The sequence below is a fragment of the Streptomyces sp. NPDC002092 genome (assembly GCF_053593775.1).
On record NZ_JBSFDG010000009.1, the window covers coordinates 224353 to 405714 of the forward strand.

Genomic DNA, 181362 nt, shown 5'->3' on the forward strand with positions numbered 1-181362 from the left:
CTGCCGGTTGTCGAGGAGATAGCCGTCGGATCGCTTCATGACGCGATCATCCCAGTTGCCCGGCTTGCCGGAAGCGGTCGACGAGTCACCTCCCGTAAGGCGGGCAGACGTTCGGTGGGCAAACCCCTTCGTCCACAGGCGGGAACCAAACGGAATGCCCCGTTCCCACAGGCTCACCCACCCCTTACACAGACCTGGCACACTGGCGCGCCAAGGCACAGACAGGCGGCTCACCACGGGGGCGAATCGCGAACCGCGCATCGAGCCCGGAGATCCACGCAAGGAGATCCATATGTCCATGGCAGGGAATCTGCGCAAGGTCACCCACCTCAGCGGGGTGGGCGGCCTGCGCAAGGTGGCACGGCTGGCCAGGCGGCGGCCACGCGTCGACCTGAGTCACCCGGCCCGGTCCCCGCTGGGCTCCTCGGTGGTGAACTGCGTGACGTACCGGGACGGCGTGCGGGTGCCCGGGGGCGGTGATCTGGTCGACGCCGTGGAGCGGGTGCGGAAAAAGGGTGACGGGTTTGTCTGGCTGGGGCTGCACGAACCGACGGACCAGGAGTTCGCGGGCATCGCCGAGCTCTTCGATCTGCATCCGCTGGCGGTCGAGGACGCGGTCGAGGCCCATCAGCGCCCGAAGCTGGAGCGGTACGGCGAGACTCTGTTCGCGGTGTTCAAGACGGTCTGCTACGTCGAGCACGAGGAGCTGACGGCGACCAGCGAGGTGGTGAACACCGGGGAGATCATGGTGTTCGTCGGCGAGGACTTCGTCATCACGGTCCGGCACGGGATGCATGGTTCGCTGGGGCCGCTGCGCGAGGGACTGGAGGCCGACCCGCAGCAGCTCGCGAAGGGACCGGCCGCGGTGCTGCACGCGATCGCGGACCATGTGGTCGACGACTATCTGCTCGTCACCGACTCTGTGCAGGCGGACATCGACCAGGTGGAGATGGACGTGTTCGCGGAGAACGGCGCGCGGGCCGACCCTGGCCGGATCTACCAGCTCAAGCGTGAACTCCTCGAGCTGAAGCGGGCCGTGGTCCCCCTCGGCCGCCCCGTCGAGGACCTGGCGACCCGGCCCATCCGCGTGGTCGCCCCGGAGATACAGGCCTACTTCAGGGACGTCCTCGACCATCTCATGCGGGCGAAGGAGCAGATCGCCTCCTTCGACGAACTGCTCAACTCGATCCTGCAGGCCCATCTCGCGCAGGTCACGGTCGCGCAGAACGAGGACATGCGCAAGATCACGGCCTGGGCCGCGGTGATCGCCGTACCGACGATGGTCTGCGGTGTGTACGGCATGAACTTCGATTACATGCCGGAGCTGCACTGGAGTTTCGGATACCCCCTGGTCATAGGTGTGATGGCGGTGGCGTGCCTGGCGCTGTACCGCGGTTTCCGGCGCAGCGGCTGGCTGTGAGGGGCTCCGTCGGGCGGGTCAGCGCGTCGTGCTCCGCGCGTACACGCTGTGGGCGAAGTCGGCGATCTGTTCCTCCGTCAGATGCCGGGCCACGTCGGCCTCGCTGATCATGCCGACCAGCCGCTTGTTCTCGATGACCGGAAGCCGGCGGATCTGGTGGTCCTGCATCTCCCGGAGCACGTCACCGACGTCGGCGTTCGCGTCGATCCAGCGGGGGGTGCCGTGGGCCATCTCACCGGCGGTGACCTTGGCCGGGTCGTGACCCATGGCCACGCAGCCGATGACGATGTCGCGGTCGGTGAGGATGCCGCAGAGCCGCTCGTTCTGGTCGCTGATGGGCAGGGCTCCGACGTTCAGTTCGCGCATCAGCTGGGCCGCGCGGTCCAGTGTCTCGTGGGCGGGAATCCACTGGGCGCCACGGTGCATGATGTCTGAGGCGGTGGTCATGGAATACCTCCCGGTGCCGGACGGCCGGCGCGGTGCGGGGACGCATCGCTAGTCCCGGCGCCCTACATTGTCGCCGGGCGGCCCGGCACCCGCACCCGGAACTTGGCGGTAGCGGGCGGCGGGGGCGCCGCCCCGGAAGCCTCAGGCCGAGAAACCCACGATCTTCCGCGGGACGATGCGGATGATCACGCGGACCTCGTCGTCCTTCTCCCCGGGCGGGTCGATGCCGAGGTACTTGTGCGAGAGCTCGTACGGGAGCTGCTTGCCCTCGTCGGGGAGGATCTCGGCGGTGCCGCGGATCTCGACCGAGGTGTAGGGGTCGGCGAGGTCGAAGACCGAGAGGCTGATGCGGGGATCGCGGCGGAGGTTGCGCACCTTCTGGCGTCCGTCGGTGGAGGAGAAGAGCACGGTGTCGCCCTCGCGCTTGATCCAGACCACCGAGTTCTGCGGGGCGCCGTCGGGGCCGAGGGTGGCGACGCTGGCGAAGTTCTTGCCGTCGAGGAGGGTGCGGACGGAGTCGGTGAAGGAGGCGGGGTCACTCGAAGAGGTCGTCATGGGACCACAGTAACTATATGCGCATGCATATAAAAGGTGTTTGCCGTTTTGCCGATCAACCCCTCGATGAATCAACCCCTCCAGGCCGGATGGCGCGGGTCGTCGGCTCGCACCAGGACGTCGGCCGTGCCTGCCGGGTCGGTCTCGTCCGCGTAGCGCTGGAAGGCGGCAAGTGTCCAGTGATCGGCCTCGGGGGTGCGGCGGCGGAGGGCGCCGGGTGAGAGGAGTACATGGACGGTCAGGTCGAAGGGGAACCAGTGGCGCAGCAGGAGGGGGCCGTGCAGCAACAGGAAGCCACCGGGCGGGAGTTGGGTGTAGGGGGTGCGGGTGGCGCGGTCGGTGACCGGGTCCCACAGGTCGGGCAGGACGCGCCCGTCACCGCCGGGTTCGAGGGGGCCGAACACCTCACGCCACAGCGCGCCGGTGTCCAACCAGCCGTCGTAATAGGCGTCGACGTCGTGGTGGCCGTACTCGAGGCGGACGGACGCGGGCCGCAGAAAGCCCTCCGCGCCGACGGTCAGCGAGGCGCGGCCGCGTACCCGCAGGGCTTCGGCGACGCGTTCGGCGAGGTCTCCCGGGCGGGCTGCCGGCGCTCCGTCGAAGGCGATGCGGGGCCAGGGGCTGCCGTCGGCGGCCTTGAGGTCGAGCAGTCGCTCGGCCAGGAGGTCGCCGAGCCGGTCCCAGGTGATCGCTTCGAGTCGCACATCGCCCATGATGCGTCAGCCGTCGGCCGGGGTGCGCCTCGCGCCGATGAGAGGGCGGCGTGGACAGGGGTGGAGGGCGGAGGTGCAGTGGGCGCGATTTCACGGTAGTCCGCAGTGCCCTCGGGGGAAGGAAACACCTATGGCACGTCTTGCAACACCTGCGCCCCGCACCGGGATTGTCGTCTTCCAGCCGATCAAGAGACGGCACTGCGGGGAGTGTCATGCGGGGCCGTTGCCGCTGCTTGTGCTCGAGGAGGGGGCACCGCGGTGTCTCGACTGTGCCGACCTCGGGCATCTGGTGTTCCTGCCGCGCGGCGACACCGCGCTGACCCGGCGGTCACGGGAGGAGAGTGCGCTGTCGGCGGTCGTGGTGCGCTTCAACCGGCGCAGATCGCGGTACGAGCGGCAGGGCGTCCTGGTCGAGGAGGCGGGGCTCGCCCGGGCCGAGGGGCGGTGCCTGGCGGACGCGGAGGCGCGGCGGCGGCGCCGGCTGCGGGACGCCCGGCGGCGGATCGCGGAGGACCTGCGGTTCACGGAGGCGTTCGCGGCGGAGATACGACGGCTGTTTCCCAGGTGCCCGGCGGAGCGGGCGCGGGCGATCGCGGCGCATGCGTCGGTTCGGGGCAGCGGGCGGGTGGGCCGGAGCGCGGCGGGGCGGGCGCTGTCCGAGGCGGCGGTGGTCTCGGCGGTCGCGGCCTCCGTACGGCACGTGGACACGCCGTACGACCAGCTGCTGATGAGCGGAGTACCACGGCACGAGGCCCGTCGACGGATAGGGGCGGCGGTGGAGACGGTGCTGCGGGGGTGGCGCTCGGGAGAGGTGGGGGTCGGTTGACGCGGGGCGGGGGCCGTCGCAAGGCGGGATCGGTCGGCGAAAGCGCCGGGGCCGTGGGCGCGAGTCCGGGGCCCGTGGGCGAAAGTCCGGGAAAAGGCGCGTCCGCTGAGGAAGGACGGCGGTCAGGTCCAGAAAAGGTCGAAGCCCGTTGGCGACAGGCCGAGGTCGATTGGCAAGGCCGAGGTCCGTGAGTGACAGGCCGCGGTCGCCCACGAAAGGCCGAGGCCCGTGGGCGACAGCCCGAGGTCGACTCACGAAGGGCGGGGGCCGTCGGCAAAAGGCCCAGGTCAATTGACAAAAAGCAGAGCCATTGGCGCAAGACGGGGGTTCGTTGGCGAAGAACCGGGCCCGGTTGGCGAAAGGCCGAGACCCGTTGGCGGCAGGGCCGCGGTCGTTCCACGAAAGGCCACGACCCGACAGCGACAGACCGGGTCGCTTCACAAAATCCGGGGCCGTCGGCAAAGGCCCAGGTCGGTTGGCGAAAGGCGAGGCCATTGACACAGGACGGGGGTTCGTTGGTGAAGAACCGGACTCGGTTACCGAAAGGCCGAGGCCCATTGACGAAAGAGCCGGGCGCGCCGACGAGAGGCTCGGGTGTGCCCGTAACAGGCCCGGGCTTGCAGGCAAGACACACGGAAGCGTCGGCTACCGGCACAGGGCGCCTGCCGAAGGAAGATCGGGCGGCAGCCGGCCCGTCGGCGCCGAGGTCGCGATCAGCTGCGGCGGCAGGCGGCCCGCCGGCGCCGCGACCGCGATCGGCTCCGGCAGCAACCGGCCCACTGGTGCGGCGAGCGGCGGCAACAACGGCAGACGGCCCGCTGGCGCCACGACCGCGATCGGCCCCGGCAGCAGACGGCCCGCTGGCGCCACGACCGCGATCGGCCCCGGCAGCAGACGGCCCGCTGGCGCTGAGGTCGCGATCGACTCCGGCAGCAACCGTCCCTCTGGCGCCACGACCGCGCTCAGCCCCGGCAGCAGCCAGCCCACCAGCGCCACAACCACGATCAGCCCCGGCAGCAGCCAGCCCACCAGCGCCACAACCACGATCAGCCCCGGCAGCAGCCAGCCCACCAGCGCCACGAGCGGCGGCGGCAACGGCAGGCGGCCGACCGGCGTTGCGACCCGCAGCCGCCGGATCGCGGGTGGACGCTCGCGTATGCGGCCGGGTTCCTCGGCCATGGTCACTGTGCTCGTACGGGAATTCACTTGTGGTGACGGGAGGTGCCGGGGAAGATCTCGGCTCTACGCGGGAGTTGACGACATGATCGCTGGACCGTATTTCTGGCTGACGGTGCTGGGTGTACTCGGGACCGGTCTGGTGGCCGGGGTGTTCTGCGGCTTCTCGACGTTCGTGATGAGGGGGCTCGCCGCGCTGCCGCCCGCGCAGGGCGTGGCCGCGATGAACTCGATCAATGCGACCGCGGTGATGCCGGCGTTCATGCTGGTGTTCGTGGGGTCGGCGGTGCTGTGCGCGGTGCTCGCCGTGGTGACGTTCGTGCTGTGGCCGGACGACGGGAGGGCGGAACTGCTGGTGGGCAGCGCGCTGTATCTGTTCGGCTCGTTCGGGGTGACCATGGTCGCGAACGTGCCGCGCAACGACACGTTGGCCAAGCTGGACCCGGGCACCCCGGAAGCCGCCGCGTACTGGCCGACGTACATACGCGAGTGGACGTTCTGGAATCACGTGCGGATGGTCGCCTCGGCCGGTTCGGCGGTGGCGTACGTGCTGGCGCTGACCTGAGCGGAACGGAAGGACAGAAGGCTAGACGGAAAGCGCTGTCCGTCCCCTCTGCGCACGGGGCCCGGGAGTCGTATCGTGGCCGAAAGAGTGCCGCCCGATGACGCACGGCTCGTCGCATGCGTAGGCAAGGAAGACGGCCATGGCCGATCCCAAGGGATTCATGACCACGCCCCGCCAGGACTGGCCCCGCCGCCCGGTCGCGGAACGGGTCCAGGACTGGGACGAGGTCTACGTCCCCGGGGCGCTGCTGCCCATCATCAACAAGCAGGCCGACCGGTGCATGGACTGCGGTATTCCGTTCTGCCACGACGCCTGTCCGCTCGGGAATCTGATACCCGAGTGGAACGACCTGGTCAGCCGGGACGACTGGCGGCAGGCGGCCGACCGGCTGCATGCCACGAACAACTTCCCGGAGTTCACCGGACGGTTGTGTCCCGCGCCGTGCGAGGCGGGCTGTGTGCTCGCCATCAACCAGCCCGCGGTCACGATCAAGAACGTCGAGGCCGCCATCGCGGACCAGGCCTGGGAGCTTGGGTTCACGCCGCCGCGGCCGCCGGACCGGCTGTCCGGGCGGACCGTCGCGGTGATCGGGTCCGGGCCGACCGGGCTGGCCGCGGCCCAGCAGCTGACACGGGCCGGGCACACGGTCGCCGTGTACGAGAAGGACGACCGGCTCGGCGGGCTGATGCGGTACGGCATTCCCGAGTTCAAGATGGAGAAGCACCATCTGGAGCGGCGGCTGGAGCAGATGCGGGCCGAGGGTACCAAGTTCCGCACGTCGACGGCGGTCGGGCGGGACGTCGGGGCGGCGGAGCTGCGGGCCCGGTACGACGCCGTGGTGATCGCGACGGGGGCGACCGCCTGGCGCGAACTGCCCGTACCGGGGCGCGAGTTGACGGGGATACAGCAGGCGATGGAGTATCTGCCGCTGTCCAACCGGGTGTGCGAAGGGGACTTGGAGAGCTCTCCGATGTCCGCCGCCGGGAAGCACGTCGTCATCGTCGGCGGCGGTGACACCGGGGCGGACTGTCTGGGGACGGCCGTGCGCGAAGGGGCCGCGTCCGTCACGCAGTTGGACATCTACGCCCAGCCCGGCGCCGCGCGCGACGAGGACGCCGAGCCCTGGCCGACGTACCCGAAGATCTACCGGCTGTCGGCCGCCCACGAGGAGGCGCGGGATCTGGAGACGGCGCCGGCGGCGGACGCGGACGCGCGGCTGTTCGCGGCGTCCACGCTCCGCTTCACCGGCGACGAGAGCGGGCATGTGCGGTCGCTGCACCTGGTCGAGGTGGACGCGGCCCGGCGTCCACGGCCCGGCACCGGGCGGACGCTCCCCGCCGACCTCGTGCTGCTCGCGCTGGGCTTCTCCGGACCCGACCGTCAGGACGGGCTCGTCGACCAGCTGGGGCTGGAGATGGAGCCCCGCGGGACGATCACCCGGGATGCGGGGTTCGCGACGAACGTGTCCGGTGTGTTCGCGGCCGGGGACGCCGCCCGGGGGCAGTCGCTGATCGTGTGGGCGATCGCGGAGGGGCGGGCGGTGGCGGCGGCCGTCGACCGTTATCTGACGGGGAGTTCGCGGCTCCCGGCGCCCATTGGGCCGTACGACCGTCCGATGACGGTGTAGCAACCGTCGGCCCGGCTAGCGGCGCCGCTCGTCCGTCCCGGCCACCTTGCCCGTCGAGAGGGCCACCCGGTTCCAGGTGTTGATCGTGAGGATCAGCGCGAGGACGTGGGCCAGTTCCTGCTCGTCGAAGTGGGCTGCGGCCTGCGCGTAGACCTCGTCCGGGACGCCGCCGTCGGCCACCAGTGTCACCGCCTCGGTCAGGGCGAGGGCGGCCTGTTCCCGTTCGGTGAAGAAGTGGCGGGCCTCGCGCCAGACGGCGACCATGTGCAGCCGGTCCTCGCTCTCGCCGGCCTTGCGGGCGTCATGGGTGTGCATGTGCAGGCAGTACGCGCAGTGGTTGAGGTGCGAGGCCCGGATCTGGATCAGTTCGACGAGGGCCGGGTCGAGTCCCTCGCGGGCGGCGGCGTCGAAGCCGATGAGCGCGCGGAAGACCGTCGGGGCGGACTTCGCGAAGTCCAGGCGGGCCGTCGTCGTGATGTGCGTCGTGTTCGTCGTCATGTGCTTCAACCTATGGGCCTGAAAGACCGGCTGTAGGGTGCACTTTCATGGCGAAACCGTGGGTCAATTCCGCTGAGCGGATCGGGGCCGACCTGCATCTGGAGCTGGTCGAGGCGGGTGGGCGGCGGGCCGCGCTCATCGGGGCGCTGCGCGAGGCCGTACGGGAGGGGCGGCTCGCTCCCGGCACCCGGCTGCCGCCGTATCGTTCGCTCGCCGCCGACCTCGGTGTCGCCCGCAACACGGTGGCCGACGCGTATGCGGAGCTGGTCGCGGAGGGCTGGCTGAGCGCCCGGCAGGGCTCGGGCACCCGGGTGGCAGACCGTGCCGAACCACTGCGGCAGGCCGAGCGGACGCCCCGAAAGACACCGCCACGCTCGCGTGGCCCTCGCCACGATCTGCGCCAGGGCACCCCGGACGCGTCCGCGTTCCCGCGTGCGGCCTGGCTGGCGTCGTACCGGCGGGCGCTGCAGCAGGCGCCCAACGAGGTGTTCGGCCCCGGTGATCCCGCCGGCCGGATCGAGCTGAGGGAGGCGCTCACGGAGTATCTGGCACGCGCGCGTGGTGTGCGCACCGAGCCGGACCGGATCGTGATCTGCTCCGGTTTCGCGCACGGGCTGCGGCTGCTCTTCGGCGGCCGGGACAGGGTCATCGCCGGGCCGCTGGCCGTGGAGGCGTACGGGCTGCCGTTCCACCGGGAGCTGCTCGTGGCCGGGGGCGTGCGGACCGTACCGCTCCCTTTGGACGAGCAAGGCGCACGTGTGGACCGGCTGGAGCGGGAGCGGGCCGTTCTGCTCACGCCGGCACACCAGTTCCCCACCGGCGGCCCCCTGCACGCGGAGCGTCGGGCCGCGGTGGTGGACTGGGCACGCGCGCGTGGCGGGGTGGTGGTGGAGGACGACTACGACGGGGAGTTCCGTTACGACCGCAGGCCCGTCGGGGCGGTCCAGGGGCTCGACCCCGAGCGGGTGATCCTGCTCGGCTCGGTCAGCAAGAGCCTGTCGCCTGCCGTGCGGCTGGGCTGGATGGTGCTGCCCGGGCGGTATGTGGACGGTGCGCTGGCGGCCAAGGGCGAGCGGGAGGCGTGGGCGAGCGTCCTCGACCAGCTGAGCCTTGCCGACTTCATCGTCTCCGGCTCGTACGACCGTCATGTGCGGCGCATGCGGCAGCGGTACCGCAGCCGCCGCGACCGCCTCGTCGCGGCGCTCGCCGTCCACGCGCCGCACATCGAGGTCACCGGGGTCGCGGCGGGCCTGCACGCGGTGCTGCGGCTGCCGGCGGGCACGGAACGCTCCGCCGTCAAGGCCGCCGCCTGGCAGGGCGTCGCCCTGGACGGACTGGCCGAATTCCGTCACCCGGCAGCGGACATGGCGGCCCAGGACGGCCTGGTCGTGGGGTACGCGACGCCCTCCGAGCATGCGTACGGGGCGGCACTGGAGGCACTGTGCGGGGTGCTGCCACCGGAGGCGGACAAGCCTCCTCGCGCCTCCCGATGACCGCCGGGGTCAGGGCTTGCGTCCCACCGCCCCGTACCCCGGAATCACCCCGTCGTCCTGCCCGGGCACCGGCTCCCCCGGCTCGGGATGCCACAACTGCGGCACCTCGACGGCCCGGCTCGACCATCTCCAGGCCGTCGAAGAAGCGTGTGAACTCCTCGCGGGAGCGCAGTGCCAGGGTGACGCCCGCGGCCTTGAGCTGCCCGGTCGCGGCCTTCGCCTCCTCCGGGGTGAAGTCGGCCGTCGCATGGCTGGCCACCAGGTAGCTGCCGGAGGACAGTTCGGCCAGCAGCCGGCGGACCAGTTCGTGCGCGCCGCCCTCGTCGGGGACGTCGGCCTGCAGATACTCCGTGACGCCGTCGTCCGTGCCGCGCAGCAGGGCGGCTGCATGGGCGAGCACGATCGGGTCGTTGTCGCAGTGGACGACCCTGGTCTCGGGTGCGATCTCCTGGGCGACCTGGTGCAGATTGGGCTCGGTGGGGATGCCGGTGCCGATGTCGAGGAACTGCCGTACGCCGTGCCGGGCCGGCCACCGTGTGGCGGCCCTCCTCCACTACCTCAAGGGCGTGGGCGGTATCCCCACTCATCCACCGGGTAGTTGTCCTTGCCGCCGAGGCACCAGTCGTACATCCGGGCGGGATGCGGCATGCCGGTGCCGATCTCAACCATAATTGATGGCCCATCAGTCCGCTATCGAGACTTGGTTCACCATCAGGGGACAGTTGATCAAGTGTCCGAGCAGGCGCCGGAGCAACACGTCACGACAGCAGGAAGTCCGCCTCCCCCGCCTTGGCGCCCTCGATGAACGCCGTCATCTCGTCGGTGGTGTAGATCAGCGCCGGCCCGTCCGGGTCGGTGGACTGACGGACGGCGATCCGGCCGTCCGCCAGCTTCATCGCCTCCAGGCAGTTGCCGCCGTTGCCGCCGCTCCACGGCTTGAGCCAGCCCTCGCTGCCCAACTCCCGTGCGGGCATGCCGTTGTAGACGTGGCCCCGCGCCTTGATGCGATCCATTCACAGCTCCTTGCGGAGATCCTCGAGGATCTCCTTCGTGCGATGTGCCGTAGCGGCCTGCGCCGCCATGCGGTCCATGACCTCGAGGTGGGTCGCCACCTCGGCGCGCGCGTCGAGATAGACAGCGCCGGTCAGGTACTCGCTGTAGACCATGTCCGGCAGTTCTGACATGGCAAATCGGAACAGCACGAAGGGCCCGTACGTACCGGGGTGCGGGCCGCCCGCGAAGGGCGCGACCTGCACGGTCACGTTGGGCAGCTTCGTGGCCTCGAGCAGTCTGTCGATCTGGGCACGCATCACCTCCGGGCCGCCGACCGGGCGGCGCAGCGCGGTCTCGTCCAGGACGGCCCAGAAGCGTGGCGCGTCCTGACGGGTGAGCAGTTCCTGGCGTTGTATGCGCAGGGCGACATGGCGCTCGATGTCCTCGGGGCTGGTCTGGCCGATCGCACCCGAGCGCAGGACTCCGCGGGCGTAGTCCTCGGTCTGCAGCAGGCCGGGGACGAAGTGGGGGTCGTAGGAGCGGATGAGGCTCGCGGCGCCCTCGAGGCTCACGTACATGGAGAACCAGCCGGGCAGGATGTCGTGGAACCGCTGCCACCAGCCGGGTCTGTTGGCCTCCTCGGCCAGCTGTACGAAGACCTCGGCCTCCTCCTCGGAGACCCCGTAGGACTTCAGGAGCAGCTGGAGGTACGGGATTTTGAGGGAGACCTCGGCCATCTCCATGCGGCGGACGGTGGCGGGGGCGACCCTCAGGATGCGGGCGGCCTCCTCGCGCTTGAGGCCGGCGTGCTCCCGCAGGTCCAACAGGCGGCGGCCGAGGACGACTTGACCGACCGTCGGCGCGGACCGCGGTTCGCTCACCCTCCACCTCCCGTGGCCGCTGAGAGTCCAAAAAGCATGCTGACAGCCATACGGCGCCATTCGAAGACCTATTCGAAGATCTGTACGGTTTCGTACGGGTCTCCGTCGATCCCAAGTGGCGCCGCATGACGTGCTGTTGCGAGCAGTGTGCCACGGCCTTCCACACCGTCACAGGCACTCTGCAATTTTCAGAGTGACACTTGCCAAGTGTTCACGCCGGGGCGATAGTGGCAAGCGTGATTCCGTCCGCGCCCTTAGGAACAGACGCCACCGAAGGCCGCCCCCACAGCCTCGGTGCACGCCACGCGGGGGCCCCTGCCGAGCGCCGGTTCCGCTTCGAACTGGCCGCGCACCCGGCTTCTCCCGCGCAGGCCAGACGCCTGACGAGGGCCCGGCTGAACGTCTGGTCGGTGTGCGAGGACATCTGCGACACCGCGGCTCTGGTCATCTCCGAGCTGGTCACCAACGCCCTTGTGCACACGGCGAGCAGCCACATCGTCTGCGAGCTGCACGACGGCGACGAACTGGTGCGCATAGCCGTGCGTGACGAGGGCTGCTCCCCGGGTGCGCCCCGTGCGTCGCGGGCGCGGCCCGAGGAGGAGCACGGGAGGGGGCTGCTCCTCATCGACGCGCTGTGCGACGCATGGGGCGCCCATGAGCACGGTCCGGGGCTGCTGGTCTGGGCGCAACTGCCACGCAAGGCCGACACCGACCGCCATGCCTGCGGACCCTGTAACGACCTGGGCTGGGGAGCCCGCCCCAAGCCGGGACCGGCCGGTGGTTCGGGTGACGAGGACGAGGCGGCCGCACCGCACGGTGGGGACGCACACCACGGGCAGCACGGGACGGGGGCCGCATGGCGGTGAGCGCTGCGTCCGGCGGCCGGGTGCTGAGCCTGGACACGCTGGTCCGCCTCGGGCGCGGAGTGCACACGCCGGGCACGCCCCGGCGGCTGCCGGTGCCGGACGGCATGACGGCCCCGATGGGCTGCGACGCCGTGGAGGTGCCGGCCCGTTTCGGCCCGCTGGTGCTGTCCCGGCTGCCGCGCGTGGGGTGCGTGTACGCCGACGCGGCGCACTGGTGGTGGCTCGTCCCGTCCGACTCCGACTACGCACTTCAATGGCCGACGCCCGCGCAGTACGCCGCCGGGGCGCTAGTTCCGGACGCCCCGGCGGTCCCCGACCTCATCCACCGGCCGGCCGGCACACTCCCGTACACCCCGCCGATCCCGCTGTATCTGGCGCTGTGCCGGGTGACGGGGACGACGCCTACGTGGTCGCGGCCGGCCGTCGCATGACCCTCGTGGTTGCGTAAACATCGCGCCCTTGCCGGGCGTACGCCCGCGCGCTCGTTCCGCTGCGCCACGCGCTCTCCCCCGGAGGGTCCGGTCCCGCGATAGTGGCCGTTCGTCGACGTGGATCGGGGGAGGCCGACGGTGGCGGAATCACAGGGCTCGGGCGGGCGCGGAAAGTCACGGGGCTCAGGCAGGCAGGAGAAGAAGCGCGGCGACGGTCCGCCCGAGGTCTCCGAGTCGGAACAGCTGCTCTTCGGCGGGCCGTTGCGCTACGACCTGGGCTGGAACCAGCACCGGGACGCGTTCATGGAGCTGAACTTCCGGGCCATGGTGACGCGGCTGCCGGCCCTGCTGGGCTCCAGCTTCCGGCTCGCCTGGCAGGCCGACCGGCGGGCGGCGCGGATCGTCCTGGCGGCCGAGGCGGGCCGGGGTGTGGCCCAGGCGGTGGGCCTGCTCGCCGTGAACAGCGTGCTGGGCCGGCTGATCACCGGCGGTGCGATCGGGGACCGGCTGCGCGACGCTGTGCCGGTGCTGGCCGCGATGGCCGCCGTGGCGCTGTTCGGAGCAGTGCTGCGGGGCGCGTCGACGTATGCGACCGGACGCCTGGAACCCAAGGTGGAGCGGGTCGCGACCGAGCTGTATCTGGAGCGGGCGGCGGCCGTGGAACTGGCCGCGATCGAGGACCACGCCTTCCACAAGCTGCTGGACACCGCGCAGTACGGCGCCGGTTCGGCGCGGCGGATGATCTCGTACTCCACGCGCGTGGTGAGCGCGCTGATCTCGCTGATCGCGGCGGCGGGCGTGCTGACCGTGCTGCACCCCGTCCTGCTTCCGCTGCTGGCGACGATGACGCTGCCGACGGCGTGGAGCGCGCTGACGAACGCCCGGCGGCGCTACGAGTCCTGGCACACCTGGGTGCAGCATGCCCGGGCCGGCTATCTGCTCAGCGGCCTGCTCACCGAACCGGCCGCGGCCCCCGAGATCCGGGTGCACGGGGTCGGCCCGTTCCTGCTGCGGCACTATCACGCCATGTCGGAGACGGCGGAGGCCGAACAGGCCCGCCTTGCCCGGCTTGCGGCGCGCACCGGGCTGATCGCCGCGGCCTGGACGGGCCTGGCGAACGTGGCGACGTATGCGACGCTCGGCGGGCTGCTGCTCGCCGGGGCGATGGCGCTGTCCGTGGCGGGTACGGCGGTCATCGCGATCCGCACCGGCTCGTCGAGCCTGGACAACCTCGTGGTGGCGGTCAACTCGCTCCACGAGGACGCCCTGTTCGTGGGCGATCTGCAGAAGCTGTACGTCGAGGCGGCCGAGCGGGCGATCCCGGTGGGCGGCGACCCGCTGCCCGAGGACCCGCGGGAGATCCGCTTCGAGAACGTCACGTTCAGCTACCCGGGCGAGTCCGCCCGCCCCGCCCTCGACGACGTCACGCTCACCCTGTAGGGGCGGCGTGGAGATGAACACGGTCGGTGCGGTGACCAGGGGTGCACATCACCGCTCCAAGCGCGTGAACACTGCCCGCGCGGGGACCTCGTGAACAATTCCTACATGCAGCCGCAGGAGCAAGGCGTGCGCCAGCCCGGCCCGACCGCCCGTATCCGATCCGGCAGCTTACGAGCAAGGAAGTCCAACTCCGATCTGGTCAGCCACCGAACAGCGCAGCCCGACCAGGATGAAGGCCTTGCTCGCCGAGGTCACAGTCACCGTCTGCCGCACCGTCTCCGGGGTCGGCGCGGCGAACGGCAGGTCCTCGTGCGGCCGTACAGCAGATCGGCGCGCATCTCGTCGGCGACGAAACGGCGGATACGCGGGCGGGTGCATCACGACCGCGTCCAACGGGGGCGGACGCCACATGCAACACCGCCTGCACCGCCCTGATATGACCGGCCCCGTCGTCGTGCGCGACGGACTCCTGCCGGCGCCCGGCCAAGGGCGCCGACCCAAGAGCCCTTTCGCCGAGGCGTACCCGCCACACATCCGCCCACGCGTCCTCGAACACTGGGACGGCTGACCTGCTCGTCGTCCAGGAACGGCTCACGCAGTGGCAGGTCAACTCGGATGCGGAATGTGGCACACCGCACCGCCTACGGATGACGCAAGATCCGCGCATGCACAGGGCAGATGGCGGTTCTTGTCCGTTCCGCAACGGATCCTTGGTGCTGGGGCACTTCGGGGCGGAGATTGGCACGGCCAGTCCGGGAGCGCGCCGCACCACCCGTGCGGCACGGTCGCGAAAGGAAGCTCTGTGAACGCCACGACAGCCGCAGCACCGGTCACCGCCTCGCCGGATCGTCGCCAGGCCACACTGGTCATGGCCTGCGTCGGCGTGTTCGTCGCCTACATGCCGGTGACCACCGTGTCGGTCAGTCTGCCCGCAATCCAGCGGGCGTTGCACGCACCGACCTCCCAACTGCAGTGGGTGACGGACGCGTTCGTGCTCCCGATGGCCGCGTTCGTCCTGACCGCCGGGGTGGTGGGGGACGTGTACGGCCGCAAGGGGGTGTTCCAAGCGGGCCTGCTGTGCTCGGCCGCAGGTGCCGCCACCGCGCTGGGTGCCCGCTCCATCGAGGTGCTGTGGGCAGGGCAGGCGCTCTCCGGCCTGGGTGCCGCGGCGCTGCTGCCGACGACGCTGGCGCTGATCAGCCATGCGGTGCCGGACCCGCGCGAGCGCGGCAGGTTTGTCGGGCTGTGGGCGACCGCCCTGTCGGCGGCCCTGGCCTCCGGCCCGCTGGTCGCCGGCATCCTGGAACATGCCGCCTGGCGCTGGATCTACCTGCTGCCGATCCCCGTCTCGCTGATCGCCCTGACCGCCTCGATCCCTCTCCTGGCCGACTCCCGCGCGCCGCGGGGGCGACGACTGGACTGGCTCGGGCAGCTCACCGCCGCGACGGCGGTCACCGCGCTCGTGTACGGCGTGATCGAGGGCGGTGCCGGTTCGTTCACGGACACCCAGGTGCTGGTGGCCCTGCCGCTGGCCGGCCTCGCCGCCCTCGCTTTCGTGATGGTGGAGCGGCACAGCCCGAGTCCGATGCTGGATCTGAGGCTGTTCCGCAGTTCCGGCTTCGTCGGCGCCACACTCGTCGCGATGATCACCTTTCTCGGGCTGATCGGCTTCTACTTCGCGATGAGCCTGTACTACGGCGTCGTCCAGCGGCTGACCACGTTGGAAGCAGCCGAGCGGATGATCATGGTCAGTGGGACGACGCTGGTTCTCGGCCCACTGGTGGGCCGACTGACCCGGCACGTCAACGCCCGGGTCCTGATCACGGGCGGTCTGCTGGTGGCCGCAGGTGCTTTGCTGTCCTTGACAGGCGTCGAGGTCCACACCTCGCTGGGCGCGCTGTCATGGCGGCTGGTGCTGCTGGGTCTCGGCCTGGGCTTCGTGATCACTCCCATGACCAACACGGCTGTCAACTCCGTGCCGTTCGAGCTGGCGGGCATGGCCTCGGCGGGCAGCAACGCCTTCCGCCAGCTCGGCGCGGCGCTCGGCCCGGCCGTACTGGGCGCCGTGCTCTCCACGCGGGCCACGAGCACGCTGCCCGGGCACCTTGCGGATGCGGGCCTGACCGGGGCGATGGCCCGGCGCATCATCGAAACCGCCGCCGACAGCGGCCTGAGTGCGGTGGCCCGCATGCCACTGGGCGCCGACCGTGGACGTGCTCTGACGGCGCTGGGCGAGTCGTTCCTCGGCGGACTGAGACTGTGCCTGACCGTCAGCGCTGGCCTGCTTCTGCTGGCCGCCCTGGCGGCCGCGGTCCTGATCCGCCACCCGCGCCCCTCGGTCGTACCGGACTCCGGGAGGGCACAAGGCGGGACGCCGGACGCGTCGCTCGACCGGGCGACGCGCACCACCGGAGACACCGCACACCTCGTCTCGGCTCCCCGACCGCCTGGCCCGCTGCTCTCGGGCCGAGTGAGCGACACGGACGGGAGCGGCATGGCGGGCGCGACGCTGACCCTGATCTCACCGATCGGACGCCGACTGGGACGGACGGTGGCGCGCGGCGACGGCACCTACCGGCTGGACGCTCCCGGGCCCGGGGCGTACTTCCTGGTCACGGCGGCCTCCGGTCACCGGCCGCAGGCGCGGACCCTGCTGCTCGGAACGGAGCCGACGACGTACGACGTCGTCCTGCCCTCGATCCGCGGGCTGGCGGGCACGGTGACCAACGAGGAGGCCGCGCTGCCCCTGGAGGCAGCCGTCGTGACCGTGACGGACGTGCACGGCGCGGTGCTGGCGGCCGGCTCGACCGACGAGCACGGCCGGTTCTGCTTCCGGGAACTGCCATACACCGACGGCACGGTGGAGGTGCGGGCGACCGCCACCGGCTTCCGGCCGGCCGCGCTTCCGGTCCGGCTGTCCGACGCCGGTGCTGCCACGGTGCATCTGCCACTGCGGCCGAGCGCACGGCTGCGGGGAACCGTACGCAGCGGCGCCGACCGCACGCCCCTGGCGGATGCGCGGGTGACACTGGTGAACGCCGTCGGCGATGTCGTGGCCGACGCGATCACCGCAGCGGACGGCGATTACGCCTTCACCGACCTCGACGCCGGCGAGTACACGGTCATCGCAGCCGGGTATCCGCTCGCGACGGTGCACCTGGCGGTGGGCAGCGGTCACGACCTGGACGGTCTGGACCTCGCCCTGGCCCACCCCGAAATCTGACCGACGCCTTCACCGACGTACCGGACGGGGCCGCCCGAGCGGAGCGGCCGTACCGGTACGGGCGCCTTCCGTGGGGACGGGACGGCGCCCCGCGCGAGACCCGGGACCGTACTCCCCCATGGGTCCCGGGTCTCCCCGCGACAGACAGCACCGGGCCCCGACCGACCGCCCCGACACCGAGCCTTGGAGCTGGACATGCCCGTGGACTCCCCGGCACGCGACGTCCTCGACACACTCGACGTCCAGCTGCTGCGGGCTCTGCAGATCGACGGGCGCGCCTCGTTCAGCCGTATCGGGGCCGTGCTCGGCGTCTCCGACCGGACGGTCGCCCGCCGCTTCCAGCGGCTGTGCACCCTCGCGAACCTGCGGGTGGTGGGCATGACCGACGACCGCAGGCAGGGCGGGGTCAGCTGGATCGTCCGGCTGGGCTGTGTGCCCGACGCCGCCGAGAGCCTGGCGGACACGCTGGCCCGGCGCCCTGACACGGTCTACGTCGCCGTGGCCTCCGGAGGCACCGAGGTGGTGTGCGGCGTGCGTGACACGGACGGACTCGTCCTGGACCGGCTCCATCTCAGCGCAGGGGTCACGTCGGTCAGCGCCCACTGTGTGCTGCATTCCTTCCACAAGGGCGCGCTCGGCCCGGTCCACCGCATCGCTGCGCTCGCCCCCGAGCAGGAGGCCGCGCTGCGCCCTCCGCCCGCGGAGTCGTCCGACCAACCGATCCCACGGCCGGCCTCGGACGATGTGCTCCTGGCGGCGCTGCGACGCAACGGACGAACGCCCCTCACCCAACTCGGCCAGGTCACCGGTCAGTCGGAGTCGGCCGTCCGGCGCAGGCTGGAGCGTCTGCGCTCGGCAGGTGTCCTCCACTACACCGTGCAGTTCGACCATGAGCAGCTCGACCACGGGTTCCGGGTGCTGCTGTGGCTCACCGTCGCCCCCGCCCACCTGACCCGCGTCGGACACGAACTCGCCGGCCACCCGGAGGTGAACTTCGCCGCGGCCGTCACGGGCGACTCCAACATCGTCGTCTCCACGTACTTCGCCACGCACAGAGAGCTGTACGCCTACCTCATCAGCGGCATCCGCGGCGTCGAGGGCATCGGGAGGGTGGAGACTTCGTCCGTCCTGCGTCAGGTCACACAGCTCGCACACCCGTAGAGCAAGAGCCGGGCGAACTGCGACGCCTTGCCGGCGGCTGGGAGTGACCAGTGCCCCAGTGCGGGCCCACCAGCCTGGTCCCGGCCACGGCGTGCGTGGCCGTCGCACACGGCAGGTGGCGCCCGGCGCCTGCGCCGTCGCCCGGTTCGCCGCGATGTTCGGCTACGACACCCACCTCGGCCGCCTCACCACCAGCGCCACGGTCACCAGCCTCGAAGCCCTGTTCGTGGCCCGCGAACTCCCTCCCGGCCGGGGCATCGCCCACAGCGTGGACGCCCACTACACCCACAGCCGCATGTGCTACGTCCCCGGCATAAAAGGCTATCCCGTGCCCACCGTCGAACCTGCCACCCTGACCGGCGTCGCCACCGCCTCCGCCCGCATCCTCGCCGACGGCATGACCGGCCCCGACCCCATCTTCCTGAGCACCCGCAAGGCCGACCGCAGGGCGTTCACGGCACGGCACGGCGCCCCAAGTGGAGGATGGGGGTCATGGACATCCGGCAACTGGAGTACTTCCTCGCGATCGTGGACCACGGGGGTTTCAACCGGGCGGCATCGGCCCTGTACCTCTCGCAGCCATCGCTCTCCCAGGCCGTTCAGGCGCTGGAGCGGGACCTGGGCAGCGATCTCTTCCACCGGATCGGCCGCAAAGCCGTGCTCACCGAGGCGGGGACGGCGTTGATCGAGCCGGCCCGGGCGGCTGTGCACAGCCTGGAGACGGCCCGCGCCAGCGTCGCAGCCGTTCACGAACTGCGGGAGGGGCGGCTGGACATCGCGGCCATGCCCTCGCAGGCGGTGGAGCCGCTGACCACGATGATCCGTGCGTTCAGCGCCCGCTATCCCGGGGTGTCGGTGAACATCCGGGCCGCCTTCACCTCCCGCGATGTCGTCGACATGGTGCGTACAGGCGCCGCCGAGCTGGGACTGCTCGCCGCGTCGAAGCCGTTTACCGACAAGGATGTGCTCTCCCATGCCGCCGGGAAACAGCGATTCGTGCTGGTCACCCCTCCCGACGGGCCGTTCCCCGCGGGTCGGCCGGTCGCCTGCGAGGAGCTGGCCGGGCAGCGTCTGATCGTCGGTCAGCGCGGTACCGGCATGCGTGCCTACGTGGACGGGCTGCGCGATCGCGGCATCGGCTTCACCATCGCGGCGCAGACCGAGCACCGGGTGGCGATCCTTCCATTGGTCCTCGCGGGGGTCGGGCTCGCCGTGGTCACCGACTCCTGGCGCACCACGGCCGAGCGAGCCGGCGCACTGGTCCTGGACATCGAGCCGAAGACAACTCTGCGGATCGCGCTGGTCAGCCGCCGGACCGAGCAGTCACCGGCCGCCCGTACCTTCCTGGCCTGCGCCCTTGATGCCATCGAGTACTGACCCAGGGCCTTATAGGCAGGGCTTATAAGGCAGATCGGCAGAGCGTCTTGGACAGCGTCGTGGGCTGATTGCTGCAATCGGCGCATGGCTATGACTCATCACGGCATCGCGCTGATCCCCGGCGACGGCATCGGAGCCGAGGTGCTCCCGCCCGCTCAGCGGGTCCTGGACACCGTCGGCGCCCGCCACGGCCTCGGTTTCTCCTACACCTCCTACGATTGGTCCTGCGAGCGGTACGTTCGCGAGGGCGCGATGATGCCCGCGGACGGGCTCGACCAGTTGCGCGGCAAGGATGCCATCCTGCTCGGCGCGGTTGGCTACCCGGGCGTGCCGGACCACATCTCGCTGTGGGGGCTGCTGATCCCGATCCGCCGCGGCTTCCGCCATTACGTCAACCTGCGGCCGATCCGCGTCTTCGAGGGCGTCGACAGCCCGCTGCGCACCGCAGCGGCCGGGGATGTGGATTTCGTCGTCGTACGCGAGAACGTCGAGGGCGAGTACAGCGAGATCGGCGGTCGCCTGAACCGGGGGCTCCCCGAGGAGATGGCCGTGCAGGAGGCGGTGTTCACCCGCGCCGGAGTCACCCGCGTCCTGGACCACGCCTTCACGCTGGCCGCACAGCGTGGCGGGCGGCTCACCTCGGCCACCAAGTCCAACGGCATCGTGCACACCATGCCGTTCTGGGACGAGCTGGTCGCCGAGCGCGGCGCCGCGCACCCGCAGGTGACCTGGGACCAGGAGCACATCGACGCCCTCGCGGCCAAATTCGTCCTCGACCCGGCCCGCTTCGACGTGGTCGTCGCCTCAAACTTGTTCGGCGACATCCTCAGCGATCTCGCCGCCGCCGTCGCCGGCTCCATCGGCATCGCACCGGCCGCCAACCTCAATCCGGAACGTGAGTTCCCCTCGATGTTCGAGCCGGTCCACGGCTCCGCCCCCGACATCGCCGGACGCGGCATCGCCAACCCGCTCGGCGCGATCTGGTCGGCCGCCCTGATGCTCGACCACCTCGGCCACCCCGAGGCGGCCAAGGACATCACCGACGCCATCGCCGCGGTACTCGCCAAGACCGACGTCCGCACCCCCGACCTCGGCGGCAATGCCACCACCACGGAGTTCACTCAGACGCTTCTGCAACTGCTCTGACCCAACCCGCAGAGCCTTGAGCGCTGGGACGACACCGCCCCGGGCCGCCCGCCGCGGAACGTCACAGGACACTCGCATCCGACAGCCGCCGATGGTGTGGACGGCGTGCCGGGTCATCACCCTGCTCGGTGCCCGCCACTGAGTCACCGCATACGGCATCCCGGACGCGGCACGGGGGCGGGGCATCGTCCGGGGCGGCGTGACCGGCCCGGGCAATGCCCCGCCCCCTCGCATGCATCGCCCGGTCAGCCGCGCCGTTGTCCCAGGGGCTGAGCAGGGCTCGCCGCCCGGGCGTTCTTGGCGGAGTCTTCCGGGCCGTGGCCGTGCTGCTGAGACGTATCTGCGGCCTTCGCCGCACCCCCTGCGGCCTGCCTGGGACGCCGCAGGAGGGTGACCGCGCACACGGCGGCGATCAGTACCAGCACCGCGGCCACGATGAGGCACAGCCGCATGCCGTCGATGAGAGAGTCGCCCAGGGCGCCGTAGACCTGTCCGGCGGTGGAGCCGAGGTTCATCCCGGCGACCGCGCCCAGGCCACCGTCCATGGCGGTGGCGACGATGGTGTGGGCCTGGGTGCCCGTCACACCGGCGTCGGCGAGGTGACCGGGCAGGGTGTGCACGGCGCGGGTGGACAGCAGGGCGCCCAGGACGGCCGGGCCGAGCGCGCCGCCGACCTGGCGGAAGGCGTTGTTGGCGGCCGAGGCCATGCCGGCCAGCTGGTGCGGCACGGCGGCGACGGCGGTGGCCGTCATCGGGGTGGTGACGAGGCCGAGGCCGACGCCCAGCACGATCAGGCGCCAGGCGATGGAGCCGTAGGAGGTGTCGGCATCGAGGTTGGTCATGGCCAGCAGGGACCCGGCGATCAGCACCAGCCCCCCGGTGATCATCCAGCGGGCCTGGACGCGGTGCATGAGGCGGCCGGCCGGGGCGCCGGCCACGATCGCGGCGACCGGGACCAGCAGCAGGCGGGCGCCTGCCTCCAGGGTGCCGAGCTGCTGGACCATGCCGAAGTACAGGCTGAGGACGAAGAAGAAGCCGATCAGCCCCAGGAAGGTGATCAGAGCGATGAGGGCGGTGGCGGTGAAGGCCGCGCTGCGGAAGACCGCCAGGTCCAGCATGGGGCTGGCGCTGCGCTTCTCCGCGACGACGAACGCGATCAGTGCGACGACGCCCAGTGCGAGGGCGGCGACCACCTTCGGCGTGGTGAAGGAGTCGGCGCCGCCCTCGATCACGCCGTAGACCAGGGCGGTGACGCCGACGGCGGCGGCGATCTGGCCGGGCCAGTCGAGCTTGCGTCCGTGCGGGGCGCGCGAGTCGGTCAGCAGCGGGGCGGCGACGGCCATCGCGACCAGCGAGAGGGGGATGGACAGCAGGTAGATCCAGCGCCATGAGTAGTGGTCGAGGATCACGCCGGCGATGACCGGGCCGACGGCCAGGGCCGCGAGCAGGGCCATGGCCCACATGCCGATGAACTTGCCGCGCTCGCGGAAGTCGGGCACCGCGTGGCTGATCAGCGCCAGCGTGGTGGGCAGCAGTGCGGCCGAGCCCAGGCCGGCCAGGGCCTGCCCGGCCCACAGGGTCTGGATGTTGTGTGCGCACAGGGCGAGAGCCGCGCCGGCCGCGCTGAAGAACAGCCCGGCCTGGAACACCTTCTTGCGGCCGTGGACGTCGCCGAAGACACCGGCGGTCAGGATGAACGCGGCCATGGGCAGGACGAACGCGTCCTGGACCCAGGACAGTTGCGCGGTCGAGGTGGTCAGCGCCCGCTGGATGGCGGGCAGGCTGACGGCAACCGTGGTGATCGGCAGATAGGCGACGAACACGCCGAGGCAGGCCATGACGACGGTGGCCGCCCGCCTGTCCGTCGACCCGATCGCCGGTGCGGTGACGTTCACGGAAATTCTCCGTTTTCTCCCGTACGGCGTGGTGCGCCGCAGTCGGTTGGGTGGGGAGGGATGGGTGGTGCTCAGGGGCTGCCATGCCGAAGTCGGCAGCCCCTGCCTGGGCGACGCAGCCGGTGGCGTCCTCCAGACGTAGGTTGGCGACAGCGCTCCGCCGTTTACGTCGCTGTCAGCCCGAACTCCGCCCGGTGCGCGGCCGGATGGGCCCGCAGCTCGGCTCGGGAACGAGCACGCTCGAATGGGGTGTCGAGCGGAAGGCGTCGGCGGTGAGGTCCACGGGGACGAATGCCTCTCTCGGGAAGTGGTACTGCCCTTGTGCGGTGGTGCCACCGACTCGCCGGCCGGCGCGGGCCGGTCAGGGAGCGACGGCGACGCCGCGCCGGGCAGCCCTCAGGAGAGCCGCCGCGGGCACCGGGGCCATGTCATCGATCACCCGCTGGATACGGGAGAGACCGGCCCGTGGGAGCGCCGTCCGATGGGACGGCGCCACGCCCGTCGCGGTGAGGTGCGTCATCAGGACGAAGCTGCCGATACAGACCGCCGCCGGCGCCAGCCGCGTACCCATGGGAGTCACGCCCTTTCTTTTGGACATGACCAGCATCCGCCTCGCAGCCCATAACTACGAAGCCAATTGCTGAAGACGAGCAGAAACCTCTATGCAGCTCCGAAGATGTGTCACACTCCACTCGTGATCGACGATGTGGACATGAAAATCCTCCACGCCCTCCAGTGCGCACCCCGTCTCTCGTTCCGGCACATCGCCGAAGTGACCGGCGTGTCGGAGCAGACGGCCGCCCGCCGCTACCACGCCCTGCGCCGCAGCGGGGTGATGCGCGTGGTCGGCCTGGTCAACCCGGCCGTCCACGGCAAGGCGCAGTGGGTGGCCCGCATCCGCTCCCGCCCCGACCGGGTCGGGCCCCTGGCGGACTCCCTGGCCAAGCGGCCGGACATCGCCTACGCCAACCTGGCTTCCGGCGGCTCGGAGATCATCTGCATGATCCGCTCCACCGTCGAGGCAGACCGCGACGACATCCTCCTGCGCCAACTGCCCCGCTCCGCCTCGGTCCTGGACGTCAGCATCGACCTCCTCCTGCACCCCTTCGGCGAGACCGGCACCAGCGAATGGACCGCCTACGGCGACGGCCTCACCCTCGAACAGGTACGGCAACTCACGTCCGACCGGCCAACCGTCCCCGCCGGCCCACTGCGGCCCCCTACGGACGAGGACGCCCCCCTGCTGGAAGCCCTCGCCGAGGACGGCCGCACCACCCACACCCGCCTCGCCGAGCTCACCGGCTGGTCCAACGCCCGCGTCGCCCGCCGCCTGGAGGCCCTGGAGACCTCGGGCACGCTCTTCTACGACGTGGAACTACTGCCCGAGCGCCTCGGCCACACCCTCAACGCCACCCTCTGGCTGCGGGTCTCCCCCGCCCGCCTCGAACACGCCGGCGAGGCGCTCGCGCGGCACGCCGAGGTCGCCTTCGCTGGTGCCATCAGCGGGCACCACAACCTGATGGTCAGCGTCATCTGCCGCGACGCCGAGCACTTCTACCGCTACCTCACCACCAGCGTCGCCGCCATCGACGGCATCGACGCCTACGAGGTCAGCATCCGCGTCCGCCGTCTCAAACAGGCGGCCTCACTCATCTTCCACGGCCGCCTGGTCCCTACGGCATCCGCGTAGGAGCCCGCAGCGTGCTCGTGCCCCGGGCGGGGCGGACGCCTCGGCCCAGATCACTCGATTCGGGTTCGGCGGCACGGGGGAGGTGTCGTTGCGTGCGACGTGGTCCACGATGTCGTACGAGTATCAGGTGGCCGGTGCCGTTGTCCTTCAGTGCCTGGAGGATCCAGGTGGTGGACCAGCCGAGGAAGGTGCCGATCTGTACCACCGTCTCCGGGCGGGTCTCACGCAGCAGGAAGTGATCTCCGACTCAAGGCCGTCGAGTTGGGCTTTCAGCGAGGTCGGCGGCGCGAGCAGTTCCCGCTGCTTCTCGCGGGCCCGGTCGAGATCGTGAGCGTAGATGCGATGAGGCACACGTCGCAGCCAGGTGCCGACTCCGGTGTCACACCCGGGTATCAGGGGCCTGGGACAGGCTGGGACATCCCCCCGGGGCGACCAGCCCCGACTCGTAGGCCAGGACGACGAGTTGGGTCCGGTCGCGGGCACCGAGTTTGGTGAGAAGCCGGGTCATGTGGGTCTTGACCGTCTGCTCGGCCACCACGAGACTCGCGGCGATCTCCGCGTTCGACAGGCCCTGCGCCACCAGGAGCAGAACCTCCGTCTCCCGTGGCGTGAGGCCGTTCAGTCGGAGCCGGGGGTCCCGGCGGGGGGTGGGGCGGCGCCGGGCCACGTCCTCGATGAGGCGTCGGGTGACGGAGGGGGCGAGCAGCGCCTCACCGGCGGCGATCACCCGCACCGCCTGCACGAGTTCGGCGACCGGGGCGTCCTTCAGAAGGAAGCCGCTGGCCCCGGCGTGCAGGGCCTCGTACACGTAGTCGTCGATGTCGAAGGTGGTCAGCATGAGCACCTTGGGGCGGTGCACCACACCGGGCGGCGGATCCAGCAGCTGTCGGGCTGCCTCCAGCCCGTCCATCTCCGGCATCCGTACGTCCATCAGCACCACGTCGGGATGCGTGCTGCGGCTGACCTCGATGCCGAGCCGGCCGTTGGGCGCCTCCCCCACGACGTCGATGTCGCTCTGCGCCGACAGCAACGCCGCGAATCCCGAACGCACCATGTCCTGGTCGTCAACGACGACCACCCGGATAGCCATGCACATCTCTCCTGCCCCTGTCACCTGACGAGCTTCCAATCTCCCCTCGTGGCAAGGGCTGCCGCCTCGGTCGAACGGCCATGAGCAACCGGCCCGGACGGGCTGGGGCTCGGCCGAACGGCGGATGACGGGACGTCACGAGCCCCCGGCGCCGGTCGGGACGTGGTCCTCTCCGCCCGGGACAACGGCAGCCCGGATTCTGCAGTCGGCGGGCCGGGCAAGTAACGAACCGCACCGTGACGTCGCGGGTCTCACCCGACTACCGGCTCCGGCCGGCGGTCTCTTTCACGGCGGCGCCGGCGGCCGCGCTCCTGCTCTCTACGGCGTGGCAGAGCGTGCCACAAAGGTCACGACGGCGGCTTCTCCATCGGCAGCTTCGCCGTGACCTCCCAGCCCCGGCGGTCGGGGCGGGGTCCCGTGCGCAGCTTGCCGCCGAGCGCGGTGACCCGTTCGGTCAGCCCGACCAGGCCGAAGCCGCCGCCGCGCGCGGCCTGGGGGAGCCGGGTGCCGCCACGGCCGTCGTCGCGCACCGTGACCTCCAACACACGGCCGTCGTAGGCCAGGCCGACCAGCACCTCGGTGGCGTCCGCGGCGTGCCGCCGCACGTTGGTCAGGGCCTCCTGGACGACCCGGTAAGCGGCGGCCTGCATCTCATGGGGCAGCCCATCGGGCACCGAGGGATCACGGCGCAACACGGCCTTGGGGCCGACGGGCCCGGCGAAGCCTTCCACCAGCTCGGGCAGCGCGGCCAGATCGCCCGTCGGGTTGCGGTCGGTGTCACCGGCCTCCGGCGCCTCGCGCATCAGGCCGACCGTGCGACGCATGGAGGCGAGGGCTTCCGTGGCGGAGCGTTCGACGTCCTTCAGGATCCCGGCCAGGCGCTCGGGGTCACCCATGGCAAGGAGCTGGGCCACCTGCGTCTGCACCAGGATCCCGGTGACGTGGTGAGCCACGAAGTCGTGCAGGTCGGCGGCCATGGCCAGGCGTTCGGCCCGCTGGGTCTCGGTGACAGCCACGCGCCGGCGGTGGTCCAGGGCGCGCAGGTACCCGCCGAGTCCGGCGACCACGCCGGCCAGCAGCAGCATTCCGAACGGATTGACCGATGAATGGCCAGGGGCCTGTCTGTAAGGCAGCCCCATCATCGCGGCACCGTCCAGAACACCGCATGCCACCGCCCACGGCACAGGGCAGTCACGCACCGCGATCAGGAGCAGGCACAGCAGGATCGCGAGTTCGCCGGGTCCGGACAGCGCCTCCCTGCCGGACAGGAACACGGCAGCCGTCACAGCGCCGGAGAGGACCGCGGGCACGGCGGTGCGGACCACCGTGGTGAGCCACTCCGGCCGCCGGGCGGCGGGCCACAGGAGCGCCGCCAAACCGATCGGAAGCACCACCAGCTGAGGCCACCACAAACCGCCGTCGGCGCCGGCCAACAGCACGTCCCCGCCTGCCGCCAACAGCAGAAGGACGATGCCGAACGTTCTCAGAAGGCCCCGCCGACGGCTGGCCGTTGCGGGAGACGCACCGATGGCGCGCACGCTGCTCAGGAGATCCACGGCGCGACCCTAATCCCTTCATCGGCACAGCCGGGTCAGCCGAAAGGCCACCTTCCGCGACGTAGCGGGCCGCGCCCACCGGCCGAACGGCCGAGATCGCGCGCGAACAGACGTCTCCCCCGATTTTTCACTGCCCGAGAGGGGCTACTGACCAATTCCCAGGAGACCAAGACTCGTTCACGGCCGACGGTACTGCACCGCCGACGGCTCACGCGGCCCAGGTTCACACCCCCCTTGTGTGGGCCCGGGCCGCCGGTGCGCCCGCGCGGACGGGCCTCATCCGCGACCATCCACCCACCTGACTTACGGGGAAGCGAGACAGCACATTGCGCAACAAGCACAGCCGGACACGGAAGAGGTTGACGGCACGGGGTGCCGTGTACGGGATACCGGCCGTGGTGGCGGTGGCCGGGCTCACGGCCACCGTCGTCACCCCGGCGGCAGCGGGCTCGTCGGCGAACCTTGCGGCCTCAGCGGCGAGCGGGTCGGCCCGGGCCGGCGTCCACGTGACGCTGGTGACCGGTGACACCGTGAGCATGGACGGCACGGGCCGGGTGACCGGTGTGCGGCGCGGCACGGGCCGCGGGCACATCGGTTTCTCGATACGGCGGTTCGCGGGCCACACCTACGTCGTCCCGCAGGACGCGACCCGGCTGCTGGACAGCGGGCGGCTGGACCGTCGCCTGTTCGACATCACGCAGCTCGTCAAGGACGGCTACGACGACGCCCATCGCAAGCAGGTGCCGCTGATCGTCTCCTACCGGGGCGGCAGTGGCACCCAGACCGGGGCCCGACGTGCCCTGGCAGCCGCCGACGCCGACGTCGAGCGGGTGCTGCCCGCTGTCCGCGGGGTGGCACTGGCCGCCGACAAGCCGGACATCGGCGACGTGTGGCGGGCGCTGACCGACCCGGTCGCCGACCACACCGCCGTGGCCGCAGCACCCGGCATCGACCGGGTGTGGCTCGACGGACGGATCAAGGTGGCCGCCCAGGACGGCGACGCGCCCGATCCCGAGGGCGGTGTCGCGCAGATCGGTGCCCCCGCGGCCTGGAAGCAGGGCTACGACGGCAAGGGCGTGAAGGTCGCCGTCCTGGACACCGGCGTCGACGCCACCCACCCTGATCTCAAGGGCAGCATCCTCAAGACCAAGGACTTCGCCGGATCAGACACCGGCTCCGGTTCCGGCTCGACCGACGACAGGCAGGGCCACGGCACGCACGTCGCCTCCACCATCGTCGGCTCCGGTGCGGAAAGCCACGGCAAGTACAAGGGTGTGGCGCCCGGTGCGAAGCTGCTGGTCGGCAAGGTCATGGACGACACCGGCGTCGGATCCGACTCATCGATCATCGCCGGTATGCAGTGGGCCGTGGCACAGGGCGCCAAGGTCGTCAGCATGAGCCTGGGCGACACCGACACCCCCGGGGTGGACCCCCTGGAGAAGGCCGTGAACACCCTGTCGGCCTCTTCTCACGCCCTGTTCGTGGTCGCCGCGGGCAACGACGGCCCCTCCGACACCACGGTCGGCACTCCGGGCTCGGCCGCGTCGGCCTTGACCGTCGCCGCGGTGGACCGGCACGACGAGGTCGCCTACTTCTCCAGCCGCGGTCCGACCGCGGACGGCGCGCTGAAGCCGGATATCGCCGCGCCCGGTGTCGACATCGTTGCCGCGCGGGCCGCCCACGGCAGCGAGGGCGAGGAGGTGGCGCCCGGGTACGTGAAGATGTCCGGCACCTCCATGGCCACCCCGCACGTCGCGGGCGCCGCCGCGATCCTCGCCCAGGAGCACCCGGACTGGACCGGCGAGCGGATCAAGGCCGCGCTGACCGCCTCGGCAAAGCCGCTGACCGGCACCACCGCGTACGAGGTCGGGGCGGGCCGGGTCGACCTGAACCGGGCGACCGGCGCCGACGTCACCACCGAGCCGTCCTCCGTCGGCTTCGGCACCGCCACCTGGCCGCACGACGACGACCAGCCGACGACCCGGTCGCTGACGTACCGCAACTCGGGCACGAAGCCCGTCACCCTGGACCTGACCTCCGACGTCACCGACCCCGGCGGCGGCAGCGCACCCGTCAGCATGTTCACGGTCTCCCCGGCCCGGCTGACCGTCCCGGCCGGCGGAACCGCGCAGGCCACGGTCACCGCCGACACGCGGCTCGGCGGCGTCGACGGCGCCTACTCCGGCGCGGTGACCGCGACCGGCGGCGGACAGAGGGTGCGCACCGCTCTGGGCGTCGTCCGTGAGGTGGAGTCGCACAAGCTGAAGCTGACCGTCACCCGCCGCGACGGCAAGCGCGACGACGCGCCCAGCGTCATCGTGGCGAACCTGGACACCGGCAAGCAGTACACGCCGTTCGACGACGGCAAGAACCATCCCGACGGCACGGTCACCCTGCGGCTGCCCAAGGGCCACTATGTGATCGACGCCCAGACCACCGACCCGCGGGGGAAGACCGCCCTTCTGGTGGCACCCCGCCTGACGCTCGACCATGACGCCAGCCTCACCCTCGACGGGCGCAGGGCCAAGCCGGTGAAGATCACCGCCCCCGACCGCCGGGCCACTGCGCGCGACGCGCAGGTCCTCTTCGCGGCCCGCGGCGCCAAGCCGGCCTACGACTACGTCGGCGGAAACCTCGTCGACGCCGGTGACACCGCCCTCGGCCAGATCGGCTCCGGCACCCCGGCCGGCTCCTTCGTCGCCCAGTTCGGCGGGATCTGGCAGCGCACCGCCACCTCCCCGGCGTACAACCTGGTCACCACCCGTACCGGCTCCTTCTTCACCGGCCTGAACCGCACCTTTTCCACCACCCGGGACATGGCCCGAGTGAACACCTCCGTCGCGACCACCCTGACCGGCGCCGACACCACGCCCCAGGTGAACTGGTCCATCCCCGACTGGCCGCAGCTCGGCCGGGCGTCCGTCGCCTTGGCAGGATCCCGGCGCCCGGCGCCGACCGCCTCCATCGTGCAGTTCCTGAGCACCGACCGCGGGCTGCGCTGGAACCTGGGCGCCGTGATCGGCAACGGATCGCACAACGAGGACACGTTCAACTTCCTCACCGACCGCCGTTTCGAGCCGGGCCACACCTACCGGGTCACGTTCGGCGGCGGTGTCCACGGGCCGGCCATCGCACCGGCCTCCGGAACCGGCGCCAAACGGCTCGGCGGGTTCTACTACGTGTGCGTGCCGATGTTCTCCGACGGCCCGGGCAACCTGGCCTACCTCCCTCAGGCCACCATCACCACCCGGCTCAGCTCCGGCTCCCGGGTCTTCACCTCCACCACCGACGACACCTGCCTGAGCACCTACGGCGGCCTGCCCGCCGGACCGACCCGCTACCGGCTGTCCATCAGCACCGAGCGCGGCAAGGACTACCGGACCAGCGACCACGTGGACGCGGTGTGGACCTTCACCTCCCGCGACAACGGCGAGACCAAGGGGGTCCCCTTCCCCCTCTCCGTCGTCCGCTTCCACCCGAAGCTGAGCCTGACCGACACCGCCAAGGCAGGCGCCCGCGTCACGGTGCCGCTCTCGCTGCAGGGTCCGGCCGCTGCCAAGGGCCACCTGAAGTCGCTGACCGTGCGCGTGTCGTACGACGGCGGCCGCACCTGGAAGACGGTCACCGTCCACACGGACCACTCCGGCAAGCGGTATCTGACCCTCACCCACCCGAAGAAGCCCGGCACGGTCTCCTTCCGGGCGGCCCTGACCGACACCGACGGCAACACCGCCACCCAGACCGTCCACTCGGCGTACCGCACTGTGCGCTAGCCATCCGGACAGCTGCACGCCGTGTCTCCGGCCGTACCGGTCGGAGACACGGCGGTGTCGTGCGTCGGCCCCGTGTCCGCAGAATGGGCCGCAATTGCCTCGAATCGGCGGCCGAACGTAGGTTGGCGGCGATCACTGGTGTGTTTGCAGGTCGAAAGGTACGGCCCGGTGGGACGACGCGAAAAACCGGTGGACCCCGAAGCCGGACCCGTACAGAGGCTCGCGCACGACCTGCGTCTGCTCCGCGAGAAGGCGGGAAAGCCGCCGTACCGGGAGATGGCCGCGCGGGCGGGCTACTCGACGACCGCCCTGTCCCAGGCGGCGGCCGGCGACCAGTTGCCCTCGCTCGCGCTGGTGCGGGCGTACGTCCAGGTGCTGGACGCCGATCCCGACGAGTGGGAGCGGCGCTGGCGGGAGGCGGACGCCGAGGTCCGGGCGCCCGCTGCCGAGGAGCGGGCGCCCTACCGGGGGCTTGCCCGCTTCGAACCGGGCGACAGTGATCTCTTCTTCGGCCGGGAAAAGCAGGTCAGAGAGCTGCTGGGCCTGGTACGCGCGCACCGGTTCGCGGTCGTGTCGGGCCCCTCCGGCAGCGGCAAGTCGTCGCTGCTGCGGGCCGGGCTGATTCCGGCGCTGCGGCAGGCGCAGGGCGCCGACCGCCCGGCGGTGATCCGAGTGCTCACCCCTGGTGAACAGCCCGCGCGAGCGCACGAGCAGGCGCTCGTCGCGAAGGACGGAGGGGACGGCGAGGACGGCGGCCCGGACACCTGGGTGATCGTCGACCAGTTCGAGGAGCTGTTCACCCTCTGCCATGACCGCGCGGAACGCGACCGCTTCCTGGACCTGCTGCTGTCCGCCCGCGAGCCCGCGAGCCGGCTGCGCGTGGCCATCGCCGTACGCGGCGACTTCTACGGCCACTGCGGCACCCACCCGCAACTGGCCGAGGCGGTCGGCCGGGCGACCCTGCTGATCGGGCCGATGGGCCGGGAGGAGCTGCGGGACGTGATCACGCGGCCCGCGACCGCCGAGGGCCTGAACGTCGAGCGCACACTGACCGCCCGTGTCATCGACGAGGTCACCGACCAGCCGGGCGCCCTGCCGATGCTCTCGCACGCCCTGCTGGAGACCTGGCGCCGACGCCGCGGCCGTACCCTCACCCTGGCCGCGTACGAGGAGGCCGGCGGCGTGCGCGGGGCGATCGCCGCGACCGCCGAGCAGGTCTACGGCGACCTCGCGCCGGAGCAGGCCCGCACCGCCCGCCGCATCCTGCTGCGGCTGATCGCCCCCGGCGACGGCGCCGCCGACACGCGCCGCCCGGCGTCCCGGGCCGAGCTCGGGCCCGACTCGCAGGACGTACTGGAACGCCTCACCGCCGCCCGGCTGGTCACCCTGGACGGCGACACCGTCGAACTGGCCCACGAGGTGCTGATCACCGGCTGGCCACGGCTGGCGGGCTGGATCGAGGAGGGCCGGGAGCGGCTGCGCGCGCAGCGGCTGCTTGGCGAGTCGGGCCACGCCTGGGAGCAACTGGACCGGGATGCCGGAGTGCTGTACCGGGGGGCGCGGCTGGCCCAGGCCGAGGAGCTGTTCGGCGGGAGCTCGCAGGACGACCTCGCCGAGCTGGAGCGGGCCTTTCTCGCCGCCTCGCGGGCCGCGCGCGACGGCGAGCGTGCGGGCGAGGCACGGGCCGCCCGCCGTACTCGCGTGCTCACCGCGGGCCTGTCCGCGTTCCTGGTGCTCGCGCTGGCCACGGGCCTGCTGGCCTGGCAGCGTGGCCGGACGAGCGAGGAGGAGGCGGCCAAGGCGGCCGCCCGCCGCCTGGCCACGGTGGCCGCCGGCCTGCGCTCCGACGACCCCCGCACGGCCGCCCGGCTCTCCGTCGCCGCCTGGCGGCTCGCCCCGCTGACCGAGTCCCGCTCGGCCCTGCTGGAAGCCCTCGCCCGGCCGGAGCGGGACGCCTTCACCGACCCGCAGACGGGTGAGAACATCCGGCGCTTCCTCACCGGTCAAGGTCGCTCCCTGGTCACCGTCACGGGCGGCAGGGTGACCGTCCGGAACGTGGCCGACCACCGCGTCACCGCCACCTATCGTCTGCCCGCCGGCACGGAGGTCGCCGAGGGCGGCCCCGACGGCCGCTTCCTCGTGGTCATCGGTCAGGACGGCAACCAGCTGTGGAACCTCACCTCGGGCAGGACCGTCGCCGACCTGGGCGACACGGTGGACTGGGCGCCTGACGGCAGCGCTTACGTCACGGGGCCGACGGACGGCACCGGTTCGGTGCGCGTGCACCGGGTCGGCGACGGCAAGACGCTGTTCACCACGGACATGTCGCGTGCCCTCACCGCCGCCGCGGTCGGCCCGGGCGGCCGTCTCCTCGCCCTGTGCACGGCCGGCGGCACACCCCAGGTGTGGGACACCGTCCACGGCAGGAAGCTGACGGGGGCCTGGGAGAAGGCACGCAGCGGCGTCTGCGGTACCGGTACGGGAGCGGACGGCGGCTCGCGGCTGCTGCGGTTCAGCGCGGACGGCCGGCGCCTGGCCGCTGCCCTGGGAAACACGTCCACGGTCTGGAACATCTCCGGCGGGCGAGAGGTCGCCGACTTCGCCAGCGCCGGTACCACCGGCTTCACGGACGCCGCCCTCTCCCCGGACGGGGAGTTCCTGGCCACGGCCGACGGCGAGGAGATCGCCGTGTGGCGGCTGGCCAATGGCGGCGGACAGGTCTTCCACACGCCGCTGGCCGGCGCCGAGGTGAGGGGCCTGGCCTGGGATCCGGACACGAGCCGCCGGACACTGCGCTATCTGGACGGCGCCACGGTCCGCACGTACGACGTGAGCGACCGCCTGGACGCCCACTGGCAGCGCACGCCGGCCGACGCGACCGCGCTCAGCCCGGACGGCTCCGTCCTGGCCACCGCCACCCGCTCCGGCACCGGCTACCGCTTCGAACTGCGTACCACAGGCACCCGAGCCCTCCTCGCCCGCACCACCCTCGGCCCCCTGCCGACCGACTCCGGCGACGGCTCCCCTCAGTTGGCCTACAGCCCGGACGGCCGCTTCCTCGCCGTCGCCGACACCGTTTCCTCGCACGGCTCCGTGCGGCAGCGCTTCAGCATCTGGGACGTGCGTGCGCACCGGGTCCGTACCTCGTTCGAGACGTCCGGCGCGGCGGACCGCACCGTCTACGCGCTAACTGTCGGCCCGGGCGGCCGGACGCTGCTGGCCGCACGCTCCGCAGGCGGCGACAGTACGGCCGAGGTCTGGGACACTCGCAGCCACCGCCGGACGGCCACCCTGAAGACCGTCTACCAGGGCAGTCTCGCGCTGCGGCCCGACGGGCGGCTGCTCGCCGACTCCGGCAACGAGTACACGGCGCTGCCGTCCGGTCGCGTGCACAGGCACGCTCTGGCCGACGGCCGGCAGGTCACCGCGCTGGCCTTCAGTCCCGACGGCACCCGACTCGCCGTCGGCGACTCCACCGGGCACGTGACGCTGTGGGACGGCGACCTGCGCCACCGCCTCGGCCTACTGACCGGCACCTCCGACACGACCCCCGGCAGCGAAGCGGAGGCCGTGGGCGCGCTCGCCTTCTCCCCCGACGGCTCCACCCTCGCCGTGGGCGGCCAGTACGGCACCCTGCGTCTGTGGGACACCGCCGGGCAGCAACTCCTCGTCACCGACCTGCCCACCGCCCGCGACGAGATCGACACCCTCGCCTTCACCCGCGACGGCTCCACCCTGTACGCCGGTGGCCCGGACGTGCTGCTGCAGGGCTACCCCGTCGCCCCGGACGACATCGCCCGCGTCCTGTGTTCCCGGGCCGGGGGCGGACTCACCGGCGCGCAGTGGCGGACGTACGTGCCCGACGTGTCGTACCGACAGGTGTGCCCCGCTGCACGGTAAGTGACGACGGACGTGGAGGGCCGGGAAGGTTTTTTTGTTCGCAGTGACTGCGACGGTCGCTGAAAAATATCCCTGACCTGCAGGATCGGACCCCGATAAGCCCCCGATCCCAGGTTCTGGTCCTCATGCGCACACATCTTGTCGTCCCCTCTCTCCTCCTGCTCGGCTCGCTCTGCGCGACGTCGGCATGCTCGTCCGGATCCTCCGGGACGGCGAGTTCGACGACCGCCGGAGCACGGCCCGGCTCGTCCTCCACCGTCTCCTCGGTGCGGTCGGTGGACCCCTCGAAGATCAAGGGCCTGCAGCTCGTCACCGACAACAGCGAGAGCGCCTCCTGCGCGTGGGCCACCAGCTACCCGGACGTCCCCGGCGCGAGCACGATGACCGACGCGATGAAGAAGTACGTGGAGGAGCGCCTGGAGACCTTCCGCTCCGCGTGTCAGGGCGACGACCATCGCGAACTCAACATCAGCCACCAGTTCCTGGTCGCCTCGGGGGACGTCCTCGGCGTGCGGCTCACCACCCTGGACGGTGCCGCCGCAGGGAGCGGACTGTCCAGTGGCACATATTGGTACGACGGGAAGGTCGGCGCGTATCGCACCGCACTCGCACTCGTCGCGGACGGTTCCAGGGACGCCTTCGTCACCGCCCTGAAGAACCAGCTCAAGGGGCGGGAGGGCACGGATGCGGACACGGTGGATGAGGCGTTCGCCGACCGGTCCGACCTCACGGCCATCCTCGACGACATGGCCTTCACCCCGGACGGCGGGCTGCGGGTGGCCTTCGACCAGGGCGCTGTCGGCGCCCCCGCCGCCGGCTCGTATCTCGTGACCCTCCCCAAGGCGACGGTCACCCCCTGGCTGTCGGCGTTCGGCAGGCGCGCACAGCACCAGACCGTCCAGCCGTCCCGCTCTCTCGACCTCGGGGCGACGAGCACGCCGGCGGCCGCCGCGCCGGCCCATACGGCATCCGGCGACGACGAAACCGACTGCAAGCGGGTCCGCTGCATCGCCCTGACCTTCGACGACGGTCCCGCCGCTCCGGAGACCGCGACCCTGCTGACGTACCTTGCGCAGTACAACGCGCGGGCCACCTTCTTCACAGTCGGCCAGAACGTGGTCGCCCACCCGGACCTGGTGCGTGCCGAGGCACGGGCCGGCAACGAGGTGGGCAACCACTCATGGAACCACCCCGACCTGACCAAGCTCAGCGCCGAGCAGGTGGCCTACCAGCTGAACCGCACGAACGCCGCGATCAAGGCCGCCACGGGCAAGGCCCCCACCCTCTTCCGCCCGCCTTACGGCGCCGTCAACAGTGCCGTGCGCGGTGCCACCACCCTCTCCCCGGTGCTGTGGACCCTGGACACCGAGGACTGGAAGTACCCCGACGCCACGAAGGTCGCCCAGTCCGTCATCGGCAAGGTGAAGCGCAACGACGTCGTCCTCATGCACGACATCCACCCCACCTCGGTCGCGGCGGTCCCCGAGATCCTGCGCACCCTCAGCGCCCGCGGCTACCACTTCGTCACCGTGAGCCATCTGCGCGCCAGGATGTGACCACCGCCGAGAGCTCCTCCGCACGTCGTCGCCTCGACCCGCCCTTACGTCCTGTCACGGAGTTGTCACACCTTGCTCGCCTGCACAACGTGCACCACACCTCGCGGAATGAGGTCTTCCACGACGTGAAGACGCACAGTTCCTCCAGACCGCCCCGCGTGCTCATCGTGGACGCCGACAACGGTGCGCGACCGCTGCTGACGAGGCTGCGTGAGCTCGGCTTCGACGTGTACGCGGCCGGTCGCGGCGAGGACGCCGTCCCACTCGGCGTCGCCGTACGCCCCGACGTCGTCATCCTCGAGGTGATCCTGCCGGACGGCGACGGCTTCGAGACCTACCGCGCCCTGCGCGGCGCCGACGTCGACGCGCCCCTTCTATTCCTCACTGCCCAGGACCGGACCGAGGCCAAGGTGCGCGGGCTGATGATGGGCGCCGACGACTACGTCACCAAGCCCTTCGCGCTGGAGGAGGTGGTCGCCCGGGTCCATGTGCTGCTGCGGCGCGGGCGCGCCCTCGACTGCCGGCTGTTGCGCGCCGGGGACGTGACGCTGGATCCGGGAACCCGCGAGGTGTGGCGGGACGGCAGGGAAGTCGCCCTGTCGTGCCGGGAGTTCGACCTGCTCGCCTTCCTGATGAACAACGCCGGCCAGGTCGCCACCAAGGCGCAAATCCTCGACCGGGTCTGGCGGTCGGACTTCCACGGCGAGTCCGGCGTGGTGGAGACCTACGTCTACTACCTGCGGCGCAAGCTGGGCGACCGCGACCAGTCGCTGATCAGGACCGTACGCGGCGTCGGCTATCTGATGGCGCGGGATGCGGGTCACCGGGCGCGGTCGGCCCGGTGACCCGCGCAGGGCCGCCACTAGCAGCTGCCGGCCTTGTCACGGATGACGAAGTCCATGGCGGGGGTGCCGTCGCTGTTGACGACATCCGCGTAGGTGTCGACCCAGTAGCCGTACGACCAGATGCGGTCGTAGCCACGCCCGCGCCAGCTGTGGACCACCGTGCCGACCTCGGACTGGCCGTCGCTCCAGTTGTAGTTCTGGACGTGGAACACCGGGTTGACCCGGACGGTCCGCTTCAGCGGGCGGGCGTTGATGTAGCCCTTGCGGCCGTGCGGGGGGTTGACGGTGACCGTGCGGCCCAGCGTGTGGGTCTTGGACCAGGACCAGGAGTAGCTGGCGCTGAAGCCGATCTCGGAGGAGAGCTGGTCGAGGAGCTTCAAGGAGAGCTTCGTGTTGACGCCGATCGACACGGAGGCACCGCGGGTGGTCGCGTAGGACTCGTTGACGGACAGGCCTGCCCCGCCGCTCCCGCAGTTGGTCACCGAGTCGTTGGAGATCTGGCGCTCCTTGTCGTACCAGGTCCAGGTGGACGACTTCGGGAACTCGCAGTTGCCGGTCACGGCCTCCCAGCCGTTCGTGAGCGCCCAGTGGGAGCCGCGCGGCGCCGTGCTGTTCAAGTACCGGGAGTCACCGGCGGCGAGGTGGTAGTACGGCGACTTCCCGTACGCCGTGCTGCTGGGGACGATCTCACCGGTGTTGATGTTGAAGACGAAGGACTTGTCGGCGCCGCTCATGTCGCCGCACATCTTGGACAGCAGGGTGTCGGTGTTGAAGGGCTCCTTGCCGCGGATGTTGATGCCGGACGGCGGATTGGCGCTGGCCGTGGGGGCGGTGGCGACCACGCCGGCGACGGCGGTGACGACGGCCGCGCAGGCCGTCACGTAGCGCTTGATGGTGTTGGTCACTCGTCTCTCGCTTCTGTGCCCTGGGGGTCGTGGACCGCGGGTTCCGACTGGAGGGGAGCGTGGGTCGGGTCCCGGCGCTGTGCACCAGGGAACAGAGCGTGGCTCAAAGCGGCATCACAGCTGGATCAGAGCCTGATCAGAAACGCGGCGCGCTTGTTGTCGAGTCGTTTCTGAGGGTTTCCCGGGAGCCGGCTACGCATGCCCTGTGAGAGTCAGCGAAATCGTTGACGATAATGTCGCCCGACGTCTACGTTCACGCCTGCCCACCCCCACGGTACGAAAGAGGCAGATCAGTGAAGCGCAGGACGGTACTCAAGACGGCGACGCTCGGCACGGCCGCGGCCTCGGCACTTCCGGTGCTCTCCGGTTGTTCGAACGACGGCGACTCGAGCAGCAAGAGCGCCTCGCTCACGTTCGACAAGGACGCCTACAAGACCAAGACCAAGACCGTTTCCACGGCGGACGGCGACAAGAAGGTCACCTACCGCCTCTGGGAGGCGATCACGTACGTGACCAAGCCCGTGGACGAGAAGTACCAGAGCCTCAACGTCATGATGCCTGTGAAGATCGGGGACAAGGAGATCGACGCCTCCGGCGCCCCGATCCTCCTGGACAACGCCATCGCCGGTTACATGTCCTCGTCCGTGACCGGCGGCAGCGGCGGCGCCATGGGCGGGGGCGGCGCGGCCCCAGGCGGCGGTGCCGCCCCCAGCGGTGCCCCGGGTGGCGGCGGTGGCATGCCCAGTGGGGCCGCGCCGAGCGGCGGGGCGGCTCCCGGCGGTGCTATGCCGAGCGGCGCGGCAGGCGGCGCCCCGAGCGGGGGCACGCAGCCCAGCGGCGGCATGACGGGCGGCGGTCAGATGATCGGCAACGGCGACCTCGCCCTCGCGGCGGGTTACGTCGTCGTCCAACCCGGCGCCCGCGGCCGTGACAACGAGAAGGACGGCAAGTACTACGGCAAGGCGCCGGCCGTGATCGTCGACCTCAAGGCCGCGGTGCGCTACATCCGCCACAACAAGGGACGCATCCCGGGCAACACGGACTGGATCGTCTCCTCCGGCACGAGTGCAGGCGGGGCCATGTCCGCGCTGCTCGGCGCCTCCGGCGACAGCCCGCTCTACGACGCACACCTCAAGGAGATCGGCGCGGCCGACGCCAGCGACGCGATCTTCGCGAGCGCCGACTGGTGCCCGATCACCGACCTCGACCACGCCGACATGGCCTACGAGTGGATGTACGGCGGCGCGGAGATGGGCGGCAAGACCGTCGACCAGGCCGTCTCCAAGGCACTCCAATCCCAGTTCGCCGAGTACCAGGCATCCCTCAACCTCAAGGGCGAGAACGGTTTCGGCACCCTAACGGCCCGCAACTACGACGCCTACCTGCTGAAGACGTACCTGGAGCCCGCCGCAACGAAGTACCTGAAGGCCCTGTCGGACACCAAGCGCACCGCCTATCTGAAGGAACAGCCCTGGATCACCTGGTCCGGCGGCAAAGCGACCTTCACCTGGGGCAAGTTCGTCGCGCACGTGGGGCGAAGCAAGAGCGTACCGGCGTTCGACGCCTTCGACACCTCGGCCGCCGAGAACATCGAGTTCGGCGACGAGTCCACCAACGCCCGGCACTTCACGCTCTACAGCCTGCGCCACGCGACCGGGAAGTCCAGTGCACGGCTGGACAGCGACCTCCCCGAGAAGATCACGCTGATGAACCCGATGCACTTCATCGCGCAGAAGAACGCCGCACGTTCGAAGAACTGGTGGATCCGCGTAGGCACCAGCGACACCGCCACGTCGCTCACGGTCGTCGGCAACCTCGCCGCGAGCCTGAAGAACCTCGGCGACAACGTCAACGCGCTCATGTACTGGGACGGTGGTCACGGCGCCAACGAGGACCCGGACGACTTCATCAAGTGGATCGGGCAGATCACCGGCTACGCGAAGTGACTCGCCAACGCACCGCAGAAGCAGGGTACTGACGGTGCTGCCACTCGCCTCCTACGGTCCATCCGGCAAAGCGAACGAGGTTCGGCATATGGCATGAAACGCAGAGAAGGACAGCTCTCTGCTGAGGCGAGAAGGACGAGCCGCACCTGCCTTTCCCGCCCGTTCTTCGCCGCCCGCACCGACACCTGCTGATCCGCTCACCGTCGAGGCCGGCGCCCCCGGCACCATAACGGACCTCTCCGTCGGGTTCGGAGCCACCGACCAGGCCGGGGCGGCAACCGTCAGGACGGCGTGGTGGATGGCATCGGTGACGCCCACGCCGACACGTCTTCGGCAGTTGGGCCGGTGGGCCAGGGCGAGATGGACGGCGGTGATGTGGTCGGCGGCGGTGCGGCTGAGGCTTCATGAGGGCGGGAGGTCGATGGCGAGGTCCCGAACTGCCTTTGCCCGGCGTCAGATTCCTTTGAATGCACGCCAAACTCTCGACAAGTCCGGGGTAACCGGCGGTAACTTCTGCCTGTCCCCGGCACAACCGCTTTCCCTCCCCAGGAGACACACCCCCATGCGCAGACTCCTCGCCTGCCTGGCGGCGGCCGCCGCCTCCCTCGGCGGGCTCACCGCGGCCGCCCCCTCCGCGGCGGCCGCCGACTCGGGCACCTTCAGCGTCCTCAGCTACAACATCGCGGGCCTGCCAGAGAGCCTCTCCAGCGCCTCGACACCGCGCGACACCAGCACCACGGCGATCGGCCAGCGGATCGCGCCGTACGACATCGTCCATGTCGAGGAGGACTTCAACTACCACGCCTACCTCTACGCCGGCGACACCACGCACGCCTACCGCACCCCGACCAGCGGGGGCGCGGGCATCGGCAGCGGGCTGAACACGCTCTCCAAGGTCCCCTACGACGAGGATGACTTCGAGCGGGTGAAGTGGAATTCCTGCCAGATCGACTCGGGCGACTGCCTGACCCCCAAGGGCTTCACCTTCATGCGCGAGCGCCTCGCCGAGGGCGTCTACGTCGACTTCTACAACCTGCACACCAACGCCGGCACCAACGACGGCGACGAGGCCTCCCGCGCCGACAACCTCAACCAGCTCACCGCGTTCATCCAGACCCACTCCGCCGGCAACGCCGTCGTGGTCATGGGCGACACCAACACCCGCTACACCCGGGCCGCCGACACCATCGCCGAGTTCGGCGCGGCCAACGGGCTCACCGACGCCTGGGTCCAGCTGATCCGCGGCGGCAGCGCGCCGGCCAAGGGCAGCGACGCGCTGGTCTGCGACCAGACCGGGGCGACCGTCCCCAACACCTGCGAGGTCGTCGACAAGGTCCTCTACCGCAGCAGCAAACTCGTCTCCCTCAACGCGACCTCGTACAACAACGAGCACGCCAAGTTCCTCACCGACGACGGCCTGATGCTCTCCGACCACGACCCGATCACCGTCGGCTTCTCCTGGTCCCGCAACTCCGCCTTCCAGCTCAGCGACCAGTTCGGCGGACCGCACGGCGACTACTACAACGACATCGACAGCGTCCCGGCCGGCGCCCGCGCCACCACCATCGCCCTGCGCTCCGGCTCCCGCGTCGACCAGATGAGCGTCACCCTGGCGAACGGCACCACGCTCGCCCACGGCGGCACCGGCGGCACCGCTTCGTCCCTCACCCTGGGCAGCGGCGAGTACGTGACCAGCACCCAGCTCTGCGAGGGCAGCTACAACGACCACACGCGGATCTTCTACGCCAAGTTCACGACCAACCTCGGCCGCACCCTGGCCGGTGGCACCTCCACCTCCGACTGCGTCACCCGCACCGCCCCCAGCGGCTGGCAGCTCGCCGGTTTCCACGGCCGCTCCGGCGACGAGGTCGACAAGATCGGCTTCATCTACACCCAGCGCTGACCGACCCGCCCCGGGGCACGCGACCGGACGCCCTGGGGCGCACAGAAATCACAAAAGAATGACAGGACGATTGACGCGAACATGACCAGGCCTTAATTTCCGGCCGATCCGCCGAACTGGGTTCGACATACCGATCGAACCTTTCCTCGTAGATGAAGGCCCCGCACACCCTCTTGGAGCACATATGACTCCCCTCCCCCTGCCCTCACGCCGGCACTTCCTCGGCATGGCCGCCGCCGCTCCCCTGGCCGTGTCCGGCGTGCTCACCCTGGGCGCCGGCACCGCCCGTGCCGCCGACTCCGCCTACGCGATGTGCTACTTCACCGAGTCGACCAGCCTCGGCGAGGGCACCGACTACGGCCTCCATCTCGCTGTCAGCACCGACTCGTTGAACTGGATGCCGCTCAACCAGAACAACCCCCTGGTCACGCCCACCGAGGGCGACCTCGGCCTGCGCGACCCGTTCATCCTGCGCAAGCAGGACGGCACCTTCGTGGTCATCGCCACCGACCTCAAGGGCACCGACTGGACCTACGTCAGCCAGTACATCCACGTCTGGTACTCCACCGACCTGCGCACCTTCACCGGCTACCACCGCCTCAAGCTGCACGACATGGACACCCACTGCTGGGCGCCCGAGGCGTTCTGGGACGCGGGCCGCGGCCAGTACGCGGTGATCTACTCGGCCGTCAACTCCAGCGGCCACAACGTCATCATGGTCAACTACACGACCGACTTCCTCACCGCGTCCGAACCCCAGGTGTTCTTCGACCCCGGCTACGACGTGATCGACGGCGACATGGCCGTGGGCGTCGGCGGCTACAACTACCTCTACTTCAAGAAGAACGAGACGCTCGTCGGCGCGAGATCCACTTCCCTCGACCCCGGCAGCTTCACCGAGTTCACCACCGGCGTCGCGCACGGCGGCACCGAGGCACCCACCCTCGTCAAGTCCCTGGCCTCCGCCACCTGGTACCTGTGGGGCGACACCTACACCCCCAACGGCGTCTTCTACGCCTGGCAGAGCAGCAACCTGGCCGCCGGCACCTGGACGGCCCTCGACCAGAAGACCTACACCCAGCCGCTCAACTCCAAGCACTGCGGTATCACGGCCATCAGATCGACCGAGTACGACAACCTCGTCGCCCAGTGGGGCGCACCCACCTGGAACCGGCTCAAGTCCTACAACTACCCGGCCCGTTACGTGCGCCACTACGACTTCGCCGGCCGGATCGACGAGTACCCCATCGACCCGCCCAGCGACTCCCAGTGGACGCTCGTCCCGGGTCTCGCCGACCCAGCCGGGGTCTCCTTCCAGTCGGTCAACTACCCGACCCGCTACCTGCGCCACTACGACTACCAGCTCCAACTCGACATCGACGACGGCACGTCGACGTTCGCCGCGGACGCCACGTTCTACCGGACGGCGGGCCTGGCTGACGTGAGCTGGGCGTCGTTCCGGTCCTACAACTTCCCGACCCGCTACATCCGCCACTCGAACTATGTCCTGCGCATCGACCCGATCTCCACGACCACCGACCAGCAGGACGCGACCTTCCGCGTCGGCTACTGACCAGGGAAGGCCACCCCTCCATGTCATGTGCCACCGCCCGAAGATGCGCCGCCCGTGTCACCGCACGCGTCCTCGCCCTCTGTCTCGCCCTGGCCGGACTGGCGGCCCTGGACCGCCGCGGGCCGGCACCGCTGTCCGCCGAACCGACCGCCATCAGCACCACCCAGACCGGCGTGACTCCGCCGCCGATGGGCTGGGCCTCCTGGAACAGCTTCGCCAGCAGCATCGACTCCTCCGTCATCACGCAGCAGACCGACGCGCTCGTCTCCTCCGGCATGGCTGCGGCCGGATACCAGTACGTCAATCTCGACGACGGCTGGTGGCAGGGCGACCGCAACTCCGACGGCAGCATCGCCGTCGACGCGGCACTGTGGCCGGACGGCATGAAGGCCGTCGCCGACTACATCCACAGCAAGGGCCTCAAGGCCGGCATCTACACCGACGCCGGCAAGAACGGCTGCGGCTACTACTACCCCACCACTCGCCCGGCCGCCCCGAAGACCGGTATGGAGGGCCACTACCAGCAGGACCTGGAGACCTTCCAGAAGTGGGGCTTCGACTACGTCAAGATCGACTGGTGCGGCGGCCAGGCAGAAGGCCTCGACCAGGAGACCACGTACAAGCAGATCGCCGCCGCCAACGAGGCCGCCACCGCGGTCACCGGGCACAAGCTCGTGCTGTCCTTCTGCGAGTGGGGCAGCGGACTGCCCTGGAACTGGGCGACCGGCTACGGCGACCTGTGGCGCACCAGCACCGACGTCATCCTGTGGGGCGCCGCCCCCACCACGGCCAAGATGCTCACCAACTTCGACCGGGCCCTGCACCCGGCCGCCCAGCACACCGGCTACTACAACGACCCCGACATGCTGATGACCGGCATGAGCGGCCTGAGTGCCGCCCAGAACCGGCTGCACATGGGCTTGTGGGCGATCTCCGGCGCCCCGCTGCTGGCGGGCAACAACCTCGCCACCATGAGCACCACCACCCGCGACATCCTCACCAACCCCGACATGATCGCCATCGACCAGGACCCGCGCGGGCTGCAGGGCGTCAAGGTCGCCGAGGACACCCGCAACCTTCAGGTGTACGCCAAGGTCCTCGCGGGCACGGGCAAACGCGCGGTGCTGCTGCTCAACCGCACCGGCTCCGACGCGTCCATGACGGTCCGCTGGGCCGACCTGGGCCTCACCTCGGCCGCCGCCTCCGTACGCGACGTGTGGAGCGGCACCAACGCCGGTTCGTTCGCGACGGGTTACACCACCACCGTGCCCGCGAACGACGCCGTCCTGCTCACCGTCTCCGGCACCGAGGCGTCCGGCGCGACGTACGAGGACACCACCACGGCCGCCACGCCCGCCTTCACCGGCGTCACCGCGACCTCGGCCGGCACCAAGCTGGTCGACGTCACCTACGCCAACGGCGGCAGCACGGCACGCAAGGCGACCATCCAGGTGGGCGGCCAGTACACGTACGTGGTCTCCTTCCCGCCGACGGGCTCGTCATCGACGTATCGGACCGTGTCCGTACTCGCTCACCTGGCCAAGGGCACGAACACCGTGCACTTCGCGACTGTTTCCGGCAGCACCGCGCCCGACATCGACGCCATCCGCGTCCAGGACATCCCCGGCACCGACGGCACCGCTCTGGTCGGCGCCGCCTCCAACCGCTGCGTGGACATCGAGAAGAACACCATCACCGACGCCACCCAGGCGGAGATCTGGGACTGCGCCGGCGGGCAGAACCAGACCTTCACGCACACCGCACGCGACGAACTCGTCGTCTACGGCAACAAGTGCCTGGACGCCGACGGCGAGGGCACCGCCAACGGCACCAAGGTCATCATCTGGGACTGCACCGGCGGCACCAACCAGAAGTGGACCATCCACTCCGACGGCACCGTCACCAACAACCTGTCCGGCCTCTGCCTGGACGCCTCGGAGGCGGCGACCACCAACGGCACCAAGCTGGCCCTGTGGACCTGCAACGGCCAGACCAACCAGAAATGGGCCCTCGACTGACCAGCGGAGTGCCGCCGGTCAGGTAGCGGCGGACAGATCGAGCCGCACGGGTTCGTCGCGGTCGCAGCACAGGCTGCCGTCGACGACCCGTGCGGCGGCGACCTGGAGGGAGGAGCGGCGGGTGGCGTAGGTGCCGTCGTCGTCGGTGACAGGGGCGACGCGACCCGGGTGGGTGAAGTAGAAGACGTATGCCGTCTCGCCCTGCACGACCACGTCGGCGTGGAGGCCGATGGTGCCGTCGTCGGGACGGCCACCGGGCTTGTCGAGGATCAGTCCCCGGTGTTCCCAGGTGGTCAGGTCGTCGGACCTCAGCACGCCCTGGCCGCGCCACTCGTCGACGAGCATCCAGTAGTGGCCGCCGAGTTCGAAGACGTTGGGGCCCTCGTGCGGACGGTGGCCGACGGCCAGGCCGGTGGGCCGCCACTGGTAGAGGTCGGGGCTGTCAGCGGCGTAGGTGAGCGAGCCGCGCCGGCCGTCCTTGAACCACATGCGCCAGCCGCCGCCCGGCAGCGGGGACACGCACGCGTCGATGACCCCGTCGGAGCCGAGGTCCAGAGCGCCGTGATACGTCCAGTCCAGCAGGTCGGGGCTGGTGTAGTGGCGGATGGAGGCGGCGGCGTTCCAGTCGTCGCGGATGCCGCGGATGTAACTGACGTACATGTGATAGAGGCCGTCGTGCCAGACGATCTCCGGTGCCCAGAAGGTATTGCGGCCCCATTCTGTCTCCAGTCCGGGGAGGGTGCCCCGGTAGGCCCAGGTGCGGCCGCCGTCCACGGACGCGGCCACGCCCAGGTCGGTGCCGTAGACCCAGGAGACGCCTGTGCCGGGGGCGGTGGTGCGGCGGTTGGTGTAAACAAGCCACCATTCACCGGTCTGGCGGTTCCAGACGGCTGTGGGATCGGCGGCGCCGTCGTATATCGGGTCGCGGAAGAGTGGCGCGTCAGCCACGGGGGTCACAGGGGTCTCCCTTGTTCGTGCTCGTGGTTCGTGCTCGCATGGCGCGGAGGCCTCAGCCTCCCGTCGACTCCCGGACCACCAGTGAGAAGTCGCCGACGAAGTCCCGGTGCCGCGTCGAGGGCCCGGTCTGCTCGATGCGCCGGATCAGGAGGTCGACCGCGCGCTCGGCCATGCCGTCGTGGTCCGGGTCCACGGTGGAGAGGGAGGGGATGAAGAACTCGCTCTCCGAGACGTTGTCGAAGCCGATCACCTTGACCTGGTCAGGCACCTGGATGCCGTCGTCCGCCAGCCCTCGCAGCACACCCATGGCCAGGGAATCGGTGATGCAGAACACTCCGTCGAAGTCGAGCCCGCTCTGCGCCATCTCCCGGGCGCGCTGCGCGCCTTCGCGCATGCCGAGCCGGTCCACCTGCTGGATCAGGGCGCGGTCCACAGGAAGGCCCGCACCCTCGAGCGCCTGCTGGTAGCCGGTGAGACGGAAACTGGAGGTGTCGACCTCCTCCAGCGCGCCGCAGAGGAACGCGATGCGCCGACAGCCCCGCTCGATCAGATGGCTGGTGGCCGCCCGGGCCGCCTCCAGGTTGGGCATGACGACATGGTCGACAGGACCGCCGAAGATCCGGTCACCGAGGACGACCACCGGGTGCTCCACCTTGAGCCGCTCGGCGTCGGCCTGGCTCATGCCGGCGGCCGTGAGGATGAGTCCGTCGTACAGGTGGTTGCGCGACAGGGAGAGTGCGTCCAGCTCGTTCTCCCGGGAAGCGGTCTGCTCGATGCTCACCCGGAGACGGCGCCGTTCGGCGGCGGCGATGACGGCGGCCGCGAGCCGTCCGTAGTAGGGACTGTTGACCTCGGGAACGGCGAGGCCGATGATCCCGGTGCGGCCCTTGCGCAGGTTGCGGGCGGCGACGTTGACCCGGTAGTCGAGCCGGGCCATCGCCTCCAGGACCTTCTCGCGGGTCGACGGGCGGACGTTCGGATGGTCGTTGATGACGTTCGACACGGTCATCGGCGAGACTCCGGCCGCCTTCGCCACGTCCTGGATCGTTACCACGCTCGCCCCTGGTCTGCGGTCTGGGATCTCCCTGGCATGCTAATCCGCGCGTCCGTACGCAGAACGGTGAAGGAGTGCGCCGGCACGGTGCAGACCGGCCCGGTCAGCCGGTCGTGGGCGGGGGCGGCCGGGGCGGGACCGTACCGGCTGGTGGCGTCCGGGGAGACAGTGAGGGTGGTGCGGTCACAGCCGGTGGCGCCCTGTGTGCCGGTCAGGCGGAGGTGGACCGTGACCGGGTCGGGGGTGGTGTTGACGATCTTGACGATCACGTCACCGGCGGCGCTGTCGCGGACGGCCGAGACGGCGAACACCTCCGGGTTCGGCCGGAGGTCCTCGACGTCGTGAAGCAGCTCGCCGTCGCGGAAGCAGCGCACGCGCAGGCCGTCCACCTCCACCCGCAGGTCGTACCAACGGCCGCTCTCCACACCTTGGGGCACCCGCTCGCCGAGGTCCTCGCCCACGCCGTCGTCCACACGCTGGAGCCAGGTCGCCCGGTTGTCCCAGCCGCCGAGTCTCCACTGGTATCGGCGTTCGGACGTCGTCCCGGTGAAGCGCAGGACGAACCCCTCGGCGCCGTCCGTCTTCCGCGCCCGCACGGAGAAGGCGTACGACGTTCCGCGCACCGCGTCCATGAGCAGCGGGCCGGCGCCGGTACCGGCCAGTGCCCCGCCCGTCAGGTCCCAAGTTCCTGACTCTGTCAGCCAGTTACGGAAGTCGGGGGCCGGTGCGAGCTCACCGCTGACCGGCCCGCAGAGGACGTCGGTGAACTCGGCGCGGGTGTCGGATCCGGTACCGATGCGGATGTCGTGCCGGTCGCTCACCTGGACGGCCGGCGCCTGAGGCGCTCCGGTGACCGTGACGGGCAGTGCGGTGTCGCCCGAGTTCAGCGAATGCATCTGCTGGACGTGGTAGTTGAGGGTGGTCCAGACCTGCGTGTTGTCGAAGTAGATCAGGTCGGGCAGCCACTGGGTGTGGTCGCGCTTGGCGAGCATGGGGGCGTACGAGGCCATCCGGACGACGTCGCCGTTGCGCTCCATGCCGATCATGTAGAGGGCCTCGGCGAGGGCACCGCGGCCGTCGTTGCGCCAGCTGCCGTACTCGCCGATGTACAGGTGCGGGCCCTCGCGGTCCATGGTGTCGAAGCGGCGGGAGTTCTCCAGGAGCCAGCTCGGCGATTTGTAGGAGTGCTCGTCGACGACGGGGAGGTTCCGCTCACGGGCGAACGCCCAGCCCTTCTCCCAGTCCTCGCCGAAGGTCGCCGGGCCGAGAGTCCCGATGACCGTGATCTCGGGATGGTGCTCACGCAGGGCGTCATGGATGCGGGAGAAGCGGTCGCGGAAGGTGTCGGTGATGGCGTCCTCATTGCCGACGCCCAGGTATTCGAGGCCGAACGGCTCGGGGTGTCCGGCGGCGGCCCGCAGGGCGCCCCAGGGCGAGTCGGCGGGGCCGTTGGCCCACTCCACCAGCGCCAGCACCTCGGCGATGTAGGCGCCCATCTCCTCATCAGGGAGGCCGACTTGGCCGGTCGCCTCGCTGTTCTGGCAGCAGACCCCGGCCGGGACTATGGGCACCGGCTTGGCGCCGATGTCCTCGCAGAACTGGAAGTACTCGTAGTAGCCGAGGCCCATCGACTGGTGGTAGTGCCAGATGTTGAATTGCTGGCGGCGTTCATGCAGCGGGCCGACGGTCTCCGACCAGCGGTACAGGTTGCCGAGCCCCTGCCCGTGGGCGAGGCAACCGCCGGGAAAGCGCAGGAACTTCGGCCTCAGGTCGGCGATCGCCTGCGCCAGGTCGGCGCGCAGGCCGCCCGGGCGACCTTTGAACGTGGCTTGCGGGAAGAGAGAGACCAGGTCCAGGTGGACGGCACCGGGACCGGTGGCCGTGAGGGTGAAACGGGCGTCCGGGTCGGTGACTTCAGAGGTGATGACCGCCGTGCGGCGCCTCCAGGAGCCGTCCAGCGGGCCCAACTCCGCCTGTCCGTGGACTCGTTTGCCGTCCCGGCTTTCGATCCGCGCGACCAGCCCGTCTGCGGTGCCCTCGGCCAGGCGGGCGAAGACGCCGACGTCGTACGTCTCCCCCAACCGGACCGGGATGCCGTCGAACCCCTCGTTGCGCAGCCCCGCACCGGCACTGGCGCTGGTCAGCACCGCGTAGTGCGGGTTGGCGGGGTGCAGCGGGTCGTCGGTGGCGACCGTGAGTGATCCGGCGGCGCCCTCCCGCTCCAGCAGCTCCCAGGCGGTGAGGGAGTGCCAATCGGGACGGTCGGGCGGGCCGTACTCGAAGGACCGGTTCTGCACCAGCTCGGCGTACAGCCCTCCGTCCGCCGCATAGTTGAGGTCTTCGAAGAACGCGCCGAACAGATCGGGTGAGATGGCGGTGCCCGGGGCGCGGGTGTCCACCTCCACGACCGTCTCGGCAGGGGGGCTGGCGTCGGGCAAGGGGAAGCTCCTGTGGGGGCGTTGATGGGTGAACGGTGCGGGTGGCCCCGCGGGGGAGCGCGGGGCCAGCCCGGTCTACTTGGCGTACATCAGCTGGCCGAAGCCGAGCTGGTCGTAACCGCCGCTGGTGGAGCCGTAGTCGCCGCCGCCTCCTTCGATGCCGACGAGGTCGTTGGACATGGCCCAGATGTACTTGTCGTCCAGTTTCTTGATCCGGTTGTAGTGGTAGTGGAGCATCGCCCACACCGGGCGGATGTGCCCGCGGCTGGCGGAGGAGATCTCGGTCTGCTCGTTGTAGGCGCAGTTGGTGCCGCTGCCCCAGCTGTAGGTGGTGTACGGCACATCGAGGCCGATGTTGTACTTGGCGACGTACTGGGCGGCCTTGAAGAACCGGTTGTCGTCGTAGCCGTACAGATCGACGCCCTGGTTGTAAGCCATCTCGCAGAGCGCGCCCATCTGGCCCATGCCCATGACGCAGTGGGCCTGGTCGCGGCCGGACTCCTGCCACTGGCCGAGCTCGTAGCCGTCGTCGTCCGTGTACAGGAACGGGACCGCGTTGCCGATCGCGCCGTTGCCCACGCCGCTCTGGAAGTAGGTGACGGCCTCGTCGAACTTGTCGCCGTCCTCGCACAGGATGGCGATGGCCATGATCGAGGCCATGTTGCACAGGTCCCAGTTGGCCCAGTAGTGGGTGTTGCAGACGAAGTTGTGGTCCCGCAGGAACCCGTGGTTGATCGGGTAGAACACGTTCAGCATCATCTGCTGGAACGCGTCGAGGTCGAATCCGCTGTAGTCGCGCAGCAGCTCACCCACGTTGGCGAACTGCCAGCCCTGGATGCCGGCGACCAGGATCCCGTCCGTGCTGCCCTGGATCGAGGTCAGGGTGCCCGACCAGGCGTTGCAGATGGCGGCCGCGCAGTCCGCGTGGGTGGTGTCGCCGGTGATCAGCCAGCGCAGGGCGTTCTGGTAGGCGGCGGCGATGTCGTTGTAGAGAATCGGATAGTTCTGGGTGTTGCTCCCGCCGCGGTAGACGATGGACTGCGGGTTGGCCGTCCAGGTGGACGCGGAGTGGGCGTTGGCGGTCAGCACCTGCCAGCCCGAGTACCAGGGCTCGGCGTATGCGGCCACCTTGACCTTGGCGCGGTTGATGTCACCGGGGTGGTGGATCCCGCCGGGGTGGTTCCAGACGGTCGGGGCGGCGGATGCGGACCGTACCGAGGCGGCACCGAGCGTTCCGGCGAGGGCGAGTCCGCCGGCGGCGCGCAGGATGCCTCGCCGGCTCAGCAGCTCGGTACGGAGGGGTTGGGGGGGAGTTTCTTGACCACGTGGGGGGAGATCGTTGCGGCTCATGGGTGTGCGACTCCAATCGAACGGGCCCGACCGGCTCTGATCGGGGGGTGATGCCGACTTGGTCGAACTGTGGTGCCGAGCGCAGGGGTTTGCGTGGGGGGTGATCGCCAGCCCGCGGCCGACCCGCGGCGGGCGCATCTCCTGCGACTCGGCGATCACCCGCCGGATGTCTCCGACAAGGTGACGGCGAAGGCGGCGGACCGGGCGGTCAGCCGGTAGTGCGGCCGGACGCGGGGGCCGCACGCGGCGGACCCCAGTCCGTGCTGGGCGAGGTCGACGTTGACGTGTACGGCGTCGCCGGGGAGGAGTTCGTCGGTGTGCCGGGCGGTGTCGAGGTCCTCGCTGGTCCAGCGGCGGGCGGTCAGGTGGTAGGTCGGGGCGCCGGTGAGATGTAGTCCGCCCTGCGGGCCGGTGAGCTCCGCCCAGTGGACGTCGGCCCGGCTGCCGTTCTCCTGAGGAAAGACGTACGGCGTCTGCAGGGCGTCGACCGTGCTGCTCCAACGGCCCAGGCGGGCGGCGAGGCGGCTGTCCGGATATGCCTCTCCCGGCCCGAGCCCGTACCAGGTCACGTGGTCGATCCAGGCGGGGAGGGACATCCGCAGGCCGAGGCGGGGGAGAGGGATGTCCCGCCAGTCCCCGTACGGCTCGATCTCGGCGGTGAGGCGGAGCCCCTCGCCGGTGTCCTGCCAGCGGTAGGTGGCGTGCATGCCGAGGTCGGTGGCGGCGGGGGCGACCCGGGTGCGTACGACCACCGCGTCGGCCTCGGTGTCGATGTCGAGGAGGCGGTGGTGCAGGCGGTCCAGGCCGATGCGCCGCCACGTGTCGGCCACCGGGTCGTGGCCGAGCCGGTCGTTGTCGATCGGTGCCCGCCACAGGTCGAGTCGGGGCCCGGTGACGGGCAGGTTGCCGAGGCGGGTCAGCCGGCCGGTCCGAGGGTCGAACAGGCCGGGGTCCGGCCTGGACCCGCGGGTCGGTCGGCGTACGGGCATCCGTTCGGGGATGCGCTGGGCCCAGGCGACCTCGTGACCGGCCGGAGCCCAGGGCTCGTCCTTGGCGAGGAGGGCGCTGACGGTGAGTGTGCCGGTGGTGTCCGCCGTGGGGTACGGCAGCAGTGCCGGAGGGTTGCCCGCGTAAATCGCCGGAAGCGGCAGGTCGCCGGAGGCGGTTTCCTCTCCTTCGTGTTCCACACTCCAGGTCAGGACCAGATGGGTGAGGTCTCGGAAGTCGTGGAGGTTGGCGATCTCGATGCCGTCCGGTGCCATGGTGATGCGGACCGGTTCCACGACCTTCTTGTACTCGGCCAGGCCCGGCGAGGGGGTGCGGTCGGGGAACACCAGGCCGTCGCAGACGAAGTTGCCGTCGTGCAGTTCCTCCCCGAAGTCGCCGCCGTAGGCGAAGTGACCGTCCTGGCGCAGGCCGTGGTCGATCCACTCCCACACGAAGCCGCCCATGCAGCGCTCGTACTTCTCGAACAGGCGCTGGTATTCGGCGAGTCCGCCGGGACCGTTGCCCATGGCGTGGGCGTACTCGACGACGACGGCCGGCATCCCGCGCCGCCGCGCGTCGGCGACCGGGTCGGCGAGCGGCTCCTCGGCGCGCCGCCCGATGGCGTCGAGCTCCTCGTGGGGGGTGTACATGCGGCTGTACACGTCGGTGTAGCGACTGCCCCAGTCGTGCTCGTAGTGCAGCGGCCGGTCCGGGTCACGCAGCCTGGCCCACTCCGCCATGGCCTGGAGGTTGCAGCCGTCACCGGCCTCGTTGCCCAGCGACCACATGACGACACTGGGGTGGTTCTTGTCCCGCTCGACGGTCCGCTGCATGCGGTCCAGATACGCCTCGCGCCAGCGCGGGTCGTCGCTGGGATTACCGCGCCAGTCGCCCATCAGGGAGAAACCGTGGGTCTCCAGGTCGCACTCCAGCATCACCCACAGGCCCAGCTCGTCGCACAACTCCAGGAAGCGGCTGTCCGGTGGGTAGTGGCTGGTGCGGACCGCGTTGATGTTGTGGCGCTTCATCAGCACGATGTCCTCGCGCATGGTCTCCTCGTCGAGGACGCGCCCGTGGTCGGGGTGGAACTCGTGCCGGTTGACCCCCCGCAGCAGGACGGGCCGGCCGTTGACCTTCAGGATCCCGTCCTCGACGGCGACGGTACGGAAGCCGAACCGCAGGGGGATCGTCTCCTCTCCGGCCCGCAGCTCCCCGGAGTACAGCCGGGGAGTCTCGGCGGTCCAGGGCTCGACCGCCGCCAGGTCGTACGGCCCCTGGGCGGGGACATCCCGCAGGCCGAGCTCCTCGACGGTGAGCCGGGCGGGTGCGGAGGTGTCGACGCGCAGGGTGCCGCCACCTGTGGTGTGGTCGAAGTCCGCGTGCACGAAGAAGTCGTCGAGCGCTCCCAGCGGGCGGGCGAGAAGCGTGACCGAGCGGAAGATGCCGGAGAGCCACCACATGTCCTGGTCTTCCAGGTAGCTGCCGGGAGACCACTGGTGGACGCGGACCGCGAGGACGTTGCGGCCCGGCCGGGCGAGCCCGGTGACATCGAACTCGGTGGGCAGCCGGCTGCCGGTGGACCAACCCAGCTCCTGCCCGTTGAGCCAGGCGGTGAAGCAGGAGTCGACCCCGTCGAAGCGCAGGACCGCTCCCAGGTTGCTCCATGCCTCGGGAAGGTCGAAGGCTCGGCGGTAGTCACCGGTGGGGTTGTCGTCCGGGACGTACGGGGGGTCGAGGGGGAAGGGATAGGCGATGTTGGTGTAGATCGGGGCACCGTGGCCGTGCAACTGCCAGTGGGCAGGGACGGGCAGCTCATCCCATCCGGAGTCGTCGAAGTCCGGCCGTTGGGTGCCCGTCGGCGCCTCGGCGGCGGACGGCGACAGCCGGAACCTCCAGTCGCCGTCCAGGATCAGCCGGGGGGCGTCCGAGCGGAACGCGGCCCTCGGGGACCGTCGGCCCTCACCCGGGCTGAAGGTCGTCAGCGGGTCGGTCATACGGGTTCCGGCTCCTTTGGGCATGGTGGCGGGCTTCGGTCTGGTCACGCGGGACCCCGTCGCGTGCCGGGCGGTCGGGACGGAGCAGGCCGGACACCGGCGGTTCCGGCCTGCTCTCCGCACAGCGGGTGTGACCCCGGGGCCCGCGAAAGCGATCAGGAGGCGGCGGTCGCCTCGGCCTGGGCGGTGGTGAGGAACTTCATGTTGATCACGTGCTCGTTGGCGTACCACTGCACGGTGTCGGTGGTGTAGTACCAGGACGGCTTGCGCATCGTGTCGGCGATGACCACGCCGTTGACCACGAGGTTCTCGAACGTGACGTTCTTGATGGCGTGGTCGGCGTCGTAGCCGAGGAAGAGGGACGGGCTGGCGTGGGTGCCCGTGTAGGTGAGGTTCTTGATGTATACGTTCTCGATGCCGCGGCCGACCGAGGTGTTGTACTTCGTGTTGAACATGACCCGGAAGTTGAGGAGCTGGCCCCAGCGGAAGTCCTCGACCCGTACGTCCTCGACGCGCACGTTGCTGATCAGGTTGGAGTCGCCCGCGTTGAGGGAGATACAGCCCTGGTAGTTCATCTGGGGCTCGCGGTGGTCGAGGATGTCGACGTTCTGGATGCGGATGTTGTCGATCACTTCCGGGTCGACGGAGTTGCCGTGCGTACCGACGTTGATCGGGTGGGCGACGTCCGCCCACAGCGTGGCGTTCTTGATGGTGACGTTGCGGGTGTCGCCGTAGTGGGTGTCACGGTGGGCGTAGATGGAGTGGCTGTCGTCGGAGCTGCGGACGTAGCAGCCGTCGTAGGTGATGTTCTTGGAGCAGTAGATGGGGAAGGCGTCGCCCCAGCTTCCCCAGGTGAACACGCGACTCTTCTTGACACGGATGTTCTCGGAGTCGGCGCAGCCCAGACCGGATCCGAGCAGGATGACGCCCTCGATCCGGACGTTCTTGGCGCGCTCGATGTTCACGCTGCCCGCCGCACTGTTGGGGATCAGTACGCCGCGGCCCTTGACGGTCACGTTCTGGACGTCGGTCAGGTCGATCCCGCCCAGGAGGACGGCGCCGCCGGCCAGGTAGAGGGTCTTACCACTGGGCACGGAGAGCAGGTTGACGGTGTGCAGGCCGGGGCCGTAGTAGAGGACGTTCGGGTCGTCGGCGGACGGTGGGCACGGATCGACGCGGTTGGTGATGACGTGCAGGACGTCGAAGACGTCGTCGTTGATCTGTACGACGACGTCCTTCGGCTTGTCGAGCGTGAACCGCAGGGTGTCGCCGAGGAGTTCGGGCGTGATGCCGAGCGAGTCCGGCCGCACCCGCGCCTTGGTGGTGCCGCCCTTGAGGTAGGTGACCTCCAGTTCGACCGAGCCGTTGAAGTCGAAGTACACCAACGAGGAGTTGTACACCTTCCCGGAGCCGGTGGTGGCGTTGATCTCCTTGGCCCGCGGCTGGTAGATGTCGAGGGTCTGCCACTCACCGTCGGGGGCGGTCCGCACCTTGACCTGGAAGCTGGTGGTGGTCGCGACACCGGACGGGCGGGGGTAGGTGACCAGCTCGGGCGTCGACGCCGGAGCGTCGTCGTCGGCACGGGCCGCGGTGGCCGTCAGGTTGGTCAGACCGGCGGCGAGTGCGACGGCCCCGGCGGCCTGGAGGGTTCTGCGACGGGTCGGGTGCGTGTCCATGTACGGCTCCTTGTCGGGTGAAGTGCGCAGGGGGAACAGGCCACTTGGCGCCGGGGGCGGTCGGCGGTCGCGGCTGTCGGAGAGTGGGCGGGGCGGTTCAGGCCAGCGGTGCCCGGACGGTGACGAACGAGTGCGGGGGCAGGGTCAGGGTGAGGCCCTGGCCGGTCGTCTTGAGGTCGGCGAAGGGGCGTGGGGTGACCGTCTCCGGAGCGTCGGGGGTGTTGTGGTCCTGGAGCCGGCCGGCCGTGAGGATGCGGGCGGTCGGCTCGCCGATGGCGTGTCCGCGTAGATCGAGGGTGAGTTCGACGGGTTCTTCGGCATCGAGGTTGGAGAGGGAGACGAGGATCTGTCCGTCCTTGACGCTGGCGGAGGCGGACACGGTCTCCAGCTCGGTGTCGCCCACCGTGCGCCGCACGTCCTCGGCGTTCAGATGGACCGCGAGCGAAGTGGCGTCCTGGTGCCCCTTGTTCATCTCGAAGACGTGGTAGGTCGGGGTCAGGACAAGGGCGTCGCCGTCGGTGAGGAGCATCGCCTGCAGGACGTTGACGGTCTGGGCGATGTTGGCCATGTACAGGCGCGCGGCGTGTTTGTGGAAGATGTCGAAGTGGGTGGAGGCGACGAGCGCGTCGCGCAGGGAGTTCTGCTGGAACAGGAACCCGGGGTTGGTGCCCGGTTCGACGTCCCACCAGGTGCCCCATTCGTCCAGGACCAGGCCGACGGTACGGCCGGGGTCGTAGACGTCCATGACTGTGGAGTGGCCGGTGAGGATCCGGTCGGTCCTGCGGGCGGCGACCATCGTGCGGTAGTAGTCGTCGGTGTCGAAGTCGATGGCGCTGCCCTTCGCCTCCCAGGGTCCGGCGATCGTGTAGTAGTGCACGGACAGGCCCTGGAAGTAGTTCTTCGGGGTGGCCTCGCAGCCGAAGCAGCTGATCTGCTGCATCAGCGTCTCGGTCCACTTGTAGTCGTCGTCGGAAGCGCCCGAGGCGATGCGGTAGAGCTTGTTGTCACCGTGGTCACGGCAGTACGTGGCGTACTGGCGGGCCAGGTCGGCGGAGTACTCGGCGCGCATGTTGCCGCCGCAGCCCCAGGTCTCGTTGCCGATGCCCCAGAACCTCACGCGCCAGGGCTCGTCGCGGCCGTTGGCCCTGCGCAGCCTGGCCATGGGGCTGTCGCCCTCGCGGGTGAGGTACTCGACCCACTCGCTCATCTCCTGGACGGTGCCGGAACCGACGTTGCCGCTGATGTAGGGCTCGGCGCCGAGGAGTTCGCACAGGGCCATGAACTCATGGGTGCCGAAGTGGTTGTTCTCCTCGACGTCGCCCCAGTGGGTGTTGACCATCCGGGGGCGCTGTTCCCGGGGGCCGATGCCGTCCCTCCAGTGGTACTCGTCGGCGAAACAACCGCCCGGCCAGCGCAGGTTGGGGATGTTCAGGGCGCGCAGCGCCTGGACGACGTCGAGCCGGATGCCTCCTTCGTTGGGTATCGGCGAGTCCTCTCCGACCCAGAAGCCGCCGTAGATGCAGCGGCCGAGGTGCTCGGCGAAGTGGCCGTAGAGATGCCGGCTGATCGTCGGGCCCTCGATGTCGAGGTTGATGACCGCGGTGGCGTGGGACACGGAGGTGCTCCTGCGATGAAGAGGTGCGCGGGGGCGCTGGATGCGGGGCGTTGCGGCGGGGTGTCGTTGCGGGACGCGAGCAGGGGTGGCGCGGCGATCCCGACCGTGGCTGCCTTGTTCGAGGGGTCGAAAGTGGTAGCAACCGATTTCTTGTAGCGATACAAGAAGCTGCCACCGCCGCATCGGATGAGTCAAGAGGCTTGCGTCAAGGTTTCGTCGACGGGCACGAATACCCGGTCGGACCCACGCTTTTGGGAGGTTCTGAACTCTTGACACCACTCGCAGACCCACCTAGCGTTCGCCGCAAGTTTTCACAACCGGTTTCTCGTGGCAGGCGTTTCGGGGCGTTACGCCGCACGGACGAAACACCGGTCCATCAACTCTCGGCCGGCACCCATGCGTTCGGCGGCAGCCGAGAAGGCCGTACACCATCCGGGCACACGACAGCGCTTCCTTCTCCCTGCCCTGATGCCCTCCCCCGCGCGTCCTCCATCGCGCGGCAGCGCCGTTCCCTCAACCCGCGCGAAAGGCTTCACCGTCATGCCCGTTTCATCCAGAGGCTCCCTCGACCGGCGCCGTTTCCTGGCCGCCTCCGCCGGTGCCGCGCTCTCGGCCGCCGCCCTGCCCGGCTGTGCCGCCTCCGTCGACTCGGGGAGCGGCGCCAAAGGCGCCAAGGAAACGCTCACCATCATGGACACCGCCTGGACCAAGAAGGACAGGCAGAACGCCGAGCGCGAGCTCGGTATGAACCTCGACATCGTCACGTACGACGTCACCAAGCTCAACGCCATGCTGGCCGGCAAGAACCCGCCGGACGTGGTCCGCGGCATCGGCGCGACGGACGTGCCCTACTTCGCTGCGCGAGGGCTGATGGCCGACCTGGACCAGTACTTCGCCAAGAGCGAGGCGCTCAAGCCCTCCGACCTCGCCCCGGCCAACGACGTGTGGCGCTACGACGGCACGACCCGGAAGCAGGGCACCGGCCCCCGCTACGGCATGGCCAAGGACTACTCGCAGGACTGCATGTTCTGGTACCGCACCGACATGTTCGAGGCGGCCAAGCTGGAACTCCCCAGCGACACCGAACCGTTGTCCTGCGACGAGTGGCTGGACCTCGGCAAGCGCCTGGTCAAGCGCCGGCTCGGCAAGGTGAAGGTGTACGGCCTCAGCGGCACGGCTCTGGGCGGTCCCCTCACCCAGGTCATGTGGATGGCCGCGTCGGCCGGCGGGAGCCTGTTCGCCCAGGACCTGGCGACGGTGGACTTCTCCTCACCCGAAGCGCTCAAAGCACTGCAGTGGTACCTGGACTACGCGAAGGCCGACATCGGCCCGAGCGTCGTCAACCCCAACCCGGACGGCTGGGACGGGCCCACCTACCAGGCCAACCGTATGGCGATGGCCACCGACGGCTACTGGTTCGGCGGGAACATCGGCGGTGACGCCAAGATCGCCGAGGTCTCGCGGTTCGCCCCCGCGCCCCAGCTCGGCAGCCACCGCATCAGCCCCTGCTTCAGCGGCACCGGCTACTGGATCCCCAAGGAGGCCAAGAACAAGGACGCCGCCTGGAAATACTTCGAGTGGTACTTCGGCGGCAAGGGCGCCCAGGACCGCGCGACCACCGGCTGGGGCATCCCCTCCCTGAACTCGCTGCGCTCGAGAATGCCGCGGGACACCGCGTTCCACAAGCAGTCCTACGAGGTCCAGCAACGGGAACTGGCCTACTTCTCGGTGCTGCCCGTCAGCCCGTACGCCCAGGTGGACGCCCTCAACGCGGTGCTCACCAAGGTGCTACCGGACGCGGTCAAGTCCGGCACCACGGCCGGGAAGATCGCCGACACGCTCAACTCCCGGATCAACGAACAGCTCGCGCGGGGCAAGGAGCTGGTGGGGTGAGTACCGATCAGCTCGCCGGGCCGGACGCGCGTTCGCCGATGGGGGCGGCCGTCACCCGGACCGGCCCGCAGCGAGCGCGCCGTCCGCGTTCACTGCGGGCCCGCCGGGCCGGGGCCTTCTACGTGTTCGCCGGCCCCTGGCTCCTGGGTTTCCTCGGCATGACGGTCTTCCCGCTGGGCTACGCGCTGTGGCTGAGCTTCACCAACTCCGACGGCCTGTCCCCCCACGCCCGCTTCATCGGACTGGCCAACTACCGGGAGGTCTTCTCCGACCCGGACACCCTGGCCTCCCTGGCCCGCACCGGACTGTTCGCCGCGATCACGGTGCCGCTGACGATCGCGGCGGGACTGTTCCTCGCGGTGCTGCTGAACCAGCCGATCCGCGGCCGGGGCGCGTTCCGCACACTGGTCTATCTGCCCGCCGTGGTGCCACCGGTCGGTGCCGCCCTCACCTTCAAGCTGATCTTCGACCGTGACTCGGGTTCCGCCAACGGCCTGCTGGACATGTTCGACGTCAACGGGCTCGCCTGGCTCCAGGATCCATACGCCCGCTGGGTACTGATCACGCTGACCGTGTGGGGCTGCGGAAACGTCATGATCATCTCGTTGGCCGGCCTCCAGGACATCCCCGCCGAACTGCTCGACGCGGCGCGGGTGGACGGGGCGAACTGGTGGCAGTCCTTCACCCGGATCACGCTGCCCCTCCTCTCCCCCGTGCTGTTCTTCCAGCTGGTCACCCAGATCATCGCGACCCTTCAGAGCTTCTTGCCCCTCCTCATCGCGGTCGACCCCACCCCCAAGGGCGTGGGGGCCGTGCCCGAGAGCAACCAACTGATCATGATCGACGTCTTCGCGCAGTACTTCTCCAACGGCCGCTACGGCTATGCCTCCGCCCTCCTCTGGGTCCTCTTCGCGTTCGTCATGGCCGTCACCTTCCTCGTCTTCAGGCTGAGCAAGGGAGTCGTCTTCTACTCCGTCGATCCCGAACAGACGAAGAACAAGCCCCGGACGATCGGAGACAACTGATGGTCCTGGCCCGACGCAAAGTCGTCTACATGCTCCTCGTAGCGATCCTGGTGCTCATGCTCAGCCCCTTCGGCTGGCTCCTGATCAGCGCGTTCAAGGACCCCTCCGAACTACGAGCGGTGCCCATCCACTGGTGGCCGCACCACCCGACCCTGGAGAACTTCCACCTCGCCCTGACGCTCTTCGACTTCTTCGGCTACGCCCGCAACTCGCTGACGATCGCCGGCATCTACTCGGTGCTGATCACCCTGGCCTCGGCCTGGGCCGGCTACGGCTTCGCCCGGCTGAGCGGGCCCGGCAAACGGATCATCTTCGGGCTGATGCTGTCCACGATGATGACACCGCAGATCATCACCCTCATCCCGACCTACCTGCTGTTCTCCAAGGCCGGGCTGACCAACACCTATGTGCCGTGGGTGCTGTGGGGGCTGGCCGGGGCGCCGTACCTGATCTTCCTCTTCCGGCAGTTCTTCACCAACATGCCCAAGGAACTGGAGGAGGCGGCGATCATCGACGGCTGCGGACAGATCCGCATCTTCTGGCGGATCTTCCTGCCGCAGTCCTGGCCCGTCATCGCGACCAGCCTGGTCCTCTCCTTCAGCTGGAGCTGGGGTGACTACATCGCTCCCGCCCTGCTGCTGGACGACGACCGCACCACGCTCGCGGTGAAGATGGCCACCGGCTACGTCAACGAGCACGGAACCGGCCTCTACACCGTCGTCGGAGCGGGCGCCATCCTGTACATCGTGCCCTCGCTGGTCCTGTTCCTGATCCTGCAACGCGGCTTCGTCGCCGGCACCGCCACGTCCGGACTCAAGTGACCGACCCCGCCCATCCAGGAGCCACACAGTGACCACGAAACCCGTCCTCTCCCTCCCCGGCATCGCCTACGGCGCCGACTACAACCCCGAACAGTGGCCCGAGGAGGTATGGGCCGAGGACATGCGCCTCATGCGCGAGGCAGGGGTCAACCTCGCCAGCATCGGCATCTTCTCCTGGGCCCTGCTGGAGCCCTCGGAGGGCGTGTACGACTTCTCGCGCATGGACAGGATCCTGGACCTGCTGCACGAGAACGGCATCGCCGCCGACCTCGCGACCCCGACCGCGGCGCCCCCGGCGTGGTTCTACCGTGCCCACCCGGAGGCGTTGCCGGTCGACAAGGAGGGCCGCCGGCTGTCCTACGGCAGCCGCCAGACGCTCTGCCCGTCGAGCCCCGCCTACCGCGAGGCCGCTCTGCGCATCACGCGCGCGCTCGCCGAGCGGCACGCCGACCACCCCGCGGTGGCGATGTGGCACATCCACAACGAGTACGGCTGCCACACCAGGGCCTGCTACTGCGACACCAGCGCGGCGGCGTTCAGGGCCTGGCTGCGTACCAAGTACGCCGACGACCTGGCCGCGCTGAACGACGCCTGGGGCACCACCTTCTGGGGCCAGTGGTACTACGACTGGGACGAGATCCTGCCCCCGCGGCCGACCGCCGCCGGCCCCAACCCGTCCAACCTGCTGGACTGGCGCCGCTTCAGCTCGGACGAACTGCTGTCGCTCTACAAGGCGGAGCGGGACGTGGTGCGGGAGGCAACCCCCGCCACCCCCGTCACCACCAACTTCATGGCGATCACCGATACGCTGGACTACTGGCGCTGGGCCCCGGAGCTGGACGTGGTGGCGAACGACCACTACACGATGTCCAGCGACCCCGAGGCGGAGATCGAGATCGCGCTGAGCAGCGACCTGATGCGGTCGCTGGCGGGCGGCCCCTGGTTCCTGATGGAACACTCCACCGGCGCGGTGAACTGGCAGCCCGTCAACCGCGCCAAGGGGCCTGGGGAGTTGCGCCGCAACGCCCTCGCACACGTGGCCCACGGCGCGGACGGCATCGCCTACTTCCAGTGGCGGCAGTCGAAGGCCGGCGCCGAGCAGTGGCACTCGGCGATGGTTCCGCACGCCGGCACCGACAGCCAGATCTGGCGGGACGTGGTCCGACTGGGCGCCGACCTCAAGGCGCTGGCCGAGGTGCGGGGCAGCACCGGCACGGCCGAGGTCGCCATCACCTGGGACTGGAACGCCCGTTGGGCCCTGGAGTTCCCCGCCCAGCCCAACAGCGAGCTGCGCTATGTGGACCTGGTGCGCTCCTGGTACGAGCCGCTGTGGCGGGCGGGCGTCGCCGTGGACTTCGTACGCCCGGACGCGGACCTGTCGTCGTACCGTCTGGTCCTGGTTCCTGGCCTGTACCTGGTCGACGACGAGGGCGCGGCGAACCTGGCGGGGTTCACGGAGCGGGGCGGCACCCTGGCGGTCGGCTTCCACAGCGGAGCCGTCGACCAGAACTGCCATGTACGGCTGGGGGGTTACCCCGGAGCGTTCCGCGAGGTGCTGGGCGTCCGTTCGGACGAGTACTTCCCGCTCCAGCCCGGCGAGACGATCGGGCTGAGCGGGGGCGGTACGGGCTCACTGTGGTCGGAACGCCTGCGCCTGGCGGGAGCGGAGGCGGTGACGACGTACACCAACGGGCTGATGGCGGGCGTACCCGCCGCGACCCGGAACACGTACGGCGAGGGCACGGCCTGGTACCTGGCCACACACCCGGACCCGGCCACGCTCGCATCCCTCCTCGCCTCGGTGCGCACCGAGGCCGGTGTGGAGCCGGTCCGCACGGCGCCGGAGGGCGTCGAGGTGGTGCGCCGCCGCTCGCCATCCGCGGACTACCTGTTCCTCATCGACCACGCGGGCCGCGGCGCGCAGGTACCCGTCGCCGAGGACGCGGTCGAACTCCTCACCGGCAAGCCGGTACCCGGCTCGGTGACGCTGACACCGGGAGAGATCGCAGTGGTACGCGAGCCACGGCGCGGCTGACGAGACGGTCCCGGCGTCGGGCCGCTGTTCGGACGGCGGAAGGGGTGATCACACAAACCGGCCTCGCTCCTGCGGCGTCCATGGACAATCCATCGGAGCGTCCGGGACCGTGGTGCGGCACCGAGGCAGCCTCGCCTCGGCAGGAAGCCGACGCCACGCCTCCGTGTGTGTGCGGAGTGGCGCGGCCAGGCCTGGCGGGGGCCGTGGTCATTCCCTCGTCCTCCCGGCACCCGAGCGAGGCGTCCGCTGTCCGCGTCACTCGCCGGACGCCGCCGGACGTGTCGTCGGCGGCACTGCTCGGCGCGGGTGGTGAAGGCCTTGGCGGAGGGCGGCGATCACGTCCGCGTTCATCCGGGTGGCCACGGTGGCCTGGCTTCCCTGGTTGGCGCCGTGGAACGTGCCGGGGTACAGGTGCAGTTCGGTGAGCACGGCGGCCTGCGCGAGCCGCTCGGCGTAGGCGATGGCCTCGTCGCGCAGCGGGTCGAACTGGGCCGCGCCGACGAACGCGGGCGGCAGTCCGGACAGGTCCTCGGCACGGGCGGGCGCCGCGTAGGAAGGCACTCCCTCCTCTCCCCGTACGCCCGCTCCGAGAAGGTGGTCCCAGCTGAGTTCGGCGTCGGGCCGGCTCCAGCCGGGGGTGTCGGTGTAGGCGCGCATCGACTCGGTGAGCAGGCGGTCGTCGAGCACGGGGGTGAGCAGGCACTGGAAGCAGAGGTCTGGGCCGCCCCGGTCCCGGGTGAGAAGGGTCAGCGCGGCGGCCAGGGCCCCGCCCGCGCTCTCCCCGAAGACCCCGATCCGGGTCGCGTCGATGCCGAGATCGGCCCCGTTCTTGGCGACCCACTCCAGGGCGGCGTAGCAGTCCTCGATCGCGGCTGGGTAGGGGTGCTCGGGCGCGAGACGGTACTCCACCAGCACGACGGCCGCTCCCGTCTCCGCCGCCAGGCGGCGGGCGTCGGCGTCCGAGGTGGCGATGGAACCGAGGACGAAGCCGCCGCCGTGGAGGTACAGCAGCCCAGGGACTTCGCCCTGGCCCGCGGGACGGTGGACGCGAACCGCGACGGGCGGCGCGTCCTCAGGTCCGGGCACCAGCTCGTCCTGGACGGTCAACGGCACGGGCGGCTCGTATGGGGGCTGGTAGGCCAGGCCCCGGATCATGCCGGCGCGGGCGGCCTCGTGGTCGGCGAAGTCGAACAGGGCGACGAACTCCAGGCGGGGTGCGAGTTCGGGGTCGATGGGGTAGGCCGGGTCGGTCATCGGAGGTCCTCTGCGGTGGTGGGCCAGGGGGTACGGAAGGTGTGGGCGCCGGGGCCTGCCTCGGCGGGCGCGCTGCCGGGCAGCTCCACGGTGGCTGTGGCGCCGTCCGGGACGAGGACGTCCAGCCGCAGTTCACCGTCCTCGATCCGCCAGGAGGACTCCGCGCGGCCGTACGGCGTCTCATGTGCCGCGTCGGCCCAGGTGATGCCGCCCCCGGGCAGCGGGCGGAACCGGATCCGGCGGTAGCCGGGCTCGGCGGGTGCCAGTCCCGCGACGGTGCGGTGGAGCCAGTCGGCGACCGCCCCGTAGGAGTAGTGGTTGAGGGAGTTCAGGGGCGAGGCGTTGAGACTGCCGTCGGGCAGTACGGCGTCCCAGCGTTCCCAGATAGTGGTGGCGCCGCGGTCCACCTGGTACAGCCAGGAGGGGCACTCGCGTTGGGTCAGCAGCCGGTAGGCGGTGTCGGCGTGGCCGGTGTCGGTGAGCGCGTCGCAGATCAGCGGGGTGCCGAGGAAGCCGGTGCCGATGCGGTGGCCGCGTGCGGCGACCAGTGCGGCCAACTGCTCACCGGCTCGCGCGCGTTCGGCGGCGTCGTCGATCAGCCGGAAGCACAGCGCCAGCGCGTACGCGGTCTGGGTCTCCTCGTGCAGCAGGCCGCCGCCGCGATGGAAACGGCCCCGGAACGCCTCGCGCACCGCGTCGGCCAGTGCGTGATAGCGCACGGCGTCGTCCTTCTCCTCCAGCACCTCCGCGGTACGGGCCAGCAGCCGGGCCGAGTGCGCGAAGTAGGCGGTGGCGACCAGTGGTCCGGAGGTGCTCGACTTCGGGGGCATCGACGGGGGCGCGGTCGGGTCGAGCCAGTCGCCGAACTGGAAGCCCTCGCCCCACACATGCCCCGGTCCGGCGACCGCGTCCACGGTGTCGACCCAGCCGCGCATGGACGGGTACTGGGCACGGAGCACCTCGGCGTCGCCGTACCGCTCGTACAGGGTCCACGGGACGACGACGGTCGCGTCGCCCCAGCCGGCCATGGGCCGGTTGCCGCTGGGCGGCGGGGCGCTCTGGAAGCGCAGCGGGACCGCGGGGCTCATCAGCGGCGGGACACCGCCCTCGTCCGCGGCCTGTTCGGCGGCCAGGTCCCGCAGCCAGGAGACGAGGAAGTCCCGGACGTCGTAGAGGAACGCGGCGGTGGGGGCGAAGACCTGGGCGTCCCCGGTCCAGCCCAGACGCTCGTCGCGCTGCGGGCAGTCGGTGGGCACGTCGAGGAAGTTGCCGCGCATGCTCCACACGACGTTCTCGTGCAGCCGCTCCAGGGAGGGGTCGGAGCAGGCGAACCACCCGGTGCGGCGCAGGTCGCTGTGCAGGACCACGGCGGTGATGTCCCCGGGACCCAAATCGCCCGGCCAGCCTTCGAGTTCGGCGTAGCGGAAGCCGTGGAAGGTGAAGCGGGGCTCCCACTCCTCCGCCTCCGCGTCGCCCCGCAGGACATAGCGGTCGGTGGCCTCGGCGCCCCCCAGTGAGCGGGCGGACGGCGCCCCGTTCTCCAGGACCTCCGCGTGGCGCAGGGTGACGGTGTGGCCGGCCTCGCCGCGGACCCGGATATGCAGCCGGCCGACCAGGTTCTGGCCGAAGTCGACCACGATGCGCCCCTGCTCGTTCCCGCTGACGCCAACCGGTCCGAACTCCTCGACCCGGCGGACCGGCGGGCTGTCGGCGGGGAAGAGGACGGACGGGTCGAAGCCGCCGAGGACCTGCACCGGCGGCCAGGCCGAGTCGTCGAATGCCGGTGCGCTCCAACCGGGCTGTTCGAGGCGGGCGTCGTACGTCTCGCCCTCGTACAGCCCGGTCACGACGACCGGTCCGCTGCCGGCACGCCAGCCGGGTCCGGTGGTGACGGTGTGGGTGGTGCCGTCGGCGTAGGTGATGTGGAGTTCCGCGAGCAGGCCGGTGTGGGAGCCGTACAGGTTCCGGGTACCGCCGTTGAAGCCGAGCAGCCCCCGGTACCAGCCGTCGGCCAGGTGGGCGCCCCAGGCATTGGGGCCCGGCCGCAGCAGACCGGTGACGTCGAACGTCTGGTAGCGATGCCGATGGCGATAGCTCGTCCAGCCAGGGGCCAGCACGACATCGCCGACGACCGTGCCGTTCAGCTCCGTCTCGTACACGCCCAGGGCCGTGATCAGCATGCGGGCGCCGCACACCGGCCCACGCACGGTGAAACCGGTGCGCAGCAATGTGCCGGGTCCTGGCGCGTCGGAGAGAGCTGCGGCAGGGGAAGCCGATGGGGCGGCGATGACCTGTGCGGTCCACTGATGCTGAGGCATGTCGTCTTTCGGCGCGGAGGTGCCCCTGATCTCTCTTGTCAAGGGGCGCGGCGATCGTTCTGTCGGGGTTCAGGTGGATCGGGGGCCTGGTGCTCGGTGTTCCGAAGGGCTTCGGTGCGCGGCGACCGCGACCGCCACTTGGACGCAGGGCCGGGCCGGTGCTTCGGCGACACACCTGACCCCTGTGCGTCCTCGCTCTCTCATGGCAACGGCGCCGCGAAGGACGGTGTGATGCCCGACCGGAACAGCCCGTCCATCCGGTCGTCGGCCGAATCAGAGTAGGTCGTAAAAACCATCGGAGCAATGGTTTTTACGGCTGGGTACGATGCCGCCATGCCGAGGCAGAGAAAAACCGGAAGCTACGCGGTGGGCCGTGCCCGGCAGGACGCCATCCTGGACACCGCCACCGAACGTTTCGCCCAGGCCGGCTATCACCGCACGTCAATGGGCCAGATCGCGGCGGACGTGGGCCTCAGCGAGCCCGGGCTGCGGCATCACTTCCCCACGAAGAAACACCTGCTCGTCGCGGTCGCCGGACGCCGCTTCGACCTGCTCGCCACCTGGGCCAGGGAAGCGCCCAAGCCGGACGACGGTACCCGCCCCTTCCGTGTGATGCTCAGCATCACGGAGCGCATGGTGACCCAACCGGGACTCATCGAGCTGTTCGTCCTGGTGTCGGCCGAGGCCGCGGGTCCCGCCAGCCCCGCTCACGAGCTGTACTCCACGCACTACGACCGAGTGGTACGGGCGATCGCAGGAGAGTTCCGCAGTACCGCCGAACAGGGCTTCCTCAGGACCGACATCGACTATGAGGCCGTCGCCCGGCGCTACATCGCCATGAGCGACGGATTGCAGCTCCAGTGGGTACTGAGCGGCGGCGCCCTCGACCTGGTCGGACTCATGCGCGGCTATCTGGAACAGCTCGCTGTCACCTTGCAGACCTCACCCGCGCCGACTTCCGCTCGGACACCCCGGAGGCCCGAGCCCGTAAGGGCTGCTTCACACGGCAGAAGTCAGATCGCCGGGGGCGGGGACAGCTGATGGCGATGTTCGGTCTGGCGACCGGCAGAGCTCAGGGCTGCAACGGGAGGTAGCTGCCGTCGGTCGATTCGACGAGGCCGCCGCCCCATTCGCCTACGCCGGCCGGGGCGGCGCCATCGCCACAGACGCCCGCGTCCCTCCCGTTGCGCTTGCAAGTGTGCGCGGCCGCAGCACCGCCCTCACCGACCTGCGTTGCGTCGAGGAACAGGTTCCGCACGGTCATGTCGTCACCGCCGATCTCGGCGTCCAGGTTGCCAGTGACCTTGACGCGCTTGCTGTCGTGGACGAGCCGCCGATCCCGCCGGTGCAGGTGGCACCGTCTCATGCCCGTTCACGGTGGCCATGACCGCCGAGACCTGCATGCAGGTGCAGTAACCATCCGCGACCAGATATCCAGCCCCGCTCCGGAGCACCTCCACCACGGTCTCCATGTCCCGCCGGGGACCGATGACGATCACCGGAAGGCTCGCGGCCCCACAGCGTCCAGCAGCGGAACCGCATTCGCAGGACGACGGTGTCGACGGTGCCCTCCATAGCAGTTCACAGTAGGGCGGGGTCATCCGGAACACCCGCTCCACGCGCGGGTCGTCGAGGCCCGGCCACCCCGTGGGGCGCCACACACCATCGGTACAAGCCAGGGGGACGGCCGGCCTGGGCACCGTCGAGGGGCAGTCGACGAACTGGAATCGCTCGCGTGGGTTTGGTGGTCTGTCGTGGCATTGTTGCCTGCGAGGGATCTGCTCACCGTCAGAAGCGCCTACGCTGCGGTGCCGGGCGTCTGGTCAAGGCTCGTCGACCAGACGCCCGGGGTGTCCGGAGGCGTGGTCACTTCCTGGTGATGGATGCCACCCAGGTGATGAAGTTCGTCGTCGAGTCGCCGGTGCGCTCGGCCTGCGTGTGACCCTGGGCCCACACGGTGGCGAAGTCGACGTCGTGGATGCCGTAGTTCTGGAGGGCCAGCGAGAGGTTGACCTCGGTCGTGTTCGCCGTGTCGCCCTGCATGATGCCTGTGCGGATGCGCCAGTGACGCGCCACCTGCGACCTGCGGTAGCCGCCAAAGGCGGGTGAGAGGAAGTACAGGGGGTTGTACGCGTCGGCCCGCCAGGCCATGTCCTTGCCGACGCTGTCCTTCTTCGCGAAGTCGCTGTCGTACGCCGAGGAGCCGTAGTCGGACTCCCAGTCGGAGTACGCGGCGTAGGTCGCCTCGTTCGCCTTGATGACGTCACGCGTGAGGGGCGCGAAGTGCGCCGGGACGCCGAGCCCCATCGCGAAGACTCCGTTCTCGGTCTGCCCGCGGGAGTACCCGTCGAACGCGCCGACGGGCTTGCTCGCGGTCTTCTGGCTCTTGGAGAAGCCTTCGAGGCTGGACACCATGACGGTGTTGGTCGTGGCGTCGTAGGTGACCCAGTCGCTGTCGGTGTTGAGGTAGGCGATGTAGTCCTCGACCGTCTCGTACATGGTGGAGGATCCCGGCTGGCCCGATCCGGGCGGACCGCCCATGGTCGTGATGGTGTACGGGAAGGTGTTGTCGGCCAGGAAGTTGTTCAGCGAGGTGGTGATCACTTCGATGAGGTGGTCGTAGTAACTCCCGGCCAGGCTTATGCCGTTGCTCGACTCGGTCAGCTCCAGGCGCCTGCCCTGCTCGTCGCGCAGCCCCAGCCGGTTGAGGTACTTGGGCCAGGCCTTCGCGAGGTCCGTCGAGTAGGCGCTGGTCCAGGTGCCGGACGCGCGCGTGCCGGTCGAGGCGAACTGGCCCATGTTCCACTCGTAGGACAGGTTGGCCTCGTGCAGGCTGGTGATCGGGCACCAGGCCATGACGCCGGCGACCGCGTCGCTGAGCGGACGGCCGTGGGCGTCCGCCATGGCAGCGCCGATCGTGCGCAGATAGGGCTCGTACAGGGGGCTGTCACCGGACGCGCCCGCCACGGAGTCCTGCGCGCCGCCACCGCTCATGCCGAACAGGACTATGTCGTCCGTGCAGCCGGGCAGGACGCTCCGGTTGTACCGCAGGAACCGGACCGCCGCCTTGAGGTCGGTCACGCCCCAGGGCGCCGCGTCGGAGCGGTCGCTGGTCGAGCCGTCCCGGCCCCGCAGGCCCGGCCACACGTAGATGTGCCCCGCCTCCAGGTACTTCGACACGCTGCCGTAGCTGTACGACGTGGCCGGCTTCTGCGCCGCATAGCCGGGGGTGTTGACCGGGATCACGATCGGCGCCGTGCGTCCCGAGTAGTCACCGACGGTGCCCTTCGGGTTGACCTTCGCGGTGTACGTGGTCCCGTCGCTGTTCGCGGTAGCCGTCAGATAGGCACCCGGCACGTAGATCGACAGGTTCTCGTAGTCCGTCGTGGCCGGGTTGGCGACGTACACCTTTCCGACTTGGTAGTACACGTCGTTGGTCGAGTCGTACGACCATGCGGTGGAATCGAACTCCAGCGCGTACGCCGAGGACGCGCTCGACGCGCCGTGCGACGACGATGTGCCGGCGATGGCCGTGCCCGCCGCACTCTCGGCGATTCCGAACGCGGCCACGGCCGTGGCGCTCCGGATGGCCGTTCTGCGGTTGATGTCCACCCGTAGACCTCCTCGTGTCGGGCTGTGCGGCTCATTCGCATCCAGACTGTAGACATCGAGTCTGTGATTGTTGCCAATTTTGATGACAATTTCGTTAGAACAATGAGCAGCTGGGAGATCTGACGAGGCCGCTACGGCACCGCTCGTGCGATGGTCTGGGAGCTGACGACGAACTCCACCTCTCAGAGAGCCAGTTGGGGGTCGCCGAGCCGGTCGTGGCCAAGGATGGGCAGGTGTTCAGGGCCGCACGATCCAGGAGGCCTCCAGGAGGACACCGTCATCTTGACGGTGAGCCACAGGGCGTGCCGGGTGACGCCGCCGGTCAGCGCCACGTGCCAGTTGTCGACGACCGACCACGCCGGGCTGCCCCCGGCGACCCGGTCGCCGTCGTGCCGTAAGCCCAGCTGCCCTACAGGATCACCGCGGCCTCGCCGGTGTACGGCTGGTCCCGAGTCCGACGGTCGGGCCCTTCGGCGATCACGCCGACGCGCGGGCCACGATCCGGCCCGGCGGAGGCGCCAGAGCGCCCGGGTCGAGGCCGAGGGCATTGCGGGCTGCGATCCGTCCGAGGATTTCGGCGTCGATGTGGACGGTGGTGAGTGCGGGGGTCGACAGGGAACCGTACTCGGTCTCGTCGAAACCGATCACCGCCACGTCCTCGGGCACCCGCAGCCCGAGGTCGCGCAAAGCCGTCAGGGCGCGCAGCGCGATGTCGTCGTCGAAGGCGGCCAGGGCGGTCACGTCCGAGTGGGCGGCCAGGAACGTCTCGACAGCGGCAGCGCCGGCCTGGCGGGGCCGCGGAACGACGAAGCGCTCCAGGGGCGGAAGTCCCAGCCGACGGGCAGCCTCCTGGGCGAATCCCAGTCGGACCCCGGTCAGCGGATACTCACGGTCGGTCATGCCCATCGCGATCCGGGTGTGCCCGCGTTCGGCGAGGTATCGGATCTGCAGCGCGGCGTTGGCGGCGAACCCGTTCTCCCAGTCCGCCTCGGTCGGCTCGTGTCCCTGCAGGTAGGCCTCTCCGAGCCGCAGCACCGCCCGTGGCGCGATGGTGTCCAGCATCTGCTGGGTGGCCTCCGGGATCGCGTGACCGTGCCGGACCAGGAGGATGTGGCCGTGCTCGGCAAGCTCCTCGTCCAGGCCCCGGACGTAGCTCCGGGAGAAGTTGCCCTCCATGCCCCAGTCGACGTTGAGGACGACGATGCGCGACGAGCCCTCGCGCAGCGCGCGGGCGATGCCGTGCGCGACGTATCCCAGCTCCTGGGCGGCCTCCATGACCCGCTCGCGGGTGGCCGCCGAGATCGTCTGCCGTGGGTCGTCGTTCAGCACGAAGCTCACCGTGGCCCGCGACACGCCGGACGCCTTGGCCACGTCGGTCAACGTCACTCGACCAGAACGGCCCATGCCGGCACACTCCTCTCCGTCGGACCGGGCTCCCCCGCCCGCATGTGGTGTCGCCAAAATAACGGCACCTCACCTAGAACGATTAAGCGCCAAGACTCAGTCTACGGGTCCGGGTCGATTCGGCACTGAGCCGGACCGATTGTGGACCCTCCACCCGGTATGCCTCGGGATTCCGCATCTGCCGTCACCACGAACGCTTGCCCGGGGGGTCTGTGTTGGCGGACTGCCCGAAGGCCACGCCGCCCGAAGGCCGCAGTGAAGACGTGCCCGGATGTTCCGCCGACGCTATGGAAAGCAGCCGACGCGCCTTCAGTTCGGTTTCCTGCCACTCCCGTTCCGGCTCTGAACCCCAGGTGATTCCTGCTCCCGTGCCGAATTTCAGGAGTCCTGCGGACCGGTCGATCCAGAAGGTGCGGATGCCGACGGCCAGTTCTCCGCGACCGCGGTCGGCGTCGACCCAGCCGAGTCCGCCGCAGTAGGGACCGCGCGCCGACGTCTCCAGTGCCGCGATGATCCGCAGGGCGCTCGCTTTGGGAGCCCCCGTGACCGATCCCGGCGGGAACGTCGCCGCCAGCAGTTCGGGCCAGCCCGCACCGTCGCGCAGTCGCCCGCGCACCGTGGACACGAGGTGCACGAGCCCCGGATGCTTCTCCACGGCGCACAGATCCGGGACGGCCACGGAACCGGGAACACAGACACGGCCGAGGTCGTTGCGGACCAGGTCGACGATCATCACGTTCTCCGCGTAGTCCTTTTCCAGCAGGTCCGCCTCGGTCCGGCCGGTTCCCTTGATGGGGCCCGAGGCGATGTCCCTGCCGGCGCGCCGCACAAAGAGTTCCGGGGAGGCGGTGGCCACCTCGATGCCGTGCCGCGGGATGCGGATGACTCCGGCGTACGGTGCCGGGTTGTGGCGCGCCAGCAGCCCGGCCAGCGCTGCGACATCGGCGTCGGGCGCGACCGGTGCGGACAGGACCCGGCAGAGGTTCGCCTGGTAGACCTCACCCGCGGCGATGTGCTCGCGGATACGCGTCACCCCGTTCGTGTACGCGATGCGGTCGAGCGAGGTGGACCATGTCCCGGCACCCGGCCCGCGCCACGGCGGCGTCGGCAGACCGTGGCACTCGGCCTGTCGCACGTCGCGGAACCGGGCGCACGTCAGGTGCCCCTCAAAAGTGGCCGCGACAGCCCAGAAACCCTCGGAGTCCAGCGCCGAGGGATCGCTGGTGACGTCCACGAGGCCGGTTGCGAGATGGCCGCCGAGAAGCGCCATGGGAGGGAACCCCTCCATTCCGCACCTCCTGTGATGTGGCCTGCCGTGCAACGAGCGGCGGGAGTTTCGCCCTACGGAGCGCTCAGGCCACGACGGCCTCGCGTTCGGCGCCCCATTGCGCCGCGCGCAGCGTGTTGACCATGAGCATGGCGATGGTCATGGGACCCACACCGCCGGGTACCGGAGTGATGCGATCGGCGATGCCGTCGAGTTCGGCGGAACGGACGTCGCCGCTCAGACCGGAGGGAGTGCGGTGGATGCCCACGTCGATGACGACCGCGCCGGGCCTGACGTGTTCGGGACCGATGAGGCCGCGGACGCCGGTGGCGACCACGACGATGTCGGCGGGCCGGGTGACGGCCGCGAGGTCGGTGGTGAACTCGTGGGCGACCGTGACGGTCGCTCCGCGCCGCAGCAGCAGGTGGGTCAAGGGCTTGCCGACGAGTTCGCCCCAGCCGACGACGGCGACGCGGGCGCCCGTGAGGGGAACCTTCTCGGCGTCGAGGAGTTCGATGACGCCGCTGGGTGTGCAGGGACGCAGGCCACGTTCTCCTCGGGCCAGCAGGCCCGCGCTGGCGGTGGTGAGTCCGTCGACGTCCTTGGTGACGGGTATGCGGTCGATCAGCGCGTCCGCGTCGAGCTGGGGCGGCAGGGGGAGTTGGAGCAGGATGCCGGACACCTGCGGGTCGGCGGCCAGTTCGTCGATCACCGCGGCGACGTCGTCCTGGGTGGCGTGCTGGGGCAGGAAACGGTGGAAGTCGCGCATGCCGGCTTCCTTGATGGCGCGCCGTTTGGCGGCGACGTACACGGCGCTGGCCGGATCGTCGCCGACGAGGATGGTCGCCAGCCCGGGAATCCTCCCCGAACGCGCGGCCGTGGCGACCTCTTCTGCGACTTGTGAACGGATCCGCTGGGCGATGCGGGTGCCGTTGATCGTGGTGGTCATGGTGGCGAACCGCTTTCTTGTGATGAGGAACGATTCGCCCAGGTGAAAGGGGTGCTGTGTGCGGTCACCGTGACCGCGGCTGTACGGCGCCGTGACCGGCCGGCCGCCGGAACGGCCGGCTCGGTCGAATGGCGTACGGCGCACGACAAGACCGCCTGCTCCCTGCACCGGGCGGTTTCCCTGTCCGTGGGATGTCCCGCGTCCCGCCGTCAGGCGAAGACGATGGTGTGGTTGCCGTCGCGGATGACGCGGTCCTCGGCGTGCCACAGCACGGCGCGGGAGAGCACCGCGCGTTCCACGTCGGCGCCGCGACGGGTGAGGTCGGCCGCGGTGTGGGCGTGGGTGACGCGGACGACGTCCTGCTCGATGATCGGTCCCTCGTCGAGATCCCGGGTGACGTAGTGGGCGGTGGCTCCCACGAGTTTCACCCCCCGCTGCTTGGCCTTCGCGTAGGGGCCGGCGCCGATGAAGGCGGGCAGGAAGGAATGGTGGATGTTGATGATCGGGACGCCGACGCTGTCGATGAAGTCGCCGGAGAGGATCTGCATGTAGCGGGCGAGGACGACGAAGTCGACGTTGCCCTGCAGCAGCCGCAGCTGCTCGGCCTCGGCGGCGGACTTGTCCGCGCCCTGGCAGGGGACGTGGAAGAAGGGGATGCCGAAACTGCGTACTTCCTCGGCCACATCGGGGTGGTTGGAGACCACCATGGCGACAGTGACGGGGAGTTGGCCCTGCCGGTGGCGCCAGAGCAGGTCGAGCAGGCAGTGGTCGGACTTCGAGGCGAAGATCGCGACCCGTTTGGGCACCGACAGATCGCGCAGCGTGTAGCTCAGCCCGAAGGTGCCCACGAGGTGCTGGTCGAGGTCCGTCCGCAGAGCGGGCAGCGCGACCTGGAGGTTGTCCAGGCCGAAGACGGTGCGCTGGAAGAAGGCCCCGCCCTGCGGGTTGTCGGAGTACTGGTCGAGGGAGACGATGTTGGCACCGTGGGCGCCGAGGACCGACGTCACGGCGGCGACGATGCCCGTGGCGTCGGCACCCTGCACGATGAGCGAGGCCTGCAGGGCCGGCGGCTTGCTCGGGTCGGTGCGGGCCGGGATGTCTTGCGTGAGGGTCATGCCAGGCTTTCCTTCCGGAAGCGGGCGGCCCAGTCGGAGGTGGCCTTGAGCCCGCCGAACGTATAGAAGTGGATCTTCAGTTCGCCGTGGCGGCCGGGATCGTGGGCCTCGGCGAGGTCGCGCAGGAAACGGTCCGGCCCCGCGGTGCCCATGAGGTTGGTCAGGGAGAAGCCGTACTTCTTGACGACCGAGGCGCTGGTGCCGACCCCGAAACGGGCCGCGTACCCCATGAGCCGGCGCACTCCGGCGGGTCCGGGCACCCCGATCCTGATCGGGACCCCGATACCGCGGTTGCGGACCCCTTCCACCCAGGCGAGCACCGGGTCGACGTCGAACCCGAACTGCGTGATGATGCCGCTCTCCAGAGACTGCGCGGCGAGTGCCGCATGCTTGGCACACAGCGCGGACCACAGCGTGGTGTCGTCGATCTCGGGGTGGCCTTCGGGGTATCCGCTGACGCTGACGTGCCGGACTCCGTACTCCTGCAGCAGCCCGGTGTCGATCAGGGACAGGGAGTCGGCGTAGGGGCCCTCGGGGTGTGCCGGGTCTCCGCCGACGACGAACACGTTGTCGGACGTTCCGTCGGCGTGCAGCGCGGCCAGGAAGCGCTCGAAGTCGTCGCGCGATCCGAGGCGGCGGGCAGATATGTGCGGTACGGGCACGAACCCGAGCCGCTTGACCGCCCGGGCCGCCTCCAGGCGCATCTGCAGGTCCTCGTTGCCGAGGAAGGTGACGTTGATGCGGGTGCCCTGGGGAATGGCGTCGCCGGCTTCCTCCAGTCTGGAGACGTCCTTACCCGTCATCTCCAGGGAGAAGTCCTCAAGTAGTGATGTGCTGACCGCTGTTCGTGCCGTGCTGGCGGGAGTCATCGTCTTTCGTCTCGCTTTCTGGTCCGAGGTGCCGTCTCCTGGGCACCCGGGGCACCGCTGAGGCAGAGGTGAGGGACCTGCGCCGCCTCCGGTCCGCCACGAGGTCGCGGAGGAGCGGCGCGATGCGCGGGCAGCCGGCTGTCGTCAGCGGTCGCGGCGGTAGAGGGTGCGCGCGTGCTCGCTGAACGGGGAGGGCTGCACAGTGGCACGGATGCGGGGGAATCCGAGGTCGGCCTCGGGGTCGGTGCCGGGACCGGGGTGCTCGCCCCAGACCACCGTCACCTCCGTGCCCGGTGCGGCGTGCTCGGAGTCGATCAGGGTCTGGGCCAGTACGGTGCCCACCGGGTCGACCGACGCGGTCTGCATCGTCATACCGGCCAGACCGGCAGTGGTCTCCACCCGGTGGCGGGCATACGTGAGTACGAAGCCGGGGTCCTCGCCCTGTCCGACCACGGTGCGGACGTCGTCCGCGTCGAGGACGAGGGTGACCTTGGTGCGCAGCGGCCCGTCCTTGGCCTTGAGCAGGGCGTCGCGCCCGAGGAAGTCGTGGTTGAAGGAGATCATCTTCCCGTAGCCCAGCTCGTACGGGGAGACGTAGTAGTCCTCGATGTCCTCGCTGGAGTAGCTGCCGTTCAGCGGACGCTTGCCCTCGATGCCGAACAGCGGCAGGTGCTTGCGGTACTCCAGCAGATCCGGGTCGGTGTAGATGCCGGGCACCGGCGAGGGGATCCAGCCGCTCTCCACACTGGCCGAGGTGTACGCCAGGGCCCCGATCTCGATCAGGCCGAGCGGCTCGCCGACCCTCAGGAACTGCTCGTGGACGTACGCTGCGTGCTCCCAGGGGCCGATGAACTCGTAGCCGACCTGGCCGGCCATCCCGTGACGCAGGGCGCGCAGGGGGCGTCCGTCCAGGGTGACGGCGGTGGAGTGGAAGAACTTCGTCTCCGGCAGCGGTCCGCCGAAGGCGCGCTCGACGAGTTCCGCGGCCAGCGGGCCCTGGATCTGGTAGCGGAACAGCTTCGGGTCGCCACCGCCCGGGCGGAAGGCGGAGGACGGGTCGGTGACGAAACCGACGTCGTAACCACCCTTCTCCGCGTGGTACTGCACCCAGTGCTGCGCGGCCGGGATGCCGCTGAGCAGGTACTTGTTCTCGCCCTCGCGGGCGAGGATCCCGTCGGTGACGATGTGGCCGTCGCGGGTGACCGGCACGTACTGCTTCGCCTGGCCTATCGCGAACTTCTCGAAGTTGTTGGCGCCGTGGTCGGCCAGCACCTGCGTGGCGTCGGGGCCCTCGATCCACATGTCGTACATGTGGTGCGAGAGGTTGAGCAGGGCCACGCCCTCGTGCCACGCGGCCTGCTCCTGACGCCAGCCGGCGTACTCGCGCGCGACGACCTCAGGGGTCCACGGCTCGGCATTCGGCTTCCACAGCAGCTTGATCGCCGATCCGGCCTTGTCGATGCCGTCCTGGAGGGAGGGGATGGTCATGTGCGGCTCCTTTTCGGAATGCCCGAAGACAACTAGATCGATTAAGTACGCTAGCGCAGCACCCTTGTTCAGGTGACTACGGCGTTACGAATGCATTGCCTGCGCCACATGCACCCTGCGGGCACCCATGGGCACCACGGACAGGCCGTCACAAGCCGGGCGCTGCGTACGCGGCGGCCATGCGCACCGCGTCGAGGCTCGCGCGTACGTCGTGCACACGGACGCAGAACGCGCCCGCCGCGGCAGCGAGCGCGGAAACAGCGGCCGTCGCCGAGTCCCGCTCCCCGGGCGGCACGTCGCCGGCGCCTCCGCTCGCGAGGGCCGCGCCGATGAACCGCTTCCTCGACGCGCCGACGAGCAGCGGGAAGCCCAGTCGCCGCAGAGTCCCCAGGCCGGCCAGAAGCGTCCAGTCGTGCTCGCTTCGTTTGGCGAAGCCGAGTCCCGGGTCGAGGACGATGCGGGCCGGGTCGACCCCCTGGGCCTTCAACCGCCGTACACGCAGATCGAGTTCGGCCATGACTTCGACGACGACGTCACGGTAGTCGGCATGGCGGTCCATCTCCCGGCTGGGCGCACGCCAGTGTGTGGCGACGTAGGGGATGCCGGACGCGGCGACCACCGGCGCCATGTCCGGGTCGGCCAGGCCGCCGCTGACGTCGTTGACCAGACACGCGCCCGCTTCGACAGCGGCTCGGGCCACGGCCGCGTGCATGGTGTCGATGCTCACGCACACCCCCGCACGGGCGAGTTCGCGCACCACCGGGACAGTCCGGGCCAGCTCCTCGGTCAAGGCCACGGGCCGCGCTCCCGGCCGGGTGGACTCACCGCCCACGTCGACGATGTCCGCGCCTTGGGCGGCCAGATCAAGCCCGCGGTCGATCGCCTGCTGCGCCTGCGCGTACAGGCCGCCGTCGGAGAAGGAGTCGGGCGTCACGTTGAGAATGCCCATCACCAGACATCGATCCTGCCGGGGCAGACCCTCCGGCCGTGGGGATGCTCCCAGCCGCCGGGCGGCGGCACCTTCCGCGGTCGACATCGGCGGCAACCTCCTTGATCCCGCGCCCTGTGGCGGGAACGGGATGCTAAATCGATTTTGTTGAGGGCACAAGGCTTCGCTAAATCGTTCTAGTCGGCTTCGGGCGGACACCGGCAGCAGGCCTGAGCCGACAGCACACTGCGACCGAAGCCGTCATCGCAGCTCTGGTCACGGCGCGGCGGAGGCGTGTGGATCCCGCTGTGAAAGGGCGTGGGACGGAGTCTCGCCGCGCTCGGGTCAGTCACGAGTCCGCCGGGCAAGAGCTGGAAGTCGTCATTCCGGCTGTGATCGCCGCGTTTGGGCTGGTCGGGCGTTGGGCCGGTGATTCGGTGGGAGTTGTGGCCTGTCGTGCTGCCGCTCCCCGGGCGGTCTGGGCCGCCCGGGCACCTCGCGCCCGGCGGCATCGTTCTCCCCCATCGGCGCGACGTCCGGCGAGCAGACGCCGATCCAGCCCATCGACGGTCAGGTCGGTCTGGCCGGATTCCAGCGCAACCGGGACTCGGCGGCCGACCTGGCGTACGTCGCCGCGCCGATCACGGACGGCAGGCTCAGCGCGCCCGTGGGCTGCCGGGGCAGCTGGGAGCAGGCCGGTGAGGCGGTCGCCGGGCTGCGCTGCCGACGCGTGCGGGGCACGGCCGTTCTCACGGTGGGCTGGGTGCCGGTCCCTGTGCGACCGCGGTGCCGTGCGGTCATGGTCGTGGGCGGGGCAGGCCGGTGGTGCCTGGCTGCCCCGCCCACGGGTCGGGGGTCAGTGGGTCAGTGGGTCAGTGGGTCAGGAGAGCTTGACGAGGGTCCACTGCTGGTTGGTGGCGCCGTTGGTGGGCCATTCGTCGATGGCCGCGCCGTCGGCGGTCGAGTTCTTGGCGACGTCGAGCATGTAGCCGTTCGCGCGTGTCTCGATGGTGTAGCTGCCGTTGTCCGACGGGGCTATCACCCATTGCTGGTTGGTGCCGCCGTTGGGTGTGAAGAGCTGCAGCTGGGTGCCGGTCCAGGTGCTGAAATAGGGGATGTCGAGGGCCTTGCCGCTGCCGACGCCGGTGATGGTGTAGTACCCGGCACTGTTGCGGGCCAGGGTCCACTGCTGGTTGGTGCCGCCGTTGTAGGTCCACTGGTCGATCAGGGTGCCGTCGGCGGTGCCGCGCCCAACGGCGTCGAGGGCCTTGCCGCTGTTGACACTGACGATCTTGTAGGTGCCGGAGAGGTCGGGCACCGTTCCCGGAGTGATGGACAGGTTGGAGTACTGGACGGGGTAGTACCCCATGGTGCCGAGGCCGACCTGGCCGCCGCCGTAGCTGGCGTCGGTGACCGTGCCGACGGTGGTGCCGTCGATCTTGGCGGTGATCGTGCTGTCCTGGAAGGACAGGGCGAGTTTGTGCCAGGTGTTCGTGCCGGGGGCTGTCACCGTGCCGCTGGCCAGGGTGGTCCAGGTCCACGAGGTGTTGCTCTTCAGCAGCGACCAGGCGCCGGTGTCGCTCAGCCGCAGGTGGTAGGCGTTCAGACCGTCGTTGCCCCTCGCCTGGGTGCCGGCGCGGCCGAGGATCTCGGCGGCACTGCCGCTCTGCTCCATCAGTACGTCGGAGCTGACCGTGTAGTTGCTCCAGCCCAGGTCGCCCATGAGGGTGTACGGCTGAGTACTGGGCGTAGTGACCCAGCGGATCGGCTGGACCGGCGCCATCTGGCGCAGGCACTCACCGCTCCGGCCGCCGCCGCAGGAGGCCGCCTGGAACGCGCCGTTCATCGAGGAGAGGTACTTGGCCTCCTGCCCGGTGCTGTATCCGGCGAAGCTGTCGGAGTACGGCAGCGCCAGCTGGGTGCGCTGCGGAGACGTGGCGGTGCCAGCGCCCTGACCGGTGGTGGTGGTCACGGTGTAGATGTGGCCGGGGGCCAGGGTCAGCGTGTACGTTCCGCCGCTGGCCGTCAGGTCGGCGTTGCGGACCATGTGCGGGTTGGCGGTGCCCGGGGCGGACAGGTCGGTGGACCATACGTGCAGAGTGCCGCCGGGCAGGCCGCCGGCGACGCTCATGGTGACCGTCTGGGACGCGGTGGCGTCCATGGTCTCGAAGACGCTGCTCCAGGCGCTCTTGTCGGGTGCGGCGTAGCTGACGTAGCTGCCGTTGTTGCGGTCGCCGCCCAGGTAGCCGCTGGCCGTGTCGAGGTACTTCCAACCGGGCGAGGTGAACTGCGTCGTCTGCGCGATCGACCAAGTGGTGCGCCCCACGAAGTAGTTGCCGGACCACGGCTGGTTGGCGGTGATCAGGCCCTGGTCGTGGAAGATGAGGTTCTGGTAGGTGGACGCGACGATGGGCCAGTTGATGTAGGCGGTCATCTTGGCGTCGATGTAACCGCGGTTGAGGCCGCGGGCGACGGGCGCCGCACCGTTCTCGGTGTTCTCGGAGCCGCTCTCGCTGGCCCAGATCGGCTTGCCCAGTGTCTGGGCGTCGGAGGTGGAGGAGCAGCTCTTCATCGCCGGGAAGACGCACGGGTAGTGGGCGCCGACGATGTCAATGGCGTCGTAGAGGTTGCTGTCGCTCTTCATGCTGGTGGCGATGTTCCAGTTGGCAAGGTCGCCGCCGACCAGCTGCGTCGAGGTGTAGCCGTTCGAAACCAGGGCCGACTTCAGGTCCTCGTACCAGGTCGCGTTGAAGTTCCTCTCGTTCCAGCCTCCGATGTAGTCGATGGTCAGGCCGTGCTGCTTGGCGCAGCCGAGCCAGGACATCAGGTAGTCGATCATGTCCTGGGAGTAGAAGGTGCCGCTCCCGATCCAGCCGGGCGCGCCCCAGGACAGCGCGGAGAGCTTGATGTTCGGGTTGCGTGCCTTGGCCTGCTCCATCAGCCACCACTCGTAGCCCGCGTTGCAGTCGATGGTGCCCTTGGTGTGCTCGATGCTTGCCTCGGCGCCGTCGGTGGAGTTGGTGTCACCGCCGACCTCGACCTTGAGTATCTGCAGGTCGGCTCCGTAGCCCGGCTTGAAGAGGTAGTCGAGGATCTGGTTGCGCTGGGTGGTCGGGTAGTCGTACAGCAGACGGGTGTTGCCGCCTCCGCCGCTGACCGCCCCGATGCCGTCGAAGGTACGCCCGCTGCTCGTGCCGTCCACCGTGACCGCGGTGTTCGTGACGGCGTACGCCGGGGTCGGGATGCGCCCGCTGAGCAGTGCGAGAGCGAGGAGCAGGACGGTCAGAACCGCCATCGGTCTGATGCGTCTGCTGCGCAGACTCAGGATGTTGTTCAAGGTGGTTCTCCTGGGGTGGGTGGTCCCGCCGTACTGAGCCGCGCCCTTGCGGTCCAGGCCGGCGCCCGGGCATGGGTCACCGGCGCAGGCACGGCGCGGCGGAACAGGTTTTGGAGCGCATGCCTCCACGCCGGGGATCCGGCGCGTGCAGGCGTGCTGGGCCCATACGCCGAGGTAGGCCGGGCTGCGAAGGGTGCAGCCGGGCGCCCCCGCGCCGAAGGGCGGTGCGGTGACTACGCGGATCCGGCACCGGCCCGGGGCCGGCGGACGTGCGTGCCTAAGCCACCTGTTCCGCCATGGGAGAGCCAGGGGGCTGCCGCGGGCACTGCGCGACGGGCGGAAATCGACGCCCGGCCGGGGCCGAGGGCGTACGTAACGTCGGCGCCCTGGCCGCCGGCCCCGGCGGCCAGGGACGTGCCCCTCGGTGTCGCGCACGACGCCGACAGCTCGAAGCCGGAGGCCGGATGTTGGATCCTGTTCGAATTTACGTCACATACCACGACAATCGGCCCTCTCCATTGAGCCAAAGCCGCAACAAGATCGAAAATATTCGACCAGAACCGCAACCTATAGTCGAGGTGCAGGACGATCAATGGCCCTGAGACGACGGATTCCGCATCCATAGGTTGCAGGAGGATGCGCGTTCATGCCCGGGCGACCGGAAGATCACCCAGCCGGGAACCCTCGGTCGACCGGCAGACGAACCACTCGGTCCGGCAACGGCTACTGAGGTTTCGCGCCGAACAGGCACGGGCCAGGCATCTGCTCCGGGGCGGCGGCGCACACCTGCGGCAGACGGTGGCGTCCCGCCGAGTGGTGCAGCGGCACGGAAATCGTGACTGCGCAGGTCAGTCGGGCGATGCAGCCGCCTCCGCGCCGGATGAAGGTACTGATGCCGGCGCGCAGCACACACTGCGACCGGGCGAGCCGGTCGGCAACCGCCACCGCGGCTCTGATCGGATCCACGCGGCACGTTCGGCCACACCTCTCGACGGGACGTCACCTGCCAGGCAGACCAGGGCAGTACGCGAAGCGCAATCTTTAGTTGTAGCCGACGCCCTTTCGCATACCTGCCCATGTGCCCAGACTTCCCGCAATTGATCGCCCATCGGCCCGCGAACCGGGTCTGTGCAGCGCGACCGGGGTGGGCGATGGGCGGCTGGCGCACGCCCACCGGACATCACACACAGCGACCCGACGCGCCCCGAACTCCCCCTCGGACTCGTCCCCGCCGAGCAGTCGCCCTGGGTGGCTCCCGGCAGTGATGTGCCCGCCGCGGCAGCTCGGGCTCTCGACCATGGAGGTGTAAGCAATGGCGCTTATCAGAAGACGGTGGCCGGTGTCGTTCACGGCCCTGCTCGTCGCGTCGGTGGCGCTGGCAGGATGTAGCTCCGGCGACGCCACCGGTTCGTCGGGCAAGACCGCCTCCGTCTCGGGCCTTGCCACGGCCGAGAAGAAGGTGGCGGCCCTCCAGGCCGCGGTCACCGACTACCCCGTTCCCACCACCGGCGTGCGCGGCGTCGCCAAGTTCAAGGGCCGCAAGGTCTATTACATCCCGTTCCTCCAGCAGATCCCCGCCTTCGCGGACGCAGCACGGTCGATGCGCGAGGCGCTTGCCAAGGCCGGGCTCTCCCAGCAGGTGTGCGACGGCAAGGCCCAACCCAGCGCGATCGCCGCATGCGTCCAGCAGGCGATGGCGGCGGACGCGGCCGGAATCGTCCTGGACGCCGTTCCTTACGGCATGGCTCAGAACGCTCTCGACGCAGCCAAGGCAGAGGGCATCCCGATCGTCATCGCGGACCAGGACCCTCCGTCCGGTTTCACCAACAGCAACCAGGTGACCTATGTGGCGGGGGTGACCACCCAGCCGAGCGCCATCGCTTGGTGGGCCATCGCAGACTCCAAGGGCAAGGCCGATCTGATCATCACGGAGTCGGCCGACAACCCGTCGGCGACGAAGTACGTGACGGACTCCCTGCCGATCTACAAGAAGTACTGCCCCGACTGCACGGTCAAGGTCAAGGTGATCACGGCCTCGACGCCGGCACTGCTGGCCTCGAACGCGAGCTCCAACATCCTGGCCAACCCGAAGGCCGCCTACTACTTCACCCAGTTCGAAGACAGCCTCCAGCCCACCATCCAGGGCATCCAGCAGTCGGGGCGCTCCGGCATCTCCCTGTCTGTGACGGCGGGTTCGGTGAACGGCCTGGGCCTGCTCAAGGGCAACTCGGCGGTCAAGGCGGTCGTGGCGGTGGACGAGGCCTATGCCGCATACGCCCTCACCGACGAGATCCTGCGCATGATGACCAAGTCCGGGCCCGTCGAGGAGCCCATCCCGATGCGGCTGTTCACCAAGCAGAACATCGGCAGCATCAAGGTGACAGCCGCGGCCCAGGCCTCCGGCGAGTGGTTCGGCGACGCCTCGTTCCAGGAGGACTTCGCCAGGCTCTGGAGCGTCGGGTGACGAAGGGGTGCGCACCGTGAACGCTGTTTCGCAGGCCCGTCCACCGGACCCGGCGCGGCCCTGGCGGCTGGAAGTGGCCGGACTGTCCAAGACGTTCGGCCCGACGCGCGCCCTCAGCGACGTTCATCTCCAGGTCGCTCACGGCGAGTTGCACGGGCTCGTGGGCCAGAACGGATGCGGGAAATCCACCCTCGTCAAGATCCTTACGGGCGGCTACTCACCCGATCCGGGAGCGTCCGTGACCGTGGACGGGCTACGACTGGACCTGCCGATCCGCCCGCTGCAGCAGCGGGCGGCGGGAGTCTCGGTCGTCCACCAGAATCTCGGCTTGGTGGACGACCTGACGGTCTGGGAGAACGTACGGCTGGGCCACTACCGCGCGGGCCGGCTCTCCCGGCGGATCAACCGGCGGGCGGAACAGCAGGCGGCCGAGCGGGTCCTCGCCCGGCTGGGCCGCCCGCTCGAGGCCGGCCAGAAGGTCGGTTCGCTCCCGGCACAGGACCGCGCCGTGGTCGCCATCGCCCGGGCAGTGCAGGACCACCCGCCCGGCAGCGGACTGATCATCTTCGATGAGTCGACGCGAGCCCTGGGCAGGTCGGCGCGGGCCAGCTTCTTCCAGACGGTCCGGTCCCTCGTCGAGGAGGGCACCTCGGTGCTGCTCATCTCACATCAGTTGGAGGAGATCGTCGAAGTGACCGACCGGGTCACCGTGCTGCGCGACGGCGCGGTGATCGAGGCGGGCCTGTCCACCCGCGAGGTGAACGAGGCTTCGCTCACCCGCATGATGCTCGGACGCCACCTCGTCACGCACAGCCGACGGGAAAGCCACGCCCAGGACCAGCCCGTCGCCTCCGTGCGGGACCTCGCGGTCGCCGCGGTGACCGGCCTCGACCTCGAGGTCCGACGCGGCGAGGTCCTCGGAATGACCGGGCTGATCGGCTCGGGTTTCGTCGAGGTGGCCGAGGCGCTGACGGGCGCACGCACGGCCCGCGCGGGCACGCTGTCCGTCCAGGGGCGCGATCTGGCACTGGACCGTCGGCGCGGCAGTACCAAGGAGTTCGTATGCGCGGGGGTGGCGTTCGTGCCCGAACGCCGTCTGGAGGCGGGAGTGGCCGGTGAGCTCACGGTGTCCGACAACCTGACCCTGCCTCGCGTGAGCCGCCGCGGCGGCCGACTGCGGATCGGCGCGGAGTGGCAGGCCGAGGAGACCGCCGCGATGATCGCGAAACTCGACATCCGGCCGCCTGACCCGCACGCGCCGATCCACACGCTCAGCGGCGGCAACCAGCAGAAGGTCCTGTTGGCCAAGTGGCTGGCCGACGCGCCCCACCTGCTCGTGCTGCACGAACCGACGCAGGCTGTCGACGTCGGTGCCCGCCACGACATCATCGAGGCGATCCGGGCGGCCGCACGCGACGGCTGCGCGGTCGTGATCGCCTCGATCGACCCGACCGATCTCGCGGTGCTGTGCGACCGGGTGCTGGTCTTCCGCGACGGCCAGGTGACCAGGGAGCTAAGTGGCGATCCGGAAACGGACGCCATCGTGCGCGCAGTATTCGACGACGACACAAGGTCTCAGAGAAGGGGGCAGGTCGACTGATGGACGTCACCCGCCAGAAAGATCTCGAAACTCCCCCACCCTCGCCGCAGGCGAGGCACGACCCAGAGCCGGTTTCGGCCGCCGCCCGGGCCGGGCACGTCGCATCGCGTTACGCGGTGATCGGTGTCTGGGCTGCCATGATCGCGGTGTACGCGGTCGCGGAGCCAGGTCTGTTCCTGACCGAGGGGACCTTCCAGACCGTCTTCGGCTCACAGCAGTCACTGGTGTTCCTCACCATGGCACTGCTGTGCACCATCTGTGTCGGCGAGTTCGTGGACCTGTCCGTTCCGGCGACCTTCGGGTTCTCCGCCACCATCCTGCCCGTTCTGGTCGTCGACCACGGGTGGGGAGTGTGGCCGGCGACAGCCGTCGCCGTCCTGGGCGCGATCGCCGTCGGCGTGGTCAACGGGCTGCTCGTCGTCGTGGTCGGGGTCAACACCATCGTGGCGACGCTGGGGATGAGCACCTTCCTCGGGGGCATCAGCCTCTGGATGTCCCACCTCAACACCGTCAGCGGCCTGCCGACCGGGTTCGGCAGGTTCGCGCTGCACCCTGTGGCCGGCCTGCCGGTCTCGTTCTTCTACGGCGTGGCGCTGGTGGCCGGTTTCGCCTACGTCCTCGCCTTCACGCCGCTGGGCCGCCACATCCGCTTCGTCGGAGCCAACCGGGAGGTCAGCCGACTCTCGGGCATCCACGTGAACCGGATCCGCCTCGGTTCCTTCATAGCCTCCGGTGCCATGTGCGGCGTCGGTGCGATCATCGCCGTCGCGGCCTTGGGCGGTTACAACCCGACCACGTCCGACACCCTGTTGCTCCCGACGTTCGCCTCGGTCTTTCTCGGCACCGCGATCCTCCAGCCGGGTCGCTTCAACCCGATCGGTACCTTCGTCGGCATCTACTTCCTGGAGACCGGGATCCTCGGGCTCCAACTACTGGGCCTGGAAGCCTGGGTCTCCTCCGTCTTCTACGGAGGTGTCCTGATAGCGGCGGTCACCATCGCGACCGTGCTGCGCCGCCGAAGCACATGATCGACGCCCGCTGCGGGCCGACCGGCCGAGACGCCGACGAGGGGCCGGGCAGCGGGCCTGCGGGAACAACTGTGCGCCTGCGTGTAGGTCACGGCGGTTTCGCAACGAGCGACACGCAGGCCTGCGGGTTCCCGCCCTCTGGAGGCGTGCCCGTCACGACGTGGTGCCGGCCAGCGGCCACATCGCGGCGTCGGCCGGGTCCTCGCCATCCAGCGTGACGGTCAGCTCCCGCAGCCGTCCGACGAGCTCGTCCTTGCCATCGCCCAGCATCTCCGTCAGGACGCGGTCGACCTCGGCCATGCGCGCGCGGCCGTCCACGACGCCGGCGAGACCGGTCTCGGTGAGCTCGTTGAGGATGACGCGCTTGTGCACGGGATGCGGCAGCCGCCGGACCCACCCGATGCGCTCGAGCTGTGAGAGTGCCGTTGTCACGCTCTGCGGCGTGATGTGGAAGCGGCGCGCGAGGTCCGACGCGGACAGCAGGCCGAGTTCGTCGAGGTGGACGGCGAGGCCGAGCTGGGTCACCGTGACGCCGAGCCCGTCGAGCGCGGTGTGGACGCGGCGGTGCACCGCCTGTTGGGCCCGCCAGAGCACATGGGGCACCCCGTGCTCCCACGCGAAGCCCGCTTCGCCCGTTGCCAACGACATGGTCGCCCTCCGTTCTGAGTGAAGCCATTATCCGCACCCAATATTACTTCAGACATCTTCAAACTTTTCAGATGACTGATATAGCCTCGTCGTTGCACGGCACCGAGGCCGTGTGCGTCGCAGCGTGGAAGGAATGCCATGCCCAGTCTCGAAGAAGAGATCAACAAGGCGGGAGGGGCGCTCGCTCTGCTCCGGCAGGGGCGCTCCGGGGCGTACCCGTTCCCGATCAAGGCCGAGTTCAGCAACTGGCGTGACGAGCAGGAGGCGTGGCGCAACAGTGCGGCGCTGATGGACCTGTCGCACCACATGCCGGACCTCGTCCTGCAGGGGCCGGACACGTACCGGCTGCTCGAACACCTCGGGGCGAACAGCTTCCAGGGCTTCGGCCCCGGCAGCGCGAAGCAGCTCATCACGGTCCGCCCCGACGGCTACATGATCGGCGACTGCATCCTGTTCTGCGTCGACGACCACCACGTCCGGATCGTCGGCCGTCCGCCCGCCCTCAACTGGGTCGAGTTCAACGCGGCCACCGGCGGCTGGGACGTCACTGTCCGCCGGGACGAGCGCACCGTGAACAACCCGAAGGGCCGGGAGCTGTTCCGGCTCCAGTTGCAGGGCCCGCACGCCGCGGCGATCTTCGAGAAGGTCAACGGCGGACCCATGCCCGACATCCCGTTCTTCACCATGGGAAGCTTCAACGTCGGCCCGCACAAGGTCACCGCGCTCAACCACCGGATGTCCGGCTTCCCGGGCTACGAGTTCACCGGACCGTACGCGGACATCGAGTCGGTGCGCGACATCATCCTGGAGGCCGGCGCCGAGTACGGCGTGCGCCAGGTCGGCGCCCGCGCGTACGCCTCGGTCGCCACCGAGTCCGGCTGGATCGCCAACACCCTGCCGGCGACCTACACCGGCGAGGACATGAAGGCGTTCCGCGAGTGGCATTCGGCGCGCTCGTTCGAGGGCAACCTCGCGCTCGGCGGCAGTTGGGTCAGCGACCGGATCGAGGACTACTACACCACCCCGTGGGACCTCGGCTACGGCCACGTCATCAAGTTCGACCACGACTTCGTCGGGCGCGAGGGACTTGAGGCGATCAAGGACCAGCCGCACCGCCGCAAGGCCTGGGTGCTGTGGGACCGCGACGACGTCGCGAACATCTTCGCGAGCATGTACGAGAAGGGCGACCAGCGCTTCAAGTACATCGAGATGCCTGCGGCGTTCTACACCGCCTGCCAGTTCGACCGGGTGGAGAAGGACGGCGAGCTCGCCGGAGCGGCGATGCTCACCTCGTACTCCGCGAACGTGCGCGGCTGGATCTCGCTCGGCACGATCGACCCGGCCGCCGCGGCCGGCGACCAGGTGGAGATCGTATGGGGCGAACCGAACGGCGGCTCGCCGAACCCGGCCGTCGAGCGCCACACCCAGACCCGCGTGCGCGGAACGGTCATGGCACGGCCGTTCCCGGCAAAGAAGCACTGACCAAGCAGCGAGTGGAAGCACGAGGGCGTCGTCGGCGGCGACGCAGAGGGGAGCGCCTTCATGGATGACTTGCCTCTCCAGAACGGGATCGCCCGCGCGCTCGCCCATCAGACTGCTACGGCGACGCGCGAAGGCCAGAACCCCCTGAACGCCTCGCCGTAGGAGTTCGGGGACGAACGTTTCAAGGGCGAAGCCCGCCGGAAAGGGCACTGGCGCGGACGATCTAATCCGCGGTGCGGCGGACCACACGTCGGGTCAGGCGCGGGCCCCCGCTGCAACCCAGCCCAACGCCCAAGATGCTCGATATTCGGAACATTCCAACCTCTCGCAGGAAACAGAAGCCTCTGCTACTCTCCGGCTAAATCGTTCTAGCTGCACCCAGCACATCTCATGTAGGACACGGCCGGAGGCAGGCCCCAGCCGTGTCCTACCGGAGGATCCCCATGGACCGCATACTCCTGATGCGCAGCTTCGTCACCGTCGCGCAGCTCGGCAGTTTCAATGGAGCCGCCCGAACGCTGAACTCCTCCGGCTCGCTCGTCTCACGACACGTGGCGGAACTGGAGCGACAGATCGGTGTCCGGCTCGTCAACCGCACCGCCCGGTCCGTGAGCCTGACCGAACAGGGGCTGCGCTACTGCGAGTTCGCAGCCCGGATCCTTGCCGAGATCGAGGCGGAAGAGGCCCACATCGGGCAGCAGCACGACCGGGCGGAAGGCCAGCTGAGCGTCGTCTGCCCCAAGTGGATCGGGAGCCTGGACGTCGGGGACGCCATCGCCGCGTTCGCCGCCGCGCATCCGAAGATCTCCGTACGGTTCGAACTGGGCGGCCTGTCGGAGCGAACCTACGACTTCCTGGACAGCGGTTTCGACGTCGCCCTGCACACCCGGGACCTGCGGGATTCCCGGGTGCACCTCAAGAAGATCGCGTCGCTCCCCTTCACCCTGTGCGCGTCCGAGGAGTACGTCAAACGCAACGGCTCCCTCGACCACCCCAACGACCTGACCGCTCATGACTGTCTGGTGCATGCCAACGAACCGGTCTGGCGTCTCGGGGAGGGGGCCACCTCCAGCCTGCACAAGATCCGTAATGTGGCCTTCTCATCGAACTCGTACATCGCCCTGCAGAAGGCCGCCGTCCAGGGCCTCGGCATCGCCCTGCTCCCTCAGCGGTCGGCTTACGAGGATTTGGTCTCCGGGGCACTCCTGGCCCAGCTCCCCTCGGTCCCCGTTCCCGACCGCCCGCTGTTCGCGGTCTATGGGCCCGGCCAGACCGTGCCGCGGAAGATCGTCGCCCTGCTGGAGTTCCTCACCTGGTGGTTCAGGGAGAACCCGATTCCCGTACTCGGAACCTGAAGGTACCGCCGGCGTGGACGCCTGCTCGGTGACGATCAACCGGTCCGCCGTCGAGCAGCTCAGAGGCTGCGCGGACCAGGCAGTACAGCCATGCCTGATGGCTCTTGAGCATCGACCGCGGCCGCTCGTTCGCCAGAGCCGCGAAAGGCTCGCGCAGAGCCGTCGAGGCAGCAGTATTCGTTGCCACAGCTGTGCTCGTAGCCACCGAAGCGGGAGCCGATCGCGCCGGCGGCGAGCCTTACCGCGCGTCCGACGTCCCGCAGTTGTGCACGCCACGCGCCGTGTGCGGGGCCACGGCGACGCGCGTCCAGGGAACTCGGCTACAGCGCGGAGACGTCCGTTCGCCGCCTGTCGGGCTTGAAGGGCAGTGCGGCCACTGTCGCCCGGATCTCACGTTGCGGGGTTCCCGGCTTCCCCCACACCACCACCACCTCCGTCCCGGGCCCGGCATGGGCCGGGTCGATCCCGCAGAGGGAGATGGTCGATCGCAGGTTCACGCTGATCGTCCGGCCCGTGGAGGCGCCGACACACTGTCCGCCGACGAGAACCTGGTCGAAGACCGGGCCACGGCCCCGGGGCAGTTCCATGGCGTCGGGCAGGTCGCCTTCGCCCAGCATCGCGGTGAGGACGGCGGCGACGTCGGAGGCGTTCCAGCGCAGACCGACGAGCTTCCGGTACGGCTCCCCCTTGGCGGCGTCGGCGACCAGCGCGTCGCGGCCCAGGAAGTCGCGGTCGGGGACGCCCTTGCGGAAGCCCCAGCCCAGTTCGGCGGGCTTGCGGAAGTAGTCGGTGACGCCGTTCTCCGGTACGAAGCTGCCTCCGGGGAACGCCATCCTGAACTGCCTGGGCACGGCGGGGGTGACGACGGACGAGGAAATGTAGTCGAGGCCGTTCGTGGCGATGCCCGCCTCGATGTGCTGGACGGGCTGGGACCGGAAGCCGAGCTGGCGGATCCCGAACTGGCCGCCGCTCTCGACCGCGGCCGCCCAGATCTCGTTGGCATGTCCGACCGGGCCGTGCAGTTCATAGCCGAGCTCGCCGGAGATGCCCGTACGGAGGACACGTACGGGGACGCCGTTGATGCCGGACATCCGGCTCCGGCAGAAGGCGATGTCCCGCAGGCTCTCCCCGGTCAGCTTCTCCATGGTGTCCAGGGCCGCCGGACCCTGGATGCCGAAGATGAACTGCTCGGGGCTGACGTCCTCGATCTCCGCGTCCCAGCTCCCCTGGCTCAACTGCCACAGCAGCCAGTCCCCGCTTCCGGCCGTGTAGAGGAACTCCTCCTCGTCCAGGCGGCACAGGACTCCTTCGGACGCCACCCAACCGTTCTCGTCGAGCTGGACGTGATGCTTGATCTGTCCGACCTCGAAGCGGGACAGGTCCCTCATGCCATGCCAGGCGAGGAAGGCCTGCGCCTGGCTCCCCCGGACGACGAGCTTGTGCAGCGGCGACCAGTCGCCGATGTAGCAGGAAGCGACGTGCGCGGTGCACTCGTCGATCCAGCCGGTGTACTCGAGAGGCAGCAAGGTCTGGGCGAAGTGACCGTAGGCCTGCAGGTTGTTGCTCACGCCCTGGGCTGCCGCGGCAGGGCTGAAGTACGCCGGCCGTTGTGCGACGAAGGGGGCGTCCTTCAGTCGCAGGACTGCTTCATAGGTGGCGCGCTGGGCTTCGGTGATGTCCACGGGTCGTCCTCCCGTTCATGGGGCTCTGGGGCTATGGGGCTGTGGGCCAAGGGCTATGGGCTGCCCAGACCATCTGAAACGTGCGGCTGCTTCGGCCGGTCACGCCTCCGGCGTGATCTGCGGCGGGGTGACGCCCGACTTGGCCGCGCTCTCCGTCAGTTCGCGCCAGACCTTCGGCGCAACCGGTACCCCCTGCGCAGCCCGCAGCTCGGCCACGCCGGCGCTGCGCTCGCCGGGGTAGTACACGCCGTTCGCGCCGTCGGCGACCGGGAGCTCCTTGAGGGTGCTCAGAGTGCCGTCGACGGCCGCGGTGAAGGCGTCCGGGTCGCCGAAGGCCGCCGGGTCGAGGGCGATGAGCAGGGCGTTCTGACGGTGTTTGCGGCCCTTCGGGTCGTCCGAGTGGAACGCGGAGAAGATCGGCGCGCCGACCAGCACGCTGGTGAGCAGCTCGAAGGCCAGCGACATGCCGGAGCCCTTGGCGCCGCCCAGGGGAAGGGGCATGACCGCCTTCTCCGGGTCGGTGGTGGGCGTGCCGTCCTCCGACGCGGCTGCTCCCTCGGGCAGCGGAGTGCCGCTCGCCCTGGCCTGGCGGATCTTGCCCAGCGCGATGGTGGCGGTGGCCATGTCGAGCAGCAGCGGGGCGTGATCCCGGGCGGGTACGGCGACCGCGAGCGGGCTGGTGGCCACGGCGGCACCCTTGACGCCCGTGTAGCCCATGTTGGGCATGCCGGCGACGAAGCCGAGGCCGACCAGGCCCAGTTCGGCGATCTTCGAGACGTAGTAGCCGATGGCGCCGGTGTGCACGGTCTGCCGTACGCCCACGGAGGCGATGCCGGTCGCGCGGGCCCGCCGCACCGCCTCGTGGGCGGCCGCGGTGAGGGCGACCGGGCCGGGTGCCCGGTCGGCGTCGACGACCGCGGCGGCCGGAGTGGTCGACTCGACCGTGATCTCGGGCCGCGCGTTTGCGACGCCCTTGGCGAGCAGCTCCAGATAGGCGGGGACGCGGGCGATGCCGTGGGAGTCGACGCCGCGCAGGGCGGCCCAGACGAACACGTCGGCGGTGGTGGCGGCGTGCTCGGCGCTCAGGCCGCCCTTCTCCAGGAGGGCGGCGGAGAAGGTACGCAGGTCCTCGGCGGGGACCAGCACCTTGGACGGTGCGTTGGACATGGGTGCCTCCTGGATCAGCGGGTGACGAGGACGTCGACGACGGCGGTGGTGCCCTCGGCCACGGCCTTGAGGGCCCGCTCCAGCGCGGGCCCGAGCGCGTCCGTGGTGTCGACGGTCTCGGTGTGCATGCCGAACGGCTCGGCGAACGCGGCCAGTCGGGGCAGGCGGTGCAGGTCGGTGCCCAGCCACTCCCCCGTCTCGGCGGCCGCGCCCTCGGGGTAGAAGCGACGGTGGTTGAGATTCATGGATTTGTAGACGCGGTTGTTGAACACCACGATCAGCAGCGGCAGTTGGTACGCCCTTGAGGCGTCGCACGCCGGGATGACCGGGTTGTACGCGAAGGCCCCGTCGCCGATGGTGAGCACCACGGGGCGCTCCTTTGCGGCGAGTTTGACGCCGAGCGCGACCGCGATGCCCTGCCCGAGCCCGCCCTGCACGTAGAAGTACGAGTCGGGGGCGTCGGTGCGCAGATGGCGCTTGACCACGCGGCTGTGGGTGATGGTCTCGTCGACGACGATGCCGTCCTGCCCGTCGAGGAGCCTGCGCAGGGTCGCGGCGACGAGCACCGGGTCGACGCCCTCGGCCTGCGCCGCTCTCGCCTCGGCGGCCGCGATCGCGGTCTGCTCGTCGGTGTGCCGCTCCTCCTGTGCCGAGCGCCGTGCGGTGACGGCGGCCACGTCGAGGTTCTTGGCGCGCTTGGCCAGCTGGCGCAGCGTGTTGGCGACGTTGCCCTCCAGGTACCGGTCGGCGAACAGCACCTGGTAGACGACGTGCGGGCGTTGCGGGACCTCGTCGATGACGACGACCTGTGCCTTCGCGGGGCGCCTGCTGGGCGGGTAGAACGGGGCCCGGCAGTTGACCAGGAGGATCAGGTCCGCTTCGTCGATCCAGGGCCCCACGTCGCTGCCCGCGTGCAGCGGGTGGTTGCGCGGGAAGTTGCCGCACACCGCCGAGTCGGGCTCGACGACCGGGATGCTCCAGGCTTCGGCGAAGGCGAGCAGGGCCTCGAAGCCACCAGCCTCGCGGCCCGCGGTCTCCGTGACGATCACGGGTTTGGCGGCCTCGCGGATCATCTGGGCGACGGGGTCGACCTCTTCGGGCGAGCTGTGCGTGGAGCCCGGGGCGACGACGGGCTTGGCATCGCGGCCGTCCCACTGCTCAAGGAGGATCTCCAGCGGGATGTTCAGGTACGCCGGTCCCGCCGGGGCACGCCAGGCCAGCTCCGCCGCCCGGCTGATCATCGTGGGCAGGGTGTGCACACTGGCGGCTTCGTTGGACCACTTGGTGAACGGCTGGGCCACACCGTGCGGGCCGCCCACGATGGACAGGTTGCGGTACCACTGTCCGCCCGGGTCCTGACCGGGGCCGTCGCCGTACGTGGTCGACTCCGAGGAGCTGACCACCATGGGGACGCCGGCAAGCAGCGCCCCGTGCACGGCCATCGAGCCCTGGAGCAGGCCGGGTGCGGCGTGCAGCAGCACCCCTTGCGGGCGGCGCTTGACGAGTCCGTAGCCGGTGGCCATGCCGACGGCCACCGTCTCGTGGGTGAGGTCGAGGTACTGGGGGGCGGGCTCGCCGTCGCGGTGGCGGCGAGCCAGGGACTCCCAGACGGGGGCCCACTCGGATCCCGACGCGCAGAAGAGGTAGTCGGCGCCGACGGCGTTGAAGGCCGATACCAGGGCATCACCGCCGTCGGTGCCCGGTGTGTGGTGGGTGTCATTCATGTCGTGTGGTTCCTCAGCCCTCGATCGGCCAGTTCAGGACCTCGGAGATGCCGCGGCCCATGATCCATTCGAGTTCCTCGGGCGTGAAGTCCCAGTGCTTGGTGAACTGCTCGATCGTGTCGGTGTACGTGATGCCGTGGCCGAGCAGTCGGGTGATGTCGGTGCCGTAGAAGCAGCGCTGCGGGCCCATTTTGTCGACCATCTCGCGCACGTGCTTCTGGATGTTGTTGTTCGGGAAGGGCTGCGTCGAGTAGCCCGGCAGGGCCGACACCTTGACGTAGATGTTCGGGTGGACGGCCAGGTCGGCGGTCTCCGAGACCCAGTAGCCGATCGCGTCGTCGACGCAGCGGGCCATGATGCCCATGTGGTCGATGATGATCTTCAGCTCGGGATGCTTGACGGCGATCTCGCCGAGTTCACGCTTCCAGATCGGGGCGTGGACCATCGTCGGGATGCCCAGCTCCTCGGCGATCGGCCAGTACCAGTCGTTGGTGCCGTCGATCATCCAGTTGCGGTCGATCGGCCGGTGGAAGGTCAGCCGCGTGCCCTTGACGTGCGGATTCCGCGCGAAGTCCTTGAGCATCGCCTTGCCCTCTTCGGGCTTGTTCTGCGGGATGCGGGCCATGATGCCGAAGCGGTCGGGGTGCGCCTCGCACGCCTGAAGGGCGTAGTCGATGCGGTCGCCCTCCCAGGACGGCGGCAGGATCAGCGCACGGTTGACGCCGGCCTCGTCCATCAGCTCCAGGGCCTCCTCGTAGGAGAAGGGGTCCTCACGGTGTCCGTTGAGGCGGATGCGCTCCCGCGCTCCCGGCACCCAGGGGCGGTCCGGGGTCTCTTCCAGCCAGATGTGGATCTGGGTGTCGACGACGAACATGTCCCGAACCTCTTTCTTTTCGCGGGAGTGGGATGGGGGCTGCAGATGGGGGGTTGCAAAGGAACGCTAGGCGGGCTTCGCGCCCTTGCGGAGTCCCCAGGAGTGCAAGCTGTTGTTGCGCGAAAGTGCGCTGTGAGCTGGGCGTTCTCGCCCTTCACGGGTGCGGGGTCGTGGCCGCGTCCTCGAAGACGGCGCGGACGATGTGCTCGGCAATCGCCATGGAGGCCGTCGCCGCCGGCGAGGGGGCGTTGCGTACGGCGGTGACTCGGCCCGTCCGATGGATGCGGAAGTCGTCCACGAGGGTGCCGTCGCGGTCCAGGGCCTGGGCGCGGACGCCCGCGCCGCCGCGGACGACGTCCTTGGCGCCGACTCCGGGGACGTACAACTTGGCGTCCTTCATGAAGGCCGCCGTGGACAGTGAGCCGCGGTACTCCCGGATCCCGGTACGCCAGTGCTGGGCGGCCATCCTCCAGGTGCCGGGGTAGGCGGCGAGGCCGAGGAGATCCTTCGGTGAGACACGGGCGCGGGTGTAGCCCTCGCGGGCCAGCGCCAGGACGGCGTTCGGGCCGACCTCCACCGAGCCGTCGACGCGGGGCGTGAAGTGCACGCCGAGGAAGGGGTAGCGCGGGTCCGGCACCGGGTAGATCAGGCCGCGGACCAGGTCGGTCTTCTCGGGCCTGAGCAGCATGTACTCGCCCCGGAACGGGACGATCCGCGGCTCCGGTCCGCCCTCGGCGAGTTTCGCCACCGCATCCGACTGCAGACCCGCGCACAGGATGAGCCGGTCCACCCGGACGCGTTCCCGTGCCGAGGCCACCTCGATGGCGCCGGGCACTTCGGTGATGCCGGTGACGGGGAAGCCGAGCCTGACCTCGCCGCCGGAGTCGGTCACGTCCTTGGCGAAGGCTCGGGCGATCGCCGGGTAGTCGGTGATCGCGGTGCGCGGGGAGTGCAGGGCGGCGACTCCGCCGGCGTTCGGCTCCAGCTCCCGGATCTCCTCCTTGGAGATCTTCCTCAGGTCGGGCACATGGTTGTTCCTGGCCCGCTCGCACAGGCTGTTCATACGGTCGAGCTCATCCTCGCGGACGGCCAGGACCAGTTTGCCGATCTCCTTGTAGGGCAACGCGCGGTCCTGGCAGTACTCACGTAGCAGGGACACGCCTCGGACCGTCAGGTCGGCCTTCAGGCTGCCGGGGGCGTAGTAGATGCCGGCGTGGACGACGCCCGAGTTGTGGCCGGTCTGGTGGAGCGAAACCTCTTGCTCCTTCTCGAAGACCACGACCCGGGTGCCGGGCCGACTCAGGGCGATCTCGCGGGCCGTGGCCAGTCCCACGATGCCGGCCCCGACGATGCCTATGGTCTCGTCAGGCACGCGTCGACTCCGGGGCGCCGAAGTGGACGGCCACCGTCTTGACACGGGTGGAGAACCGCAGGACCTCGTCGCCCTGCTCCTTGTAGGCCGTGCCGGAGTCACGGAAGCCGCCGAAGGGCAGATGCACGTCCCAGCCGGTCGTGGTCGTGTTGACGGCGACTTGCCCGCACTCGGCCTCGTCCGCGAAGCGATACGCGCAGGCGAGGTCTCGGGTGAAGACGGCGGCGGCCAGTCCGAAGCCGGAGTCGTTGACGGCCTCGACGGCGGAGGCGAAGTCGTCGACCTCACGGACCGCGAGGACGGGCCCGAAGACCTCCTCACGCCAGACGGCCGTCTCGGGGATGACACCGGCGAGCACGGTAGGCCGCACGTAGCAGCCGTGGGCGCGCTCGCCCTCGGTGTCCGCGCCGCCGCCGGTGAGGACGGTGGCGCCCTGCTCGACCGCGCGGCTGATGTCGGCGAGGACGGAGTCCCGCTGCCTGGGGCTGGACAGCGGGCACAGGGTGGTCGCCGGGTCGTTGCCCGGCCCGGCCTTCAGCGTCTCGACCTCGGCGACCAGCAGCCGGGTGAACTCCTCGTACACCGGCCGCTCGACGATCACCCGGCTGGTCGCGGTGCACCGCTGCCCGGCCTGGCCGAACGCGGCGGCCACGACGGCCTTCGCGGCGGCCGGCAGGTCGGCGTCGGCGAGGACGACGGAGGCGTTCTTGCCGCCGAGTTCGCCCTGGAAGCGGACGTTGCGGTCGGCGAGGCGCTGGCGGATGCGGTTTCCGACGGAGTTGGAGCCGGTGAAGGTGATGCCGACGATCCGCGGGTCGTCCAGGAGCGCCTCCTCGATCTCGGCCGTACGGCCCGTGACGACGTTGAGTACACCGGCCGGCAGCCCGGCGTCGTGCAGGGCGCGCGCGAAGTGCAGGCCGGAGAGCGGGGTCTCGGTGGCCGGCTTGAACACGGCCGCGTTGCCCGCGGCCAGGAGCGGGGCGAGCTTGCGGGCCGGAGTGATCAGCGGGTCGTTCCACGGGCTGATCACGAGAATGACGCCGATCGGCTCGCGCTGGGTGTGCGTTCGGTGGTCCGGGCGCACGTCGTGCAGGAGGGTGCCGTAGCCCTGGCGCGCGAGCCCGGCGTAGTACTCCAGGAAGTCGGCGGCCTTCAGGGTCTCGCCCCGGGCCTCGGCCAGGGTCTTGCCGTTCTCGGCGGTGACGTCGGCGGCGATGGCGGCGGCCCGCTCGCGGATCAGCCGGGCCGCGTCGGTCATGATCCGGGCCCGCTCGAAGGGGCTGGTGCGCTTCCATACGGCGAAGCCGCGCTCGGCGTGGTCGTAGGCCCGGGTGACGTCCTTGGCGGCGAGGGCGGGGATCCGGGCGACCGGGGTGCGGACGTCGGCCGGGTCGTGGACGTCGATCCACTCCCCGGTCGTGACCCACTCCCCGCCGGAGAGGATTTCCACCGTACGCATGAGAACTCACTTCCTTCGTCCGCCGCGGTGACGCGGGCTCCACTTCAGAACGGCCGTGCGGGCCGAATGCGACAACACACCATGTGGGGGCGGCCCACCAGCCCCGCGCGGGCAGGCAATGCTTGCGCCGCGCGCAGGTCGGCGGGCAGCCGATCCGTGCTGGAATCGGCAGGCAGAACCAGCCGAGAGGAACCGACAGATGGCCTATACAGTCGTCGCCCGCTACCGCTGCGCACCCGCCGACGAGACGACGGTGCGCGCCGCGCTCCTGAAGATGCGCGAGCAGACCCGGGCAGAGCCCGCCAACGAGGCGTACGAGGTGCACGCCGTGGTTGACGACCCCGGCGCGTTCCTCCTCTACGAGCGCTACACCGACCAGGCCGGATTCGAGGCCCACAAGGCGGCCGAGCACTTCCAGGAACTGATCGTGGAAACGGTGTGGCCGCTCCTGACGGATCGGTCGGTGACGTTCGCCGAGTCGATGTGAGCCGGTCAGGGGCCGGGACTCCCGGCCCCCTCACCGTCAGAACTCGTTGCCCCAGACGTACCGGGCGACCGTCTCCACCAGCACGAGCTTCGCGCGCTGCTCCTCCGCACTCAGCAGCGGACGGTCCGCCACATCGGCGAAGCCCCGGGACGGCGACACGGCCGCGTCCTCCAGGTCCTTGAACTCGCCGACCGCGTCGATCCTGGCCATCACCGTGTCGAGTTCCTCCAGCTGCGGCACGGTCGCGTCCACGACGCCCAGGCACACGTCCCAGTCCTCGGGCAGCGCCCTGACGAGGTCGAGCTCGGCGTCGGTGCCCTGATCGAACGGCAGGACCCAGCGGTCGGCCGCGATCGTGCCGTACAGCTTCTCGGCGCGGGCCCGGTCCAGCGCCGTCGGCGCCACCCAGCCGGGTGCCACCCCGATCCGTACGCCCTCGGGGCGCTCGTCCAGCTGTACCGCCAGAGCGTCGACGGCGAGCGCGTCCTCGAAGGACAGCGCGCCCGGGTCGGTCGGGGCGGTGGCCAACTGGCCCAGCAGGAGGGGGTTGTTCAGCTGGATCAGACGTACGCCCCGGGAGACCAGCAGCTCGATCTCAGTGTGGATGATCTCCGCGAGGGCCTCGCCGAGCTCGCGGGCGGAGGCCAGGCCCAGGCCCGGCTGGAACGTGGTCGCGGCGAGGTACGCCGGGGACGGCAGCGACGCCTTCGGTGCGATCACCGTCAGCTCGGCGAGCCGCGCCGCCCAGTCCGCGAGCAGCGGGCCGTTGGCCTTGGGCAGTGACTCCGCCACCCAGCGGGTGAGACCGTCCGCGCCCACCTCGTCCGTACGGCGGAAGCCGGAGACGGCGTCGAGGACGGCGCCGCGGAAGTCCTCGCGCGGGAAGTCGCCGTCGGTGACGACGGTGGAGCGCAGTCTGCGCTGGTACGCCACGGCCTCCTGGACAGCCCGGAGTTCCGCCTCCAGCAGTGCCTGCGGGTCGCCGGACGCGCGGGCGGCGGTCAGCTCGGCGGGGCGGACCAGGCTTCCGTGGTGGTCGATGCGGTAGTTGAACGTGTCAGCCATGGTCATGCGTCCTTTCCGGGCATGGCCGGCTTGCCCGCGACGCCCCAGGCGGCGAACTCCAGCTCGTAGCCAAGGGATTCGAGGACCTCGTCGGCGATCTGCTGGTCCTCGTCCGCGGTGCCGCCGGCGATGCCGAGGCCGCCGATGACCTCGCCGTCCTTCTTGATGGTGACGCTGCCCTCGGTGGCCATGATCGGCAGAGCGGCGCCGGGGAGCTGGGAGAGCTGGGAGAAGAAGACGGGCTGGGTCTCCTGCCACTTCTTCAGCATCTTGCCGGGCCGTTGCATCACGGCCGCGGTGTACGCCTTGGCGCGCGCGATGTCCGGGGTGAGCGGGCGCGCCCCGTCCGCGCGGCGGACGCTGACGACGAATCCGCCCGCGTCCACGACGGCGACACTCACCGCCTTTCCGGTGGACTGGGCGTGCTTCAGCGCCGCGTCGACGATCGCGTCGGCGGCGTCGAGGGTGAGGCTGCTCATGCTGCTTCCTTCGGTGCGGTGAGGGTACGGCGCAGGTGGGCGACGGCCGCGTTGTACTGGTCGGGCACTTCCCAGTACATGGAGTGCGGGGCGCCGGTGACGATCTCCAGGTGCGAGCCGGGCAGCAGTTCGTGGGCGCGGGTCACGGTCTTCACGCTGAGCACCGCGTCCTTCTCGCCGGCCAGGAAGGCGACCGTGACGCCCGCGTCGCGGATGTCCTCCAGGGTGGGGCCGCCCGTGTCGAGGTTGCGCAGGTCGGCCATCTTGGCCACGTTGAAGGTGCCCATCTGCTGGAACAGGAAGGTGAGGTCGGCCCGCTCCCGCTGGAACGGCTTGGTGAGCAGACGGTCGATGACGGGCAGCTTGACGGCCTCGGCGCGGTCGGCGGCGGCCAGTTCCTTCAGCTCGGGGTGGCTGATGCCGCCGAGGGAGTGTCCGAGGACGACGGAGCCGACCCGTTCGGGGCGCAGCAGGCCTGCCCGCAGCGCGGCGATGGAGCCGATGGACTGGCCGACGAGCATCACATCGGTCAGTTCCTCCTGGTCGAGGACGGCGACGATGTCCCCGGGGAAGTCCTGGCCGTCGAACTCGGGCATGGACGAGTCGGACTTGCCGAAGCCGCGCAGGTCCACGGTGACGACCGTGAACTCCTCGCGCAGCGCGGCCACTTGCTGCCACCAGGCGGCGTGGTGACCGCCGCTGCCGTGCACGAACAGGATCGCCGGACCGCTGCCGTGGCGCTCGTAGTAGATGGAGGTGCCGTCGGAGTCGGCGATGGGCATGGGAGTGAACTCCTCTATCGGCGCGATCAGTTGGGGCGCTTGCCGTGCCAGACCAGTTCGATCATGGTGTGGTCGGGGTCGTGGATGTAGCAGAACTTCGACTGGTTCTCGGGGCGTTGGATCGGACGGGTGTGCCGAATGCCCAGCTCCGCCAGGTGGGCCAGGAAGTCGTCCCAGTCGTCGACCTCGACGGCGAAGTGGTAGGGCGCCATGCGCTCCATCTCCTCGACCGGGGTGAAGTGCAGGTCGAAGTTGCCCCGGGTCATCAGCACCACGCGGCTGTTCGACTTGGGCATGATCCGCTTCATCCCGAAGACCTTGGTGTACCAGGCGGCGGTCCGGTCAGGGTCGGTGGTGGGGAAGTTGACGTGGTGGATGTAGCGGGGCTCACTGCTCATGACTGGTTCCCTTCGAGTTGTACGGGGTTGGACAGCACGCCGATGCCGCTGATCTCGACCTCCACGGTGTCCCCGGGTTCGATCCGGCACGTCGACTCGGCGCCCATCCACAGCACGTCCCCCGGATGCACGGTGATGTGCCTGGTGATCTCGACGAGGTAGTCGAAGGGGTCGAACACCATGTCCCCAGTGGGGAACGCGGCGCGGATCTCACCGTTGAGGCGGAGCGTGGTGGTCTGCGCGAGGGCGTCGACGTCGGTCTCGATCCAGGGCCCCATGGGCTTGAACGTGTCGCTGTTCTTGCTGCGCCAGAACGTACGGTCCTGGTGCTGCCAGGTGCGGGCGCTGACGTCGTTGCCGATGGTCCAGCCGAAGACCGACTTGCGCGCCTCCTCATACGTGGCGTGCCGGATCGTACGGCCGATGACGGCGACGAGTTCGGGCTCGGCCTCGAACCGCCCTTCCACCTCCGCGGGCTTGACGATCGGCGAACGGTGGCCGGTGAGCGCGTTGTTGGCGCGATAGCCGACCTCGGGACGGTCCGGAACCGTGGCACCGGCATGCTCGATGTGCCGCGGATAGTTCAGGCCGACGGCGTAGAACACGGACGGGACGACGGGCGGCAGCCAGACAGCCGTGTCACGCCGGACGGTGCCGAGGACGCACGGATCACCGTCGATCGGCGAGCCGGACAGCAGCTCGACGTCCGTCTCCCGCACCCGGCCCCACACCGCGCGGCCGCCCACCGAGACTCGCGCGTACCTCACGGCACCAGCAGATGGGAGACGCGCTTGGTGACTAGGTAGGCGTCCAGCGCCTCCGGGCCGCCCTCGCGGCCGTAACCACTGTCCTTGACACCGCCGGAGGGCGCCTCGTGGACGGAGCCACCGCAGTGGTTGATCGACAGGATCCCGGCCTCCAGCTCGGCCGCCAGCTTCTCGGCGGTCGCCGCGGAGTCGGTGAACCCGTACGCGGCCAGGCCGTACGGCAGTGCGTTCGCCGTGCGCAGCGCCTCGTCCAGATCGGTGAACGGCACGATGGGCGCGATCGGACCGAACGGCTCCTCGTGCAGGAGATCCGCGTCCTCGGGTACGTCGGTCAGGACGGTCGGCGCGAAGAAGTACCCGGGGCGGTCCAGGCGTTCGCCGCCGGTGAGGACCTTGGCGCCGCGGGCGACGGCGTCGGCGGTGAGCCGCTCCAGGGACTTCAGCCGGCGTTCGTTGGCCAGCGGCCCCATGGTGGTGCCCTCCGCCAGGCCGTCACCGACGACGAGGGCCTCGGCCGCCTTCACGAACTCGGCGGTGAACTCCTCGGCGAGGCTCTCGTGGACGAGGAAGCGGCTCGGCGAGGTGCACACCTGGCCTGCGTTGAGGAACTTCGCATGGGCGGCCCTGCGCGCGGCCTTCACGGGGTCCGCGTCCGCGCAGACGATCACCGGGGCGTGACCGCCCAGCTCCATCAGGGAGGGCTTCATGACCTTCCCCGCCTCGGCCGCGAGGAGCTTGCCGACGGGCACGGAGCCGGTGAAGGCGACCAGCCTGATCACCGGCGAGGCGATCAGATGGGCGGAGACCTCGGCGGGCTCGCCGAACACCAGGCTCAGCACCCCGGCCGGAACGCCGGCGTCGGCGAAGCAGCGCACCAGCTCCATCGCCGTGGCCGGAGTCTCCTCCGAGGCCTTGAGGACGATCGAGCAGCCGGCGGACAGGGCGGAGGAGATCTTCCGCATGGGCCCGCCCGCCGGGAAGTTCCACGGCACGAAGGCGGCGACGGGCCCGACGGGTTCGCGGCGCACGGACAGCACGGTGCCGGGGGCGGAGGGGATGATGCGGCCGTACGCGCGGCGGGCGTCGTCGGCGTGCCAGCGCAGCGTGTCCGCGACCCGGCGTGCCTCGCCGGTCGCCTCAGCCAGGGGCTTGCCCTGTTCCAGGGTCATGATCCGGCCGACCTCCGCAGCGCGCTCGGTGAGCAGGCCCGCGGCGGTGTGCAGGATCTCGGTGCGCCGGGCGATGGGGGTGCCACGCCAGGTCCGAAAGCCCTCGGCCGCGGCGTCCAGGGCGCGGTCGAGGTCGGCGGCGGTGGCGAGCGGCACCTCGCCGATCGCCTCCCCGCTGGCCGGATTCACGATCGGGGCGGTACGTCCGGTGGCACCGTGGCACCGTTCGCCCGCTATGAACATGCGGACGGCCGGGTAACCGTGGTCGGTGGTCATGGCTGGATGCCCTCTCAGGCTTGGGGGATTCAGGAGGCGGAGGCGTCCTGCTGGTCACGGTTGGTGCGCAGCGCCCAGATGTGGTGGGGCGGGGTGGCCTCGTGCACGCGGGTTCCGTACGAGACGTCGACGCGGTCCATGTCGGCGGCGTACTCGACCCGGCCGCCGCACGGAGCGTGCAGGAAGCGGAAGACGTTGGAACCGATGGTGTGCCGGCCCAGCCGGCGTGCTTCACGCCAGCCTTTGTCGATCATGTGGTTGGCGCCCTCGATGACGTCGTCGAAGCCCGGCACCTCGTACGCGATGTGGTTGACGCCCGCCTTGTCGGGACGGTGGCACAGGAGCATGGTGTGCTGGTCGCTGTCGCCCGGCGCCTGCATGAACACGCCCATGGGCTCGACCACGTCGGTGGGCCGGAAGCCGAGGCGCTCGGTGTAGAACGCGACGGCGTCCTCCCTGCCTTCCTTGGGGATGTTCAGCGCCACGTGGCACATGCGCAGGGGGCGCACCCGGGTGATCGCCTCCAAGGGGGCGTTCCAGCGGTCGACGTTACCCAGCGCGTTGGCGGGCCGGGGTGTGAAAGGCGCGGATTTCGGCCGGGCCAGGATCAGTCCGACCCCGAAGCCGGTCTCGTCCACGGTGTGGTGGACACCGTCGGCACTCTCGCGGACCTCGCGGTCGCGTCCCGCCGCGGCCACCAGCCGCTCCAGTTCCACACCCGTGTCGACGCCCCACACCACCTCGCGCAGGGTGGGGCCGTCCTCCACCGGGGGCGGCAGCAGCGAGCCGGGGCGGGTGTCCAGGTGGAGGGTCTGCCCGGTGAGCGTCTCGAACACCGCGTGCTCGTCGGTTCTCTCCACCGGGAACAGCCCGAAGTCCTCGAAGAAGCGGACACATGTGCCGAGGTCGTCCACACCGTAAGTGACCGATTCGATTCTCTGGATTCCCATGGATTCCTCGCTTCGTCGCAGATCACATCTGCGGGTTCATTCGGTCACCGACGCGAGATGATCGTAAAATCGCGGCTCGGACGACTTCAACAGGTTCACCACGCAGGCATCGCAATCGCTTCTTGCACAACCTGTCGGCCGGGAAGGAGTAATCACCGGGCCCGGTCTGCTCACCTGCCGAGCGCAGGAATGGGATTGCCGGAGAACCACTGGGTTAGGAAGTCGAGGAAGACGGTGACTTTTCGGGGACTTTCCCGACCGGGTCCGAAGATCGCGTACAGCGGGCGGTCGGGCACGGGAAGCCCCGGCAGCAGGACCTCCAGCGCTCCGGACATGAGGTCGTCGTAGACCGGCCGCTGCGGCAGCAGGGCGATGCCACGGCCGTGCACAGCCGCTTTCTGCAGGGCTAGGTAGGAATTCGACGAGAACGCCACATTGCGAATCTTGTGCAAGGTGGAGGCGTGCCCGTGCCCGATGCGCCACACGGGGTCGTTGACGTGAACGAGGCAGTCATGGTGGGCAAGGCCGTTGGGTTCGGTGAGCGGTCCCTCGCGGTTCACGTATTCCTGTGACGCGCACAGCACGAAGGGCAATGAGGCGATCTTCTTGAGCCGAACGCTGGAGTCCCGCAGATCCCGGGTGTGGAAGGCTATGTCGAATCCACTGTCCAGGAAGTCGTAGGTCCGGTCGGACATCCCGCCGAGTTCGAAGCGAATCTGGATTTTGGGATGGGACACGGAAAAGGCGGCGATGGCGTCCCCGAGATCCAGACTTCCGATCCATTTGGGACAGATGATGCTCAGCGTCCCTTCGGCGCGATCATGGAGTTGGGCGATCCCGGCGTCCTCGGCGTCGATCTCGTCCAGGATGCGTGCGGCGAATTCCGCGTACCGGTGGCCCGGTTCGGTCAGGCTGACCGATCGGGCCGTGCGATTGACCAGGCGGACACCTACATGTCTCTCCAGTTCGGCGACATGCCGGGACACCAGCGAGCCCGAGGAGCCCAGCTTCTTGGCGGCTCCGCTGAAACTGCCGACCTGGGCGACCGTGACGAAGCTGTGCATGAGAAGCAAGCGATCCATTTTCCCTCCCGGGTGCTCCATCCCCACTCACGCGACGCCGGAGTGGAGTGTGCGCGGCGCGGTGAGTCCGCCGCTCGACTCGGCCGCGGTCCGGTCGGCAGGTCGCCCGGCATCGCGTTCTCACCGACGGTTCGGTCTCGTCGCCGGTCCACGACGCTTGGGCGCGCGGGCGGTACCGAACCCGCCCCTGCGCGCGGCCACCCCCGACGAAGATCATCGTGACGTCTCGTAGCCGGACCACCGGGGGCGCAGCCGGTGTCCCGCCGGTCACAGCGACGCGCACGTGCGTACCCAAGTCCGGGCCGGCGCCGAGTGTCACGGTTGCGGCCGGCTCCCGTCGGGAACCACGCGCTCGAAGCCGCGGACATCGGGGAAGGGAGGCTCGCGGTCGGGCTGGAGATCCACCTGGAAGGTGTTCAGGCACATGCCGAGCATGGTGAAGTTGCCTAGCGCCCCGATGGTGTCGACCAGCCCCTTGCGGCCGAAGTACTCCAGGGCACTGGCGAAGGTGGCGTCCGAGACGAAGTGCTCGTCGAGGACTTCGCGGCAGAACCGGTAGAAGGCCTGGTCGGCCTCGTTGTCGAAGGCCGCTTCGCGCCGCTCGGCGATGGCTTTGACGGCCGCCTCCGGAATACCGGCCTCGATCGCCTGGTGCGCGTGGGCGTTCCAGGAGTATTGCGCGTCCCAATTCCGGGCGGCCATCAGGAGCGCGAGTTCACGCAGATGCCCGGGCAGACTGCAGTCGAACCGGGCGAAAGCCCCGAGGGACTCGGCACGTTCGCACATCTCCGGGCTGTGCAGCCAGACCCGGAACGGGCCGCGGACGGCACCGCGCCGGCCTGCGATCCGGGCGGCCAACTCCTGCTGACGCTCGGTCATTTCCTCATTGCTGAGAACGGGGAGCCTCATGAGCCGGATACCTGCCTTTTCTTCCCGGCGCGTTGCCGGCACTTACGGGCACGGAACGCGACGCCGTGCGGTCTCAAGTGACGCTACAACCGGCTCCGGCGTTCCCCACCCCTCCAGGAGTGCAAGGTAAAGCTGCACGCCAGAAGGCATCCATTCGCCGAGACGCGACCTACTGTCGATCGACGCACGACCGTGGACTGGAGAGGAACCAGGGATGACCACCATCATCAAGACCGCGTCCGTACCCCGGTTGGACCGCGGTGGCGCGGTCCTGACGACACCGCTCATCACCACGTCCTCGGCGGGCGGGGAGAACCTCATCACCAGCGGGATGAGCGTCTATCCCGTCGGTTCCGGAGCGCCCCTGCACTCGCACAACTGCGACGAGCACGTCACGATCCTGGAGGGCGAGGCGGAGGTGGTCGTCGACGGCGAAGTGACCAGGCTGGAGCGGTTCGACACCACATACGTCCCCTCCCCCCTCCCCCACCTGTTCCGGAACATCGGCGACTGTCCGCTGCGCATCCTGTGGGTGTACTCGTCGGGACACGTGACGCGGACGTTCACCGAGACCGGCAAGACGGTGGAACACCTGTCGGCCGAGGACCAGATGGGCTGAAAGCGTCCGGTGACTGCCACGGCCTGCTCGGCGGTCACGGCGTGAACTCGGGCGTACTCAATTCAGGCGGTATTTCGGAGAGCAGGTTTCCCGCCGCCTGTCAATTCACGCTTTGCCCGACCAGGTTTCCCGGGCCAAGTCAAGGCCGAAAAGAAGGGGAAGCGTCACTTGCTTCACAAGCCTTTCCGGGGCTCCATGGCGGGCTAGACTGGATGGCCGGGCCGTCCGTGGGACGGCTCTGACACCAATGTCGAGGTATTTCCCGTGGGAGATATCTACCAATTCTCGTTCGGAAGAAAGGAAGAGGTGAGTATGAGTGGTGTGCATGGAACAACCGTGGACATTGCGACGCGGGACGGCGCAGCCGACGCCTACCTGGTGCACCCTGACGGGGCAGGCCCGTTTCCCGCCGTTCTGCTCTACATGGACGCCTTCGGGCTGCGCCCGCATCTGAAGAAGATGGCCGACCGTCTGGCCTCGGCCGGTTACACGGTCCTGGTGCCCAACGTCTTCTACCGCCATGGACGGGCGCCGGTGATCGACCTGCCGGACTTCGTGGGCCCGGCCGAGCGCCCGGAGCTCTTCCAGCGGATCGGACCGCTCATCCAGTCCCTGACGCCGGAGTCGACGATGGCGGACGCCGACGCCTACCTGCGCCGGCTGGCCGAGTGCCCGATGGCCAGAAGCGGACCGGTCGGCGTCACCGGCTACTGCATGGGCGCCGGTCTGGCACTGCGCACGGCCGGCACCTATCCGGACCGAGTGGCCGCCGCGGCCGGCTTCCACGGCGCCAACCTCGCCTCCACCGCGCCCGACAGTCCGCACCTGCTCGCCGACCGCATCAAGGGTGAGCTGTACTTCGGCCACGCGGACCAGGACCACGCACTGCCCCCCGAGCAGGTCGAGCGTCTGGACGAGGCGCTCACCGCGGCGGGCGTACTTCACCGCTGCGTGGTGTACACCGGCGCACACCACGGCTTCACCCAGGCGGACACCGCCGCCTACGACGCCGACGCCGCGGAACGCCACTGGGCGGCACTGCTGGACCTTTTCTCGCGTACACTCTGACGCGCTGAAGAAGTGCCCCTGGCCGGAAACTCGGTCCGGCACCCACCGGTGAAATTCCGGTGAACAATTTCATAGCACACAAAATTGCATCCCGGTCGGTAGTCCGGGGCGCAGCCAGACAATGTTACGTCTGGTTGTGTCAATCGTCCTCTCTTTCGGAGAGGCCCAGTGTGCTCCCTCGTACGAAACCAATTGCACTGGGAGTACTTTTGTCTGGGACGCGTATTGTCATCGCCGGCGGCGGTCTTGCCGGGCTGACGCTGGCCCACTACCTGAACCGGCACGGCCTGGACGTGGCCGTCTACGAGCGTGACACCTCCATCGGCGCCCGTGAGGCGGGCTACCGGATTCACATCAACTCCACCGGTACCTCCGCCCTGCACGCCGCCCTGGAGCCACGGCTGTGGGAGCTGTTCCTCGCGACCTCCGGCATGCCGAACGACGACATGCTGCTGTTCGACGAGCAGCTCAACCTCCGCCCCGGTCGCGACAGGTCCGCCACCGAGGGCACGGGGGTGCCCACCGACATCCCGGAGCATCTGGTGGTGTGCCGCTCGACGCTGCGCCGGATCCTCTATCTCGGCCTGGAGAAGGCCGTGCACTTCGGTGCGAAGGTCACCGGATACCGCTCCAACCCCGACGGCACCGTCACCGTGCTCCTGGACAACGGCGAGAGTGTCGAGGCCGACGTACTGATCGCCGCGGACGGCGTCAACTCCAGCGTGCGGGCCCAGAGGCTGCCGCAGGTGAAGGTCGTCGACCTAGCCGCTCGGCACATCGCCGCGAAGGTCCCGATCACCGAGGAGACCAAGGCCAAGCTGCCGCAGCAGCTGTTCAACACCTTCTCGCTGGCCTACGCCGCCGACTGGACCGGGCTCACCCTCGGCCCGCTGGAGCGCAGCAACCCCGGCTCCCCGCTGGTCAAGGAACAGGACCCGGACTTCCAGAACGAGGCCACCAAGAACTATGCGCTGAGCATCTTCAACTCCGTAGAGAGCCTCATGATGCCCGACGCCGAGCTGTTCACCGCCACCCCGGAGCAGCTGAAGGCGTACGCGCTGGAACGTGTGGCCTCCTGGCACCCGGCCCTGGTAGAGACGGTACGACTGTGGGACACCGCCACGGTGCAGGCGCTGACGTTGCGCAGCTGTGTGCCCGTCAGTGCCTGGGAGCCCTCGAACGTCACCGTGGTGGGCGACGCGATCCATACCATGAGCCCGGCCCTGGGCATCGGCGCCAACACCGCGCTGCGTGACGCACACGTTCTCGGAGGCGAACTGCTCGCCGCCGCGCAGGGTGAGAAGGACGTCCTGGACGGCATCGGCGCCTACGAAGAGGCCATGCGGGACTACGGGTACAAGGCTCTCCGGATGTCCGCGGCGGTGGGCGAGAAGGTGATCGGCCACCTGCCGCTGCCCGAGTAGGCAGCTCCCGCGCGCGGCCACGCCTCAGCACGGGGGCACGCGCGAGGCCGGCGATCATCGGTGCCGGAGCCCTCAGCGAATGCTGGGTCTCGGCACCGATGAGGTCCAGGCCGGAAAGAGGCCAAAATCTCAGCAGGGTTGTCGGCGGCAGAGGGTCTGCTACTTGCCGAGAGGTGCCTCCTGCGTCGGCAGTTCGTGAATGCCGGCATGGCGGCCGTCGAGTTGTCGGCGCAAGTGCCGGTTCTCGGTCCCGGCTTGGTGCAGGGTTCCGCCGAGGACTTCGTCGCCTTCCCGGGGCGGCGAAGTTCCTCGACATCCGTTGCGCGGAGTTCTTTGGGTTTCCGGAATTGCAGACGAAGTCATCTCTCGTCGTGTGGGTGTTTCTCCGCGGGGGCGGACATTTTCGCAGAACGCGTGTTTCAGGTCCGTGTGGCGAGTGAAAGCGGTACGAAGGCACTTCGGCTTCCTCTGCCGGGGCGACGATGGTCAGTGCTTCGTACGAGTGCTGTGATCGTCCGGCGAGGATGCGGTTCATGGCATCCCGGTTCGGGCCGCGGTTGAGGGGGAGGCGGCGCCGAAGACGGCACCCTGAGTTCCTTGGCGAGCAGCTTCAGCGGCGGCGGTCGTGGAGGTTGGAGTAGGTGCAGCTAACGTCCGGTATCCGTCGGGCCGGCCTGGTCCAGTCCGCAGCGGCCATCATGCCGGAGCGTGTGTGGCGCACGATGACGCGGCATTCGGCGGACAAGATGGACATGCCGAACTCCTGGCGGTCGGCTTCGAGGATGCAGGCGGGACTGGGCAGGGTGTGCTGGATGCCGGCTGAGCAGACGAAGTCGAGGGCCGGAGTGGGCCTGCCCTGGCGGGGCAGGGCGCGAGGACGATCAGCTGACCTGGGTGGAGTCCCGAGCGTGCTGGCCGGCTTGCGGGACGGCCAGCAAGTTCACCGCAGACTCGGTCCGGCTCCCGCCTGATCGCAGAGGGCTTCAGCGCGGGCGGTCGCCGGTATTCGTATACGAGATTTTGGGAAAACAATTCTGCGTTTGACAGCGTCACCCATTCACGCTCGAACAATTTCGATATCTTGCCGCTCGACCACAGATCCGTCTCCCACGTCAAGCGCAAGAACAATCACATCAGGGAGCGTGCCCATCACCGAGGGCCGAGGTGTTACGGTCCATTCGACCTCGAGACGGGAATACGCCTCGCATCTACCTCTATCGGCAATCGGGTAGCAGAGCTCGACACCGCGCCCGCGTGTGATGCCCAGCCCACTGTCTGCAATCTCCCGGAACTCAAATCGATGTTCCGCTTCCCTTTCTCGTTCTCATGAATTACCGCGCCTCCCGACCATCCTTGAGGAGTTCTCCGTTGTCTGCCGACAGTACGATCACCACTCCCGCTCAGGCGGGTGCCGATGCGACTGGGGCCGCCCCGGGCAACCGGCACCTCGGCATCGCGCTCTTCGTGATCGCCGCGGCCCAGCTGATGATGGTCCTCGACAACACCATCACCAACATCGCCCTGCCCTCCATCCAGACCGACCTCGGCGTCTCCGACGCGAATCTGGCCTGGATCGTCAACTCCTACGCCCTCGCCTTCGGCGGCCTGCTCCTGCTCGGAGGCAAGGCCGGCGACCTGTTCGGACGACTGCGGATGTTTCAGGTCGGCATCCTCATATTCACCCTCGCCTCCCTGATGGGCGGACTCGCCCCGAACGAAGGGCTGTTGCTCGGCGCCCGGGTGATGCAGGGTGTCGGCGCCGCGATCGCCGCTCCCAGCGCGCTGGCTCTCATCACCACCACTTTCCCGGTGGGCAGGTCACGCAATACGGCCATGGGCGTGTACGCGGCCATGGGCGGCGTCGGCGCCACGGTCGGAATGCTGCTGGGCGGCACGTTGACCGAAACTCTCAGCTGGCGCTGGGTGTTCTTCATCAACATCCCCATCGGCCTGGCCGTCCTCGCCGGAACGAGGTCCCTGGTCGAGGCCGAACGCCACCCCGGCCGCCTGGACATCTCCGGCGCGATCACGGGCACGGGTGGGCTGATCACCCTCGTCTACGCCATCACCCGAGGCGGCGAACACGGTTGGACGAACGGCCTGACACTGATCTCCTTCGCGGCGTCCGCCGTGCTGCTGTGCGCGTTCCTGGTCCTGCAGTCCCGCGTATCGGACCCGATGATGCCGCTGCGCATGTTCAAGGACCGTAACCGCAGCGGTAGTTACACCACGATGTTGCTGATCGGCTCGAGCATGTTCGCCACGTTCTACTTCCTGACGCTGTACATGCAGCTGGTCCTTGGCTACAGCGCGATCCAAACCGGCTTCGCCTATCTGCCCTTCAGCATCGGCATGTCCGCTGCCGCGGGCGTGAGCTCCAAGCTGGTCACCCACTTCGCACCGCGACTGATCGCCGCACTGGGCCTGACGATCGGGGCGGCAGGCATGTTCTGGTTCTCCACCCTGGGGACCGACTCCTCATACGCGGGTCATCTGGTGCCCGCGATGTTCGTCACGGCCACAGGACTGGGGGCGGCCTTCGTCCCGCTGACGGTGACTTCGGTCAGCGGCGTGGACCACCTGGACACAGGCGTCGCGTCAGCGCTTCTGAACACGGCCCAGCAGATCGGCGGCGCGCTCGGTCTCGCCGTTCTGTCGACGATCTCCACGTCTGCAGCCGACGACAAGCTGCCCGAGGCGGCCTCCAGCCTCTACCGGGGACTCGCCGCCAAGGATTTCGGTCTGGTCTCGAAGGCCAGTGAGGCACTGACGCACGGCTACACCGTGGCCTTCGTCGGCGCGGGCGCCATATTTCTGGTCGGCGCAGTGGTCACAACCCTGGCCGTGAACGCCGGCAAGCAGCAGCAGACGGAAGGCGCCGCGCCCGCCCACATGGGCTGACCTCGCAGAGAGCGAACTCACCCCTGCGCGGGGAAGACATTCCCAGCTGTGCGGCCAGGTTGGTCCAACGAACATCAAACGGCCAGAACGATGTGCGGCGCCTGGCATCGCGCTGTGATGCCAGGCGCCCACGGAGAAGGAACAGCCATCATGAACACCCCGCGCTGCGCTCAGCGGGAGCACCGGTCCGACGCCCCGCGGCTGCCCGCATCCCTTCTGGCCGCTGATCGGGCTTTCGTCCTGCTGGGCAGACGCTGGAACGGCCTGATCATCGCGGCCTTGGCCAAAGGCCCGGCCGACTTCGCCCAGGTTCGCGATCGAATCCCTGGCATCGGCGACCGCATGCTCGCCGAACGCCTCCGGGAACTAACCACGGTTGACCTCGTGACCCGAACTGTCCCGCGCGACCCGTCCTCGCAAACCCTCTACGCACTCTCACCGCACGGCAACGCCTTCCTCATTCCCCTCGCTGCCGTGATCGTGTGGGCGGAGGACCACCTCCCCGCGGCCGACGCACCAGCGTCGGACTGACCGCCGTACCAGATCGTCGAGTTCCGTTCCCGCGCAGGTGCAGGCCGCAGCGGTTCCGGGAGCGACGACAGTGCTACATCCACAGCCGCCCGGTGCCGACGCTCGATCGCGTTGCACGTGCCACTGACCTGGCTCTCGCTCTGTCCACGAACGCGTACAGGAAAACCGGTCGGCCGCAGAATCACCACCGAAAGGGAAATCCCGCCATGCGCAAGGCGACACTGCTTTCCCGCACCCTCCTCGCTTTGACCCTCTCGACGATGGTCGGCTGTGCCGACAACGCGTCGGAGCCGGCTCCTGCCGCGAGCGCCGGGTCGGCGATACGTAGCCCCGGCGCGGCGCGTACCGATAGCGGCACCGGTTCGCACGCCGCCGGTTCGACAAGCGATCCGGACTCAACCTCAGCCGCTGCCACCGGCGGTGCCATGTCACCCACCATCAGCAGCAGTTACAGCAGGCGGGCCACCGACTGCACAGGGCACGACGTCGTCATCGAAGGCCAGGCGAACACCATCGGGCTCACCGGAACGTGTGGAACGGTCATCATCGGCGGCCGGTTCAACACCGTCACCGTGGAGGCGGCCGACAACCTCAGGATCACGGGCGACTCCAGCACGGTGATCGCGCAGACCGTGGGCGCCATCCGGTTGGACGGCGCCGTCTTCGACACGGTGCGCTGGGGCAACGGGACCGACGGCAAGGAGCCCACCGTCTCCGGTAACGGCAGGTCCTGCACCGTGGCCAAGATCAGCGGACAGGATTACGAGAACCGCATCAGGCCCTGACATGGTCAGGGCACACGGCCGACGGGCCGCGGCGCACACTCGACGAAGTCCGCCGCAGCCATCAGCGCTCTGTATGGCGCCGTAGAGACTGGCCGTGCCCTTGGCGAGCTTGATCGTGGAGCCGTTGAACAGGTTCCGCACGCTGTTGCCGCAGCCTGTCACCCAGGAGATGACGTGGAGGGCGAAGACGTCGTCCGGGCCGATACCGAAACACAGGCCAGCGCCGTAGGAGTTGAAGAGTTCCTTGGTCGTGCCCTCGATGTCGTTGTCCTTCAGCCATTGCGAGAAAGGGATGTCGAGGTCTTCCAGCCCCTGCTCCTCGAACGGCTTGCCGAACTCGATCCGCCGTGACTCCTCGATGATCAGCGCCACCGCGCGTTCGAGTTCGGGGATCTCGTCGAAGGGCACGGGGAAGCCGCCCTTGGTGAGGGTGCCGTTGAAGTACCAGGCGAAGTTCTCCGGCTCCGGACTGGTGGTGTACTCCAGCCCGTACCGGGCGACCTCGCGGGCAACGTGTGGCACAGGCACGACGCTCCGAACCAGTTGTTCCCAGTAGGGGCAGTCCGCGAAATGCTCTCGCCAGTGATCACTTCCATGGTCCGCTGTCAGTCCGCCGCAGGGCGCACGATCGGTGATCGAGTTCAGCCAGAGCGGGTCGGCAGGAAGACACCTCGTACATGTACTTCCGAGTGCATCAGCATCCGAGATGTCTGCTATAGGGCGGCCCTGGACCACATCCGACACCCAGAATGCCCGGATTTGCCGTATGGGCGGCAGATAGAAACGACGATACCCTCAGTGCGGATTCAACCCGGATTCGACCCCAAGGATTTGTTCAGCCAGTAAACATAGCCTTTGCCTGCGGATATACGAAGCGGCAGACGAGTCGGGCTATACGCCGGGTTCTGTACACCGACGGACACCTGCCCTCTCGCGAGAGCACCAGCCACGGCACTGCGTTACGGAGCAACCCTGTGCTTCGGCTCGTCCGAACCTTCAACAGCAGGTGGATGGTTCTCGATCCATGCGAGCCCTCCGAGGTCCAGCTGACGCCGGGCGCGAGTGACGGCGACGTAGGCAAGGCGTGCGTCCGTATCACTCACCGCTTCTGGGATGGGGCGGCCGCTGGCGTCCTGCTGGTCACTGTCGGGCGGCGGGGGAAAGTCGTCGGCGATTCTGACTTCGGGCCACTCCCGGCCCTTTGCCTTGTGAGCGGTGGAAACCGTCACCTCGGCCTTGTCCTCGTCGGTCAGCGCGTCGACGGCGGCGATGACAGCTTCGGGACCATGAGTGTCGACAAGTTCCACGAACGGCTGCAGATCTCGGCCGGCGGGATCGTGCTCCGCGTAGTCCTGCAGCTCTCCCCAGGAGGCGAAGAGAACCAGTTCAGGGTGGGCGGTGCGACGGCCGTCTTTGAGGTCCCGGGCAGCTAGCGCCAGAGCGGTGAGTGTCTGTGCGCCCCTGCTCAGAGCCACCCGACGGCCGGCCTCCAGCTGTCTCATGACTTCGGTCATGGCGCCGATGTTGGTGCGGCACAACACTGCGTCCGGGCAGGCAACCAGGCCGACTTTCGTCGGAATCGTGTCGGTACCGGTCAGCCGGATCGGAGCGTCGGTGAACGCGAGCCAGCGGTTGGCCTGTTCGGCGAGGAGCGGGCCGAAGCGGAAGGATCGGGTCAAGGTGAGGTGGGTGGCGTCGAAGCCTGTCATCACGTCCTGGGCACCGCGCCATCCGTAGATGGCCTGGGCGGAGTCGCCGACCATCACCAGCTGGGCGTGGTCGCGTTGAGCGGCGAAGACCTGCTCGAGGACGGGGTTGGTGTCCTGGGCTTCGTCGAGGAAGAGGAAGTCGGCCTCGATCTTCGGTTCGGTCAGCGCCCACAATTTCAGGTAGTGGTCGTGCTCGAAGCGGACCACGCCGTCCTCGGGATTCTGCAGATCTGCCCAGGCCTTCGCTGCGAACGGCATGACACTGTCGGCGAGTTGGGCGCGCTCGCTCGGTGTTCCGAGCCTGCGCAAGGCAGGTACGTGGTGGGGTGCCAGAGTCCCGTCAGACGACTGGCAGAAGCGGGCCACCGTACGCAGAACGGTGTGGGACAGGGTCCTGTGGCCGATCTCGTGATCACCGATGCGGACAGGTGACCTGATACCGAGAGCCTGTCCGATGCGCCATGCCGGTTGGCGCGGGCTGTTGAGACGGCGAGCGAAGCGGTGGCCGACGGCTGCATAGGCCGTCGCGTGTGCGGTCTTGCACAGCACGGAGCGTGGGAAGCGGGTTGCGGCGTCATTGGCGATGTCCTTGTTGAAGGCAAGGTAGCGGCCACGGCGTCGGGTGCTCGCGGCCAGCATGCACAGCGTGCTGGTTTTGCCGGTGCCGGCTCCGGCTTGCAACACAAGGTGTTGACCATCACGGAAAGCGTCGACGGCGTGAGCCTGTTCGTGGGTTGGCGTGTGCAACACGGGCTCCGTAAATGATGGAGAGTCAAGGGGTCGTATGGGAACTGTTCGGTCGGCAGGGGTTCGCGTGGTGCGAGGGAGGAGACGACGCGGAGTGACGGCACTCGAGCAGGACGCTGGCCGCACAGGCCAGGACATCTTCAGGGGCATGGTGGATGAGGAGCCCCTGGAGCTGCGCCGCCAGCTAGCGGGTACGGTCTCGCTCGTCTCGTTCCAGGGCCGCTACGACAGTCCGGCCGAGGAAGTCCCCGGGTTTCTGCCCCCGAGCTGCCGCGGCCTGATTGATCACTGAACGCATGGCGCGGGTGAGGGCAAGGTTGAGGAGGACCCGGCCTGATGCGTCGGGGTAGTGGGTCGTCAGAACGTCGATGGGCAGTAGCCGATCGAGTTCGTTACGAAGTGACCGCAGCGCGCGCCCTGACGACTTGGCCCGGCGCACAGTCATCAGGCGGGTGCGGTCTGCGTTCGCCGCGAGCGGCACGACTCGACATGCTCGGTGAAGCTCTCCGCGAGTGGCCGGCCTGGTCAAGATGATCTCCACGGCGTGCTGCCGACTCATCGCCGGGTCGCCTTCCACGCATCGCCACCAGGACGTGACCGGCGAACGTGGTTCGGAAGACGAGCGTGCACGTGCGCGTGGTGGACGAGCGGGTCGAAGGGTTCCCAGTCGGTCAGTGCGAGGTCGGCTGCCGTCGGGGCAGCCGCGTGCTGAGGGCAGCGTTGTGTACGCCAGCGCAATTGCTCGGCGTACGGCAGAGAGGACAGGTCGTACAGCGCCATCACCGCGGAGGGCAGAGCTAGTTGACCTCGGGTGGCCGTTGCGGGAACCAGTTTCCAGACGCCCGCCGGTGCGCCCGAAGCGAGCATCCTGTGACCGCATCGGCCGCGCTGCCGTGTCTGGGCCACACACTGGATCTCATCCACGGGACGGGCTGCGAGGTAGCGGACGTACAGGAGTTGGACGACGGGTCTGGCGGGTCGGCAGGAATCCTCCGGCTGCTGAGCCAGCGGGTCCGTCGGCGTGGTCAGAGTGAAGACACCGGCGTCGGTCAAGCGGCGGGTGTTCACGGCTAGCACCCGCCGCAGCCTGGTCAGCGTGGGCACGGTGGCCGGGCCGGCATCGCGAGCCGGGCAGACAACGTCGTGGGCCAGTCGGCACCATGCGCTTCCGTCCCCGGCGGGATACGCGAGGCCTGAGCTGACGTGCCAGCGATGGTCGGCAGGCACCTCGGCTACCGGCAGTTCCCGCGGGTGCAGACGGACGGGGCGGTCACGGACTCGGTGATACCACTCAACGGCGTTGCCGCACTCACGGCAATGGTCGCGCTGAGCACAGCGCAGAAGGCGGGTGGGGCTGTCGGGAGCGACACGCAATGAGCGTCGCTGGTGGCACTGCCCGGGGCTGCCGTCCCGGTCCCGGTGTGTAGATGAGGGGCGCATGCGCCTGAAGGTGCCAGGCAACACGCCGTGCGGACGGCGTCCAGGCCGATGGCGTCCGCCGAACGGCCCTGCGCGAGGCGACATGCATTCGAATAAACGCCCAAACGTTCGCATCAGGCTCGCTTGATCGGGTGATTCATTCAGCGGGCCCCGGGCCCGTCAGTCGCTCGTCCGCCGAGGGAGTTCGTGCCCACGGCACAGGGCGCCGAAAAATTCGTCGAGCGGAGTGCTGAGCGCGTGAGCGAGGGCATGCCACGTCTTGAGGGTGCCGATCGTGCGACCTTGCTCGATCTCGATCAGAGTCCTTCTGGCCAGGCCACTCCGTGCCGCTAGCTCGTCGTACGTCCATCCCCGCGCCGCACGCAGCCGAGCAAGCTCCAGACGTAGAGCGTCGAAGTCCGGATCGGGCGGGAAGATCGTCACCCGACCATCCGACGGCGCAGACACCTGCCCTGTCAGTGCAGACCTCTGCCCTATTTTCGCCCGCCAGGCACCCCAGCAAAGGGCAGGGGTCTGCACTACCGTGTGCGCCCGATCCCAGCCCGACGGGGGCCGGCGCGGAAACGACAGGAGGAACGCACGCGCCATGAGGCTCCGCTTCGCCCACCCTGGAGTGCGGCGCACCTGGACCGTGGAACTGCGCCCGCAGCCTGGCGGCCCGGTCCTCGTGTGCCAGCACTGCGCCCACAGCGACCGCCCGGTCAACGGCCACTCGGCCCGAGCCGAACTCCTGGCCCACCTGGCCCTGCACGCACACCGGGCCCCGCTGCCGACGCACCTGCGGACGTGCCAGTGCCACGAGCGGGGCTGTTGCTGGCACCGCCGCCATCGGGGATGCCAAGGCCCCATCCGGCTCCTGCTCGCGCGCGAGCGCGGCGGACGCCTGTGGCGTCTGACCGATGCATGCGCCGCATGTGCGGCCGCTACCGCTCAGGCCTCAGTTATCCCTGAAACGAGCCTGACTGCCGAGATTCCCCCATCGGGGCGGAGAACAGCCCGCCACAGACGACGCCCGAAGGGGCCAGACAGCCCAACTCGGGTACGAGAGATGCTCAGTTACCTTGCGTCTGCACTCCCGCCCGACACCGGAGCAGCTTCACGGCTCCTCGCCCTTCAGAGCGCGCTGCGCATGAACGGCGCCGGTCAAGCGCACGTGCCCCTGGGCCTCCTCAGAAGTCTTCGCTTGGGGGATCTCATGGACCCTTGGCAGGAGCTCACTCAAGCGCAATGGCTGTGCACCATCCCGACGGCACCTCGGGGGGCCGTGATCCAGTTGCTCGATCGCGGCCTATTCACGCAGCGCCCGGCACGCCCTGACCGACTCCGCGCCGCCGATTGGGCATTGCGCCGCGCCTGCTGCGTCAATACGGGCACTGCCGCTCTGCCCCGACTCGTCGTCCTCTGTCTCGCCGCCCATTCTGCCCCGGCCGACGTTCAGGGAATGGCCGAAGCAGAACACGTGGCACGAGAATGTGGGATCCCCTGCTCCTCCCTTCGGACCATCCTGGATCATTTGGCCGAAAAGGGGTTCTTGAGGTCCTGGGAGGTGGGCGAGGAATTCGACGACCTCTGCTGGACATTGATGCAGCCACTCTCATCGCTTAGCCCGAACTGATCTCCTCGGGCACAGCAGCAGAAAGGTCATATCTGGCGAGTACGTGCCGTGCTTCTTCCAGCAGGTCTCGGCCTTCAGCCTTGATCCACCGTGTGAATTCTGATCACGGGTGTCGGACGGGTTCCGGGTGTTTCTTCGGGGTGTGGACAGCGGTGATTGCCGGGTGGCCGTCCGGTGCGGGTCTCCAAGGTCTTCCGGGTCGTGGGCGGGCAGGGCGGTCGCGTGGGTCAGGTGACCATGCGCTGTCCGGTCGCCGTCCACGGGTCGGCGAAGTCGTGCTGCCAGCGCCAGTGTTGGGGCAGGTGGAGGGTGAGTCGGCGGACGCCTGCGGCGATCCGGGCGCGGATGTTGATCAGGTGGCTGCGGATGGTGCCGGTGCGGGCCTTGGCGTGGAAGGCGGAGGCGAGGTGGCCGGCGTCGCGGGTGAGGTTGCAGGCCGTGGCTGCCAGGGTCAGCCAGGCGGCGTTCGCGGTGAACTGCCCCGAGGGCAGATGACCGAGCGCGGAGTCATCCAGATCGGCGAAGACCTGCTCGACCTGGGCGTGTTCGCGGCTCATGGGTTCGGCCTGGGCCAGGACGAAGGGACTGTCGGTGAAGATGACGTGGTGGCGCCAGACGCTGAACAGTTCGGCCTGGCCCTCGGGCACGCTCTTCGGGTTCAGTCGCCTGACGCGGCGCACGATGAGCCGGGCGGTGGTGTGGAACGCCTTCTTCTTGCTGGTGAACACGGTAAAGGGGACTGTCGATGGATCGAGCGTCTTTAGCGGTACCACGCCAGACTCGAGTCCCGGCTCTCTTGCCAGATCCCCTCGCGGCGGATCCTTTTCCGGGCAACGCTCCAGGCTTTGGCCCGAGATGCCCTCAGCCCGTCACGGACGCTTATGGTGCGGAAGTGCCACCCACCCTGGCTTCATAACGTTGAAGGACCGGCATGACCTGCTGCAGAAGCGTTCGTCCTGCCGCTGTGAGCCTCGGGGCCTTCACGGTCTCCAGTATGGGAATGCCGGTGTCCTTCTCGATGATTGCGGCGATCCGCTTCAGCTCTGACGGCCGCACGTTCGCCGCTTCGGCGGCAGTTTCCAGTGCATGGTGGTCAAGTAGCAGGCTGATCTTCTTCAGCCGTACCACGGACTTCCATCCGGAGAACGCCCGATAGACGACATGAGGGATGACGAGTCCCTGTGTGGTGGCGGCGAAGTCCCGGGGTACTCCGACCGCACTCCGAATCGGGATGTTGTGTTTTCTGGCGATGTTGAGGACGGTTGTCGAGACCGCCCCGACCTCATCGGCGATGTCGCTGAAGGTTCGGTGCTGCACGACGTACTGCTCATACAGCCAGTCGCGGTCGATCTCGAAGGGGTACCCGGGGCGGTGCCCCTGTTTGCGGATCTCGATTCCAGCGCTGCTCAGGGCTTGCTTGAGGACGGTGATGCTGGCGCCGGTGGTATCCCTGAGTTTATGGAGTGAGAGCCCCTGGTCGACGTAGAGATCTCGAAGGATGTCTGGGGCGGGGGCGGCGGTGCGGGGGCCTCTCCCGTGCACGCCGGATGCGGCGCCAGGAGTATCGGCGTACAGGCGGGCGTAGCGCTCGAGCACCGGTCTGGCATCATGCAGGAGTTGTCGGCCCTGGGCGGTAAGCCGCGGCGATTCCGAGGTGTCCAGGAGGCGGAACCCGGTGAAATTCTCGATGACTACCGTCTGCCGCTGAAGGCCTGCGACGCGGATTCCGCCGGCTGCGGCGGCCTCAGGGACCGTAGGGTGATCGATCAGCAGACTGACATTTCTGACCCGCTGCACCGCGTCGCGTCCGCAGAACGCCTGATACACGGCGTGGGGCAGGTCCAGTCCGCGAGCGGTCTCGGTGAAATCCCGGGGTACTCCTTCGTGTCGCCTGATCGAGAGGCCGAGCGTGCGGGCGATACGGCGAACGGTGCGCACGTCCATTTTGACTTCTTCGGCTATCTCGGCAAAACCCCGGTACTTCACGGCGTACTGCTCATAGAGCCAGTCACGATCGAGGCGGTACCCCCTGCTGGCCCGTTCCCGGGGTTGGCGTATGGCGATACCGGCTTCCCGGAGTGCCGCCTTGAGCACCTCCACGCTGGAACCGGTGGCCTTGCCCACACCCCGAAGGGAGAGGCCCTGGGTCACGTACAGGTCATGCAGGGCTGCGGGGTCTGGGGCCGTGGTACGCGGACCGCGAGGGGCGCCGGGCGTCCTACGCTGAACTGTAGGGATGGTGCTGGCGAGTTCGACGTACAGGCGGGCGTGCTCAACGCCGATGCCCAGGGAGTCGGCGACATCAGTGAGTGTGCGGTGGCGTGCTGCGGTGCGCCGGAATTCCTCCGCGCTGATGTCGACCGGTTCGGTGCCGGGCCAGGGGATGCCGCGGACCCACTCGGACGGTGGTTCCCAGGTGACGGGTTCGTCGATGCCCAGTCGCTTCAGGTGTCCGGCGGCTTGGTCGAACAGGAAGGCGCGCACCGCAGGATCCGCGCGAAAGCGCAGGTCGTTCAGGCGGTGGTCGGTGTCGGTGAGCGTGCCGGTCCACATCGCCCTGAGATATCGGTCCAGGGCTTCCAGGCTTCGGTCGGTGGGAGAGCGCCAGCGGTTATGGGCGGCGAGTTGCCGGTAGGCCGGGCGGTCGATGGTCAGTCCTGTGTCGGCCAGGCTCCGGCGCCGCTGGTAGTCGATGGGCGATCCATGATCGTCGAGGGCGTCGGCCAGTTGTGTCAGCGCTGCCAGCAGGGGGAGCAGGTACTGGCGGTCGAGTCGGGTGATCATGCTTTTGACGAAGCTCGGAGACACGGGGTCGCCGAGAAGTGCGAGTGCGTCGCGATAGACACGGCTGGTGGAGCGGACGACCAGGAGAAGTGCGCTGAGCCCGGCGCGGAACTCGGCGACCTTCGCACCCCTGGGCCCGCCGATCTGGTGCGGCATGAGCCTCATGCTCCACGTTGGCCACAGCGTCGCCGGGATCGCCGCGGCGCGGCGCTCGATCCGCTCGGGGTGCGCGGCAGGCGGTTGTGGGGTGGGGGAAGTTGTGGCGAAGCGAAGCCGGTCGATGATCCGCAGGCGGGTGTCGATGACGGTCAACGCGCGCGTCACGGTGGCCGGTGAACAGGACGTACGCCAGGAGTTGACCTTCAACAACACTTCCATGGAGCCGTTTTTGCGCAGGTGCGAGTCGGCGATCCATCGCAGTACCGCATCACTGTGGAGGTGGTCGCGCTCCAGGACGGTCATGGCGAGCGCGGTGCCGACCGCCACATCGGTGGCAGTCTCGTTGCTGAGCCCGGTCAGCAGGGCCAGGGCGTGTCCGTCGGCTTCTTCCAGGACATCCGAAGCCGTCTGGGGGATGGGGAGGGTGGCGTCGTGGAGCGTGGCCAGACCCCGCCAGGCCAGGAAGAAGAGTTCTTCCAGGCTCCGGTGCGGTTGGTCGGGGTCTCGGTCGCGGTCTGTGTGGCCGCGGATGACAGTGTCGACATAGTGCTGGGCGCGGATGATCTGGCCGTCGGCAGGAATCGGCTGGGCCACAGCAGTGGTGAGGTCGGTGTGGCAGGGCAGGCGTGCGCCTTTGCTGCCGCGCGCGAGGTCGCGCGCCATGGTGCAGAGAGCCGGGTTCGTCACGCCCGCGGGGTGACGGCTGGCGGGGTGCGGGCGCTGACCGCACCCTTCGCAGGTCTCCACCAGGAGTTGGGCGTGCCGGGTACAGGCAAAGGTCCAGGGGCTGCGCCAGGACAATTGCCAGCGGCCGCCGGTCTCGGCCAGGCAGGAGGGGCAGTACCTGCTGCCTTTGTGCCGGCGCCAGCGCGGCGGGGAGCCGAGCCCGCGCGTGGTGTGCCGGACCGTCACGGTGGTCTGGTCAAAGGGTTCCAGCGTCATCGCGCGCAACGCCTCGGGCGGGACTCCGGTACGCCGGGCGAGCACAGCCGTCTCTTCGGGAAGGAGTTTGACCAGCATGCGCTCGGGGTGGGTGCCGGGAAGTCCGATGAAGGTCAGGAACTCGCGGGAGGTGACGATGAGTTGACGAGCGTAGGCTTCGATCCAGCTGTCCAGGGCCTCGCCCGGCAGCGGCTCCACCACATAGGGGAGCCGCTCAGTCGAGAACGCGGGCGCCCTGGCCCCGGTGTTGAGGGTCATGGGCGCCTGCCCGGCCCCTTCTTCTTGCGGCGGGGTTTGGTAGTGAGGGTTCCGGCTTCGAGAGCCGCTTGGAGTTCTAGGCGTCCTCGCTCGGCCGCCACATCGTTCTTGACGGTGTCCATGAGGTCCACGGTCAGCCGCTCCTCACCACTCTCCACAGCGCGCCGACAGCCGCGGGCAATGAGCGTCATCAGTGACGCGAAGTGGCCGGTGGATCGGGCATACAGGCAGTCAGAGAGGTCTTCGGCGAGCATGCCGCGGTAGCCGTCGCCAAGGACGAGAAGCCGTTCGATGCCGAGCATCAGCTTGCGCCACTGCGCCCGCTCAGCCTCCGTCTTCACAGTGAACGGCGGCAGTGTCAACGTCGTCATCCGGCGAGCCGCCTGCGCGAGGTCCACGTCCTCGTCATCGAGACCATCGGTGAGAACCCCGCGCGCTTCCACGCCCACCCCGACGTAGATGAACGTGACGGGGAAGACGGTGGACAGGTGCTTGAAGTGGTTGGCCACGACCCGGTGGTTGGTGCGGCGCAGGTCGAGGAAATGGATGTCGTCCACGACCATGACAGTCGTGCACATGGCGCGAGCGGCGCGGGCAGCACGGGCGGCAAGCTGGTCCGCATTGCCGGTCTCGGGCAGTTCATAAAACCGGCAGATCGCCTCGTTCAAGCCGCGGATCGTGATGTTTCCCGTGAGCGTGATATTCACGACCGGGACGCGGCGGTGCCCGCTGGGGGTAGTGGCGCCGTGCACCAGAATCTGATCACGGTGATACTTCCTCACGTAGTCCAGGACCGCGGTCGTTTTCCCCAACCCGGGAAACGCGTCGACCACCGCCGACGGCTTCACCCTGTCGCCGTCCTGCCGGTTCGAGTCCACGATCTCCGCCAGCCCGTCATGCAGTTCCAGCAGCTGGCCCGTCTTGATCGGCCCGAGGTTGGCATGCCACACCGCGCGCTGCTCCTTGTAGGCGAGGAATTCACGGCGCGTCAGAGCCTTGATATCCACCCGGCTCAACTGCCGGGGACGCTCGCGGGCGGGCCGCTCGCACATCTCCACAAAACCCGTCAACTGCACGGGACTGTAGTTGCGCTCCCCGTCTTCGAACGCGGCGGTCATGACACCTCCCAGGCGTCCGCGTAGTACTCCTCGTCGCTGACCGCGCCCGCGTCTTCGGGGAGGACGGCATCGAGATCACCGTCCTCGTCATCGTCCCCGCCCTCCCCTACCTCAGGCCCATCCATCGCGGGCGTCTCAGCAGGATCCCGGTCGTCGGCCCCGGGCTGGGCGGGGGCCAGAGCCGTGAGCTGACGCACCGACGGCAGCTGCGCAACGGACATCTGAGGATCGTCCTCGTCGGCGCCTGGCTCAACCGTGTCGGGGCCCATGATGGAGAGCCGCTCATCCGACAGCCGCAGCGCGATGCGCCGCTCTTCCCGGCTGCCGGTCAGCCCGGCGCCCCACCGCTCCAGCAGCTCGATCAGTGTGCGTTTGGCATCGGGAAACCGCTGGGTCCTGGCCGCCAGCCGGCGCGCGTACTGCCACGCCTCACGGCTGAGCGGACCATCGAGCGCGTCCGCGTGCTCCCACCGCAGCTCATGCCACCGCCTGCTCTTGGGGTCGGGATCCTGAATGTAGACGCGAGTGATGTCCCCAGGGTCGATCGCGATCGGCCACTTCCCGCTGTGGACCCCGCCGTACGGGCTTGTCGTGTTACGCCGTCCCTTCAAAGCAGGCCCGTTGTAGCGCAAGGTGCCGATCTCCACCCCGTAGTGCTGGATCGTGGTCCACTTCACCTCGAGGAAGTCGTACGCGAGATCCGGACGCCCCAGGATCCGCAGATGCCCCGCCCGCTGGATGCCGTGCTCGTACATATCGAGCGGACTCATCTCCAGGCCCGGTGCCTCCGGGATACACAAGCCGGAGTGGACGCGCCGGTGGTAGATCAGGTCGATCCACTCGCGGATGATCGCTTCCAATTCCGGCAGAAAGAAGAACGCCTTCTCCTCCACGTCCTTGCCGCGGCTGTGCACATCCGCGCCCTTGTAGCCGGGCAGCGCCGCAAGGACTCCTTCGCGCAGGGTCCGAAACCAGCGCTCTACCGGCGCCTTGTCCGTCGGCGTGTACGGCCGGGCCGGCTGCAACGACATGCCGAGGCGGTCACACACGGCCTGCACATGCTGCGACAGGTAGATCTTGCCGTGGTCGAACACCAGCGTCTCAGCCGCCACCGACGGCAACAGCCACTCACCCCGCGCGTCCACCAGCCGTGCTGCGTCCACCACCACCGCATTCGGCACTCCGTGATGCGGCAGGACCGCCCGCTCTCCGTCCGTTCGCGGGCGCACGGTCTCATACAGGACGGCTGCGACATCGGCGGCCTTCGTCGACACCGGCGTCAGCCTGAGCCCCGTGATGCAGCGCGTGTAGAGGTCCATGGCGACGGTCAGCTCGCACTGCACCCATCGGCAGGTGACCGGCTCCATCGCGAACACGTCCAGCCGTGTCGTATCAACGAGCACATACTCGCCAGGACGGGTCGCCCTCAGCTTGCCGTAGACGCCCGGCGGGCGGTTCGCGATCGAGCGGCGTCCCTTCGCGCTGCCCGAGAACGCGTTGCGTCCCCGGCCCAGTTCCTTCAACAGCGCATACGCCGCGGTCTTCTTCGGCAGCTTCACCGTGTCCCGCCCGAACTCCGCGGCAAGGCGCTCCTCGACGGTCGCGATGATTAGATGCCGCGGTGGAGTGCTCTCCTCGACGTACTCGTCGAGCACCTTGCGGCACATGTCGATCCAGCGTGGATCCGTCTCCCCTAGCGGGCTGCGGCCGCGATCGGCGGGCAGCAGTCCGGCCACTCCTTCGGGGCCTTTGACCTTCATCAGCCAGCGCCGCACCGTCATGACACTCACACCGAGTTCGGCGGCCTTCGCCTCGTAGCGGTCCATCTTCGGCACATCGGGCGCGTACTGCGGGCGCGGTTCGCCGTCGAGCGCCAACTCCGCGGATCCGTGCCGGTATCCGGTCTCCACCTCCAGCAAGTGCCCGTATTGCTCCTGAAGCGCCGCCTGTTCTTCCTTGCTGAGCGCCGAGAACTGCGCTCCCAGCCCCGGCAGCGGCTCGGCGGCGGCTTCCGGAATCCGCGTCGTCGGATGCGACAGCAGCCACCCCAGATCGACCTGCCGCACTCCGCCAGACCGGCTGTGCAGCAGGATCCGGCTCCCGGATATTTCCACCACCGTGAACTGCTCACCGTCATGCTGCACGACCAGCCCGGTCCGCAGCACCGCCACACCCCCGCTCACGCGCACCTCCTGAGCACCGAGCGGCCACCGAGTGGACGCGTCAGGTCCGTCGTCCAATGCCCTCGCCACAACAGCGACAGCAATGCCGGACGCACATCCTCACGTTCGCCGTAGGCGCTCAACCTGTGTTCGGCCACCACGAGTTCGTCGCCGTCCCCCACCAGCTCACGTGCCCGATCGACGAGTTCGCTGTCCACCACCCACGGTCGCCGATACCCGGCAAGGAACCGCACGTTCTTCAACACCACCGGCTCACAGCCCGACCAGACCTCATACAGCCACCCGTGTGCGGAGAACAGCTCCCCCGGCCACGCGAGCGCCTCACGAACCTTCGGATCCTTCGCCCGGTCGGCAGGCTTCACATTCACCACCCGCACCAGGCCGCTGCGCAGTGTGAGCAGGAAGTCGGGGACATGGCGACGCACCCGCCCCTTCACCCGGTGCCGTATCCAGCACGGCTGCGCCTGAATCCCAACGACATCCGGGTCGAAGTCCGCCAGAAGCAGCCGGGCAAGCTCCAGCTGACTCTCGAAGATCACTTGGCCGCCCGTCGTCGACGACCAGTAGCTGCCCGGCAGATGTGTCTGCCCGCGTCTCGACCGCATCGCCCGCCACGGAACCGAACCCTCGAAATGCCGCTGCCCAAGCCGCTCGAACGACACCTCCCGCACTTCGTCCTCGCCGTACCGGATCCACGCAGCCGCTCCTACGGCACCACGCTTACGTATTGCGACCATCGCGCACCTTCGGGCTCAGCCCGTGCTGATCACGAGCAACTGACCCATACGATCAAGCACTCGAACCACGAACACCTGCTCCGATCACAGGACTTCACCCTCATCGGTAGAAATTCGCACTGCTCCGCATGCACCCCGTCGGAGTGGGCATGATTGCGAAATGCTCAGCGGCGCACTCCCGAGCACTGTTCAAGCAGTGTTCAGGAAGTACCCGCATTGTTCATTCGGGCGCGGAACCTACACCCTGACCGAGGAGCGCATGGCCACGTCGCTCGCCGAGGCCGGCGCGGAGGACGTGGTGGCCGATCTGCCGCGTGGCCTGGACACCCTGCTGGCCCGCCAGTTCAACGGCGGCCATGAGCTGTCCGGCGGCCAGTGGCAGCGGCTCGGCGTGGCACGGGCCGCCTACCGGCGCGGCCGGATCCTGGTCGTGGACGAGCCGACGGCCGCCCTGGACGCGCGGGCCGAGCTGGAGGTCTTCGAGAAGATCCGCGCCCTGGCCTCGGCCGGGCAGACCGTCGTCCTGATCACGCACCGGCTGGCGTCGGTGCGCCACGCGGACCTGGTGCACGTCCTCGACCAGGGCCGCCTTGCGGAGTCCGGCACTCCGGACGAGCTGCTGGCGAGCGGCGGTATCTACGCGGAGCTGTACTCGCTTCAGGCCGAGCAGTACTCGGCGCCGGTACCGAAGGCCGGTTGAGCCGGCGCCGCTGCGGAGCGGTCAGGCGACCGCGTCGACGGTCGCCTCGCCGCGGACGACCACGAGAAACGTGTCCGTCGCCAGGTCCATGACGACCTCGGCGGCCAGCCCTTCCAGGCGCCGCGCATGCGCGAACTCCTCGGCCGGCCACGATCCCCGCGGCCCGCCCGCGGGAAAGCGTTCGAGCACTGTTCGCCCGTTCACCATCCTGCACCTCCAGAAAGCGTCGTACTTGTAGGAGTTAACGCCTTGCAGGGGCCGAACGCCTCGCTCAGTTGCCGGACTGAGACGTAGTTGACACTCGTTCACCGCGGACTGTGAGGATCCGGTCACTTAGTGAAGATCCCGACCCCGATTCGACTACTTTCTGTTTCATTCCTTGCACTCGTCGTGATGCACCTGTGTATACGTCACCGGGAGCTCGACCAGGCCGCGGGCGCGCAGGGAGCGGCGCCAGCGCAGGTCCTCGTCCGCGAGTGCGAGTTCGGGGAAGCGTTCCAGGAGGGCGGCGACGGCGATCTCGGTCTCGGCGCGGGCCAGGGGCGCGCCCAGGCAGTGGTGGATGCCGTGGCCGAGGGCGAGGTGACCGGAGGCGATGGGGGGACCCGGGTGGGCCAGGCGAACTTGAGTTGACATGCTCCTCGTCCTGAGGGACGAGGATTCTGGCCTTCTCTACCGGAAACTGTGACGCTACGCGGCACGGTTTCCGGTCGGGAGTCCGTGGCTTCCTGTTTCTTCGCGCTGTGCCGGGATAGCTCCTGGTCTTACCGGCGCTCCGCAGGCCGATACCGCCAGTCCGGCGGCCGTCTTCACGTTGATCGCGGCGTTGGTGTCCCGGTCGTGGACGGTGCCGCAGGCGACGCAGGTCCATTCCCGGACGTTGAGGGGTTTGGGTCCGTCCACGGCGCCGCAGGTGGAGCAGGTCTAGGAGGTCGGCTCGAATCGGCCGATCTTCACCAGGGTGCGGAAGTAGCGCTGTGCTTTGTACGCCAGCATGCTGAGGAACGAGGCCCATCCGGCGTCGTGCACGGACTTGGCCAGCTTCGTGCGGGCCAGTCCTTTCACCGCCAGGTCCTCCACGGCGATCCCTTGGTTCTCGGATTGAACCACTCCTCGATGGGCAGGTCCTCGGCGACACCGCGCAGCGCGACCATCGGCGCATGCGTGTGGCAGTTGATCAGGCCGGGCATGGCGACCTGGCCGCGTCCGTCGATGCGCTCGGCCGCGGCGAGGTGCTCGACCGCGGAGGCGGCCGTCACCGCCTCGACGACCCCGTCCCGTACGACGACGGCGGCGTCCTCCTCGAACCCGACCCGTTCCTGGTCGTCGTGCACGAGGACGGTGCAGCCGGTGATGAGGAGATCGGCGGGAGAGTCGGTCATCCCGCCAACGTACGGCGCCGTCGTCGGCCGGCGTGAGCCGATCCGCGCATCCGGTCCCGTCCGGTCGCGGAAACGGCCGGTCTCGGGGACCCTGTCCTCACCACAGCTCGCCGCACGGCTTCTGGAAGGGGCCCGGCATGCTCCTCGGCACCTGGAACCTGGAGAACCTGTACCGGCCCGGCGGCCCCTTCGGGCCCAAGGACAAGGCCGCCTACGAGACGAAGCTCGCCTCGCTCGCCGCCGTGATCACGGAGCTCGACCCGGCGCTGCTCGGCGTGCAGGAGGTCGGCGAGCCCGAGGCGCTGGACGACCTGGTCGGCATGCTGGACGGCGACTGGCATGTCGCGTTGTCCGGGCATCCGGACGGCCGGGGCATCCGGGTCGGCTTCCTCAGCCGTACGGCGGTGGAGGTGGTGGCCGACACGAACGCGTTCCCGGCGGAGCTGCGGCCGGTGCAGGAGGACGACTCCGGTGCGCCGGTGTCGGCGGCGGGGCGCGGCTTCCTTGCGGTCGAGGTAGCGACGGACTTCGGCCCGCTGCGGGTGGCCGTGGCCCACCTCAAGTCGAAGCTGCTGACCTATCCGGGGAACCGTTTCTTCCCCCATGACGAGGGCGAACGGGCCCGCTACGGCGCCTACGCCCTCTACCGGCGCGCCGCCGAGGCGACGACCCTGCGCGCGCTGGCCGACACCCTGCTGGCCGGGGACGGACGCGAACGGGACGTCGCCGTGCTGGGCGACCTGAACGACGAGGTGCAGGCCGCGACCACGCAGATCCTGCTCGGTCCGCCCGGCTCCGAGATCGGCACACCCGGCTACGACCATCCCGACCAGGGCGATGCGCAGCGGCTGTGGGACGTGGCCCCGCTGATCCCCGCCGAGCAGCGCTACTCCCGCATCAACTCCGGGCGCCGCGAACTGATCGACCACATCCTGGTCAGCCACCGCCTGGTCCTGCGGGTGACGGCGGCGGGGACGGGCCTGCCGGGTGACGGGACGCTGCGGCTGCCGTCGGTGGGGCCGGATCCGGCGGACCGGCGGGGAAAACCAGGGTCGGACCACGCGCCGGTGTGGGTGCGGGTGGGGCAGTGATCCGCTCGGCGGGGCGCGCCCGGGCGGCACGCCCCGCCGCCGGGCTCGCTAGCGGTCCAGGTGGGCGACGAGCAGGTTCGGGTCCTGCTGGGTGAAGTACGCGGCGCTGTTGACGTAGAGCGTGCAGCCGCGCACCGCCACGGAGGTGGGGTTGGACAGCCCGTCCGCCTGCGTGAGGACGACGGAGTGGGTGCCGTCCGGGCGTACCTCGACGAGCTCACTGACGCCGATCAGGGCGGCGAGAACGGTGTCGTCGTGCGGTCCGGGGAAGGTGAAGTCGTCGACGTTGGTGAGCCCGGTCGCCCGGGTCTGGACCGCGCCCGCGGAGCCGTCCGGCCGTACCGGAATGCGCAGCAGCGTGCCCCGGTCACTGTTGGACACCCATACGGCTGAGCCGTGGACCTTGACGCCGTTGGCACCGAAACCGGCGCCCGTGACCGGGACCGGGTCGAGGGCGGTGTCCTTGGCCCACACGGTCGGCGTGCCCCCGGCCTGCGGAACCCGCCACACGATGCCCTGCGCCGAGTCGGCGGCGTAGAGCACGCCGTGGCGCTCGTCGAGGGCGAGGCCGTTGGGCAGGGCGGTCGTCGGCAGCTGCGCGATCTGCCGGGGTGCGCTGCCGTCGGGCGCGATGCGCCAGACGCCGGTCTTGTCGGTGCCGGTGGCGTAGTCGACGTAGAGCGTGCCGTCGTGGGCGCGGGCGATGCCGAAGACGGTCGCGGCCTTCAGCACGGGGGTGTTCGGGTTCGGCTCGTCGGGCAGGGTCGCGCGGATCGTGGTGTTCCCGTCCCGGGTGACGTGGGCGACCTGCCGGGCGGAGGCGAAGGTCAGATCGGCGGAGCCGTCGGGTTCGACGGCGATGTTCTCCGGGGTCTGCCCCGCGGCGAGGTCGAAGTGGGCGACGATACGGGGCCGGGACACGGTCGGTTCGTCCGCGGACGCGGGAGCGGTCGCGAGCACCGCCAGGGCGACGGCGGCCGTGGTGGCACCGGCCAGGTACGGGAGTCTGTGCAGGAACCTCTGCTGGGACATGAACCTCTCCTGGGACTGGGGCACGAAGGCACACGAAGGCACCAGTGTGCGTCGCGAGACAGGAACTGTCGTACGAATTTCCGTGCACCGCCTTGGGGCGGTGGGGTGCTACACGGCGAGGGGCAGCTCGGGCAGGCGTAGTCCCGTCCGTTCGCGTCCCTTCTCGAACTGCCGGAGCAGCTCGGCCAGTTGCTCCCGCTGGCGGGCGGACAGGCGTCCCGAGTCGTCGAGCTGCACGGCACAGGCGGTGGTCGTGTCGACGAGCCGTTCGAGGACGGCGACGACCTCGTCCGCGCCCTCCGAGTGCCGGGCGAGTGCGGGGAGTTCGGCGGCGGCGAGGGCGATGGCGGTCTCGGCTTCGGCGAGTGTGCGGTAGGCCTCCCGGCGGAGGGTCCAGCGGGTGGCCCGGGAGTCGGGGCCGGCCATGGGGTCGCGGGCCTCACGAAGAACATGGGCGAGGTAGGCGTGCGCGGCGCTGCCCGCCGCGACGAGCCGGGCCTGCACCGTCCCGCCCCGCTGCCCCGGCATCGGCAGATGCCCGACGACGAGGACGATCGCGCAGGCCAGCAGGGTCTCCCCGATCCGGCTGACGGAGGCCTGCGGCTCCCCGCCGACCATCACCAGGGCGAGCACGAGCACGGTGACCACGGCGGTCTGCGCGGCGAAGTGCCGGGTGGCGACGGGGATGAGGGCCCCGCAGACGGCCACGAGCGCGATGAGCCCTTCGGGCCGGGGCAGTACGGCTGCGAACCCGGCGAAGACAAGAGCCCCGAGCACGGTCCCGGCCGCCCGGCACAGCACCCGCGAGACCAGCGGCCCGAGGTCGGGCTTGACGAGGAAGACGGCGGTGGCCGGCAGCCAGTACCAGTGCGCGTGCTGTCCGTACCAGCGGGTGTGGTGCAGGGCCTGTGCCACGGCCGCGGCGGCCCCGAAGCACAGGGCGACCCGCAGGCCGTACTCCCGGCCGCCGGCCCCGAAGGCGAGACGGAACAGGTCCTTCACCGTACGCCGCCGGGTGTGCAGGTCGCCCCCTTCCCCCTGGTCGAAGGCGTCGGCGGCATGGAGCAGGGCGTCGTCGAGGGCGCGCAGGGCGGGGGCCATGGGGGTCCCCCCGCGCGAGCGAAGCCGAGCGTGGGGGAGGTGGGGTGCGGGCAGCGGCCCGGCGTGCGTGTTCTCCCGTACGGCGGCCGCGAGCCGCCGTGGCCCTTCGGACGCCCGCCCGGAGACGGCCTCCCCGGCCCAGGCGAGCGCGGTGGCTGCCTCGGCGAGCGGGAGGGCGGCGGCGTACTGCGCGTGCAGCCGTCGCTCCGCGGCGGAGGAGGCGTAACGCCGCAGCCGGGGGCCGGCGAGGGCGTCCTGCGCATGGTCGAGGGCCGCGGTCAGCGCGGCCCGGCGCGCGATGCCGTCCTTCGTCCCCGCCGCCTCGAGCAGATCGGCGACGGCGTCGTACACGGCCGCCACGGCGTCCCGCTCCCCGTCGAACCGGAAGTCACCGGCGGTGGCACCGGGGGTGGGGAGCAGCAGCCGCAGGGCGAGCAGCCACCCGGCGCCCGCCAGAAAGGCCAGGGCACGCAGCCACCCCGCCTCCGGGACCGGCATCCCGGCGCCGATGGCGGAGGCGACGAGCAACTGCGTCCCCGCACCGGAGGCGACGGGCCCGACGGCGCTGATGCCACCGGCCAACAGCCCGATGCCGGTGAGCAGGAGGGTGAGCACGACCGCTCCGACATGCGTCCCGGCATACGTCCCGGCGAGCAGCCCACCGGCCCCCGCGAGCGCGGGCACCCCGAGCCGCTTGACGGAGGCGCGACGGCTGCCGGGCCGGTCGTTGATCCCGGCGAGCATGGCGGCGATGGCGGCGACGACCCCGAGGGAGGTACGGCCGATGAGCACCGCGGCGAGGAGAAGCGGCCCGGCGGCAAGAGCGCCGCGCACGACGGCGCTCCAGGGGATGGGGCCGCGCTGGGTGCGGAGGGCGTGGGCGAGCCAGGGCGGCAGCGCGAGGTGACGGGTTTCAGAGCCGGTGCGGGACACGGGGGCTGGGCTCCTGTACGGACGAGGGCGGGGTGTGCCTTCGGGCGACGGTGGCCGAGTTGCGGGGTGTGGTGCCCACGGTAGATCGCGTTCCTGGAGCGAACGGGACGATTGTGTTTCCGGGGTGTGACGGTTGGCCGGAAGGGCACGTTCTTTATGAACGGAATTCCCTGATGAACTCAATTCCCTGATGAACGCGGACGGACCCGGGGGCGTAGCCTGCCCCCGGGCCCTGGGATGCCGTCCATATTCACACGCCGGCACGCTTGAGAACCCAGGTCAGTCGTTATGTCGTCGCGTCCTGCCTTTGGACCACCGCACATCGAGCTGTGCGGACTGGACTTGAACCAGCATTTCGACGCGCTGGGGCCTGGGCCCGGTCGATCCGGCGATCGACGGCGAATGCTGAGTCTGGAGCGATAGTCTGAGTTTGATCGCGGTCCACCCCTGATGTCCTTGGCGGGTGCGGACCGCTGAGTCACGACAAGCTTCAGCTTCAGCTTGCGCCCTTCGCGCACCCCGGCCGCAAAGGGCCGGGGAGTCTCAAAGGCTACCCGAACAGGTAGCCGAACACGGCGTCACCGACCCGCTGGTCGACGACATCGGTGCCGTTCGCCTCCTCACGCGCGAACTTCACCGCCTGCTGCAACTTCTCGACGCGGTCGAGGAGTTCGTTGACGCGGCGGGCGGGAAGAGCACCGGAGAACTTCACGGTGGTCCAGTACCCGACGGGAATGTCCTCGTAGTAGACCTCGACCTGGGCGGGATGCTTCTCGGTCGCCTCGGCCTTGACATGGTTCCGCGGCACCTTCTTGGTCCGCAGCGTCCGTACCGGCTCGGTCTTCCAGGCATCCGTGGACGGGTCCTGCACCCACGACTCGGAGGCGTCGAGAACGGGCAGCTTCCTTACGAAGGTGTTGAGATCGACGAGCTGCTTCTCTAGGAAGAGCAGGTAGGAAACGGGCACGTCGGCCACCAGCACCCGCCCGTCCACCTTCACATCGGCACGGGCGGTGCAGTTGGCCCAGTCCTTCGTGGCGGTCACGTCGAACAGCCGGGTCAGGGTCGCCGCGGTCTCCCGCAGCACGTTCTCGGCCTGCACCTGCACCCGCGTGGACTCGGGCGGCAGTTGCTCGCCCTCCTCGTCCTTCGGCTGGTAGGTACGCGAGATACCGGCCAGCAGAGCGGGCTTCTGCAGCCCGTGATGAGCGGCCGTCAGGTCCTGGTGCGCCTTGGACTTGATGCCCTTCTCCACTGCGATGATCTGATTGAGTTTCGCCACGTCCGGGACGGTAGCAGCGAGAACTGCGCAATCTCGAAGGATTATTCGCCGTCGGTCAAGGGCTGCATCGCAGAAGAGAAGAGTGCCTCCGCGTCATCGGTCACCCGCACCAACGCCTCCGGATCCGAGCCCAGTTGCTCGAGTACCGCGTCAATCCCCCGCAGTCCGGCCCGCTCCAGCAACCGCTTCTCATTCGTCACCCACTCCCCTCGCGCCGCCAGCACCGCGTGACCGGTCTGTACTGCGGCCGTGGCGACGGCTCCGGCGACCTCGGTGAGGCGGCCGTGCGGGGCGTGGTTGGCCTTCGCGTAGGCGAGCGTGGCGTGGGCGGTGCCCCGCCAGCGCTCGGCGGCGGAGGCCCGCAGCTTCTGCGGATACGCGGCCGGCCGGGGCGCCTCGCCCCGGAGCACCCGGTTGACCGCCAGTTCGGCGACGACCAGATAGCTCGGGATACCGGCGAGATGGAACATCAACGGCTGCACCCGGAACCGCCCTTCCTCCGCCTCCGCCAACTCGTGCTCGACGACATCGAGATCGCGGTAATGGACGTCGACGCGCCGCCCGTCGATCGTCAGCCAGGCACCGCCGTTGAAGACCCCGCCGCCCCAACCGCCGACCTCCGAGACCTCACCCGCCCAGCCGAGGGCGCGCAGCTCGGCCGGGTCGAACGGCCCGCGGTAGTAGACGGCCAGGTCCCAGTCGCTGTCCGGCCGGTGCGTGCCCTGTGCGCGGGAACCGCCGAGGGCGACGGCCAGGACAGTGGGAAGCGTGGCGAGGCGGTCGGCGACGGTGTCGAGGAAACCCTGGTCGTCTCTGGTCAGCTCCACCATGCCGGCCATCCTGCCAGGGCGTGACCGACACCACCTCACCGGGGCGGGCAGCGGTCACAGCGCCTGCGGCACGCTCACCCTGTACGCCGAAGACCGCCGCCCTGAAGGGGAACAGCATGCCGACCGAAGACGGACGAGTACTGGCGCAGTTGGAGCAGGCCCTCCAGCCCTCCTCCCCCATCCCGCAGGGCGACAACTGGGCCGCGGCCCCCGATCTGCTGCTGTACCTCGTCGAGCAGATACGGTCGCGGCGCCCCGCACTCATCGTCGAACTGGGCAGCGGCACCTCGACGTTGTGGCTTGCGACGGCCCTGCGCACCTTCGGCATACCGGGCCGCGTGGTGAGCCTGGAACATGATCCCGGCTACCACAAGCAGACCGCGCAGGGGCTCGACCGCCTGGGTCTCGGTGACTTCGCCGAGGTGCGGCTCGCTCCGCTGGAGCAGTTCACCATCCGGGGCGAGACCTGGCCCTGGTACGCCGAAGCGGCCTGGCGCGACCTGCGGGGTTGCGGCCTGCTGTTCGTGGACGGACCTCCCGGATGGTCCGCACCGCTCGCCCGCTACCCGGCCGTACCCCTGCTCGCCGACGCCCTCACCCCCGGAGCGGCGGTCCTCCTCGACGACCACGACCGCGCCGATGAGCAGGCCATAGTCGCCCGCTGGCTTCAGCAGCACCCCACCTGGTCGCTCGAACGTCTCGCACACCGGAAGGGGACGGCGGTGCTGCACGTTCCGGAGACGGAACCGAGTGGGGAGCGCTCAGAAATGGTTTGAGCGAGGCCGAGCCCCGCTGCTACGTTCCTGATGGACCGTGAAGTCGTCGTATGGAGGTGAGCCCCGTGAACGCAGTTACCCGTGGGTGCTCCCTCAACCCGTCACGGTCCGGCGGCTGACGTTCGGTGTCGCCAGGAGCGCCTGAGATCGAGGCACTCCTGGAGGGAGACTCCGATGAACACAAAGCCTTTCACATCCGGCCCGGGCGAGAACGCGTTGGTGATCACGCGCGTCGCGGACCGGCAATGGCATGCACTGGATGACGACCTGGTGGTCGGCCGCGGGCATGCGGAGCACCGGTCCGACGGACGCCTGTTCGTCAGCATCGACGCCTGGCACCACGCCACCTTCGACCGGCTCGCCGAAGCGATGCTCGCGGAACTTCCGGGGCCGCTGTACACGGTGGTCGACGAAGCCGACGTCGAGCTGACGGCCGGCTGGCGGCGGGCCGGTTTCAGGGTCCGGCGCCGCGAGTGGGAGTACGTCGTGCCGACCGACCCGCAGGTCACAGGGCTCGAAGCGGTGCTGCCTCCCGAGGGCGTGACCATCGTGCCCGCCGGTCGGGCGGACGAGGGCCTGCTGCGGGCGGTGGACCGCGCGATCCGTGCCGAGGTCGAGGCGAGTGCCGGATGGCATTCGATGCCAGCGGAGGTCATTCGCCGCCCCGCTGACGACACCATCGTCGACCCGTCGAAGTACGCGGTTGCCGCGGCGGCGGACCGCTACCTGGGGCTGATCCGGGTGGTGACGGTGATCCGCCCGCGCATCGGGCTGGTCGCTGTGCGGGCCGGTGAACAGCGCCGCGGCGTCGCGCGGGCGCTGCTCGCCCACGCGCTGGGGACGCTGCACCGCTCCGGATTCGCCACGGCCTGGGCCGAGGTCCAGGAGTCCAACCGAGCGGCCTCGGCACTGTTCGAGGGCATCGGCGCCCGGCCGGCGAGCAGCAACCTGGAGCTGGTGCGATGACGAAGAACAAGAACGTCATCGAGGTCGAGGGCAAGGTCGTCGAGTGCCTGCGCAGCGCCATGTTCACCGTGGAACTCGACAACGGCCACCAGGTGCTCGCGCACATCAGCGGCAAGATCCGTAAGAACTACATCAAGATCATGCTGGAGGACCGGGTGCTGGTGGAGCTGCCGCCGTACGACCTGACGCGCGGCCGGATCGTGTTCCGGTACCGGAACTAGCGGCGCCCCGGGCTGGGCGGAGGAAATTCGGATGCGCTCCCAGCGGCCGGACCGGACCATCGGGGAGTTGTCCGCCGCCCAGCCGAGGAGCCCCGTCGTGATCCGACGAGTCACTGTCCCTTCGCTCTTCCCGCCGCCTACGTACTCCCACGCCTCCGTCGTCGAAGCCGGCACCAAGCTGGCCTTCCTCGCCGGCTCCGTCCCCCTCGACGCCGAGGGAAAGCTGGTCGGCGAGGGCGATCCGGTGCGGCAGGCCGAGCAGGTGCTGGCGAATCTCGAGGAGCAACTGCACGCGGTCGGCAGCGACTTGGCCCATGTCGTGGCCACCGACGTGTACGTCGTCAGCGGTGAGACCGCCGTGCTCTCCGCCGTCTGGGACGTCGTCGAGGCGTCCGGGCTCAGTGTCGGGCCGCACTCGTCGACACTGATCGGCGTGGCGTGTCTGGGGTACACGGGGCAACTGGTGGAGATTACAGCCACCGCCGTAGTTCCCGAGGTTTCCCACGTTTCGTAAGGGGTCGCATGTTGATCGAGCATCGCGGGCGGCGTCCCGTCGTCCCCGATTCCGCGTACGTCGCCCCGACGGCCGTCCTGTGCGGTGCCGTGACCCTCGGCGAGCGGGCCAGGGTGCTGCACGGCGCCGTGCTCACCGCCGAGGACGGGGAGGTCCGCGTCGGCTCGGACGTCGTCGTCATGGAGAACGCGCTGGTCCGCGGGCGGGCCGGGCACCCCGCCTTCATCGGTGACGCCGTACTCGTCGGACCGCACGCCCATGTCAACGGCGCGACCATCGAGGACGAGGTGTTCGTCGCCACCGGGGCCTCCGTCTTCCCGGGGGCCGTCGCGGGCGCCGGCTGCGAGTTGCGGATCAACAGCGTGCTGCACGTCAACTCGGTGCTGCCGCCCGGCACCGTCCTGCCCATCGGCTGGATCGCGGCAGGGACGCCCACCGCCCGGCTCTTCGCGCCCGGCGCGCACGACGAACTATGGGCCGTGCAGCAGGAGTTGGACTTCCCCGGCACGCTGTACGGCGTCCCGCGCGGCACCTCCATGCGGGACATCATGGCGCGCCAGGTCGACTACTACGGCGCCCATCACCACGACCTCACCCTCAACGACTGACGGGATCGCACTTGCCTTTCGAAGCCACTCCCCCAGCTCTCCGCCGAGCCGCCTCGGGCCCCGATGCAGCCGCTGCGGCCGACGTCTGGTTGACCTCCTTCGCCGCCGCCCTGCCCACGGTCGTCAGCCCCCGCTCCGCCGACGAGGTGCGCGCCTACTTCCGGGACGTCGTCGTGCCCCTGCGCGAGACCTGGGTCGCGGACGCCGGAGCGGAGGGCGGCATCGTCGGCGTGATGGTGCTCCACGACGACGAGCTCTCCCAGCTGTACCTGCGTCCCGACTGGCGTGGGCGCGGCATCGGTGACCGTTTCGTCGCGCTCGCCAAGGAGCGCAGTCCCGGCGGGCTCAGCCTGTGGACCTTCCAGGTCAACAAGCCGGCCCACCGGTTCTACGAGCGGCACGGCTTCGTCGCCGTCGAGTACACGGACGGCAGCGGGAACGAGGAGCAGGAGCCGGACGTGCAGTACGTGTGGCGCCCTTGAACGTCCCTGGCTGCCCCTGACTGCCCCTGAATGCCTTGGTGTTCAGGGCTTCCCAGGACCGTGGTCCCGGTACGCCCAGGCCGCCGCCTGCGCCGCGAGCCCGACCACGTCCACCTCTGCGGTGTCGCCGTCGAGGTGCCGGTATTCGACCGCCGTGAGGATCACGACCCGTTCGCGCAGGCCCAGGTGGTCGTGGAAGCCGGCGGCGAGGATGTCCGCGGCGGCCTCGCCCGCCGGGACTCCGGCCGCGTGGCGGGCGTGGACGAGGGCCTCCAGCTCCCGCAGGTAGGTGACGTAACCGCGGACGTCCTCGGCGCTCATCACCGGCCCGTGGCCGGGAATCACCACCTCGGGCTCCAGGGCCAGGATCGTCTCGCAGGCCGCGGCGACCCGGGCGAGCGGGCCGTCCCAGTGGACGGGGTGGTCCTCGGCGAACAGGACGTCGCCCGCACACACGACCCGCTGTTCGGGCAGGTGGACTATGAGGTCACCGGCCGAGTGCGCGGGGCCCACCTCGATCAGTTCGGCCTCGATGTCGCCCACCGTCAGGGCATGGCGGCCCGAGAAGGTCGTGGTGGGCGGGACGGCCTCCGCACCCTCGTACGTATAACGGCCGAAGTGCTCGCGCGCGTACCAGCCCAGCGGCTGGTCGGCGGGTGTCTGGTGGGTGAGGAAGTGCATCTGCTGCGGGGAGGGTTCGCGGCAGAGGTGCTCCGCGCTCGCCTTCGTGGCGATGATCTCGGCGCCCGGGAAGCAGCCGTTGCCGAAGGTGTGGTCGCCGTTGACGTGGGTGTTGACGATCGTCGTCACGGCGGCCGCGCCCGCGGGCAGGACCGGGCGGGCCGCGGCGAGCAGGGCCTCGGTCATCGGCCGGTCGTAGGGCGTGTCGACCAGGGCGGCCTGCTCGCCGGAGGTGATGAGCAGGCAGTTCGCGAAGCCCCAGGTGCCCGCGTGGCCCGGGGACCACAGGTGGAGTCCGTCGGCGACCGGGACGAGTCCGTCAGGAAGGTTCATGGCGCTCATTGTCGGGGACGGTGATCGCGAGTTCGGCGGGCGCCCCCCACGTTCGCCTCTTCGGCACCGGCTTCGCATAGCTGCCCGACCGGCTGGTCGTCAGGTCCAACGCCATCAGCGACTCCGCCAGTTTGACGGCCGCCCCGACCCCGTCCACCACCGGCAGCCCGAGCTTCTCCCCCACCACCCGCTGCAGTCCGGTCATCCCGGCGCACCCGAGTACGAGGACCTCGGCCCCGGCCTCCCGCGCCCGCTCGGCAGCCGTGAGGAAGGCTGCCTCCGTGCGGTCCGCGTCGCCCAGGTCGAGGACTCGCAGGCCGGTCCCGACGACGGCGGCGCAGTTGCGCCCCACCCCCGCCAGCTCCAGGCTGTCCTCGATCTGCCCGCACGATCGCTCCAGCGTCGTCACGACCCCGTACCGGCGCCCCAGCAGACAGGCCAGATGGGCAGCGGCCTCGGTGATGTCGACGACCGGTACGTCGACCAACTCCCGTACGCCTTCCCGGCCGTGCTCCCCGAAGCCGGCCATGACGACGGCGTCGTACGACGGGCCCTCGTAGGTGCGCAGCAGGTCGATGACGGCCGCGGCCGAGAGGTAGCTGTCGAGCCAGCCCTCCGCCGACTCCGGGCCCCACGCGGGGGTCAGACCCAGCACGGTGGTGCCCGGGCCTGCGGCGGCCCGGGCACCTCGTACGATCTCCTCGGTCATCTCCTGCGTGGTGTTGCAGTTGGTGACGACGATCCGCACGTTCGTCAGACCTCCACGGCAGTCGGTTCGGTGGCGCGTCCGGTGGCCCGCTCGGACCGGCAGATCACCAGGTACAGGCCGGCACCCAGGGCCGTGCCGATGAACCAGGAGTAGGGGGCGACGTCGCTGAAGGTCTTCACCAGGGCGAGCACCGCCGCGACCGCCGCCGAGGGCAGGAACGCCCACAGGGCCTTGGGGTTGACGCCCTTGCGGTAGTAGTAGCGGGAGCCGGGGCGGGCGTCGAAGAGCTCGTTGACGTCGACGCGGCCGCGCTTGACGAGGTAGTAGTCGACCATGATCACGCCGAACAGCGGGCCGAGGAAGGCGCCGAGACCGCCGAGGAAGTAGTTGACGACCGTGGGGTTGGAGAACAGGTTCCACGGGGTCACGACCAGGGCCGCCACCGTGCTGATCATGCCGCCGACCTTGAAGCTGATCTTCTGCGGCCAGACGTTGGCCAGGTCGTACGCCGGTGAGACGAAGTTGGCGACGATGTTGACGCCCATGGTGGCGACGGCGAAGGTGAACGCGGCCACGACCAGCACCCAGGTGTTGCCCACTTTCGCCACCAGCTCCGCGGGGTCCGTGATCGCCTGGCCGAACACCTTCAGCGAGCCGGCCGTGACGATCACCGAGACGACCACGAAGGCCGTGGAGTTGATGGGCAGGCCCCAGAAGTTGCCGCGGCGGACCGTCCTGTAGTCGGGCGCGAAGCGGGAGAAGTCGCAGAAGTTGAGCATCAGCGTGCCGTAGGTGGCGAGGATCAGGCCGATCGCGCCGAACCACTGCCGCCACTGCTCACCGGTCGAGACCGGGTGCGGGGTGGAGGTGAGCGAGATGCTCCAGTCGGCCTTCGACAGGACCCAGATCGCCAGTGCGATCATGACGAGCCAGATCGCCGGGCCGCAGAAGTCCTGGAACTTGCGTACGGACTCCATGCCCTGACTGATGATCAGCGCCTGGATCAGCCACAGCGACAGGAAGGACACCCAGCCGAGGGCGTTGAGCCCCAGGAAGGAGTGGTGCGTCCAGGACTCCAGACCGGGCCAGGCGGCCAGCAGCATCACGTTGACGGCGACCGAGGCGAGGTAGGTCTGGATGCCGTACCACATGATGGCGATCACGGCCCGGATGAGGGCCGGGATGTTGGCGCCCCAGACACCGAAGCTGATGCGGCTGACGACCGGGAAGGGGACGCCGTGGCGCTGGCCGATCTTCCCCATCCAGTTCATGCCGATGTAGATGATCACGAAGCCGACGAGCAGCGAGGTGAAGACCTGCCACACGTTCATTCCGAGGACCAGCAGTCCGGCGGCGAAGGTGTAGTTGCCGAGGTTGTGGACGTCGGACATCCACATGGCGAAGAGGTCGAAGACCTTCCAGTTCCGCTTCTCGGCGGGCGCGAGGTCTTCGTTGGTGAGCCGGGGATCGGGGACGAACGCTGGTGCGCCGGTGGCTTCGGCGCGGTCGGCCAGGGACACGGGGCCTCCATGGGACGGGAGCGGAGGGTGGAGACGGCAGCCGTTTGGTATACCAAACTGCGGACATGGTCCCGCCGTCAAGCATTCCGTCCGATGTCGCCATTGTTAACGCTCGGTAAAACAGCCCCGGTGTCGGAGAAGATGGCTTCATGAGCTCCACGACGACGAAGATCGAACCCCTGGGCGCGGTCCGCGAGCGGGTCCTGGCGAGTCTGCGGCAGGAGATCATCGCGGGCAGCCTCCGCCCCGGTGACCGGCTGGTCGAGCGGGAGCTGGCCGACCGTTTCGGGGTCTCCCGGGTGCCGGTCCGCGAGGCGATCCGCGCGCTGGTCGCCGAGGGGTTCGTCCATTTCGAGACGCCGCGCCGCACGGTCGTACGCCGTCTGACCCCGCACGACGTCCAGGAGCTCTTCGAACTGCGCGAGGCCCTGGAGGTCTATGCCGCCGGGCTCGCCGCGGCCCGCGCGACACCGCAGGACCTGGCCCAGGTCGAGGAACTGCTCGACCTCGCGGCCGCCGCCACCGAGGCCGGGGACGCGGAAGCGATCACGGACGTCAACAGCCGTCTGCACGACCGCATCGTGGCGATGGCCGGCAACAGCCTGCTGACCGAGGCCCTGGAGCCGGTCGCCGGCCGGCTGCGGTGGATGACCCGGCGCAACGAGGAGTGGCCCCAACTCCTCGTGGAGCACCGCGAGTTGTACGAAGCGATCGCCTCCGGTGACCCGGACCGCGCCCGCACCCACGCCCTCGCCCATGTGCGGACCAACTACCGCTCCACGGTGCGGCATCTGTTCGGCGAGGCGGAGACACCCGACTGACGTCGCGCTGGGAAACGGCCGGCATCTCCATGGCCGTCCTCATGGCCTTCGCCCTGCCGGCCGCATGCGGATCCGGGGACGCCGCGCACAAGAGTGCCGCGCCGGCCAGGACGGACAGGACCCGGTGCTCGTTCACGTCGGTCGGCTCCTCGCACATGGCGAGACGCGGCCGGCCCTCTCGTCGCACAGCGTGGCGGACGCGGTGCGGGTGACGGACAGGCTGCGGACGCCCGCCGCGCGGGTCACCTCCGAGTGGCGTACTTGTCCGTCGCCGCCACCAGAGCATCGGCGACTCCGGGTGCCCGCGTGTCGTGCCCGACCTCGTCGACGACGATCAACTCGCTGCCCGGCCAGGCGTGGTGGAGCCGCCAGACGGTGCCGAGGAGGTTGCCGAAGTCGAGGCTGCCCTGGACGAGGGTGCCGGGAATGTCCTGGAGCAGGGGCGCGTCCCGCAGGACGACGCCCTGGTCGTTGCCCTCGCCGAAGAAGCAGTCGTGGCCCCAGTAGTGCGTGACCGTCCGGGCGAAGCCCATCCGGAACTCCGGGTCCTCGAACCGCTCCACCGAGCGCGGCGGTGCGGGAATGATCGCCGTCTCCCAGTCGGTCCAGGCGCGGGCCGCCCGCTCCCGCACGGCGGGGTCGGGGGACTCCAGGAGGCGGTTGTACGCGGCGGCGAGATTGCCGTCCCGCTCGTCGGCGGGCAGTTCGGCGAGGAACCGCTCGAAGGCCTCCGGGAAGATCTTTCCCAGTCCCCGGGTGAGCAGCGCGTGCTCCGCGTCGGCACCGGTGGCGACAAGGGTCAGGACCAGCTCGGACACCGCCGCCGGATGCGTCTGCGCGTACCGCAGCCCGAGCACCGAACCCCACGACGCCCCCCACACCAGCCAGCGCTCGATCCGCAGATGTGCACGGAGCAGCTCCAAATCGGCGATGAGATGAGCCGTCGTGTTGACGCTCATGTCGGTGTCGTACGCGCTCGCATGCGGCGTCGAGCGTCCGCAGCCGCGCTGGTCGAGCAGCACGATCCGGTAGGCGGCAGGGTCGAAAAGGCGCCGTGACCAGGGGGTGCGGCCGGAGCCCGGCCCGCCGTGCAGCACGACCGCCGGCTTGCCCTGCGGGTTGCCGCTGGTCTCCCAGTACACGCGGTTGCCGTCGCCGACGTCGAGCATGCCGTGGTCGTAGGGCTCGATGTCCGGGTAGAGGGGCATCCGGGCACGGTAACGCCCGTACGGCCGTCCCCGCCCCTCATTTCACGGGCAGTCCCGCCGCCTCCCCCGCCCTGCGCAGCACGTCCCGCAGCATCTCGGGGGTGAGCTTGCCGGTGAAGGTGTTGCGCTGGCTGACGTGGAAGCAGCCGAAGAGGTCCAGACCGTCGAGCGGCACGCGTGCGCCGTGGCCGAAGACGGGCCGTGGCCGGGGCACCGTCCAGCCCGCCTCGGTGAACGCGGGCAGCGCGGCGTGCCAGCCGAAGGCACCGAGCACGACGACCGCGCGCAGCGTCGGCCGCAGCAGCGTGAGCTCCTGCACCAGCCAGGGGCGGCAGGTGTCACGCTCCCCGGGGGTGGGCTTGTTCTCGGGCGGGGCGCAGTGCACGGGCGCGGTGACGCGGACCCCGTGGAGTTCCAGGCCGTCGTCCGCGGTGAGCGACGTGGGCTGCGAGGCGAGGCCGACGTCGTACATCGCCCGGTACAGCACGTCCCCGGAGCGGTCGCCGGTGAACATGCGGCCGGTGCGGTTGCCGCCGTGGGCCGCCGGCGCGAGGCCGATGATCAGGAGCGAGGCGTCGGCGGGACCGAAGCCGGGCACCGGGCGCGCCCAGTACGTCCAGTCCTGGAAGGCCGCGCGCTTCGTCCGCCCGACCTCCTCCCGCCACTCCACGAGCCGAGGGCACGCGGAGCAGCCCGCTATACGGGTGTCCAGCTCGGCCAGGCTGTCCATGCCCCCAACGGTATGACCCCCCGATGGGCGGGCGTCGAGCGGCGAGCCCGCCGATCCCGGCCCATGCTGGAGTCATGGACGTGCAACCCCCTGTCGTCCCCCCTGTCGTCGTGCTTGCGCCGCAGGCGGACGGCGGACGGCGCGTGACGATCCGCGGCAAGCGCGTCGGCACCGCCTACACCCTCTTCGACGTGCTGGACTTCCTGCACGGTGCCGGCCTGCCCGCCGACGAGGACCGGGCCGTCGACGACCCCGAGCTGATCGAATGGCGTGGCGGCGGGCCGTACGTGTGGAACGGCACGACATAGCCGTCGGCATCCGCCATGAGCCGAACCTGGAGATGGGCCATGAGCACCCTCGAAGAACACGTCGATGTAGGAGTTCCGATCGACCAGGCCTGGGACAGCCTCCACCGGGTGGAGAACTACTCGCGCTTCGTGGAGGGAGTGCGCGACGCCCATGCGGAGCCGCAAGGGCGGGCGCATCTGGACGTCGAGGCAGGCGGCCGGGGCCGGGAGGTCGACGCCGAGGTCTCCGACCGCGGGGAACGCGTGATGGAGTGGCACACCATGGGCACCCCCGAGCTGACGGGCTCCTTCTCCCTGCAGCCGATCGACCGGAACCACACCCGGGTCCAGGCACGCCTCGAGTACGACCCCGACGCCCTCAGGGCGGCCTTCGGCGGCCCGCGGGGCTTCGCCCAGGCGAGCACGATCGAACGGATCGTCCGCACCGATCTGCAGCACTTCAAGAAGTACGTGGAACGCCGGCGCTGATCCGCGGCTGCCACCGTGTGCTGTCCCTCCGCGGTGCCGGTCGGTCCACTTGCCTCGGAGAGCTAAGGTCGGGGGCATGGCTTCCGAAGCTGACGAGGAGAAGGGCGGGCCCGGCCCCGCCGAGCAGGCGGCATCCGACGCCGCCGTAGATCCAAAGATCGCCGCTGCCATCGCCGCCGCGGAGGCCGCGGGTCCGGCGGACGGCGTGAGCGTGCGGATCGACAGCTGGATCTGGGCCGTACGTCTGGCCAAGACCCGCTCGGTCGGCGCGGCCGCCTGCAAGGGTGGGCATGTGCAGGTGAACGGGGTGCGTGTGAAGCCCGCGCACACCGTGCGGATCGGCGACGAGGTGCGTGTACGGCAGGAGGGCTGGGAGCGGATCGTCGTCGTCAAGCGGCTGATCCGCAAGCGGGTGGGTGCCCCCGTGGCCGCCCAGTGCTACGTCGACAACTCCCCGCCCCCGCCGCCCCGCACGCCCTTCGCCGCCCCGGCCGGCATCCGCGACCGTGGCACGGGCCGCCCGACCAAGCGGGACCGCCGGGACATGGAGCGCCTGCGGGGGCTCATGGAGGGCAGCAAGCCGAGGCCGAGCGGACGCTGACATACGGACGTGGCGTCCGGCTCGGGCCGGACGCCACCTGCGTCTTCGGGGCTCACGCCCGTCGTCGCACCAGCTTCAGCAGTTCCCCGGTGGATCCTCGCCGGGTCCAGGCGATGAGGGCCAGCGGCACGATCAGGATCAGCGGGGTTGCCGCGTTCTCGCCGTCGAAGACGGTGGTCTGGACGACGAACGCGCCCACCATGAGCCCGCTCAGTGCGATCGCCGCCACCGACTGCAGCACCGGGATCAACAGGGCCACCGCACCGGCCAGTTCGAGGGCGCCGATGGTGTACATGCCCGTGCTGCCCCAGCCGATCTTCGCGAAGGCGTCCACGGCGTAGTGGTTCCCGATCAGCTTGGGCAGGGCGCTCGCGATGCCGTAGAACAGGGCGAGCAGCACCTGCACGGTGCGCAGGGCGATCCGGGCGCGGCGGCCGCGGGCGGTCGCGGACTCGGCGACGACGGGGACGGAAGCGACGCGGGCGGTGGTCTCGGACATGGGGTTCTCCTGTGGTGAGCGGTTCGTCGTGCTGTCACAGGGGTAGACCGGCCGCCGCTCGGGAACTCATCGCCGCCGGGCGGACTTTCGTGGAATTCCCTACAACGGGAACCAGCCGTGCCCGATGTACCAGTGGCGGCCCGCCCTCAGATGGTCGCCGACCGCCCGCTCCACCGCCGTACGCCGGGACAGGGTCTCGACGGGCAACTCCGGGTCGCCGAACACGAACTGGACCGGTTCCTTGTCGGCCGGCTCCCGGTCCTCGCGGGCGACCCGGAAGCGGTCCTGGAACCGCACGATGTTGGAGTCCGCCGGCAGATACTCCTTCAACTGCGCGTCCAGCAGCCAGGAGTGGCACAGCGCGGCCCGGTACTTCTCCTCGGGGTAGTGGCGTGCGAAGAACTCCGTCGCCAGCGCCAGCGAGCGCTCGCAGGCCGCCGGTGACAGCGGGCCGAGACAGTCGGGGATGTGAACGTTCAGACAGGGCGTGCCCGGCGCCACGTCCAGGCCGGCCGCCGCGAGCACCCGCGAGGTGCGCTGCCCGTGCCGCGCCCGCTCGAACTGCAGCCGGCCGAGCTGGTACAGCTCGCCCCGGAAGTGGTGGGTGAGCCACCACGGTGCCTGCACGCCCGCCCGGCGGTGCCGCCTGCGGTGCACGGCCATGTTCCGTCCGAGGTCGGCGAGGGTACGCCGGGAGACCTCGTCCGGGACGCCCCGCGCACGGTGGTACGCGCGCGTGTACGGCAGCGCGGCCACGAACACGTACACGGGGAAGCAGCGCTGCAGCGGCCCCGACGCCCAGTCCAGCTGGGGCAGGTCGACGGCGGTGCCGACCTCGCCCATCCCCCGGACGAGTTCCTCCACCGACGCATCGAGGGCGCGCAGCAGTTCCGGGTCGTCCGTCACGCGTCGGCCCATCCGTACGAGCTGGTTGATGTCCTCGTGCGGTACGGCGAGGTCCAGCAGCACCTCGGCGAGCTCATCGGCGTCAGGCAGCATGCGGCGACCCCCTAGTCCCGTTCCCCTTGGTGAACGTCCGTCCCGAAGAGTACGTTGCAAACAGGAGTGATGATCCCGATGCGTACGGGCAGTGAGCCTACGACCGCGCGCAGTGCACTGCGGGCGCGCTTCTGGCTGAGCGTGTGGGGGCTGGTCTGGGCGATCTTCGGCACGACCGCGTTCGCCCTGGTGGGACGGCCCGGGTGGGCCGCCGCGTGCGGTGTGCTGTGGCTGGTGGTCACGGTCGACATGACCGTCATCCTCAAACACATGCGCGAGGGCCCGCACTACCAGCCGGGCCGGGACATACCGCCGTACAGGCCGCCGGAGAGCCGGCCGCGCTGACCGCGTGGCAGCGGACTTCGCCCGGCCTGCTGATCCGGTGCTCAGGAATCGAACCGTGCCGCCTTCATGTACTCCGGGTTGGGGTCGAGGGCGGCTGCCAGCCGGAAATGGCGTTTGGCCTGCTCGGCCTCGCCCCGGCGCTCATAGGTCCGGGCGAGCGCGAAGTGCGCGAACGCGTTGTCCGGCTCGCGCTCCAGGACGATCGTGAACTCCAGCTCGGCGGGCCGCAGTTGCGCGGCGGCGAAGAAGGCACGCGCGCGCAGCAGCCGGGCCGCGGTGTTCTCCGGGTGGGCGGCGATGACGGAGTCGAGCAGCTTCACCGCGCCCTGCGGGTCCCGTGCGTTGAGCAGCTGCTCGGCGGCACGGAAGTCGATGACATGCGTCTCCGGAGTACGTCCGGTGGAACCGCTGGTCTCGGGCACGGCAGAGTCCTTCCCTCACTCGAAGGGTTCAACGCCCCGATCAGGGCGCCCTATTCCTGCGGCGACCGTGGCGTACCGGACGGCCCGGACGCGGCCTGCGCTCTGCGTACGAGGTCCGCCCAGACGTCCTTCACCCGGCGCTGCAGGTCTTCCAGCGGTACGTCGTTGTCGATCACGACGTCGGCGATCTCCCGGCGCTTGTCGCGGGTCGCCTGCGCGGCCATGCGCGCGCGTGCGTCCTCCTCGGTCATGCCGCGCAGCCGTACGAGCCGGTCTAGCTGGGTCTCGGGGCTCGCGTCGACGACGATCACGAGGTCGTACAGCGGCGCGAGGCCGTTCTCCGCGAGCAGCGGCACGTCGTGGACGACGACCGCGTCCTCGGCGGCCGCCGCCTCGAGCTCACGGGAGCGCGCGCCCACCAGGGGATGCACGATCGAGTTCAGGAGGGCCAGCTTCTCCGGGTCGGCGAAGACGATCGAGCCCAGCTTCGGCCGGTCGAGACCGCCGTCGGTGCCGAGCACCTCCTCGCCGAAGGCCTCCACGACCGCCGCAAGACCGGGCGTCCCCGGCGCGACGACCTCGCGCGCGATACGGTCGGCGTCGATCAGCACGGCACCGCACTCGACGAGCAGCCGCGACACCTCGCTCTTGCCGGCACCGATCCCGCCGGTCAGCCCCACAGTCAGCATGAGCGGCAGCTTAGGGCCTGCCACTGACAGCGGGACCACCGGAGGTCAGTTGTCGCCCTCTCGTTCCGCCAGGAAGCGTTCGAACTCGAGGCCGATCTCGTCCGCCGACGGGATGTCGACGGGTTCGGCGAGCATGTTGCCCCGGCTCTCGGCGCCCGCGACCGCGTCGTACTGGTTCTCCAGGCCCGAGACGAGCGTGGTGAGCTCCTCGTCGCCCTCCTGGATCTGCCGGTCGATCTCGCTCTGGGTGCGGTGGGCGTCCGTGCGCAGGGAGTGCGCGATGCCGGGGAGCACCAGGCCGGTGGCCGCGGTGACGGCCTCCAGGACGGTCAGGGCGGCGTCCGGGTAGGGGGACCGGGCGATGTAGTGCGGGACGTGCGCGGCGACACCGAGGACGTCGAAGCCGGCCTCCATGAGGCGGTACTCGACCAGGGACTCCGCGCTGCCGGGGACCTGCGCCTCGTCGAAGGGGCTGCGGTGGCCCGGGACGAGGTCGGTGCGGTTGCCGTGCGGGGTCAGGCCCACGGGGCGGGTGTGCGGAACACCCATCGGAATGCCGTGGAAGTTCACGGACAGGCGCACGCCCAGCCGCTCCACGATCTGCTGGACGGCCGCGGCGAACCGCTCCCACTCGACGTCCGGCTCGGGACCGGACAGCAGCAGGAAGGGCGCCCCGGTGGCGTCCTGGACGAGCCGCACGTCGATCGTGGGCTCCTCGTACTCGGTCCACCGGTCGCGCTTGAAGGTCAGCAGCGGACGGCGGGCGCGGTAGTCCACGAGCCGGTCGTGGTCGAAGCGGGCGACGACCTGGTGGGGCTGCGAGTCGAGGATCCGATCGACGATCTGATCGCCGGTCTCGCCCGCGTCGATGTATCCGTCGAAGTGGTAGAGCATGACAAGGCCGGCCGACTCCTGGGCAAGCGCCATGTCGACGACAGCCAGCCCCTTCGGCTCCCATGCGTACAAACCCTGCGGATCAAGCACAGTGACCGCTCCTCCTCGTGTTCGTACGTTCCAACGCCCCCTGGAGCAAGGGCATTCCCGCCGGTACGCCTGATCAGCCATCTCTTACGGCGTTTTCATGGCAGCGAGCGGATGGCCAACGGCTTTTAAAGGGGCGCGGGGCTGTATCGATTTGCGGCTCCGCCGCGTGGGCGCGACAAGCCCCCACCGGCCCGCAGACGGACGACAGCCCTGGGCAACGCTGAAGGGCCGCACCTCGAAAGGTGCGGCCCTTCAGTTACCTGCTAAGCCTCAGCGAGCTGGGGGTGCCCCCTCTGGGGGAGTTCAGCTCTGGCCCCCGGCCAGCTTCTCGCGGAGTGCGGCGAGCGCCTCGTCCGACGCCAGCGCACCGGAGGTGTCCGCACCCTCGGAGGAGTACGAGCCACCGCCCGCGGCCGGAGCGGCACCCGCAGCCTCGCCGCCCTCGGCGGCAGCGGCGGCGTCGGCCTCGCGGCTCTTGATGACCTGCTGCTGGTGCTGCTCGAAGCGGGTCTGCGCCTCGGCGTACTGGCGCTCCCACTCCTCGCGCTGCTTCTCGTAGCCCTCGAGCCAGTCGTTGGTCTCGGGGTCGAAGCCCTCGGGGTAGATGTAGTTGCCCTGGTCGTCGTACGAGGCAGCCATGCCGTACAGGGTCGGGTCGAACTCGACCGAGGCCGGGTCGGCACCGAAGGACTCGTTGGCCTGCTTCAGCGAGAGGCTGATGCGACGGCGCTCGAGGTCGATGTCGATGACCTTGACGAAGATCTCGTCGTTGACCTGGACGACCTGCTCCGGGATCTCCACGTGGCGCTCGGCCAGCTCGGAGATGTGGACCAGACCCTCGATGCCCTCGTCCACGCGGACGAACGCACCGAACGGAACCAGCTTCGTGACCTTGCCGGGCACGACCTGACCGATCTGGTGCGTGCGGGCGAACTGCTGCCACGGGTCTTCCTGGGTCGCCTTCAGCGACAGGGAGACACGCTCGCGGTCCATGTCGACGTCGAGGACCTCGACGGTGACTTCCTGGCCGACCTCGACAACCTCGGAGGGGTGGTCGATGTGCTTCCAGGACAGCTCGGAGACGTGGACCAGACCGTCGACGCCACCCAGGTCCACGAAGGCACCGAAGTTGACGATCGAGGAGACCACACCGGAGCGGACCTGACCCTTCTGCAGGGTCGTGAGGAACGTCTGGCGGACCTCGGACTGGGTCTGCTCCAGCCAGGCACGGCGGGACAGGACCACGTTGTTGCGGTTCTTGTCCAGCTCGATGATCTTCGCCTCGAGCTCCTTGCCCACGTAGGGCTGGAGGTCGCGGACGCGGCGCATCTCGACGAGGGAGGCCGGCAGGAAGCCACGGAGGCCGATGTCGAGGATGAGACCACCCTTGACGACCTCGATGACGGTACCGGTGACGATGCCGTCCTCTTCCTTGATCTTCTCGATGGTGCCCCAGGCACGCTCGTACTGGGCGCGCTTCTTCGAGAGGATCAGGCGGCCTTCCTTGTCCTCCTTCTGGAGAACAAGGGCTTCGATCTCGTCACCGACGGCGACGACCTCGTTCGGGTCGACGTCGTGCTTGATCGAGAGCTCGCGGCTCGGGATGACACCTTCGGTCTTGTAACCGATGTCGAGCAGGACCTCGTCCCGGTCGACCTTCACGATGACGCCGTCGACGATGTCGCCGTCGTTGAAGTACTTGATCGTCTCGTCGATCGCGGCGAGGAAGGCTTCCTCGTTACCGATGTCGTTGACCGCAACCTGCGGGGTGGTGGCGGTGGTCTCGGTGCTGCTCGTCATGTGGGAAAGGGCTCCGGTACGGACATTGAAGTCGTAGGTACTGCTACGCCGGGAGCCCGTATCGCTCTGAAGAAGCCGGACAGCCAAGGAAGCGCCCCAACAGTCAACTGGAAAACCAGACACTGGTGATGACGCCTCGACAACCGAGGGGACATACAACAGATGCGAGCGCAGCCTGCTACGTCTGAGGTGCGCAGGCCCGCAGCGCAACTTGTAGCATACGGGGGCAGCCGGACAGGGTCAATGCGCGAAGGCGCACACCCGGGGCGGATCGCCGCATACCCGGCACAAGAACTGTCTCTGGAGGCCACGCAGGCCTGAGAGACCTCTTCCGTGACGCCGTCGAGAGGCTGACTGCGCCATCTGGGTGACGGAAGAGTACGACGAGGGAGCCGATCATCCAAGAGCCCGTATCTTCCGATTCCGTGTTCGAGCCGGAGGCCACCCGCCGCGCGTCCGACGTCACGGAGAGCGCCCGCGCCAACCGGGGCTGGTGGGACCGGAACGCGGACGAGTACCAGGTCGAGCACGGCACCTTCCTGGGCGACGACCGTTTCGTGTGGGGTCCCGAGGGCCTCGACGAGGTGGAGGCGGAGCTGCTCGGCCCGCCGGAGGAGCTCAAGGGCAGGGACGTCCTGGAGATCGGCGCCGGTGCGGCCCAGTGCGCGCGCTGGCTGGCCGCCCAGGGTGCCCGTCCGGTCGCCCTGGACATCTCGCACCGTCAGCTGCAGCACGCGCTGCGCATCGGCAAAACGTTCCCTCTGGTGTGTGCCGACGCGGGTGCGCTGCCGTTCGCGGACGGCTCCTTCGATCTGGCGTGCTCGGCGTACGGGGCGCTGCCCTTCGTCGCCGAGCCGGTGCGGGTTCTCACGGAGGTGCGGCGGGTGCTGCGCCCGGGCGGGCGTTTCGTCTTCTCGGTGACCCACCCGATCCGCTGGGCGTTCCCCGACGAGCCGGGCCCCGAGGGCCTGTCCGTCTCGTCTTCCTACTTCGACCGCACGCCCTACGTCGAGCAGGACGAGGAAGGCCGTGCGGTCTACGTCGAACACCACAGGACGCTCGGCGACCGGGTCCGGGACGTCGTCGCGTCGGGTTTCCGGCTGGTGGACCTCGTCGAGCCGGAGTGGCCGGCCTGGAACACCTCCGAGTGGGGCGGCTGGTCGCCGTTGCGCGGGAACCTGATCCCGGGGACCGCGATCTTCGTGTGCGTACGAGACTGAGTGCGTGATCCGTTACGACGCCCTGGACGCGCTGCCGGTACGTGGTGCGCTGCCCGCCCTGAGCGATGCGCTGGAGGGGCACGGCACCGCCGTTCTGGTGGCGCCGCCCGGTACCGGCAAGACGACGCTGGTGCCGTTGGCGCTGGCCGGGCTGCTCGGGGACGGGCCTGTGCGCCGCGTGGTCGTGGCCGAACCGCGTCGTATCGCGGCTCGTGCCGCTGCCCGGCGCATGGCGTGGCTGCTGGGCGAGAAGGTCGGCGGGAGCGTCGGGTACACCGTGCGCGGCGAGCGGGTCGTCGGGCCACGCGCGCGCGTGGAGGTCGTGACGACCGGGGTGCTGCTGCAGCGGCTGCAGCGCGATCAGGAGCTGGCCGGAGTGGACGTCGTGCTGCTCGACGAGTGCCACGAACGGCATCTGGACGCGGACACCTCGGCGGCCTTCCTGTGGGACGTACGGGAGACGCTGCGGCCGGAACTGCGACTGGTGGCCGCGTCGGCGACCACGGACGCCGAGGGGTGGGCGCGGCTGCTGGGCGGCGCACCGGTGGTCGAGGCGGAGGGCGTCTCGCACCCCGTGGAGGTGATCTGGTCCCCGCCGGTCCGTCCGGTTAGGCCACCGCACGGCATGCGGGTCGATCCGGCGCTGCTGACGCATGTGGCGTCGGTGGTGCGGCGGGCGCTGGCCGAGCGGGACGGCGACGTGCTGTGTTTCCTTCCGGGCGTGGGCGAGATCGCGCGTGTGGCGGGGCAGTTGGGGGTTCCGGGCGGCGTCGAGGTGCTGCAGGTGCACGGGAGGGCGCCGGCCGCCGTGCAGGACGCGGTGCTGGCGCCGGGTGAACGGCGCCGGGTCGTGCTTGCCACCTCGGTGGCCGAGTCGTCGCTGACGGTTCCGGGTGTGCGGGTGGTCGTCGACTCGGGGCTGGCGCGCGAGCCGCGTGTCGACCACGCCCGCGGGCTGAGCGCACTGACGACCGTGCGGGCCTCGCAGGCGGCCGGACGGCAGCGGGCGGGGCGGGCCGGGCGTGAGGCGCCGGGGGCGGTGTACCGGTGCTGGACGGAGGCCGAGGACGCCCGTCTGCCGCGTTTCCCGGCACCGGAGATCAAGCTGGCCGACCTGACGGCGTTCGCGCTGCAGACGGCGTGCTGGGGCGATCCGGAGCCGTCCGGGCTGGCGCTCCTGGACCCGCCGCCGGGCGGTGCGATGGCGGCGGCGCGGGCCGTCCTGACGGCGATCGGGGCGGTGGATCCCGCCGGACGGGCCACGAAGCGGGGTACCGCACTGGCCCGCCTGGGCGTGCATCCGCGGCTGGGCCGGGCCCTGCTGGACACGGCGGGCGAGGGCGCCGAGGCGGTGGCCCTGCTCTCCGAAGAGCCGCCACGCGACTACGGCGACGACCTGAGCACCGCCCTGCGCACCGCACGCCGCGGCGCTGACACCTACGCGACGCGGTGGCGCACGGAGGTACAGCGCCTGCGGGCCGTCGCAAAGGAGTTCACGCAGCCATCGACCGGGACACCTCTTGTGCCACCGGAAAACGCCGCCGCCCCACCCCGGACAACCGACAGCGACGCAACCGCCGTACCCCCGCTCCCCGACGAGGCACAACAGGCCGCGCAGCCATCGGCCGCGCAGGCCGTTCCGGAGCCGGGAAACGCCGACGCCGCGCCCGAGAGGGCCGGCCGCGACGCGACTGCCACACCTCCACGCCCCGAGCGGGCCCAACACCCGCAAGCCACCGCGAACGCGCCCGCACGACCATCGGCCGCAGGCTCCGTTCCGAGGCCGGGAAACGCCGACCCCTCGCCCAGCAGGGCAGGCCGCGACGCGATCGCCACACCCCCACGCCGCGACAAGGCGCAACAGGCCGCCGCGAACGAGCCCGCGCAGCCATCGGCCGCGCAGGCCGTTCCGGGTGCGGGAAGCGCCGACGCCTCGCCCCGGAGGGGCGGGAGCGGCGCGGGTGCCGTGTCATCTCGGTCCGGTCAGGCGGGCGGACCGGCAGGTGGTGGTGACGACCGTCTCGTCGGGCTCGTGGCGGCCCTTGCGTTTCCCGAGCGGGTCGCCAAGGCCAAGGGTGGCTCCTTTCTCATGGCCTCCGGGACACGCGCCGAACTCCGTGACGGCAGTCCTCTGCGCGGCGCCGACTGGATCGCGGTGGCCGTCGCGGATCGCCCTGTGGGCAAGGGGCACGCGCGCGTGCAGCTCGCCGCCGCGGTGGACGAGGACCTGGCCCGGTCCGCGGCGGCCTCGCTGTACTCCGAGGGCCAGGAGGTCCGCTGGGCCGACGGGGACGTCGTCGCGCGGCGGGTGGAGCGGCTGGGGGCGATCGAGCTGACGGTGCGGCCCCTGGCGGACGCCGACCCCGTACTCGTACGCACGGCGCTCCTCGAAGGGCTGCGGCAGGAAGGGTTCGGGCTGCTCAGGTGGTCGCCCGACGCGCTCGTGCTGCGGCAGCGGCTGGCGTTTGTGCGTCTGCATCTCGGGGAGCCGTGGCCGGACGTGTCCGACGATGCGCTGCACGCGCGCGTGGACGAGTGGCTGGAGCCCGAGCTGGGCCGGGCCCGGCGGCGGGCCGACCTTGCGCGGATCGACGCGGGCCAGGCGCTCACCCGTCTGCTGCCCTGGGCCTCGGGGCAGGCGGGGCGGCTCGACGAGCTCGCCCCGGAGCGGATCACCGTGCCCAGCGGGTCCAGGATCCGGATCGACTACGGCAACCCCGAACAGCCGGTGCTCGCGGTGAAGTTGCAGGAGATGTTCGGGCTGCACGAGTCGCCCGCCGTCGCGGGGGTGCCACTCCTGGTGCATCTGCTCTCCCCCGCCGGCCGCCCGGCCGCCGTCACGGCCGACCTCGCCTCCTTCTGGAAGGACGGCTACAAGGGCGTACGGGCGGAGCTGCGCGGCCGGTATCCGAAGCATCCGTGGCCCGAGGATCCCGCCGGCGCGGAGGCGACCCGGCACACCAATGCGCGGCTCAGGCGGTGACCGGTTCCGGCGTGGTGGACTCGGCCGGTTCCGGGTCGCCGGGGCGGCGGCTGCGCGCCTCCAGCCACAGTGACAGGGCCAGCAGCAGGACGCCGAGGGTCAGGAAGCCCCAGGGCAGATAGGACGTCATCAGCAGGACCAGGGTGCGGTTGGACTTGACCAGGGCGACCGTGTGCCTGATGTAGTCCTCGCGCATCTTGACGTCACCGGCGAAGGCCGTGACCTTGTCCCGCCCTCCCAGGAGGGTGCCGCCGCGGAGTTCCTCCTTGTGGATCTCCTCGCCGTACACGGGGGCACCGGTGACCGGCTCGACCCAGAACTTGCGGACCGTGGTGTACCAGCGGGTGGTGCCGGTCTTGGCGACCGACTCGGGGGTGATGCCCTGGACGGGCATGGTCCGAGGGAAATTGACCTTGGTCCAGGGGATGGTCTGCTCGAAGTAGTAGACCTCCAGACCGCGGAAGTTCTGGGTGCCCTTGTAGTGGATGGGGTTGGTGGTGCGGGTCTGGGCGTCGAAGTACTCGTAGTCCCGTTTCTGGGTCAGGAACGGCCACTTGAACTCGATGCCGGTCCGCTTCACCGGGTCGCCGTCGACCATCTCACCGGTGGCGTGGACGGGGGCCTGGCTGTGGGCGTCGAAGATGTAGCGCTCGGGGATCCGGGAGACCATCTTGCCGTCGGGGCCCTGGACGTAGGAGAGGCCGTCCCAGACGACGACGTCCCGCCCGGCCGTCTTCTCGATCTCCTTCGCGGCCTCCACATTGCCCTTGAGGGTCTGCACGATGGTGACCTCGGGGACCGTGCGTGCCTTCATCGTGCCGTAGTCGAGGAGGGTCGCGTTCTTCGCCTCGAGGACCATGTCCTGGTACTGGTCGGCCGGGATCTTGGCCAGGCGCGGGAAGGCGTACCAGCGCAGCAGCGGGGACAGTGCCGCGAAGAACACGGCGAAGGCGAGCAGGACCAGACTGGCCTTGCGGCGCATCTCGGCCTCCCTCCCGGGCGGTTACGGGTGTGCGGGCACCGTCGTCAGCAGCGGTTTCGGGGATGTCCTGCCCGTGGGAGTGCCCATGGCCGTGATGGTGAAGACCAGCGCGAGGGCGAGGGCGAGACCGGTCGCGGCGGCGATCAGGGCGCGCATGCCTGCCTCCCCGGGGACGGGAACACGGACGGGAACTGATACATCGTCAGGTCCGGCACCGTAGCAACGGGCGGGCGAGATGAGAACACGTTGCACACACAACGACGGCGGCGGCGTCCCCTGGCCGAGGAGCGCCGCCGCCGTCGCAGGGACGATACGGAGAATTACGCGGAGGGACTGGGCGACGGGCTGGGGCTCGCCGAGGAGTCGGGCGCTGCGACCGTCAGCTGGATGTCGAGGGTCGCGCCGCCCGCGGTGGTGATGCGCAGGACGAAGGTGCCGGTGTTGTCGTCGGCGTACAGCTTCGGCAGCGTCAGCAGGCCCTTGGCGTCCGTCGTCAGGCCGGTCAGGGTACGTACGGTCTTGCCGTCGGCGTCCTTGAAGTAGGGGCCCTTGTCGTTCTCGGTCGGGTCGAGCACCGACTTGATCAGCGTTGCGGTGACCGCGACCTTGTCGGCGACGGCGCCCTTGTAGGTGGCCTTCACCTCGGCCTGGTCGGCGAACTCGCCGCCCGGGGTGCAGGTCAGCGCGGTGTCGCTGGTGCGCACGACGCTGTCGGCGACGCGCTCGGTGACCGTGGCGGTGTAGTCGAGGCCGGTGACCACGCGGCCCACGACGGTGGCGCGGACGGTGAACTCGCCCGTCTTCTCGCCCGCCTGCAGACTGGGGGCGAGTGCCACGCCGGAGCTGTTGGTGACGACCGTGGCGACCTTCTCGCCGCCGGTGAAGGTGGTGTCGGTGTCGCCCATGATCGTGAAGCGGACCCTGACCTTGCCGACGGCCTTGCCGGTCTTGGTCACGGCCTTGGTGCTGATCTTCTTGGTGAAGGTGTCACCGGCCATAGCGGTGAGCTTCGCGATGCCCGCGTCCGCCAGGTGGTCCACCGTGTCGGTGGGGGTGGGCGACGGGCTGCTCGGCGGGGTCGGAGTGCCGGGCGTGCCCGACGGCGGCTTGGGGGTCGGGGAGCCGCTGCTCGGCGGCTTCGGCTTGGCGGGCGGCGTGGGCGTCGGCTTGGGGTTGGCCTTCTGGCCGTCGTCACTGCGGCCCGAGGGGACGCTGCCGCTGCCGTCCGGGATCTCGTGGGTGCCCTTGCGGTAGTACTCCAGCCACGACAGGACGGTGTGCAGGTAGTCCTGCGAGTTGTTGTAGCTGAGGATCGCCCGACTGAGGTCGGCCGGTACGGACAGGTCCCAGCCGTTGCGGCACAGGTAGTGGCCGGCGGCCAGGGCGGCGTCGTAGACGTTGTTGGGGTCCTTGACCCCGTCGCCGTTGCCGTCGCGGCCCGCCCACGCCCAGGTGGAGGGGATGAACTGCATGGGGCCGACGGCCTGGTCGTAGCTGCTGTTGCCGTCGTACTTGCCGCCGTCGGTGTCCTTGATCAGCGCGAAGCCGTTGCCGTCGAGCTGCGGGCCGAGGATCGGGGTGATCGTGGTGCCGTCGGCGTTGACGCGGCCGCCGCGGGCCTGGCCCGACTCCACCTGGCCGATCGCGGCGAGCAGTTGCCAGGGCAGGTTGCAGCCGGGCTTGGAGTCGCGCAGCTCGGCCTCGGCCTTCTTGTAGGCGTCGAGCACGGTCGCGGGGATGCCCGCCTCGGCCGTGCCCGTCGACGTGGGGCTGCCGGTGGCGCCGGGGGTCGGCGAGGGGTTCGGGCTGTTGAGCGGCGGAAGAGCGGTGTAGTACGGCGAGTTGCCGGTCGCGGCGCCGTCGCCGGCGGTCGCATCGGGGGCGGGCTGGGCCTTGGAGGCGGTCTGTCTGCCGTGGTCGTCGACTGTGACGCCCGGAGCCTGGGACGCGGACAGGGCAGCGACCGCGACCGCTGCCACGGCTGTGGTTGCCGCTCCTTTGCGCAGCCTCATGCCGAATTGCGCCGCCATAGAGTGAACCCCTCCCGTGGACGCGTCAGCGTCCGTCTTCGTCTGCCCGGCGCACAGTGCGCCCGCCCTGTTCTGACGATCGACCCGGCGTGCGGGTTGCCCTCGTGTCGCTCTCTTGTTTCTGTCGCATTCCTGTCGAGTTGCCGTGTCCGCCTGTTCGACCGCGCCGCCCGGCACGGTGACCCAGGCGACCCTACGACAACTTCCTTTCCACGGGGACCCGTTCGTGCCCGATATTTACCGGTTGGCCATGTGCGAACGGCGTGGAATCGCGGCACGCATACTGGACCGGAGCGATCACCCGGGCCGCCCGCTCGGGCAACGTCCGGCGTGAGGAGCCCCGTTGCCGTTCACCCTGAGCCATGCGGCCGCCGTCCTGCCCGCCGTGCGCGGCGACGGATCCGGTCGAGGACGGCTGATTCCGGCCGTTCTCGTGGCCGGTTCCTTTGCGCCCGACATGACGTATTACGCGGCAAGTGCGGTGCCCGGTGCGATGGAGTTCGGCACGGTCACCCACTCCTTTCCCGGCGTCTTCACGGTCGACGTGCTGGTGGCCTGGGCACTGGTCGGGCTGTGGCTGCTGGTCCGGGAGCCGCTGGTGGCGCTGCTGCCGCGGCCCTGGCAGCCGCGGCCGGCCGCCCTGCTGCGCTGCGGGGCGCCACGCGCGCGCGTACGGCCGTCCCTGGCCGCGTGGTGGTACGCGTCCGCGGCGCTCGGCGCCCTGACCCACGTGGTGTGGGACGCCTTCACGCATCACGACCGGTGGGGCGTACGGCTGTTTCCGGTGCTCGGCCGGATGCTGTGGGGGTCTCCCCTGTACTCGGACCTGCAGTACGGGAGCTCGGTGCTGGGCGCGGTGGTGATCGCGGTGTGGATGACGCGGGCGCTGCGCGGGGCGTCGGCGCACCCGGTTTCGCGTGCGGTCCCCGTGTTGTCGCTGCGGGACCGGTGGTGGGCCTGTGTGGTGCTCTGCGGATGTGCGGGGGTCTGGGCCGTGGAGCGGGCGGTGCGATGGTGGGCGTACTGGGGCGCGGTGGCCAGGCCCTGGGAGCTGATTCCGGCCGTGTGCTTCGGTGCGGGCGCGGGGCTGCTGCTCGGGCTGCTGCTGTACGTGGTGGGTGTGCGGGTGTGGCGGCCGGTGCCGTCTGCCGGGAAGCCGGAGCGGGTCAGCGCGGAGCAGGGCCGTCCGGCCGGTCGGTGAGGGTGCCCGCGGTCACGATGAACACCCTGACGGTGCGGGTGTGGCGGCCGGTGCCGTCTGCCGGGAAGCCGGAGCAGGTCAGCGCGGAGCAGGGCCGTCCGGCCGGTCGGTGAGGGTGCCCGCGGTCACGATGAACACCCTGACGGTGCGGGCGTGGCGGCTGCGGCGGACGCGGACGAGCAGCCCGGTGACGTAACTGCGGCCCAGGCCCGCCCACAGCCGCCAGGCGGGCGGCTCTGCGGACCCCGTCCCGGGTCGGGCCAGCCGACGCCGGAGGCCCGCCGCCGTGCGGCGCAGGACGACGGCGAGGTCGGTGGGGATGCGGGCGGTGCTTGCACGAGCGGCGTAGGCCGGCACCGGCGCGGGTGGCACGACGGGCGCCGCCTCGGCACCCGCCTGCGCTCTCGCCGGCCGGCGGTTGAGCATGCGTATACCCATGCCCGCATCCTTACGGTGCGAGGGCGGTGGGGGCCTTTTCGCGGGGGCCACCTGAGTGACGGTTCCCTGTGCGGCTTGACGGGTTCGGCGGGGGTTCGCCCGTGCGCGCCGGGTTCGGCCGCGCCCCGAAGGGGCGCGGGGCGATGTCGATATGCGGCTCCGCCGCGCGGGCGCGACCAGCCACGACGCGCCCGCAGACACTCGGTAACCCCCTGCGCGAAGAACTCCCCCCTGGCCGGAGGGCCGACGCGCCGCCCGGCAGGGCAGCACCGATTCCCCGCCCACCGCCGGAGGCTAGTGCGCAGCCGACTCCCAGTCGGCCCCCACCCCCACCGAGACACCGAGCGGCACCCTCAGATGCACCGCGTCAGCCATCCCGCGGCGGACGATCTCCTCCGCGGCGGCACGCTCGCCGGGGGCGATCTCCAGGACGATTTCGTCGTGGACCTGCAGAAGCATGCGGGAGCTGAGGCCCGCCGCCCGCAGCGCGTCGTCCACCTTCAGCATGGCGATCTTGACGATGTCCGCGGCGGTGCCCTGGATCGGCGCGTTCAGAGCCATGCGCTCGGCCGCCTCGCGGCGCTGGCGGTTGTCGCTGTTGAGGTCGGGCAGATAGCGGCGGCGGCCGAAGAGGGTCGCCGTGTAGCCCGTGGCCCGCGCCTCGTCGACGGCCCGGCGCAGATAGTCCCGGACGCCGCCGAACCGCTCGAAGTAGGTGTCCATCAGGACCCGGGCCTCGCCCGCGTCGATGTTCAGCTGCTGGGACAGGCCGAAGGCCGACAGACCGTATGCCAGGCCGTACGACATGGCCTTGATCTTGCGGCGCATCTCCGCGTCGACGTGCTCGCGGTCGACCGAGAAGACCTGCGCCGCGACCGTGTTGTGCAGGTCCTCACCGGAGGTGAACGCCTCGATCAGGCCCTCGTCCTCGGAGAGGTGGGCCATCACGCGCAGTTCGATCTGGCTGTAGTCGGCGGTCATCAGCGACTCGAAGCCCTCGCCGACGACGAAGCCACGGCGGATGGCGCGGCCCTCGTCGGTGCGGACGGGGATGTTCTGCAGGTTGGGGTCCGTGGACGACAGTCGGCCGGTCGCGGCGACCGTCTGGTTGAAGGTGGTGTGGATGCGGCCGTCGGCGGCGATCGTCTTGATCAGGCCCTCGACGGTGACCCGCAGCTTCGCCTGCTCGCGGTGGCGGAGCATGACGACGGGCAGTTCGTTGTCCGTCTGGGTGGCCAGCCAGGCCAGGGCGTCGGCGTCCGTGGTGTAACCGGTCTTGGTCTTCTTCGTCTTGGGCAGGCCCAGCTCGCCGAAGAGGACCTCCTGGAGCTGCTTGGGCGAGCCCAGGTTGAACTCGTGGCCCGCCGCCGCGTGCGCCTCCTTCACCGCCTGCTGCACGGCGCCCGCGAACATCTGCTCCATGGCCTCCAGGTGGGCCCGGTCGGCGGCGATGCCGTGGCGCTCCATGCGGGCGAGCAGGATCGAGGTGGGCAGTTCCATGTCGCGCAGCAGGTCCGCGGCGCCGACCTCCTCCAGGCGGCCCCGGAAGGCCTCGCCGAGGTCGAGGATCGCGCGGGCCTGCACCATGAGCGCCTCGGCCTCCGCTCCGTCGTCGGCGCCGAAGGCGAGCTGGCCGTCGGCCGTGGCGGCGGGGGCCAGCTCACGGCCCAAATACTCCAGGGACAGCGCGTCCAGGTCGAAGGAGCGGCGACCCGGCTTGACCAGGTAGGCGGCCAGCGCGGTGTCCATCGAGACGCCGGCGACGGACCAGCCGTGCTCGGCGAGGACGCGCATGGCGCCCTTGGCGTTGTGCAGGACCTTGGGGCGGTCCTCGGCGGCCAGCCAGGTCGCCCACGCGTTCTCGTCGGCCTCGTCCAGCTGGGACGGGTCGAACCAGGCGGCCGGCCCCTCGGCGGTGGCGAGGGCGACCTCGGCGACCGAGCCGGTGCCCAGCGCCCAGGTGTCGACCGTGGCGATGCCGAGCGTCTCGCTGCCGTGCTCGGTGAGCCAGCCGGCCAGCTCGCCCGTGCCCAGCACGGTCCCGTCCAGCTCCACGCCGGGTGCCACCGGCGTCGCCTCGGCCTCCTCGCCGCCCGGGTCCACGGCGAGCAGCCGCTCGCGCAGCGAGGGGTTCCTGATCTCCAGGGTGTCCAGGACCATCGCGACGGCCGTGCGGTCGTACGGGGCGCGCTCCAGGTCGGCGACCGCCTTGGGCAGCTCGACCGTGCGCACCATCTCGGTCAGGCGGCGGTTGAGCTTGACCGCCTCCAGGTGCTCGCGCAGGTTCTGCCCGGCCTTGCCCTTGACCTCCTCGACGCGCTCGACGAGCTCCGCGAACGAACCGAACTGGTTGATCCACTTCGCGGCGGTCTTCTCACCGACGCCGGGGATGCCCGGCAGGTTGTCGGAGGGGTCGCCGCGCAGCGCCGCGAAGTCGGGGTACTGCGCGGGCGTCAGCCCGTACTTCTCGAAGACCTTCTCCGGGGTGAACCGGGTCAGCTCGGAAACGCCCTTCGTGGGATACAGCACCGTCGTGTGCTCGCTGACCAACTGGAAGGAGTCACGGTCGCCGGTGACGATCAGGACCTCGAAGCCCTCGGCCTCCGCCTGGGTGGCGAGGGTGGCGATGACGTCGTCCGCCTCGAAGCCGTCGACCGCGAACCGTGACGCGTTCATCGCGTCCAGGAGCTCGCCGATCAGCTCGACCTGCCCCTTGAACTCGTCCGGGGTCTTGGAGCGGTTGGCCTTGTACTCGGTGAACTCCTCGGAGCGCCAGGTCTTGCGGGAGACGTCGAAGGCCACCGCGAAGTGCGTGGGCTCCTCGTCACGCAGGGTGTTGGCCAGCATCGACGCGAAGCCGTAGATCGCGTTGGTCGGCTGCCCGGTCGCGGTCGTGAAGTTCTCCGCGGGCAGCGCGAAGAACGCGCGGTAGGCCAGCGAGTGCCCGTCCATGAGCATGAGGCGGGGCCGCGCGTCGCCGCCGGCGGTCTTGTCGGTCGTCTTCGATGCTGTTTCTGCCACGCCCCGATCCTGCCACGTGCCACTGACAGTCGTGGCTTCCCGCCGGATCGGCACCTTCCCCACCGGTTCGAGAGCCGGGAAGGCCCCCGAGGCCGCCGTCGAAGCCGATCGCCGACCCGGCGCGAAGAGACGGCAACCGGCGCCGGAACCCCCGGCGCCGCCGTCGCGGTCGATCACCGCCGCCGCGGAAGGAAACGGCACCCGGCGCCGGCGCCACAGGTGATCACGCTCCGCGCACGGCACCGGCTGCCCTCGCTGTCAGTCGCGCGTGCGAGGATCGAGGTGGTAGCTCGCAGGTGTCTGTGAAGGAGAGTGCGCCATGGCGACGAAGCCGCCCAAGGGTGACCCGGTCCAGGACGCGCCCCAGGTCGCCGGGCCCAAACACGCGGCGGCGGGACTGCCGGCCATCGGGCACACCCTGCGCATCGCCCAGCAGCAGATGGGCGTGAAGCGGACCGCGCTGACGCTGCTGCGCGTCAACCAGAAGGACGGCTTCGACTGCCCGGGCTGCGCCTGGCCGGAGCCCGACCACCGGCATGCGGCGGAGTTCTGTGAGAACGGCGCGAAGGCGGTCGCCGAGGAGGCCACCCTGCGCCGGGTCACCCCGGAGTTCTTCGCCGCGCACTCCGTCGCCGACCTCGCCTCCCGCAGCGGCTACTGGCTGGGGCAGCAGGGCCGGCTCACCCACCCCATGCACCTGCCCGAAGGTGGCACCCACTACGAGCCGGTGAGCTGGGAGCGCGCCTTCGACATCGTCGCCGAGGAGATCGCCGCCCTCGGCTCCCCCGACGAGGCGCTCTTCTACACCTCGGGGCGCACCAGCAACGAGGCGGCCTTCCTCTACCAGTTGTTCGCCCGCCGGCTCGGCACGAACAACCTGCCGGACTGCTCCAACATGTGCCACGAGTCGTCCGGTTCGGCCCTGAGCGAGACCATCGGCATCGGCAAGGGCAGCGTCCTGCTGGAGGACCTCTACAAGGCCGACCTGATCATCGTCGCCGGCCAGAACCCGGGCACCAACCACCCGCGCATGCTCTCCGCCCTGGAGAAGGCCAAGGCCAACGGCGCGAAGATCATCAGCGTGAACCCGCTGCCCGAGGCCGGCCTGGAGCGGTTCAAGAACCCGCAGACCCCGCAGGGCATGCTCAAGGGCGCAGCCCTCAACGACCTGTTCCTGCAGATCCGCATCGGCGGCGACCAGGCCCTCTTCCGCCTCCTCAACAAACTCGTCCTGGAGACGGAGGGGGCGGTGGACGAGGAGTTCGTGCGCGAACACACCCACGGCTACGAGGAGTTCGCCGCGGCCGCCAAGGCCGCCGACTGGGACGAGACCCTGACCGCGACCGGCCTCACGCGCGCGGAGATCGACGCCGCCCTGAAGATGATCCTCGCCTCCAAGCGCACCATCGTGTGCTGGGCGATGGGCCTGACCCAGCACAAGCACTCCGTGCCGACCATCCGCGAGGTCGTCAACTTCCTTCTGCTGCGCGGCAACATCGGCCGCCCGGGTGCGGGCGTGTGCCCGGTGCGCGGCCACTCGAACGTGCAGGGCGACCGGACGATGGGCATCTTCGAGCGCCCCGCCCCCGCCTTCCTTGACGCCCTGGAGAAGGAGTTCGGCTTCGCACCGCCGCGCGAGCACGGCTACGACGTCGTCCAGGCCATCCGCGCCCTGCGTGACGGCGCCGCCAAGGTGTTCTTCGCGATGGGCGGCAACTTCGTGTCCGCCTCCCCCGACACCGAGGTCACCGAGGCGGCCATGCGGCGCGCCCGCCTCACCGTGCACGTGTCGACCAAGCTCAACCGCTCGCACGTGGTCACGGGCGCGCGTGCCCTGATCCTGCCCACCCTCGGCCGCACCGAGCGCGACCTGCAGGGCAGCGGCGAGCAGTTCGTGACCGTCGAGGACTCCATGGGCATGGTGCACGCCTCCCGCGGCCGACTGGAGCCAGCGAGCACCCACCTGCTGTCCGAACCGGCCATCGTCTGCCGCCTGGCCCGCCGCGTCCTCGGCGAGGACGACACGGTGCCCTGGGAGGAGTTCGAGAAGGACTACGCCACCATCCGCGACCGCATCGCGCGCGTCGTCCCCGGCTTCGAGGACTTCAACGCGCGCGTGGCCCGCCCCGGCGGGTTCACCCTCCCCCACGCCCCGCGCGACGAACGCCGCTTCCCGACCGCCACCGGCAAGGCGAACTTCACGGCGGCCCCCGTCGAGTACCCGAAGCTGCCCGAAGGCCGTCTGCTGCTGCAGACGCTGCGCTCGCACGACCAGTACAACACCACCATCTACGGCCTCGACGACCGCTACCGCGGCATCAAGAACGGCCGCCGCGTGGTCCTGGTCAACCCCGAGGACGCACGCGCACTCGGCGTCGCCGACGGCTCGTACGTCGACCTGGTCGGCGAGTGGAAGGACGGCGTCGAGCGCAGGGCGCCCGGCTTCCGCGTCGTGCACTACCCGACGGCACGCGGCTGCGCCGCCGCCTACTACCCCGAGACCAACGTCCTGGTGCCGCTGGACTCCACCGCGGACACCAGTAACACCCCGGCCAGCAAGTCCGTCGTCGTACGTCTGGAACAATCGGCAACCGACTGAGCGTTTGCTCAGGCAGGCTGAACGAGTGATCAGGACGAACGGAGCCGGGCCCATGGGCGAGCAGCAGTACGTGAAGTTCCCGCAGGAGGTCATCGACGAGTACGCCGCACTCGGCGTCGATCTCCCGGCTCTCTTCTCCGCCGGACACCTCGGCACCCGCATGGGCGTGGAGATCCTCGAGGCCTCCGCGGACCGCGTCGTCGGCACCATGCCCGTCGAGGGCAACACCCAGCCCTACGGCCTGCTGCACGGCGGCGCCTCCGCCGTCCTCGCCGAGACCCTCGGCTCCGTCGGCTCCATGCTCCACGGCGGCAGCTCCAAGATCGCGGTCGGCGTCGACCTGAACTGCACCCACCACCGCGGCGTACGCTCCGGCCTGGTCACCGGTGTCGCCACCCCGCTGCACCGCGGCCGCTCCACCGCCACGTACGAGATCGTGATCAGCGACGAGGACGGACGGCGCGTGTGCAGCGCACGCCTGACCTGCCTGCTGCGCGACGCCCGGCCCGGCGACGGGGCGCACATCCGCGCCACCGACTGACCACACAGCCGCCAGGGTTGTCCAGGGACGACCCCCGCCCTAGCGTCAAAGCATGAGGCGAACCCCTCCCCGTCGCGGCCGGCGCACCCGCGCCACCGCCGGCACCCCCGCCGTCTCCCGCACCCTCTCCCTCGCCGCCGCAGCCCTCGCCGTGACGCTCGGCGCGGGCTGCTCCTCCGGCTCGCCCTCGGCACACGGGACGCCCAGTCCGGACGACACGTCACCCGTCTCCGCCTGCACCAAACTGATCTCGTACTGGGCCAAGGAGACGATCACCGGCGGGAAGTGGGCCGGCCTCGACTGGGAACAGAAGGGCCTGTCCAACCAGCAGTACGAAATCATGGACACGATCGTCCACAACGCCCGCACCGAGCAAAAACGCCACGGGCTGGGCGCCGCAAAGAAGTTGATCGACCGTCAGTCCGAGCAGCGCTGCACCGAGGAGAACGGTGCCACCTGGAGCTCGCAGAACTGGCGCCCGCCGAAATGACCAGCGGCATCGGCCCCCTCGAGGAGTCCCCACCCGAAGCCCGGGAGGCGGGAGAGGTTCTCGCCCACGGCCGCCAACACCCTTGGGCCCGGCCCCGACTGCCCGCCGCCCTGACCGTCACCGGCCTGGCCGCCGCCCTCACCGTCACGCTCTTCACCGCGCCCCTCGACGACGCCCGGCAGGCCACCTCCTTCGCCCCCTGGCCGCTCAGCGTCACCGAACTCACCTACACCGGCCTGCGCAAACCCCCCGACCCCCGGACCCGGACCTTCACCTTCCGGCTGCGGGCCCTTCTCGACGCCGGCCCGCCCACCACACTGACCCGCCTCGCACAGCCCTACGACGGCCTGACCATGAGCACCAGCCCCGCCACCCCCCTCACCCTGAAGGCCGGAAAACCCCGCACCCTCACGCTCCTGGTGGCCGTCCGGCACTGCACAGGACTTCCACAAGGCGTCGAACTTCCTTTCCTGAACGTAACGTTGCGTAACACGCGTGGAACGCAGAACCCGAGCTACATCCTCGGCGCCGCCTATGCGCAAGACCTCTCCGCGTCACTCCGCACCCTCTGCATGTGATACCGGTCACAAGATCTCGTCACGCCCGAACGGAACTGCGGATTCTCACCATGCGGTCACCCCGGCGCGGCCGGAAAGCCCGATCTGCCCATCTGAAGTCACAAGCTTCGGTTTTCATGCATAACAAGAAAGTCACATCCTTACCTTCACCGGTCCCCCACCCCGTCGGCTGGACCTAAAGTCACCGCCAGTCACTGTGCCACGGGGGCGCAAAAACGGATTCGAACCATCGACTCCGGCCCACCAGCACAACGGCACCTCACCAGAGGGAGCCGCGCCTGGGAAAGGACTGACCGTGCGAAACCGTTCCTTGCTCATCCTCACCACCGTGATCACCACTGGTGCCCTCACGCTCACCGCATGCGGCTCGCGCGACAAGAACGATTCCAAGAGCAACAGCGGCACCACCGTCGTCATCGGTGTCGACGCCCCCCTCACCGGCTCGCTCTCCGCGCTCGGCCAGGGCATCAAGAACTCCGTGGACCTCGCCGCCAAGACGGCCAACAAGAACAACGAGGTCAAGGGCATCACCTTCAAGGTCGTCGCCCTCGACGACCAGGCCGTGCCCGCCTCCGGCCACCAGAACGCCGTCAACCTCGTCGGCAACAAGGACGTCCTCGGCGTCGTCGGCCCCCTCAACTCCGGCGTCGCCCAGTCCATGCAGAGCGACTTCGCCAAGGCCAACCTCACCGAGGTCTCGCCCGCCAACACCAACCCCGCCCTCACCCAGGGCGACAACTGGGCGGCGGGCAACCTCAAGCGCCCCTTCAAGACCTACTTCCGCACGGCCACCACGGACGTCATCCAGGGCCGCTTCGCCGCGCAGTACTACTACAACGACGCGAAGAAGCGGAAGGTCTTCGTGATCGACGACAAGCAGACCTACGGAGCCGGCCTCGCCGCGATCTTCTCCCAGGAGTTCAAGCGCCTCGGCGGCAAGGTCGTCGGCACCGACCACATCACCGTGAAGGAGACCGACTTCTCCTCCACCGCCGACAAGGTCAAGTCCTCCGGCGCCGACTCCGTCTACTTCGGCGGCCAGTACCCCGAAGGCGGCCTCATCTCCGACCAGGTCAAGAAGGCCGGAGCCAAGATCCCCACCATGGGCGGCGACGGCATCTACGACCCCGCCTTCATCTCCGCCTCCGGCGTCTCCAACGACGGCGACCTCGCCACCTCCGTCGGCTACCCCGTCGAACAGCTCGACACCGCCAAGACCTTCATCAACGACTACAAGGCAGCCGGCTACAAGGACCCCTACGCGGCCTACGGCGGCTACTCCTACGACGCCGCCTGGTCCATCATCCAGGCCGTCAAGGCCGTCGTCGAAGCCAACAACGGCAAGCTCCCCAGCGACGCCCGCGCCAAGATCACCGAAGCCATGCAGAAGGTCTCCTTCGACGGCGTCACCGGCAAGGTCTCCTTCGACCAGTACGGCGACACCACCAACAAGCAGCTGACCGTGTACAAGGTCGAGAACGGCGCCTGGAAGGCCGTCAAGAGCGCCACCTTCAAGGACTGACCCGCACAACCCAGCCCCGCACCACCTGAAACCCACCGCGCGAGGGCGCAAACAGCGCCCTCGCGCGGAGTCATATCCGACACGCTCATCGGAGGCCCTGCGGTGCACGAACTGCCGCAAACGCTGGCCAACGGCCTGACCCTCGGTGCCCTGTATGGCCTCATCGCCATCGGCTACACCATGGTTTACGGGATCGTCCAGCTCATCAACTTCGCCCACGGCGAGATCTACATGATCGGGGGCTTCGGCGCCCTCACCATCTACATCTGGCTGCCCAGCGGCACCCCACTGCTCGTCGCCATCCCGTTCATGATCATCGGCGGCGTCATCGCCTCAGTGGCCGTCGCCACCGCCGCCGAACGATTCGCCTACCGGCCACTGCGCACCGCCCCACGCCTGGCCCCCCTCATCACCGCAATCGGCCTCTCCATCGCCCTCCAGCAGATCGTCTGGGGCTTCTACCCCGGCGCCAAGCAGGCCAAGAGCTTCCCCGAATTCCACGGAGACGCCTTCAAAATCACCGGCAACCTGCAGATCCAGCGCGCCGACCTCTTCCTCCTCATAGCCGCCCCCCTCTGCATGCTCATGCTCGGACTCTTCGTCTCCAAGAGCCGCGCCGGCCGCGCCATGCAAGCCACCGCCCAAGACCCCGACACCGCCAAACTCATGGGCGTCAACACCGACCGCATCATCGTCATGGCCTTCGCCATCGGCGCCGCCTTCGCCGCCATCGCCGCCGTCTCCTCCGGCCTCAAATACGGCCAGATCAACTACGAGATGGGCTTCATCGCCGGCCTCAAGGCCTTCACCGCAGCCGTCCTCGGCGGCATCGGCAACATCTACGGCGCCATGCTCGGCGGCGTCGTCCTCGGCCTCGCCGAAGCCCTCTCCATCCAGTACATCCAGGACATCCCCGGAATGGACAAGCTCGGCGGCGGCGCCTGGGCCAACGTCTGGGCCTTCGTCCTCCTCATTCTCGTCCTCCTGGTCAGGCCCCAAGGCCTGCTCGGCGAGCGCGTCGCGGATCGGGCGTGATATCGATGACCACCGAAACCCACGAGAACACGCCCCTCATCCCCCTCCCGGAAGCAGGCGCACGCCTCACACTCGCCGTCGGCGCCATCGCCACACTCGCGAGCACCTTCCTCTCCTGGACCTACACCACCGACTTCCCCGGCGACCTCACCGTCACCGGCTACCCCGGCGGCCTCCAAGTCCTCACCCTCGCGGGCGCCATCCTCACCCTCCTCTACGCCCTCGCCGGCCACGGCATACGAGGCTTCCGCTGGCTCAACCCCGCCGGCAACAACACCCCCCTGCTCCTGATGGCCCTCGGCACCTTCGCCACCACCTGGTTCACCGTCATCGCCATCGCCATCGAACTCGGCGGACTCGTCAACCTCGACCCCGGCGGCTTCATCGCAGCAGCAGCCTCACTCATCACCCTGCTCGCCGCCCTCGCACTCCCTCTCCCCCGCGACACCGACCCCACCACCACCCCCGTCAAACGAGCCACCACCCCCCTCTTCGGCACCGCCCACGGCCGCCTCAAGCAGCCCACCCCCCTCAACCCCTGGGCCGAAATCGGCATCATCATCGCCGTCTTCGCCCTCGGCCTGTGGGTCGCCGCCTACGGCATCCAAACCCCCTACGGCGAACTCTTCGTCGGCTACCTCATCATCACCGGATTCGCCTTCGGCGCCATCGCCCGAGCCGGACTCACCACCCGCCTCCAGGCCCTCACCACCAAACACCGCCAAGTCACCATCGGCGCCGCCTTCGCCGCCGCCGCAGCGTTCCCCTTCACCCAGAACACCGACGAATTCACCCTGCTCGCCGTCAGCATCCTCATCTTCGCCACCGTCGCCCTCGGCCTCAACGTCGTCGTCGGCCTCGCCGGACTCCTCGACCTCGGCTACGTCGCCTTCCTCGGCGTCGGCGCCTACACCGCAGCCCTCGTCTCCGGCACCACCGCGAGCACCTTCCACGTCACCTTCCCGTTCTGGGCCGCCGTCCTCACCGGCGCCGCCGCCTCCCTCATCTTCGGCGTCCTCATCGGCGCCCCCACCCTGCGACTGCGCGGCGACTACCTCGCCATCGTCACCCTCGGCTTCGGAGAAATCTTCCGCATCGCCATGGGCAACCTCGACGGCACATCAGGCCCCAACATCACCAACGGCCCCAACGGCATCCCCAACATCCCCGACCTCAAGATCCTCGGCTTCGACTTCGGCGCCACGCACACGATCCTCGGCTTCACCCTCGGCTCCTACGCCAACTACTTCTGGCTGATGCTCCTCTGCACCGCGCTGGTCGTCACGATCTTCGCCCGCGCCGGCAACTCCCGCATCGGCCGCGCCTGGGTCGCCATCCGCGAAGACGAAACCGCCGCCACCGCCATGGGCATCAACGGCTTCCGCGTCAAACTCATCGCCTTCGCCCTCGGCGCCACCCTCGCCGGCCTCGCCGGCACCATCCAGGCCCACGTACAGCACACCGTCGTCCCCGAGATGTACGTCTTCGCCGGACCCGTCCCCCCCAGCTCCGCATTCCTCCTCGCCGCCGTCATCCTCGGCGGCATGGGCACCATCACCGGCCCCCTCCTCGGCGCGACACTGCTCTACGTCATCCCCACCAAACTCCAGTTCCTCAACGACTACCAGCTGCTCTTCTTCGGCATCGCACTCGTCCTCCTGATGCGCTTCCGCCCCGAAGGAATCGTCGCCAACAAACGACAGCAGCTCGAATACCACGAGACCGACCAACTCGCCGTACCCGAAGGCGCAACCCTCCCCGAAGGCACGGTCGGCGTCTCCAAGGCAGGGGCGTGAGACCCGCGATGACCACCAACACCACCACCGAGTCGACCCCCGGCACCCCCGTACTCGAAGCCGCCGGCGTCACCATGCGCTTCGGCGGACTCACCGCCGTACGCAACGTCGACTTCACCGTCAACACCGGCGAAATCGTCGGACTCATCGGCCCCAACGGAGCCGGCAAAACCACCTTCTTCAACTGCCTCACCGGCCTGTACATCCCCACCGAAGGCACCGTCCGCTACAAAGGCAACGTCCTACCCCCCAAACCCCACCTCGTCACCAAAGCCGGCATGGCCCGCACCTTCCAGAACATCCGGCTCTTCGCCAACATGACCGTCCTGGAAAACGTCCTCGTAGGCCGCCACACCCGCACCAAAGAAGGCCTCTGGTCAGCTCTGCTGCGCGGCCCCGGCTTCAAGAAGGCGGAAAAGGCCAGCGAGGAACGAGCCCTGGAACTCCTGGAGTTCATCGGCCTGGAGCACAAGCGCGACCACCTCGCCCGCAACCTCCCCTACGGCGAACAGCGCAAGCTCGAAATCGCCCGCGCACTGGCGTCCGAACCCGGCCTGCTCCTCCTCGACGAACCCACGGCGGGCATGAACCCCCAGGAGACGCGAGCAACCGAAGAACTCGTCTTCGCCATCCGCGACAAGGGCATCTCCGTCCTCGTCATCGAGCACGACATGCGCTTCATCTTCAACCTCTGCGACCGCGTCGCCGTCCTCGTCCAAGGCGAAAAACTCGTCGAAGGCACCTCCGAAGTCGTCCAGGCCGACGAACGCGTCATCGCCGCATACCTCGGAGAACCCTTCGAAGGCGACCCCGGAGAAGCAGAAGCCGCCGAAATAGCCGCCGCCGAAGCCGGAGCCGCCGACAGCACCACCAGCACCACCAAGGGAGAAGCCCAGTGACCGCACTCCTCGAGGTCGAAGACCTCCGGGTCGCCTACGGCAAAATCGAAGCCGTCAAAGGCATCTCCTTCAAGGTCGAAGCAGGCCAGGTCGTCACCCTCATCGGCACCAACGGCGCCGGCAAAACCACCACCCTGCGCACCCTCTCCGGCCTCCTCAAGCCCAGCCACGGAAAGATCACCTTCGACGGGAAACCCCTCTCCGGCATCCCCGCCCACAAAATCGTCGCGCTGGGCCTCGCCCACTCCCCTGAGGGCCGGCACATCTTCCCGCGACTCACCATCGAGGAAAACCTGCAACTCGGCGCCTTCCTGAGAAAGGACAAGGAAGGCATCCAAAAAGACATACAGAGGGCCTACGACCTCTTCCCCATCCTCGGAGAACGCCGCAAGCAAGCCGCGGGCACCCTCTCAGGTGGCGAGCAGCAGATGCTCGCGATGGGCCGCGCGCTCATGTCCCAGCCCAAGCTCCTCATGCTCGACGAGCCCTCCATGGGCCTCTCCCCGATCATGATGCAGAAGATCATGTCCACGATCGTGGAGCTGAAGGCCCAAGGCACGACGATCCTCCTCGTCGAACAGAACGCCCAAGCAGCCCTGTCGCTCGCCGACCAGGGACACGTCATGGAAGTCGGCAACATCGTCCTCTCCGGCACCGGCGAAGACCTGCTGCACGACGAATCCGTACGCAAGGCATACCTCGGCGAGGACTGAGACTGCCCTCACTGCCGGTACGACGAGGCCCGCGCCCCTGGTTTCCCAGGGACGCGGGCCTCGGTCTGTCTGTGGGTGCCGAAGGTCAGCCCTTCGCGGCCTTCTTCTCGTCCGCGTCCTGAATGACCGCCTCCGCAACCTGCTGCATCGACATCCGACGATCCATCGACGTCTTCTGAATCCACCGGAACGCAGCCGGCTCCGTCAGCCCGTACTCGGTCTGGAGGATGGACTTCGCACGGTCGACCAGCTTGCGGGTCTCCAGACGGAGAGTGAGGTCGGCGACCTCCTTCTCCAGCTCCTTCAACTCGGTGAACCGTGAGACAGCCATCTCGATCGCCGGAACGACGTCGCTCTTGCTGAACGGCTTCACGAGGTACGCCATCGCGCCCGCGTCGCGGGCACGCTCGACGAGGTCGCGCTGCGAGAAGGCAGTGAGCATCAGCACGGGGGCGATGCCCTCCTCGGCGATCTTCTCAGCCGCCGAGATGCCGTCCAGCTTGGGCATCTTCACGTCGAGGATCACCAGGTCCGGCTGGTGCTCACGGGCCAGCTCAATGGCCTGCTCGCCGTCACCGGCCTCGCCGACGACGCTGTAGCCCTCTTCCTCCAGCATCTCTTTGAGGTCGAGCCGGATCAGGGCCTCGTCCTCGGCGATGACGACACGGGTCGTCAGCGGAGGCACGTGCGACTTGTCGTCGTCGGGCGCGTCTACGGGCTGGGGCGACTCGGGGGAGGTCACGGGGGCTCCTTGTTACGGGCCGGGGCAGGTGCTGCTCCCCCAGAGCCTACCTAGCTGCGGCTGCGTGCGGTGACCCGGTATGCTTCCGATCAGCCAGTCTTGCCGGGTTGGTGGAATGGCATACACGGATGTCTCAAACACATCTGCCCGAGAGGGCTTGCGGGTTCGAGTCCCGCACCCGGCACTTGTGATCAGGAAGCGGATGTCCACGTTCTCGTGAACATCCGCTTTTTGCTACGCATGGCCACGCTCAGTAACACACAGTGGCCACATGGAACAGCACAGCCCTTCGATTCGCACGCAAGCTGTCGCACTCATGCGCCAGGGCGTCCCCAATCGCATCGTGGCGGAGCGCCTCAACATTCCGCGCGGAACCATCGGCTGGTGGCGCAGCGAAGACCGCAAAGCGCGCGGCGAGGCGTATGCGCAGCCGACAGACTGCCCCCAATGCACAGGGCGTGAGTTTGACGCGATCGCCTACTCGTACCTGCTGGGCCTCTACCTCGGCGACGGCCACATCATCTCGAAGCCCAAGCAGCACCACCTGTCGATCTTCTGCAACGCGGCGCAGACAGGCCTAATCGCCGCCGCCGAGAACGCCATGCGCAAGGTGATGCCGCTCCCTCACGTCAGCCAACGCGTTAAGCCGGGCTGCGTCGAGGTGAAGTCGTACACGAAGCACTGGACCTGCATGTTCCCGCAGCACGGCCCCGGCAAGAAGCACGAACGCCGCATCACCCTCGAACCCTGGCAACAGGAAATCGTCGCCGCGCACCCTTGGGAATTCATCCGCGGCCTCATCCACTCCGACGGCTGTCGACTCACCAACTGGACGACCCGCGTGGTCGCCGGAGAGCGCAAGCGCTACGAATACCCGCGGTACTTCTTCACCAACGTGTCCGACGACATCCGGCGGCTCTATACCGACACGCTCGACAAGCTGGGCGTCGAGTGGACTTACTGCAAGCGCAATGGAAACCCGTTCAACATTTCCACCGCCCGCAAAGCCTCCGTAGCCCTTATGGACACCCACGTAGGCCCCAAGTACTAACCCAAGCCCCCTACTTGGGACTGTCATCCTCCCCAATGTGATGCACCCGCACCATGTTCGTCGACCCCGACACCCCCGGAGGCGACCCCGCCGTAATCACCACCACATCCCCCTTCTGGCAGCGGCCGTACTTCAGCAACAGCTCATCCACCTGCTCGACCATCGCATCCGTCGAGTCCACATGCGGCCCGAGGAACGTCTCCGCGCCCCACGTCAGGCTCAGCTGCGACCGCGTCGCCAGCTCCGGCGTGAAAGCGAGCAGTGGGATCGGCGAGCGGTAGCGCGAAAGGCGGCGGGCCGTGTCGCCGGACTGGGTGAAGGCGACCAGGAACCTGGCGCCGAGGAAGTCGCCCATTTCCGCCGCCGCGCGGGCGACTGCGCCGCCCTGGGTGCGGGGCTTGTTCCGTTCGGTCAGGGGTGGGAGGCCCTTCGCGAGGATGTCCTCTTCCGCCGCCTCGACGATCTTGGCCATCGTGAGGACCGTCTCGATGGGGTATTTGCCGACGCTTGTCTCGCCGGACAGCATCACGGCGTCCGTGCCGTCGATGACGGCGTTGGCGACGTCGCTGGCCTCCGCCCGCGTGGGTCGCGAATTGTCGATCATTGAGTCGAGCATCTGCGTTGCCACGATGACCGGCTTGGCGTTGCGCTTCGCCAGTTTGATGGCGCGCTTCTGGACGATCGGGACCTGTTCCAGGGGCATTTCTACGCCCAGATCGCCCCGCGCGACCATGATGCCGTCGAAGGCCGCCACGATGTCGTCGATCGCGTCGACCGCCTGCGGCTTCTCCACCTTGGCGATGACGGGCAGCCGGCGGGCCTCTTCGTCCATGATGCGGTGGACGTCTTCGATGTCGCGGCCGCTGCGGACGAAGGAGAGGGCGATGACGTCGAAGCCGGTCCGCAGGGCCCAGCGCAGGTCTGCTTCGTCCTTTTCGGAGAGGGCGGGGACGGAGACGGCGACTCCGGGGAGGTTGAGTCCTTTGTGGTCGGAGACCATGCCGCCTTCGATGACCCTGGTGTGGATGCGGGGGCCGTCGATGTCTCTGACTTCGAGGGTGACCTTCCCGTCGTCGACGAGGATGCGTTCGCCGGGGGTGACGTCGTGGGCGAGGCCGGGGTAGGTGGTGCCGCAGGTGTGGCCGTTGCCTTGGGCGCCCTCTTCGACGGTGATGGTGAAGGTGTCGCCGCGTTCAAGGAGTACGGGGCCTTCGGTGAAGTGGCCGAGGCGGATCTTCGGGCCTTGAAGGTCGGCGAGGATTCCGACGCTGCGGCCGGTTTCGTCGGCGGCCTTTCGTACGTGCTGGTAGCGCTCCTCGTGTTCGGCGTGGGTGCCGTGGCTGAGGTTGAATCGGGCGACGTCCATTCCGGCTTCGACCAGGGCTTTGATCTGGTCGTAGGAGTCGGTGGCGGGCCCTAGTGTGCAGACGATCTTTGCTCGGCGCATGATTCGAGCGTAGGCCTTACCGGTGGGTAGAGAATTTGGCGTGCGTGACTACTCAACAACCTTTGGATGAAGGGTTGTTGACAAGTATTGAATTGTGCAGACGCATGCTCCGATGAGCATTCGAACGGCTCCGAATCTGGGTTCTAGAGCTGGGGTGGGGTCATGGTGAATCGGGCGTTGACGGCGGCGTGGATGTGTTGGCGTTGGGGTTCGAGGTCGAGGGGTGCGGCGGTGTCTTCGGCGGGTGCGCCGTAGGCCATGGAGCGCATGCGGGCTCCGGGGGCGGGTGGGTAGGGCTGGGTGTTTTCGGCTCCGATGTCGGCGAGTTCGACGAGGGCCGCGAGTGAGGTGCCGAGGGCCTCCGCGTACTCTCTGGCTCGTTGAACGGCTTCCTTTACCGCTTGTTGGCGGGCTTGGCGGTGGGCGGGTGAGTCGGGGCGGAGGGCCCACCAGGGGCCGTCCACTCGGGTGAGGTCCAGGTCGGCGAGGCGGGTGGTGAGTTCGCCGAGGGCGGTGAAGTCCGTCAGCTCGGCGGTGATGTGGACGCGGCCGTGGTAGGCGTGGATGCGTTCGCCGCGGCCGTGTTCCTTGAGTTCGGGGGTGATGGAGAAGGAGCCGGTCTCCAGCCGCTCCACTGCCTCCCCGTATGTCTTGATGAGGTCGAGGGCGGTGGTGTTGCGGCGGGTGAGGTCGTCGAGGGCGGTGCGGCGGTCTTTGCCGCGGGAGGCGACGGTGATGCCGATACGGGCGATCTCGGGGTCGACTTCGAGGTGGGCTTCGCCGCGTACGGCGATGCGGGGGGCGTCGGGGGTGCCGTAGGGGACGGCGGGGTGGGGGGTGTCCGGCGAAGGGGTGGTCATACGCCCCACTCTGTCACCTCTTGGCCTGCTGGGGCCGTGCGGTTGACCGCTTCGGTCATCCAATCGCAACCTGCCGGACCTGTTGCGGTCGGTCATGCGCAGGTCAGAATCTACGCGCGTTGTTGACCCTTCCCATAGGAGATCGAGACATGCCCTTGAACCGCCGGAGGTTCCTGCAGAAGTCCGCTGCGACCGGAGCGGGGGTGGCGGTGGCGAGTGCTGTCGCGGCTCCGTCGGCTCAGGCCGCGGAGGGCACGGCGGCGACGAAGCCCGCGAAGCGGTACTCGCTCACCGTGATGGGCACGACCGATCTGCACGGCCACGTTTTCAACTGGGACTACTTCAAGGACGCGGAGTACTCCGACAAGGCGGGCAATGCGCAGGGTCTGGCGCGTATCTCGACGCTGGTGAATCAGGTGCGGGCGGAGAAGGGCCGCTGCAACACGCTGCTGCTGGATGCGGGTGACACGATTCAGGGGACCCCGCTGACGTACTACTACGCGAAGGTGGATCCGATCACCGCGGAGGGTGGTCCGGTGCATCCGATGGCGCAGGCGATGAATGCGATCGGGTACGACGCGGCGGCGCTGGGCAATCACGAGTTCAACTACGGCCTGGAGACACTGCGGAAGTTCGAGGAGCAGTTGCATTTCCCGCTGCTGGGTGCGAATGCGGTGGATGCGAAGTCGCAGCGGCCGGCTTTCCCGCCGTATGTCATCAAGAGGTTCCGGGTGCCGGGGCTGCCGTCGGTGAAGGTGGCGGTGCTGGGTCTCACGAATCCCGGTATTGCGATCTGGGACAAGGCTTATGTGCAGGGGAAGTTGGAGTTTCCGGGTCTGGAGGAGCAGGCGGCGAAGTGGGTGCCGAGGCTGAAGTCGATGGGTGCGGATGTGGTGGTCGTGTCGGCGCACTCCGGGTCCTCGGGTACGTCGTCGTACGGTGACCAGCTGCCGTATGTGGAGAATTCGGCCGCGTTGGTGGCTCAGCAGGTGCCGGACATCGATGCGATTCTGGTCGGTCATGCGCATGTGGAGATCCCGGAGTTGAGGGTCACCAATGCGAGGACCGGGAAGACGGTGGTGCTGTCCGAGCCGCTGGCGTATGCGGAGCGGCTGTCGCAGTTCGACATCGAGCTGGTCTTCGCGAAGGGCCGCTGGAGCGTGGAGTCCGTCTCGTCGAGGGTGCTGAACTCCAATACCGTCGCTGACGACCCGAAGATCACCAAGTTGCTGTCGGACGAGCATGCGAAGGTTGTCGAGTACGTCAACCAGGTGGTGGGTACGGCGACGGAGACGTTGACGACGGTCGAGGCGCGGTACAAGGATGCGCCGATCATCGATCTGATCACCAAGGTCCAGGAGGACGTGGTGAAGGCGGCGTTGGCGGGCACCGAGTATGCCTCGCTGCCTGTGCTGGCGCAGGCTTCGCCTTTCTCCCGTACCTCGGAGATCCCGGCCGGCAAGGTGACGATCCGGGATCTGTCGAGCCTGTATGTGTACGACAACACGCTGGTCGCGAAGCTGCTGACGGGTGCCCAGCTCAAGGCGTACCTGGAGTATTCGGCGGAGTATTTCGTGCAGACGGCGCCGGACGCGGTGGTCGATGTGGAGAAGCTGACGAATGCGAACAACCGCCCGGACTACAACTACGACTATGTGTCGGGGCTGTCGTACGAGATCGACATCGCCCGGGCGGCGGGGTCGCGGGTCAGGAATGTGACCTATGACGGTGCCGCTCTGGACGATGCGCAGAAGTTCGTGTTGGCGGTGAACAACTACCGGGCCAACGGTGGTGGTGCGTTCCCGCATGTGGCGTCCGCGCAGGAGCTGTGGTCGGAGTCGACGGAGATCCGTACGCGGATCGCGGAGTGGGTGACGGCGAAGGGTGTGCTGGATCCGAAGGGCTTCGCGTCGGTGGACTGGCGGCTGACGCGGGGCGGTGTGCCGGTTTTCTAGAGCGCCGGTCTTCTAGCCTCGCGCTTTCACGAGGCGGGCTGTCCAAGAACTGATCAGAGACACGAAAAGTGCCCTTGACCTGCAACGATAGGACTTGCTGAGGGCCCTGTT

Annotated in this window: 149 protein-coding genes, 1 tRNA gene and 6 pseudogenes (1 of these 156 only partly in view); 68 read left to right on the forward strand and 88 right to left on the reverse strand. The window is 69.5% G+C overall.

Features of this window, described 5'->3' with window-relative positions:
• Positions 1-39, reverse strand: partial view of a methyltransferase gene (locus tag ACWCRD_RS22390; protein WP_450967558.1) — the start only. 756 nt of this gene lie to the left of the window's left edge; the window shows 39 of its 795 coding nt (coding positions 1-39); the start codon lies at positions 37-39; its stop codon lies off the left edge, out of view.
• A gap of 253 nt (positions 40-292) precedes the next feature.
• Between ACWCRD_RS22390 and corA the strand changes: the two genes are divergently transcribed.
• Positions 293-1420, forward strand: a complete 1128-nt coding sequence (corA, locus tag ACWCRD_RS22395; protein WP_450967559.1) for a magnesium/cobalt transporter CorA — start codon at positions 293-295, stop codon at positions 1418-1420.
• 18 nt (positions 1421-1438) lie between these two features.
• Here the strand turns inward: corA and ACWCRD_RS22400 are convergent, their stop codons facing one another.
• From ACWCRD_RS22400 to ACWCRD_RS22410, 3 genes are all read right to left on the reverse strand, one after another.
• Positions 1439-1867 (reverse strand): CBS domain-containing protein, encoded by a 429-nt coding sequence (locus ACWCRD_RS22400; protein ID WP_030933239.1) that lies wholly within the window; start codon positions 1865-1867, stop codon positions 1439-1441.
• 141 nt (positions 1868-2008) lie between these two features.
• Positions 2009-2422 (reverse strand): PPOX class F420-dependent oxidoreductase, encoded by a 414-nt coding sequence (locus tag ACWCRD_RS22405; RefSeq protein ID WP_450967560.1) that lies wholly within the window; start codon positions 2420-2422, stop codon positions 2009-2011.
• A gap of 71 nt (positions 2423-2493) precedes the next feature.
• The gene (locus ACWCRD_RS22410; RefSeq protein ID WP_450967561.1) at positions 2494-3126 is read right to left on the reverse strand and encodes a uridine kinase; all 633 of its coding nucleotides are present in this window, start codon (positions 3124-3126) and stop codon (positions 2494-2496) included.
• Between the two features lie 139 nt (positions 3127-3265).
• Between ACWCRD_RS22410 and ACWCRD_RS22415 the strand changes: the two genes are divergently transcribed.
• The gene (locus ACWCRD_RS22415) at positions 3266-3961 is read left to right on the forward strand and encodes a DUF2293 domain-containing protein (RefSeq protein ID WP_450967562.1); all 696 of its coding nucleotides are present in this window, start codon (positions 3266-3268) and stop codon (positions 3959-3961) included.
• Positions 3962-4606: 645 nt separating this feature from the next.
• On the opposite strand, the gene ACWCRD_RS22420 is transcribed toward ACWCRD_RS22415, so the two are convergent.
• Complete coding sequence (locus ACWCRD_RS22420; RefSeq protein WP_450967563.1) at positions 4607-5140, reverse strand: hypothetical protein; 534 nt, start codon at positions 5138-5140, stop codon at positions 4607-4609.
• A gap of 82 nt (positions 5141-5222) precedes the next feature.
• Here ACWCRD_RS22420 and ACWCRD_RS22425 point away from each other — a divergent pair, with 82 nt between their 5' ends.
• A complete protein-coding gene (locus ACWCRD_RS22425) occupies positions 5223-5702 on the forward strand; it encodes an anthrone oxygenase family protein (RefSeq protein ID WP_450967564.1) in 480 nt (159 codons plus the stop codon).
• 139 nt (positions 5703-5841) lie between these two features.
• Positions 5842-7329 carry a glutamate synthase subunit beta gene (locus tag ACWCRD_RS22430; protein ID WP_450967565.1) on the forward strand — a complete coding sequence of 496 codons (1488 nt, stop codon included), beginning with the start codon at positions 5842-5844 and terminating at the stop codon, positions 7327-7329.
• A gap of 15 nt (positions 7330-7344) precedes the next feature.
• Here ACWCRD_RS22430 and ACWCRD_RS22435 read toward each other — a convergent pair whose 3' ends face one another.
• Positions 7345-7827 carry a carboxymuconolactone decarboxylase family protein gene (locus ACWCRD_RS22435; protein WP_450967566.1) on the reverse strand — a complete coding sequence of 161 codons (483 nt, stop codon included), beginning with the start codon at positions 7825-7827 and terminating at the stop codon, positions 7345-7347.
• Between the two features lie 47 nt (positions 7828-7874).
• Here ACWCRD_RS22435 and pdxR point away from each other — a divergent pair, with 47 nt between their 5' ends.
• The gene (gene pdxR / locus ACWCRD_RS22440; RefSeq protein ID WP_450967567.1) at positions 7875-9320 is read left to right on the forward strand and encodes a MocR-like pyridoxine biosynthesis transcription factor PdxR; all 1446 of its coding nucleotides are present in this window, start codon (positions 7875-7877) and stop codon (positions 9318-9320) included.
• A 9-nt stretch (positions 9321-9329) separates the two neighbouring features.
• Here the strand turns inward: pdxR and ACWCRD_RS22445 are convergent.
• From ACWCRD_RS22445 to ACWCRD_RS22455, 3 genes and pseudogenes are all read right to left on the reverse strand, one after another.
• Positions 9330-9989, reverse strand: a pseudogene (locus ACWCRD_RS22445) (SAM-dependent methyltransferase).
• Positions 9990-10078: 89 nt separating this feature from the next.
• The gene (locus tag ACWCRD_RS22450) at positions 10079-10333 is read right to left on the reverse strand and encodes a DUF397 domain-containing protein (RefSeq protein ID WP_344403925.1); all 255 of its coding nucleotides are present in this window, start codon (positions 10331-10333) and stop codon (positions 10079-10081) included.
• Positions 10334-11194, reverse strand: a complete 861-nt coding sequence (locus ACWCRD_RS22455; protein ID WP_344403926.1) for a helix-turn-helix domain-containing protein — start codon at positions 11192-11194, stop codon at positions 10334-10336.
• Positions 11195-11421: 227 nt separating this feature from the next.
• On the opposite strand from ACWCRD_RS22455, the gene ACWCRD_RS22460 reads away from it, so the two are divergent.
• From ACWCRD_RS22460 to ACWCRD_RS22490, 7 genes and pseudogenes are all read left to right on the forward strand, one after another.
• Complete coding sequence (locus ACWCRD_RS22460) at positions 11422-12060, forward strand: ATP-binding protein (protein WP_450967568.1); 639 nt, start codon at positions 11422-11424, stop codon at positions 12058-12060.
• The gene (locus tag ACWCRD_RS22465; RefSeq protein WP_115908792.1) at positions 12051-12491 is read left to right on the forward strand and encodes a hypothetical protein; all 441 of its coding nucleotides are present in this window, start codon (positions 12051-12053) and stop codon (positions 12489-12491) included. The genes ACWCRD_RS22460 and ACWCRD_RS22465 overlap by 10 nt, the downstream gene beginning before the upstream one ends.
• A 273-nt stretch (positions 12492-12764) precedes the next feature.
• A pseudogene (locus ACWCRD_RS22470) lies at positions 12765-13928 on the forward strand (ABC transporter ATP-binding protein); the annotation flags it as partial.
• Between the two features lie 871 nt (positions 13929-14799).
• On the forward strand, positions 14800-17154 hold the full coding sequence (locus tag ACWCRD_RS22475; protein ID WP_450967693.1) for an MFS transporter: 2355 nt from the start codon (positions 14800-14802) through the stop codon (positions 17152-17154).
• A gap of 195 nt (positions 17155-17349) precedes the next feature.
• The gene (locus ACWCRD_RS22480; RefSeq protein ID WP_450967569.1) at positions 17350-18315 is read left to right on the forward strand and encodes an Lrp/AsnC family transcriptional regulator; all 966 of its coding nucleotides are present in this window, start codon (positions 17350-17352) and stop codon (positions 18313-18315) included.
• Positions 18316-18807: 492 nt separating this feature from the next.
• Entirely contained in the window at positions 18808-19692 is an 885-nt protein-coding gene (locus tag ACWCRD_RS22485; protein WP_450967570.1) for a LysR family transcriptional regulator, read from the forward strand.
• A gap of 90 nt (positions 19693-19782) precedes the next feature.
• Positions 19783-20838 (forward strand): tartrate dehydrogenase, encoded by a 1056-nt coding sequence (locus ACWCRD_RS22490; protein WP_450967694.1) that lies wholly within the window; start codon positions 19783-19785, stop codon positions 20836-20838.
• A gap of 245 nt (positions 20839-21083) precedes the next feature.
• Here the strand turns inward: ACWCRD_RS22490 and ACWCRD_RS22495 are convergent, their stop codons facing one another.
• Complete coding sequence (locus tag ACWCRD_RS22495; RefSeq protein ID WP_450967571.1) at positions 21084-22733, reverse strand: DHA2 family efflux MFS transporter permease subunit; 1650 nt, start codon at positions 22731-22733, stop codon at positions 21084-21086.
• Positions 22734-23094: 361 nt separating this feature from the next.
• Positions 23095-23331, reverse strand: coding sequence for a hypothetical protein (locus ACWCRD_RS22500; RefSeq protein ID WP_450967572.1), 237 nt, complete (start codon positions 23329-23331; stop codon positions 23095-23097).
• A gap of 96 nt (positions 23332-23427) precedes the next feature.
• On the opposite strand from ACWCRD_RS22500, the gene ACWCRD_RS22505 reads away from it, so the two are divergent.
• On the forward strand, positions 23428-24423 hold the full coding sequence (locus ACWCRD_RS22505; protein ID WP_450967573.1) for an Lrp/AsnC family transcriptional regulator: 996 nt from the start codon (positions 23428-23430) through the stop codon (positions 24421-24423).
• Here ACWCRD_RS22505 and ACWCRD_RS22510 read toward each other — a convergent pair.
• The 3 genes from ACWCRD_RS22510 to ACWCRD_RS22520 form a co-directional block, all read right to left on the reverse strand.
• Positions 24407-24628 carry a class I SAM-dependent methyltransferase gene (locus ACWCRD_RS22510; protein WP_450967574.1) on the reverse strand — a complete coding sequence of 74 codons (222 nt, stop codon included), beginning with the start codon at positions 24626-24628 and terminating at the stop codon, positions 24407-24409. The two genes, ACWCRD_RS22505 and ACWCRD_RS22510, sit on opposite strands and share 17 nt — an antisense overlap.
• Before the next feature lie 174 nt (positions 24629-24802).
• Positions 24803-25513: a response regulator gene (locus tag ACWCRD_RS22515; RefSeq protein WP_450967575.1), complete on the reverse strand. Its 711-nt coding sequence runs from the start codon at positions 25511-25513 to the stop codon at positions 24803-24805.
• Positions 25514-25860: 347 nt separating this feature from the next.
• Positions 25861-27060, reverse strand: a complete 1200-nt coding sequence (locus tag ACWCRD_RS22520; protein WP_450967695.1) for a sensor histidine kinase — start codon at positions 27058-27060, stop codon at positions 25861-25863.
• A gap of 386 nt (positions 27061-27446) precedes the next feature.
• On the opposite strand from ACWCRD_RS22520, the gene ACWCRD_RS22525 reads away from it, so the two are divergent.
• From ACWCRD_RS22525 to ACWCRD_RS22540, 4 genes are all read left to right on the forward strand, one after another.
• On the forward strand, positions 27447-30842 hold the full coding sequence (locus ACWCRD_RS22525; protein WP_450967576.1) for a S8 family serine peptidase: 3396 nt from the start codon (positions 27447-27449) through the stop codon (positions 30840-30842).
• A 168-nt stretch (positions 30843-31010) separates the two neighbouring features.
• The gene (locus tag ACWCRD_RS22530; RefSeq protein ID WP_450967577.1) at positions 31011-34742 is read left to right on the forward strand and encodes an nSTAND1 domain-containing NTPase; all 3732 of its coding nucleotides are present in this window, start codon (positions 31011-31013) and stop codon (positions 34740-34742) included.
• 125 nt (positions 34743-34867) lie between these two features.
• Complete coding sequence (locus ACWCRD_RS22535; RefSeq protein ID WP_450967578.1) at positions 34868-36298, forward strand: polysaccharide deacetylase family protein; 1431 nt, start codon at positions 34868-34870, stop codon at positions 36296-36298.
• A 125-nt stretch (positions 36299-36423) separates the two neighbouring features.
• Complete coding sequence (locus ACWCRD_RS22540) at positions 36424-37143, forward strand: response regulator transcription factor (protein ID WP_450967579.1); 720 nt, start codon at positions 36424-36426, stop codon at positions 37141-37143.
• Positions 37144-37160: 17 nt separating this feature from the next.
• On the opposite strand, the gene ACWCRD_RS22545 is transcribed toward ACWCRD_RS22540, so the two are convergent.
• The gene (locus ACWCRD_RS22545) at positions 37161-38048 is read right to left on the reverse strand and encodes a hypothetical protein (RefSeq protein WP_450967580.1); all 888 of its coding nucleotides are present in this window, start codon (positions 38046-38048) and stop codon (positions 37161-37163) included.
• A 293-nt stretch (positions 38049-38341) separates the two neighbouring features.
• Here ACWCRD_RS22545 and ACWCRD_RS22550 point away from each other — a divergent pair, with 293 nt between their 5' ends.
• From ACWCRD_RS22550 to ACWCRD_RS22565, 4 genes are all read left to right on the forward strand, one after another.
• Positions 38342-39994 carry a subtype B tannase gene (locus ACWCRD_RS22550; protein ID WP_450967581.1) on the forward strand — a complete coding sequence of 551 codons (1653 nt, stop codon included), beginning with the start codon at positions 38342-38344 and terminating at the stop codon, positions 39992-39994.
• A gap of 562 nt (positions 39995-40556) precedes the next feature.
• Entirely contained in the window at positions 40557-41897 is a 1341-nt protein-coding gene (locus tag ACWCRD_RS22555) for a jacalin-like lectin (RefSeq protein WP_450967582.1), read from the forward strand.
• A gap of 184 nt (positions 41898-42081) precedes the next feature.
• Positions 42082-43470 carry a glycoside hydrolase family 43 protein gene (locus ACWCRD_RS22560; RefSeq protein WP_450967583.1) on the forward strand — a complete coding sequence of 463 codons (1389 nt, stop codon included), beginning with the start codon at positions 42082-42084 and terminating at the stop codon, positions 43468-43470.
• Between the two features lie 20 nt (positions 43471-43490).
• Complete coding sequence (locus ACWCRD_RS22565) at positions 43491-45488, forward strand: RICIN domain-containing protein (RefSeq protein WP_450967584.1); 1998 nt, start codon at positions 43491-43493, stop codon at positions 45486-45488.
• Between the two features lie 18 nt (positions 45489-45506).
• On the opposite strand, the gene ACWCRD_RS22570 is transcribed toward ACWCRD_RS22565, so the two are convergent.
• From ACWCRD_RS22570 to ACWCRD_RS22600, 7 genes are all read right to left on the reverse strand, one after another.
• Positions 45507-46445, reverse strand: a complete 939-nt coding sequence (locus ACWCRD_RS22570) for a glycosyl hydrolase (protein ID WP_450967585.1) — start codon at positions 46443-46445, stop codon at positions 45507-45509.
• 52 nt (positions 46446-46497) lie between these two features.
• Complete coding sequence (locus ACWCRD_RS22575) at positions 46498-47499, reverse strand: LacI family DNA-binding transcriptional regulator (protein WP_450967586.1); 1002 nt, start codon at positions 47497-47499, stop codon at positions 46498-46500.
• A complete protein-coding gene (locus ACWCRD_RS22580; RefSeq protein ID WP_450967587.1) occupies positions 47493-49937 on the reverse strand; it encodes an alpha-L-arabinofuranosidase C-terminal domain-containing protein in 2445 nt (814 codons plus the stop codon). The genes ACWCRD_RS22575 and ACWCRD_RS22580 overlap by 7 nt, the downstream gene beginning before the upstream one ends.
• A 75-nt stretch (positions 49938-50012) precedes the next feature.
• Positions 50013-51287 carry an alginate lyase family protein gene (locus ACWCRD_RS22585; RefSeq protein WP_450967588.1) on the reverse strand — a complete coding sequence of 425 codons (1275 nt, stop codon included), beginning with the start codon at positions 51285-51287 and terminating at the stop codon, positions 50013-50015.
• Between the two features lie 155 nt (positions 51288-51442).
• Positions 51443-54268 carry a glycoside hydrolase family 2 TIM barrel-domain containing protein gene (locus ACWCRD_RS22590; protein ID WP_450967589.1) on the reverse strand — a complete coding sequence of 942 codons (2826 nt, stop codon included), beginning with the start codon at positions 54266-54268 and terminating at the stop codon, positions 51443-51445.
• Between the two features lie 155 nt (positions 54269-54423).
• On the reverse strand, positions 54424-55944 hold the full coding sequence (locus ACWCRD_RS22595; RefSeq protein ID WP_450967590.1) for a glycosyl hydrolase family 28 protein: 1521 nt from the start codon (positions 55942-55944) through the stop codon (positions 54424-54426).
• A 97-nt stretch (positions 55945-56041) separates the two neighbouring features.
• On the reverse strand, positions 56042-57559 hold the full coding sequence (locus ACWCRD_RS22600) for an alpha-N-arabinofuranosidase (RefSeq protein ID WP_450967591.1): 1518 nt from the start codon (positions 57557-57559) through the stop codon (positions 56042-56044).
• Between the two features lie 540 nt (positions 57560-58099).
• Between ACWCRD_RS22600 and ACWCRD_RS22605 the strand changes: the two genes are divergently transcribed.
• Genes ACWCRD_RS22605 through ACWCRD_RS22620 form a run of 4 tightly spaced genes read left to right on the forward strand, consistent with a single transcriptional unit; the run spans position 58100 to position 63333 of the window.
• Positions 58100-59452, forward strand: coding sequence for an extracellular solute-binding protein (locus ACWCRD_RS22605; RefSeq protein ID WP_450967592.1), 1353 nt, complete (start codon positions 58100-58102; stop codon positions 59450-59452).
• Entirely contained in the window at positions 59449-60477 is a 1029-nt protein-coding gene (locus tag ACWCRD_RS22610) for a carbohydrate ABC transporter permease (RefSeq protein ID WP_450967593.1), read from the forward strand. Before ACWCRD_RS22605 ends, ACWCRD_RS22610 begins: the two co-directional genes overlap by 4 nt.
• Positions 60478-60506: 29 nt before the next feature.
• Positions 60507-61298 carry a carbohydrate ABC transporter permease gene (locus tag ACWCRD_RS22615; protein ID WP_450967594.1) on the forward strand — a complete coding sequence of 264 codons (792 nt, stop codon included), beginning with the start codon at positions 60507-60509 and terminating at the stop codon, positions 61296-61298.
• A gap of 28 nt (positions 61299-61326) precedes the next feature.
• Entirely contained in the window at positions 61327-63333 is a 2007-nt protein-coding gene (locus ACWCRD_RS22620) for a beta-galactosidase (RefSeq protein WP_450967595.1), read from the forward strand.
• Positions 63334-63588: 255 nt separating this feature from the next.
• Here ACWCRD_RS22620 and ACWCRD_RS22625 read toward each other — a convergent pair whose 3' ends face one another.
• Both ACWCRD_RS22625 and ACWCRD_RS22630 read right to left on the reverse strand, forming a co-directional pair.
• The gene (locus ACWCRD_RS22625) at positions 63589-64587 is read right to left on the reverse strand and encodes an alpha/beta hydrolase (RefSeq protein WP_450967596.1); all 999 of its coding nucleotides are present in this window, start codon (positions 64585-64587) and stop codon (positions 63589-63591) included.
• Positions 64584-66815 (reverse strand): family 78 glycoside hydrolase catalytic domain, encoded by a 2232-nt coding sequence (locus tag ACWCRD_RS22630; protein WP_450967597.1) that lies wholly within the window; start codon positions 66813-66815, stop codon positions 64584-64586. The genes ACWCRD_RS22625 and ACWCRD_RS22630 overlap by 4 nt, the downstream gene beginning before the upstream one ends.
• Before the next feature lie 423 nt (positions 66816-67238).
• On the opposite strand from ACWCRD_RS22630, the gene ACWCRD_RS22635 reads away from it, so the two are divergent.
• Positions 67239-67946 (forward strand): TetR/AcrR family transcriptional regulator, encoded by a 708-nt coding sequence (locus tag ACWCRD_RS22635; RefSeq protein ID WP_450967598.1) that lies wholly within the window; start codon positions 67239-67241, stop codon positions 67944-67946.
• Between the two features lie 31 nt (positions 67947-67977).
• Here the strand turns inward: ACWCRD_RS22635 and ACWCRD_RS22640 are convergent, their stop codons facing one another.
• From ACWCRD_RS22640 to ACWCRD_RS22695, 12 genes are all read right to left on the reverse strand, one after another.
• The gene (locus ACWCRD_RS22640; RefSeq protein ID WP_450967599.1) at positions 67978-68271 is read right to left on the reverse strand and encodes a hypothetical protein; all 294 of its coding nucleotides are present in this window, start codon (positions 68269-68271) and stop codon (positions 67978-67980) included.
• 500 nt (positions 68272-68771) lie between these two features.
• The gene (locus ACWCRD_RS22645; RefSeq protein ID WP_450967600.1) at positions 68772-70517 is read right to left on the reverse strand and encodes an esterase; all 1746 of its coding nucleotides are present in this window, start codon (positions 70515-70517) and stop codon (positions 68772-68774) included.
• Positions 70518-70699: 182 nt separating this feature from the next.
• Complete coding sequence (locus ACWCRD_RS22650) at positions 70700-70849, reverse strand: hypothetical protein (RefSeq protein ID WP_450967601.1); 150 nt, start codon at positions 70847-70849, stop codon at positions 70700-70702.
• A 145-nt stretch (positions 70850-70994) separates the two neighbouring features.
• Positions 70995-71921, reverse strand: coding sequence for a LacI family DNA-binding transcriptional regulator (locus ACWCRD_RS22655; RefSeq protein ID WP_450967602.1), 927 nt, complete (start codon positions 71919-71921; stop codon positions 70995-70997).
• A gap of 184 nt (positions 71922-72105) precedes the next feature.
• Positions 72106-73209, reverse strand: a complete 1104-nt coding sequence (locus tag ACWCRD_RS22660; protein ID WP_450967603.1) for a chorismate-binding protein — start codon at positions 73207-73209, stop codon at positions 72106-72108.
• Positions 73210-73273: 64 nt separating this feature from the next.
• Positions 73274-74137: a bifunctional 5,10-methylenetetrahydrofolate dehydrogenase/5,10-methenyltetrahydrofolate cyclohydrolase gene (locus ACWCRD_RS22665; RefSeq protein ID WP_450967604.1), complete on the reverse strand. Its 864-nt coding sequence runs from the start codon at positions 74135-74137 to the stop codon at positions 73274-73276.
• A gap of 209 nt (positions 74138-74346) precedes the next feature.
• Entirely contained in the window at positions 74347-75252 is a 906-nt protein-coding gene (gene purU / locus ACWCRD_RS22670) for a formyltetrahydrofolate deformylase (protein WP_450967605.1), read from the reverse strand.
• Positions 75249-76121 carry a methylenetetrahydrofolate reductase gene (locus ACWCRD_RS22675; protein ID WP_450967606.1) on the reverse strand — a complete coding sequence of 291 codons (873 nt, stop codon included), beginning with the start codon at positions 76119-76121 and terminating at the stop codon, positions 75249-75251. Before ACWCRD_RS22675 ends, purU begins: the two co-directional genes overlap by 4 nt.
• 144 nt (positions 76122-76265) lie before the next feature.
• The gene (locus tag ACWCRD_RS22680; RefSeq protein ID WP_450967607.1) at positions 76266-77609 is read right to left on the reverse strand and encodes an aminomethyl transferase family protein; all 1344 of its coding nucleotides are present in this window, start codon (positions 77607-77609) and stop codon (positions 76266-76268) included.
• 148 nt (positions 77610-77757) lie between these two features.
• Complete coding sequence (gene folP / locus ACWCRD_RS22685; protein WP_450967608.1) at positions 77758-78645, reverse strand: dihydropteroate synthase; 888 nt, start codon at positions 78643-78645, stop codon at positions 77758-77760.
• Between the two features lie 462 nt (positions 78646-79107).
• Positions 79108-79278 carry a hypothetical protein gene (locus tag ACWCRD_RS22690; protein ID WP_450967609.1) on the reverse strand — a complete coding sequence of 57 codons (171 nt, stop codon included), beginning with the start codon at positions 79276-79278 and terminating at the stop codon, positions 79108-79110.
• A 139-nt stretch (positions 79279-79417) separates the two neighbouring features.
• A complete protein-coding gene (locus tag ACWCRD_RS22695; RefSeq protein WP_450967610.1) occupies positions 79418-81874 on the reverse strand; it encodes an RICIN domain-containing protein in 2457 nt (818 codons plus the stop codon).
• A gap of 1312 nt (positions 81875-83186) precedes the next feature.
• On the opposite strand from ACWCRD_RS22695, the gene ACWCRD_RS22700 reads away from it, so the two are divergent.
• The 3 genes from ACWCRD_RS22700 to ACWCRD_RS22710 all read left to right on the forward strand — a co-directional run bounded on the left by ACWCRD_RS22700 (position 83187) and on the right by ACWCRD_RS22710 (position 86966).
• On the forward strand, positions 83187-84338 hold the full coding sequence (locus ACWCRD_RS22700; protein WP_450967611.1) for a sugar ABC transporter substrate-binding protein: 1152 nt from the start codon (positions 83187-83189) through the stop codon (positions 84336-84338).
• Positions 84339-84354: 16 nt separating this feature from the next.
• The gene (locus ACWCRD_RS22705; protein WP_450967612.1) at positions 84355-85938 is read left to right on the forward strand and encodes a sugar ABC transporter ATP-binding protein; all 1584 of its coding nucleotides are present in this window, start codon (positions 84355-84357) and stop codon (positions 85936-85938) included.
• A 116-nt stretch (positions 85939-86054) separates the two neighbouring features.
• Positions 86055-86966 carry an ABC transporter permease gene (locus ACWCRD_RS22710; protein WP_450967613.1) on the forward strand — a complete coding sequence of 304 codons (912 nt, stop codon included), beginning with the start codon at positions 86055-86057 and terminating at the stop codon, positions 86964-86966.
• 153 nt (positions 86967-87119) lie between these two features.
• On the opposite strand, the gene ACWCRD_RS22715 is transcribed toward ACWCRD_RS22710, so the two are convergent.
• Positions 87120-87614: a MarR family winged helix-turn-helix transcriptional regulator gene (locus ACWCRD_RS22715; RefSeq protein WP_450967614.1), complete on the reverse strand. Its 495-nt coding sequence runs from the start codon at positions 87612-87614 to the stop codon at positions 87120-87122.
• A gap of 138 nt (positions 87615-87752) precedes the next feature.
• Between ACWCRD_RS22715 and ACWCRD_RS22720 the strand changes: the two genes are divergently transcribed.
• Positions 87753-89096: an aminomethyl transferase family protein gene (locus ACWCRD_RS22720; protein ID WP_450967615.1), complete on the forward strand. Its 1344-nt coding sequence runs from the start codon at positions 87753-87755 to the stop codon at positions 89094-89096.
• 443 nt (positions 89097-89539) lie between these two features.
• On the forward strand, positions 89540-90451 hold the full coding sequence (locus tag ACWCRD_RS22725) for a LysR family transcriptional regulator (protein ID WP_232652686.1): 912 nt from the start codon (positions 89540-89542) through the stop codon (positions 90449-90451).
• Between the two features lie 320 nt (positions 90452-90771).
• On the opposite strand, the gene ACWCRD_RS22730 is transcribed toward ACWCRD_RS22725, so the two are convergent.
• The 6 genes from ACWCRD_RS22730 to ACWCRD_RS22755 form a co-directional block, all read right to left on the reverse strand.
• Positions 90772-92133 carry an aminomethyl transferase family protein gene (locus ACWCRD_RS22730; RefSeq protein WP_450967616.1) on the reverse strand — a complete coding sequence of 454 codons (1362 nt, stop codon included), beginning with the start codon at positions 92131-92133 and terminating at the stop codon, positions 90772-90774.
• Positions 92134-92232: 99 nt separating this feature from the next.
• A complete protein-coding gene (locus ACWCRD_RS22735; RefSeq protein ID WP_450967617.1) occupies positions 92233-93300 on the reverse strand; it encodes an Ldh family oxidoreductase in 1068 nt (355 codons plus the stop codon).
• Between the two features lie 14 nt (positions 93301-93314).
• A complete protein-coding gene (locus ACWCRD_RS22740; protein ID WP_450967618.1) occupies positions 93315-95024 on the reverse strand; it encodes a thiamine pyrophosphate-dependent enzyme in 1710 nt (569 codons plus the stop codon).
• A 13-nt stretch (positions 95025-95037) separates the two neighbouring features.
• Positions 95038-95898 carry an amidohydrolase family protein gene (locus ACWCRD_RS22745; RefSeq protein ID WP_450967619.1) on the reverse strand — a complete coding sequence of 287 codons (861 nt, stop codon included), beginning with the start codon at positions 95896-95898 and terminating at the stop codon, positions 95038-95040.
• 154 nt (positions 95899-96052) lie between these two features.
• Entirely contained in the window at positions 96053-97270 is a 1218-nt protein-coding gene (gene lhgO / locus ACWCRD_RS22750; RefSeq protein ID WP_450967620.1) for an L-2-hydroxyglutarate oxidase, read from the reverse strand.
• Positions 97263-98729 carry an aldehyde dehydrogenase family protein gene (locus tag ACWCRD_RS22755; protein ID WP_450967621.1) on the reverse strand — a complete coding sequence of 489 codons (1467 nt, stop codon included), beginning with the start codon at positions 98727-98729 and terminating at the stop codon, positions 97263-97265. The genes lhgO and ACWCRD_RS22755 overlap by 8 nt, the downstream gene beginning before the upstream one ends.
• Before the next feature lie 199 nt (positions 98730-98928).
• Between ACWCRD_RS22755 and ACWCRD_RS22760 the strand changes: the two genes are divergently transcribed.
• Complete coding sequence (locus ACWCRD_RS22760; RefSeq protein WP_450967622.1) at positions 98929-99216, forward strand: putative quinol monooxygenase; 288 nt, start codon at positions 98929-98931, stop codon at positions 99214-99216.
• A gap of 36 nt (positions 99217-99252) precedes the next feature.
• On the opposite strand, the gene ACWCRD_RS22765 is transcribed toward ACWCRD_RS22760, so the two are convergent.
• From ACWCRD_RS22765 to ACWCRD_RS22805, 9 genes are all read right to left on the reverse strand, one after another.
• Complete coding sequence (locus tag ACWCRD_RS22765; RefSeq protein ID WP_450967623.1) at positions 99253-100281, reverse strand: methionine synthase II (cobalamin-independent)-like protein; 1029 nt, start codon at positions 100279-100281, stop codon at positions 99253-99255.
• 2 nt (positions 100282-100283) lie between these two features.
• A complete protein-coding gene (locus ACWCRD_RS22770; protein ID WP_450967624.1) occupies positions 100284-100760 on the reverse strand; it encodes a GlcG/HbpS family heme-binding protein in 477 nt (158 codons plus the stop codon).
• Positions 100757-101542, reverse strand: a complete 786-nt coding sequence (locus ACWCRD_RS22775; protein WP_450967625.1) for an alpha/beta fold hydrolase — start codon at positions 101540-101542, stop codon at positions 100757-100759. Before ACWCRD_RS22775 ends, ACWCRD_RS22770 begins: the two co-directional genes overlap by 4 nt.
• 26 nt (positions 101543-101568) lie before the next feature.
• Entirely contained in the window at positions 101569-101940 is a 372-nt protein-coding gene (locus tag ACWCRD_RS22780) for a VOC family protein (protein WP_232652697.1), read from the reverse strand.
• Positions 101937-102707, reverse strand: a complete 771-nt coding sequence (locus ACWCRD_RS22785) for a fumarylacetoacetate hydrolase family protein (RefSeq protein ID WP_232652698.1) — start codon at positions 102705-102707, stop codon at positions 101937-101939. Before ACWCRD_RS22785 ends, ACWCRD_RS22780 begins: the two co-directional genes overlap by 4 nt.
• A complete protein-coding gene (locus tag ACWCRD_RS22790) occupies positions 102704-104152 on the reverse strand; it encodes an NAD-dependent succinate-semialdehyde dehydrogenase (protein WP_450967626.1) in 1449 nt (482 codons plus the stop codon). Before ACWCRD_RS22790 ends, ACWCRD_RS22785 begins: the two co-directional genes overlap by 4 nt.
• A gap of 29 nt (positions 104153-104181) precedes the next feature.
• The gene (locus ACWCRD_RS22795) at positions 104182-105102 is read right to left on the reverse strand and encodes a VOC family protein (protein ID WP_450967627.1); all 921 of its coding nucleotides are present in this window, start codon (positions 105100-105102) and stop codon (positions 104182-104184) included.
• Positions 105103-105272: 170 nt separating this feature from the next.
• The gene (locus tag ACWCRD_RS22800) at positions 105273-106184 is read right to left on the reverse strand and encodes a LysR family transcriptional regulator (RefSeq protein ID WP_450967628.1); all 912 of its coding nucleotides are present in this window, start codon (positions 106182-106184) and stop codon (positions 105273-105275) included.
• 315 nt (positions 106185-106499) lie between these two features.
• Positions 106500-107063, reverse strand: a complete 564-nt coding sequence (locus ACWCRD_RS22805) for a carboxymuconolactone decarboxylase family protein (RefSeq protein WP_450967629.1) — start codon at positions 107061-107063, stop codon at positions 106500-106502.
• Positions 107064-107307: 244 nt separating this feature from the next.
• Here ACWCRD_RS22805 and ACWCRD_RS22810 point away from each other — a divergent pair, with 244 nt between their 5' ends.
• From ACWCRD_RS22810 to ACWCRD_RS22840, 7 genes are all read left to right on the forward strand, one after another.
• Positions 107308-107712 (forward strand): cupin domain-containing protein, encoded by a 405-nt coding sequence (locus ACWCRD_RS22810; RefSeq protein WP_232652702.1) that lies wholly within the window; start codon positions 107308-107310, stop codon positions 107710-107712.
• 312 nt (positions 107713-108024) lie between these two features.
• Positions 108025-108780, forward strand: coding sequence for a dienelactone hydrolase family protein (locus ACWCRD_RS22815; RefSeq protein ID WP_450967630.1), 756 nt, complete (start codon positions 108025-108027; stop codon positions 108778-108780).
• A gap of 209 nt (positions 108781-108989) precedes the next feature.
• A complete protein-coding gene (locus ACWCRD_RS22820; protein ID WP_450967631.1) occupies positions 108990-110204 on the forward strand; it encodes an FAD-dependent oxidoreductase in 1215 nt (404 codons plus the stop codon).
• 1368 nt (positions 110205-111572) lie between these two features.
• On the forward strand, positions 111573-113105 hold the full coding sequence (locus ACWCRD_RS22825; protein ID WP_450967632.1) for an MFS transporter: 1533 nt from the start codon (positions 111573-111575) through the stop codon (positions 113103-113105).
• 150 nt (positions 113106-113255) lie between these two features.
• Positions 113256-113636 carry a winged helix-turn-helix transcriptional regulator gene (locus tag ACWCRD_RS22830; RefSeq protein WP_450967633.1) on the forward strand — a complete coding sequence of 127 codons (381 nt, stop codon included), beginning with the start codon at positions 113256-113258 and terminating at the stop codon, positions 113634-113636.
• A gap of 425 nt (positions 113637-114061) precedes the next feature.
• Positions 114062-114421: a DUF3060 domain-containing protein gene (locus ACWCRD_RS22835; RefSeq protein WP_450967634.1), complete on the forward strand. Its 360-nt coding sequence runs from the start codon at positions 114062-114064 to the stop codon at positions 114419-114421.
• Between the two features lie 174 nt (positions 114422-114595).
• Complete coding sequence (locus ACWCRD_RS22840) at positions 114596-114772, forward strand: hypothetical protein (RefSeq protein ID WP_450967635.1); 177 nt, start codon at positions 114596-114598, stop codon at positions 114770-114772.
• Between the two features lie 608 nt (positions 114773-115380).
• Here the strand turns inward: ACWCRD_RS22840 and ACWCRD_RS22845 are convergent.
• A complete protein-coding gene (locus ACWCRD_RS22845; RefSeq protein ID WP_450967636.1) occupies positions 115381-116877 on the reverse strand; it encodes a UvrD-helicase domain-containing protein in 1497 nt (498 codons plus the stop codon).
• A gap of 148 nt (positions 116878-117025) precedes the next feature.
• Between ACWCRD_RS22845 and ACWCRD_RS22850 the strand changes: the two genes are divergently transcribed.
• Positions 117026-117169 carry a hypothetical protein gene (locus tag ACWCRD_RS22850; RefSeq protein WP_450967637.1) on the forward strand — a complete coding sequence of 48 codons (144 nt, stop codon included), beginning with the start codon at positions 117026-117028 and terminating at the stop codon, positions 117167-117169.
• A 263-nt stretch (positions 117170-117432) separates the two neighbouring features.
• On the opposite strand, the gene ACWCRD_RS22855 is transcribed toward ACWCRD_RS22850, so the two are convergent.
• From ACWCRD_RS22855 to ACWCRD_RS22885, 7 genes are all read right to left on the reverse strand, one after another.
• Complete coding sequence (locus ACWCRD_RS22855) at positions 117433-118431, reverse strand: DUF6083 domain-containing protein (RefSeq protein ID WP_450967638.1); 999 nt, start codon at positions 118429-118431, stop codon at positions 117433-117435.
• 45 nt (positions 118432-118476) lie between these two features.
• Positions 118477-118740 (reverse strand): helix-turn-helix transcriptional regulator, encoded by a 264-nt coding sequence (locus ACWCRD_RS22860; RefSeq protein ID WP_450967639.1) that lies wholly within the window; start codon positions 118738-118740, stop codon positions 118477-118479.
• Between the two features lie 1419 nt (positions 118741-120159).
• Positions 120160-120660 (reverse strand): transposase, encoded by a 501-nt coding sequence (locus ACWCRD_RS22865; RefSeq protein WP_450967640.1) that lies wholly within the window; start codon positions 120658-120660, stop codon positions 120160-120162.
• A 151-nt stretch (positions 120661-120811) separates the two neighbouring features.
• Positions 120812-124075 carry a TniQ family protein gene (locus tag ACWCRD_RS22870; protein ID WP_450967641.1) on the reverse strand — a complete coding sequence of 1088 codons (3264 nt, stop codon included), beginning with the start codon at positions 124073-124075 and terminating at the stop codon, positions 120812-120814.
• Entirely contained in the window at positions 124072-125193 is a 1122-nt protein-coding gene (locus ACWCRD_RS22875) for an AAA family ATPase (RefSeq protein ID WP_450967642.1), read from the reverse strand. Before ACWCRD_RS22875 ends, ACWCRD_RS22870 begins: the two co-directional genes overlap by 4 nt.
• Complete coding sequence (locus ACWCRD_RS22880) at positions 125190-127376, reverse strand: integrase (protein WP_450967643.1); 2187 nt, start codon at positions 127374-127376, stop codon at positions 125190-125192. Before ACWCRD_RS22880 ends, ACWCRD_RS22875 begins: the two co-directional genes overlap by 4 nt.
• Positions 127373-128113: a TnsA-like heteromeric transposase endonuclease subunit gene (locus ACWCRD_RS22885; RefSeq protein WP_450967644.1), complete on the reverse strand. Its 741-nt coding sequence runs from the start codon at positions 128111-128113 to the stop codon at positions 127373-127375. The genes ACWCRD_RS22880 and ACWCRD_RS22885 overlap by 4 nt, the downstream gene beginning before the upstream one ends.
• Before the next feature lie 235 nt (positions 128114-128348).
• Between ACWCRD_RS22885 and ACWCRD_RS22890 the strand changes: the two are divergent.
• Positions 128349-128813: pseudogene (locus tag ACWCRD_RS22890) on the forward strand (ATP-binding cassette domain-containing protein); the annotation flags it as partial.
• A gap of 21 nt (positions 128814-128834) precedes the next feature.
• Here the strand turns inward: ACWCRD_RS22890 and ACWCRD_RS22895 are convergent.
• The 5 genes and pseudogenes from ACWCRD_RS22895 to ACWCRD_RS22915 form a co-directional block, all read right to left on the reverse strand.
• Positions 128835-129020: a hypothetical protein gene (locus tag ACWCRD_RS22895; RefSeq protein ID WP_450967645.1), complete on the reverse strand. Its 186-nt coding sequence runs from the start codon at positions 129018-129020 to the stop codon at positions 128835-128837.
• Positions 129021-129185: 165 nt separating this feature from the next.
• Positions 129186-129407: pseudogene (locus ACWCRD_RS22900) on the reverse strand (hypothetical protein); the annotation flags it as partial.
• A 96-nt stretch (positions 129408-129503) separates the two neighbouring features.
• Positions 129504-129725 (reverse strand): annotated as a pseudogene (locus ACWCRD_RS22905) (zinc ribbon domain-containing protein); the annotation flags it as partial.
• 12 nt (positions 129726-129737) lie between these two features.
• The gene (locus ACWCRD_RS22910) at positions 129738-129878 is read right to left on the reverse strand and encodes a hypothetical protein (protein ID WP_450967646.1); all 141 of its coding nucleotides are present in this window, start codon (positions 129876-129878) and stop codon (positions 129738-129740) included.
• A 35-nt stretch (positions 129879-129913) separates the two neighbouring features.
• Positions 129914-130195: pseudogene (locus ACWCRD_RS22915) on the reverse strand (amidohydrolase); the annotation flags it as partial.
• A 137-nt stretch (positions 130196-130332) separates the two neighbouring features.
• Here ACWCRD_RS22915 and ACWCRD_RS22920 point away from each other — a divergent pair.
• Positions 130333-131286, forward strand: coding sequence for an endonuclease/exonuclease/phosphatase family protein (locus ACWCRD_RS22920; RefSeq protein WP_450967647.1), 954 nt, complete (start codon positions 130333-130335; stop codon positions 131284-131286).
• A 48-nt stretch (positions 131287-131334) separates the two neighbouring features.
• Here ACWCRD_RS22920 and ACWCRD_RS22925 read toward each other — a convergent pair whose 3' ends face one another.
• From ACWCRD_RS22925 to ACWCRD_RS22940, 4 genes are all read right to left on the reverse strand, one after another.
• Complete coding sequence (locus ACWCRD_RS22925) at positions 131335-132318, reverse strand: hypothetical protein (protein ID WP_450967648.1); 984 nt, start codon at positions 132316-132318, stop codon at positions 131335-131337.
• Positions 132319-132426: 108 nt separating this feature from the next.
• Positions 132427-134352, reverse strand: a complete 1926-nt coding sequence (locus tag ACWCRD_RS22930) for an FUSC family protein (protein WP_450967649.1) — start codon at positions 134350-134352, stop codon at positions 132427-132429.
• A 550-nt stretch (positions 134353-134902) separates the two neighbouring features.
• Positions 134903-135634, reverse strand: coding sequence for a DUF7873 family protein (locus tag ACWCRD_RS22935; RefSeq protein WP_450967650.1), 732 nt, complete (start codon positions 135632-135634; stop codon positions 134903-134905).
• 41 nt (positions 135635-135675) lie between these two features.
• Positions 135676-136464 (reverse strand): nucleotidyltransferase domain-containing protein, encoded by a 789-nt coding sequence (locus tag ACWCRD_RS22940; protein ID WP_450967651.1) that lies wholly within the window; start codon positions 136462-136464, stop codon positions 135676-135678.
• Between the two features lie 116 nt (positions 136465-136580).
• Between ACWCRD_RS22940 and ACWCRD_RS22945 the strand changes: the two genes are divergently transcribed.
• The 6 genes from ACWCRD_RS22945 (at position 136581) to ACWCRD_RS22970 (ending at position 140031) form a co-directional block, all read left to right on the forward strand.
• Positions 136581-137240, forward strand: a complete 660-nt coding sequence (locus ACWCRD_RS22945) for a class I SAM-dependent methyltransferase (RefSeq protein ID WP_450967652.1) — start codon at positions 136581-136583, stop codon at positions 137238-137240.
• A 174-nt stretch (positions 137241-137414) separates the two neighbouring features.
• Positions 137415-138206, forward strand: coding sequence for a GNAT family N-acetyltransferase (locus ACWCRD_RS22950; RefSeq protein WP_450967653.1), 792 nt, complete (start codon positions 137415-137417; stop codon positions 138204-138206).
• Positions 138203-138427, forward strand: coding sequence for a translation initiation factor IF-1 (gene infA / locus ACWCRD_RS22955; protein ID WP_225824102.1), 225 nt, complete (start codon positions 138203-138205; stop codon positions 138425-138427). Before ACWCRD_RS22950 ends, infA begins: the two co-directional genes overlap by 4 nt.
• A 97-nt stretch (positions 138428-138524) precedes the next feature.
• A complete protein-coding gene (locus ACWCRD_RS22960) occupies positions 138525-138941 on the forward strand; it encodes a RidA family protein (RefSeq protein WP_450967654.1) in 417 nt (138 codons plus the stop codon).
• An 8-nt stretch (positions 138942-138949) separates the two neighbouring features.
• Positions 138950-139549 carry a gamma carbonic anhydrase family protein gene (locus ACWCRD_RS22965; protein ID WP_450967655.1) on the forward strand — a complete coding sequence of 200 codons (600 nt, stop codon included), beginning with the start codon at positions 138950-138952 and terminating at the stop codon, positions 139547-139549.
• Positions 139550-139560: 11 nt separating this feature from the next.
• Positions 139561-140031 (forward strand): N-acetyltransferase family protein, encoded by a 471-nt coding sequence (locus ACWCRD_RS22970; protein ID WP_450967656.1) that lies wholly within the window; start codon positions 139561-139563, stop codon positions 140029-140031.
• A gap of 42 nt (positions 140032-140073) precedes the next feature.
• Here ACWCRD_RS22970 and ACWCRD_RS22975 read toward each other — a convergent pair whose 3' ends face one another.
• The 3 genes from ACWCRD_RS22975 to ACWCRD_RS22985 are packed head-to-tail and all read right to left on the reverse strand — an operon-like array spanning position 140074 to position 143274.
• Entirely contained in the window at positions 140074-141045 is a 972-nt protein-coding gene (locus tag ACWCRD_RS22975; protein WP_450967657.1) for an MBL fold metallo-hydrolase, read from the reverse strand.
• Entirely contained in the window at positions 141032-141793 is a 762-nt protein-coding gene (locus ACWCRD_RS22980; protein WP_450967658.1) for an aspartate/glutamate racemase family protein, read from the reverse strand. Before ACWCRD_RS22980 ends, ACWCRD_RS22975 begins: the two co-directional genes overlap by 14 nt.
• A 5-nt stretch (positions 141794-141798) precedes the next feature.
• On the reverse strand, positions 141799-143274 hold the full coding sequence (locus ACWCRD_RS22985) for an NCS1 family nucleobase:cation symporter-1 (RefSeq protein WP_450967659.1): 1476 nt from the start codon (positions 143272-143274) through the stop codon (positions 141799-141801).
• Between the two features lie 149 nt (positions 143275-143423).
• On the opposite strand from ACWCRD_RS22985, the gene ACWCRD_RS22990 reads away from it, so the two are divergent.
• Positions 143424-144095 carry a GntR family transcriptional regulator gene (locus tag ACWCRD_RS22990; protein ID WP_450967660.1) on the forward strand — a complete coding sequence of 224 codons (672 nt, stop codon included), beginning with the start codon at positions 143424-143426 and terminating at the stop codon, positions 144093-144095.
• Between the two features lie 242 nt (positions 144096-144337).
• Here ACWCRD_RS22990 and pip read toward each other — a convergent pair whose 3' ends face one another.
• Both pip and ACWCRD_RS23000 read right to left on the reverse strand, forming a co-directional pair.
• Positions 144338-145303 (reverse strand): prolyl aminopeptidase, encoded by a 966-nt coding sequence (pip, locus tag ACWCRD_RS22995; RefSeq protein ID WP_450967661.1) that lies wholly within the window; start codon positions 145301-145303, stop codon positions 144338-144340.
• A 37-nt stretch (positions 145304-145340) separates the two neighbouring features.
• Positions 145341-146033 carry a uracil-DNA glycosylase gene (locus ACWCRD_RS23000; protein WP_450967662.1) on the reverse strand — a complete coding sequence of 231 codons (693 nt, stop codon included), beginning with the start codon at positions 146031-146033 and terminating at the stop codon, positions 145341-145343.
• Positions 146034-146107: 74 nt separating this feature from the next.
• Between ACWCRD_RS23000 and ACWCRD_RS23005 the strand changes: the two genes are divergently transcribed.
• The 3 genes from ACWCRD_RS23005 to ACWCRD_RS23015 all read left to right on the forward strand — a co-directional run bounded on the left by ACWCRD_RS23005 (position 146108) and on the right by ACWCRD_RS23015 (position 147410).
• A complete protein-coding gene (locus ACWCRD_RS23005) occupies positions 146108-146341 on the forward strand; it encodes a hypothetical protein (protein ID WP_115908771.1) in 234 nt (77 codons plus the stop codon).
• Between the two features lie 39 nt (positions 146342-146380).
• Positions 146381-146809, forward strand: coding sequence for an SRPBCC family protein (locus ACWCRD_RS23010; RefSeq protein ID WP_450967663.1), 429 nt, complete (start codon positions 146381-146383; stop codon positions 146807-146809).
• Between the two features lie 76 nt (positions 146810-146885).
• On the forward strand, positions 146886-147410 hold the full coding sequence (locus ACWCRD_RS23015; RefSeq protein WP_450967664.1) for an RNA-binding S4 domain-containing protein: 525 nt from the start codon (positions 146886-146888) through the stop codon (positions 147408-147410).
• Between the two features lie 52 nt (positions 147411-147462).
• On the opposite strand, the gene ACWCRD_RS23020 is transcribed toward ACWCRD_RS23015, so the two are convergent.
• Both ACWCRD_RS23020 and ACWCRD_RS23025 read right to left on the reverse strand, forming a co-directional pair.
• On the reverse strand, positions 147463-147909 hold the full coding sequence (locus tag ACWCRD_RS23020) for a DoxX family protein (RefSeq protein ID WP_450967665.1): 447 nt from the start codon (positions 147907-147909) through the stop codon (positions 147463-147465).
• Positions 147910-148008: 99 nt separating this feature from the next.
• Positions 148009-148908, reverse strand: coding sequence for an acyltransferase domain-containing protein (locus ACWCRD_RS23025; RefSeq protein WP_450967666.1), 900 nt, complete (start codon positions 148906-148908; stop codon positions 148009-148011).
• A gap of 69 nt (positions 148909-148977) precedes the next feature.
• Between ACWCRD_RS23025 and ACWCRD_RS23030 the strand changes: the two genes are divergently transcribed.
• Positions 148978-149253, forward strand: coding sequence for a DUF6343 family protein (locus ACWCRD_RS23030; protein WP_398951569.1), 276 nt, complete (start codon positions 148978-148980; stop codon positions 149251-149253).
• 41 nt (positions 149254-149294) lie between these two features.
• Here the strand turns inward: ACWCRD_RS23030 and ACWCRD_RS23035 are convergent, their stop codons facing one another.
• The 4 genes from ACWCRD_RS23035 to rpsA all read right to left on the reverse strand — a co-directional run bounded on the left by ACWCRD_RS23035 (position 149295) and on the right by rpsA (position 153148).
• A complete protein-coding gene (locus ACWCRD_RS23035) occupies positions 149295-149675 on the reverse strand; it encodes a tetratricopeptide repeat protein (RefSeq protein ID WP_450967667.1) in 381 nt (126 codons plus the stop codon).
• A 50-nt stretch (positions 149676-149725) separates the two neighbouring features.
• Positions 149726-150364: a dephospho-CoA kinase gene (coaE, locus tag ACWCRD_RS23040; RefSeq protein ID WP_450967668.1), complete on the reverse strand. Its 639-nt coding sequence runs from the start codon at positions 150362-150364 to the stop codon at positions 149726-149728.
• Positions 150365-150409: 45 nt separating this feature from the next.
• The gene (locus ACWCRD_RS23045; protein WP_450967669.1) at positions 150410-151348 is read right to left on the reverse strand and encodes a PAC2 family protein; all 939 of its coding nucleotides are present in this window, start codon (positions 151346-151348) and stop codon (positions 150410-150412) included.
• Positions 151349-151651: 303 nt separating this feature from the next.
• Positions 151652-153148 carry a 30S ribosomal protein S1 gene (gene rpsA / locus ACWCRD_RS23050; protein WP_099928071.1) on the reverse strand — a complete coding sequence of 499 codons (1497 nt, stop codon included), beginning with the start codon at positions 153146-153148 and terminating at the stop codon, positions 151652-151654.
• Positions 153149-153546: 398 nt separating this feature from the next.
• On the opposite strand from rpsA, the gene ACWCRD_RS23055 reads away from it, so the two are divergent.
• A complete protein-coding gene (locus ACWCRD_RS23055; protein WP_450967696.1) occupies positions 153547-154368 on the forward strand; it encodes a class I SAM-dependent methyltransferase in 822 nt (273 codons plus the stop codon).
• A gap of 4 nt (positions 154369-154372) precedes the next feature.
• A complete protein-coding gene (locus ACWCRD_RS23060; RefSeq protein WP_450967670.1) occupies positions 154373-157351 on the forward strand; it encodes an ATP-dependent helicase C-terminal domain-containing protein in 2979 nt (992 codons plus the stop codon).
• Here the strand turns inward: ACWCRD_RS23060 and ACWCRD_RS23065 are convergent.
• The 3 genes from ACWCRD_RS23065 to ACWCRD_RS23075 form a co-directional block, all read right to left on the reverse strand.
• Entirely contained in the window at positions 157341-158333 is a 993-nt protein-coding gene (locus ACWCRD_RS23065) for a DUF3068 domain-containing protein (RefSeq protein ID WP_450967671.1), read from the reverse strand. The genes ACWCRD_RS23060 and ACWCRD_RS23065 overlap by 11 nt on opposite strands.
• A 21-nt stretch (positions 158334-158354) precedes the next feature.
• Entirely contained in the window at positions 158355-158489 is a 135-nt protein-coding gene (locus ACWCRD_RS23070; protein WP_450967672.1) for an SPW_0924 family protein, read from the reverse strand.
• Between the two features lie 164 nt (positions 158490-158653).
• On the reverse strand, positions 158654-160363 hold the full coding sequence (locus ACWCRD_RS23075) for a lytic transglycosylase domain-containing protein (RefSeq protein WP_450967673.1): 1710 nt from the start codon (positions 160361-160363) through the stop codon (positions 158654-158656).
• Between the two features lie 343 nt (positions 160364-160706).
• Between ACWCRD_RS23075 and ACWCRD_RS23080 the strand changes: the two genes are divergently transcribed.
• The gene (locus ACWCRD_RS23080) at positions 160707-161564 is read left to right on the forward strand and encodes a DUF4184 family protein (RefSeq protein WP_450967674.1); all 858 of its coding nucleotides are present in this window, start codon (positions 160707-160709) and stop codon (positions 161562-161564) included.
• Positions 161565-161642: 78 nt separating this feature from the next.
• Here ACWCRD_RS23080 and ACWCRD_RS23085 read toward each other — a convergent pair whose 3' ends face one another.
• The gene (locus tag ACWCRD_RS23085; RefSeq protein WP_450967675.1) at positions 161643-162002 is read right to left on the reverse strand and encodes a hypothetical protein; all 360 of its coding nucleotides are present in this window, start codon (positions 162000-162002) and stop codon (positions 161643-161645) included.
• A gap of 294 nt (positions 162003-162296) precedes the next feature.
• A complete protein-coding gene (polA, locus tag ACWCRD_RS23090) occupies positions 162297-165023 on the reverse strand; it encodes a DNA polymerase I (RefSeq protein WP_450967676.1) in 2727 nt (908 codons plus the stop codon).
• A 319-nt stretch (positions 165024-165342) separates the two neighbouring features.
• Here polA and ACWCRD_RS23095 point away from each other — a divergent pair, with 319 nt between their 5' ends.
• From ACWCRD_RS23095 to ACWCRD_RS23135, 9 genes are all read left to right on the forward strand, one after another.
• Positions 165343-167622: an FdhF/YdeP family oxidoreductase gene (locus ACWCRD_RS23095; protein ID WP_450967677.1), complete on the forward strand. Its 2280-nt coding sequence runs from the start codon at positions 165343-165345 to the stop codon at positions 167620-167622.
• A 52-nt stretch (positions 167623-167674) separates the two neighbouring features.
• The gene (locus ACWCRD_RS23100) at positions 167675-168163 is read left to right on the forward strand and encodes a PaaI family thioesterase (protein ID WP_450967678.1); all 489 of its coding nucleotides are present in this window, start codon (positions 167675-167677) and stop codon (positions 168161-168163) included.
• A gap of 52 nt (positions 168164-168215) precedes the next feature.
• The gene (locus ACWCRD_RS23105; RefSeq protein WP_450967679.1) at positions 168216-168653 is read left to right on the forward strand and encodes a hypothetical protein; all 438 of its coding nucleotides are present in this window, start codon (positions 168216-168218) and stop codon (positions 168651-168653) included.
• Positions 168650-169231 (forward strand): hypothetical protein, encoded by a 582-nt coding sequence (locus ACWCRD_RS23110; RefSeq protein WP_450967680.1) that lies wholly within the window; start codon positions 168650-168652, stop codon positions 169229-169231. Before ACWCRD_RS23105 ends, ACWCRD_RS23110 begins: the two co-directional genes overlap by 4 nt.
• A gap of 295 nt (positions 169232-169526) precedes the next feature.
• Positions 169527-170753, forward strand: coding sequence for a branched-chain amino acid ABC transporter substrate-binding protein (locus tag ACWCRD_RS23115; RefSeq protein ID WP_450967681.1), 1227 nt, complete (start codon positions 169527-169529; stop codon positions 170751-170753).
• A 102-nt stretch (positions 170754-170855) separates the two neighbouring features.
• Entirely contained in the window at positions 170856-171788 is a 933-nt protein-coding gene (locus ACWCRD_RS23120; RefSeq protein ID WP_450967682.1) for a branched-chain amino acid ABC transporter permease, read from the forward strand.
• A 5-nt stretch (positions 171789-171793) separates the two neighbouring features.
• Complete coding sequence (locus ACWCRD_RS23125) at positions 171794-173584, forward strand: branched-chain amino acid ABC transporter permease (RefSeq protein WP_450967683.1); 1791 nt, start codon at positions 171794-171796, stop codon at positions 173582-173584.
• A gap of 8 nt (positions 173585-173592) precedes the next feature.
• Entirely contained in the window at positions 173593-174483 is an 891-nt protein-coding gene (locus tag ACWCRD_RS23130; protein ID WP_450967684.1) for an ABC transporter ATP-binding protein, read from the forward strand.
• On the forward strand, positions 174480-175196 hold the full coding sequence (locus ACWCRD_RS23135; protein WP_344403973.1) for an ABC transporter ATP-binding protein: 717 nt from the start codon (positions 174480-174482) through the stop codon (positions 175194-175196). Before ACWCRD_RS23130 ends, ACWCRD_RS23135 begins: the two co-directional genes overlap by 4 nt.
• An 85-nt stretch (positions 175197-175281) precedes the next feature.
• Here ACWCRD_RS23135 and ACWCRD_RS23140 read toward each other — a convergent pair whose 3' ends face one another.
• On the reverse strand, positions 175282-175938 hold the full coding sequence (locus ACWCRD_RS23140) for an ANTAR domain-containing response regulator (protein WP_450967685.1): 657 nt from the start codon (positions 175936-175938) through the stop codon (positions 175282-175284).
• Between the two features lie 101 nt (positions 175939-176039).
• Here ACWCRD_RS23140 and ACWCRD_RS23145 point away from each other — a divergent pair.
• A tRNA-Leu gene (locus ACWCRD_RS23145) sits at positions 176040-176122 on the forward strand.
• 87 nt (positions 176123-176209) lie between these two features.
• Positions 176210-176989 carry a helix-turn-helix domain-containing protein gene (locus ACWCRD_RS23150; protein ID WP_450967686.1) on the forward strand — a complete coding sequence of 260 codons (780 nt, stop codon included), beginning with the start codon at positions 176210-176212 and terminating at the stop codon, positions 176987-176989.
• A gap of 10 nt (positions 176990-176999) precedes the next feature.
• Here ACWCRD_RS23150 and pyk read toward each other — a convergent pair whose 3' ends face one another.
• Positions 177000-178436 (reverse strand): pyruvate kinase, encoded by a 1437-nt coding sequence (gene pyk, locus ACWCRD_RS23155; protein ID WP_450967687.1) that lies wholly within the window; start codon positions 178434-178436, stop codon positions 177000-177002.
• Positions 178437-178579: 143 nt separating this feature from the next.
• Positions 178580-179296, reverse strand: coding sequence for an SIMPL domain-containing protein (locus ACWCRD_RS23160; RefSeq protein ID WP_450967688.1), 717 nt, complete (start codon positions 179294-179296; stop codon positions 178580-178582).
• A gap of 149 nt (positions 179297-179445) precedes the next feature.
• Here ACWCRD_RS23160 and ACWCRD_RS23165 point away from each other — a divergent pair, with 149 nt between their 5' ends.
• Positions 179446-181251 carry a bifunctional metallophosphatase/5'-nucleotidase gene (locus tag ACWCRD_RS23165; RefSeq protein WP_450967689.1) on the forward strand — a complete coding sequence of 602 codons (1806 nt, stop codon included), beginning with the start codon at positions 179446-179448 and terminating at the stop codon, positions 181249-181251.
• The last annotated feature ends 111 nt before the right edge of the window (positions 181252-181362 follow it).

Coding starts and splice junctions, on each gene's coding strand:
- corA (WP_450967559.1), top strand. CDS start 293: ATGTCCATGGCAGGGAATCTGCGCAAGGTCACCCACCTCAGCGGGGTG.
- ACWCRD_RS22400 (WP_030933239.1), bottom strand. CDS start 1,867: ATGACCACCGCCTCAGACATCATGCACCGTGGCGCCCAGTGGATTCCC.
- ACWCRD_RS22405 (WP_450967560.1), bottom strand. CDS start 2,422: ATGACGACCTCTTCGAGTGACCCCGCCTCCTTCACCGACTCCGTCCGC.
- ACWCRD_RS22415 (WP_450967562.1), top strand. CDS start 3,266: ATGGCACGTCTTGCAACACCTGCGCCCCGCACCGGGATTGTCGTCTTC.
- ACWCRD_RS22420 (WP_450967563.1), bottom strand. CDS start 5,140: ATGGCCGAGGAACCCGGCCGCATACGCGAGCGTCCACCCGCGATCCGG.
- ACWCRD_RS22425 (WP_450967564.1), top strand. CDS start 5,223: ATGATCGCTGGACCGTATTTCTGGCTGACGGTGCTGGGTGTACTCGGG.
- ACWCRD_RS22430 (WP_450967565.1), top strand. CDS start 5,842: ATGGCCGATCCCAAGGGATTCATGACCACGCCCCGCCAGGACTGGCCC.
- ACWCRD_RS22435 (WP_450967566.1), bottom strand. CDS start 7,827: ATGACGACGAACACGACGCACATCACGACGACGGCCCGCCTGGACTTC.
- pdxR (WP_450967567.1), top strand. CDS start 7,875: ATGGCGAAACCGTGGGTCAATTCCGCTGAGCGGATCGGGGCCGACCTG.
- ACWCRD_RS22450 (WP_344403925.1), bottom strand. CDS start 10,333: ATGGATCGCATCAAGGCGCGGGGCCACGTCTACAACGGCATGCCCGCA.
- ACWCRD_RS22465 (WP_115908792.1), top strand. CDS start 12,051: ATGGCGGTGAGCGCTGCGTCCGGCGGCCGGGTGCTGAGCCTGGACACG.
- ACWCRD_RS22475 (WP_450967693.1), top strand. CDS start 14,800: ATGGCCTGCGTCGGCGTGTTCGTCGCCTACATGCCGGTGACCACCGTG.
- ACWCRD_RS22480 (WP_450967569.1), top strand. CDS start 17,350: ATGCCCGTGGACTCCCCGGCACGCGACGTCCTCGACACACTCGACGTC.
- ACWCRD_RS22485 (WP_450967570.1), top strand. CDS start 18,808: ATGGACATCCGGCAACTGGAGTACTTCCTCGCGATCGTGGACCACGGG.
- ACWCRD_RS22490 (WP_450967694.1), top strand. CDS start 19,783: ATGACTCATCACGGCATCGCGCTGATCCCCGGCGACGGCATCGGAGCC.
- ACWCRD_RS22500 (WP_450967572.1), bottom strand. CDS start 23,331: ATGTCCAAAAGAAAGGGCGTGACTCCCATGGGTACGCGGCTGGCGCCG.
- ACWCRD_RS22515 (WP_450967575.1), bottom strand. CDS start 25,513: ATGGCTATCCGGGTGGTCGTCGTTGACGACCAGGACATGGTGCGTTCG.
- ACWCRD_RS22535 (WP_450967578.1), top strand. CDS start 34,868: ATGCGCACACATCTTGTCGTCCCCTCTCTCCTCCTGCTCGGCTCGCTC.
- ACWCRD_RS22555 (WP_450967582.1), top strand. CDS start 40,557: ATGCGCAGACTCCTCGCCTGCCTGGCGGCGGCCGCCGCCTCCCTCGGC.
- ACWCRD_RS22560 (WP_450967583.1), top strand. CDS start 42,082: ATGACTCCCCTCCCCCTGCCCTCACGCCGGCACTTCCTCGGCATGGCC.
- ACWCRD_RS22565 (WP_450967584.1), top strand. CDS start 43,491: ATGTCATGTGCCACCGCCCGAAGATGCGCCGCCCGTGTCACCGCACGC.
- ACWCRD_RS22585 (WP_450967588.1), bottom strand. CDS start 51,287: ATGAGCCGCAACGATCTCCCCCCACGTGGTCAAGAAACTCCCCCCCAA.
- ACWCRD_RS22590 (WP_450967589.1), bottom strand. CDS start 54,268: ATGACCGACCCGCTGACGACCTTCAGCCCGGGTGAGGGCCGACGGTCC.
- ACWCRD_RS22595 (WP_450967590.1), bottom strand. CDS start 55,944: ATGGACACGCACCCGACCCGTCGCAGAACCCTCCAGGCCGCCGGGGCC.
- ACWCRD_RS22605 (WP_450967592.1), top strand. CDS start 58,100: ATGCCCGTTTCATCCAGAGGCTCCCTCGACCGGCGCCGTTTCCTGGCC.
- ACWCRD_RS22615 (WP_450967594.1), top strand. CDS start 60,507: ATGCTCCTCGTAGCGATCCTGGTGCTCATGCTCAGCCCCTTCGGCTGG.
- ACWCRD_RS22625 (WP_450967596.1), bottom strand. CDS start 64,587: ATGACCGACCCGGCCTACCCCATCGACCCCGAACTCGCACCCCGCCTG.
- ACWCRD_RS22635 (WP_450967598.1), top strand. CDS start 67,239: ATGCCGAGGCAGAGAAAAACCGGAAGCTACGCGGTGGGCCGTGCCCGG.
- ACWCRD_RS22640 (WP_450967599.1), bottom strand. CDS start 68,271: ATGAGACGGTGCCACCTGCACCGGCGGGATCGGCGGCTCGTCCACGAC.
- ACWCRD_RS22655 (WP_450967602.1), bottom strand. CDS start 71,921: ATGGGCCGTTCTGGTCGAGTGACGTTGACCGACGTGGCCAAGGCGTCC.
- ACWCRD_RS22660 (WP_450967603.1), bottom strand. CDS start 73,209: ATGGAGGGGTTCCCTCCCATGGCGCTTCTCGGCGGCCATCTCGCAACC.
- ACWCRD_RS22665 (WP_450967604.1), bottom strand. CDS start 74,137: ATGACCACCACGATCAACGGCACCCGCATCGCCCAGCGGATCCGTTCA.
- purU (WP_450967605.1), bottom strand. CDS start 75,252: ATGACCCTCACGCAAGACATCCCGGCCCGCACCGACCCGAGCAAGCCG.
- ACWCRD_RS22675 (WP_450967606.1), bottom strand. CDS start 76,121: ATGACTCCCGCCAGCACGGCACGAACAGCGGTCAGCACATCACTACTT.
- ACWCRD_RS22680 (WP_450967607.1), bottom strand. CDS start 77,609: ATGACCATCCCCTCCCTCCAGGACGGCATCGACAAGGCCGGATCGGCG.
- folP (WP_450967608.1), bottom strand. CDS start 78,645: ATGTCGACCGCGGAAGGTGCCGCCGCCCGGCGGCTGGGAGCATCCCCA.
- ACWCRD_RS22700 (WP_450967611.1), top strand. CDS start 83,187: ATGGCGCTTATCAGAAGACGGTGGCCGGTGTCGTTCACGGCCCTGCTC.
- ACWCRD_RS22715 (WP_450967614.1), bottom strand. CDS start 87,614: ATGTCGTTGGCAACGGGCGAAGCGGGCTTCGCGTGGGAGCACGGGGTG.
- ACWCRD_RS22720 (WP_450967615.1), top strand. CDS start 87,753: ATGCCCAGTCTCGAAGAAGAGATCAACAAGGCGGGAGGGGCGCTCGCT.
- ACWCRD_RS22725 (WP_232652686.1), top strand. CDS start 89,540: ATGGACCGCATACTCCTGATGCGCAGCTTCGTCACCGTCGCGCAGCTC.
- ACWCRD_RS22735 (WP_450967617.1), bottom strand. CDS start 93,300: ATGTCCAACGCACCGTCCAAGGTGCTGGTCCCCGCCGAGGACCTGCGT.
- ACWCRD_RS22740 (WP_450967618.1), bottom strand. CDS start 95,024: ATGAATGACACCCACCACACACCGGGCACCGACGGCGGTGATGCCCTG.
- ACWCRD_RS22745 (WP_450967619.1), bottom strand. CDS start 95,898: ATGTTCGTCGTCGACACCCAGATCCACATCTGGCTGGAAGAGACCCCG.
- ACWCRD_RS22755 (WP_450967621.1), bottom strand. CDS start 98,729: ATGCGTACGGTGGAAATCCTCTCCGGCGGGGAGTGGGTCACGACCGGG.
- ACWCRD_RS22760 (WP_450967622.1), top strand. CDS start 98,929: ATGGCCTATACAGTCGTCGCCCGCTACCGCTGCGCACCCGCCGACGAG.
- ACWCRD_RS22765 (WP_450967623.1), bottom strand. CDS start 100,281: ATGGCTGACACGTTCAACTACCGCATCGACCACCACGGAAGCCTGGTC.
- ACWCRD_RS22770 (WP_450967624.1), bottom strand. CDS start 100,760: ATGAGCAGCCTCACCCTCGACGCCGCCGACGCGATCGTCGACGCGGCG.
- ACWCRD_RS22775 (WP_450967625.1), bottom strand. CDS start 101,542: ATGCCCATCGCCGACTCCGACGGCACCTCCATCTACTACGAGCGCCAC.
- ACWCRD_RS22780 (WP_232652697.1), bottom strand. CDS start 101,940: ATGAGCAGTGAGCCCCGCTACATCCACCACGTCAACTTCCCCACCACC.
- ACWCRD_RS22790 (WP_450967626.1), bottom strand. CDS start 104,152: ATGACCACCGACCACGGTTACCCGGCCGTCCGCATGTTCATAGCGGGC.
- ACWCRD_RS22795 (WP_450967627.1), bottom strand. CDS start 105,102: ATGGGAATCCAGAGAATCGAATCGGTCACTTACGGTGTGGACGACCTC.
- ACWCRD_RS22800 (WP_450967628.1), bottom strand. CDS start 106,184: ATGGATCGCTTGCTTCTCATGCACAGCTTCGTCACGGTCGCCCAGGTC.
- ACWCRD_RS22805 (WP_450967629.1), bottom strand. CDS start 107,063: ATGACCGAGCGTCAGCAGGAGTTGGCCGCCCGGATCGCAGGCCGGCGC.
- ACWCRD_RS22810 (WP_232652702.1), top strand. CDS start 107,308: ATGACCACCATCATCAAGACCGCGTCCGTACCCCGGTTGGACCGCGGT.
- ACWCRD_RS22815 (WP_450967630.1), top strand. CDS start 108,025: ATGAGTGGTGTGCATGGAACAACCGTGGACATTGCGACGCGGGACGGC.
- ACWCRD_RS22830 (WP_450967633.1), top strand. CDS start 113,256: ATGAACACCCCGCGCTGCGCTCAGCGGGAGCACCGGTCCGACGCCCCG.
- ACWCRD_RS22835 (WP_450967634.1), top strand. CDS start 114,062: ATGTCACCCACCATCAGCAGCAGTTACAGCAGGCGGGCCACCGACTGC.
- ACWCRD_RS22850 (WP_450967637.1), top strand. CDS start 117,026: ATGGTGGATGAGGAGCCCCTGGAGCTGCGCCGCCAGCTAGCGGGTACG.
- ACWCRD_RS22855 (WP_450967638.1), bottom strand. CDS start 118,431: ATGCGAACGTTTGGGCGTTTATTCGAATGCATGTCGCCTCGCGCAGGG.
- ACWCRD_RS22870 (WP_450967641.1), bottom strand. CDS start 124,075: ATGACCCTCAACACCGGGGCCAGGGCGCCCGCGTTCTCGACTGAGCGG.
- ACWCRD_RS22875 (WP_450967642.1), bottom strand. CDS start 125,193: ATGACCGCCGCGTTCGAAGACGGGGAGCGCAACTACAGTCCCGTGCAG.
- ACWCRD_RS22885 (WP_450967644.1), bottom strand. CDS start 128,113: ATGGTCGCAATACGTAAGCGTGGTGCCGTAGGAGCGGCTGCGTGGATC.
- ACWCRD_RS22895 (WP_450967645.1), bottom strand. CDS start 129,020: ATGGTGAACGGGCGAACAGTGCTCGAACGCTTTCCCGCGGGCGGGCCG.
- ACWCRD_RS22920 (WP_450967647.1), top strand. CDS start 130,333: ATGCTCCTCGGCACCTGGAACCTGGAGAACCTGTACCGGCCCGGCGGC.
- ACWCRD_RS22925 (WP_450967648.1), bottom strand. CDS start 132,318: ATGTCCCAGCAGAGGTTCCTGCACAGACTCCCGTACCTGGCCGGTGCC.
- ACWCRD_RS22940 (WP_450967651.1), bottom strand. CDS start 136,464: ATGGTGGAGCTGACCAGAGACGACCAGGGTTTCCTCGACACCGTCGCC.
- ACWCRD_RS22945 (WP_450967652.1), top strand. CDS start 136,581: ATGCCGACCGAAGACGGACGAGTACTGGCGCAGTTGGAGCAGGCCCTC.
- ACWCRD_RS22950 (WP_450967653.1), top strand. CDS start 137,415: ATGAACACAAAGCCTTTCACATCCGGCCCGGGCGAGAACGCGTTGGTG.
- infA (WP_225824102.1), top strand. CDS start 138,203: ATGACGAAGAACAAGAACGTCATCGAGGTCGAGGGCAAGGTCGTCGAG.
- ACWCRD_RS22965 (WP_450967655.1), top strand. CDS start 138,950: ATGTTGATCGAGCATCGCGGGCGGCGTCCCGTCGTCCCCGATTCCGCG.
- ACWCRD_RS22975 (WP_450967657.1), bottom strand. CDS start 141,045: ATGAACCTTCCTGACGGACTCGTCCCGGTCGCCGACGGACTCCACCTG.
- ACWCRD_RS22990 (WP_450967660.1), top strand. CDS start 143,424: ATGAGCTCCACGACGACGAAGATCGAACCCCTGGGCGCGGTCCGCGAG.
- pip (WP_450967661.1), bottom strand. CDS start 145,303: ATGCCCCTCTACCCGGACATCGAGCCCTACGACCACGGCATGCTCGAC.
- ACWCRD_RS23000 (WP_450967662.1), bottom strand. CDS start 146,033: ATGGACAGCCTGGCCGAGCTGGACACCCGTATAGCGGGCTGCTCCGCG.
- ACWCRD_RS23005 (WP_115908771.1), top strand. CDS start 146,108: ATGGACGTGCAACCCCCTGTCGTCCCCCCTGTCGTCGTGCTTGCGCCG.
- ACWCRD_RS23010 (WP_450967663.1), top strand. CDS start 146,381: ATGAGCACCCTCGAAGAACACGTCGATGTAGGAGTTCCGATCGACCAG.
- ACWCRD_RS23015 (WP_450967664.1), top strand. CDS start 146,886: ATGGCTTCCGAAGCTGACGAGGAGAAGGGCGGGCCCGGCCCCGCCGAG.
- ACWCRD_RS23020 (WP_450967665.1), bottom strand. CDS start 147,909: ATGTCCGAGACCACCGCCCGCGTCGCTTCCGTCCCCGTCGTCGCCGAG.
- ACWCRD_RS23025 (WP_450967666.1), bottom strand. CDS start 148,908: ATGCTGCCTGACGCCGATGAGCTCGCCGAGGTGCTGCTGGACCTCGCC.
- ACWCRD_RS23030 (WP_398951569.1), top strand. CDS start 148,978: ATGATCCCGATGCGTACGGGCAGTGAGCCTACGACCGCGCGCAGTGCA.
- coaE (WP_450967668.1), bottom strand. CDS start 150,364: ATGCTGACTGTGGGGCTGACCGGCGGGATCGGTGCCGGCAAGAGCGAG.
- rpsA (WP_099928071.1), bottom strand. CDS start 153,148: ATGACGAGCAGCACCGAGACCACCGCCACCACCCCGCAGGTTGCGGTC.
- ACWCRD_RS23065 (WP_450967671.1), bottom strand. CDS start 158,333: ATGCGCCGCAAGGCCAGTCTGGTCCTGCTCGCCTTCGCCGTGTTCTTC.
- ACWCRD_RS23070 (WP_450967672.1), bottom strand. CDS start 158,489: ATGCGCGCCCTGATCGCCGCCGCGACCGGTCTCGCCCTCGCCCTCGCG.
- ACWCRD_RS23075 (WP_450967673.1), bottom strand. CDS start 160,363: ATGGCGGCGCAATTCGGCATGAGGCTGCGCAAAGGAGCGGCAACCACA.
- ACWCRD_RS23085 (WP_450967675.1), bottom strand. CDS start 162,002: ATGGGTATACGCATGCTCAACCGCCGGCCGGCGAGAGCGCAGGCGGGT.
- ACWCRD_RS23095 (WP_450967677.1), top strand. CDS start 165,343: ATGGCGACGAAGCCGCCCAAGGGTGACCCGGTCCAGGACGCGCCCCAG.
- ACWCRD_RS23100 (WP_450967678.1), top strand. CDS start 167,675: ATGGGCGAGCAGCAGTACGTGAAGTTCCCGCAGGAGGTCATCGACGAG.
- ACWCRD_RS23105 (WP_450967679.1), top strand. CDS start 168,216: ATGAGGCGAACCCCTCCCCGTCGCGGCCGGCGCACCCGCGCCACCGCC.
- ACWCRD_RS23110 (WP_450967680.1), top strand. CDS start 168,650: ATGACCAGCGGCATCGGCCCCCTCGAGGAGTCCCCACCCGAAGCCCGG.
- ACWCRD_RS23125 (WP_450967683.1), top strand. CDS start 171,794: ATGACCACCGAAACCCACGAGAACACGCCCCTCATCCCCCTCCCGGAA.
- ACWCRD_RS23130 (WP_450967684.1), top strand. CDS start 173,593: ATGACCACCAACACCACCACCGAGTCGACCCCCGGCACCCCCGTACTC.
- ACWCRD_RS23150 (WP_450967686.1), top strand. CDS start 176,210: ATGGAACAGCACAGCCCTTCGATTCGCACGCAAGCTGTCGCACTCATG.
- pyk (WP_450967687.1), bottom strand. CDS start 178,436: ATGCGCCGAGCAAAGATCGTCTGCACACTAGGGCCCGCCACCGACTCC.
- ACWCRD_RS23160 (WP_450967688.1), bottom strand. CDS start 179,296: ATGACCACCCCTTCGCCGGACACCCCCCACCCCGCCGTCCCCTACGGC.
- ACWCRD_RS23165 (WP_450967689.1), top strand. CDS start 179,446: ATGCCCTTGAACCGCCGGAGGTTCCTGCAGAAGTCCGCTGCGACCGGA.